We start from the raw sequence: 223,923 nt of genomic DNA, 5'->3' as shown, positions 1-223,923 counted from the left end.
AGCCGTCGACGCCGCGGTCCAGCCACCAGTTCATCATCTCGTAGACCGCGTCGCGGACCTCCGGGTTCTCCCAGCTGAGGTCGGGCTGCTTGCGCGAGAACAGGTGCAGGTAGTACTCGCCGGTCTGGGGGTCCAGCTGCCAGGCCGGGCCGGAGAAGAAGGATCCCCAGTTGTTCGGCTCGGCGCCGTGCTCGCCGGGCTCGCGGCCGTCGCGCGGGGGACGCCACCAGTACCAGTCGCGCTTGGGGTTGTCGAGCGAGGACGCCGACTCGACGAACCAGGGGTGCTCGTCGGAGGTGTGGTTGACCACCAGATCCATGACGAGCTTGATGCCGCGCTCGTGCATCCCGGCCAGCAGCTCGTCGAAGTCGTCGAGCGTGCCGAACAGCGGGTCGATGCGCTGGTAGTCGCTGATGTCGTAGCCGTTGTCGTCGTGCGGGGACGCGTAGATGGGAGACAGCCAGACGACGTCGACACCGAGCTCGGCCAGATAGTCGAGGTGCCCGATGATGCCGCGCAGGTCGCCGATGCCGTCACCGTCGCTGTCCGCGAAACTGCGCGGGTACACCTGATAGACGACCGCGGATTGCCACCAATTCTCACTCACGGGCCAACCATACCCGCGAGGGGGATGCGGCGGCCGGTGCGGAGGGACTCGGCCGCGGCGAGGCACACGCGCAGGGCCTCGACGGCGGAGCCGACGGGCGCGCGCAGCGGCGGCGTCCCGTCTGCGATGCACGCGAGGAGATAGCGGGCCTGGGCCTCGAACGGATCGCCGGGCAGGTCGGCCATCGCATCCACGCCGGACTCGCCCACCACCTCCAGCGATGTACGGAAGCGGGTGCCGTCCGGCAGATCGGAGACGGCGAACAGCTGGGCGACGCCGCCGCCCCCGTACTCGACGGTGATGGCGGCGGGCGCGCCGAAGCCGCCACCGGCTCCGGGCGCTGCCGTCGCGGTGACGGCCACAGGCGTGCCGAGGAGCAGGTTCGCCTGGTCGACGTCGTGGATGGCGAAGTCGACCACCATGCCGCCCGAGCGCTCCTCGTCGGCGAGCCACGCCGACCCGGCCGGCGCCGCGGAGAGGCGCGCGGCGCGCACAGCACGCGGCCGCCCGACGGAGCCAGCGGCGACCCGGTCGGCGAGCGCCGCGTAGCCCGGCGTGAACCGGACGACATGGGCGACCATCAGGATCCCGGTGGCGGAGGCCGCGGCGGAGGCGACGCGTTCCGCATCCTCCAGCGTGAGCGCGATCGGCTTCTCGAGCAGCACGTTCCGCCCGGCGGCGAGCGCGTCCGTGGCGAGGTCGGCGTGGGTCGGGGTCGGGGTGCAGACGGAGACGATGGTGACGGCGGGATCGGCGAGCGCCTCGTCGAGCGTCGTCGCCCAGGCCGCGTCGGGCGCGGCCGCGAGCTCGGGCCGGCGACGCGGCGAGACGACCCAGCGCACCGGGACGTCGCACGCGGCCCACGCCGCCGCGTGCGCCGCGCCCATCCTGCCCGCGCCGACGACGGCGACCGCGTGCGACCGCGCGGTGCTCGGCGTGCTCACCGCACCGCGCTGTCGACCCGGGCGGGGTCGAAGAGGGCGTCGAGGACGAGGCGGGCCGCGCCGCGGATGCCCGCGTCCTGCTTCGCCACGCTGACGGCGATGTCCAGCTGATCGGTGATCATCGGCAGGCAATCGGAGTAGATGGCGGAGCGGACGCCGGCCACGAACGCCTCCGCCTCGCCGAGGATGCCGCCGAGGACGAGCCGCTGCGGGTTGAAGAAGTTCATGATGGTCGCAAGGACGCCACCGGTGCGCAGCCCCGCCTCCCGCAGCATCTGGGTGGCGAGTGGATGGGCGTCCCTCGCGAGGGCGAGAACGTCCCTGGTGTCGGCGACCTCCACGCCGTCCCGCCGCAGCGCCTGGACGATCGCGGCGCCACCGGCCACCGCGTCCAGGCAGCCGACGCGGCCGCACGAGCACAGCACGTCGGGAGCGCCGGGAACCGTCACGTGGCTGATGTCGCCGGCCATGCCGTGATGGCCGCGGTACACGCCGCCGAACGCGATGACGCCGCAGCCGATGCTCGAGCCGGCCTTGACGAAGACCAGCTGGCCGCCGTCGGCGTCGCCGCCGCGGTCGCCGAGAGCGTCGTGCTCGCCGAGCGCCATCAGGTTGGCGTCGTTGTCGGCCGCGACGGTCAAGCCGGTGATCGCGCGGAGCTCGGCGGCGACGTCCACGCCGTTCCAGCCGGGCATCCGCGACGGCGACACCATGCGGCCGTTCGTCGAGTCGACGGGTCCGGGCAGGCCGATGCCGAAGCCGCGCAGCTCCTGGCCGGGCGCCGCGTTCGCCGCGCGCAGCTCCTCGGCCGTCGCCGCGATCCAGCGCAGGACCGCGTCCGGACCGGAGCCGATGTCGGTCTCCTCGGTGCGGGAGGCGAGGAGGCGGCCGGAGAGGTCGAACAGGCCGAAGGTGGCGTGGTGCGAGCCGAGATCGGTGGCGACGACGACGCCGGAACTCGGGTCCACCTCCAGCGCCCGGGGACGCCGGCCGCCGTGCGAGACGCCCTCCCCCGCCTCGCGCAGGAAACCGGCGCCGAGCAGGGCGTCGACGCGCTGGGTGACGGTCGAGGGCGAGAGTCCGGTGTGCCGGGCGATGTCGGCGCGGGAGCTCGCGCGGCCCGAGCGGACGAGGTGGAGGATGCCGCCGGGCGTGGCCTGGGCGTTGCCCGGCGCCACGGTGTGCGTGCTGCTCATCTTCGGCGCATCCCCTCGTGTGACGCGCTCGCGGCGCGCTCGTCTTCGATGAGGATACTGTAACGACTTTCTTCGATATCGAACTAAGCAAATTCGAAATTGCACGAACAGGACTTACTTAGTACGCTCATCGCATCCTGACCGACGATGATGCGAGGAACCCGATGGAAGCACCGAACGCACGGCCCATGGTCAGCCTGCGCGCCGTCGACAAGCACTTCGGCGAGCTGCACGTCCTGAAGTCGATCGACCTTGACGTCGCGCCCCGCGAGGTCGTCGTCGTGGTCGGCCCGTCCGGCTCCGGCAAGTCGACGCTGTGCCGCTCGATCAACCGGCTTGAGACGATCGACGGCGGCGAGATCCGCGTCGACGGCGAACTGCTGCCCCAGGAGGGCGCCTCGCTCGCCCGGCTGCGGGCCGAGGTCGGGATGGTCTTCCAGTCGTTCAACCTCTTCGCCCACCGCACCGTCCTGGACAACGTGGCCCTCGCCCCGGTCAAGGTGCGCAAGCTGAAGAAGGCCGAGGCCGAGCGCCAGGCCATGGAGCTGCTCGACCGGGTGGGCATCGCCGACAAGGCGGGGAGCCACCCCGCTCAGCTCTCCGGCGGTCAGCAGCAGCGCGCCGCGATCGCGCGCGCACTCGCGATGCAGCCCAAGGTGATGCTCTTCGACGAGCCGACCAGCGCGCTCGACCCGGAGATGGTCGGCGAGGTGCTCGACGTGATGACGTCGCTCGCGCGCGACGGCATGACCATGATCGTGGTCACCCACGAGATGGGCTTCGCCCGCCGCGCCGCCGACCGGGTGGTCTTCATGGACCGCGGACAGATCGTCGAGCAGGCGACGCCCGCCGAATTCTTCGACTCGCCCCGCACCGAGCGGGCGCGGTCGTTCCTGGCCTCGGTGCTCTCGCACTGACGAAGGCCGTCGCTCCACCGTTCCACACAGCACCGAACCCCGTCCGAATCAGAAAGGGAACACCATGACCCGCAGCACGACCCGCAGGAGGGCCGCCTTCACCGGCGCCCTGTTCGCGGCCGTGGCGCTCGCCGTCACCGCCTGCTCCTCCGGCACCACGGCACTGCCCGGCAATGACGCCAGCTCCACCGCATCCAGCGACAGCGTGTTCGCCGACGCCCCCGTCGCCAAGGCCGACCTCATCCTCTCCGGCTCGACCATGGAGAAGATCAAGAAGCGCGGCAAGCTGATCGTCGCCGAGGCGCTCGACGCCCCGCTGCTCTCGCAGCAGGACCCGACCGACCCGAACACGGTCAGCGGCTTCGACGCCGACCTCGCCAAGCTGCTCGCGATCTACATCCTGGGCAAGCCGAACGTCGAGATCGTCCCGCCGGCGTCCGAGACGCGCGAGGCGATGCTCCAGAACGGCACCGTCGACGTGGTCTTCAACACGTACACGATCACCGAGGAGCGCGCCAAGCAGGTCGCGTTCGCCGGCCCGTACTTCGAGTCCGGCCTCGCCGTCGCCGTCAAGAGCGACAACAAGGACATCAAGAGCGAGAAGGACCTCGACGGCAAGAACGTGATCGTCGGTGCCAACACGCCGGCCGTCACCGAGGTGCCGAAGATCGCGCCGACGGCGAAGCTCACCGCGTTCGGCACCGACCCGGCCGCCGTCCAGGCGCTCATCCAGGGCCGCGGCGACGCGTACGTGCAGGACTACACCCTCCTCGCCAGCGACGCCGCCAGCGAGAAGCAGATCAAGGTGGTCGGCCAGCCGTTCACCAAGGAGCCCTACGGCATCGGCCTGAAGCACGGCGACGACGACTTCAAGTCGTTCGTCAACGACTGGCTGAAGACCATCCAGAAGGACGGCCAGTGGGGCAAGGCGTGGAAGACCACGCTCGGCACCGTGACCGACTCCGCCATCCCGACCCCGCCGGAGATCGGCTCGGTCCCGGGTTCCTGACCCACTCCGGGGCGGGGTCGCTCGCGCGGCCCCGCCCTCCCCTCCTTCTTCCTCACGAGTGAGCGAGCGATGAACCCCCTGATCGACAACCTCGGGCCGCTGTTGCAGGCCCTCGGCACGACGCTGCTGATGGCCGTCGTGGCCGGCATCGGCTCGATCGTGCTCGGCGTGCTGGTCACGATCGCGCGCGTCAGCCCGATCCCGGTGCTGCGCGCCGCGGCCTTCCTGTACGTGCAGTTCTTCATCAACGTCCCGCTGCTGGCGCTGCTGCTGCTCGCGGTGTTCGCGCTGCCGGACGCCGGGCTGCTGCTGCCGCTCACGCCCACCGCGATCATCGTGCTCACCGTGTACGAGGCGGCCTACGTCGCAGAGGCTGTCCGCTCCGGCGTCAACACCATCCCTGTCGGGCAGGTTGAGGCATCCCGCGCGCTCGGCTTCACCCTCGGCCAGTCCCTCCGGTACGTCGTCGTGCCGCAGGCGCTCCGTGCGGTCGTCCAGCCCATCGGCAACGTGATGATCGCGCTCGCGATGAACACCGCCCTCGCCGCGGCGGTCGGTGTCGTCGAACTCACCGCGGAGGTCAACAAGATCAACCTCGTCGCCGCCCAGCCCATCCTGATCTTCTCGAGCGCGGGCCTGATCTACATGGCCATCGCGCTGGCGATCGGCCTGGCCGCCGGCTGGGTCGAGCGGAAGGTGGCGATCGCCCGATGACCGCACAGCTCATCCCCGACCGGCCCGCCCCCGTGCGCCGGAAGCGCCCCCGTCGTGTGTATGCCGCCGCGTTCATGTACGACGAGCCCGGCCCGGTCGGCCGGCGCCGCATCCTGCTGGGTTCGATCGTCAGCATCGTCGCCATCGTCGCGATCGTCGGCTACGGCCTCTGGCAGTTCGGTTCTCACGGCCAGCTCGACGCGGCCCGATGGGCGCCGTTCACCGAGTGGCCGATCTGGCAGTACCTGCTCGTCGGCCTGCTGGGAACGCTGGAGGCGGCGGCGATCGTCGCCGTGCTCGGTGGCCTGCTCGGCGTGGTGCTCGCGCTCGGCCGCATCAGCAACGTCCGCGCACTGCGCTGGCTGTCCGGGCTCTACATCGAGATCGCGCGCACCATCCCGGTGCTGCTGATGATCTACCTGATGCTCTTCGGGCTCCCCCAGCTCGGGATCAACCTGCCGACGCTCTGGAAGCTCGTCGTCCCCCTGACGATCGCGAACTCCGCCGTCTTCGCCGAGATCGTCCGGGCCGGCATCCTCAGCCTGCCGCGCGGCCAGCGCGAGGCCGCGCTCAGCCTCGGGATGCGTCCGGTCCAGGCGATGCGCCACGTTGTGCTTCCGCAGGCCTTCCGCAACGTGACGCCGTCGCTCGTCACGCAGCTGGTCAGCCTCCTGAAGGACACGTCGCTCGGCTACATCGTCGCCTTCACCGAGCTGCTGTACCGCGGCCAGGTGCTCGCGTCCTATCTGCACCTGCTCATCCCCACCTACGTCGCCGTGACCGTCATCTACCTCGTCGTCAACGGCAGCCTCTCGGCGCTCGCCTCGCGTCTCCAGCGCGGGCCGCGACGCCGCCCCTCCGCGCAGCCGGTGCTCCCCGCGCTGCCGGCGACCCCGCACCAGGAAGAGTCCCATGTCTAGCACCACCGCCGTCCGTCCCCTCGCCGAGCTCGCCGCCGTCCGCCGCTCCGGGCTGATCGAGAGCCGCCACTTCGGCAGCCTCATCGCCCTCGCCCCGGACGGCAGCGCCCTCCTGGAGCTCGGCGATCCGGACGCGGTGGTGCTGCCCCGCAGCACCGTGAAGCCGCTGCAGGCGCTGGCCTGCCTCACCGCCGGCGCCGAGTTGGCCGGGCCCGAGCTCGCCATCGCGGCGGGCAGCCACACCGGCGAGGACGAGCACGTGCGCATCGTGCGCGAGCTGCTCGCCCGCGCAGGCGTCGACGACGACGCCCTCGGCTGCCCGGTCGACCGGCCGGAGGACGAGGGCACCTTCGAGCGGATGATCCGCGCCGGCGAGCCGCGCGCCCGGGTCCGGATGAACTGCTCGGGCAAGCACGCCGCCATGCTCCTCGCCGCCGCCGCGAACGGCTGGCCGACCGAGGGCTACCTCGACCCCGCGCATCCCCTCCAGCAGCATGTGCGCGAGACGATGGCCGCGGTCACCGGTGTCCCCGTCGGCCACGACGCCATCGACGGCTGCGGCGCCCCGCTCTTCGGCACCACCGTGCGCGGCGTCGCCCGCGCGTTCGGCCGGCTCGTCACCGCGGCAGAGGGCACGCCGGAGCGCGCCGTCGCCGACGCGATGCGAGCGCATCCCTTCTACGTCGGCGGCAGCGGCCACCAGAACTCGACGCTCATGGAGACGGTGCCGGGCGCGCTCGCCAAAGGCGGGGCCGAGGGCGTCATCGGCGTCGCGGCCGCGGACGGCACGGCCGTCGCGATGAAGATCATCGACGGGAGCCCCCGGGCGACGACGCTGCTCGCGCTCCGCGTGCTGGAGGCGCTCGGCACCGACATCGGCGGAGCCGCCGCCCTCGTCGAGCTGCCCGTGCTGGGCGGCGGAGTGCCGGTGGGCCGCATCGAGGTCGGCGCCGACCTGGCGGACGCGCTGGAGCGCCTCGCGTGACGGGGCGCATCGCCGTCGAGATCTGCCTGGAGGACCTCGCGGGCGTGCGCACGGCCGAAGCCGCGGGCGCCGACCGCATCGAGCTCTGTGCCGCGCTCTCCGAGGGCGGCATCACCCCCTCCATCGGGACCGTCGCCGCTGCTCTGGGCGCCGTGACGACGATGGGCGTCAACGTGCTGGTGCGTCAGCGCGGCGGCGACTTCGTGTTCGACGCGGACGAGCTGGATGCGATGGTCGGGGACATCCGCGCCATCCGCGGCCTGCCGAATCCCTCCGGTGTGCCGCTCGCCTTCGTGGTCGGCGCCCTGAACCCGGACGGCACGGTGGACCTGGACGCGACGCGCGCGCTCGTCGACGCGTGCGGGGATGCGCCGGTCACCTTCCACAAGGCGTTCGATCAGACCCCGGACCTGGCGGCCGCCCTGGAGACCCTCATCGGTCTCGGCGTCGCGCGGGTGCTCACCTCGGGCGGCGCTCCGAACGTGATCGACGGAGAGGACGCGCTCGTCCGGCTGGTGGCACAGTCCGACGGCCGGATCGCGGTGCTCGCCGGCGGCGGCGTCCGCCCGGCGAACGTCGCAGAGCTGGTGCGCCGGACCGGGGTGACCGAGGTGCACCTCCGCGCCGCGCAGACGGTGCCGAGCGCCGCGGCGCGCACGAGTGCGTACGATCCCGGGACGCGGGAGACGACCTCGTCCTCCATGGTCGAGGCCGTCGTCGGCGCCGTGCGGGAGGCCGCCGCGTGAGCGCCGACGCACCGCTGGTGCTCGCCGTCGACCTCGGCGGCACCGCGATGAAGGGGGCGGTGGTCGCGCAAGGCGGCGCCGTTCGCACCGAGCTCACCCGTCCCACCCCGTCGGCCGACATCCTCGGCGCGCTCATCGAGCTGCTGCGGGAGCTGCGCGAGCACGCCGACGGCGACGTGGTCGGCGCGGGTGTCGCGACCCCGGGCATGCTCGACGAGCAGAACGGCATCGTGCACTACGCGTCCAACCTCGACTGGCGGGACGTGCCGCTGCTCGACATCCTGCGCAGGGAGCTGCGGCTGCCGGTCGCGGTCGGCCACGACGTCCGTGCGGCCGGACTCGCGGAGCGCACGCTCGGCGCCGCACGCGGCTCCGACGACTTCGTGCTCGTGCCGATCGGCACGGGTGTCGCCGCCGCGCTCGTCACCGCGGGCGGCACCATCACCGGGGCGACCGGCGCCGCCGGCGAGTTCGGCCACATCCCGGTGGTCCCCGGCGGCGAGCCGTGCACGTGCGGTCAGCGTGGCTGCCTCGAGGTATACATGTCGGGAGCGGGCGTCGCGCGCCGCTACCGTGCGGCGGGCGGCGACGCGCTCAGCACGCGGCGCATCGTCGAGCGGCTCGGCAGCGACCCGCTCGCCGACCGCGTCTGGGGCGAGGCGGTGGAGGTGCTGGCCCAGGGCCTGACCATCCTCACGCTTCTGCTCGACCCGCGCGTGATCGTGCTCGGCGGCGGCGTCTCTCACGCCGGCGACGCACTGTTCCCCCCGCTCGAGAAGGCGGTGTCGGCCGGCCTCGCCTGGCGCGAGCGCCCGCAGATCGTGCGCAGCGGGCTCGGCGGTGACGCCGGGCGCACCGGCGCCGGACTGCTGGCGTTCGGCGCGGCGCGGTAGCGGCCGCGCCGTCGGCGGCGTTCTGTAGCCTGTCCGAGCCGGGGACGGATCGGAGGGGGACGACGTGCGCTTCACGCGGGAGCAGCTGCTGGTGGAGGTCGACGAGGAGACGGTGCGGGAGGCGCGCGCGTTCTACGCGAAGCGTCCATCCGGCCGCGGCCCGGCGAGCGAGGCGGAACTGCGTGACGTGCGTGCGCTGCGCGCCGCGACGACGCCGTCCGATCCGCCACCGGCCGTCGAGGTCGTCGCGGCGGGCGGCAGGAGCGTCCCGGTGCGGATCTTCACCCCGGCGGGCGGACGCGCGCGCGGGGTCCACCTCGACATCCACGGCGGCGGCTTCTACATGGACTCGGCGGCGCGCAACGATGTGCGCAATCGCGACCTCGCCGACCGGCTGGGCTTCGCCGTCGTGAGCGTCGACTACCGGCTGGCACCCGAGCATCCCTGGCCGGCGGCTCCCGACGACTGCGAGACGGCGGCGCTCTGGCTGGCGGAGCACGCCGCCGAGCGGTTCGGGACGTCGCGCCTCTCGGTCGGCGGCCACTCGTCCGGCGCGACGCTCGCCATGACGACGCTGCTTCGGCTGCGCGACCGCGGCGTCCGCGCGTACCGCGGCGGCGTGCTCGAGGCCGGCACCTGGGACCTCAGCGCGCGGACGCCGTGGGGCAGCAGGATCGCCGACGAGTACTTCCTGGAGGCGTACCTGGGCCCGGCGACGGACCGGTCGGCGCCCGACGTGTCCCCGCTGTTCGCGGACCTGCACGGCCTGCCGCCCATCCTCATCGTCATCGGCGAGAACGACGTGGTGCTCGAGGACAACCTTGCGATGGCCGGCCGGCTGGCCGTCGCCGGCGTCGAGCTCGAACTCCGGGTGTATCCCGTCGCCCCGCACGGTTTCGTCGGCCACGGCACCGCGCTCGCCCGGACGGCACGCGAGCAGACCGAACAGTGGATGGCCGCGGTCGGCTGACGATCTCCGCTCGCCGTTCACGCACCCGGAACGGCCCCCTCCCATCCGGTGCCAGGATGGGTGCGTGAAGCACCTCGGCAGCCCGATCGTCGCCCTTGTGATGACGGCGGCGGCCGCTGGAGCATGCGCAACCACCTGGTACGTCGCGCAGGCGTTCGGCGCGGGAGGATCCCCCGCGGTGCTGGCCACTGTGGTGGCCCTCAGCGTCGGCCGCCGTGACTTCGCTGGCCGCGCGGAGTTCGCTCGGGCGGCGTTGGTGCTGCCGCTCACCAGTGTGGCCGCAGCGGTGGTCGGCTGGCTCCTCGTGACCGTGCCGATCGTCGGCGCGCTCGTGTTCATCGGCGGGATGAGCGTGCCGATCTGGATGCGCCGCTTCGGCCAACGCATCGCGCACCTCGGTGCGCTGGCGGCGCTGCCGCTGACTGCGATGCTGGTCGTGCCCGTATCGGGGATGCCGTGGTGGCTCGGAGGGATGTTGGCGCTCATCGCGGGGGTGGTCGCGGTGCTGTGGGTGGCGCTGGCGCGGGAGGTGCTAGCGCTGGCGCGGCTGCGAGGATCCACCGCCGAGCCCGGAACGTCCCCGCCGTCCCGCGCGACACCCTCCCCCGCTGCCGCTCCCGCCCCGGCCACTTCCCGCGCTCCACGCCGACTCCCCGCGAGCACACGCATGGCCGTGCAGATGGCCGTCGCCCTCGCCGCGGCGTTCGTCGTCGGCTGGGGGCTGTTCCCCGAGCACGCGATGTGGGTGGTGCTGACGGCGTTCATCGTGAACGCCGGCAACCGCGGCCGGGGCGACGTCCTCCACAGAAGCGCGCTGCGCGTCGTCGGGGCCGTGGCGGGCTCGCTCGCAGCGGTGCTGCTCGCACTGGCCGTGCCCCGGATCTCAGGCCTCCCCGCCGTGGCCGTGATCTTCGCCGCCCTTTTCGTCGGCGGCTGGCTCCGCGCCGTCAGCTACGCCTATTGGTCGTTCGCGGTCACGCTTGTCGTGTCGCTGCTTCAGGAACTGTTCGGCACCGCTCCGTTCGCCGGGGAGGCGGGGATGCTGATCGAGCGGGTCGCGGCTATCGTCGTGGGCGGTGTGCTCGGGGTCGCGGCGGCCTGGCTGGTGCTGCCCGTGAGATCGACGGATGTGCTGCGCAAGCGGCTCTCGGACATGCTGATCACGCTCGGCGCCGTGTTCTCGCCGGCCGAACCGGCCGAGCGAGCCGCGCGCCTCGACGCCTTCCACGCTGCGGTCGATCGCGTCGAGGAGCTGGCGCCGGCACACCGCGCACGGCGGATGCTCGGCGGACACCGCGCACAGCCGATCGACTGCATCACAGCGGCCGCCGCCCTCCCCGCCATCGTGCGCGCCCGGATCGCCGCCGGCCCGACGCCACCGCAGCTGCGCGCGGCTGTAGGCGACGCACGCCGTGCTCTCGCCGCGCCGGTCGACCTGGAGCGGGTGCGCACCTCTCTCCTCGCTCTCGCCACGATGCTCGGTCCCGACTCGGCCCGATAGCCTGGAGCACATGCTCACCCCGCCCGTCGCCCCGAAGAAGCCGACCGAACGCAGCCACCACGGTGACACCGTCATCGACGACTACGAGTGGCTGCGCGACAAGGAGGACCCGGCGGTCGTCGCGCACCTGACCGAGGAGAACGCGTACACGAACGCCCGCACCGAGCACCTCGCCGTGCTCCGCGAGCAGATCTTCGACGAGATCAAGTCCCGAACCCGCGAGACCGACCTCAGCGTCCCCGTGCGCGAGGGCGACTGGTGGTACTACACCCGCACGGTGGAGGGGAAGCAGTACGGCATCCACTGCCGCGCGCCCATCGCCGGCGCCGACGACTGGGAGCCGCCCGCGCTCAACGAGCACGCCCAGCGGCACGGCCTTCCCGGCGAGCAGGTGCTGCTCGACGACAACGCCGAGGCGGAGGGCCACGAGTTCTACGCGCTCGGGAGCTTCGACGTGAGCAGCGATGGGACGCGCCTGCTCTACGCCGTGGACACCGAGGGCGACGAGCGCTACACGATCCGCGTCCGCTCCCTCGCCGGCGACGGCGCGGAGTACCCGGACGAGATCGCCGGGACAGCGGCCGGCGCCCTGTTCGACCCGAGCGGCGAGCACCTGTTCTACACGACGGTGGACGACGCCTGGCGCCCCGACACCGTGTGGCGGCACCGCGTCGGCCAGGGTCCGGACGGCGAGGCCGACGTGCGGGTGTTCCACGATCCGGACGAGCGCTACTGGATCGGTGTCGGGCTCACCCGCAGCCGCCGCTTCCTCGTCATCGAGGCCGGTTCGAGCATCACGAGCGAGGCCTGGCTGCTGCCGGCCGAGGATCCGACGGGCACCTTCACGGTCGTCTGGCCGCGCGAGGAGGGCGTCGAATACGACGTCGAGCACGTGGTCGCCGGCGGCCGCGACCGGCTGCTGATCGTGCACAACCGCGATGCGATCAACTTCGAGCTGGTCAGTGTCGCCGCCGACGACCCGCAGGGCCCGCAGCGCGTGCTGCTCCCCCACAACCCGGCGGTCCGGATCGAGGGCGTGGATGCGTTCCGCGACTTCGTGGCCGTCGAGTACCGCCGCGACGGGATGACCAGGGTCGCCGTCGCGTGCATCCCAGAGAAGACGGACGACGGCGCCCCGGGCGACGACACCCTGCACGAGCTGCACTTCGACGAGGAGCTGTTCACCGTCGGCGTCGGCGGCAACCCGGAGTGGACGCAGCCGTTCCTGCGCCTCGGCTACGGGAGCTTCGTCACACCGTCGAGCGTCTACGACTACGACGTCCGCACGCGCAGCCTCACGCTGCGCAAGCAGCAGCCGGTGCTCGGCGAGTTCGAGCCGGAGCTGTTCGAGCAGCGGCGCGAGTGGGCCGTCGCCGAGGACGGCACGCGCATCCCGATCTCCCTGGTCTACCGCAGCGACCTGGTGACGCCGGGCGAGCCGGCGCCGCTCGTCCTCTACGGCTATGGCTCGTACGAGGCGAGCATGGACCCGTCGTTCGGCATCCCGCGGCTCAGCCTCCTCGACCGTGGCGTCGTGTTCGCGATCGCTCACGTGCGCGGCGGCGGGGAGCTCGGCCGCCTCTGGTACGAGAACGGCAAGAAGCTGCACAAGAAGAACACCTTCACCGACTTCGTCGCGGCGGGAAAGCACCTGATCGACCAGGGCTGGACGTCTCCGGACCGGATGGCCGCGCAGGGCGGAAGCGCGGGCGGCCTGCTGATGGGCGCCGTCGCGAACCTGGCGCCGCGGATCTTCGCGGGCATCCTCGCCGAGGTGCCGTTCGTCGACCCGCTCACCTCGATCCTCGACCCGTCGCTGCCGCTCACGGTGATCGAGTGGGACGAGTGGGGCGACCCGCTGCACGACGAGGACGTGTATTACTACATGAAGTCGTACAGCCCGGTCGAGAACATCCACCACACCACGTACCCGCGCATCCTCGCGGTGACCAGCCTGAACGACACCCGCGTGCTCTACGTGGAACCGGCGAAGTGGGTCGCGAAGCTCCGCGAGGTCGGGGCGGACGCGCTGCTGAAGACCGAGATGGCGGCGGGCCACGGAGGCGTCTCCGGACGCTACGCGGCGTGGCGCGAGCGCGCGTTCTCGCTCGCCTGGCTGCTGGACGTGGTGGGAGCGCACCCGAGCTACGAGTAGTCGGAAAGGCCGCCCCGGTCGTCAGCAGGCGTAGTTCGTGACGCCCAGGGCGACGACGCCTTCCCCGCCCACGTAGACCAGGGTGCGGGCGTTCGCGTCGGCCAACGCCTGCAGGGTCGACGTGGGAGCGCACTGCGACTTCGTGAGCAGCAGGGCACCAGGGGTCGCGCCCGCGAGGATGGCCGTGGTCAGGCCGTCGGCGAAGACCAGCCCGTTCGCCAGGTATGCGATGCCGGCGCTCGGCGACGGCAGCGTCCTGGCCACGGCCGCCGCCGTCGCGAACCGGTCCGATCCTGCTGCGCGCGTCACGTCGATCGGGGACTTCAGGGAGGCCTGCACGCCGTTCGAAATGACGCCGGTGCCACCGACGATCGTGACCGTCGTCGTGCCCCAGGCGTGAAGCGCGGCGGCCGTCGCAGGGTCCATCGACGCGCGCGCCCCGTCCGTCAGCAGAACCGCGGCGCCCGCGCCGGCCGCCGCTGCTGCCGCGGCCAGCGCATCCGGATAGTCACGGCCGGTCACCAGGAACACGGCGGGCACGGAGCCGCCGAATGCGTCCTCGATCACCGCGCGCGACGACGCGTACCGGTCGATGCCACCGATCCGGTCCACCGTGGGCGCGAACGGCAGCGCCCGCAGCGCCGCCACCACCGTCTCGGAGACCGCGCCGGTACCGCCGACGACCACGATCCGCGCGGGATGCAGGCGCACCAGCTCGGTCGAGACCCGGCTGTCCAATGATCCGGGAGGCGTCAGCAGCAGCGTGCCGTGCTGCTCCACCGCCGCGGCTCCGGCCGACAGCGCATCCGGGAACATCACCCCCGAGGCGACGTACGCGACGGGAGCACCGACGGACGCGTCCGGGAACGCGCGCTGGGACGTCGCGATCGCCGTCGCGTAGCGGTCGGCTCCGGCGGCCCGGCCGGGGGTCGCGTTCAACGGGAAGGTCACGTTGAGCTGCGCGGAGGTCTGCTCGATCACCACAGAGGGGAGTGTGCTGGTGACCCTCGCGGTCATGGCACGCCCCACCAGAGCGGCACCGGGAGTGACGGTCGCGTTCGTGCCTCCCGGCACGAGGTACGGCCCTCGGCCCGCGCGCGGGTCCCAGTACGTCCATCGGTAACTGTTCGTCCCGCCGCTCGGCTGAGACAGCCCCACGGTGGCCGAGGTGCCGAGCGGGACCTCGTACTGCGTCCCCGCTGTCGTCGCGGTGAGGCGGAAGGCGGGGCGCTTCGCCGGCACGTTCACGGTCTTGCACGCCACGGTCGCGCTCTCCGGGTAGGTGGAGAGGCTGTACAGCCGGACGCAAATGTTCAGCGTCCCCGCTTTGACGGTCCCCAGGTAGCGTTCGAAGCCCTGGTTCGGTCCGAGGCCGGGGTGGGCGCGCTGGACGTCCGGACGCGGCAGGCCGAACGAGGCCTTGTCCTCCGCCCAGCCCAGCGTGGTGTGCGCTCCGTTCGCGCCGAGGATGTAGATCTCGAGCCCGGTCTGGCCGCGCGCGCTCCCGCCGTTGGCAGAGCCGTTGTTGGCGTCCGCCGCCCACCCGACCACGTGAAGGCCGGGCGCGTCGTCCGACGCGCTGTACGTGACGGCGATCGTGTCGATCGAGCCGATCGCGGCGAGCGGATGCAGAGTGCCGGCTGAGGCGGGAGCGGCGGCGAGCCCACCGATCACGGCGGCGGCGGCGACGACGGACGCGATGCGCGTGCGGATTCTCATGTCCCGGCTCTCTGCGACGCGGATCGCGGGCACCCCCCTCGCGTGCCCCGTGCACGCGCGACCCGTCGCTCGGTCAGCATAGCGGTGCACAGCCGCGACCAGCCACAGGCGCGGTCCCGCGGTCAGCCCAGGTCGTCCGGGTCCTTCCCGGTGCGCTCGCCGGTCTCCAGCGAGGCGATGGCGGCACAGTCGTCGGCGTCCAGCTCGAAGCCGAACACGTCGAGGTTCTCGCGGATACGCGCGGGCGTCGACGACTTCGGGATGACCACGTTGCCGAGCTGCAGCTGCCAGCGGATGACGACCTGGGCTGGGCTCACGCCGTGCTTGCGCGCGAGGGCGTCCAGGATGGGATCGCCGAGGACGCGACCGCGCGCGAGCGGCGACCACGCCTCCGTGACGATTCCCTGCGCCTCGTCGTATTGACGGATCGCCGTCTGGGGGAGCCACGGGTGCAGCTCCACCTGGTTGACGGCGGGCACCGTCGAGGTCTCCTGCGCCAGGCGCTGGAGGTGGTGGATGTGGAAGTTGGCGACACCGATCGAGCGGGCCCGGCCCTCCTCCCGGATCCGCTCCAGCGCGCGCCACGTCTCGACGTACTTGTCGTGCTTCGGCGCGGGCCAGTGGATGAGGAACAGGTCGACGGAGTCGAAGCCGAGCCGCTCCAGGCTCGCGTCGAACGACCGGAGCGCCGAGTCGTACCCGTTCTCCGTCCACCACACCTTCGTGGTCACGTACACCTCGGAGCGGTCGAGGCCGCTGCGCCTGATCGCCTCGCCGACGCCGCGCTCGTTCTCGTAGAACGCGGCGGTGTCGATGTGGCGGTAGCCGGCGTCCAGGGCGGTGAGCACCGCATCCACCGTCTCGGCGTCGGGGATCTTGTAGACGCCGAAGCCGAGCTGCGGGATGCTCGAGCCGTCGTTGAGAGCCACCTGGGGGATGTTCGCCATGGGTTCATTCTGCCCCGGTCGCGGGGTACGGATGGGGTTCAGACGAAGGGAGACGAGATGACACTCGAGAACAAGACGGTCGCGTTCCTGGTCGGGCCGGAAGGCATCGAGCAGGCCGAGCTGGTGGAGCCGTGGAAGGCGGTGTCCGAGGCCGGAGGGACGCCGCGGCTGGTGTCGAAGGATTCGGGGACGGTGCAGGCGTTCAACCACCTGACGCCCGCGGACGAGTTCCCGGTGGATGTGACGCTCGACGACGCGTCCGCCGATCAGTTCGACGCGCTGGTGCTCCCCGGCGGCGTCGCCAACGGGGATCAGGTGCGCACGTTCCCCGCCGCTGTGTCGTTCGTGAAGGCGATCGCCGACGCGGGCAAGCCGATCGCGGTGATCTGCCACGGCGGCTGGGTGCTGATCGAGGCCGACCTCGTCCGCGACCGCACGCTCACGAGCTGGCCGAGCCTGCAGACCGACTACCGCAACGCCGGCGCCACCTGGCAGGACCAGGAGACGGTGGTCGACGAGGGCGCGTTCACCCTGGTCTCCTCGCGCAAGCCGGACGACCTCCCCGCCTTCAACCGGGAGCTGGTGCGCGCGTTCGAGTGACCCCACGGCCCGCACCTGGCATCCACCTCACCGCTCCGTCAACGTTTCCTGGCAATGGCGCGGTCCGGGGTTGTGCGTCCCGGCCGTCGGCGGGAACGTGGGCCACTCCTGGAGGAACAACGGAAGGAGAGCACATGCTCACCCTCACTGAGAACGCCAGCACGATCGTCAAGACCCTCACGGATCAGGCGCCCGACGACACCGCGGGCCTGCGCATCAGCAGCAGCAACCCGCAGAACACGGCCTTCGCCGCCGCGGTGACGCCGTCCCCCGAGCCCGCCGACGAGGTGGTCGAGTCCGGAGGCGCCCGCCTCTTCCTGGAGGCCGGCGCCGCGGTCGCCCTCGACGACAAGGTGCTCGACGCCCAGGTCGACGACCAGGGCGCTGTGAGCTTCGCGATCGGCGCCCTCGCGTAAGGGCACCGGACGCGAGAAGGCCCCCGGCGGTTTCGCCGGGGGCCTTCGTCGTGTGCGGAGACTGGGATCAGTCGGCGGTCTCGTCCTCGACCACCCCGGCATCGCGGCGCGCCCTCGCCACCACCGGGCCGAGTGCGAACGCCGCCAGCAGCAGCACGATGATCCCGACCGCCAGCGGGACGCTGCCGCCGACCAGCGTCGGCAGGTTCTGCACGATCAGCACGAGGAAGACGATCAGGCCGGCAAGCCCCAGCGCCGGGGCGATCGCCCGCCGCCAGAGCGAGACGCCCGCTCCGCGGTTGCGGGCGAAGAACACCAGGACGGCGACGCTCGTGATGCCAAGCAGCAGCACGATGCCCACCGACGAGAAGCCCGCCAGCCACGTGTAGAACTGGTTGATCGGGTCGAGCCCGCTGACGACGCCGGCGAGGAGCAGGACGCCGACCACGACGCCCGCCGCGACCGAGGCCCGGTGCGGGGAACCGAAGCGGGAGTGCGCGTGGCCGAGCCGCCGCGGCAGCGCCGCCCGGCCAGAGAGCGTGAAGATGTAGCGCGACACGATGTTGTGGAACGACAGGATGCACGCGAACAGGCTGGTCACGAACAGCACCTGGATGATGTGCTCGCCGACGGTGCCGAGGTACCGCTGGGTGACGTCGGAGAGCAGCGTCCCGCTGTTGTCCGCCGCGGTCTTGACCGCCTTCGAGTCACCAACCGCGCTGATCAGCGCCCAGCTGGAGAGCGCGTAGAAGACGCCGATCAGCACGAGCGAGAGGTAGGTGGCGCGCGGGATGGTGCGGTCGGGGTCGCGCGCCTCGTCGCGGAAGACCGCCGTCGCCTCGAAGCCGATGAAGCTGAGGATCGCGAACAGGATGCCGATGCCGGGCGCGCCGGAGACGATGGCGGACGGCGTGACGATTCCGGTCGAGAGCCCCTCCGGGCCGCCGCCGGAGAACACGATCACCGCGTCCAGCACGAGCACGATGACGACCTCGGCGACGAGCAGCACCGCGAGCACCCGGCCGGACAGCTCGATGTTGCGGTAGCCGAGGAACACGACGACGGCGAACGCGACCAGGGCGTACAGCCACCACGGGATGCTCGGGACGCCGTACGACTCCAGCAGCGAGCCGATGCCGGGGCCGATCAGACCGAACACCGCGGCCTCCAGCGTCAGGTACGACAGCAGCGCGGCGAAGCCGGTGCCGAGCCCGGCGCTACGGCCGAGGCTGCGGTCCACGTACGAGTAGAACGCGCCGGCGGACTTCACGTACGGCGTCATGGTCGTGAAGCCCACCGCGAAGAGCAGCAGCACGACGGTGGCGACGATGAAGGTGAACGGGAAGCCGGTGCCGTTGCCGTTCGCGATCCCGAGCGGCACCGGGCCGCCGATCACGCCGAGCGGCGACGCGGCGGCGACCACCATGAACACGATGGAGGCGACTCCGAGGTTGCCGCGCAGGCGCGACCGGGAGGGGGCGGTGGCGACGGCGGGCGCCGCCGTCTGATCGTCGATGGCCATGAGGTTTCCTCGGGGGTCTGGTGGTGCCGGGTTCGGGGTGGGCCGACTGTAGCGGCGGGCGGGCGGCGCTGTCGCGCCGGATTACCGAATGTTGCCGGCGGGCTCGCCGATGCTCACCCGGGCGGCGGGATGCGTGTCGTCCAGCCGCGGCCCGGCTCCGGTGAGCTTCTCGCGCAGGGTGCCTGGCCGGTAGGCCGTCTGGTAGCGGCCGCGACGCTGCAACTCGGGGACGAGCAGGTCGACGACGCCCTCCCACGTCTCGGGGACCGCCGCCGCGGCGAGGTTGAAACCGTCGACGCCGGTCTCGTCCACCCACGCCTCCAGCGCGTCCGCGACCGTCTCCGGCGATCCGGCGATGACCGGGCCGTCGCCGCCGATGCGCGCGTACTCGGCGATCTCGCGCACCGTCCACTCGCGGTCGGGGTCGGCGGCCGAGAACGCACGGACGACAGACTGGATGGCGTTCGACTCCTGGTCGCGGAGCACCGCATCCGGATCCAGCCGCGAGAAGTCGATGCCGGTCCACCCGGACATCAGGGTCAGGGCGCCCTCCGCCGAGGCGACCGCGAGGTACTCCTCGAGCCGGCGCTGCGCCTCCGCATCCGTCTCGGCCACGATGACCGTCTGCTGGTTGATCACGGCGACCCGGCCGGCATCGCGCCCTGCTGCGGCGACCGCCTCGCGCAGCCCGGCCACCTGCCCGGCGAGCACCCGCTTCGACGGCGCGGCGACGAACACGTTCTCGGCGTGAGCGGCCGCGAACGCGACGCCCCGCGGCGACGCTCCCGCCTGGAACAGGAACGGGGTGCGCTGCGGGCTCGGCTCGCTGAGGTGGATGCCCGGCACCCGGAAGAACTCACCGACGTGGTCGATGGGGTGCACGCGCTCGGGGTCCGCGTATATGCCGCTCGCGGCATCCGCGATCACGGCGTCGTCGTCCCAGCTGCGCTCCCACAGCTTGTAGACCACCGCGAGGTACTCCTCGGCGATCTCGTAACGGCGGTCGTGCGCCTCCTGGCCGCTGACCCCGAGGTTCAGGGCGCCGCTGTTCAGGTAGCTGGTGACGATGTTCCAGCCGATCCGCCCACGGGTGAGATGATCCAGCGTCGACATCCGGCGTGCGAACGGATAGGGATGCTCGAACGACACGCTCGCGGTGACGCCGAACCCGAGGTGCTCCGTCACGGCCGCCATCGCGGGGATGACCTGGAGGGGGTCGTTGACGGGCAGCTGCACGCCGCCGCGCACCGCCGCATCCCTGCTCCCGCCGTAGACGTCGTAGACGCCGAGCACGTCGGCGAGGAAGACCGCGTCGATGAGACCGCGCTCGAGGGTCGCGGCGAGTCCCGTCCAATAGCCGAGATCGAGATAGCGGCGGGACTCGTCCCGCGGGTGCCGCCAGAGCCCGGGCGAGAGGTGCCCGACCGAGTTCATGGTGAAGGCGTTGAGGCGGATCTGCTTCGGCATGGTGGGCGTCCGGTCCGTTCCGTCAGATCCAGGAGTGCCGGGCCGGCAGCGTCCCGTTCAGCACGTAGTCGCCGACGATGACCGGCTTCCAGCGGACTGGGTCGTGCAGCGTGTGGACGCGGGCGTTGCGCCAGTACCGGTCCAGCGCCTTCGCGCCGAGCGTCGACCGGGTGCCGCCGAGCTCCAGCAGGCGCGACGACGCCTCCAGCGCGAGCTCGGTCGTCAGCACCTTGGCGCGCGCCACGGCGATGGAGGCTGCGGCGACGTTCCGCTCGTCCGCGGCCGGCTTTGCGGCATCCACCGCCTCGCCCGCCTTCTCGGTGAGCGCCTCGGCGGCCGCCAGGTCGATGTCGAGGCGGCCGACGCGCTCCAGTGTCAGCGGGTCCTTGCTCGCCGAGTCGACGCCGCTGTCGATCCAGGGCCGCGCCGCACGGACGGCGTCGTGCGTCTCCCGGATCGCGCCCCGCGCGATGCCGAGGTCGATGGCGAGCGTGGTCAGCTGGGCGAACGGCCCGGCGATGGTCGGGTTCTCGTACTCGGTGTGCATCGGGAACACCCGGTCGGCGGGGACTCGGAGGCCTTCCAGGAGGACCGTGCCGCTGGAGGTGGCGCGCTGGCCGAACGCCGACCAGTCGTCGACGACGGTGAGGCCGTCGCTGCCGCGCTCGGCGAAGACGAGCTTCTCCAGACCCTCATCGTCCACGGCGAGCACGGGGATCCAGTGCGCGTAGGCCGAGCCGGTCGAGTAGAACTTACGGCCGGTCACGACGACCTCGTCGCCGTCCGCCACCAGCCGGGTCTGGATCTCGGCGACGTTCTTGCCTCCCGCCTCGGAGAACGCGTTCGCGAACCGGGCGCCCGCGAGCACCAGCTCGAAGAAGAAGGACTTCTGCTCCTCGGTGCCGGAGAGCCGGATGTCCTCCACCAGGCAGTAGTGGTTCTGCGGGATCTGCCCGAGCGACGGCTCCACCGCCGAGACGGTGGCGATCACGTCGGCGAGGGTTGCGTGCGACACCTCGGCGCCGCCGAACGCGCGCGGAACGGTGATCGCCCAGAGTCCGGTGCCGCTGAACGCGTCGACCACCTCGTCCGGGATGCGCCGCTCGGCGTCGATCTGCGCGGCGTACGGACGCACCGACTCGGCGAAGTCGCGTGCGACCGCGCGCGCCTCCGCGTCGGAGGCGATGACGCGTGCGCGGGTCGGAGCGGAGGTGACGGCGGTGTCGCTGGCCATGGCGTGATCCTTCGCGGCTCGGGGCGGCCGTCCGTGCACGGCTCACTGCCGGAACGCTACCGGCCTCCGGACGGCAGCCGCGTCCACCCCGAAACGCGCGTTAACAAAGGCCGAGGGGCACGCGACCGCCTCCATCCTCGCGGGATGGGGACGGCGACGTGCCCCTCGGCAGGCGGTCAGGCGGGAGTGGATGCCGGGGCGGACTCCGTGGCTCCGGCGTCCTCCTCCTCGATCGCCGCGCCGCGGAACTGGGTCATGTACAGGTCGTAGTACGCGCCCTTCTTCTCCAGCAGCGTGGCGTGGTCGCCCTGCTCGACGATGCGGCCGTTCTCCATCACCAGGATGGTGTGCGCATCCCGGATGGTGGAGAGGCGGTGCGCGATGACGAACGAGGTGCGGTCGGAGCGCAACGCCGCCATCGCGTGCTGCACGAGCAGCTCGGTGCGGGTGTCCACCGACGAGGTCGCCTCGTCGAGGATGAGCAGCGAAGGATTCGCGATGAACGCGCGCGCGATGGTGAGCAGCTGGCGCTCACCGGCCGAGACGTTGCTGCCGTCCGCCTCGATCATCGTGTCGTAGCCGTCCGGCAGCTGTCGCACGAACCGGTCGACCATGGTCGCCTTCGCCGCCTCGATCACCTCCTCGTCGGTGGCGTCGAGCCGGCCGTAGCGGATGTTCTCGCGGATGGTCCCGGAGAACAGCCACGCGTCCTGCAGCACCATGCCGACCTGGCCGCGCAGCTCGGCGCGGGACAGCTCGGTGGTGTCGATGCCGTCCAGCCGGATGGCGCCGCCGTTCAGCTCGTAGAACCGCATGATCAGGTTCACCAGCGTGGTCTTCCCCGCGCCGGTCGGGCCGACGATCGCCACGGTGTGGCCCGGTTCGACCGACAGCGACAGGTCGCGGATCAGCTCCGTGTCCGGGTCGTACGAGAAGTCGACGTGGTCGAGCTGCACCCGGCCGTCGGCGCGCTCCGGCAGGTGCTGCGTCTCCGACTCGGGGATCTGCTCGTCCGCATCCAGGAACTCGAACGTGCGCTCGGCGGAGGCGACACCCGACTGCAGCATGTTCGCCATGCCGGCGATCTGCCCGATCGGCTGCGAGAACTCCCGCGAGTACTGGATGAACGCGGTCGCGTCGCCGATGGTCAGCTGGCCGGATGCGACGCGCAGGCCGCCGACGACGGCGATCAGCACGTAGGAGAGGTACGACACGAAGTTCATCGCCGGCATGATCATGCCCGACACGAACTGCGCGCCGACCGTCGACTTCCAGAGCGACCCGTTGCGCTTGTCGAACTCGTCCAGCATGACCTCGTCGCGACCGAAGGCGCGCACCAGCTCCAGGCCGGAATACGACTCCTCGATGTGCCCGTTCAGGGCGCCCGTCGAGCTCCACTGCTGCTTGAACAGTTTCTGCGAGCGGGTGCCGATCACACCGGCGATGATGCCGGAGAGCGGGATCGAGATCAGCGCGATGAGCGCGAGCTGCCACGACACGATGAACATCATGATGCCGATGCCGATCACCATCAGGATCGACTGGATCAGTTGCGAGAACGCCTGCTGCAGCGCGGTCTGGATGTTGTCGACGTCGTTGGTGACGCGGGACATCAGGTCACCGCGCTGGCGGGTGTCGAAGTAGCTGAGCGGCAGTCGGTTCAGCTTCGTCTCGACGTCGGCGCGCAGCCGGTAGACGACGCGCATCACCAGCGCGTTCAGGATGTAGCCCTGCCACCACTGCAGCAGCGAGGCGACCGTGTACATGGCCAGCACGATCAGCAGCAGCCTGCCGAGCTGGACGAAGTCGATCCCGTGCCCGGGGACGATGCCGCTCGGGGTGATCGTGCCCACCGCGCCCTCGAAGATGACGTTGGTGGCGTCGCCGAGGATCCGCGGCGCGATGACCGTGAGCGCGACCGACACGACCACGAGGACGGTGACGAACACCATCCCGACCCACTCGCTGCGGAGCAGGCCGAGCAGGCGCTTGAACGACGGCCAGAAGTGCTCCGCCTTCTTGGCCGGCGTGCCGCCGAACATGTCGCCGTCGGACTCGGTGGGCTCGTACTCGTACTCGAGCTCCAGTTCCTCGATGGCGGTGTCGACACCGGCCTCGGTGAGCAGCGGCTCGTCCTTCTTCCCGCGGCCGTTCTTCGGGTTCTTCTGCTGGCGCGCCATCTCAGGCCACCTCCAGGCTCAGCTGGGACTCGACGATCTCGCGGTAGGTCTCGCTCGTCTCCAGCAGCTCGTCATGGGTGCCGCGGCCGACGACCCGGCCGTCGTCGAGGACGACGATCGAGTCCGCCTCGCGGATGGTCGAGACGCGCTGCGCGACGACGATCACCGTCGCGTCCCCCGTCGACTGGGAGAGCGCCCGTCTCAGCCGGGCGTCCGTCGCGACGTCGAGCGCCGAGAAGGAGTCGTCGAACAGGAACACCTTCGGCTCGGCGACGAGCGCGCGGGCGATGCACAGCCGCTGTCGCTGGCCGCCGGACACGTTGGTGCCGCCCTGCGCGATCCGCTCGTCGAGACCGTGCTCCTTTGCGCGGACGAAGTCCTCCGCCTGCGCGATGCGCAGAGCCTGCCACAGCTCGTCGTCCGTCGCGTCCGGCCGCCCGAAGCGGAGATTGGAGGCGACGGTGCCGGAGAACAGGTACGGCTTCTGCGGCACCAGGCCGAGCACGCCGGAGAGCTGCTCGCGGCTGAGTCTGTCGACGTCCACGCCGCCGATGCGCACGTGGCCGGACTGCGGGGTGAACAGGTTGGCGATCACCGAGACGAGCGTCGTCTTGCCGGATCCCGTCGAACCGACGATCGCGGTGACCTTGCCCGGCTCCGCCGTGAACGTCACGTCGCTCAGCACCGGCTTCTCCGCGCCCGGATACCCGAAGGTGACCCCGGACACCTCGACGCGACCGTCCGCAGGAGCGGATGCGCCGGCGGCGCCACCGCCGATCGACGGCTTCGCGCTCAGCACCTCGTCGATGCGCTCGGCGCAGACCATCGCGCGCGGGATCATCATCGCCATGAAGACGCCCATCATGACCGCGACGAGGATCTGCAGCAGGTACTGCAGGAACGCGGTCAGCGCCCCGATCTTGATATCGCCCGCATCCACACGCTGACCGCCGAACCACAGCACGGCGGCGGTGGCGGCGTTCAGGATGAGCATGATGAGCGGGAACATCAGCACGAAGATGTTGCCGACCTTGACCGAGATGCGGGTGAGGGCGGCGTTCGCGTCGTCGTAGCGCGCGGTCTCGAACTTCTCGCGGACGAAGGCGCGGATCACGCGGATGCCGACGATCTGTTCGCGGATCACGCCGTTCACGCCGTCGATGCGCTCCTGCATCACGCGGAACATCGGCAGCAGGAGCCAGACCAGGATGCCGACAACGACGAACAGCACGATCACCGAGACCCAGATGAGCCAGGACAGGCCGGCGTCCACCTGGACGGCGAGGATGATGCCCGCGATGCACATGATCGGCGTCGACACCATGAAGTTGAGCGTCATCAGCACGAGCATCTGCACCTGCTGCACGTCGTTCGTGTTCCTGGTGATGAGCGTCGGCATGCCCCAGCGAGCCAGGTCGAGGGCGGGGAGCGCGTCCACCTTGCGGTAGAAGGAGCGGCGGATGTCGCGCCCGACGGACATCGACGCGCGGGCACCGAAATAGGTGGCGACGATCGCCGCCGCGACCTGCACGAAGCAGACGACCAGCATGAGGCCGCCCGTCGACCAGATGAAGTCGGTGTCCCCCGTCACGACGCCCTTGTCGATGATCTGGGCGTTCAGCGTCGGAAGGTAGAGGGCGGCGATGGTGGCGATCAGCTGCAGGATGACGACGGCCACGACGGCGCCCCAATAGGGACGCACGAAGCGCAGCGCCATTCGAAGAAGAGTCACGATGATTCCTGGGGTTCGCTTTTCACGGATATGTGGGGTGCAGTGTTTCCTTGGCACGGGCGCACCCGGAGCGGACGAACGCTCCGGTCGACCGCGCCGTCGAATGTCCCCTGTTCGCCACGGCGCCGCTCTCAGTACCCCCGAGAGCACCAACCGTAGCGCGTTCGACCGACATTCGGTGCGGTCCATGCGCCCGTATCGACGCTACGGCGCTCTGCGGTCAACTTCTGACCGCATTCACGATTCGTTGCCGTCAGGCCCGCGTGTAGACGAGGTGCAGAACGCCGTTCGCGTAGGCGTCGTACTGGCGCAGGCGGAGCCTCGCCTCGGGCGACCCCTCCGGGAAGAGCCGGGCCCCGGTGCCACGGACCAGCGGGTAGACGAACAGGTGGAGCCTGTCGACGAGACCGTCGGCGAGCAGCGCCCGCACCAGCGATCCGCTTCCGCTCACGTAGACGCCACCGGGGACCTCGTCCGCGAACGCGCGGATCCGGTCGGCGTCGTACCCGCCGAGGGAGCGCGAGTTCGCCCAGGTCGCCTCGGCGGACGCGTCGTCGAGCGTCGAACTCACGACGGCCTTCGTCGTGCCGTTGAAGAACGGGGCGCCGGGATCGTCCTCCGCGGTCCTCGTGGACCAGGCCGGCGCGAACATCTCGAACGTCCGTCGTCCGAGCAGGATGGCGTCGGACGCGCGGGTGATCCGCCCGATGTCCTCGCCCATCTCCGCATCGAAGCCGAAGTCGACCGTCCAGCTCGGGTCCTCGAAGACCCCGTCGAGGGACACGAACTCGTGCACTGCGATGCTGCCCATGGCTGTCAGCATAGGACCCAGCGGGCCACCGGTCGACAGGCGCCGTCGTCCGCCCCTAGGGTGGATCGCATGATAGAGCTGTGCGCATCCGGCCAGCGGACCATCGCGCGGGAGCGTCGCGCCTGACGGCGCGACCCCGCTGACGTCCCGGCGCTCCCGCCGGCAACCTCCGCCGCGCCGTCCCTCCGGTCCCCTCGCGTCCGGTCACGGCTCCTCGTCGCGCGTCGCGCGCGCATCCCGTCCGGGCGCTCCATCGAACGCTGGAGTGCGCCATGCCTCGTCATCCCCTGCCCACCCGTCCCGGCCGCCATGAGCTGGGCCAGAACTTCCTCGTCCACCGGCCGACCATCGCCACCGTCCTCCGGCTCGCCCGGGAGACCTCCGGGCCCATCCTGGAGCTCGGCGCGGGCGACGGCGCCCTGACGGTCCCCCTCGCGTCGCTCGGCCGGGATCTGCTGGCGATCGACGTCGACGGCGCCCGTGTGCGCCGCCTCGCGCGTCGGCTGCCGAGCGCGGCCGTCCGCGAGGTCGACGCCATGCGCGTCCGGCTCGACCGGCCGGTGGTGGTCGGCAACATCCCGTTCCACCTCACGACCCCGCTGCTGCGCCGGCTGCTCTCCGACGGCCGATGGCGCGACGCCATCCTGGTCACGCAGTGGGAGGTCGCCCGCAAGCGCGCGGGCGTCGGCGGCGGCACCATGCTCACCGCCCAGGCCGCCCCCTGGTTCACGTTCGAGCTCGCCGGGCGCGTTCCGGCGGGCGGCTTCCGGCCGGCACCGAGCGTCGACGGCGGGATCCTGCGCGTCCGTCGCCGGGCGCGGCCGCTGCTGCCGCCCGGTCAGCGGGCGGCGTACGACCGGTTCGTGCGCTCGGTGTTCACGGGCCGCGGCGGCGACGCGCTGGCAAGACGCGTCGGCGGCCGCGGGGCGCGACCGCGCGACCTGACCGCCGAGCAGTGGACGCGGCTGTGGGAGGCGGCGCGGTGAGCCCGCTCAGGCGTCCTTGCGCAGCTGCAGCAGCAGCTCCGGGGCCCGCGCGTCCAGGATGCTGCCGCCGACGCGCGCGCCCACCGTGAGGAGCACGCCGCCGAGGACGATCCCGACCGCCAGCCCGATCCATCCCCACAGCGCCTGCCCCGTGACGAGCGAGACGATGAGCAGCACGATCTCCGGTAGGCAGAGCACGGCGATGACGCCCCACGCCGCGAAGGTCGGGCCGAGCAGGGAGATGTTCGAGCCCGGCCGGGAGCGGAACGGGTTGTCGCCCGGCTCCGGGACGGGGAACACGAAGCGCGCCGATGTCACGGCGCAGACGGCCGCGCCGGTGAGCAGCACGCCGAGGGAGAGGCCGAGCAGTCCGGGGAAGATGGCCCAGTCGCCGGAGAACACGGCGGAGAGGACGGAGATGATCACCACCGCCGGCACCGCGAACGTGAGCATCGCGGCCGCGCGCCCCCAGCGGTCCGCCCGCCCCGGCACCGCCTTCGCGACGTGCAGCGCGAACGCCGTCGAGTCGTACGAGACGTCGGCGATCATCCCGATGCCGAGCGAGAACGCAACGATCGGGGCGGCGAGGAAGAAGATGCCGCCGGAGTGGTTCAGGCTCGAGTAGAACCAGAACAGCACCGGCATGAGCGGGATGATCAGCAGCTGCCGCAGGTAGCGCGGGTCGCGGAACCAGTAGGTGAGGCAGCGCGCGGCGATCGCGCCCGCCTGCGTGCCCGGGAGGATGCCGAACAGGCCCAGCTTTCCCTGCGCGCGGGTGCGCGAACTCGACCGCACCGGCGTCACCAGCGACCGCGCGAGGCCCCAGCGCCAGACCAGCCAGAGCACCGCGAACGTGGCCACCGCGACGAGAAGGCGTGCGAGCGCCCCCAGCGGATCGCCCATCGCGACCGACGACGGCACGGCCCAGACCGCGCCGAGCGGAGACCACGACAGGCCGTCCGCCACCGAGGGCAGGGCGTCGGCCGAGGTGCGGATCCCGCGGGTCACGCCGATGATGATCGGCCCGGCGAGGATCAGGGGGATGAGCACGAGCAGCCCGCTCGCCTCGCGGAACCGGCGCCCGCTGGCGAGGCCGCTCGCGACCGAGGTCACGGCGCGGGAGATGACGACGCACGTCGCCGCGCCGAGCGCGCCCGTCAGCAGGGCGATGACGGCGACACCGGGGAGGCGCAGCCAGGAGAGCGAGGTCGCGAGCGCGGCCAGGGTAGTCGCGGCGCCGGCGATGCCGACGATGCCGCTCAGCAGCATCCCGGTCATCAGCGGCCGCAGCGGGATCGGGTACACGGCGAGGCGTGCGGGATCGAGCGTCTGCTCGACCCCGGACAACAGCAGCGGGAAGATCGCCCAGCCGAGCACCGCCGCCGATCCGGCGATGACGACGATCGTGCGGGTGAGCTCGATCGGCGCGAAGTTCAGGACGACCAGCCCGCCGAGCACCACGACGAGGGCGACGACCCCGTACAGACCGCCGATGATGACGGCGACGAGCTGGGAGGTGCTGCGGCGGAACGAGTTGCGCAGGACGAGCAGGCGCAGCCTTACGAGTGTCGCAACCACTCCGGCCCCTCCCCCACGCGGCGGCCGCCGACCAGCTCGACGAACCGGTCCTCGAGCGTCGATCCTGCGCGCACCTCATCCGTGGTCCCGGCCGCGACGACGCGGCCGGCGGTGATGACGGCGACGTGGTCGCACATCCGCTCCACCAGATCCATCACGTGCGAGGAGACGATCACCGTGCCGCCGCCCTGCACATAGCCGTGCAGGATGTCCCGGATGTTCGCCGCCGAGACCGGGTCGACCGACTCGAACGGCTCGTCGAGCACGAGGACGCGCGGGGCGTGCACCATGGCCGCGGCGAGCGCCACCTTCTTCGTCATGCCGGCCGAGTAGTCCACGACGAGCGTGCCGCCGGCGGACTCCAGGTCGAGCAGGCGCAGCAGGTCGTGGGTGCGCTCGATGGCGGTGGGGCGGTCCATCCCGCTCAGGAGTCCCGCGTACTCGACGAGCTGCTCGCCGGTGAGCCGGTCGAACAGCCTGACGCCGTCGGAGAGCACGCCGACCAGCGCCTTCGCGGCCAGCGGGTCCTTCCACATGTCGACACCGTGGATGAGGACCTGGCCGGCGTCCGGTCGCAGCAGCCCGGTGGCCATGCTGAGCGTGGTCGTCTTCCCCGCGCCGTTCGGGCCGACCAGACCGTAGAAGCTGCCGGACGGGACGTCGAGGTCGATCCCGTCGACGGCCGCCTTCTCGCCGAAGTGCTTGTGCAGTCCGCGGATGCTGACCGCGACTGCGTCATCCTGCGACATCGAACCCCCTTGGTGCCTGTGTGTGTCGGCGTTCCGTCCGTGCGGCCCAGCCTATCGGCAGGCCTCCCGGGTCACTGTTTCGCACGCCACGCCGTCGGGGGCTGTTCGTCTCGACCCGAATCGGGTAGGACGGTTGGCATGGAGACCGTCCTCGCCGTTCTCGAACGGGGCGACGTGGCTTTCGAGATCGAGTTCGAGCGAACCACGGAGCCGCCGTTCGAACTGCGCGTGCCCTCCGACATCGGCGGGGCGGCGGTCATCGACGTCTTCGACCTCGCCGATTCGAGCGAGTGGCCGTTCCTGCTGCGCTACACGTTCTCCGAGTGCGTCCCGGTCGTCATCGGCTCGCCCGACGACTTCTGATCCGTCAGGGGCGGTCGCGTCATCGCGCACATTTGCGCCAAATGCGCGCTGGCGCCGCGGCAGAACGCTCATTTGCGCCAAATGTACGGCGTTAGGCATGATTCCCGGCAGCGCTTCCGGAGTTCTTCACCTTCCCGCACGGCGTGTCGCGTGAAGAGCTCCGGAACGGATGGTCGGCGGCGTGGGCGCGCGCGCTCAGAACAGGTACATCTGGCCGAGCACGATCACGAGGATCAGGAACACCACGACGATCGCACCGATCACCACGAGGGTGCGCGCGGACATCCTGGCGATGCCGAAGCCGACGATGAAGGGCAGCGCCAGGCAGCCGAGGGCGACGATCCACCAGAACGCCTGGAAGCCGCCCTGCGAGGCCGACTCCAGGCGGCCGCCGAAGAGCCGCTGCGTCGCCGGATGCGTGGCGAAGGCGATGCTCGCGGACAGCGGGTACGCGATCAGCACCGCGGTGATCAGGCCGGCGAAGGCTCCCCACAATCCCCGGTGAGCGCCGAGGTGCAGCGTCTCCTCGCGGTGCGGTCCCTGCTTGCTCTTCGTGCTCATGGCGCAGAGCATAGCCAGCGGCGGGCGCGGCGGGAGCCCCCGACTCGAACGGGGGGCAAAAAGGGTTGACGGAACGGTCTATCTCGCGCGTACCCTGGAAGGGTCCCGGCGCGGCCGCACGCAGCCAGGGGGCGTCTCAGCCCGCGCCGGCGTCTTACCCGATGCCCGTGTGGGAGTGGGCGCACCACTCCCATACGGTCGCGTGCGCACTCGGCTCGCGGTGCCGATATATCCTGGGTCGCATCGGAGTAGAAACGTCCTCCCCCTCGGAGCACGCGCACACACGGATCGGGTGATCCGCCACTTCTGTCGAAGAAGGAGTGCGCGATGAACGACAACCTGTCCCTGGGACGCCGCATGAGGGCGGTCCTGTTCCGCCGGTTCGGCGGGCCGGAGGTCCTGGAACTCGCCGAGCTGCCGGAGCCGCACGCTGGCCCCGGCGAAGTCCGCATCCGGGTGCGCGCCGCCGGCGTCAACGCCAGCGATTGGAAGAAGCGCCGGGGACTGATGGACCAGAGGCTCCCGCAGACGCTCGGCTACGAGGCGGCCGGGATCGTCGACGAGGTCGGCGAGGGTGTCGCGGGCGTCGCGGCCGGCGACGCCGTGTTCGGCGCCTCGCCGTACGGCGCCGCGCAGGCCGAACTGGCCGTGCTCTCGGACTGGGCAGCGCTCCCGGACGGCCTCGGTTTCGCCGAGGCCGCGGCCGTGCCCGCCGCCGCGGAGACCGCGGCGCGCTCACTGGACGTGCTCGGGGTCGGCACCGGCGACATCCTGCTGGTCAACGGCGCCTCCGGGAGCGTCGGCAGCGCCGCCGTGCAGCTCGCCGTGCACCGCGGTGCGCGCGTCATCGGCACCGGGAGTCCCGCGACGCACGACGCGTTGCGCGCCCTCGGCGCCGAACCGGTCGCCTATGGCGACGGGATGACCGACCGCGTGCGCGCCATGGCACCGGCCGGCGTCGACCGGGCGCTGGATGTGGCGGGCAGCGGCGTGCTCCCGGAGCTCGTCGCCCTGGCCGGCGGCGCGGAGAACGTCGTCACCGTGGCCGACTATGCGGGCGCCCGACGCCACGGCGTCCGGTTCAGCAGCGGGGATGCGGGCCGCGCGACGTACGCGCTCTCGCAGGTCGCCGAGCGTGCAGCCGCCGGGGAGTTCTCGATCGCGGTCGGCCGCACGTTCCCCCTGGAGGAGGTCGCCGAGGCGCACCGCGTCGGCGAGAGCGGCACGGTCCGCGGCAAGCTCGTGCTCGTGGTGGGCTGACGTGCTCGTGGTGGGCTGACCGCTCGGCACGCGATGACCGATAACCGCCAGCGAGGCCGCAGGGGCTCACGCAGCCTGGAGTCATGCACGCGATCGTTCCTCTCAAGGTCCACTACTACGGCACGCCCGTCGTCCTCGTCTCATCGACCAATCCGGACGGCACGACCAACCTCGCACCCATGTCGTCCGCGTGGTGGCTCGGCGACAGCGCAATGCTCGGGCTCGGCACCTCCTCGCGGACGACGCAGAACATCCTCCGCACCGGGTCCTGTGTCCTGAACCTCGCGCCGTCGCACCTGGTCGACCACGTCGACCGCCTGGCGCTGCTGACCGGCGAACCGGTCCTCACACCGCACAAGCGTGAGACCGGATACCGCTACGAGCCGCGGAAGTTCGAGGCGGCGGGGCTCTCCCGGCAGCCGTCCGACCTCATCAGCGCCGACCGCGTCGCCGAGTGCCCGATCCAGCTCGAGTGCGAGCTCGTCACGAGCCACGACTTCGGGACGGCGCGGGCGCTCCACGTGCGGGTGCTGCGCTCGCATGTGGACGAGTCGTTGATCCTGCCCGGAACGTCGTACGTCGATCCACTCGCGTGGGACCCGCTGATCATGAAGTTCTGCGACTTCTTCGGCGACGGCCGGCCGCTTGCGCCGTCCCGCCTCGCCGAGGGCTGGGCCATGCCCGGCAGGCTCACGACGGCGCCTTGACATGCGAAAAGCCCCGGCCGTAGCCGGGGCTTTCACACTGTCTCAACCAGTGTGCGCCACGAGGGATTCGAACCCCCAACCTTCTGATCCGTAGTCAGATGCTCTATCCGTTGAGCTAGTGGCGCGAGACCCGATGCGTTCCCGCGCGGGCCGGATTAGAGCTTACATGACCACATCCCAGACCGCCAATCAGCGGCGGGCGCAGGGCGCACCGTCACGCGAAGATCTCGTCGAGGAAGCAGACCAGCGCCCGCCAGCTGCGCGCGTCGGCGAGCGGACGGTACCGGTCGCCCCCGGGGATCGTGAAGGCGTGCGGCGCGCCAGAGTACGTCGTGATCTGCCAGTCCACGTGCGGAGCCGTCCGGAGCTCGTTCTCGAAGGCGACCACCGCCTCGTCCGGAACGACGGGATCGTCCCCGCCGGTGAGGATGAGCAGGGAGGCGGCGATCGCCGCCGCGTCGGACGGCTCGTGGGCGATCAGGCCGCCGTGGAACGAGACCACGCCCCGGGCGGGCGCTCCGGTCCGGGCGAACTCGAGAGCTGCGGTGCCGCCGAAGCAGTAGCCGAGCACCGCGAGCCGCGCCGGGTCGACGGCGGGATGCTGCTGCAGCCAACTGAAACCGGCGGCGACGCGCGAGCGGAGGAGCGGCAGGTCCCGGTAGTACTTTCCCGCCTCGGCGGAGGCGGCGTCGCCGGTCGGGCGCACATCCGCGCCATACAGGTCGGCGGCGAAGGCCACATAGCCGCGGCGGGCCAGCATCTGGGCGCGCATTCGCACGTTGTCGTCGACGCCATGCCAGTCGTGCAGGATCAGCACGCCGGGGCGGCGCTCGTCGGCCTGGACGTCGCGCGCGAGGTAACCCTCCAGCCGGAGCCCCTCGTGCTCGTAGCCGATGCTCTCGGCGTCGATCACGGAGTGCTCCCCGATGGGCACCCGCTCGAGCAGGGCGCGGTGGGCGGGGGAAAGCTCGAGCGACGGGCTGACGATCGTCACGGATACGGCTCCAGGGCGTGCTCTGCGTCACCGGGGCGGTCGCCGCCGGCGGCCTGGCCTGCTGTGGCGGGTCGCGGAGTGCGCGCGGGATCCCGGGGGTGCGGGTCGGGTTCCCACTTCCGTCACCATACCTCGGGTTCCCCAACGGCGCGACGGACGTACCATGGGCGCATGGCCACCGAGTTCAGCAACGAGACGGACGCGAACCGCTACGCGATGCGGATCGACGGCGAGCTGGTCGGCATCCTCGACTACCGCATCCTCGGCGGCGCGATCTCGCTGACGCGGGCGTTCACCGTGCCGACCCATCGCGGCAAGGGATACGCGGCCCAGCTGGTCGAGCACGCGGTCGACGACATCGAGCGCACCGGCGAGCTGCGCATCGTCCCGATGTGCTGGTACGTCGCCGACTGGTTCGAGGCGCACCCGGAGCGGTCCGGCCTGCTGCAGCGGCACGCCGGCTGATGGCGGCGGCGGGAGGAGCGGCCGGAGAGGACGCGCGGCGCTCCGTGCGCGTCGTGCGCTTCGGCGACCCGAGCGGCGTCGTCCTCGCGCGCGAGCGGGTGAGGGCCCCGCGCGGTAACGACGTCGTCGTGGCGGTGACCCACGCGTCGCTCGGCGCGACCGACGTTCTCGCCCGCCGCGGCGGGTACGTCTTCCAGCCCGTCCCCGGCTTCGTCACCGGGTACGACTTCGTCGGCGTGCTCGAGTCGGAGTCGGCGGTCTCCGTCGCGCTGGGCCTGCGCGCGGGGATGCGGGTGGCGGGCGTCCTGCCGAGGATGGGCTCCCACACGACGCTGCTCGTCGTCTCCCCCACGCTGCTCGTGGCCGTTCCGGACGGTCTCGATCCCGCGAGCGCGGCCGTCGCCCCGCTGGATGCGGTGACCGCCGCCCTTGCGCTCCAGCTCGCCGGACCGGCGCCCCGGATCCTGATCCAGGGCGTGTCCGGCCCGGTCGGCTCGATCGCGGCTCAGCTCGCCGAGCGCGCTGGCAGGACCGTCGTCGGCACCGCGTCGTCGCCCGTGGACGGCGTCGCGACGATCGACTATCGCGACCCGGACTGGCCGGCCCGGGCCGTCGAGGCCGCGGGCGGCCCGTTCGGCGCGGCCATCGACCACACCGGCTCGCCCCGCGTCGCCGAGACGCTGTCCCCCGACGGCACGCTGGTGCACACGGCGTTCGCGGGGCGGCGCGGTCACGAGCGCGGCGATTCGCTGCGCGGGTCGGCTCGGGCGGCGGTCGCCCGTCATCCCCGCGAGCGGGTGTGCAGCGTCCCGTTCTTCGTTCTCCGCCACCGGCCCGCGTACCGGCGGATGCTCTCCGGCCTCCTCGCCGACGTGGCGGAGGGGCGGCTGCGGTCGGCCCGCCCGCAGACCTTCGCGCTCGACGAGGTGTGGGATGCGCACCGCGCCGCCGAGGGGGCGGAGCCGGGGCGCAAGGTCGTTCTCGAGCTCCGGGCGGGCTAGGAGGCCGCGCGGAGCTCCACGGCCCAGGCGCCGTGGCCGGCCGGGAGGACCCGCAGCCCTTCGTAGTCGTGGCGGCGGACGAGGCCATCGGTCGTGGCGGACGAGTGGCCACCGATCACCACGACCCGAGCGCCGGACGCACGCGCGGCCGCGAGTCCCGCCTCCGCGTCCTCGAAGGCCGCGCACTGCTCGATCGGCACACCCAGCCGGGATGCGGCGAGCAGGTAGCACTCGGGATCCGGCTTGCCGTGCTCCACGTCCTCCGCCGCGACCAGGACGGCCGGCTCGCGGACCCCTGCTGCGCGCAGCCGCGTCGCCGCGAGCTCCCGGGGCGCGCTGGTGACCACGGCGACCGGCGCTCCGGCCTGGATCAGAGCATCCAGCAGCGCGGCGGCTCCCGGCACCTCCACGATCCCGTCGGTGCGGGTCAGCTCCTCGGCGACGAGCGCGCGCACGAGTGCGGCGCGCTCCCCCGAGTCGGTCGCCGGCAGGAAATGGGTCACGGTGTCGATGGCCTGACGTCCGTGCGCGTAGTCGAGGATGACCGCGGGATCGAGTTCGTGGCGTTCGCCGAACTCGCTCCAGACGGCCTCCACGACGTGCGTCGAGTCGACCAGGGTGCCATCCATGTCGAAAAGGAAGCCGGACGCGGTGAGCTGCATCCCCCCAGCGTAGATGGCGGCGGTCAGCGTCCGGCTGAGCGTGCGTCCTGCACGGCGCGGAGATCGGCGAGGGCTCGCTCGCTCTCGCGGGTGACGCGGCCGCCGCGGGCCGCGATCGCGGAGGGCAGCCAGTCGCTGAGGACGAAACGGCGGCGGACCGGGACCGGCCGGCCGCCGTCGGTGCGGGCCGGGCGGGCCACCCAGCTGTGTTCTATTCCTTGTGCCCAGGTGTTGTTTGCCATGACAGTCACGTTACGGAGGAAAAGATTCGGCCACGAGATGGCCCAGGGTCTTTCTTCGCAAAGATACGGCCAGTACACTGGGTGGCATGTTGAAGTCCGTCGCCGTCCCCGTGATCGACGACTTCGCCATGTTCGAATTCGGCGTCGTCTGCGAGGTGTTCGGGCTCGACCGCAGCTACGCGGGGCTCGAGCCGTTCGACTTCCGGGTGTGCTCGCCGCGTCCCGGCGAGCCGATCTCCAACCCGACGGGGGCCCAGCTCATCGCGCCGTTCGGGCTGGACGCGATGGACGACGCCGACCTGATCGCGGTCCCCGCCGCGACCATCCGCGACGACTACCCCGAGGAGTTCCTCGACGGGCTCCGGCGGGCGCACGAGCGCGGCGCCATCCTGCTGAGCGTGTGCTCCGGCGCCTTCGCGCTCGGCGCCGCCGGCCTCCTCGACGGCCGCGAGTGCACGACGCACTGGCGCCACGCCGACGCTCTGCAGGAGCGGTACCCGCTCGCGCGCGTGAACCCCGACGTCCTCTTCATCGACGACGGCACGATCATCACCAGCGCCGGCACCTCGGCCGGCATCGACGCCTGCCTGCACCTGGTGCGCAGGGAGCTCGGCAGTGCCGTCGCCAACACCATCGCGCGCAACATGGTCGTCCCGCCGCAGCGCGACGGCGGCCAGCGCCAGTACATCGAGAAGCCGATCTCCGACTGCGAGGACGACACCTTCAGCGAGCTGCTCGACTTCCTCTCCGACCGGCTGGACGAGAACCACACGGTCGGCGGGCTCGCCGCCCGGACGCACATGTCGACCCGCAGCTTCTCGCGCCGCTTCGTCGCCGAGACGGGTGTGCCGCCGATGCAGTGGCTCACCACGCAGCGCGTGCTGCACGCGCGGCTGCTGCTGGAGACGACGGAGCTGCCGATCGAGGAGGTCGCCCGGCGCTGCGGGTTCGCGAGCGCAACGCTGCTGCGCCACCACTTCGACGCGGAGGTCGGCGTGCCGCCGACCCGTTACCGCGCGGCGTTCGCCCAGCGCTGACCCGCACCACCGCGACACACGCCGATCGGAAGGACGAGTATGGCCACGCAGGTCCAGTACACACGACTCGGAGGACCGGAGGTGCTCGAGGTCGTCGAGGTGCCGGACCCGCAGCCGCCGGCGGGCGGCGTGGTCGTCGCCGTGCGCGCGGCGGGCGTGAACCCCATCGACGGCAAGCTGCGCAGCGGCGTGCGGCCGAGCCCGCCGATCACAGAACCGCGCGTGCCTGGCAGCGACGCGGCCGGGGTCGTCGTCGCGGTCGGCGAGGGCGTCGACGACTGGCGGGAGGGCGACGAAGTGGTCGTTCGGAACGCCCGCGGGGCCTACACGACGCACCTCGTCGCGGGCGCCTCCCAGCTCGTCCGCAAACCCGCGGGGGTCACGTGGGAGCAGGCCGCCGCGATCGGCGTGCCGGTCGGCACCGCCTACCAGGCTCTGATCTCGCTCGGCGTCGTCGATGGCACCACGCTCCTGATCCACGGCGGCTCCGGCAGCGTCGGCAGGGCGGCCATCCAGCTGGCGCGTCGGCTCGGCGCCACGGTGGTGGCGACCGCGTCGCCCGCCAACCACGAGCGCCTGCGCGCGCTCGGCGCCCATCCCGTCGCGTACGGCCCGGGACTCGTCGACCGGCTCCGCGAGGCGGCGCCGAGGGGCTACGACCTCATCCTCGACGCCGTAGGCACGGACGAGGCCCTGAACGCGTCGTTCGAGCTCGTCGACGACCGCAGCCGGATCGGCACGATCGTCGCAGGCCCTCGCGCCGCCGAGCTCGGCATCCGGGCATGGGGAGGCGGCAACCCGATCCCGATGACGCCCACCGAGAACGCCCTGCGCGACGACGCGTACGCGATCGCTCTCGACCTGATCGCCGCCGGTGAGTTCGAGGTGGACATCGCGCGCACTTTCCCCCTGCGCGAAGCGGCGGAGGCGGCGCGACTGGTCGAGAGCGGGCATCCCGGCGGGAAGGTGCTGCTCCTCCCCTGAGCGGGCCTTGTGCATCCGCCATAACTGAGTACACTCATAAATGAGGACACTCAGTAAGGGAGGCGATCCGATGCCCACCGGGCGACGCGAACGCAACAAGGAAGAGAAGCTGACGCGCATCGCCGAGACGGCAGCGCGGCTGTTCGACGAGCTCGGCTTCGCCTCCGTGACGACGCAGCGGATCGCCGACGAGGCGGACGTGGCCGCCGGCACCGTGTTCCGTTACGCCTCGACGAAGGCCGAGCTGCTGATGATGGTGGACAACGAACGCAGCAGGAGCCGGATCGCCGAGGGACTGGCGTCGGACGATCCGGCGCAACCCGCAGCCCGGCGCCTCCTCGCCATCGTGTCGCCGCTCGTGCGCGCCGGCAGGGACAACGACGAGAACACCCTCGCATACCAACGCGAGCTGCTCTTCGGTGAGCAGCACGAGCGCTACCGGGCGGAGGGCCTCGCCCTCTTCGCCGAGCTCCGCGAGCGGATGGCCGAGGTGCTCGCCGACGCGTGGATCCGCAGGAGGGGCGCCCCCGCCGCCGACCCGGCCCCGGCATCCCGCGCGCTCTCCGCGGCGCTGCATCTCGCGATCGCCGATGCGGCGGTGCACAGCACGCCGACCGGCACGCTCCTCGCAGACCTCGCCGCGGACTTCGAGGTGATCGTCCGCGGCTACGAGACCACCCCGACCACCTCCGACAACGACACCATCGAAGAACAGGAAGAGAAATGAGCGACATCACCACTGTCACGGTTCTCGGAACGGGCGTGCTGGGATCGCAGATCGCGTTCCAGACCGCGTTCCACGGCTTCACCGTCACCGCCTACGACATCAACGACGACGTGCTCGCCAAGGCCAAGGAGCGTTTCGCCGGCCTGGCCGCCGTCTACGAGAAGGAGGTGCAGGAGGCTGCGGGCGGCAAGGCCCAGGAGGCGCTGACCAACCTCCGCTACAGCTCCGACCTCGCGCAGGCCGTGAAGGACGCGGACCTCGTCATCGAGGCCGTGCCGGAGAACCTGGACCTCAAGCGCGAGCTCTACACGAAGCTCGGCGAGCTGGCCCCGGCGAAGACGATCTTCGCCACCAACTCCTCCACCCTGCTGCCGAGCGACCTCGCCGGTTACACCGGACGCCAGGACAAGTTCCTCGCCCTGCACTTCGCCAACCACGTGTGGGTGAACAACACCGCCGAGGTGATGGGCACGACCAAGACCGACCCCGAGGTGTACCGGGCGGTCGTCGACTTCGCCACCGCGATCGGCATGGTCCCGATCGAGATCAAGAAGGAGAAGGCGGGCTACGTGCTCAACTCCCTCCTCGTCCCGCTGCTCGACGCGGCGGCGGAGCTTCTCGTCGACGGCATCGCCGACCCGGAGACCATCGACAAGACCTGGCGGATCGGCACCGGCGCCCCCAAGGGCCCGTTCGAGATCTTCGACATCGTCGGGCTCACCACCGCCTACAACATCTCCTCGGTGGCCGGCCCCAAGCAGCAGGAGTTCGCGGCCTACCTCAAGGAGAACTACATCGACAAGGGCAAGCTCGGCGTCGCGACGGGCGAGGGCTTCTACCGGTACTGACCGGCTCAGCGCAGCTGGATGCGGTGCGGGCGCGGGCGCGGATGCGCCCGCGCCTTCGCCGTCACCGGACGGTTCGGCGGCCGTCGGCGGGCGCGCGTCCTGCGCTGGGGCTCGGGGAGGTCGTCACCGCGGTAGTGCCGCAGCCGTCGCCAGTTCCGCGCCGCCAGCCGCGCGGAGACCAGGACCGCAACCACGCCGCATACGATGATGCCCCAGGCTCGCGGGTTCTCGCCCTGGGTCGGGATCGCGACGGCAAGGGCGACGGTCGCGAGCGTCGCGAGCACGGCGAGCAGCGCTCCCGCGCCCACCCCGCGCCACGCTCTGGCGCGCTCGTCCCGAGTTCCCATGGAGCGCAAAGTACTCCCGCTCCAGCGGTTAACACCAGATGAACGCCGAATGTCCAGGAGGTGCCGAGCGAGCGCTCAGGGGAGGGCGCCTACCCGGCAGAGACCTCCGCACGCGGCCGCGGCGCATCCGGTATCCACGTGCCGACGAGCACGCCGACGAAGCAGCCCAGACCCAGCAGCGCGGCGATCCAGACGCCGTCGGCCGTGCGGGGCACGACGAACGTCAGCACGATGGCCGCGACCACGAACGCACAGAGCACGATCTGGTAGACGAGCGCCGCCCTGCTCCAGGGCCGACCGAGCGGGCGGCCCGCCGGATCGTAGGTCAGGCGGGTCACCACCGAAATCAGAACAACGGAGCCGAACGAGACGTACCCGCCGACGCCGGTCGGCAGGGCGCCGAAGAGGAACACGGCGATGCCCAGCAGCGCCCCCAGCGGCGCGAAGTACCGGGCCCGACGCACCACGCGTTCCCCCGCCATGGACTCACCCCCCGTGACGCGCGCGCATCCGCCCGCGTGCTCCAGCACGATCATACGGACACGAGAAAGCCCCCCGCCCACGTGGACACGGGCGAGGGGCAGTTCGGCGGGCGATCAGTGCTTGAAGGCGTCCTTCACCTTTTCGCCCGCGTTCTTCAGGTCGGCCTTCATCTGGTCGCCCTTGCCTTCGGCCTCGAGACGCTCGTCTCCGGTCGCCTTGCCGGTTGTCTCTTTGGCCTTGCCTCCCGCGTTCTCCGCGGCGTTCTCGATCTTGTCGTCGAGTCCCATGACGTCCCCTTCCGTGGTTCGGTGAGTCGTACCCCCATGACGGTGCCACCACGGCAGAGGCGCGTCCAGTGCGCACGACCGAACCGAGAATTCAACCCCAACGGGCAAATTTGCTACGACTTCCTTGTTGTTAGACGATCTAACTACTTTGTCGTTGAGCTACATGGAAGGACCACGAAATGTCGATCGTCGCGGACACTCAGGACGACCAGCTGCTCACGTGGTCCAGCCCCGCCGAGCAGCTGTGGGTCGCGTCGACGCCGACCTCCTACCTCGGCATGGTCGAGTCGACGGGCGACATGTTCATCGCCACGGGCCCGCACAGCGAGGCCCTCGGCAGCTTCGGCTCGCTCAACGCCGCTCGACTGGCCGTCTACCGGGCGCAGTGACAACCCGCTCAGCCCGCTGAGCCGCCGTCGATGGCGTCGGTCGCCTCCGTCAGGCGGTCGAGGAAACCCTCGATCGTCGCGACACCGTCCGCGTCGAGCCCGTCCGCGGCCGCCAGCAGCCTCCGGTGCATCGCGCCCAGCGTGTGCCGCACCTCCTCGTCCGCACCAGCCGTCGCGACGATCGCGAGCTTGCGGCGGTCGTTCGGGTGCGGCTCCCTGCGCAGATGGCCGGACGCGGTCAACCGGTCGAGCATCACCGTCACCGACGACGACTTCAGTCGCAGCAGCGCGGCGAGGTCGGCGGGCGTGGCGACGCGTCCCTCGCTCTGCTCGCGGAGCAGGAAGCGCAGGGCGAGGAGGTCGTTCTCTCCCATCCGCATCGACTCGCGCGTTCGCCGGCGCATCGCCTGCTCGGCGGCGCGGTATTCGCGCAGCGCGGTCAGAACGGCGACGGCGGAGGGAGAGGTGTCTTCGATACGTCGACTCTACTTCGCGGGGTCGACGTGGTCGACCGCATCCCGCAGCCGCTCCAGGAACTCCACCACGACAGCGGCCTGCTCCGGATCGAGCGACTCTGCCACCTCGACCAGCTCGGGACGCACGTCGCCGAGGATCGCCTTCTGCAGCTGGTCTTCTGGCATCGTCGGCACCACGATCAGTGCGCGCCTGTCGAACGGGCTCGCCTCACGCCGCACGTGGCCGCCGCGCTCAAGCCGGTCGAGCAGTGCGGTGACCGAGGAGCTCTGGATGCCGAGGTACTCCGCGAGCTCCTTCGGCCCGACGCTCCGGCCGGTCTCCTGAGCACGCAAGAGGTAGCGGAGCGCGGAGACATCGTTCTCGCTCATCCGCATGACGCCCTCGGAGCGTCGGCGCAGTGCGGCCTCCGCGGCTCCGTAGGCGCGCATCGCCTCCAGGATGCGGATGGCAGGCTCGTGCTCGCCACTCTCCTCCGCATACCAGTAGTGGCGCGTCGCCTCTTTCTCGGACGTCATCCCTTAACGATAGAACAACTACAAACTAGACTGCCTAGCTTTCTTGGCGGGAGGTTCCGGGAGAAGCGTCAGTCCGGACGGCCGGTGGGTCCCCTCCATCAGCACCTCGAGCCAGTCGCGGTTGATCGCCGGGACCGCCGGCTCGTCGTAGCGGAAGCGCAGCGGGAGGCCGTTGTCGATCCAGATCGTCTCCCGTCCCGCGCTCTCGAACGCCGGGACCCAGCTGAAGGCGAAGGACTCGCGGCGACGCAGCTTGGTGGTGATCACCACCTGGAGGTGCTGGAGGGTTCGGTCCTCGAAGGGATACTCCATCCCGTCGTAGCTCAGGCTGCCCATCCCGCTCGTCCTCCCTTTAGTTCACCAAACGCGTAGTTAGTTTAACCATATTGTTAGACCGTCTAGCAATACGACCGATGGAGAAAGTACACCCCTTTCCCGACCCGCCGCCGACGAAGAGAATGAGCGACTGTGAGCACCGACGTCCCGAAGAGCACCTACCGCCTGCAGATCACCCCCGGATTCACGTTGCGGGACGCCGTCCAAGTGCTCGACCACCTGCACCGCCTCGGCGCGGACGCCGTCTACCTCTCGCCGATCCTCGAGGCCTCGGCCGGATCGCAGCACGGGTACGACGTGGTCGATCCGACCAGGGTGGACGCCGCGCGCGGCGGTCCGGAGGCTCTTCGAGAGTTCGCAGAGGCCGCGCACGCGCGCGGGATGCGCGTCGTCGCCGACATCGTCCCGAACCACCTCGGGGTGGCGGTTCCGCACGAGAACCCGTGGTGGTGGGACGTGCTGACGAACGGGGCGGACGCCGAACACGCCAGGGCGTTCGACATCGACTGGGCGTTCGGCGGCGGCCGGCTGCGCATCCCCGTGCTCGGCGACGGCGACGACGAGCTGGATGCGTTGCGGGTCGAGGACGGCGAGCTGCGCTACTACGAGCACCGTTTCCCGATCGCGCCCGGCACCGAGGGCGGTGCGCCGCGCGACGTGCACGACCGCCAGCACTACGAGCTGATCTCGTGGCGGCGGGCCGACGCCGAGCTGAACTACCGGCGCTTCTTCGCCGTGAACACACTCGCCGGGGTGCGGGTGGAGGATCCGGATGTCTTCGATGCGACGCACGCCGAGATCGGCCGGTGGCTGCGCGAGGGCCTGGTCGACGCGCTCCGGGTCGACCACCCGGACGGGCTGCGCGACCCCGGCGACTACCTGGACCGGCTCGTGTCCCTCGCGGGCGACGCCCCGATCTGGGTCGAGAAGATCCTCGAGGGGGACGAGCGGATGCCGTCCTGGCCGGTCGCCGGCACCACCGGTTACGACGCGCTCGGCCTCGTCGACCGGGTCTTCGTCGGCCCGTCCGGTGAGGAGCCGCTCACGGCGCTGGCCGAGGAGCTGGACGACCGCGAGGAGAGCAGGGACTGGGGCGCGCTGGTGCACCGGCGCAAGCGGGCGGTCGCCGACGGCATCCTGCGCTCGGAGGTCGTCCGCGTGGTCCGCGAGCTGCGCGCCGACGGGATGACCACCGGCACGGACGACGAGGTCGCCGATGCCGTCGCCGAGCTGGCCGCCTGGTTCCCGGTCTACCGCAGCTACCTGCCGTTCGGCGCGGCGTACCTCCAGGAGGCGCTCGACGCGGCGGTCTCCGCTCGGCCGGACGTCGCCGCGCTGCTGCGCGAGACCGCCGAGCGATGCTCGGGCGCTGTTGCGGCGCGGTTCCAGCAGACGACGGGCGCCATCATGGCCAAGGGCGTCGAGGACAACGCCTTCTACCGCGCCTCCCGGCTCGTCTCGCTGACCGAGGTCGGCGGCGACCCCGCGCTGTTCAGCATCGGCACGGATGCCTTCCACCGCATCCAGGAGGACCGGCTCGCCCGGTTGCCGCACTCGATGACGACGCTCAGCACGCACGACACCAAGCGCGGCGAGGACACCCGCGCGCGCGTGGCGGTGCTCTCCGAGCTGCCGGAGCGCTGGGCCCGGTTCCTCTCCGCCGTGCGCGAGCGCGTGACGCTGGGCGACGGGTCGCTGGAGAACCTGCTCTGGCAGTCGATCGTCGGGGCCTGGCCCGCGTCGCGCGAGCGGCTGCGCGACTACGCGCTCAAGGCCGCGCGGGAGGCAGGCGCGAGCACGTCCTGGACCGACCCCGACGAAGAGTTCGAGAGCCGGATGTTCGCGGCGGTCGACGCCGCCTTCGACGACGAGAGGGTGCGAGCGGAGGTGGCGGCGATCTCCGCCGTCGTGGATGCACCCGGCGCGGTGAACGGGCTCGGCGCCAAGCTCGTGCAGCTCACGATGCCCGGCGTGCCCGACGTGTACCAGGGCTCTGAGCGCTGGGAGCGGTCGCTGGTCGACCCGGACAACAGGCGGCCGGTCGAGTTCGACGCCGCGGCGGCGCTGCTCGCGCGCATCGACGACGGCTGGCAGCCGGAGATCGACTCCTCCGGCGCCGCGAAGCTGCTGGTCACCTCCCGCGCGCTGCGCCTGCGCAGGGACCGGCCGGAGCTGTTCACCGGCTACCGGGCGCTGCGCGCCGACGGCCCCGCCGCCGAGCACGTCCTGGCCTTCGACCGCGGCGGAGCGGCGACCGTGGCGACACGGCTGCCGGTCGGGCTCGCCGCCTCCGGAGGGTGGGCGGACACGACCCTCGACATCGGCGGCACGCTGCGGGACGAGCTGACCGGTCGCGTGCACTCCGGCAGGGTGCGGGTGGCGGACCTCCTGGACCGCTACCCGGTCGCGCTGCTGGCGGTGGCCCCGTGAACCGGAGGTTCCCGGTCTGGGCGCCGGTCGCCGACCGCGTCGAGGTGGTCGTCGACGGTCACGGCGCGTTGCCGCTGGCACGCGGCGAGCGCGGCTGGTGGCGGCTCGCCGCGCCCGTGGAGGACGACCGTCCGACGCTGGACTACGGCTTCGTCGTCGACGGGGCGGGGCCGCATCCCGACCCCCGATCGCTGCGCCAGCCCGACGGCGTGCACGCCCTCAGCCGCGAGTTCGACCCGGGCGCCTACGCGTGGACGGATCGGGACTGGCGCGGCCTGGACCTGACCGGCGCCGTGATCTACGAGCTGCACATCGGCACGTTCACCCCGGAGGGCACCTTCGCGGCCGCCGAGGACCGGCTCGACCACCTGGCCGACCTCGGCATCGACGCGGTGGAGGTGCTGCCGGTCAATGCGTTCAACGGGCCGTACGGCTGGGGCTACGACGGCGTGCTCTGGTACGCGGTCCACGAGCCGTACGGCGGCCCGGACAGCTACCAGCGGTTCGTCGACGCCTGTCACCGGCGCGGGATCGCCGTGATCCAGGACGTCGTCTACAACCACCTCGGACCGAGCGGCAACTACCTGCCGGTGTTCGGCCCGTATCTCAGCGAGGGCCGCAACACCTGGGGCTCGTCGATGAACCTGGACGGGCCGCGGTCGGACGAGGTGCGCGCGTTCATCCTCGACAACGTCGAGTACTGGCTCGGCGACATGCACGTGGACGGGCTCCGGCTGGATGCGGTGCACGCGCTGCGGGACACCAGGGCCGAGCACATCCTGGAGGCGATGTCGCGCCGCGCCGCCGCCGTGTCGGCGCGCACCGGCCGGCCGGCGACGCTCATCGCCGAGAGCGACCTCAACGACCCGCGCCTCATCCGGGAGCGCGCGCGGAACGGCTATGGACTCGACGCGCAGTGGGACGACGACGTGCACCACAGCATCCACGTCGCCCTCACCGGCGAGACCGCGGGCTATTACGCCGACTTCGCGGACGAGGGCGCGCTCACGAAGGTGTTCACCCGCGGGTTCTACCACGACGGCACCTACTCGAGCTTCCGGGAGCGGCACCACGGTCGCCCGCTGGATGCGCACATCCCGCACACCCGGCTGGTGTCTTTCAGCCAGGACCACGACCAGATCGGCAACCGCGCCGCCGGCGACCGGCTCACCGCGACGCTGGACGACGGCCGGCTGGCGGCGGCGGCCGCGCTGACACTGCTGGGACCGTTCACGCCGATGCTGTTCATGGGCGAGGAGTGGGGGGCGAGCACGCCGTGGCCGTTCTTCGCGTCGCATCCCGAGCCCGAGCTCGCCGAGGCGACGCGCGCGGGCCGGATCGAGGAGTTCGCGCAGATGGGCTGGGACCGGGACGCGGTGGCCGACCCGATGGACCCGGCGACGTTCGAGAGCGCGAAGCTGGACTGGTCGGAGCCGGCCCACGGCGGCCACGCCGCGCTGCTCGACTGGTACCGCGAGCTGATCGCTCTGCGCCGGACGGTGCCCGTGGGGGCGCGGGCGAGCGAGGTGTCGCGCGACGGGACGACGTTCTCGTGGCGTCGCGACGGCATCCGCGTCACGGTCGGGCTGAGCGGCACCGGCGCGGGCGCGGCCGCGGGCGCCGCGGCCGGCGACGCGGAGGTGCTGGCCCGGTTCGCGGACGCGGTCGTGGTGACGAGGGTCGGCTAACGCCCGCCTTCTCGGCCGGCACGAATCGCGCGATGGAGCGGCGGGCGCCTATCGGCCCCCCGCCCCCGTGTCAACCGCTTATGGCGGCCGTGGCCGGGCACGTAGTCTGTCGGTCTACCGACAATGGAGGCACCGTGACCGAGCCCTGCCCCCGCCCCGCGCGCACCGGAGACGCCCGGTGAGCGGCACGCGCACACTCCCCTATCCTCTCGGCGTGACGCTTGTCGATGGCGGCGCGAACGTCGCCGTCTACAGCGAGCGCGCCGACCGGGTCACCGTCTGCCTGTTCGCCGAGGACGGCGCCGAGCGGCAGGTCGAGCTCACCGAGCGGACGGGACACGTCTTCCACGGCGTGGTGCCCGGCATGGCCCCCGGCGACCGCTACGGCCTGCGCGTCGACGGGCCGTGGGACCCGGAGAACGGGCTGCGGTTCTCCCCCGCGAAGGTGCTGCTCGAGCCGCACGCTCAGGCGATCAGCGGCGCCTTCGACATGGGACAGGCGGTGTTCGGCCACACGCTCGATGCCCCGGAGGAGCGAGACGACACCGACGGCGCCGGTCACGTCGCGCTCGGCATCGTCACCGACAACAGGGCGTTCGACTGGGGCGACCACGAGCGCCCCAGCACGCCGCTGGCGGAGACGGTCATCTACGAGATGCACGTGAAGGGCTTCACGAAGCTGATGGAGAAGGTGCCGGAGGATCTCCGCGGCACCTACGCCGGCCTGGCGAACACGGCCGCGATCGAGTACCTCACCGATCTCGGCGTGACCGCGGTCGAGCTGCTCCCCGTTCAGCAGTTCCTGCAGGACTCGCATCTGCTCGAGAAGGGCCTCCGCAACTACTGGGGCTACAACAGCATCGGCTTCTTCGCCCCGCACAACGAGTACGCCGCGACCGGCGACCGCGGACAGGTCGACGAGTTCAAGGGCATGGTCAAGGCGCTGCACAAGGCCGGCATCGAGGTCATCCTCGATGTCGTCTACAACCACACCGCCGAGGGCAACGACCTGGGGCCCACGCTGAGCTTCAAGGGCATCGACAACCCCTCCTACTACCGGCTGGTGGAGGGCGACGAGGCGCACTACTTCGACACCACCGGCACGGGCAACAGCGTCAACGTCAGCCACCCGGCCGCACTGCAGCTGATCATGGACTCGCTGCGCTACTGGGTCACCGAGATGCACGTCGACGGCTTCCGCTTCGACCTGGCGACGACGCTGACCCGGCAGGGCGGCGACGCCAGTCTGCACAGCGCGTTCCTGACGCTCATCCAGCAGGACCCCACCCTGGCCAGCGTGAAGCTGATCGCCGAGCCGTGGGATGTCGCCGGCTACCAGCTGGGCGGGTTCCCCGCCGACTGGTCGGAGTGGAACGGCCGGTTCCGCGACGACGTCCGCGACTTCTGGCGCGGCACCGAGGGGATGCTCGCGACCCTCTCGCAGCGCGTGCTCGGCAGCCCGGACATCTACGAGGACTCGCGCCGCGCTCCCCTGTCGAGCGTCAACTTCGTGACGGCGCACGACGGCTTCACCCTCGCCGACCTCACCAGCTACGACGAGAAGCACAACGAGGCGAACGGCGAGGACAACAACGACGGCGAGTCGGACAACCGCTCCCGCAACTATGGCGTGGAGGGTCCCACCGACGACCCCGCCATCAACGCCGTGCGCACCCGACAGCGGAAGAACATGCTGGCGACCGTGCTGCTGTCGGCGGGCGTCCCGATGATCCTCGGCGGCGACGAGATCGCACGCACCCAGCAGGGCAACAACAACGCCTACTGCCAGGACAACGAGATCTCGTGGTTCGACTGGGAGAACGCGGACGGGGAGCTGCACGAGTTCACCAAGCGGCTCATCCGTCTCCGCCGGACCGAGCCGGCGCTGCGCCCCGAGTGGTACCGGCACGCGCCGGAGGTGGGCGGCCCGGACACCGTGTGCATCCTCCGCGCCGACGGCGAGCCGTTCGCCGACGACGACTGGGACGACCCGGAGGCCCGGTCGATCGCGTTCGAGCTCTGCCACGAGGGCGCGGACTCGTTCCTGCTCATCCTCAACGCGGCGGCCAACGGCGTCGAGTTCGCCCTGCCGGATCCTCCGGGGGCGCACTGGGAGCTGGAGCTCTCCAGCGACCCCGAGCTGGCGCTGAACGACGGTGACAGCGTCATCGTCGGCGAGACCTCGTTCGCCCTGCTGCGCTCCGCTGCGAAGGTCGACGGCCGATGAGCGCCCCGGGGATCCCCGCGCTGCTCGGCCGGTACCGCCCGCAGACGCTCGTCGGCAAGGGCGGCGAGGCGAGCGTCTTCCGCGCGACGGACGAGATCCTCGACCGCGAGGTCGCGATCAAGCTCTACCGATCCGGCGGCGAGGAGGAGATGGCGCAGTACCGCACCGAGCAGACCGCGCTCGCGCGACTCAGCCATCACGGAATCGTCTCGCTGATCGACGCCGGGATCGACTACTCGGCGCCGGAGGACCCGCGGCCGTTCCTCGTGATGGAGCTCGTCGCGGGGACCGACCTCGCCGACACACTGTCGCAGCGCGAGCTGCGCACGGACGAGATCGCCGAGATCGGCTACGACATCGCCGAGGCGCTCGAGTACGTGCACGCGAACGGCGTCATCCACCGCGACATCAAGCCGTCCAACGTGATGCTGGTGAGCTACGGGACCACCACCTTCCGGGCGCGCGCCCGGCTCACCGACTTCGGCATCGCTGGCGGCGTCGTCGCTTCCTCCCACGACGAGGAGGAGGGCAAGACCACCGGAACCGCCGCCTACCTCAGCCCCGAGCAGGCCTCGCGCCGGCCGGCCACCGCCGCGAGCGACATCTACTCGCTCGGCCTCGTGCTCCTCGAGTGCTTCACCCGCACGGTCGCGTTCCCGGGCGGCGCGGTCGAGTCCGCGCTCGCGCGGCTCACGGCCGACCCGGCGATCCCAGACGACCTGCCGGACGACTGGACGGCGCTCCTCCGGGCGATGACGGACCGGCAGCCGGAGGCGCGACCCACCGCGGCGGAGCTGACGCCGGTGTTCCGGGATGCGGTCCTGGCGTCCAGCCGCGCGGTCGCCTGAGCCGGGCCCTGCTCAGAGTCTCCGCAGGCGAAGCGCCGGATCCCGGTCGCGCGCCGCGGCGACCTCCGCCGGGTCGATGTCGGCAACAAGGAGCTGCGGCGCGGCGCCCGCCTCCGCGACGGTCTCGCCCTGCGGCCCGGTGAGGATGCTCCGGCCGATCGAGATCGGCTCGGCCTGGGAGACGGCGGCCGTCCAGCAGCCGTTCTCGATGGCCCTGGCCTGCGCGAGCACCCGCCACTGCTCGGCCTTCTGCGGGCCGGGCACCCATGACGAGCAGCACGCGATCAGCTCGGTGCCGGCGTCGGCGAGGGCACGGCCGAGCTCCGGGAAGCGCAGGTCGTAGCAGGTCATCAAGCCGACGACCATCCCGCCCGCTCGGAAGACGACGGCCTCCGGATCGGGCGCGGGCGCGATCCACTCGGATTCCCGGAACCCGTACGAGTCGAACAGGTGGATCTTGCGGTACCGCGCGAGCAGCGCGCCATCGCTCCCGAACGCCGCCAGCGTGTTGAACGGCCTGCCGCCGCCTGCGGCGCGTTCGACGACACCGGCGACGACGGCGACGTCGTGCTCGGCCGCGAGCGCGGCGACGGCGGAGCAGAACGGGCCGTCGAGCGGCTCGGCGGCGTCGCCGAAGGTCGCATCCACCATCTTCTTCTCGTACATCGTGTACTCGGGCAGCAGGAGCAGGTCGGCCCCGGCGTCCGCCGCGCGCGCGACGGCGTCGCCGACGGCCCGCAGGTTGCCGGCGACATCGTCCGTGGACGCGAGCTGCCCGAGCGCGAGGCGCATCCCTAGTCCCTGGCCGCCGGGGCCTCCGCGCGGACCGACTCCCCGCTGTCCGCCTCGTCGTAGGCAATCTCGGGCGGGAGCTGCCGGAAGCCGCGGGTGACGATCGCGAGCACGATCACGCCGACGACCAGCCAGCTGAGGCCGAGCACGATCGCGTTGATGTCCAGCCGGGTCAGCAGGTAGCCGGTGACGACGGCGCCGATGGCAGGGACGACCACGTAAGGGATGACGTTCAGCCGGTTCCCCTCCCTCCGCTGCCGGAAGAAGTAGACGATGACCGACACGTTGACCATCGTGAATGCCACGAACGCGCCGAAGTTGATGAACGACGTGGAGGTTGCGACGTCCAGGAACATCGCGACGAGCCCGACGACGCCGATGATCACCAGGTTCACGACCGGCGAGCGGAACCGCCGGCTGATCTCGCCGAAGACGTTGCGCGGCAGGGCGCCGTCGCGGCCCATCGCGAACATCAGCCGGGCTGCGGACGCCTGCGCGGCGAGTCCGGACGCGAACTGGGCGACGACGAGGCCGGCGATGAAGATGGCTCCGAACACGTTGCCGCCGATCGTGATGGCGATGTCGAACGCGGCGGACGATGCGTCGTGGAACGCGCCTCCCGGGTGCACCAGCTGGGTGGTGTACGACACCAGCACGAACACCAGGCCGCCGATCAGCGCGATGAGCAGGATCGCGCGGGGCACCGTCTTCCGGGGCTCGATGGTCTCCTCCGTGAAGGTGGTGACGGCGTCGAAGCCGAGGAACGAGTACGCGGCGATCGCCGCGCCGGCGGTCACACCCTGGAAGGTGGCCGTCGGGTTCAGGAACGGACCGGCCGACACCAGGCCGCCCGCGCCCTGGTTCGCGACGACCGAGCCGATGGAGAGCCCGACGAAGACCAGGATCACGAGCACCTGGAACGCCATCAGGATGTAGTTGGCGCGGTCGGCCACCTTGATGCCGAGGATGTTGAGCAGGGTCGTCACCACGATGAAACCGAGGATCCAGAGCCAGCCGGGGACGCCGGGGAACTGCGCCTCCAGATAGGCGGCGCCGATCAGCCAGATCACCATCGGCAGGAAGAGGTAGTCGAGCAGCACGGCCCAGCCGACCAGGAAGCCGACCCGCGGGTCGATGGTGCGGCGCACATACGTGTACGCCGAACCGGCGACCGGATAGGCGGCGGCCATTCTGCCGTAGCTGGACGCGGTGAACAGCATCGCGACGAGAGCGACGAGGTAGGCGGACGCGCTGGCGCCACCGGTGGTCTCTGCGACGACGCCGAAGATGCCGAGGACGATGAGCGGGGTCATGTAGGCAAGGCCGAAGAGCACGAGTGACGGCAGGCGGAGCGTGCGCGCCAGCGCGGGCTGTACGGCGGAGGAGGGTCGAGCAGTGGACATGCCGGGATCCTTCACAGGAGAGGCTGACGGGGGGAGGTGGTGCTCGGTGCGTGCGGCGCCCAGGAGGCCGGGTCGATGCGGCCGCCGTACAGCGGGAGCGGGATCTCCGCGTCGCCGGGGCGGAACTGCGACCACATCCTGTTGACACCGGCGGTGCCGTGCTCGCGGACGCGGGCGACGTGGTCGAGGTCGATGGACGTGCTGAGGACGGTCTCCTCGTCGCCGGGGGATTCGGCCAGCACCGCGCCCTCCGGGTCGACGACGAGCGAGCGGCCACGGCCGACGGGGCCGCCGGTGTTGACACTCACGGTGAAGACCTGGTTGGCGATGGAGTTGGCGCGCGCGAGCACCACCTCCTGCTCGCGGTCCGGGGTCGTGGTCTTGACCACGTTGACGATCGCCTCCGCGCCCATCCAGGCCAGGTGCCTGCTGACCTCGGGAAACCAGGCGTCGTAGCAGATGTCCAGGCCGATGGTGCTGCCGTCGAGGTCGAATACGACGAAGCGGTCGCCGGGGACGTACGGCTCGAACGGCCGCCAGGGGAAGATCTTGCGGTAGCTCGCCGCGACGCTGCCATCCGGCGCGATGGCGAGCGCGGTGTTGAACAGCTCGCCCGCCGGTCCGCGCTCGCAGACGCTGCCGGGCACCAGCCAGACTCCGGACTCCCTGGCGATGGCGCCGAGGTCGCGGACGAGGTCGCCGTCGAGCGGCACAGCGGAGGCGAGCAGCGCGTCCGTGCGCTCGGCCTCGGGCAGGTGGTCTGCCCCGAACAGGTGCAGTTCGGGGTGGACGACGAGTCGGGCGCCGTCGGCGGCGTGCCGGGCGACGGCGTCCGCGTATGGTGCGAGGTCCGCGCCGATCGGCTGCGGGCCGGCCTGGACGGCGGCGACGGTGAGCGTGCCCGGCATGGTCTGGGACCTCCATTGGTCGGTGGATGAAGACAGCTGATGAAGACTGGGAAACAAAATAGATCATTATGATCGGATTTGTCCAGCCCGGTGGTCATCCCTAAGCTGGAGCCCATGACCGGCGACACCCCGGGCCCCCGTACGCACGCCGCCGTGCCGGCCCTCACCGGCCCCGCCGTCGCGGGGATCACGCGGCTGTCCGCGGTCGACACGGTGCGCGCCCGCATCGCACTGGCCGTGGAGCTGCGCTTGCTCGCCCCCGGAGAGCAGCTGCCGTCGGACGCCGACGTCGCGGCCGCCCTCGACGTCAGCGAGATCACCGCGCGCCGGGCCGTGAAGTCGCTCGCCGAGGAGGGACTGCTGCGCCGGGTGCGCGGCCGGTCCGGCGGAACCTTCGTCGCGGACGAGGCCCCGGCCGCCGCGCGCGGGGCCGTGCAGACCTACCGCGCCGACGCCGAGGCCGTGCATCGGCTCATCGACCAACGGCTGCTCGCCGAGACCAGCCTGACGCACTTCGCCGCGGTCGCCGCAGGCGGGGGCGCTGGCGCCGGCGTCGCCGCGGGCGCGGCGGCCTCGGTCCTCGACGACATCGACACGGCCGTCGCCGACGCGTCAGCTGCGCAGAACTGGACCGACTACCACGCGGCCGACGAGCGCTTCCACCTCGCAGTCGCGCGCGCCGCCGGCCGCCCGGGACTGCTCGGCGTCTACGAGGAGACCCTGCGCCGACTCTACCAGTATTTCATCCCGTACCCCATCGCCTACCTGCACGAGGTCAACGAGGAGCACGCGGCGCTCGCGGCCGCGATCCGCGCCGGCGACCCCGAGACGGCGGTGGCGATCGCCGAGAGGCACGTCGCGGTGCTGCACGAGACGATGTTCGTCGGCCTGCAGCAGGACGCCGACGCCTAGCCCCGCAGCTGCGCGGCGATGCGGCCGGGCACCGTCTCGTCCTGCAGCGACGTCGTGTCGCCCAGCGGGCGGCCGTCGAACAGGTCGACCAGCAGCCTGCGCACGATCTTGCCGGACCGCGTCTTCGGCGCTCCTCCGGGCGATGACGGACCGGCAGCCGGAGGCGCGACCCACCGCGGCGGAGCTGACGCCGGTGTTCCGGGATGCGGTCCTGGCGTCCAGCCGCGCGGTCGCCTGAGCCGGGCCCGGCATCAGTCCCCCGGCCGGAGGGCGCGCACGACGGGCACTCCGATCGCCCAGGTGAGCAGTGCGGCTCCGGCGAACGCGATGCCGAGCACGGCGGATCCGGCCCACCCGACCGCGCTGTAGATGCCGGTCGTCGCGGCCGCACCGACCGCGGAACCGAGCGAGTAGAAGACCATGTAGCCGCCGATCGCGGTGGAGATCCGGCCGGGACGGAGCTCCGTCAGGATGTGCTGATTGCTGACATGGACGGCCTGAACGGCGAAATCGAGCACGATCACCCCCAGGACCGGCAGCAGCAGCGTCCACCGGAGTTGCCCGAGCAGCACCCACGAGACCATCAGGGCCGCTAGAGCGATACCCGTTACCGCGTTCCCACGTCCCGCGTCGGCCCATCGACCCGCCCGCCCGGCCGCCAGCGCGCCCGCGAGGGCCGCGAGCCCGAACAGACCGACCTGGGTCTCCGAGAGCCGCCAGGGCGCAGCCGAGAGGGGCAGCGCGATCCCGCTCCACAGGGTCCCGAACGACGCGAACAGGAAGAACGCGATGACCCCGCGACTCAGGAAGACCGGATCGGCGAAGGAGCGGAGGCCGTCGCGCAGCAGGTCTTGGTATCGCCCCGCAGACGATCGGACGTCCACGGGAAGCAGGATCCGTGAGGCGATCGCCAGGACCACGGCGAGAGCGGCGAGGACGAGGTAGACGCTGCGCCATCCCCACAACTCCGTCAACGCTCCCGCGAGCAGGCGCGAGCCGAGGATGCCGACCACGATCCCCGACGTCACGAATCCCAGCCTCCGGCCGCGCTCCTGCGGCTGGGCGACGGCAGCGGCATAGGCGACGGTGGTCTGGACGGCGACCGCGAACAGCCCTGCGGTCGCGAGGCCCGCGAACGCCATCGGGGCTTCCGGCGCCGTCGCGACCGCGCCGAGACCGACGGCCACGACGATCAGGTGCACGGTGATGAGCCGCCTCCGGTCGAGCAGATCGCCGAGAGGGACCAGGAAGACGAGGCCGACCAGATAGCCGAACTGGCCCACCGAGACGAGCCAGCCGTACGCGTCGGGTGCGATTCCCAGATCGCGGCCTGCTTCGCCGAGGATCGGCTGCGCCGCGTAGACGGCGGACACCGCGACAGCACAGACGGCGGCCAGCAGCACGTACAGTCCTCGAACCACGATCTCTCCATTCGGTTGCAAATTGCTACCGACAACGTATGGCAGAATAGTTTCAGATCGCAACTCTTGAGGAGAGCCATGCCGGCGACGAACGAAGGCGGACACTGGACCGACGCGGAGTGCCCCGTCGCGCGATCGGTCGACCTGCTCGGTGATCGCTGGAGCCTGCTGATCGTCCGGGATGCGATGGACGGCGCGCGCAGCTTCACCGACTTCCAGCAGCGCACCGGAATCGCCCGCAACATCCTTGCCGAGCGGCTGCGCAGGCTCGCCGCGCACGGCGTGATCGAGCGGATCGACAGTCCGCACGGCAAGCGCAAGGTCTACCGGCTCACCGAGGCCGGGCACGAGCTCTTCCCGGTCATCCTCGCGTTCCGCCAATGGGGGGAACGCCACACGTTCGCCCCCGGCGAGGCTCACTCGACGCTCGTCGACGACACCGGCGCGCTCGTTCCTCGCGCGATCCCGCTCGGGCCTGACGGCACGCCCCTCACCAGCCGGAACACCCGGGTCGTGCACCTTCCCCGCAGCGGCGGGGACGCGGACGCCTAGCCCCGCAGCAGCGCGGCGATGCGGCCGGGGACCGTCTCGTCCTGCAGCGACGTCGTGTCGCCGAGCGGGCGGCCGTCGAACAGGTCGACCAGCAGCCTGCGCATGATCTTGCCGGACCGCGTCTTCGGCAGGTCGTCAACGACGACGATGTGACGGGGCTTCGCGATGGCGCCGATCGCCGTCGCGACCTGGTCCCGCAGCGCCGCCTCCGACGGCGCGGAGCCCGCCGGGATGACGAACGCCGCCACCGCCTGACCGGTCGTCCCGTCCGCGACCCCGACGACCGCCGCCTCCGCCACGGCCGGATGCGCGACCAGCGCAGACTCGATCTCGATCGTGGAGAGCCGGTGCCCCGAGACGTTGATCACGTCGTCCAGCCGGCCGAGCAGCCAGAGGTAGCCGTCCTCGTCCACCGCCGCGCCGTCGCCCGCGAGGAAGTAGCCGCGGTCCGCGTAGGCACGCCAATACGAGTCGCGATAGCGCTCGGGGTCGCCCCACACCGTGCGGGACATCGCCGGCCAGGTGCCGTCGATGACGATGGAGCCGCCGGAGCCACGCGGCACATCCTCACCGCGCTCGTCCACGACCCGCACCGTCACGCCGGGCACCGCGAGAGTGGCCGACCCGGGCTTCAGCGGCGTGACGCCGGGCAGCGGCGCGACGATCGCAGCGCCCGACTCCGACTGCCACCAGGTGTCCACCACCGGAGCGGTGCCGGCTCCGAGCTGCTCGCGGAACCACACCCAGACCTCCGGGTTGATCGCCTCGCCGACGGTCCCGAGCAGCCGGATGCTGGAGAGATCCCAGCCGTCGATTCCCTCCGGGAACCAGGACATGAACGTGCGGATCAGCGTCGGGGCGGTGTAGTAGGTGGTGACCCCGTAGCGCTCGATGATCTCGAAGTGCCTGCCGGGATGCGGCGTGTTCGGCGTCCCCTCGTAGATCACCGAGGTGGCGCCGTTCGACAGCGGTCCGTAGAGCACGTACGTGTGCGCGGTCACCCAGGCGAGGTCGGCGGTGCACCAGTACACGTCGTCGTCCTTGGCGTCGAACAGTGCCCAGTGGCTCCACGACGCCTGCGTGAGGTAGCCGCCGGTGGTGTGCACGACGCCCTTCGGGCGGCCGGTGGTGCCCGAGGTGTAAATGATGAACAGCGGCGTCTCGGCGTCGAACGCCTCCGCGACGTGGGTCTCGGACGCGGTCTCCACCGTCTCGTGCCACCACAGGTCGCGGCCGGCGGTCCACGGGATGTCCGGCGTCAGCTCGCCCGTCCGCCGCACCACCAGCACGTGCTCGATCGCGTTGTCGCCCGCGACGGCGGCGTCCGCGTTCGCCTTGACCGGGACGGCCGCCCCACGGCGGAACTGGCCGTCGGAGGTGACCAGCAGTTTCGCACCGGTGTCCTCCACGCGGAACCGCAGCGCCTCGGCGGAGAACCCGCCGAAGACGAGCGAGTGGATGGCGCCCACGCGCGCGATCGCCAGGGTGATGACCACGGTCTCCGGGATGACCGGCAGGTAGACGACGACCCGGTCGCCCTTCCCGACGCCGAGCGCCGTGAGGGCGTTCGCCGCCTGCGCCACGCGACGCTGCAGCTCCCGGTAGGTGATGGTCTCGGTGTCGCCGGGCTCGCCGACGAAGTGCAGCGCGACGCGGTCACCGTTCCCCGCATCCACGTGCCGGTCGACGCAGTTGACGGCGGCGTTCAGGCGACCGCCCGCGAACCACTCGGCCCTCGGGACGCTCAGCTCGCCGTCCTTGCCGGGCCGCGCGGGCTCCCAGGTGTGCGCGGTGTGCCAGCGCTCGTCCCAGTGCAGGCGCTCGGCCTGGCTCTCCCAGAACGCGACCGGGTCGCCGGCCGCCTCGGCGAAGACCTCCTCGCGCACGTTCGCGCGAGCGGCGAACGCTTCCGGCGGCGGGAACAGCCGGGACTCGCGGCCGAGGGTGTCGATGGGCGTGCTCACCTCTCGACGGTAACGGCGCCCCGCCGGGAGGGGCCGGTCCCGCTGAAACGAACCGTAACGGGCCGTCGGGGCGGAGCCCCGCCGGTGCCTCAGAGCGCGTCCGGAAGCGCGATGTGAACACCGGTAAGACGTCCGTTCTCGACGAGGAAACCGCGTCCGGGAGGATGGTCGGCGCGCACGGCGTGAGCGAAGGACACGGTGAAGAGGCTCGGGACGTCGTTCGCATCGGGTTGGAGGGCCAGCGCCCAGCGGGCTCCGCGCAACGGGCCGGCGAGCTCCCACACCGCGCCCAGAGTGGCGTTCTCGCCTTCGACGATGGTCGTGTGGTCGCTGCGACGGAGGAGCTTCAGGAGGGCGGCGAGCGCGTGCTCGTCGCCGGAGCCGTCGAAGCCGCCGATGTCCTCGACCACGACGATCCCCCGCTTTCCGGCGGACGGGAAGCCGGCGGGGTCCGGATCGGCGGGGTCCGGATCGGCGTCCGCGGCCGGCGGGTCGCCGGGCGCCGTGCCGACGGGCTCGAAGGCGGGCACCGGAAGAGCCGTCGCGGGCGCGGAGGTCGTTCCACCGAGGGCGCGGACGAGCCGGCCGATGGTGGTGCCGCGGGCGTCGGCGGTGTCGGCGACCTCGCTCCAGATCGGCAGGTCGCGCAGCACCGACGGACGAGGCGCGATCAGAATGGCGTCGATCGGTCGTCCCTCCGGACGTTCCCCCAGAGCTTCGAGGAGGGAGCGGATCGCGGTGGTGCGTCCGGAGCCGGCCGGTCCGGTCACGAGCAGCAGACCGTCCTCCGGCGCCGTGACCGGTGCGAGAGCGACGGTGTCGATGGCGAACGGCGCCGGAGCGTGCCTGGTCGGCACGAGGGCCGATCGGGGCAGGGCGGCGGGGACGGCGGGGACAGCCGGGGGCGAAGGGATCCCGCGTGCTCGCTGCGTCGCGGCGAGCGCGGCGAGCGCCGCGTCGGTGTCGGCGGGGTCGGCACCTTCACCGGGGACGGCGACCTGGATCTCCTGGCCGCTGCCGATGCGCAGCGCCCTGCCGGGGCCGGCGTCTCTGAGCGCGTCCCCTGCGATCCCGAGGTACTGGTAGTCGCTGTCGGCGGTCAGGCGCAGGGCGAGGCGTTCGGGGATGCTGGCGGAGAGGGCAGTGGTGAGGGCTCCCGTCCGTTCGGCGCTGACGAGAAGGTGGACACCGGCGTTGCGCCCGCCGGCGGCGATCTCGACGAGGTCGGCGAACGGGTCGGCCCCACGCCCGCGATGCTCGTAGGCGTCGCGGAAGGCGGCCAGCCCGTCCACCAGGAGCAGCACGGGCGGCACCTCTTCGCGCGCCCCCGCCCGCTCGGCGATCAGGTTCCTGATCATCCCGACGAGCCGGACGACGCGGTCGCGGTCGTCCCCCGGGACGATGTCGCCGGTGCTCGGCAGGACGCTGAGCGCGACCAGATGCCCGCCTGCGGCATCGATGCCGTAGACCTGCGTGCGCGCGTCCGCGGCCACCGCCGCTGCCGTCATGGTCAGGAGCGAGGTGGTCTTGCCGCTTCCCGGGGCGCCGAAGACGGCGGCGTTCCCGACCTCGGGGAGCCGGATGACATAGGGCGATCGCCGTTGCCGGTGCGGTTCATCCACCAGGCCCACGACGATCCCGGGCGGGCGCTCGGTCGGCGCCGAGGCGGCCAGCACCGGCGAAGCAAGCGGCAGCACCGCGGGCAGCTGGTCCACCCACGGTCGTCTGGGCGCTCTCGTGCCCGCAGCCGCGGCGGCGCGGCGGATGTTTCGGGCGACGACTTCGATGTCGCGCGGTCCCTTCCGCCGGCTCCCCGAGCCCCGGTCGGACTCGGGACGCACGGGCCAGGGAGGCTGCTCGCCGAACCCGAGGTCCCTGACCTCCACGGATTCCCGGTGCTCGGAATCGGATCGACCGCCGACATACCCGGCCTGCACGTGGGTCAGACGTCCGGCGCCGACCTTGATCGCGGCACGCCCGGGGACCTCCGGAGCGAAGTGGGCGGCGTCCGGCACGCCGATCACATCGGCGCTGTCCGCTTCGTCGGCCATCCGCAACGCGACCCGCAGATTCGTGTTGGCCCGCAGGTTGTCCGTGATCACGCCGGCCGGGCGCTGGGTGGCCATGACCAGGTGGAGCCCGAGCGACCGGCCGCGCTGGCCGACATCGATCACCCCGTCCACGAACTCCGGGATCTCGCTGACGAGAGCCGCGAACTCGTCGATGACGATCACGAGCGACGGAGGAGTGTCCGGGTCGCCGCGTCGCTCCAGCGTGACGACGTCTTTTGCGCCCTTCTCCGCCAGCAGCTCTTCCCGATAGCGGAGCTCGGCGCGCAGCGACGTGAGTGCGCGGCGCACCAGATGCGCGTTGAGGTCGGTGACCAGGCCGACGGTGTGCGGAAGGCCGACGCAGTCGGCGAAAGCCGCGCCGCCCTTGTAGTCAACGAGCAGGAAGGTCAGCCGGTCGGGCGAGATGGTCGCCGCGAGCGAGAGGATCCAGGTCTGCAAGAATTCCGACTTGCCGGATCCCGTCGTGCCGCCGACGAGCGCATGCGGGCCGTGGGTCCCCAGATCGATCCGCACCGGTCCGTCACCGCCCTGACCGACGACCGCCGCCAGGCGCGTCGGCTCGCGCTCGACGCCGGCCACCCACTCGGAGACGAGACTGCCGCTGCGCCGCCACGAGTTCAGGATGGTCTCGCTGGAGCCGACGATGTCGCCCGGCACAAGCCGGGCGAGGGCGACGCTTCGCGGCAGATCGCTCTCGTCGAGGATCCGTGCCCCCGCGTCGATGACGGGAGCGAGTTGTCGCGCGAACGTCATCGTCGCGGGCAGGTCGATGGCCTCCACGGACGAAAGAGCGGCGAGCTCACCCTGCCGGACGAGGTGGACGCGCCCTCCGTCAGGATCCGCCTCGACCACCGTCCGGCACGCCGCCGGAACCCCCGCCAGTTCGGACGCGACCCAGATCACGTGCACTCCCGCGTCCGCACCGTCCTCCGCCAGCCCGACCAAGCGGGCGAGATCGGTGATCGCGCCCGCCAGCACCAGGACGACGACCGCCGGGACGTGCGGGCGAGCATCGGCCGGTGCGAGGCGTTCCGCAGCCGCCGAGGCATCGCCCGTCATCCGGGACCGCACCGCGCCGCCGCGCGCTGCGGCGCCGCGCTGGGCGAGGAGACCCTCCAGAGCCGTCAGCAGCATGCTCGCGCTGCGCTCGTCCGCGGCGAGGTGTGGCGCGGCGATCGGACTGTAGGCCGAGTCGACGTGCGGCAGCCACTTCAGCCAGGACCAGTCGCCCGTGGCCTGCTCGGGGAGCGCGAACGCCGTGAGCACGAGGTCGGCGGGCGAGTGCAGCGCCAGGAGCTGGACCAGGACGGCGCGAGCGGCGGCGTCGGCCCAGAACCGCTCGCCCGCGATCCCGAGGGAGCCGCAGCGATCCAGGCGCTCCAGCAGCGGAACGCCGGGGACGCGGCGGAACCGCTCGTGCAATCGCGTGAGCTGCTGCCACTGCTCGGCGGGGATGTTCCCCCGCTCCGGCAGCTGCACGGCCTTGCGGCTCTCCAGGGTCGCGACGCCCAGCCGCAGCTCGAGGAACGCGCGATGCTCAGGACGGCGCGACCAGAGCCGCAGAGCCCCCGAGGCCGGAAGCGCGGCCAGCGCAGCGGCCGACGGGGTCTCCTCCTCGCGAGCCGCCCGCTCCCCGGCGAGATTGGCCTGCAGCTCATCCTCGGCTGCGGCGAGCCCGTCCTCGAACTCCTGCAGCCGTGCCCGCGTCGTCTTGCGCCTGGTCAGCCGGTTGTCCAACCACGAGCCGACCATGATCAGCGGGGAGAGGCCGACGAAGAGCAGGCTCAGCAGCGACTTCGTGGTCAGGTACAGAACCGCCCCCATCAGCAGCGGCGCCACCATCGCGATCAGCGGGAACCGAGCCGGCTCCTGTGCCTCGGGCGGGCCGGGCAGCACCAACGGCTCGGGGGCGAAGACGCGGTCGACACGGGGGGACTGAAGATAGCGTCCGACGCCCGGCGTCCGCGGTTCCGCCCCCGGCGGCAGCCCGACGTCGATGCGAACCCGGACCGGCCCGAAAGCGACCACCTCTGCCCTGGTCACCCGGATCAGCTGCTGCTGGTGCTCGCTACCGTCCGCACGGACGATCGCCGTCCCGTTCGCCGACGCGAGGTCCTCAATCAGCAGCGCGTCGCCGACGCGCCGCAGCACGGCGTGCCGGCGGGACACCTCCGGATCATGCAGCTCGATCCGGTTTCCGCGATCGCGCCCCACCACCGTCTCCGCGCCGACGAGCAGGAATTGCACGCCCGCCTGCAGACCGGTGAGCACCGTGACGGTACCGACCGCCCGCTTGACTCGCTGACCCGGACCAGGGGACGCCTCCGACACGGGCTCGACCTCCGCGCCGGCGATCAGTCCGGACTCAGCGGCCGCATCGCCGGCGTCGAGGATCAGTGCACTGCCGTCCGGATACCGCACCCGAAGCGTCAGCGGCGCGAACCTCTCGACGGCCGACGGCAGCAACCGTGGGTCCCCGGCGCCGCCGCGAACGAGCGTCCGGGCGACTTCTCCGACCGTGGAGGTGGCATCGAAGGTGAGTGTCGCATCGCGGGCCTGAGCCCGGGCGCCGACGTACGCGATCACCGATACCCGCACTTTCATCCGATCCTCCCCTCGGTGCGCGCAACGGCAGAAGTATCCACAGCTGAAAAATGTGAGCTGTCGGTATCTGAAATTCATATTATGGTCGTCGAATACACATTCCGAAAGAAGGGTGCCGTTCGATGTCGAATATCAAAGTCAGCTACGCGGAGATCGAGACCGCTGCCTCCCAGCTCGGGGCGGGTCGCGAGGAGATCACGACCAAACTGCAGAGCATGCAGGCCCAGATCGGCAACCTCGTCACGTCGGGGTTCGTCACCGATCAGGCGTCCGGGAAGTTCAATGAGGCGTACAGCAGGTACACCACCAGCGCGAACACCCTCATCGCCCAGCTGAACGACATTCAGCAGTTCCTCACCGGCACAGCGAACGCGATGCGCGACCTCGACGCGCAGATCGCTGCGCGGATCAACTGACGACGCGGGCTGTTCGGCGCGGACATGAAGGTCGACTATGCCGGGTTGCGGGGTGCCGCGTCGGGCCTGCTCTCTGCGGCGTCTGCCGTGAGCGGGGAGCAGGGCGTTCCATCGGTGTTGCTCTCGGGTGCGTCGGGCCCGAACGGAGCGCACGCCGACGGCAGCGGGGACCGCAGGCAGGTGCTGACGCGGCTGGCCACGGTGCTGCGCGCTGAGGGTCGTGCGTGCGCGGACGTGGTCACGCTGTTCCAGGCGCTGGATGCCCAGGTCGCATCGCGGACAGCGCTGGGGTGAGGGGTGGTGGGTGTGACGGCGGGTGAGCGGGCCCTGGCCGGCAGCGCGGACACCGTGCGCGGGCTGGGGGCGGGTCTGTCCTCGCGGACGGTGGGCGCGGATGTGTACCTGCATCTGGCCAAGGCGGTGACCGGGCTCGGGTCGTCGTCGGGCAGCGCGGTGTCCGTCCAGCGGCTTGCGACGAGGATGCAGGCGTCGTCGGCGCCCGCGAACGTGGTGCAGGCGGCCGACGCGGCGTGGGGGAAGGCGCTGTCGAAGTACGGCCAGCAGATGGAGGACCTGAAGCGCCGCGCACAGCGGGCGAGAGACGAGCTCGCCGGTGTGGACGACGAGCTGGCGAAGGCGCGGGCGAAGCTGGACGGCTTCGACGGGTTGGATGCGCCGGGCGAACCGTCCGTCCGGCGCGCGCTGGTACAGGCCGTCGCCGGCGTCGAGGAGCGTCGTGCCCACCTTCTGCAGCGGCTGAAGGCGCTGGATGAGGAGCGCACGGGCGCGGACTCCGCCGCCGCGGCGGCGATCGCATCCTCGCGCGCCAGGTACCTGGCGGCTCGCGCCGCGTTCCCGGAACCACCGTCGGTCTCGGAGGGGGTCACGGTCGCAGCGCCGCTGCCGAACGGGGCGACGCAGGACGTCTCGGCGCTGTCCTTGGCGAAGCTGAAGGACCCGGGGAAGATCCGGGCGGTATGGGACCGGCTGACAACGGCCCAGCAGCAAGCGCTGATCACGGACTTCCCGCTGCTGATCGGGAACCTGGAAGGCATCCCGCTGCGGGACCGGAACACTGCAAATGTGATCTCGGCCCGCGAGTACCGGGCCGAGGTCGAGAGCCAGATCATCGCGTTCACCCTCTATCAGGACACGCCGGGCGCCGCCGGGCTCTTCGACGACACGATCGCAGAGCTCCGGAAGGAGGTCACGAGCCTGGACGCGATCCTCGGCGACCGCAACGACAAGCACCGCGGCGAGGCGGACTTCGGCGAGTACGTGGTCTACGACGAGAACGGCCGCCGTGTCGTTCAGAAGGGGACGACTCTGGTGGCTTTCAACCCGCTATGGGACAGCATGGTCACGTTCCAGGGCATGCTCGACCCGGTCACCGGGGACATCCCCACCTGGATGACGAACGTGGCGATCTCGGTGCCGGGGACGGGCTCCAAGCTCGCCTCGCTCAGCGACGACCTCAACCGCACCAAGAGGCTGTTCGCCGCGTCCGGTCCGACCTCCGGATACTTCACCTGGCACGGCGCCTCGCTGCCGGACGCCGGCGGGGAGCACGCGCTGGAGGCGGCGATGCGGGGCTTCGCAGACGTGGGCGCACCGCGGCTGACCTCGTTCGCCAACAGTCTGCGGCTCCCGCGCACGACCGACCTGGTGCTGATCGCGCACAGCTACGGCGCGGCGATCCTCGGCGGCGCCGAGCGGCTCGGACTGCGCGCCGACCGGGTCGTGTATGTCGCGCCCGCCGGATTCGGCCACACCGCCAGCGGGCTGGAGGACTTCCCGAACACGAAGGACAAGCCGCACTTCGCCGTCCAAGCCCGCAACGACTTCATCGGAGCCACCCAGGGGCTGTCCGGGTTCGGCCTCGGGCACGGGACGACCAACGTGCTGAACGCACCCGGGGTCGTGCGGCTGGAGACCGGCTACCTGCGCGACGGCGACCCGGCATCGGGCACGATCGAGAGCACCGGCTGGATCGAAGCGCACAGCGCCGTCTTCACCCCCGACAGCACCGCGTTCCTGAACATCGTCGGGGTGGTCACCGGCGAGTCGGTGTCGCTCTACCATCCGGACAGCAAAAGGGTCGGCCCGCACGGAATCCCCATCGATGAGCCCGGCACGGGCGTGAAGAAGCCCGCCGAACGGATTTCCCCGCTCGATCTCTCGGAGGTGCGGGGATGAATCGACGGCGCCTTGGGTTCGGCCTGGTCCTGGTGGGTCTGGTCTGCACGCTCTCCGGGTGCGGGCTCAGCCCGGAACAGGAGGCGAGACAGGTGGCCAACCAGCAAGCACAACTCGCGGCGCTCATCGTTCGCGCCGACGGGTGGGGAGCCGAAATCCTCGCCCAGGTTCCCGAAGGAGAAATCGAAACCGTGACGAAGAACATCGGCGGCGTCTCCATTGCCAGCGATTACTACGAGGAATGGCCCAAGTACTACTACTGGATGCAGTTAATAGACCTCCGCCCAGACGGCCCGCGCACCCCCACCCAGGTCGCCGATGACCTGGAACCCTGGCTGCACAGCCACGGCTGGAAACGGTACAAAGAGCACGAACGTCCACCTGCCAAGGACCGCTTCAAGCACTACTACGTGCGCGAGGGCTACCTCCTCGGAGTCGAGGCCTATACGGTCCCGCCACCGCGCGCACAAACCATCGGCTTCACGATCCTCACACCGGAAACCGACCCCGACAAACCCGCGCCGCCCACACCCACCCCCGACCTCTGAGCCGCGCGGTCCACATGCGTGAGTGCTGCCCGTGTCGGCGGCGCGGTGGGAGCATGAACGCATGGACCCCGTCGCAGCGCTGAACGAGATCGCCTTCTGGCTGGAGCGGGAGCTCGCACCCTCCTTCAAGGTGCAGGCCTTCCGCAAGGCCGCCGCCATCATCGCGCCGCTCGACGCGGACGAGGTGGCCGCCCGCGCCGCCGACGGCCGGCTGAAGCGCACCAAGGGCATCGGCGACCGCACCTTCCAGGTGATCTCGCAGGCGGTCGACGGCCGGGTGCCCGACTACCTGGCCGACCTGCGCGAGCGCAACGCCGAGCCGCTGGATAAGGGAGGCGCCGAGCTGCGGGCGCAGCTGCGCGGCGACCTGCACAGCCACACCGAATGGTCGGACGGCACGACGCCGATCGAGACGATGGCCGCCGCGGCGGCGACGCTCGGCCGCGAGTACCAGGCGATCACCGACCACTCCCCCAACCTCACGGTCGCGAGCGGGCTCTCCGCCGAACGCCTCGCCGAGCAGCTGGACGTCATCGCCGGACTCGACACCGGCCCGGTGACCCTGCTCACGGGCATCGAGGTGGACATCCTCGAGGACGGCACGCTCGACCAGACGCCGGAGCTCCTTAGCCGGCTTGACGTGGTGGTGGCGAGCATCCACTCCAAGCTGCGCTCGGACAGCCGCACGATGACGGCCAGGATGCTCGGCGGCATCCGCGACCCGCACACCAACGTGCTCGGGCACTGCACGGGACGCCTCGTCACCGGGTCGCGCGGCACCCGGCCGCCGAGCGAGTTCGACGCGGAGGCGATCTTCGCCGCGTGCGCCGAGAACGACGTGGCGGTCGAGATCAACTCGCGACCGGAGCGGCAGGACCCGCCCGACGACCTGATCCGGCTCGCCCTGGACGCGGGCTGCCTGTTCTCGATCGACACCGACGCGCACGCGCCTGGCCAGCTCGACTTCCTGGCCTACGGAGCCGCGCGGGCCGCCGCGAACGGCGTTCCGCCGGAGCGGATCGTCACGACCTGGCCGCTGCCGCGGCTGCGGAAGTGGCTCGCGAAGGGTTGAGGGCCCCAACTTCCGGATACGGAGGTCAAAGCGCCGATTCGACACTCATTCCGGCGTGAATCTTTCGAATCTGCTATGTAATCCGTTGCGTTCGATTCGGATTTCGCACTTCGAGGGGCTTAGTATGACTCGTCCCCGACTAGAGCGAAGGAGCTCGCGTGTCCCCCACCCCCGCACCAACGTCACTGCGACGGTCCCTCGGCCTGTGGGCGATCGTCGGCCTCGGCCTCGGCTACATGACGCCCATGACCGTGTTCGACACGTTCGGCATCGTCACGGGAGAGACGAACGGCGTCGTCCCGGCCGCCTACCTCGTCGCGCTCGTCGCCATGGTGTTCACCGCGGTGAGCTACGGGCGCATGACCCGGGTGTTCCCGTCCGCCGGATCCGCGTACACGTACGCGTCGGAGACCATCCACCCGAACGTCGGCTTCCTGGTCGGCTGGTCGTCGCTGCTCGACTACCTGCTGCTGCCCCTCGTGAACGCGCTGATCGTCCGGCTGTACCTGGAGTCGTTCTTCCCGCAGGTGCCGGGCTGGATCTGGGTGGTCGGCTACGTGGTCGTCATCACCGCCATGAACCTGTTCAGCATGTCATCGACCTCGCGCGTGAACGGCATCCTCGTCGTCTTCCAGATCGTGCTGATTGCGGTCTTCGTGGTCCTGACCTGGACGGCCCTGAACTCGGGGTCGGGCAACGGCACGCCGTTCAGCCTGCAGCCGCTCTACCACTCCGGTGTGCACCTCGGCGCCGTGATCGGCGGCGCGACCGTCGTCTGCTTCTCGTTCATCGGGTTCGACGCGATCACCATGTACACCGAGGAGGCCAAGGACGCCCGCACGGTGCCGAGGGCCATCGTGCTCGCGCTCATGATCGGCGGCGCGATCTTCTTCATCGCGGCCTGGTTCGCGCAGTCGCGGTTCCCGAGCATGGCCGGCTTCCACTTCACCGACGACACCCTGCCCGAGATCGCGCTGAAGACCGGCGGACTGCTCTTCCAGATCCTGTTCATCTCGGCCGCCGTCGCGGCGGCGGTGGCGTCGAGCCTCGCATCGCACGCGAGCGTCTCGCGCATGATCTACGTGATGGCGCGCAACGGAAACGGCCGCGTCTCCCGCTTCCTTTCGTTCATCCACCCGCGGTTCCGCACGCCGGCGACGGCTGTGCTCCTGGTGGGGGCGGTGTCGCTGCTGGCGGCCGCGTTCACACTCGAGTTCGTCTCGTCGATGATCAACTTCGGCGCCCTCATCGCGTTCACGGTGGTGAACGCGACGGTCATCATCCACTTCGCGCTGCGTCGGCGCGAGGTCCGCGGTGCGTCGCAGATCATCCGGAACATCGTGCTCCCGGCGATCGGGATGCTGCTCACCGGCGTGCTCTGGGCGAACCTGCACCTGGATGCGCTAACCTACGGCATCATCTGGCTGACGATCGGCATCATCACGCTGCTCGTGCTGACCCGAGCCTTCCGGCGCCCGCTGCGCGCCCGCCTCGACGAGGACGGCGACGCGGCCATCATCACGCGAGAGGGCGCGCCCTCCGAGGCGCGGTAGCCGCCCGCGGGCTCGCCGCCCTCAGACGTTGACCCTGCCGAGGGGCACGTTGTTGTCACTTGCGGGCACGAAAAGTGACAACGACGTGCCCTTCGGCGCCGCACTCGGGGGGGGCGGATGCGGTCAGTCGCCCCAGGCGGAGGCCGGGGCCTGCACGACCTCGACGGGGCGGGTGCTCCAGTGGGCGCCGTTGGCGTAGTGGCTGGACGCCCACGGGGATGCCCAGATCGCGGCGGCCGTGGCGTTCGCGTCGGTCCCCGCCTGGAGGCCGGCGACGATGCCCGGATACCCGCGCTGCAGGTTCTCCGCGCAGTACTTCGCCGCCGTCACGAGGTCCGGGTAGCTGCCGAGGCCGGCGCCGCCGCCGGAGCCGTAGCCGTTGTTGAGAGGATTGTTACGGTTCCACCAGTCCGGCGGGCCGTTCTCCTGGCGCATCCAGCGCATCATGACGGCCACGTTCTCCTCGGTCTGCGGCCAGCCGCCGAAGATCAGGACGAGCTTCGCCCATGACTCGTTGGTGCCGACCCTGGCGAGGCTGGTGATGCTGTCGGTCGCCCCGAGCGTCTCCCGGTTCACCACGGGAGCGGCGAGCGTGGCATCCGTGAACAGGTGCTGGTCCTGCGGCCTCTCGCCCGGCGCCAGCGTGGTGTCCGGCGCGGTCACGAGGGATGCGGCGAGCGCCGAATCGGTCGGGACGATCGAGAACCCGCACACGAGCGCGATCACAGCGAGCGCGACGCCCATCCGCTGGTGGAGCGGCATCCTCAGCACCACGACGGGTACGGCCGCGCGACGGCCCGCCGAGCGGCGGCCGTGAGCACGGGGGGTGGTGGATGCCGACTGCATACCCGACCGAGGGTACCAAAGCCGTGCTCAAATGGAACCGGGAGGGATGCCATGACAGAAGCCACGCCCGCACCGACCGCGCCCCGCCGCTTCCGGGACGGACCGCACCTGCCGGCCCTCGTCGTCACGCTCATCGTGTCCGTGATCGCGGCACTCTTCGCCGGGGCGTACGCGTGGGCGATGGGCGACCCGCAGCCGCACGACGTGCCGATCGGGCTGGTGTCGGACTCCCGGCCCGCGGCCGACTTCGCCTCCGACCTCCAGGCGAGGACCGGCACGACGTTCGTCGTGCACCGCTACGAGACCGAGTCGGACGCGGAGGCGGCCATCCGCGAGCAGATCGTCTACGGCGCCCTCGTGGAGCAACCGGACGGCACGGCGCGGCTCTACGTGTCGAGCGCGTCCGGCGCCTCCGTCGCGCGGCTGCTGCAGTCGGACGCCCCACGGCTCGCCGAGTCGATCGCCCGGCCGGTGACCGTCATCGACGCGCATCCCCTCGCGCCGAAGGACCCGAACGGCCTCGTCCTGTTCTACATGTCGCTCGCGGCCGTCATCATCGGCTTCGTCGGCGCCATCCAGACCCGGGTGAACGCGGCGAAGCTGACCCTGGCCGGCGAGCTGTTCTGGGATGTCGTGCGCTCGGTCCTGGGCGGCTTCGCGATCGCGTTCACGGTCGGTCCGCTACTCGGCATCCTCCCGCTCCCGTTCCTCCCGGTGTGGGGCGTGCTCGCGCTCACGATGCTGATCGCGGGTGCGACCTACAGCTTCTGGCGAGTCCTGATCGGCGCGCGCTGGGCGATGCTGCCGACGTGGATCGTGTTCGTCCTCATCAGCAACCCGTCCTCCGGCGGGGCGGTCGCGCCCGAACTGCTGCCGCCGTTCTACCAGTTCATGGGCCGCTGGCTGCCGACGGGCGCGACCGTCCGCGCCGTGCGCGACCTCACCTACTTCCCGGACGACCTGCACGCCGAGCCGTACATCGTGCTCGCGGTGTGGCTGGTCGCCTCGCTCGGGCTGTTCATCGCGGTGCGGCTGTTCCGCTACGGCCCGGGCGCTCCCGGCGAGATCCTGCACACCTGGCGCAGCATCGCCAGGAGGGACGATCAGGCGGCGGGCGTCGCCTCCGGAGCCACCGCCTCCTGAGCCCGGGTCCGCCGAGTGCTCATCAGCACGACGCAGACGACGATCCCGGCGAACAGCACGAGGCTGACCGGCCCGGTCCCGAGATCGAGGCCGCCGCGTGCGTGCGAGACCGCGAGCCAGTCCGACAGGGAGGCGCCGAACGGCCGGGTGAGCACGTACGAGGTCCAGAACGCCGCCGTGGCGCCGAGCCCCCACCACCGGTAGGCGATGCCGGGCACCGCGAAGAGCACCCCGAAGAGGATGCCGGAGGCGAGGTAGCCGAGCCCGAAGGTCGTCGCGGTCAGGTCGCCGACCGCCGTGCCGAGCGCGAAGGTGGCCAGCACCGCGCACCAGTAGAACAGCTCCCGCGGCCTGCTGTCGATCCTGTGCACCGACAGCGTCCGCTGCGTCGCGTACCAGAGCGCGAAGACGGCGGCGAGCACGACCGCGAACCCGATGGTCGAGACCAGGTACGGGACGCCGAGCTCCACGTGCAGCACGTCGGCGACCATCGTCCCGAACACCGCGACCATGAGCACCGCCAGCCAGTACACCCAGGGGATGTACCGCCGCACGGCGAACTGCAGCACGATCGCGCAGGCGAACACGACGAACGCCGCGATCACCGCGAGCACCGGGTCGACGTTCTTCACCAGCCAGTCGGAGGTCGTCTCGCCCATCGCGGTGGTGAGCAGCTTGGCGACCCAGAACAGCGCCGTGACAGCGGGGACCTTATTGCGCAGCATCCCGCAAGGATGCGCCGTCCGCTCCCAGAAACCTCTGAGACGGCATCGTCGCATCCTTAGCGGCTTCTTGGAGCGCCCCGCGCAGAGTGGAGGCCGAGAGAAGGAGACCCCCGTGACCGCCACCACCGCGTCCAGCAGGCGCGCCGCGCTGCCCGCGCGCTCCATCCTCGTGCCGTTCTGCATCATCCTGGCGGTCGTGCTCGCGGGGCTCGTCATCCGCGCGACGCCGGCGATCGGAACGTGGGACCTCGCTGTCATCCGCGCGATCGAGAGCGCGCGCACCCCGTTCCTCGACGCCGTCGCCCTCGCCGACGGCGTCCTGTTCTCCCCGGTCGCGGCCCTCGTGATCGTGGGCGCGATCAGCGCCGGACTGTGGCTGCGCCGCGGTCCCGGCGCCGCCATCCCCTTCGCGGCGCTCGGGCTCCTCCCCTGGCTCGGCTCGAGCGTCGTGAAGGACATCGTGCAACGGCCGAGGCCGCTCTCGGCCGGCCTCCCGCACCACCTCCTCACGGACACCGGCTACAGCTTCCCGAGCGGCCACACCAGCCTCGCGGTCGCGCTCGGCCTCGCCCTGCTGCTCACGTTCGGCGCGGGCCGGTTGCGCACGCCGCTGATCGTCTTCGCGGTCGCCGCTCCGCTCGTCACCGCGTTCTCACGGGTGTACCTCGGCGTGCACAACCCGACCGACGTGCTGGCGAGTCTTGTCTACGCGACGGCGGCCGTGCTGCTGGTGGATGCGCTGCTCCGGCTGGTCCGGCGCTGGTGGTCGTCGCGCGCGGTAGGTTGAGCAGCATGGCGGCGGATCGACTGCGGGTGCTCCTGGTGGAGGACGACCCGCGCCTCGGTCCGCTCATCGAGCAGGTGCTCGCCGAGGTCTACGACGTGACGCGCGTGACCGATGGCGACAGCGGGCTGGCGGCCGGGCTCACCGGCGGGTTCGATGCGCTCGTCGTCGACCGGCGCCTTCCCGGCCTCGACGGCGCGACGCTGGTGTCGACGCTGCGCGAGAAGCGGGTGGTGACGCCGATCATCATGCTCACCGCGCTCGGCGGTCTGCGCGACCGGGTGGAGGGGCTGGATGCCGGGGCCGACGACTACCTGGTGAAACCGTTCGAGTTCGACGAGCTGCTCGCCCGGCTGCGCGCGATGACGCGCACGTTCACCGGCGAGGGCGCCGAGCTTCCGGTCGGCGACTGGCGCTTCTACCCGGAGAGCCGGTGCATCTACTCGCCGTACGAGGGGCGCATCCAACTGACCGTCCGCGAGTCCGCGCTGCTGCGGCTGCTCGCGGAGAGCCCGCTGCGCACCTTCTCCCGCCGGCAGATCCTGGATGCGGTGTTCGAGGCGGACGAGCAGCCGGGCACCGTGGACACGTACGTGCATTACCTGCGCCGCAAGACCGACCCCGACCTGGTGACGACGGTGCGGGGCGAGGGCTACCGGCTGGGGCAGCCGTGAGCCGCCGCGCGCGGACGGACGACGCCGACTCCCGGGAGGTGCGCCGCGCATCCCGCATGGTCGGCCTGCAGATCACGATCGCGTCCGGTGCGCTCGTGGTCGTGGCGCTCGCGGTCGCGGTGCTCTACGTGCTCGACCAGCTGCGGCCGGCCGAACTCAGCGAGCCGCCGAAGCCGGGCGAGCACAAGATCTATGTGGACATCACGGACGCGCTCATCGCGCTCGCGGTGGTGGGCGTGCTCGCCGTCGCCGTCGCCGGCGTGCTCAGCGTGGTGATCACGCAGAGGGCGGTGCGTCCGCTCGGCCGCGCGCTGCGCATCCAGCGCGACTTCGTGGCGGATGCGGGCCACGAGCTGCGCACGCCGCTCGCGGTGCTCGACGCCCGCCTGCAGGTGCTGCAGCGCGGCCTGCCACCGGGCGACCCGTCGGCGCCGACGGTGGCCGAACTGCGCGCGGACACCCGCACCCTCATCGAGGTGGTCGACGACCTGCTGCTGGCGGCCGACCCGGAGCGCGAGCCGGCGGCGGGGCCGTCGGCCCTCGCGCCGCCGGTGCGGCGCGCGGTGGACGCGATGCGGCTGCTGGCGCGCGACGCCGGCGTGACGGTGTCGCTGGAGGCGGACGACGATGCGGCCACCACGGTCCCGCCGGCCGGCGTCCAGCGCTGCGCGACGGCGCTGCTCGACAACGCGATCGCGCACTCGCCCGCCGGCTCGACGGTGGCCGTGACCGTGCGGAGGGACGGGCGCGACGCCGTCCTGACGGTCGCCGATCGGGGGCCGGGAATCCAGGGCATCGATCCCGCGCGGATCTTCGACCGGTTCGCGCGCGCGACCGAGCAGCCGGGCGGCCGCACCAGGGCGAGCTTCGGGATCGGCCTCTCGCTCGTGCGCGAGGTGGCCGTGCGCCACGGCGGGGATGTGCGGGTCGCGTCCACCGGACCGGACGGCACCGTGCTGGAGATGCGCATCCCCGCCGCGTGAACGACGAACGTCCCCGCCCGATACGTTCGTGCCCTGCTCGAGCAGGGCCGGTCGCACCGGACGGGGACGGTTACGTGTTCAGACGAGGTCGTTGAGGCGGGCGAGCAGTTCGCCGAGCCGCTCGACGTCGGGCGCGCCCCACTGGCGAAGGTTCCGGTAGAGCTGCGCCTGGTCGGCTGCGCGTGCCTCGTTGACCTTCTCGATCGCCGCCGGCGTGGCGACGAGGAAGCTGGCGCGGCGGTCGGAGGGGTCGGTCTGCCTGTCGACGAAACCGAGCTCCTCCAGGATGCGCACCTGGCGGCTCACGACGCTCTTGTCCGTCAGCAGCATCCCTGCCAGCGCGCCCGCGTGCACCGGACCGGTGCGCACCAGCGTGCTGAGCAGCTTGAACCCGACCGGCTGCAGGTCGGGATGCACGCGCGCGGCGCGGTCGCGCATCCCGGCGCTCACCCGGTTGAACAGGATGGTGAACTGCTCCTCGACCTCGGCGATCGCCTCGTCGGTCCGGGGGTCGACGGGGCGGGAGGCGAGGTCGCCCTGCGCCGCCCGTCCCGTCTCACTCATGGGCGCGATCATAGCCGGTCCGCTCAGCGGCCTTCCTGGGAAGGACGCTGTTCGGAGCGCTGCTCCGCACGGACCGCGGGAAGCGAGCCGGTCGGCGCGCCGATCATCGCCTCGGCGACCTCCACGACGGTCTCCTCGGCCTGCTCGGCCGGGGTCTCGTCGCGCATCCGCTCGATGGCCGTCTTGTTGCCGAGCTTGATGTTCGGCAGGAAGAGGATCGCGATGATCGTGATGATCGCCAGCGGCACCGCCACCAGGAAGATGTCCGCGACCGCCTGCCCGTAGACGGACTCGATGATCACGCGGACGCTCTCCGGCAGCTTGTTCGGCTCCGGGATGGAACCGCTCTGCAGCGACTTCGCGACCTCAGCGCCCTTGGCGCCGAGCTTCACGATGGCCGCCTGCAGGTCGGCCTGCTTGTCGGTCAGCAGGTCGACGACCTTGGTGCCGAGGATGCTGCCCATCACCGAGACGCCGACGGTGCCGCCGAGGCTGCGGAAGAACGCGACGTTCGAGCTGGCCGCGCCGAGCTGCTCCGGGCGCACCGTGTTCTGCACGATGAGCACGAGGTTCTGCATGACCATGCCGACGCCCGCGCCGAGGATGAACATGTACACCGAGACCACGACGTAGTTGGTGTCGTACTCGATGGTGCTCATCAGGTAGAGGCCGACGGTCAGCAGGATCGAGCCGACGACCATGTAGGCCTTCCACTTGCCGAACCGGCTGATCAGGTTACCGACGATCATGGACGACAGCAGCAGACCGAAGATCATCGGCAGCGTCAGCAGACCGGACTCGGTCGGCGTGGCGCCGCGAGCGAGCTGCATGTACTGGCCGAGGAACACCGAGGTGCCGAACATCGCGACACCGACCGAGATCGAGGCGATGACCGCCAGCGTGAAGGTGCGGTTCTTGAAGAGGCCGAGCGGGATGATCGGCTCCTTCACGACGAGCTCGGTGATCACACCGGCGACGAGCAGGGCAACCGAGCCACCGACCATCCAGATGGTCTGACCGCTCCACCAGTCGAAGTCCTTGCCCGCGAGCGAGACCCAGATGAGCAGCAGCGAGACGCCGGCGGCGATGAAGATCGCACCGAGGTAGTCGATGCGCACCTTCCGCTTGCGCTTCGGCAGCTTCAGGGTGATCTGGAGCAGGATGATCGCCAGGATCGCGATCGGGACGCCGACGTAGAAGTTCCAGCGCCAGCCGACGGAGTCGGTGAGCAGACCGCCGATCAGCGGGCCGCCGACGGTGCCGACGGCCATGATGCCGCCGAAGAGGCCCATGTAGCGGCCGCGCTCACGCGGGCTGATGATGTCGGCCATGATGATCTGGCTGAGGGCGGTGAGACCACCGGCGCCGAGGCCCTGGACGACACGGAAGCCGATGAGCATGTTGGTGTCCTGCGAGAAGCCGGCGAGCGCCGAGCCGAGCACGAACAGCACGAGCGCGAGCTGGATGAGCAGCTTGCGGTTGAGCAGGTCGGCGAGCTTGCCCCAGATGGGCGTGGACACGGTGGTGGCGAGCAGCGTGCTCGTGACGATCCAGGTGTAGGCGGTCTGGTCGCCGCCGAGGTCGTGGACGATGACCGGCATGGAGGTCGCCACGACCGTGCCCGCGAGGATCGAGACGAACATCCCGAGCAGCAGGCCGGAGAGCGACTCGAGCACCTGCCGGTGCGACATCGCGGGCGCTGCGTTCGCCTCCTCGGCCGCATGAGTTTCTGACATGTGTTTCCTTCGCACGTATTGGTTGACGATGAGCAACCATATATAATTAGGTGACCAAAATCAACTAACAAACTGCATTCACGCAAAATTTCCGATCATGCAAAACCTTCCGAATCCCCCCGCAGCGCCGCAGGGGCTCCGCGAGCGCAAGAAGGCGCAGACCCGTTCCGACCTCGAGCGGGCCGCCGTCGAGCTCGCTCTCGCCAACGAGCTCGACGACGTGACCATCGACGACATCTGCGCGCGCGTGCCGGTGTCGCACCGCACCTTCTTCAACTACTTCGACAGCAAGGAGGACGCGCTCTTCGGCTTCCGGCGCGCCTGGGGCGACCGCGAGCAGGTCGCCGCCCACCTGGCGGAGACCCACCGTGGCGACGTGGTCGCCACGGTCGTCGACGCGCTCTTCCTCGGGTTGCCCGCCGACAAGAGCGACCCCGACCTGCACGAGGCCAGGATGCTGATCGCCTCCCGCAACCCCGGGCTGATCCGGCGCCGGATGCGCCGGCTCGACGACCTCCGGACCGGGCTGGTCTCCGCGGTGGCGGAGCTCCTCGAACGGGAGGCGGCGGCCGAGGTGGACGCCGCGGTGGACGCGGCGGCGAGCGACGGCGGCGTCCCGTTCGAGGCGAAGGCCGAGCTCCTCGCCGTCACCTGCATCGGTGCCGTGCGCATCGCCGTGCGCGAGTGGGCGGAGGAGGGCGCGACCGGCAGCACCGCCGACGTGTCCGCCCGCGCCGTCGTCCTGGCCCGCTCCCTGAGCGGCTACCTCGCCCCTGTCCCGGTCGAGGCGGCGGCCGTGTAGGGTTCCCCGAGGGGGGAACGATGACGGTTCGACGGATCGCGGGAGCGGCTGCCGCTTCCGCGCTGGTGCTCGCGCTCGCGGGATGCGCGCTCTTCGGCGGTGGAGGCCCGGCTGCGAAACCGACGCGCACCGCCACGCCGACGCCGACGGCGACCGCTGCGCCGGCCGATGCCACCCGCACGACCGGGACAGCCACCCCGTCCGCCAGCCCGACCCCGCCACCACCGCCGCCCACCCTGACGCCGGTGCCCCAGGGAACGGTGGTCGCCGAGGGCGACGTCGCGTCGCCGAAGGGCAGCATCCACTACCACTACCGGGTCGTCGCGAATGGCGACAACACGTACACCGCGCAGTTCACACGCTTCACCTCGACGGTGCCGGTGCCGATCTCGGCGACGTTCCTCGAGATCGCGCCGAGCGTCGGCGACGGTCTCACCTACCACGGCGTCGGCGACCACCAGCTCGGCGGTCCGACCACCAGCCCGGCGTCCTCGTCGGGGACGCTCGGCACCGAGAGCCAGCCCTCGTACCTCGCGGCGCTCGTCACCTACTCCTCCGCGCCGTCCGCGACCGGTGTCCCCGTGGAGCTCGGCCCGGGCAAGGTGCTCGCGGTGGACACCGTGCACTGGTCGGTGCCGGTGCGGCAGTCAAACGTCCATCCGGTCGATCACGGGGCCGCCGCGAACGCCGGCGGCACGGTCACGGCGACCACGGCCTCCGGCGCGCCGAAGCGGTACAAGGTCGCGCCGGGCGACACCACGGACGCCGTCGCCCAGCGCTTCGGGATCACGGTGCAGGACCTGATCTGGCTGAACGCGGAGAACGGCACCCTCGGCGCCGGCCAGACCCTTTACGCGACAACGCTCCTGAACCTCGACCCCGACAGCCTCTGAGCGACAGCCGCCGAGGGCGGCGCTCGTCAGCGGGTGAGCTCGGCGAGGAGGATGCGGTCGGCGCCGGAGGTCCACCAGGCGTGCCGCGCGACGGCGAAGCCGGCGGGCGCGACGGCCGCCGCCAGCAGCTCCGGGGTCTCGAACAGGTCGTGGCGGGTCGGATAGGCGGGCGGTTGAGCGGCCCCGTGGCCTCCGCCGTGCGCGGCCGGGTCCATCCTGCCGAAGGTGGCGGTGACGGCCCGCCCGCCCGGCCGCAGCACCCGCGCCCACTCGGCGATCGCGGCGGCGGGGTCGGGGAACAGGTGCATCCCGGTGACGCAGATCACCACGTCGACGGTCGCGTCCAGGATCGGCAGCGCGGTGGCGTCCGCCTCGATGAACGCGGCCTCGGGCAGCCGCTCGCGGGCGACGGCGAGCATCCCGGGCGACAGGTCGACACCGGTGAGCCGGGCGCCCGCGCGCGCATCGCGCAGCGACCGCAGCACGAGTCCGGTCCCGGTCGCGACGTCGAGCACGTCGGACCCGGGCCGCACCTCGGCGAACGCGGCGACCTCGGCCGCGAGCGCGCGGTGCATGGCGCTGTCGTCGTACTCGCCTGCGCGCTCGTCGAAACGGGCGCGGACGGCGCGGAGGTGCTCGTCGGTCATGCTGGCAGCGTAGCGCCGTGCGCGTCAGCGGGCGCCGTGCTCGTCAGCGGATGAAGGACGCGTCCGGTCCCGACTCCCCCGTGTTCTCGCGCGGCTGGTCGCGCAGCTCGCTGAGCTCGGCGACCGCGCTCTCGATCGCGTCGAGCGCGAGCCGAACGGGCTCCGTCCAGCCACCGGGGGTCGCCGCCGCGGCCGCGAGGGCCGCCCTCGCCTCGCGGATCGCCGTCTCCGCCGTCTCCAGGTTGTCCATCTCCGACGCGCATCCCTCCCGGCGGGCCGTGCGGCCGCCACCCGGCCATCGTCCCACCGGGAGGGCGCGAGCGTCAGGGTCAGCGAAGGGCGGCGACCGCTACCTTCGTGGCCTCGGCGAGAAGCGCGTTGTCCGGAGCGGCGTCCGGCTGGCCCTTCCTGGACATCGTGACGATCACGATCGGCGCGCGTCCCGTCGGGTAGACCACGGCGATGTCATCGCGGACGCCGTACTCGCCGGTGCCGGTCTTGTCGGCGACGGGCCAGGCGGGGTCGACCCCGGCGCGGATGGTGGTGTCGCCGGTCGTGCAGTCGAGCATGGTGTTGCGCAGCAGGGTGCGGTCGGCGACGTCGAGGGACGTGCCGAGCAGCACCTTTCGCAGGTCGGCGGCGAACTGGACCGGGGTCGTCGTGTCGCGCGGATCCGCCGGCGTCGCCTCGTTGAGGTCCGGCTCCACCCGGTCGACGTTCGTCGTGCGGTCGCCGATGCCCCGCAGCCAGCGCTCGACCGCGTCCGGTCCACCCAGCCGGGCGACCAGGAGGTTCGCGGCGGTGTTGTCGCTGAACCGCAGCATGGCGTCGATCAGCTCGCGCACCGTCATCCCGGTGTCCACGAACCTGCTGGTGATCGGCGCGTAGGCGAGCAGGTCGGCCGCCGTGTAGTGCACGACGACGTCCAGGTCGGCGGCGCTCGACGCCTGGAGCGTCGCCGCGGCGATGAACGTCTTGTTCGAGGAGGCGAACGGGAAGCGCTCCCCGCCCCGGTACGACACGATCCGGCCCGTGCGGGTGTCGATCGCGGCGACGCCCAGAGTCGCGCCGTGGCTGCGCTCCAGCCCGGCGAAGACGTGTTGCGCCGCGGCTCCCGCATCCGAGCGGCCCGCGGAGGCGGCCGAGGCCGAGGCGTGCGGCGACGGCGACGCCGGGGACGCGCCGACGCCGGAGATCGCGACGGCCGCGGCGACCGCCGTGCCGCCGATGACGGAGAGGAATCTCGTTCGAATGTCCATGACGGCAGCCTCACCCGGGCCGGCGATCCTGTCGAAGACCGGATCGCGCGGACCCATGCTCATCCGGCATGGATCTAGAGTGGCCGGATGGATGTGATCGCCGCCTGCCGGGTGCTCGTCGAAGTGGGCGAGCGTGGGAGCGTGACCGGAGCGGCAGCGTCGCTGCGGGTCGCGCAGTCTGTCGCAAGCCGTCGCATCCTCGCGCTCGAACGCCACCTCGGGGGCGCACTGCTGGAGCGCACCGCGCGCAGCGCCGTCCTCACCCCGTTCGCGCGCGACCTGCTGCCGTCCGCGCGCCGGCTGGTGCGCCTCGCGGACGAGCTCGAGCTGGACGCCGAACGCGCCCGGCTGCGGCCGGTCACCGTCGCCGTGCCGATGGGATGCGCGACCCGCGACCTCGCCGTTGTGGACGCAGCCGGCCGGGCCGCGGGGATCCGCCTCGACTTCGTTGCGGCGCCGCCCGCCCGGCGTGCGGAACTGGCGGCGGCGAACGGCGTGCGCGTCACGGTGGCGAGCGTGCCGCCGGCCGACGGCGTCTGGGCGGCTGAGCTCGGAGCGGCGGGTCGCCGCGCGACCGGCGCCACGCTTCGGATCGGTTCGCTGCGCCGCGGGCGCACGGGTCGCGCCCGCGACGGCGACGCCGGCGCCCGCCTGCGGATCGGACCGGAGGACGACGTGCCGCACGTACGCGACGTGCTGCAGCGCGCGGGCTACGCGGCCGGCCTGCTCCCCGGTCAGCTTCCCGTCGACGACTCCACCACCGCGGCCCTCGCCGCCGTACTCGCCGACGGCGACCTGCTGCTCTGCTCCGAGGCGGAGGCGAGCGAGCTCGGGCTGCACTGGCGTCCCTTCACGGGTCTCGACCTCGCCCGCGGGTACACCGTCACCGGTCAGAGCGAGCACGACGTGGCGGCGGTGCGCTCCGCCGTCGGAGACGAGCTCGCCGCCGCATTCGGCGCGCACCCGAGCGGCCGGCCGCTCGCGGACGACGAGGTGCACGATGAGTGACGCCCGCTTCCTCGACGACGTCAGGACGGAACTCGCGCAGGCCGGCCTGCGCGCCTCCCTGCTGGTGCGCGACCTGGGCTCCGGGCGCGAGCTCGCGCTGGATGCGGACACGCCCACCCCCGCGGCCTCTCTCGCGAAGCTGCCCATCGCGCTCGCGGTCCTCACCCGCATCGCGGACGGACGCCTGGACGGCGCCGAACCGGTGACCGTTCCGGCCGGGGACCCCGGGGAAGGGCTGCCAGGCACGACGCGCTTCCGGCATCCCTCGGTGATCTCGATCGACGATCTCGTCTCGCTCGCCCTCTCGATCAGCGACAACGGCGCGGCGGACGCCCTGCTGCGCATCGTGCCGCCCGCCGAGGTGACGGCGGACCTCGACGCCATCGGCGTGCACGGCATCGCCGTGCGGCATCCCTTCGCCGACCTCTCCGACACCCCGCTCGAGCATCTGGCGCCGGAGGACGCGCACCTGGCGCACACGCTCGCGATCCGCGGGAGCACCCCGGCGAGCGGCCATCCGGTGCGGCAGCTCGACGTCGCGCGGACCAACACCGGCACAGCGAGGGCGTTCGCAGGGCTGCTGGATGCGGTCTGGCACGACCGCGGGGTCGCGCCGGAGGCCGCGGCGCGGCTGCGCGACGACCTGCGCCGGAGCCTCATCCGGCACCGGCTCGCGCCCGACCTCAGCGCGGACGACGCCGTCTGGGCGTCCAAGACCGGCACGCTGCTGAACCTGCGTCACGAGGCCGGCGTCGTGGAGCACGCCGACGGCGCCCGGATCGCCGTGGTGGCGATGAGCACATCGTCGGTCCCCGCGTCGACCCAGCCCGCGGCCGAGGCCGCACTGGGGGCCGCGGCCCGCGCGCTGCACGACCGGATCCGCGCGGGCAACTGAGGCGACGACCGGCCTGCGACGCGGACGGCGGAGGACGCGGCCGGGGCAAGCGGCCGCGTCCTCGACGGATCGGTGCGTCAGACGACGAGGGATGCGGCCTCCGCCGCCGCCTCCCCGGTCACGATCGGCGCCAGGTCGACCTCGCGGCCGTTGATACGGAACGCGTAGCGCCCGGTCTGCTCGATCACGGCCGTCTCCTCCATGTACGCGCGCAGCTCGTCCCGTTCCGCGGGGGTGAGCCAGGCGAGCGGATCGGACGTCGACCGGAACTCGAGGATGGCGGCGGTGTCGCGCAGCGCCTGCCGCTCCCCGTCGTTCAGCAGGTTGCGCGCGCTGCGGAAGTAGACGGCGTCCGGGTCCACCTCGTAGAGGCGCTTCATCCACGCCCGGTTGATGGACGAGACGATCGAGTTGCGTGCGCCGACGCCGGACGGGTCGCCGACGCGCTCGGCGTTGTCCCAGAACGCGCCGACGTCCGGTCCCACCCGTGCGCCGTCGAAGACGCCGACCGACGGGATCATCGGGACGCCGCAGCCGAGCAGGTAGACCGAGTCGCCGACCACCGTGCGGATGTGTTCGACGGCATCCCGGTACGCGGTCTCGCGGTGAACGTCCCTGCTCCGGTTGCCGGTGATCGCGCCCGCGTACATGAAGTCGAGCTTGAGGTAGCGGAAGCCCCAGCCGACGACGCGTTCGAACACCTCGCGCAGGTGGTCCCTGACCTCGGGCTGTGTGGTGTCGAGCGAGTAGTAGTGGGAACCCCAGTTGTAGCCGCTGACCAGTGGACGGCCGTCGTCGTCCTGCACGAGCAGGTCCGGGCGGGTGCGCGCGATGGTGGAGCCGGGGAGGGCGATCATCGGTGCGAGCCAGAGTCCGGGCCGGAACCCGGCGTCGGCGATGGTGCGGGCGGTCGCCGCCATCCCGGACGGGAAGTCGGGGCCGGCCTCCCAGTCGCCGACGATCGGCTCCCAGCCGTCGTCGAGCTGGAAGACGTCGAACGGGTAGCCGCGCAGATCGCTCACCGTGCGGGCGACGAGGTCCTCGTCGATGTCCTCGAAGAACGAGTACCAGCTGCTCCACACGGCGCCCGCGCGCAGCGCCCGGCGGCCGAGCCGCTCGGAGACGAGGTCGGCGTAGCTCGCGAAGACCTCGCTCTCGGGCCCGTACCCGACGAACCACTCCGCGATGTCCGCCTCCGCACGACCCCAGAGGATGTTGCCGTCGGCGCCCACCCGTGGGCTGCCCAGGCCGAGCGCGCCGAGCAGCAGCACGTTGCCGTCCTCGCCGACGACCGCACCGACCGCGCTCCCCGAGTGCGCGTGCGGCGTCTCATTCGCGGCGTCGTCCGCGGTCAGCAGGCGCCGCGGGCTGTCCTTGATGCCGATGGTGTCGCCGTCGGTCCGCGCCCAGCCGGAGGGGCTCCACGAATTCCAGCCGTGGCGGTAGAACTCGGTGTCGCCGAAGGGATGCAGGAGCGCAATCGGTCCCGCCGGCACGACGTGGCCGGCGGCAACCGGACGGGGCGTGCCGGAGACGTTGGCGGGGATGCGGACGGATCCGAAGTCGAAGGTGTGCAGCATGGCTGGCTTTCTGTGCGAGTGGTGCGGGGGCGGCGCGCGGCCGCCCCCGCGGGGTGAGCTACTTGAAGAGGGCGTTCACCTGATCGTTCGCCTTGGTCAGGGCCGTCTTGGCGTCCTTCTGACCGAGGGCGACGCTCTGGATGGCGTCCTGGACGATCTGGCTGATCTCGGTGCCGTGGTAGCTGATCGGGATGATGAACGTGCCGTCCTTCGCCTGCTGCTCGTCGAGGAAGACCTTCGCGTTCAGGCCCTCCTTCTCGCGCACCTCGGCCGACTTCTCGGACGCGGTCTTGATCGCGGGGAAGACGACGCCGGTCTCGGCGACCGCGTTCTGGCAATCGGCGGAGGCGAGGTACTTGACCCACTCCCACGCCTGGTCCTTGTGCTTGCTGCCCGCGTAGATCGCGTCGGAGAGGCCGTTGATGGCGGACTTGCGACCCTCGGGCCCGATCGGCAGCGGCGCGAAGCCGAACTGGTCGGTCTTGCCCTTGTATGCGGCGAGGTTGAACGAGCCGAGCGTCGTCAGCGCGCCGCCGCCGTTGTCGAGGACCTCGGAGCGGGCCAGCGTCGACTGCACGTCGAGCTTGGGCGCGTATCCCTTCTTCGAGAGGTCGGCGAGCCACTGCACGGTGTCGGTGAGCTTCGTCTGGTCGTAGTTGAACTTCGTGCCGAACGGGTTCTTGTCCGCGTAGGTCCACCCGTTGGAGGCGGCGAGGTTGCCCCAGCCGTTCTGACCCTGCGAGCCGTCCGCCCACTCGGGGAGGAAGCCGAACGTCTTCACGTTGTTCTTGTCGAAGGCGGGGTCGAGGCCGTTGTGGCCGTTCTTGTCGACGGTCAGCGTGGCGATGAGCTGCTCGAAGCTGCCGCCGTCCTTCGGGTTCCAGGTGAGGTCGGCCAGGGACGCCTCGTCCACACCGGCGGCCTTCAGGTCGGCCTTGTTGTAGACCAGGCCCATGGTGTCCCAGTCCTTCGGCAGGCCGTAGCGGGCGTCGTCCACCTTCCACAGGTCGGCGAGGCCGTCGACGTACTGGCCGAGGTCGATCTTGTCCTTCTTCACGTAGGGCTCGATGTCGACGATCTGCTTGTCCTGCACGAACTGCGGGTAGTACGAGACCTGGTCGACCCAGACGTCGGGAGCGCTGCCCGCGGCGATCTGCGTGGAGAGGTTGGTCCAGTACTGGCCCCAGGCGCTCTGCTCGATCTAGATGGTGATGTTGGGATTGGCCTTGTGGAAGTCGGCCGCGCACTGCTGGTAGGCCGGCACCTGGGTGTCGTCCCACATCCAGTACTGCAGGGTCACCTTCTCGTCCGAGCCGGAGCCGGACCCGTTCGACGAGCAGGCCGTGACACCGGCCAGCAGCGCTGCGGCGGCGGCGACGGCGACGACGCGACGGAGCTTTGTCATGTTGTTCTCTCTCTGTGTTGGGTGGTGCGGAAGGGGATGGATCACTTGATTCCGGTGAAGTTCAGCGACTCGACGATGCGCCGGCCGAGGAAGATCAGCAGGACGAGCACGGGGATGACCGAGAGGGTCGACCCCGCCATCAGCCCGGTCCAGTCGGGCTGGGTGTTCGGCGACTGCTGGAGGTAGACGCCGAGGGCGACGGTCATGGTGCGCACGCTTTCGTCGCGGCCGATGAGGAGGGGCCAGAGGTAGTCCTTCCAGGCCCAGACCACGGTGATGAGGCCGATCGTGATGAGCGGTCCGCGGCTCATCGGGAGCGCGACCCGCCAGAACACCCGGATCTTGCCGGCGCCGTCGAGCATCGCGGCTTCCTCGACGTCCACGGGGATGTTGAGGAAGAACTGGCGCAGGAAGAACAGTGCGAACGGGGTCATCAGCAGGCTCGGGGCGACCATGCCCCAGATGGTGTTGAGCAGGCCGAAGTCGCGCACGAGCACGAAGTTCGGCAGCAGCGTGAAGATGCCGGGCACCATCAGGGCGGCGATCAGGATGCTGAACAGCAGGTTGCGGCCGGGGAAGCGCAGCCGCGCGAACGCGTACCCGCCCATCGCGCAGAACAGCGTCTGGAAGAAGCCGATCAGCGCGCAGTACACGATCGAGTTCCAGAGGTAGAGCACGAAGTTGATCGACGCTCCGGATCCTCCCGCCGCCTGGTCCTGCTCCGGGGTGAGGAAGCCGAGCACGCGGGCGAAGTTGATCAGCGTCGGGCTGCCGGGGAAGAACGAGCCGGAGTCCCTGATCACGTCGGCCGCGGGCGTGAGCGCGGTCTTCAGCATCCAGTAGAAGGGGAACAGCGTGAGGATGAGGGATGCGATGAGCACGATCCAGCCGAGGATGCGTCCGACCGACGGCCGGCGGCGGATGCGTGCGGCGGTCCGGGCGGGCGCCGGCTGATCGGCGGCTGGGGCGGGCGCGGGGATGGCGGGCGTTGTCGTCGTCATGAGGTCGTCCTATGCGAGCTGGGATTCGGAGGCGCGGAGGAGCCGCAGCTGGACGGCGGTGAGAACGCCGAGGATCACGACGAGGACGATGGCCATCGTCGCGGCGTAGCCCATGTGGAAGAAGGTGAACGCCTGTTGGTAGATGTAGTAGTAGATGACCCTGGTGGCGTTGACCGGTCCGCCCTTGGTGGTCACGGCGACGGTGTCGAAGATCTGGAACGAGCCGATCAGGGAGACGACGAGCACCAGCGCCATCACCGGCCGCAGCAGCGGGAGCGTGATGCGGGTGAAGAGCCGCCACTCCCCCGCGCCGTCGAGGGAGGCGCTCTCGTACAGGTCGCCGGGGATCTGCAGCATCCCCGCGTAGAACAGCAGGGCCGTGTAGCCGGTGAACGCCCAGGTGTTCACGATCGAGATGGTCGGGATGGCGAGGGACGGACTCGTGAAGAAGCCGACGGCAGGCAGCCCCATCGAGGTGATCAGGTGGTTCACGAAGCCGAGGTTGGTGTCGAGCAGCCAGAGCCAGATGAGGCCGACCGTCACGTTCGGCACCAGCCACGGCAGCAGCAGCGTGGTGCGCAGCATCACCGACCGCGTGAGCCGGTGCATCAGGGCCGCGAGCAGCAGCGCGAGCACGGTCTGGGTCGTGACGTTGACGACGACGTAGTAGAGGGTGACGCCCATCGAGTTCCAGAACTCGCCGTCCGCGAAGACGGCCGCGTAGTTCTTCACGCCGACGAACTCCGGGTCGCCGAGAAGCGAGTAGTCGGTGAAGGACCACCAGAATCCGCGGATCGTCGGGTAGAGATAGAAGACCGCGAACCCGATCAGGACAGGGGCGATGAAGAACACGGCGACCTTGCGATCGTCGCGCCGCCGGCGCGCACCGGCCTTCGGCGTGCGTCCGCGCGCCGTCGCTCTCGGCAGAAGGGCTGTCATGTGAACCTCTCAGCGCCGGGACAGCGGGGACCGTCGTTGGCGCACTATCGAATCGCTGGGCTCGCGTGTGGAGCGCGGGCCGTGAGGCGCTCCGCCGAGATACAGTCGGTAGGAGCGGGTTAATTATGCAACTTGCCGATATAAACCGCAACCGTTAGGACAGACATGCCACAAGAGGCGCTCATCCAGGGCTCGCCAGGAGCGGTGGGAAGCCGCTCGCTGCTGCGCCGGATGAACTCCTGGGGGATCCTCCGCGCCGTGATGGAGAAGCCGCAGACCATGCGCGACCTCGCCGCCGACTCCGGGCTCTCCCGCACCGCCATCGACGCGATCGTCACCGACCTGGTGGAGCTCGGCTGGCTGGAGCCCGCCGAGAGCGCGCCCGCCGGGCGGCTGGGCAGGCCGGCGGCGAGCTTCCGCGTCGCGCCGGGGCTCGGGCGGTTCCTCTCGGTGGACATCGGCGCCAACCACATCTACGCGGTGGTCACCGACCTCACGGGCGAGGTGCTCGGGCACCTCACCTCCGCCACGGACGAATCCATCCCGGCGGAGGAGCGGATCGAGGCTGCCCTCGGGGTCAGCGACGAGCTGCTCCACTCGCTCGGGCTGGACCGGTCGGCGGTGTGGGCGCTCACCGTCGGCTCCCCCGGTGCGATCAGCACCGGCGGCGAGGTGCTGCACTTCGGCGGCACCGGCATGCCCGGCTGGATCGGACTCGACCTGCGCGCGCGCTTCCGCCGCGAGTTCGACGCAGCGGTGCTGGTGGAGGGGGATGTGGCGCTTGGCGCGCACGCCGAGCTCACGATCGGCGCGGCGCGCGGACGCACCGACGTCGTCTACATCCTCTGCGGCGCCCGCACGAGCGGCGCCTCCATCGTCGGCGGCCGGGTGCACCGCGGTGTGCACGGCGCCGCCGGCATCGTCGGCGAGCTGCCCGAGCTGCGCTGGGTCGAGCTGAACGAGCGCTACGGCAGCTCGGTGCTCGCATCCCCGCGCCCGAGCCGGCAGGAGATCTTCGACGCGGCGCGGGCGGGCGACCCGGCCGCGGTCGCCGCGATGGAGGAGTTCGCCGACGACCTCGCGACCGGCGCGGCCGCCATGACGCTCGCCATCGACCCCGAGCTGCTCGTGGTCGGCGGCGGCTCCTCCCCCTTCGCCGACGTCTTCCTGCCCCGGTTCCAGGAGTCGCTGCGCGAGCGCGTTCCGCTCGCGCCCGAGGTGCTGGTCTCGACGCTCGGCTCGGAGGCGGTGGCGATGGGCGGCGTGAGCCTTGCCTCCCAGCACCTGGACGCCGTGCTGGAGAGCGCGGTCCGCGCCAGGGACGCGTTCCCGAGCCCGGCCGAGTCGCTGGACCTGCTGCGCGCCGCGGGCTGAGCGCTGCGCGGCGCTACGGCTCGCGGCGACGGGCGGCGAGCCAGAGCACGTCGCGGCCGAAGGACTCCACGAGCAGCGCGAGCGCCGCGGCGACGAGCACGGCGGCGAGCGCAGGGACGAGGCCGGTCGCGGCGAACGTGAGCGCGATGCCGGCGACCGCCGTCACCACCTTGCGCCAGTACCGGTACGGCAGCGTCCTGCGCATCCACGGCCACACCCACGCGGCGGCGACGAAGGCGTAGCGCAGCAGGCCGATCGCGAGCACCCACGGGCCGAACGCCTGGGCGACGTAGACGCCCAGGACCAGCAGCAGGAACGCATCCACCTCCATGTCGAAGCGCGCGCCGAGCTCGCTCGTCGTGCCGGTCCGGCGGGCGATCCAACCGTCCACCGCGTCGAGAGCGAGCGCAGGGACGGCAAGTCCGACCAGGAGCGGCACGGGGATCTCGCCCGACCAGGACGCGACGACGAGCCCCGTGATCAGGCCGACGATCGTCGACCGCATCGATGTGACCGCGTTCGCGGGGCCGAACCGCTCCGAGCGGTGCCGGCGCAACCCCTCCACGAGGAGGGCGTTCGAGACCAGGAGGTAGCCGAGCGCGGCCAGGGCGCCGAGCGGGGACAGCCGGTCGGTCTGCCACTGCAGTGCGAGCGCGCCGGCGAGCAGCACCAGCGCTCCGAACGCGGCACCGGCGCCCGCCCAGCCGACGGCCTCGAGTTGAACCCTTTTCATCCGCACCTCGTGTCTCGGTTACGTGCACCGGCCTTAACACGCCGCGCACGCACCGATGGTTCATTCCCGAGGAGGTGGGATGTGATCGACGCCACCGCGTTCTGGCTGGAGCGCCCCGGCACCGGCGCCCTGCGGACGCAGCCCGTCGCGCCTCCCGGGCCGGACGAAGTGCTTGTGCGGACGCTGTTCACCGGCGTCAGCCGCGGGACGGAGGCGACGGTGTTCGGCGGCCGCGTTCCGGCCGGCGAGCACGAGCGGATGCGCGCCCCGTTCCAGGAGGGCGACTTCCCGGCACCCGTGAAGTACGGCTACCTGAACGTCGGGGTGGTCGAGGACGGACCGGCGGGCCTCGTGGGGAGCACGGTGTTCACGCTGTATCCGCACCAATCGGCGTTCGTCGTGCCCGCGTCGGCGGTCGTCCCCGTCCCCGACGGCGTCCCGGCCCGGCGCGCGGTGCTCGCCGGGGCGGTGGAGACCGCGGTCAACATCCTCTGGGACGCCGGGCCGCTGCTCGGCGACCGCATCGCCGTGATCGGGGCGGGGATGATCGGCTGCGGCGTCGCGCGCCTGGCGCAGGCGATCCCGGGCACGGAGGTCACGCTCGTCGACACCGACCCGGGGCGCCGCTCTGTCGCGGACCGGCTCGGCGCCTCCTTCGCGCTGCCGCAGGACGCTCCGCGCGACCGCGACATCGTCATCCACACCAGCGGGTCGGAGGCCGGCCTCCGGCTGGCGCTCGAAACCGTCGCCACCGACGGTGAGGTGATCGAGGCCGGCTGGTTCGGCGACCGCCCCGTGACGCTGCCGCTCGGGGCCGACTTCCACTCCCGGCGTCTGACGATCCGGGCGAGCCAGGTGGGCGCGGTCTCGGCCCGGCGCCGGGATCGGCGGAGCACCACCGACCGGCTTGCGCTGGCGCTCGACCTGCTGCGCGATCCGGCCTTCGATGCCCTGCTCGGCGGGTCGTCCTCCTGGCGGGAGCTGCCGGAGGTGCTGGCCAGGCTCGCCGCGGAGCCGGCCGGAGAGCTCTGCCGCACGATCGACTGGAGGGACGCCTGATGCCGTACACGGTCACGGTCCGCGACCACATGATGGTCGCGCACAGCTTCACCGGCGAGGTCTTCGGGCCGGCGCAGCGGCTGCACGGCGCGACGTTCGTCGTCGACGCCGCGTTCGGCGCCGACGAGCTGGATGCCGGCGGCGTCGTCGTCGACATCGGGCGTGCCGCCGCGGCGCTCGCGGAGGTCACCGGCGCGCTCACGTACCGCAACCTCGACGAGGACCCTGCCTTCGCCGGGGTGAACACCACGACCGAGCTGCTCTGCAGGGTCGTGGCCGACCGGCTCGCCGACGCGGTGGCCGGCGGTGCGCTCGGACCGGCGCCCGCGCTGACCACGATCACCGTCACCCTGCACGAGTCACACATCGCGTGGGCGAGCTACTCGAGGCCGCTGTGAGCGCGCCGCTCGTGTTCGCCGTGCCCCGCGCCGTGGACGATCCGGAGCGGGTCAGCGGAGGGAATGTGTACGACCGCCGGGTGCGGGACGCGCTGCGGGCGGCGGGGCGCGAGGTCCGCATGCTGCTCGTCGCCGACGAGCCGGGCGCGCTGGCGGTCGCCCTCCGCGGCCTGGCGGACGGAGCGCTGCTGCTGGCCGACGGGCTGCTGGTGTCGCGGGAGCCGGGCGCGGTCGTCGCGGAGGCGCATCGGCTGCGCATCGTGATCCTCGCCCACATGGTCGAGCCGGACCCGGACGAGCCGCGCCTCGCCGCGTTCCGTGCGGCCCTGCTGATCGTCGCGACGAGCGAGTGGACGCGCACCGAGCTGGCGGCGCAGGGCGCGGCCGACGCCGCCCGCGTCGTGGTCGCGCATCCCGGCGCCGACCCTGCGCCCGTGACCGCGGCATCCGAGGACGGCGGCCGCCTCCTCTGCGTCGCCGTCGTCGCACCGCACAAGGGCCAGGACCTGCTCGTGCGGGCGCTCGCGGGATTCGCCGACCGGCCGGGCTGGACCTGCACCGTCGCCGGGTCGCTGCGGGCCGACCCCGGGTTCGCCGAGGCCCTGGGATCGGTGGTGGATGCGGCCGGCCTCGCCGACCGGATCGGCTTCCCCGGCGTCCTCGACGGCCGGGCGCTGGAGGATGCGTACGCGCACGCCGACCTGCTCGTCCAGCCGTCGCGCAGCGAGAGCTACGGGATGGCGATCGCCGAGGCGCTCGCGCACGGCGTCCCGGTGCTGGCGACCGCGGTCGGCGGCATCGGGGAGGCGATCCCGGTCCGGGACGCGGCGATGCTCGTGCCGCCGGACGACCCGTGGGCGCTGCACGTGGTCCTGCAGCAGTGGTGGGCCGACCCGGCGAGGCGTGCGGCGGCGAAGGCCGCCGCACTCGCCGCGCGGAGCATCGGCAGGTCGTGGGCCGGCACCGCGGCCGTGATCGAGGCGGCGCTGGCCGAGGCCGAGCGCGCGCCCGCTCCGCTGCGGACGGGAGCCGCGTCGTGAGCGCCGAACTGAGCGCCGACGTGGATGCGGTGCTACGGGTCAGCGACGACTGGCTGTCGCTCCGTGAGGCGGAGGACGCCAGGGCCCGCTCGGGGAGGCTGGCCCGGGCCGTTCCCGCCCTGCTCCCGGACGGCCCGATCACGGTCCACGACCTCGGCAGCGGGACCGGCTCGATGATGCGCTGGCTGGCCCCGGAGCTGCCCGGCCCGCAGACCTGGGTGCTGCACGACTGGAACGCGGAGCTGACGGCCCTCGCGTCCCGGGCCGCGCCTCCGGCCGACGCGGACGGGACGCCGGTGACGGTCCGCTCGCGGGTCGGCCGCCTCGACCGGCTGACGGCCGGCGACCTGGCCGGAGCATCGCTGGTGACGGCGTCCGCCCTGCTCGACGTGCTCACCGCCCGCGAGGCGCACGCGATCGTGGAGGCCTGCGTCGGCGCGGGCGCGCCCGGCCTGTTCTCACTGAGCGTGACCGGGGACGTGGAGCTGCACCCCTGGGACGCACGGGACATCCGGGTGACGCGCGCCTTCAACGCCCACCAGCGTCGGGAGGTCCGCGGCCGCAGGCTGCTCGGCCGGTACGGCGGGCCGATCGTCCGCGGGCTCTTCGAGCGGGCCGGCTACCGGGTGCGGACGGCACTCACCACCTGGCGGCTGGACGCCGGCGACCCGCGGCTGCTGGCCGAGTGGTTCGACGGCTGGCTGGGGGCGGCCGAGGAGCAGACGCCCGGCCTGCGCGACGAGCTCGAGGACTACCGAGCGCTCCGCGGTCGCCAGCAGCGGCGCGGCGAGCTCTCCGCCGTCGTCTACCACCTCGACGTGCTGGCGTGGCCGCGATGACGCTCCGGCTCGGCGCGGCAACGGCGCGCGACATCCCGGCGCGGGCGGCTGTTCCCGGGCTGCACCGCCTCGTCGCCGCGCGCTGGTTCCGGCCGACGGTCCGGGGCGTGGCCGGAGCGGTCGTGCTCGTCGCGATCGTCGCGCAGGTGGGCGCCGGCCCGTTCCTGCGCGGGCTCGCCGGGATGGACGGCGCTGTCCTCGCCGCGGCGGTCGCGCTCTCCGCGGTCGCAACGGCGGCCGCCGCCTGGCGGTGGCGCGCGATCGCGGCGCGGCTCGGTGCTCCGATCGCCTGGCGGGAGGCGGTCGGGATGTACTACCGGTCGCAGTTCCTCAACACCGTCCTTCCGGGCGGCGTGCTCGGGGACGTGCACCGCGCGGTCGACCACGGCCGGGGCGGAGCGCGAGCCGCGGCAGCGCGGGCTGTCGTGCTCGAGCGCTCGGTCGGCCAGGTCGTCCAACTCGGGATCGCGGCCGCGGTGCTGCTGGCGGCGGGCGTTGGTCTCGCGGGCGCGCTGCTGCCCGTCGTCGTGCTCGGGACGGCGGTCGTGGTCATGGCCGCGGCGGTCGGCGTGGCGTGGCTGGCGAGCGGACGGGTGCGCCTCGTCCTGAACCGCGAGGCCGCGGAACTCCGCACCGCCCTCGGAGCGCCCGGGGTGTGCGCGCAGGCCGTCGCCGCATCCGTCGTGGTGTGCGCCTGCCACATCGGCACGTTCACCATCGCGGCGGCGGCGGTCGGGGCGAGCGCGCCGCCGCTCGGGATGCTCTCCCTCGCCGTCCTCGCCCTGCTCGCCGCGTCCATCCCGCTGAACGTCGGCGGCTGGGGTCCACGGGAGGGTGCGGCCGGCTGGGCGTTCGCCGCCGCGGGCCTCGGCGCGGGCACCGGGGTGGCCGCGGCCACCCTGTTCGGCGTGCTCGCGCTGCTGTCCGTGGCCCCCGGTGCCCTCGTCGCGACGGTCGCCGCGGTCCGGAGGCGCAGGACGTGACCGCGACCGCGAACCCGTACGTGACCGTCAGCTGCGCGATGTCGCTCGACGGCTATCTCGACAGCGCCCGGCCGCCCCGGCTGATGCTCTCGAACACCGCCGATCTGGACCGTGTGGACGATACCCGCGCGCGCAACGACGTCATCCTCGTCGGCGCACGCACGATCCGCCTGGACGACCCCCGCCTCGTCGTGCGGAGCGCCAGACGGCAGGCGAGACGCACGGCGACCGGACTGACCCCGTCCCCGTGGAAGGCGACGGTGACCGCGTCGGGCGAACTCGATCCCGGGGCGGCGTTCTTCACCGCCGGCGACGCCGAGAAGCTGGTGTACTGCCCCCGCGACGCGGGCGGCCGCATCCGCCGTCGCCTCGGGTCGGCCGCGACCGTCGTTCCCCTGGCCGAGGAGGTGCGCATGACCGACCTGGTCGCCGACCTCGGCAGGCGGGGAGCCCGCCGGCTCATGGTGGAGGGAGGCGGCACGACGCTGACCCAGTTCCTGGCGGCGGGGCTCGTCGACGAGCTGCACGTGTGCGTCGCGCCGTTCTTCGTGGGCGACGGACGTGCGCCCCGCTTCGTCGGCGACGCGGCCTTCCCGTGGACGGAGAAGCACCCCGCGCGGCTCGTGGAGGCGCTCCCGATCGGCGACGTGGTGCTCCTGCGGTACGCCCTCTCCGAGCGGTTCGAGGGACGGCCATGAGCACGACGACGCCTGGACGACACCTGCGCACCGCCACCGGGACCGCCCTGACCGCGCTGTCCGCCTTCGTGGTGTGCCTCGCGGCGCTGGCGCCGGGCCTGGTCGCCTCCGGTTCCGCGCTCGCACTGCTGCGCATCCCGCTGGAGGCGGTGCTTGCCGTGGTGCTCCTCGTGCTGCTCCCCTGGCGCTGGACGCGTCGGGCCCTCGCCGCACTCGTCGCGCTGCTCATCGTCGCTGCCACCCTCGCCGCCGCTCTCGACCGCGTGTTCCAGTCGACGGTCGGCAAGCCGTTCGACATCGCGACCGGCTGGCCGGAGCTCGTCGACGGCTACGGGGTCGTGCAGGATTCCGCCGGTGCGGTCGGCGCGCTCGCCCTCCTGATCCTCTTCGTCGTCGCCGTGGTCGCCGCCGTCGTCGCGGTCTCGGCGGCGCTGCTGCGGCTCGCGCGCATCCTCACGCCCCGGCGTCGTCCGGCCCTGCTCGCGGCGTCCGCGGTCACGGCAGGGTGGCTTGTCGTCGCGCTCATCGGCGTCCAGATGGTTCCGGGGGAACCGGTCGCGGCGGCGGACGTCGGCGCCGCCGCCGCGTCCCGCGCCGACCAGGTCGTGGTCGCGGTCGGTGCCCGGGCGGCCCTCGCGCGACAGGCCGCGAGCGACCCCGCCGCGCGCATCCCCGACGCCGACCTGCTCACCGGGCTGAAGGGCAAGGACGTCGTCATCGCGTTCATCGAGAGCTACGGCCGGGTCGCGGTGCAGGGCAGCACGTTCTCCCCCGGCGTCGACGCGGTGCTCCGCTCCGGCACCGCGCGGCTGGCCGCGCACGGCTACCAGGAGCGCAGCGCCTTCCTCACCTCGCCGACGTTCGGCGGGATCAGCTGGCTCGCCCACTCGACGCTGCAGTCCGGGCTCTGGATCGACTCGCAGGCGAGCTACGACCAGGTGACCTCGGGATCCCGGTTCACGCTCGCCTCCGCCTTCCGGAAGGCGGGCTGGCGGACGGTCAGCGATGTCCCGTCCGACTCGAGGCCGTGGCCGGTCGGCTCCTCGTTCTACCACTACGAGAGCCAGCTGAACGGGACGAACGTCGGTTACCGGGGCCCGCGGTTCAGCTACGCCCGCATTCCGGACCAGTACACCTGGGCATACTTCCAGCAGCATGAGCTCGCGGGGCCGCACCGGCCGGTGATGGCCGAGATCGATTTCGTCTCCTCGCACACCCCGTGGACGCCGCTGCCGAGCCTGGTCCCGTGGAACGCGATCGGCGACGGCTCGGTGTACGACCCGCAGCCGGCGGCCGGGCTGCCGCCGAGCGTGGTGTGGCAGGACCCGCACCACGTGCAGCAGCTCTACGGCGAATCCATCCAATATTCCTTGAACAGCATGTTCTCGTTCCTCACCACCGTGGACGACCCGGACCTGGTGGTCGTCGTGCTCGGCGACCACCAGCCGGCTGCGGTCGTCAGCGGAGCGGGTGCCGACCACGACGTCCCGATCAGCATCATCGCCAAGGACCCTGCGGTCATCGACCGGGTCTCCTCGTGGTCGTGGCAGCCGGGCATGCTGCCCGCACCGGACGCGCCGGTGTGGCGGATGGATGCGTTCCGCGACCGGTTCCTCTCGGCGTTCGGGACGCGGAAGTGAACCGTTCCGGGTCGCCGTTACGTGTTCCCACTGTGGCCTTCCGACCGGGAGGCCCGAACCGGAAGGCAGGTGCTCCCATGACCGACAGCCGCCAGGGACCCCTCCTGGTCCTGCGCATCCTCAGCGCGCTCATCCTGCTGGCGATCGGCGGGATCCATCTCTTCCTGATCTTCGACGGCGTCGGCGGGTTGCTGGGGACCATGTTCGTGCTCAACGGCATCGCGGGCATCGTGCTCGCGGTCGCCATCCTGGTCACCCGTGGGGCGCTGTTGCGGATCGTCACGATCCTGAGCCTGCTCTTCGTGATCGCCAGCCTGGCCGCGATCCTGCTGGCACTGACCGTCGGCCTCTTCGGCATCACCGAGGTGTGGAGCTTCACGCTCGTGCCCGAGACGGTGATCATCGAGGCGATCGGCGTCGTGGTGCTGGCCATCACCTCCGGCCTCGCGTTCCGGCGCCCGCGGGCGGTGGGCAGCGCGGCCTGAGCGCGGGCGCGCTCAGCCGTCGCTGCGGGCACCGCGCCGGTTCGGCTCCTCCACCTCCGCCGCGTCGATGAACGTGCGCGCCACGAGGTCGCCCTCCTCGTCCGTCGCCCAGACCATAAGTCGGCCACCGAGCGGTGCGGCGGGGACGGTGAGCTCCAGGCCCGCGGAGAGTTCGAACGGGTTCACCGCGATGCGCGGCGTCGACGACTGCGGTTGCGCACGCGCGGCCACCGCCGCCTGACCGTCCGCCGGCGCGCCCGCCCTGAGCCATGCCGCGTGCAGGCGCACGGTCGCCGGCGACGTGCCGTGATGCGAGACGTGCGCCACGAGCGGGAACGGCTCGGCGGGAGGCAGAATGTCGGCCCCCGCGCGAAGCGGGATCAGGTCGACCACGATCACGGTGTCGGCGTTCACGTCCGCGGGCACGAGCCCGCCCCACTCCTTCGCGCGGCGATCGGCGGTGAGCAGTCCCGCGGCCTCGTGCTCGACGTCGGCGAACTCGGTGTAGACGTACCCGGCGAACCGGTCGTGGCGGCGCAGCTCCTGCGTCTCCCAGCGCAGATGCCAGGCGCGCTCGAGGCTGGTGAACCCCTCGCCGTACTCGCTGTTGAGGATGGGGACGCCCGAGCGCGGGAACGCGTCCGAGGCGTAGTAGGACTTGTCGACGACGAAGTCGGGACCGAGCCGGACGGGGAACTCGTCTTGCGTCCCCTCCGCCATGGCGGCGACCGCACGCTTCCACTCGGCGAGATCGGGCTCGTAGTAGTGCCAGTCCACCAGGTCGGTGCGCACGTGCGACCAGCCCGAGTTCTCCACGATCGGCCGCGTGTCGTCGAGGGCGCGCATCGTCTCGTAGGCGTGTTCTGCGGCGCGAGCGCGCGCGTCGCTGCCGGGGATGTCCCAGTCGAGCCCCCACTCCTCGTTGTACAGACCCCAGATCACGATCGAGGGGTGGTTGCCGTCGCGCTCGACCAGGGCTGGCAGCTGCGCCTCGAACGCGGCGGCGGCCTCCGCGGAGAACCGGCTCGGGCAGGCCGGCTCCGCCCAGACGAGCATGCCGGTGCGGTCGGCTTCGTGCAGCCAGATCGGCTCCTCGTACTTGAGGTGCTTCCGCACGAGCGTGTAGCCGAGGTCGCGGGCCAGGGCGATGTCGTGCCGCAGGGCGTCGGCGTCCGGGGCGGTGAGGCCGGTCTCCGGCCAGTAGCCCTGATCCAGGACACCGCGCAGATAGAGTCGCTCGCCGTTGAGGAAGAGCTGCTCCCCGCGCGCCTGGATGCTCCGGAGGCCCGACGTCACGATGACCGTGTCGGCGCTCTCGCCCTCACCGACCGTCACCTCCACCCGGTAGAGATGCGGATCGGCCGGCGACCAGAGCCGTGGAGCATCGATCTCGATGCGCCCGGCCGCGCGCCCCGTCGGATCGGTACGGAGCTCGACCGTCTCACCGGTGCCGAGCACGCGAGCCACGACGACCGCGTCGGCAGGCGTGTCGCCGGCTGCCTCCACCACGACATCGAACCCGGTGAGGCTGTCGCCGCGGAGGGCAACCGCGCGCGCGTAGGTGCGCCCGCGGGCCTCCAGCCACACGGTCTGCCAGATGCCCGAGGTCGGGGTGAAGGAGACGCCGTCGTAGTCGTCCCGCGGGATCGACCGCTGCTTGCCGTGCGGGATGGCGCGCTTGTCGGCCGGCGCCTCCACCTCCACGGTCAGCTCTGAGAGGATGCCGGGGACCACGAAGTCGGTGACATCGAACTCGAACGATTCGTAGCCTCCCGTGTGCTCACCGACCAGGCTGCCGTCGATGCGGACGACGGCGCGGTGATGCACGGCGCCGAAGCACAGGACGACGCGCGATCCCTCCCACTCCATCGGGACGCTCAGCTCCCGCCGGTACACACCGCGCTCCAGCCACGCCCGATTCACTCCGGACGCCGTGGTCTCCCACGCGAACGGCACCGTGATCGTGGAGTCGGCGTCCTCGGCTTCGAAGTGCCAGGTGCCGTTGAGGTTGAGCCAGCGGGCGGAGCGGTCGAGGTCCGGGCGCGGATACTCCGGTCGCGGCTGCTCCGAGGCCGCCGTCCCTGCGGTGGCGACGGAGTCGGTCGTGGAGAGTGTCATGGTTAGCCTTTCACGCTGCCGGCGAGGATGCCGTTGATGAAGTGACGCTGGAGAACGATGAAGAGCACCAGCAGTGGGATGAGGGCGATCGAGCTCGCGGCGAGCAGTTCGCCGGTCACCGTGGCGTAGTCCGCCCCGATCCTGTTGCCCGTGATGTTCTGCGCCAGGGTCGAGAGCACGACCTGGAGGGTGGCCATACGGTCGGAGCTCGCCGCGACCACCGGCCAGACGAAGTCGTTGTAGATGTTCATGATGGTCAGCACGGCCAGGCCGGCCAGCCCCGGGCGGATGACCGGGACCACAACGCGCCAGAAGATGCCAAACTCACCGCACCCGTCGACACGGGCGGCGTCGAGCAGCTCATCCGGAACGGCGGCGATGACCTGACGCATCCAGAAGATCGCGAACGCGTCCACCGACCCCGGGAGGATGAGCGCCTGGTAGGTGTTCACCCAGCCGAACGTCTTCATCTCCAGAAGGAGCGGGATGATGAGCACGATCGTGGGGAGCATAAGCGTGACGAGCACGGTCCCGAAGATCAGGTTCTTGCCGACGAAGTCGTACTTGGCGAACGCGTAGGCCGCCAGCGGGGCGAAGAACAGGGTGATCGCACCCTTGACCACCAGCACGATCGCCGTGTTGAGGAAGCCCTGCGCGATCGGCACATCGTGGAACATCGCCGTGAAGTTGGCGAGTGTGAAGGTCGACGGGTCGAAGCCGAGCGGGTCGCGGATGATGTCGTTCGCCGGCTTGAACGCCGAGACGATCGCCCACGCGACCGGCGCCAGGAAGGCGACGAGCAGGAGAATCAGGAAGGCCTGCGTGCCGATCCGCGGGCGCGTGCGGCGCGGCCTGCGCACCGGGCCGGCCGCATCCGGTCGTCCGGCCGCTGCGGTCCCGGCGGAGTCGGCAGGGCCCTCGAGGACGGTGGAGGTGGCCATGATCAGTCCTTCGCTCGGAGCAGGCGGACGAAGGCGAGCGACAGGATCATCACGAGGATGACGAGCAGGAACGAGTTCGCCGCGCCTGTGCCGAGGTCCGCTCGGGTGATGTGGTTGTAGAGGTAGTACCCGGCCGTCGTCGTCGAGTTGTACGGGCCGCCCTGGGTGACCACGAACGGCTCCGCGAACATCTGGAAGACCGCGAGCGTCTGCAGCACGACAGCGAACATGATCGTCCGCCGGAGGAGCGGGACCGTGATGCTCCACAGCTGACGGACGGGCGAGGCGCCGTCGAGGTCCGCCGCCTCGTACATCGAGCGGTCGATCGACTGGAGCCCGGACAACAGGATGATCACGATGAACCCCGTCGTCTTCCAGAGGAACAGGAGCGCCAGGGTCGGCTTGGCCCACGCGCTGGTGGTGAGCCAGCCGATGTCGGGCAGACCGACCACGCCGAGCAGCGCGTTGACGGCGCCGTGGTCCTGGTCGAAGAGCACGACCCAGATCTGCGCGACGGCGACCAGCGGCGTGACGAACGGGACGATGAACGCGACCCGGTACATCCCGCGCAGTCGCAGTTTCGCGGAGTCGAGCAGCACGGCGACGACGACGGCCAGCGCGATCTGCACCGGGACGATCAGCAGCCACAGCACCGCCGAGTTCCCGAGGGAGCTCCAGAACGCCGGGCTGCTGAGCAGGTAGGTGTAATTGCCCCAGCCCACCCACTCCGCGGCACCGGTGCCGTGCCAGTTCGTGAAGCTCAGCCGGGCGGTGAAGATCAACGGGTACACGCTGAACGCGAGGAAGATCACCACGAACGGCATCACGAAGAGGTACGGGGCGAGTCGACGGCGGGTCTGAGGGCCGCCGAGGCGCCTGCGGCGCCGGGCCGCGGAGGGGAGGGCTGTTGTCGTCATGATTCTCTCGGTGTCACTGCCGGTCGATGAGGTTGCTCTGGATGTCGGAGCCGGCCTTCTCGATCACCTGCTCCGGAGTGAGGTCTCCGTCGAACATCCGCTGCAGGTCCGCGCCCAGGTAGTCGGTCGACCCGTTCCACCAGGAGGGGATGGCGGTGCCGGCCGGGATCTGCGCACCGGCCTCGGTGGCCACCTTCCACAGGTCCTGGTCGCCGAGTGCGGGCACGGGACGGAAGAGCGGCTTCGACGACTCCGCGGCAGGCAGGTAAGCCGGGATCGAGGTGTTGAGGCCCTCGGGGTAGACGTCGTTCGGGCCCCACACCGCGGAGTAGCCGGCCTTGTCATACATCAGGAACTTGTAGAAGAGCCAGGCCAGCTGGGAGTTCTTGCCATCCTTCGGGAGCACGAACGAGGATCCGCCCATCGCGCCGCTGCGCGCGCCGCCGTCCTTCCAGGCCGGAAGCTCCATGGCGCGCCAGTCGCCCGCCGTCTTCGGCAGGAGCTGCTGCGGGGCGAAACTGAACCAGATGGCCCAGGGGTAGAAGACCTCGTTGCCCGCTTCCAGCTCCGCGATGTCGCTCTGGCCGAGATATTCGGCGCGGGTGCCGAGCCCCTCCTTCTGGACGGTGTCGAGGAAGGTGAGGATCTGCTTGTACTCCGGGCTGTCGAGGCGGAGCGTTCCCTTCGCGTCGGCCAATGACGTGCCCAGCTGGCTCGCGTACATCTCCAGCTGGAGCTGGCCGAGGAACGCGCCCTGCTCGAGGTGGATCGGCTTCGCCCCCGGCTTGGCCTTCTGATAGGCGCGGGCCGCGGAGAGCAGGTCGTCGTAGGTGCGGATGCCGGTCGGGTCGATCCCCGCCGCCTTCAGCGCGGTGGCGTTGTAGTAGAGCAGCCCCGGGTTCAGGTCGTACGGGACGCCGTAGATTCCGCCGTCGACGGTGTTCGCGTCGATCTTCTGCGGTGCGATGTCCTTCACGTACGGCTTCAGCACGTCGCTCAGATCCCAGAGGTGGTCGGCGTAGCTGCTCACCAGCGCGTCATCGAGGAACACGCCGTCCGGCACGTCGGTGCCGGTGATGAGGGTGTTCTGCAGCTTGGCGTTGATGTCGACGGCCTCGTGGTGGACGGTGATCTTCGGGTACTTCTTGTTGAAGTCCGCGATGACGCCGTCGAACACCTTGAACAGGTCGCCCGACCGGTCCCAGATGGTGATCTCGCCTTCCGGCTGGTCGGTGTCCGGCGCCTGGAGGCGCGTGGAGGCGGTGCTGCCGCCCGCGGTGCCGATATCGGGGCCGCAGGCGGTCAGGGTCAGTGCTGTGGCGACGAGTGCCGCAGCGACGGCGATGCCGCGTGCCCGTCGTCTCGGGTGATGGATCATGGGACACTCCCTCGTGTTTTGCCAACGTATGCAAACTGTAGCGTTCGTTTGCGAACGTTGCAAACGCTACGATGACTCCATGCCAGCAACACTGCGCGACGTCGCCCAGCTCGCCAAGGTCTCCGTCCGCACGGTGTCCAACGTCGTGAGCGGGTACGAGCACGTGAGCGATCAGATGCGCTCCCGGGTGCTCGCCGCCATCGAGGAGCTCGACTACCGACCGAACCCGGTGGCGAGGACGCTGCGCACCGGGCGCACCGGGATGCTCGCGCTCGTCGTCCCCGAGGTGGATGTCCCCTACTTCAGCGAGCTGGCGCGGGAGGTCATCGACGCCGCCGCGCTGTCGGGCTACCGGGTGATGATCGACCAGACCGGCTACGACCACGATCGCGAACGGCAGCTGCTGCTCGGGGACGAGCGGACGATGCTGTTCGACGGCCTCCTGTTCAGCCCGCTCGTGACCAAGTCGGAGCTGCTGGACATGCACGGCACGACCCGGATGCCGCTCGTGCTGCTCGGCGAGCACGAGTTCGACGGGCGCTACGACCACGTCGCCATCGACAACGTCCAGGCGGCGAAGGACGCTGTCGCGCATCTCGTCGGGACCGGCCGGTCCCGCATCGCCGCGATCGGCTCGCAGCCGACCGAGGAGTACGCGACCCCCCTTCAGCGCGAGTCCGGCTACGCCGAGGCACTCGCGGAGGCAGGGCTTCCGCACGACCCGGACCTCGTGAAGCCCGCCGGCCACTACAGCCGCCCTGGCGGGTACCGTGCGACCCAGGAACTCCTCGCGCTGGACCCGCGGCCGGACGCCATCCTCTGCTTCTCCGATCTCCTCGCCATCGGCGCCATGCGAGCGGTGTTCGACGCGGGCCTCCGCGTGCCGGAGGACATCGCCGTCATCGGCATCGACGACGTGGAGGAGGGCCGCTTCGCGCGCCCCTCGCTCAGCACCGTCTCCCTCGACACGCCGTTCATCGCGCGGGAGGCGGTGCGCCGTATCGTCGCCCGCATCGACGAGCCGGACATGCCGGCGCAGGAGGTCGTGGCACCGCACCGCCTCATCGTCCGGGAAAGCACCGCGCCCTCCTCCTGACGCCTGCGCCGCGCGTCGGCGGCGATCCGAAAAGCTCGCGAATCAGGTCTTGCAACGATGGCAAAGGCCTGGCAGGGTCATTTGCAACGTCCGCAAAGCGGCGGGCGTCTCACCAGAGAGGACTCTTCATGGACACGACGATGCGTCCAGGGCGACGGCTCCCGTTGCTCGCCGCAGCGGCACTCGCCGCCGTAGCGGTGCTCACGCTCTCGCCGACAGCGGCGCCACCGGCCGAGGCGGCACTCCCCGGCTCGGTGCTGTACTCGCCGAACCTCACCGCGTTCCCGAACGGGACCGCCGGGTATCCGCGGGCGATCGCTCTCGAGCACGACGGGACACCGGCCGACACGGTGCTCGCCACCTTCGCCAAGGCCGGCCACAACGCCCCGGGGACACTTCCCGTCTACCGGACCACCAACGGCGGCTCGACCTGGACCCAGATCTCCACGATCTCCTCGAACACGCCGGGCTGGGACATCGAAGCCCCGACGCTCTTCGAGGTGCCACGCACCATCCCCGGACTGAATGCCGGCGACATCCTCGCGGCGGGAACGGCGTGGCACGTCGGCGACTACACGACCCAGAAGGTCGAGGTCTTCAAGAGCACGAACGGCGGCGCGAGCTGGTCGTTCCTCTCGAACTGCACCCAGACCTCAGGCCTCCCGAACACCTGGGGCCACGGCATCTGGGAGCCGTCGTTCGTGGTCGCGAACGACAACACGCTCGCCTGCTTCATCTCGGATGAGCGCCCGGCGAACAGCGCGACCAACAATCAGAAGATCGGTCACTACACCTCCACCAACGGAGGGGCGACCTGGAGCGCGGCGATGACCGACGACGTCGTGTTCCCCGCCGACAACCTCGCGCGTCCCGGCATGCAGACATTCGCGAAGCTGCCCGACGGCCGGTTCGTCATGAGCTACGAGCTCTGCCGCGACGGGACGAACGCCGACCACGCCTGCGAGGTCTACATCAAGTTCAGCGCGAACGGGCTGAACTGGGGCGCCGCAGGCGACAAGGGCACGCTGGTCCGCACCTCCGACGACCGGGAACTGCTGCACACGCCCTACATCTCGTGGGCCGCCGGCGGAGGCCCGAACGGCACGCTCCTACTCTCCGGACAGCGCGTCGTCGCGGGGCCCACCGGCAACAAGACCGTGCTCGCGGAGTCCGGCACCGTGCTCTTCACCAACACCCAACTGGGCGCGGGCACCTGGTACGAGGCCACGGCACCGGTGACCGTGAACCCAACGGGCGGCTACGCGGCGGGCGTCCCCTCCTGCCCCGGCTACTCGACGCCCGCGATCCCGCTCAGCAGCGGCACGACGTTCCTCTACTTCGCCGCGACCTGGCTCGGAGTCGGGAACCAGTGCGAAGTGCGCGTCGGATCCGGCACCCTGCCCGGCCCGACGGGAGCGATCACCGGGCCCGGCGGAAAGTGCCTCGACGTCGACACGAACACTGCGGCCGACGGCAATCGCGCCCAGCTCTGGACCTGTGGCGTCGCCACCGGACAGGACTGGTCCGTCTCGCCCGATGGCAGCATCCGCGCGTTCGGCAAGTGCCTCGATGTGGACGCCCAGGGCACGGCGAATTTCACCAAGGTGCAGCTGTGGGAGTGCAACGGCTCCGGAGCTCAGAAGTGGGTGCACCAGGCGAACGGTTCTCTGCTGAACCCGCAGTCGGGACGCTGCCTGGACGACCCGCAGGGCGTCACCACCGACGGCACGAAACTGCAGATCTACGACTGCAACGGGTTGTGGACCCAGCAGTGGACGCTCCCGGCGTGAGCTGAGGCACGTCGCGTGACGAACGGCCGCGGCTCTCCCGACGGGAAGGGTCGCGGCCTGCGTCCGTGCGGCCGGCATCCGTGCGGCCCTCGGCAGCGGCGCCGCCTCGCGTCAGCGGCCGGCGGTCGCGCGCTGCCCGGCCAGGTCCCAGACCCGGCCGAGGATGCGCCCCTCCTCGCCGTCGTCCGCGCCCTCGAAGTGGTCGACATGCCGGCCGATGAACGCCTGCCAGCGCTGGTCGGCCGGGTCGTCGGCGAGTGCGCGCATCGCGGCGGCGAAGTCGTCGCACTCGACGAGGTGGAAGAGGTCGCGTCCGCTGCGCCAGATGGTCCAGTCGTGGATGCCCACCCTGGCGAAGGCGGCGACGAGGTCGTCCGGGATGACGACGTGCGCCTCCTCGTAGGCGAGCTCGTGGCCCTCGCGGAGGACCGAGTGCAGGGCGACGCGCATGGCTGCCTCCGAGGGTGACGATCTTGGATTCCTATAGGAAATAGTAATAGGCTGACGAGGGTCACGGAAGCCCGACGAAAGGACCCTCGATGCGATTCATGCGGCTCGGCGAACCCGGCGCGGAGATCCCCGCCGTCGGCGACGGCTCCACCACCTGGGACCTGCGCCCGCTGACCGCCGACATCGACAGCGCCTTCCTCGCCTCCGACGGCCTCGCCCGCGCCGAGGCCGCGGCCCGCGCAGGGCGGCTCCCGGAGCTCGCGACCGACGGCCTGCGCTACGGACCCCCGATCGCGCGCCCGCAGGCGGTCATCTGCATCGGGATGAACTACGCAGCGCACGCCCGCGAGTCCGGTGCGGAACCCCCGGCCGACATCGTCGTCTTCTACAAGCACCCCAACACCGTCGTCGGACCGCACGACGACATCCTGCTGCCGCCGGAGTCGACGACGACCGACTGGGAGGTCGAGCTCGCCGCCGTGATCGGCACACGCGCCCGCTACCTCTCCTCTCCGGAGGAGGCGCTGGAGCATATCGCCGGCTTCGCGGTCGCGAACGACGTCTCCGAGCGCGAGTACCAGCTGGAGCGCTCGCTCGGCCAGTGGAGCAAGGGCAAGAGCTTCGAGACGTTCAACCCGCTCGGGCCGTGGCTGGTGCCGACCGCCGAGGTGGGCGACGGCTCCGGCCTGCGCATCTGGTCGACGGTGAACGGGGAGTCGCGCCAGGACTCGTCCACGACCGACCTGATCTTCGGCGTCGCCGAGATCGTCTACAGGCTGAGCCGGTTCACCGTCCTGGAGCCCGGCGACCTCATCAACACCGGCACCCCCGAGGGCGTCGGCCTGTCCGGCCGGTTCCCCTACCTCGCCGCCGGCGACCGCGTGCGCCTCGGCATCGACGGCCTCGGCGAGCAGAGCGCGACCGTGCGCGCCGCACTCTGAACCGACATCCCCAACCAGAAGGAGACGACGTTGTCCGACTTCGACGGGCTCGTGGCCGCGGTCACGGGCGGAGCATCCGGCATCGGCAAGGCCATCGCGGACGAGCTCGCGAGCCGCGGGGCCCGCGTGTTCGCCCTGGACCTCGACGCGGCGGCGGTCGCCGAGCCGCACACGGGCATCCGCTGCGACATCGGCGACGACGCCAGCGTTCGCGAGGCGATCGCCGCGGTGGTCGCCGACGCCGGCCGGCTCGACATCGTGATCGCGAACGCGGGGATCGGCGCGCAGGGCGACGTGGAGGCCAACGCCGACGACGAGTGGATGCGCGTGCTCAACGTGAACGTGATCGGCTCGGCCCGCACCATCCGGCACGCCATGCCGCACCTCCGCGAGTCGCCCTCGCCCGCCGTGGTGCTGACGAGCTCGATCGCGGCGTGGGCAGGGCTGCCGCAGCGCGTGCTGTACTCCGCCTCCAAGGGCGCGATCTCGGCCATGACGCTGGCGATCGCGGCGGACTGCCTGCCGCTCGGCATCCGGGTCAACGCCGTGGCGCCCGGCACGGCGGACACCCCGTGGGTCGGTCGGCTGCTGGAGAGCGCGGCTGACCCCGATGCGGAACGCGCGGCCCTCGCGGCTCGCCAGCCGAGCGGGCGCCTGGTGCGGCCGCAGGAGGTCGCGGAGGCGGTCGCCTACCTCGCCTCGCCGGGCTCGGCATCCAGCAACGGCGTCATCCTCCCGGTCGACGGCGGGATGTACTCCCTCCGCCCGCGCCGCTGAGCACGCCCGCTCGCGGCGGCTCAGGCCGGGGTGCCGGCGCGGAACTCGTTGGCGGTGAGGGACGCGTCGAGCATCTCCATGCCGATGCCAGGGGTCAGCGGGGCGCGGTAGCGGCCGCCCGCCACCTCCACCGGGGCGACGAAGTGCTCGTGGAGGTGCTTCGTGTACTCGATCATGCGACCGTCCTGGCTGCCGGAGACGGCGACGAAGTCGAACATCGAGAAGTGCTGCACCGCCTCGCAGAGCCCGACCCCTCCCGCGTGCGGGCAGACCGGCACGCCGAACTTCGCCGCGAGCAGCAGGATGGCGATGTTCTCGTTCACGCCGGCCACCCGCGTCGAGTCGATCTGGACGACGGAGGCGGCCCGCGCCTGCAGCAGCTGCTTGAACAGCACCCTGCTCATCCCGTGCTCCCCTGTCGCGACGGGGACCGGGGCGACGGCCTTCGCGATCGCCGCGTGCGCGAGCACGTCGTCGGGGCTGGTCGGCTCCTCCACCCAGGCGAGGTCGAAGCGCTCGAGCGCGCGGATCCACTCGATCGCCTGGTCGCGGTCCCAGCGCTGGTTGGCGTCGATCGCGATGCGGATGTCCGGGCCGACCTCCTCGCGTGCGATCGCGAGCCGGCGGAGGTCGTCCTGCAGCCGGTCCCCCACCTTCAGCTTGATCTGCTGGAAGCCGTCGTCGACCGCCTCCCTGGCGAGCCGGCGGAGCTTGTCGTCCGGGTAGCCGAGCCAGCCCGGGGTCGTCGTGTACGCGGGGTACCCGTGCGCGAGCAGCTCCCGCTCGCGCTCGGCTCGGCCGGGCTCCGCGGCCCGCAGCAGGTCGAGCGCCTCCTCGGGGGTGAGCGCGTCGCTGAGGTAGCGGAAGTCGACCAGGGCGACGAGCTCCTCCGGGGTCATCCCGGCCAGCAGCTGCCAGAGAGGCAGGCCGGCGCGCTTGGCCTTCAGGTCCCAGAACGCGTTCACGACGGCGCCGATCGCCATGTGCATGACGCCCTTCTCCGGGCCGAGCCAGCGCAGCTGCGAGTCGTGGACGAACTCCCGCCAGAACCCGCCGAGGTCGTCCAGGATCGCCTCGACATCACGCCCGAGCACGCGGTGCGCGACGGCGTCGATCGCCGCCACCTGGACGTCGTTGCCGCGGCCGATCGTGAACACGAAGGAGTGGCCATCCACCCCGTCGGCGGCGTCGGTGCGCACGCGCAGGTACGCGGCCGAGTAGTCGGGGTCCGGGTTCATGGCGTCGGAGCCGTCCAGCAGGGCGGATGTCTCGAAGCGCACATCCAGGGTCTCGAAGCCGGTGACGATGCTCACGGCGCGCTCCTCTCGGTCGGCGATGCGAATATCCTATTGGATATAGCCAACCGAAAGCGAGCGCGACAAGACCGCCGGCACCGGGCGAGGCGCGAACGCCGCGCTAGCGCTCGCCCGCGAGACTCTTCGCGATGCGCTCGTACGACCGGTCGATGTGGTCGCGCATGGCACGCTCGGCGCCGCGACCGTCGCCTGTGCGCAGGGCGGCCAGCACGGCGTCGTGCTCCTCGGAGGTCTCCTCGGCCACGCCGTGCTCGAAGTACAGCCGGTACTGGTGCAGGTGCGAGCGCAGCCGGAACACGGCGTCCGCCAGCAGGGCGTTGCCCGCCTGCTCGGCGATGATGCGGTGGAAGTCCGCATCCTGCTTCGCGAAGTCCTTGTAGTCCTCGAAGCGGTCATCGCCGGCCTGGGCCGCCGCGCCGCTCGCGTGCATCTGCTCGCAGAGGGCCTCCAGCTCCGCCAGCGTCTCCGCATCCATCCGCCCGGCCGCGCTGCGCGACGCGTGCGGCTCGAGCAGGCGGCGCATCTCGAACAGCTCGCGCAGGCCCTCGGCGTCGAGCAGCGGGGCGGCCGTGTAGCCCTTGAGCGCCTTCTTGACGACCATCCCCTCCGACTCGAGGCGCGCGAGCGCTTCGCGCACCGGCGTCGGCGAGACGCCGAGCTGCCGGGCGATGCCGTCGATGCTGGCGCGGGCGCCCGGCTCGATCACCTGGTCCATCAGCAGGCCGAGCACCGCATCGTAGACGTCGTCCGCGAGCGCGCGGCGCGCGGGCAGCAGGTGGTCGCCCGCGGCGCGTTCGATGCTCATGTGCACATCCTAGGCCGAGCGACCTGTTCCGTAGAGGAAAGAGGATGCAGGATGCTCACGGGAGCAGGCCCGCCGCCTCCAGCTCCGCCCAGAGGTCGTCCGGCACGGCGGGCTCGGCGAGCCGGGCGTTCCGCTCGATCTGCTGCGGGGTCTCCGCGCCCAGCACCACGGTGGACACGGCGGGATGCCGCAGCGGGAACTGCACGGCGAGCTGCGGCACGGTCGCTCCGTAGCCCGCGGCGATGTCGGCGATCCGCCCGGCCCGCTCGATGAGCGCGGCGGGCGCCGCCCCGTAGTCGAACGTCGCGTCGGCGCGCGGCCGGTCCGTGGCGAGGATGCCCGAGTTGAACACCGCGGCGACGACCACGCTCACGCCGCGCTCCTCCGCGGCCGGGAGCAGGTCGGCGGCGGCCGCGCCGTCCAGCAGGGTGTAGCGGCCGGCGCACATCACGATGTCGAGATCCGTCTCTCGGACGAACCGGGTCAGCATCGCGGACTGGTTCATCCCGGCGCCGTAGGAGCGGATGACGCCCTGCGAGCGCAGTTCCTCGAGCGCGGGGAACGCGCCGTCGAGCGCCTCCCGCTCGTGCTCATCCGGATCGTGCACGAACAGGATGTCGATGCGGTCGAGGCCGAGCCGGTTCAGCGAGTCCTCCACCGATCGCAGCACGCCGTCGCGGGAGTAGTCGAAGCGGCGCCTCCGGGTGGAGGGGACGTCGAAGAGGTTGGCGATGTCGGTGCCGCCCGCACGGTGATCCGGGTTCGGCTCGATGATGCGGCCGACCTTCGTCGAGAGCACGAACTCGTCGCGCGGCAGGGCGCGCAACCCCTCGCCGAGGCGCTCCTCGGCGAGGCCGAGCCCGTAGTGCGGCGCGGTGTCGAAGTAGCGGATGCCCGCCTCCCGGGCGGCGGGGACGATCGCAGGCCAGACGTCGTCGGGCCGGGCGTCGTGGAGGTTCCCCAGGGCCGCGGTGCCGTAGCCGATCGGACCGAGCTGCAGGGCGGGCGTCATTCCTATAGGATATGCGAACCGAAGCCCCCACCTCAATCCGTTCGCCGTCGAAGGAGAATCGCAGCGTGGCCTCCAGCACCGACCTCGTCCGCCCCGGCAACTACCGACGATTCGAACGCGAGGTGCCCGCCTGGTTCACCGACGCGAAGCTCGGCGTCTTCGTGCACTGGGGGCCGTACTCGGTCCCGGCGTGGGCGGAGCCGATCGGCGAGCTCGGGACGATCGACGACAGCTACTGGTTCACGCACAACCCCTACGCCGAGTGGTACTTCAACACCATCCGCATCGAGGGCAGCCCGGCCGCCGAGCACCACCGCGCGACCTACGGCGACGCTCCCTACGACGACTTCCTCGACCGCTGGGACGCCGCCGACTTCGACCCAGCGGACGTCCTGGCGCTGGTCAAGAGGGCAGGGGCGGGGTACTTCGTGCCGACCACCAAGCATCACGACGGCGTCACGCTCTGGGATGCGCCCGGCACGGGCGACCGCAACACCGTCGCGCGCGGACCGCACCGCGACCTGGTCGCCGCGTTCGAGCGGGCGACGCGCGAGGCCGGGCTGCGCTTCGGGGTCTACTACTCCGGCGGGCTCGACTGGCACTTCTCGCAGCTGCCGCCCATCACCGCGGAGGGCGAGGCGTTCGTCCGACCGGTGGATGCGGCCTACGCCGAGTACGCGCACGCGCAGGTCCTCGACCTCATCGACCGCTACTCCCCCGACGTCCTCTGGAACGACATCGACTGGCCGGACGCTGGCAAGCCGTCCGGGCCGTTCAGCGCCGAGTCGCTGTTCGAGCGGTTCTACGCCGCCAACCCGGAGGGCGTCGCCAACGACCGCTGGGGCGAGACGCACTGGGACTACCGCACCAGCGAGTACCAGCAGGACACCGACGTCGAGCGGTCCGGCGCGTGGGAGAACTGCCGCGGCATCGGCTACTCGTTCGGCTACAACCGACTCGAGGACGCGACGCACCTGCTGAGCGGCCCCGCGGCGGTGGAGTCCTTCGTCGACATCGTGTCGCGCGGCGGCAACCTGCTGCTGAACATCGGACTCACCGCCGCCGGCACCGTCCCGGAGCTGCAGCGGAGGACGCTGGAGCACCTGGCGGCCTGGAATGCGATCAATGGCGACGCCGTCTTCGGCTCGACCACGCTCGACACGGCGATCGCGGGGCCGTCGGAGACGCCGTGGCTGCGCTGGACCCGCACCGGCGACACCGCGAACGCGTTCGTGGACGCGGTAGGCGAGGTGCGCATCCCCGCGTCGACGGCGGTGGACGCGGCGAGCGCGCGCCTCGCGGACGGCAACCGTATCGCCGTGCGCCGCGACGGCGGGACGATCGTGCTGACCGTGCCCGAGCCCTCCGTCGCCGGCCCGACGCTCGTCCGGTTCGGCCTGGCCGGCTGAGATGACGGTCGACGCGCACCTGCACCTCTGGGACCTCGACGCCATCGACTACCCCTGGCTCACCGACCGGCTCGCGCCGATCAACCGGAGCTTCGGCCTGGACGAGGTGCAGCCGCAGCTGGAACGGGCGGGCGTCGACCGCGTGGTGCTGGTGCAGGCCGCGAACTCGATCGAGGACTCGGCGGCGATGTTCGCGGTCTCGTCACCGCTCGTGGCCGGTGTCGTCGCCTGGGTCGACCTGCTCGATCCGGCGACCGCGGCCCGGCAGCTGGCCGGGTGGGAGGCGCATCCCGGCTTCGTCGGCGTGCGGCACCTCATCCACGACGAGCCGGATCCCGACTGGCTGGCACGGCCCGCCGTGCGCTCGTCGCTCGCACTGCTCGCGGATGCCGGGAGGGCGTTCGACGTGGTGGGCGTCCTGCCCCGGCACCTGGAGCACGCCGTCGCGATCGCGGACGAGCTGCCGCACCTGCACCTCGTGATCGACCACCTGGGGACGCCGCCGGTCGGCGGCGCGGGCGCAGGGCCGTGGGCGCGGCTCATCCGCGAGCTCGCGGCCCGCCCGAACGTGTCCGTGAAGCTCTCCGGGCTGACCACGCTCGGCGGCGGCTCGGACGCCGCCCGGCTTCGCCCCTTCGTGGAGCACGCGCTCGAGAGCTTCGGGCCGTCCCGTGTCCTCTACGGCGGCGACTGGCCGGTCTCCACGCTCGCGGGCGACTACGCCGCGACGCACGCGGTCGCGGTCGAGCTCATCGCAGGGCTTTCCCCCGCCGAACGCCACGACGTCCTCTCCGGGGCGGCCGAGCGCGCGTACCGCTTGGCCGCCCGATGAGTGTGCCCGTTCGGCACGTTCCGGGGGTGCTCGAGCACGGGCGATCGTACCGGCGAGGGACAGTCGCCGTCACGGCCGCGGCGGGAATGATGCGCGGGCGCCGAGCACGGTGACGAGGCCGACGAGCACCAGCGCGGCGCCGGCGAACGGCAGCCAGCCGAGGCCGGGCCCGGCGAGCACGGCGGCGCCGATGGCAGCGCCGCCGCCGATGCCGATGTTCGCCGTGGCGTTGATGAGCGCGCCGGTGACCTCCGGCGACGCCCCGCGGCTGCGGATGGCCGCCGTCTGGAACACCGAGGCCACTCCCCCGAAGCCCGCTCCCCACAGCGCAGCGGCCACGAGCACGCCGGCGAGCGCCGGGAACGCGATCCCGACCGCGATGAGACCGGCGGTCACCGCCGTGAGCAGCGCGACGACGGCCGCCCTCGGCCTCCGGTCGAGGGTCACCGCGGCGAACCAGGTGCCCAGCATCCCGACCGCGCCGATCCCCAGCAGCACCGGCCCGACGCCCGCCGCCGGAAGTCCCGCCGCCAGCAGCAGCACCGACACGAACGTGTACACGGTGAACTGCCCGAGGTAGACGACCGCGTTGGTGGTGGAGACGACCGCCAGCCGCATCCGGCGAGCTCCGGCGCCGTCGCCCAGGTGCGCGGTGCCCCCGCCGGGAACGGCCGGGAGCAGGAGCGCGACCACGAGGACCGTGAGCGCGCACACCGCCGCCAGCACCCCGAAGGCGGCGCGCCAGCCGAGGGCGGTGCCGAGCGAGGTCGAGAGCGGAACGCCGAGCACGAACCCCGCCGAGGCGCCGGCGGTCACGACGGCCAGCGCCCGTCCGGTGTGCGAGGGCTGCACCAGCCGGGCGGCGTAGCCGATGCTGACGGAGAAGAACACGGCGTGCGCGATCCCGCCGAAGGCTCGCCCGGCGGCGAGCACGGCGAAGTTCGGCGCGAGCGCGACGACGACGTTGCTCAGCGTGTACGCGATCAGGGTGGACACGAGCAGGCCCTTGCGCGGCAATCGCGAGGTGGACACGGTCAGCGGAACGGCCAGCACCGCGACCATGAACGCGTACACCGTGACGAGCAGGCCGGTGATGGAGTCGGAGACGCCGACCTCCCTGCCGATCGCCGGAAGCAGGCCGACGGGCAGCATCTCGGTCGTGACGGCGAGGAAGGTGGCGACGGTGAGCGCGACGATGCCCCCGGTCGCGTCGCGGACGGTTCCAGGGCTCCAGGCCGGCGCGACGGGCATGGAGGCGATGCTACGCCCTGCGTACGCGCCTCCAGGACGTCGATGGTCGGCTCGTCCGGAGATCCCGGTCGCATCCCGCCGCACTCTCCGGAGTTCCGGTGCGACACGCCGCGTCCGATCCCGGTCCTCCGGAGGAGCCACCCGCGTGCCCGGCGGTCACGGTCGCGTTAGTATCCCGGCACGGGTACACGGTTCGCGAGGGGGCGGCATGCGGTGGTTGTTCACGGGTACACAGCCGGACGGACGCCCCATCGAGGCCGGACCCGACGTGGACGAGCTGCTGCGCATCCTCGACCGCGCCGTGGATGCGACGGCTGAGGCGGACGGCCTGCTCGACCGACACGGCGCCGCTGAGGGCGGGCGGATGGATGCGCGCGCCGCCCTCGCCGCCCGGGTGGAGCTCGCCGCCGTCGAGCACGAGCTCGCGGATGTCGTGTGCTTCCCGAACGACGAGGCCGTCCGCGACCGGGCCGCGGTCATCGTGACCTTCTACCAGCACCTGCTCACCCACGCACTGCAGGCCCAGTACTCGACGGTCGCGCCCGCGCACCCCGCGATCCGCAGCGCCATTCCCCTTCCCGGCGACCACACCGAGCTCGCCGCGATCCGGGATGCGCTGCGCGCGTCCGCCTACGGCACCCGCTGAGCGCGGCCTCGACGCGCGAGCGCCGTCTCGGCCAGCGTCTCCACCAGCTCGGGATAACCCATCCCCTCGGACGCGAACATCCGCGGGAACTGCGAACGGCTGGTGAAGCCGGGGAAGGTGTTCACCTCGTTCAGCACCGGCCCGGACTCCGTGAGGAAGAAGTCGACCCGGGCGAGCCCCGCGCAGCCGAGGGCGCGGAACATCGTGCGCGCCTGCTGCTGCAGCTCGCCGGCCACGGAGGCCGGGATGTCCGCCGGCAGCGCGAACGCCGGCTCGCGGCCGTACTTCGCCTCGGTGTCGAACACCTCGTCGTCCGCCTTCACGATCTCCAGCGGTGCCGAGCAGCGCAGGGAGCCGTCAGGGAGTTCGAGCACGCCGACGTCGATCTCGCGCCCGCGCACCATCGCCTCCACCAGCACCCGGTCGTCGCCGTCGAGCGCGGCGGCGACGGCGCCCGCGAGCCGCGCGCGGTCGGTCACCACGGCGAGGCCGTGGCTGGATCCCCCGCTGTTCGGCTTCACGATCGCGGGCAGCGGCACGGCCGCCAGCCGCGCGTCGTCGGGCGAGGTCACCACGACGCCCGGCGCGACAGCGACCCCGGCGTCGACCGCGAGCAGCTTGGTGACCCGCTTGTCCATGCCGAGGGCGCCCGCGCCGACGCCCGAGCCCACGTACGAGACGCCCGCGAGCTCGAGCAGCCCGGCCAGCGTCCCGTCCTCGCCGCCCGCGCCGTGGAAGGCGGGGATGACGACGTCGGCGTCGACGAGCGCGGCGACGAGGCCGGCGAGGCCGGATAGGCCGGGGAGGCCGGGAGGGCCGCCGACCCCGGCCGCGCCGTCCGGCCCGCTCCACGACCCGTCCCGCCCCTGCACGAACTCGACCACCCGCCAGCGGTCGCCCGTGAGCGCCGCCGCGATGTCCCGCGCCGAGGCGAGCGACACGTCGTGCTCGCTGCTGGTGCCACCGCCGAGCACCACGACCGTGCGCACGCCGCTCATCGCGTCTCCTCCACCGTGCGGGAGGCGCGCCCCGCGGTCCCGACCGCCGTCAGCACGTCCTGCGGAACGGTCCCGGCCCAGCGGGCCCAGTCCGTCGCCGTCGGCTCGCCGAGTAGGTCGTCGCCGAGCACCACGACGTCATCGCCGACGGCCGCGCCGGTGTCGCCCAGGTCGACCACGGTCGCGTTCATGGAGACGACGCCGACCACGCGGCGCCGCGTCCCGTTCACGGTGACGAACGCCTCCCCCGCATGGATGCGCGGCAGCCCGTCCGCGTACCCGAGCGGGAGCAGCCCCAGCCGGGTCGGCGCCTCCGCCACCCAGGTTCCGCCGTAGCCGACCGCCGTGCCGGCCGCGGCGTCCCGCGCCTCGATCAGCGTCGTGCGCAGGCGCATCGCGGGCCGCAGCCGCGTCCGACCGGACAGCTCCGCGCCCACCAGCCCCGCGCCGATCCGCACGAGCGTGCCGTGGGTGGCGGGGTCGTTCAGCGCCGCGGAGGTGGCGGCCAGGTGCAGCCACCTCGGACGGCACCCCGCCGCCTCCACGACCTCGACGCCGCGCCGGAACCGCACGACGGCGGCCCGGGTGGCGGGGTGGCCGGGGACGTCCGCGGACGCCAGGTGGCTCATCACCCCCTCCACACGCACGGCGCCCCGGGCCTCCAGAGCCGCGGCCTCGTCCGCGAGCGCCTGCCACTCCTCGCGCGGAGCACCGTCGCGGGCGAGGCCGGTGTCGAGCTGGAGGTGCACGGCGACGCCCGCACCCGGGCGCGCCGCCTCCCGCAGCTGGTCCACCGAGCACACCGCGAGCGCCGCCCCCAGCTCCACCGCCCGCGCCCCGTCGAGGCCGTCCGGGTTCATCCAGCTCAGGATGGGGGCGGTCAGGCCCGCCGCCCGCAGCTCGGCCGCCGCATCCAGGCCGACCACCCCGAGGGATGCCGCACCGGCGGCGAGCGCCGCCCGCGCGACGGTCACGGCGCCGTGACCGTAGCCGTCGCTCTTGACGACCGCGAGCATCGGCACGGGGACCCGCTCGGCGAACAGTGCCGCGTTCGCGGTGATCGCCGCGGGGTCCACGGTCAGGGTCGTGCGATGCCGGGACGCCGTGCGGACGCTCACGCGGCCGCCTCCCCGGCACCGGCGGCGGCCTCGTCGACCGGCCCGTACAGCGCGGCCGGCGCCCCGACGGAAAGGGCCCAGTACCGGTCGCCGTAGCTCCAGTGCCACCACTCGGTCGGATAGTTCACGAACCCGGCGGCGCCGAGCGTGCGGGCGAGCAGCGCCCGGTTCGCCGCCGCGGCCTCGCCGATGCCGGTCGCATCGAAGTAGCAGGCGCCGTCGCTCTGCTCCGGGGTCGCGTCGATGGCGGTGCCGAGGTCCCGTTCGTGCCCGTCCGCGTCCACGAGCGTGAGGTCCACCGCGGCGCCGGCGACGTGCGGGGCGACCTCCACTGGAGAGACGAACCGGCTGGTCAGCGTGCGCAGCTCCTCCTCGCCGAGGTGCGGGTGCAGCGCGCGCAGCTCGGCGCTGTACCGCTCGATGATCGCGCGCTGGCCGGCGAGGGGACGGTGCCCCTCGACCACCCGGAGCGCGACGCCGGGCGGGAGCAGGGTCGCCGCGTGGAGCAGGCGCTCGGCCACGCCCGCACGCACCAGGGCGCGGGCGGGGCCGAGGCGCGCGGGCAGCGCGACGAGGGGTTCGCCCGTGTCGAGCACGGGGACGGCGGAGACGCGGGGATCTGACAGCAGGATCGTCACGTCCCCGACGCTATGAGCGGCGCCCGTCCCGCGGCGTCCGCCTGCCGAGGGCTTCGGCGCGCCGAAGGGATGACCCCGCATCGCTCTGGGGGATGACATGCCGGGCCTGCCCGCCCGCGGTGTTCGGGGCTACTTTAGCGGGATGAGCCCGTCTTCGAAGTCCGAGACGTTCCTGGAGGTCGACGGCCACGAGGTGCGCATCTCGAGTCCCGGCAAGGTCGTCTTCCCCGAGCCCGGCCTCACGAAGCTCGACCTCGCGCGCTACTACATCGCCGTCGCCGAGGGTGCGCTGCGCGGCGCGGGCGGTCGGCCGATGGTGCTCAAACGCTTCGTGAAGGGGCTGAGCCAGGAGCCGTTCTTCCAGAAGCGCGTCCCGGAGGGGCACCCCGACTACATCGACACCGCGACACTCCGGTACGCGAGCGGCACGTCCGCGGAGGAGGCGGTGCTGCGGAACGCCGCCGGGCTCGCCTGGGTGTCCAACCTCGGCTGCCTCGACCTGAACCCGCACGCCGTGCGCGCGGAGGACCTCGACCATCCCGACGAGCTCCGCGTCGACCTGGACCCGATGCCCGGCGTCGACTGGTCGCAGATCGTCGACGTCGCCTTCGTCGCCCGAGAGGTGCTGCAGGACCACGGCCTGACCGGCTGGCCGAAGACGAGCGGCTCGCGCGGCCTGCACATCCTCGTCCGCATCGAGCCGCGCTGGGGCTTCGCGGACGTCCGGCTCGCGGCCGAGACGCTCGCCCGGGAGGTCGAGAACCGCGCCCCGGGACTCGCCACCGCGCACTGGTGGAAAGAGGAGCGAGGCGAGAGCGTGTTCGTCGACTTCAACCAGAACGCGAAGGACCGCACGGTCGCCTCCGCCTACTCCATCCGCCCGCTGCCGGACGCGCGCGTCTCCACCCCGCTCGACTGGGACGAGGTGCGCTCCAGGCGGCCGGAGGAGTTCACCGTCCCGACCGTGTTGCCGCGCTTCGCCGAGCGCGGAGACCCGCACGAGGACATCGACGCGAAGGCCGGTTCCCTGGAGGCGCTGCTCGGGCTCGCGAAGCGTCTCGGGCCGGCGGAGAAGCCGCCGCGATCGGGGGACGGCGCCGGCCGCCGGGTCTCGCAGATGCCGCTCATCGAGGTGGCACGCACCAAGACGAAGCCCGAGGCCCTGGATGCGCTGGAGCGCTGGAAGACCGCGAACCCGGCCGTCGCCGAGCGCCTGCACCCCGCCGACGAGTTGGTCGACGGCATGCGCGGCTCCAGCTCGCAGTGGTATCGCGTCCGCATCAACCTGCAGCACGTCCCTGAGGCGGACCGCCCGGCCCAGGGCGCGCTGGTCGCGGACTACGACCCGTGGGCGGGGCGGGAGTGGCCCGGCGGTTCTACCGCGTGAGGGTCGCCAGGCCTCCGCTCGGGATGCGCGCGAACGCGGGCGCCCTGTCGGTCCGCTCATCGGAGACGAGCCGACCGCGCGCGTCCCGCACCTCGAGCCGGTAGCCGCCGACCGCGCCGAGGATCGGCACCTCCTCCTCCTGATCCGCATTCGCGATCGCGATGCTCCGCCACTCCCCGGCAGGGATCCGGACGGCGACGGGGGCATACCGGACGATCACGACGGCGCTCTCTCCCTGCGCCTCCATCACCGGATAGGAGAGGTCGGGGCGGCGAGGGAGGAAGCGCCCGTGCAGGATGGTGTCGGCGTTCCGCGTCCAGAATCCCAGCCAGAACGCGAGGACCTCGGCATGGTCGTGGCGCATCCCGATCAGGTCGGCGGAGACCTGCGGCACGCCCATGATGGCGCTCAGCAGCTGATGCGCGACCCGGGAGGGCGAGTCCGACTCCGCCCACATGACCGGGTCGGAGTGGACGGCCGTCCCTGGTGCGACGAGCCGGAGGTCGGCGATGCCCACGCGATTCTCGACCGGGCTGACCGGGCAGTCCTCCACCCGGACCATCGATGCGAGCGCGCGGATATCGGCTCCGATGTACGGCTCGCGCAGTTCCACCATGAGCTCCGGCCGAACCTGCCTGGCGCGCTCCACGAGCTCGCGGACGAGTGTGAGCGCGGCATCCTCCGCGCTGTCGTGGTCGGCGTCCGCCGGCGGCGGGGTCTCGACCGGCCGGGCGAACCGTTCCAGGAAGTCCAGCTTGAACCCGTCGCCGCCCGCCTCGGCGAGCAGTGCGATCGCCCGGTCGGTGATGTGGCGTCGCGCGGCGGGCGAGCGCACGTCCAGGACCGCCGCATCCAGCTCCGGCACCTCGTACAGGATGGGCAGGGCCGGGTTGCCGTACGCGTCGGACCGTTCGCCCAGGAACGGGGTGCCGATCCACCACATCGTCGCGAGCCCGAGCGACTCCAGCCTCGAGGTCAGTCCGCGCGGGTCGGGCAGCTTCCGGCCGTCCGGACGCCAGTCGCCGGCGGACCCGTACCCCCGCTCGTGCTCGCCGGTCTGCCAGCCGTCGTCGACGATGACCGTGCCGAACCCGAGGCCGGCCGCCCGCTCCGCCTGCCGCTGCAGATCGTCCTGGCGCACGTCCTGGTGGGCGTAGTACCAGGTGCAGAACACGGGTCGCTCGTCGCGGCTCGACGACGCGGGCACGTCGCGGCCGAGCCACGCGCCGATCCCGCGGACCGACTCGGCGAACGCACCGCCGGTGAGGTCGACACGGACCCGCAGGACGGCGCCGGGGCGCTCCGTCTCGAACGCGACCAGCAGTTCCGCCGTCTCCTCGACGACGCCGCCTCGCACCGAGAGCGGAGCCCCCTCCGTCTCGGCCCCATACGTCAGAGCCGCGCGGTCGCCTGTCGTCAGCAGGCAGCCGATCGCGACGCCGTCGAGAGCGGAGATCCGGCGCGCGTCCGCCCACGACGCCGGCATGGTCCCGTGCGGCACCTCGCTTCCCGGCGTCCAGAGGGTCACCGGGTCGCGCAGGGGCAGGCTGAGCGAGAGCGTGAACGGACCATCGCCGTCCGCCCCCGCCTCGAGCTGGAGGCCGGCGCCGCTCCCCCGCACCATGAGCTCGGGCAGTGCGGAACCGGCGGCCGCGAGCACGGACACCCGCAGCCCGGACGCCTCATCCACGGTCCTGCTGTAGGAGACGGCGTCGGCCGGCGCCCCCGGGAACCAGACCCGGTCCTCCACGATGTTCTGCGTCACGGGGTCACCTGTTCCCCGTGAACGTGACGCCGCCGACGATCTGCTTCTGTGCGATGAAGAAGATGACGATGCACGGCAGCACGACGACGATGGAGGCGGCCATCAGCAGCGGCGTGTCCGTCCCGTTCGTGGACTGGAAGCCGGCGAGGGCGACGGGCAGGGTCTTCCACTGCTCACTGGTCAGGTAGATCGCGGGCGTGACGAAGTTGTTCCACGAGGCGATGAACTGCAGCACCGCGGTCGCGACGATGATCGGCTTCGAGAGCGGGAGGAAGATCGAGCGCCAGATGCGGAACCAGCCCGCACCGTCGACGATGGCCGCGTCCACGAGCGACGCGGGCAGGTGCAGATAGAACTGCCGGAACAGGAAGATGAAGAACGGCGACCCGAAGAAGACCGGCAGGATCACCGGGTACAGCGAGTTCATCATGTCCAGCTGCTTGAACAGGATGAACTGCGGCACCAGCGTCACCTCCCCCGGCAGCAGCATGGTCGCCAGGATGATCGCGAAGACGACACCGGCGCCGCGGGCCGGGATGCGCGCGAGCGCGAACCCGACCAGGGATGCCACGAGCACGGTGCCGACGACGGGGATCACGGTGCTGAGCAGGGAGTTCAGCAGGTACGACCAGAACGGGAACGCGCCGAGCGCCTCCGCGTAGTTCGAGAACCGCCACTGCAGCGGGAACAGGCCGATCCCGCCCTCGGCGACGCCCTGCTTGGTGCGCAGCGACGTCGCGATCATCCACAGGAACGGGTAGGCGAACACGAACGACCCGACGACCAGGACGATCAGCGACACCGCCTTGCGCGGCCGCGACGCCTCTCCGGGCTTCGTCCTCCGCCGGCTCACCGTCCTCTGCGCCGGCGCCTGGGCGATCGGGATGACATCAACGGACACGGGCTGCCCGCCTCCTCTCTCGGGCCGGGCGGGCCGACTCGTAGTAGACCCAGAACGCGCTCCCCCGGAACATCAGGGCGGTGAGCACGAGGATCATCAGCAGCAGGATCCACGCCAGAGCGGACGCGTAGCCCATCTGGAACATCCGGAACGCGTTCTGGTACAGGTAGTAGACGAGGAACAGCAGGGAGTTGCCCGGCCCTCCCCCGTTCGCGCTCCCCGTGCTGGACGGCACCAGGTAGCCCTGGGTGAAGATCTGCATCGCCGCGATCATTCCCGTCACGACATTGAAGAAGATCACCGGGCTGATCTGCGGGATCGTGATGCTCCACACCTCGCGGATCCGCCCGGCGCCGTCGAGCCGCGCCGCCTCGTAGAGCTCGGTCGGCACGTCCTGCAGGCCCGCCAGGTAGATGATCATGTTCCCGCCGACCGTCCACAGGCTCATGATGATGACCGCGGGCAGCGCCCAGTTCGGGTCGCCGAACCAGCTCGGGCCCTGGATGCCGACCGCTCCGAGCAGCCCGTTCACCAGTCCGTAGCTGGGGTTGAACACCCACAGGAAGAGCACGGTCTGAGCGACACCCTGCACGAGGCTCGGGAGGTACCAGATCGTCCGGAAGATGTGGATGCCGCGGACGTCGATGTTCATCAGCAGCGCGACTCCGAGCGAGAGCACGGTCTGCAGGGGCACGCTCACCACCGCGAAGGTCAGGGTCACCTTGATCGCCTGACCGAGCAACGGGTCGCTCGCCGCCTTCGTGTAGTTGTCGAACCCGGCGAAGGTGGCCGGCGAGATCAGGTCCCAGTGGAACAGCGAGAGGCCGAGCGAATAGACCATCGGGCCCAGCGTGAACAGCAGGAACCCGAAGATCCACGGCGACGCGAAGAGCCAGAAGGCGGCGGTGGTGGGACGCATCCACCGCCGCCTCACGGCGATCCGGAATCCGATTCCGAGCACGGCTGCCACGACGGCGACGATGAGGATGAAGGCGCCGATCGGGCGCGCTCCCGGCTCGACGCCGACGAGTCCGAGAAGGTTCTCGAGTGTCTGGATGATGGGATTCACAGTTCGGTCTCTATCGTTGGTGACGCGCGGGCGGCGGGGTCACTCGCCGGCGTCGAGCTGCTTCTGGCATGTGGTGTTGAGGTCGGCGAGCACCTTCTTCGGGGACTCATGGCCGGAACCGACGGCCGTCCTGGTGCTCAGATCGGTCTCGATCGTGCCGTTGATGTTCGACTGCGTCTTCGAGAAGCTCGGTGCGATCGTGGACTGACTCACCGCCGAGAAGAACGCGGCGATGTTCTGGTCGGGCGCGGCGGCGAGCGCGCTCGCCTTGGCCGCCTCGATCACCGGCAGTCCGAGCGAGGACTTCGCCGTGGTGAGCAGCTTCTGCGCGGCAGGGTCTGTGGCCATGAACGTGGCGAACGTCTTCGCCGCCGCCTGTTTCTCCTGACTGGAGGACGAGGAGATGGCGAGTCCGTCGATCTCCATCGAGGAGCCCTTGCCCGGCACCGGCACCAGCGCGAAGTCGGAGCTGTTCGGCAGCTGCGCCAGTTGGGCGATGCTCCACGGCCCGAAGTCGGGGAACATGGCGACCCGGCCGGTGGTGAGCCACCCAAACATGTCCTGCCCGTTCGCCTCGGCCTGGCTGGGCGCATATCCGTCCGGCGATTGCGCGTCGATCACCTGGTCCGCGGCGGAGACGGCCGCGTCGGAGTCGTAGGTGCAGGTCTTGCCGTCGGCGCTGAACTGGCTGCCGCCGTAGATCGTCAGCCACTGGTCGAAGCCGAGGGGCGCCGCCCCGAAGGTCTTCGGCGAGCCTGCGCTCACGAGCGACGTCGCCAGCTTCGCGTAGGCGTCGGGGTTCAGCGGATCGGTGCCCGACGGCACGGCGACCCCTGCCTTCTCGAACACCGCCTTGTTGACCGCCATCGTCTTCGTCTTCACCGTGAACGGGATCGCGTAGTACTTGCCCTGGAACTTCATGCTCGCCGCGATGTTCTCCGAGTAGAAGTCGGATCCCTTCACCTCCACCGGGGCGAAGGTCGAGGCGAACTGGCCGAGCGACGAGTTGGAGATCTGGGCGACGTCCGGGGCGGTGCCGCCCGCGATCATCGTCTGCAGCTGCTGCTCGTAGTTGTTCTGCACCCAGTTCGCCTTCACGGTGATGTCGGGATGCGCCTTCTCGAATGCGGCGATCATCGCCTGCTCGGTGGCGTTCTCCTGGTCGTTGCCCCAGTGGGCGAAGGTGATGGTCGTGGAACCGGAGCCGGAGGCGTCGCCGCCCTGGCTGCAGCCGGAGAGTGCTGCTGCGACGGCGGCGGCTGTCGCCGCGACCGCAAGGATTCGCTTCCTCATTGAATGCGCCTTTCGTGGATGGGTGATGCGGGATGGGTGATGCGGGATGGGACTTCCGGTGTGTCGGATGGGTCAGGGGGTGAGCCGCACGGTCGCGCCGACGGGCACGACCGCGTGCCTGGTGCTGTCGGGGAAGTGCGCGCTCCAGCGGACGGGTTGCGTCCCAGCCGTGACGGTCAGTTCGCTCGCGTCGTCGCCGTCGTGGCGGACGGTCAGTTCCGCATCGCCGATGCGGACGCCGCGAACCTCGATCCACTCGCCCTCCGGGAGGTGCGAGCGGGTCTCCACGTCGCCCTCGAGAGTCGGCCGTAGCCCGGTGAGCCCGGCGGCGATGTGGCTGACGACGGTGAATGGCACCTCGGGGTAGTCGGCGCGCGAGGCGATCAGGTGCCGCAGCCAGCGCAGCGCGACGGCATCGTGGCCGTAGGCGCCGAACGCCTCCGGCAGGTAGGTGAACGCCTCGATGTTCGGCGGGGGCGAGACCTCGAGTCCCTCGGCCAGGTAGGCGAGATGGCGCTGCGCCCGCTCGCCCGCGGGGATCATCGACTTCACCGCGGGGAACCAGGACGGTTCGAGCGCGAACACGTCGACCGGCCCGCGGTCGGTGAACCCGGGGACGTAGTGGCCCTCCTGTTCGTTCCACCAGCGTTCCTCGAACAGCCTCAGGAGGCTCGCGGCACGGCGGTCCGCTTCTGCGCGGTCTGCGGGGTCCGGCGCCACCTCCGCGTACGCGCGGGTCGCCGCCCACTGGCTGGCCAGGCCGTCGCCGGCGAGCTGCAGGTCCGGTGCGGTCCGGATCTCGTTGTAGGTGGGGCTGCCCGCGAAGATGTCGTTCGCCGCACGCTCTCCGGCCGCGCCGATCCCGTGGACGTCGTGGGCGTCGGTGAAGAGGAACACCGTGTTGCGGTGGAAGGCGGCCAGCGCCGGGCTGTCGAGCCACCGGCGGTCGCGCGTCCAGCGGTACTGCTCGATGCTCTTCTCGACCAGCTCATAGGGAGCCGGGGTCTCGCGCACGAAGTCGTCGTCAGAGCGGTAGTCGATCGCGGCGGGCTCGCCGTCGAAGGTGAAGGCCCACAGCGGGTAGTAGCGTCGGCGCGCCGTCGCGGACTCCGCGAAGTGCTGGAACATCGCGAGGTTCTCCTCGTCGAGCCCCAGCAGGTGACCGCCCAGGGCCTGGTGGGCGAGGTCGCGGGAGTAGAACATCGGGCGGTCGGTGAGCCCGGCCCAGTAGGAGGGCATCGCGCCCGTGCGCCCGGTCTGCACCCAGGACAGGGCGAGCTCCGCGGCCCACTCGAAGCCATCGACGATGTCGGTGAGCGACGAGGCCACCGCGAGCTCAGTCGAGCGCCGGGTGCCGTCGGGAGTGGGGAGCGTCCTTGCCATGCCGCAATGCTAGAGAGAGTGACGGATCCGATACAAACTTTTTCACAAACACGTCAATCATGCGACATCACGAGGCTTCGCCGTCGACGCCCTGGGGATCAGTTCGGGGTCGAACAGGAGCTCTCCGTCCGCCATGCGGTCGCCGCGCACCAGCCGGGACAGGATGGGCGCGACCGTCTTCGCGAGGCGGTCTATGGGCTGGCGGACCGTGGTGAGCGGCGGGTCGACGAACTCGAACGGGTACGCGTCGTCGTACCCGATGACCGAGACGTCGTCCGGAACGGCGAGGCCGAGCCAGCGCGCGGCGCGGATCGTGCCGAGCGCCATGTCGTCGCTCGCGGCCACGACGGCGGTCGTCCCCGACTCGAGGAGCTGAGACGCCGCGGAGTACCCGCCCTCGATCGAGTAGTGGCTGCGGACGACGGACGGAGTCCCGCCGCGCTTCGTCATCGCGCGCTCGAACCCGCGGACGCGCCGGTCGCTCGGCCGGTTCCCGACCGGCCCCGCGATCAGCCCGATGCGGCGGTGACCGAGGTCCCAGAGGTGCTCCACAGAGATCTCCGCCGCCAGCTCGTCGTTGGTGGACAGCGTCGGCGCCGACACCCCCGCGAAGCCGCCATTGATGCACACGAAGGGCGTGCGCCGCTTCTCCAGCAGCCGCACGGCCGACGTGTCGGCGCCGTCCAGCGTGTTGCTCGCCGACACGAAGACCGCGCCGACGATCCCCGCCTCGGAGAGCGACGAGATGAACTCGAACTCCTGCACGGAGCCGGCCGGAGCGGAGCACACCAGCGCGCGCATCCCGAGCGGCGAGAGGGCGAGACCGAGCTGCTCCGAGATCAGCCCGAAGAACGGGTCGATGAGACCGGGGACGATCAGTGCGACGAGGTCGCCCGTGGCGCCACGCGTGTAGCCGACCCTGCGCATCGCCTCCTCGACCGTCCGCCGCGTCTCGGGGGCGACGATCCCGCGGTTGTTGATGACCCTGCTGACGGTGGCGGGACTGACGTTCGCCTCGACGGCCACGTCCGTGATGCCGATCCTGCTCACCGTGCCGCCTCCGGCGTCGCGGGGACGCGGTCGTGACGTGAAGCAACAATGCTTTTCATAGAGATAACATACCGTTCTCGACCCCGGGACACGACGAGGAGGCCGGATGGATGCCGCGGGCACGATCATCGACGTCACGGAGTTCGGCGCCGATCCGAACGGCAGCGCCGACTCGACCCCGGCCATCGCCGCCGCGCTCGCCGCGGCATCGACCGCCGCCGGCCCCGTCACCGTCGACTTCCCTCCCGGCCGCTACGAGCTGTGGCCGGAGAGCGCGTCGCGCCGAGAGCTCGACGTCACCAACACGGTCGGGGACGATGAGCGCTTCCGCGTCAAGACGATCGCCGTCCTCATCGAGAACGCCGACCGCCTCACCCTCCGCGGTGACGGCGCCCTGCTCCGAACCCACGGCCGCCAGACGGCCATCGCCGTGCTGGACTCCACCGATGTCACCATCGCCGGGATCGCGATCGACTACGCCGTTCCCACGGTCGTGGACGCCACGGTGGTCGAGACCGGCGTCGAGGACGGCCACGGGTACTGCGTGGTGTGCATCCCGGAGACCAACCCTTTCCGGGTCGAGGGCCGGTCCGTCGTCTGGACCGGCGGTGCGAGCCCCGAGACCGGGCAGCCGTACTGGGAGGGCCGCGACGGCATGGCGTACACGCAGATGCACGATCCGGTCGCGCAGCGCACCTGGCGGGTGGACGGCTCCCCGCTGTTCGAGGGCGTCGAGCGGCTGCGGCGCGACGGCCGGCGGCTGCGGATCGAATATGCGACGGCGGAGGAGCCGGACACGCGCGGACTCGTCTTCCAGATGCGCGACACGGTGCGGGATCACCCCGGGGTGCTGTTCTCGGAGTGCACGGGGGTCGTTCTCCGCGATGTGCAGGCGCACTACCTGCACGGCCTCGGCGTCGTCGCCCAGCTCTGCCGCGACGTCACCATCGACCGGGTGACGTTCCGGGCGCCGCGAAAGCAGGGCCGGAGCTCCGCTGCCTTCGCGGACTTCCTCCAGCTGGCCTCGCTCGAGGGCGATGTGGTCATCCGCGGCTGCGTCTTCGACGGTCCTCACGATGACCCGATCAACGTCCACGGCAGCTACCTCGCCGTCACCGCGGTCGGCGACGACACGCTCGCGTTGAGCTACCCGCATCCCGAGACGTCGGGTCTGCCGGTGCTCCGTGTCGGCGACGACATCGAGGTGGTGGACGCGCGCACCCTCCGGCGGGTCGCCGGCCCGCTGGCCGTCCTGACCGTCGACGGGCCGTCCGGTCGCGACCGCGACCACGACCCGCGCACCGCGACGATCACGCTGGCTGCGCCGCTTCCTCCCGGGCTGACGGGACGGGAGGGGCTCGTGGTGGAGAACGTGACGCGGACGCCCGCGGTGTCGATCGCCGGCAATCGATTCGTCAACGTCCCCACCCGCGGCATCCTCGTGACCACGCGCCGGCCCGTGCGGATCGAGTCCAACGTCTTCGACGGCATCACCATGGCCGGGGTCTTCATCGCCGGTGACGCGGTCGACTGGTACGAGTCGGGTCCCGTCCACGACGTCCGGATCCGGGGCAACCGCTTCCTCCGCGTCGACGCGCCCGCCGTGCTCGTCGCGCCGAGCACGGCGGGCGCGGGAGGCACCGGCGCGCGCGTCCACGGCCGGATCGTCGTCGAGGAGAACCTCTTCGAGACCGCCGCGGGGCCGGTCGTCGACGCGCACGACGTCGCCGAGCTCGTCGTCCGCGCGAACGCGATCGACGTGGCGGAGGGCGACGCGGTGCGCAGCTCGGCGGTCGATCGCAGCACGGTGGAGGGCAACGGCCCTCACCAGTCGTGGACGGTGCCGTCCGCGAGCCGGTTGTAGGGCAGGTAGGCGCGGATGTAGGGGTACTTCCCCGCCTCGTCCACGTCCAGCTCGACGCCGAGGCCGGGCTCGTCGCCGGGGTGCAGGAAGCCGTCCCTCCAGGTGAAGGACTGCCGGAAGACGCTGTCGGTCTTCGCGCCGTGCTTCATGTACTCCTGGATGCCGAAGTTGTGGATCGCGAGCCCCAGGTGCATCGCCGCCGCCATCCCGACCGGGGAGATGTCGGTCGGGCCGTGCATGCCGGACTTGATCTGGTACTGGGAGGCGTAGTCGAGCAGCTTCTTCAGGTGACTGATGCCTCCCGTGTGCGTGACCGCGGAACGGACGTAGTCGATCAGCTGCTCGCGGATGATCTGCTGGTAGTCCCAGACCGTGTTGAAGATCTCCCCGATCGCGAGCGGGGTGGTGGTGTGCTGCCGGACCAGGCGCAGCGCCTCCTGGTTCTCGGCCGGGGTGCAGTCCTCCAGCCAGAACAGGTCGTACGGCTCCAACGACTTCCCGAGCTGCGCGGCCTGGATGGGCGTCATCCGGTGGTGGCCGTCGTGCAGCAGCGGCAGTTCCGGCCCGAACTCGTTCCGCACCGCCTCGAACACCGTCGGGATGTGCCGCAGGTAGGAGCGGGTGTCCCAGTCCTCCTCGTTCGGCAGGCCGCCGCGCTGCGCCGGCTCGTGGTCGTAGCGCACGCCCGCGTTGCCCTCGTATGTGGCGTTGGAGGCGATGCCGTAGATCGACTTCAGGCCAGGCACGGCCGACTGGATGCGGATGGCCCGGTAGCCCTGCTCCAGATGCTCGTTCACGCTGTCGAAGAGCTCGGGCAGGTCGCGGCCGGACGCGTGCCCGTATGCGAGCAGTCCGTTGCGGGAGGCGCCGCCCAACAGCTGGTAGACCGGCATCCCGGCCGCCTTGCCCTTGATGTCCCAGAGCGCCATGTCCACCGCGGCGATCGCCGCCATCGTCACCGGGCCGCGCCGCCAGTACGCGCTGCGGTACAGGAACTGCCAGGTGTCCTCGATGCGGGACGCGTCCCTGCCGATCAGCAGCGGCACGACGTGCTCGGTCAGGTAGGCGACGACCGCCTGCTCGCGGCCGTTCAGCGTCGCATCGCCGAGGCCGGTCAGGCCGTCGTCGGTCGTCAGCTTGAGGGTGACGAAGTTCCGGTCGGGGCTCGTGACGATGACGTCGGCCTTGTCGATGATCATGCCTACTCCTTACTCCCTACGCTTCCTGGGTGGGCCCCGACGGGGCGGATGCGGCGAGCGCTCCGCGGAGCGTCCGCACGAACCGCTCGTCGGCGGCGAGCTCGGGCGACAGCTCGCGCAGCGCGTCGCGAGGGTCGGCGTCCGGCGCCTCGGCGGCGATCCACGCGGCGATCGCGGCAGCGCATCCCGCGGCCGGGCGTGCGGCGGACCGCTCGGCCAGCGCGACCGGGACGATCCGCAGCCGCACCTTCGTGCGCGAGCCCTCCGCGATCTGCGCGAGCCGGTGCACGATGCGTGGATTGGCGAACCGGTCGGCGAGCGCGCGCCGGTAGTCGACGGTCTCCACCGTCTCCAGCTGCGCCGCTGCCTCGTCCCAGATCCGGTCGACGGCCGCGCGGAGCCCGGGATCGGCGAACGCCTCGGCGACGGTGACGTGACCGCGGGCGGGGCCCGCGGCGGCGAGCAGCGTGTGGGCGCCGTTCAGCATCCACAGCTTCCGCGCCTCCCACGGCGCGATGTCGTCCACGAAGCGCGCCCCCGCCGACTCCCAGCGCGGACGCCCGGACGGGAAGTCGCCCGAGAGCACCCAGTCCGCGAACGGCTCGGCGACGACGGGCGTCGCATCGTCCCAGCCGGTCGCGGCGGCGATCGCTGGGCGGTCGTCCGGGTCGAGCCGCGGCGTGATCCGGTCCACCGAGGTGGAGACGAAGGACGCCCCGCGCGGGAGCCACGCCGCGAGGTCCGGCTGCACCTCCGTCGCCATCCGGGTGAGCGCGCGCTCGAGAACGCGGCCGTTCTCCGGGAGGTTGTCGCACGGGACGATCGCGACGGGAGGCGCACCCGCCTCCCGTCGCGCGCACAGCCCGAGCAGCAGCCGGCCGAGCGCGGTGGCCGGCGCTGCGAGTGCGGCCCCGGCCCGCGGTGCTCCCCCGCTCGTGCCGGTGACGGTATCCCGGAGCAGGGCGATGTCGGCCAGTGTCTCCGTGTCGCCGAGGTCGAGCTCACCGTCGGGGCCGAGACGGTAGCCCGCCTCGGTGATGGTCAGGGTCACCAAGGCGACCTCCGGCGAGCGGAAGGTGCGCAGCAGCGCATCCACCTCGTCGCCGGGGTGCGCGGCCACGATGCTGCCGATCAGCTCGAACCGATCGCCGTCGCCGCCGCGTTCCACCAGGGTGTAGACGCCCTGCTGCGCACGCAGCACCTCGGCCGCGCCGGGGCGCCGGCCGGTGAAGGCGGCGATCCCCCACCCGGCAGCGTCGTCCGCGTGCGCGGTGTACCAGGCCTGGTGGGAGCGGTGGAACGCGCCGAGCCCCAGGTGCACGATGCGCACCGGAGGGACGGGCTCGGGATGCGGCAGGGCTGCGCGCGACAGGCGCGGCGCACCGGTCACCGTCTGACCACCCGCGTCGGCACCATACGGCCATTCCAGCCGCAGAGCCGCCCCGTCCGCAACCCGGACGCGTCGAGCGGTCGCGACGCGCCGTCTCGCCCACCGCGTCGCGGCGTGTCGCGACCGCTCAACGCCGGCCGCGCAGAACCCCCCACAGGATGAGGCCGATCGTGATGACGGCGCTGGCGACGCCGAACCAGACCGGCCCGATCACGAGGATGATCGGCACGCTCAGCGCGGTCAGGATGCCGCCGCCGAGCAGCGGCTCGTACGTCAGCTGCTTGTACCCGTAGGCGCGGGCTGCGGCGGTGGTGCGCCCGGGGTCCGCCATGTCGGCGAGCACGAAACCGGTCGCCACGTTCCCCTGCGACTGCCCGTAGTCGGCGATCGCGTGCTCGAACCAGTGCACCCGGTGGATGCGCGGGCCGAGCCACAGCATCCCGATCACGCTCCAGCCGAAGGCGATGACGGTGAGGATGACCAGGCTCGGGATGTTCGCCCCGAGCGCGGCGAGCGACATCGTGCCGATGGCGGCCGCGATCAGGATGTCGAGCGCGAGCGTGGTGATGTCGTTCACGGTGCGCCGTTCGACCAGCTCCTCCTTGCGCGTCGCCGTGAGCACCAGCTGCACGGCGAACCCCCCGATCACGGTGAACGGGAAGAGCGGGAACGCGTCGAACAGGTCGGAGCCGAACGCCCGCGCGATCAGGCGCAGCACTTCGAGCACCACGAGCCCGAGCGCGATGGAGAGCGCGATCGCCCCGAAGCTGCGACTGATCGATCCCAGCCCCAGGTCGGTGCTGGCGGTGTCGCCGCTGTTCGGGGCGACGAAGTGGACCGCGTCGGTCGCCGGATGCACGCGGGAGGTGCGAGCGACGGTGATGCGGGGACTGCGGATGGCGTAGTTGACGAGGATGGAGCCGCCGACCACGCCCGTGATCATGCTGATCGTGGCGAGGCCGAGCCCGATGTCCACGACCTCGGGCGCTCCGGCGTTGTCGAGGATCTCGCCCATCCCGGCGATGGTGCCGTGACCGCCGGCGAACGACAGCTCCAGGATCGACCCCGCCGCGGCCGGCAGCCCGAAGAATGGCGTGAGGATGAACGCCACCGCGAGCGCGCCGAGCGCGAACTGGCCGAACGAGAACACACTCCCGAGGATGAAGTGCGGGGCGGACTCTCCCCAGAAGCTCTTCACCGACGGCAGGCGCTTGCCGAGCATCACCCCGGCGAACACGATGTTGATCATCAGCCCGGGGAGCCGCGAGAGCACGTCGACGGCCGCCCGCGGGATCAGGCCGTCGGTTCCCGTGAGTGCTCCCAGGATCTGCGGTCCGAGGATCAGGATCAGGAACCCGGCGATCACGCTCGCCGGGATGTAGAGGCGGTGCAGCGGAGGGACGTAGCGCCGCACCAGGGTCGCCACGAGCAGCGCGATCCCGAGCAGCACGAACGACAGGGCGACCCACTGCGTGTCGGAGAACTCGCCGAACACTCGGCTACCCTCGGTCTTCCCGACGCGTCATAGGCACAGGGTAGATGCTCGCGTCCCGGCTCCGACAGGGGCGGTCGGCAACCGGTCGCACCGGAACCGTCATCGTCCCTTCGCGTGGACGCAATCGTCCGGAAACATCCGGCCCGTAACGTCGGAGCATGGCTGAACTGTTCTCGCACCAGGCGTGCGGTCACTGCGGGCAGCGCCATCCCGTGCTCGCGGACGGGCGCATCTCCCTGCACTTCACCGACGGCGGCGACCGCTGCGCCGGGTCGGAGCGGCGTGGGGACGAGGGCGGGGTCTCGGTGGAGCAGGCGCGCAGGATCGAGGCCGAGCTCCGCCGGGTGCTGCGGCAGGTGATGGTCCGCCGCGCCTGAGCGCTACTGCTGGGGCAGTGCGATGGCGCCGGTGTCCGCGACGACCTCCGTCGCGGTGGCGGGGGTGCGGTCGGCGTCGCGGAGGGTGCGCTCGATGTGGTCGCGGAGCGAGCTCATGGGGTGGTTCCTTTTCGTGCAATGGACAACCGTGAAATCCTCCGCCATCCCACCTGAGAACTCGCACACAGCGGATTCAGCCGCGACCGGCCGCGACGGCCGGCTCGTGCGTGGCGAGCAGGTCGTCGTAGGTCTCCCGGCGGACGACGAGGCGGGCCTCGCCGTCCGCGACGAACACGATCGCGGGCTTCAGCGCCCCGTTGTAGTTGTTCGCGAGGGTGTAGCCGTATGCGCCGGTCGCGGGCATCACGACGAGGTCGCCGACGCGCGGCTGCGGCAGCACGGCGCCGTCCACGAGCAGGTCGCCGGACTCGCACTGCCGGCCGACGAGCTGCACGGACTCCGTGCACGGCTCGAGCATCCGGTCGGCGGCAACCGCCTCGTAGCGCTGCTGGGTGAGCGCCACATCCAGCTGGTCCGCCATCCCGCCGTCCACCGCGACGAACGTCCGCCCGGTCCGCTTGACGGACACCACGCGGTAGAGCGTCACGCCGGCCCTCGCCACCAGGGAGCGGCCGGGCTCGATCATCAGCTTCGCGCCCGCCGGGAGGGAGGCGCGGGCTGCCGCGACGATCGCGTCGAGGTACTCCTCGACGCTCGGCGCGACGTCGTCGACGGTGTACGCGATGCCGAGCCCGCCGCCGACGTCGTACACCGGGAACGCGCCGACCGTCGAGATCTTCTGCACCGCCTCGGCGAACTGCTCGACGTCGAGGATCTGCGACCCGATGTGCAGGTGCACACCCTCGAACTCCATGAGCGGGTGCTTCCGGATGCGCGCGATGGCGTGGCCGAGCTGGTCGATCGGCAGTCCGAACTTGGAGGTGTTGCCGCCCGTCGCCTGCGACGCGTGCGTCTTGGCCTCGATGCCGGGGATGACGCGCAGCAGCAGCTTCTGCGGGCGCCGCAGCAGCCGCGCCAGCCGGTCCAGCTCGTCCTCGTTGTCGACGATGATCGTGCCGATGCCGGCCTCCAGCGCCATCGTCAGCTCGGCGTCGGTCTTCGCGTTGCCGTGGAAGTGGATGCGCTCCGGCGCGACGCCCGCGGCGAGCGCGAGCCGCAGCTCGCCGCCGCCCGCCACGTCGATGGAGACGCCCTCCTCGTGGGCGAGGCGGTACATCCCGACGGCCGGCAGCGACTTGGAGGCGAACAGCACCTCCGAGTCCGGCCAGCGCTCCCGCAACCCGTCCACGAACCGGCGCGCCTGCCGGCGCAAGCCGGCCTCGTCGAACACGTACAGCGGCGTGCCGTACTCGGCGGCCAGCTCGTCGACGGCGACGCCACCGATCTCGAGCACGCCGTCGGCGCGCACGGAGCTGTTCTCGGGCAGGATGCGCTCCAGCGCCCCCAGCCGTGCCTCGACGCGCTCGTCGCCCGCTGTGATCGTCGTTGTGCTCATCTGTTCTCCACGACCTCCGTCGCCGAATCCGTCTGCTCGTCCGCGAGGTCCGCGTCCGTCTCCCGGTACTTCCCGTGCCCGGCAGGTACCAGTCTGCCGTCCGCGATCAGCTTCCCGATCACCGAGTGCTTGCGCGCCACGAAGAGGTACCAGAGCAGGAACGCGACCGTCCACAGGGCGAAGACGATCACCGTCACCGGCCGGAGGTCCTTGATGATCCACAGGCAGCCGACGATCGACAGGATCGGGATGACCGGCCCGAACGGGATGCGGAACTTCCGCTCGAGGCCCGGCTCACGCCGGCGCAGCACCATCACGGCCGTGGAGACCACCAGGAAGGCGGCGAGCGTGCCGATGCTGGTCATCTCGGCCAGGAAGTTGATCGGCAGCACCCCGGCGAGGATGGCGACGACGACCGACACGATGATCGTGTTCGCGACCGGGGTGAACGTGCGCGGGCTGACCTTCCGGAAGACCTTGGGCGCCATCCCGTCGCGCGACATCGTGAACAGGATGCGGGTCTGGCCGTACAGGACCACCAGGGTCACGCTGAAGATCGAGATGACGGCACCCGCCGCCACGATCGTGCCCGGCCAGCTGGCGCCGACGATGTTCTCCAGGATCGCGGAGAGCCCGGCGGACTGGTTCGCGAACGCTCCGGACGGCTGCGCTCCCAGCGCCGTGACAGCGACCAGCACGTAGACGGCGGTGACGATGACGAGCGCGGCGATCAGCGCGATGGGCAGGTTGCGCCGCGCGTTCTTCGCCTCGTCGCCCGCGGTCGCGACCGCATCCAGGCCGACGAACGAGAAGAAGATGATACCGGCGCCGGACATGATGCCGGTGAAGCCGAACGGCGCGAAGTTCGCGAAGTGGTCCGCGTTCCAGCCCGTGATGCCGACCGCGACGAAGAAGATCAGCACCGCGATCTTGATGAGCACCATGATCGTGTTGGTGACGACCGAGTGCCGGGTGCCGCGGATCAGGAGCAGCATGCAGAGGCCGATGAGGACGATCGCCGGCACGTTCACGATGCCGCCCTCCTCCGGCGCGTAGAGCAGCTCCTTCGGGAACTGGATGCCGAACAGGTTCCCGACGAGCTCGTTCACGTACTGCGACCAGCCGACGGCGACCGCCGCCGTTGACACCCCGTACTCGAGCAGCAGGCAGGCGGCGACGCCCATCGCGGGGAGCTCGCCGAGCGTCGAGTACGCGTACGAGTAGGAGGAGCCGGACACGGGGACCGCGCTGGACAGCTCCGCGTAGCAGAGCACGGAGAGCCCGGCGACGATGCCGCCGATGATGAACGACCAGATCACCGCGGGCCCCGCGACCGGAACGGCCTCGGAGAGGATGAAGAAGATGCCGGTGCCGATCGTGCCGCCCACCCCGATCAGGGTGAGCTGGAAGAGGCCGATGCTCCGCTTCAGACTGCTGCCGGACTCTCCGCCGTCGCGGGGGACGGGCTTGGTCCGGAACAGCTGCTGCCGCAGGGAGGGGGTTGTCATGTGCGTGTTTCTCCTAGACTTCGTTGTCCGGTTCGGCCGGTCGGCCGGGGTTCCCGCTACCGCACGACGCGGAACGACGAGACGTCCTCGTTCACCGCTCCGCGAACGTACCCGGTCGGCGATGCGGCGACCGCGCGCAGGAAGGCGACGCCCTCGGCGGTGATCTCCTCGCCGGGGATGATGTTGGGGATGCCGGGCGGGTACGCCGCGAGAGTGTCGGCCGAGACCCGGCCGACGGCGTCCGCGGCCGGGACCACCTCGGTCTCGCGGAAGAACGCCTCGCGCGGAGCGATCCGCAGGGCACCGGACGACGGGAGCTCCGGGAAGTCGCAGGCGGCCGCCGGCCGCCCGTCGCCGCCGTGTGCCGTGCCGCCCGCCGCCGCGGAGCCGACCGCGTCGACGGCGTCGACGAGCGCGCGGTGCACGAGGTCCAGGTCCGGCACCTTGCCCGCGCCGATCAGCGCGACCAGCGTCGTCGCGGTGGACATCTCGAAGTAGATGCCGTGGTCGGCGGCCATGCGATCCCGCAGCCAGTGCGCGTCGACGCCGGTGGCCGACACGTCGATCGGAACCCGGAGGGGGTCGACGGCGGCGATGTCGTCGTAGGCGCCGAAGCCGTCGCTGAGCACGTCGAAGCGCGGGTCCCGTCGCAGGGCCTCGCGGAAGTCGTCGGCCGCCGCGATCGAGGCCCCGATGTACTCCTCCCCCGTGACCAGGGCGTGCCGCGCGATGTCCAGGGACGCGCGCAGCAGTGCGCTGGTCGAGGTGGACGCCGTCAGCGTGAACGCGCGCTCCACCAGAGGCTCCAGCCGCTCGGCGAACGGGCCGTGGCCCAGGTGCAGCATGGCCGACTGGGTGAGCGAGCCCGCGAGCTTGTGGGTGCTCGAGACGACCAGGTCGGCGCCGAGCCGGACCGGCGACTCCGGGAGGTCGGGGTGGAAGCCGAAGTGCGGACCCCACGCGCCGTCCACGATCAGCGGTGCCCCGTGCGCGTGGGCGACGTCGGCGAGCGCACGGACGTCGGCGGTCGCACCGAAGTAACTGGGCGAGACGATGTAGACGGCGGAGGCCGCCCGCCCCTCCCGCTCCGCCTCGGCGAGCGCGAGCTCCAGGGCCTCGGGCGAGACGCCGTGCGAGATCCCGTGCCGACGGTCGACCGACGGGAACACGAAGGACGGCAGGAGCCCGCCGACCAGGATGCCGTCGCTGAAGCTGGAGTGCGCGCTGCGCTGGCAGAGCACGTGGCGCCCCAGACCGCGGACGGCGAGCGCGACCGTGCGGTTCGCCTGCGAGGCGCCGTTGGTCACGAACCAGGTGCGCCGGGCGCCCCAGGCGTCGGCCGCGAGCGCGAGCGCCTGCTCGAAGGGCGAGTCGCTGCCGAGGTCGACGTCGTCCAGCAGCATCGGCACGTCGAATCGCAGCGCGCGCTCGCCGATGAAGTCGGCGAGGCGGCCGCTCATCCCCCGGCCGTCGCCGCCGTGGCCCGGCACCATCAGCTGGACCGGCTCGCGTGCGACGAAGCGTTCCAGTGCGTCTGCGTACGGCGTCTCACGGTGCCGCAGCAGTCGCTCGGCGTCGGTCCGGGACGCGTGGCGGTCATCGTCGACCGGCGCGTGGAGGAGGAGGTCGTGGTGGAGCATTCCTCCATGCTGTCGCCCGCCCCGCGACGGCGGAATGCACAAGAGTTCTCGTGACTCACATAGCCTGTATGTGACAACGACCGTCCGAGCACCGCGCTCCCGGCGGTCGGGAAGGAGCGGATCGTGCTGGACCTGCGGCAACTGGAGGCGCTCGCGGCCGTGCACGCGGAGGGCTCGGTCACCGGCGCGGCCCGTGCTCTGCAGTGGAGCCAGCCGACCGTCGACTACCACCTCAAGAACCTGGAGCGGGCCATCGGGTCGGCGGTGCTCCAGCGCTCGCCGCGCGGCAGCGTGCTGACGCCCGTCGGGATGCTGCTGCTCGAACGCGGCAACGAGATCCTCACCCTCCGCGACCGCGCCCTGCGCGACGCGAGGGAGCTCGCGGAGATCGGCCGGGTCAGCATCCGGTTCGGGATGTTCCCGACCGCGGCGGCGAAGCTGCTGCCGGCCGTCGTCGAGCACCTGGACCAGCTCGGCATCGGCATCGACGTGGCCCTCGAGGAGATGCCGGTGCTCGTCGACCGCGTCAACCGCGCCGAGCTCGACACCGCTCTCGTCTACACCGTCCCCGGTTACGAGCTGCCGCTGCGGCCGCGCATCGTCACAACCGACGTGCATCCCGACCCGTTGCTGCTCGCCCTGCCCGTCGGGCACCGGCTGGCGGGCCGGACCTCGCTCGACGTGCCCACCCTGCTGACCCTGAGCGACGAGCGCTGGGTGTTCGGCACCGCCGTCGACGACCCGATGGACATCGTGGTGGTCGACACCTTCGCCGCCGCCGGTCGCAGCCTGGACGTGGCGTACCGCACCGACGACTTCCAGGTGATGCTGGCGATGATCGCCGCCGGGATGGGCATCGGCCTGGTGCCGAGCCTGGTGACGACCCACGCGCATCCCGGCCTGGTGCTGCTGCCGATCGGCGCGCCCTCGTTCAGCCGCACGCTGCAGCTCGCGTCGGTGACCGAGGGGCCGTCCGCGACCCCGTCGACCGCCGTCCGGCACCTCGCGGCGGCGCTGCGCGGCGCGAGCGCGGCCCTGCGGATGGCGTAGGGGCCGGCGACCTACACGCTGTCCTCTTCGAAGACTCGAGCGGCCACGTCGCTGGTCTCGTCCTGCAGCAGCGCCCACACCACGTCGAGAGCGGCGGTGAACGAGCGCACTCCCCGCCCGGCGAGCTCGACGACCGCGTCGGGCGCGCGCAGACTGGCCGCCAGCACGCTCGTCCCCGTGCCGTCGAGCAGCTCGGCCATGCGGCCGATCTCGGCGACCCCGTCGCGGCCCGCGTCGTTCAGGCGGCCGAGGTACGGGGCGATGAACTCGGCGCCGATCGCGGACGCGCCGAGCGCCTGGCCTGGCGCGTAGACCGCGGTGACCAGCACGCTCGTCCCCTCCGCGGCGAGCGCGCGACCGGCGGCGAAACCGGCGCGTGTCGCGGGCAGCTTGACGGTGAGGTTCGGGCCGAGCTCGGCGAGCCGGCGACCGCGCGCCAGCATCTCCGCCGCGTCCCCGCCCCAGGCCTGGAAGAACACGCGCCGGGCGCCGGCGGCCGTCCACCTCGCGTGCAGGCGCGGGATGTCCGCCGGTCCGAAACTGGCACGACGGAGGATGGTCGGGTTGGTGGTGACCCCTGCGACGACGCCCGCGTCGAGCAACGCCCCGACGGCGGCCTCGTCCGCGCTGTCCGCGTACAGGCGGTAGCCGGTCGACGCGGCGCTCACGGCTCGGACCCTGTGCCGGATTCGTCGACCGGCGTCAGGAAGTCGAGAGCCGATCCGCCGCCGACGATGTGCCGGGCGAGCTCGGCGTTGAACGCCGGCCCAGCGGGATTGGCGAGGTGCGCCTGGAAGGCGGACTCGTCCCGGTACTGCTCGTAGACCACGAAGTCGTGGTCGTCGGCGGTGCGGGTGAACGGCTCGAAGACCAGGTTGCCCGGTTCGGCGCGGACCACCGCGGCGAACCCGTCGATCAGGCCCGCGACGTCGTCCCGGTGGCCGGGGAGAGCGGTGAAGGTGGCGATCAGCGTCGTCGTCATCCGCGGCTCCAGGCGAGGTAGCGGGCCGGGTTCTCGATCAGGATGCGGTCGACCGCGGCGTCGCCGATCCGGCGTCGCATCCGCGGCACGTATCGTTCGCCGAGGTAGGCGACCCCCGGCATCCCGCCGAGCGACCGCCAGCTGGACGCGCGCGCCACGTCGCCGCCGACCAGAACCCGGTCGCCGTGGCCGGCCTCGACCACTGCGGCCAGGCAGTCGAGCAGCACGGACTCCGGCCAGTCCCGCAGCCGGGCCGCGCCGTCGTAGCCGAGGTGCGCTCCGGTCGCGGCGATCTCGGAGTGCAGACCGGGATCGGGGTTGCGGTCGGCGTGAGCGATGGCGACCCGGGAGGCGGCCACGCCCTCCGCCGCCAGGAGGCCGAGCAGCTCGAACACCGCGCTCGCGCGCTCGGTGTGCACCATCACCGGAGCCCCGGTCTCGCGGTGCGCCACACCGGCGGCGGCGATCGCTGTGCGCTCCGGCGCGCTGATCCGCCAGTAGTCGATGCCGATCTTCACCTGGCCGGCGCGGACCGGCTCGCCGCCCGGGCGGGACGCCCGACGCCCGTCCGGGTCGGCGTCGTCCGCGGCGATGCCCTCGGAGAGCTCGCGGACGAACAGCGCCGCGAGGTCCAGGTCGTCGACCGCGGAGTCGCGGTAGTGCGCGTCGCGATGACGACCGGTGGACGCGACCACGGCCGCTCCGGTCGCCTCGGCGATCCGGGCCAGCGCCTCCGGGCGGCGGCCGAGCCCGAACGGCGTCGCCTCGATCAGCCCCGCGAACCCGGACGCGAGGAAGGATGCGCACTCGGCGGTGGCGGCCTCCTCGTCCGCGAGGTCCTCCCCCGGCAGCAGCGGGCTCGCGTGGAACAGGTGCTCGTGATAGTCGAGCGCGCCCACGGCGGACGGTTCCACGTCGCCCAGGACCGTGCGGACGAGCCCGTTCATCGCACCGACGACGCGATCTCTGCCAGCTCGGCGACGGTGCTGGGCGGCATCGGGATGTCGAACACGTCCGCCACCACCTGCGACCAGCCGTGGATGAAGTACACCCAGCCGTCCACCACCGTCAGCCCGCGCTCCCGCTCCTGAGCACGGGCCTGGTGCAAGAACTCGAGAGACCCGCGGTAGTTGAACTCCCAGACCCGGGATCGAGTGGGGAAAAGCACGTCGTCCGCAAGCGGCGATCCCGGACGGTCCTTGCCGAGCCCGGTCGCGTTGACGATGACCGCGCCGTCACCCGCGGCGCTCACCAGTGCCGTCGCGTCGCCGAGCGGGTCGGCATCGTCGAGCGCGTGATAGACGAAGCGGGAGGTGTCGATGCCGCCGCGCTCGTGGATCTCGCGGGCGTGGTCGAGCGAGCGCTGCGTGCGCCCGACCAGGGTGACCGTGGACGGCGTGTCCTCGCGGTGCGCGAGGTGCCAGCTGAGCGCCACGCCCGATCCCCCGGCTCCGAGGCAGACGAGCTCGGCGCCGGAGTCGGCGAAGTATGTCGGGGGGACCACGTCGTCGAGCGCGAGCCCGACCGTGATCGGGTCCTTCGCCGCGCCGGCCAGCCGGTCGCCGCGCTTCGCGATGGACGAGACCTCTCCGCAGGCGCGCGCGAACGCATCCACCTCGTCGAAGAGGTCGCCCGCCGCCTCGAAGACACGCATCTTGTGCGTCGTGACGAGCGCGCCGGCCTGGCCGTCGTCGTCCCGGATGCGCTCGACGACCTCTCGGTAGACCGCGTCGGGCGCGCCGAGCGGGATGTCGAAACCGCGGAGCTCGCGCGAGGGCAGCCCGAGGTGGTCGGCCCACAGCGGGAACACCTTCTGGATGGAGGAGTGCGCCGTGTCGACGCCGACGAACCCCATCCTGCCGTGGTCGATCATGCGGCCACCTCCTCGGTGGCGGCGCGGTATGCGGACGCGAACTCACGGGCTTTCGCGGTGATCGCGTCGTACCGGCCCGCCGCCAGGTCGGACGAGGAGACGAGGTCGCTCCCGGCGCCGACGGCCACGACGCCGGCGGCCACCCAGTCTCCGATGTTCGCGGCCGTGACGCCTCCGGTCGGCATGAACGGCACGTCGGGGAACGGACCGCGGAGGTTGCGTACGAGCGCCGGTCCGAAGAGCCCAGCAGGGAAGAGCTTGACCACGTCCGCGCCGCTCTCCTCCGCCGCCATCACCTCACTGGGCGTGATCGCGCCGATCATCGTGGTGAGGCCGGTCGCGGCCATCGCCTCGGCCAGCGTCGGCCGGAAGCCCGGCGCGACGAGGAAGCTCGCACCCGCGTCGGCGGACTCCGCCGCCTGGGTCGCGGTGCGGACGGTCCCCGCGCCCAGCAGCACGGCGTCGCCGAGCTCATCGGCGATCCGGCGGATCGCCGTGGCGGCGTCGGGGGTGGAGTAGGTGATCTCGATGCCGGTCACGCCGCCCTCCGCGAGCGCGTGCGCGGCCTCGACGGCGGAGTCGGCGGAGGGCGCCCGGACGACGGCGATGACGCCGGCGGCGCTGAGGCGCGAGAGGGAGAGCTTCACGAGGAGACCTTTCGTGCGGGGAGGGGGGTGACCGGGTTCGGGGGCGTCTCGCCCGCCAGCACGGCGAGCACGTTGGCGACGGCTCCCGATCCCATCCGGTCGATCGCCTGGACGGTCTGGGCGCCCAGGTGCGGCGTCACGACGACGCGTCCGGCGAGGTCGTCGGCCAGGAGCGCACCGCGGGAGGCGCCGACCGCCTCGGAGGCGAGGGTGTCGGCCGAGTAGGAGGACAGCCGGCCGTCGCGGAGCGCTGCCGCCACGGCGTCCTCGTCCACCAGGTCGGCGCGGGCGGTGTTCACGAGCGCGAGGCCGTCGGCGCGGCCGAGCCACGCCGCGTCGACCACCGTGGATCCGCCCGGCGCGTGGAGGGAGACGGCGCCGCACGCGGCGAGTTCGGCGACGTCCTCCGCCCGGCGGTAGCCGTGGGGAAGCGTCTCGTCGACGCTGAGGTACGGGTCGTAGGCGAGCACGCGAGCGCCGAGGGCGTGGATGCGTTCCGCGAAGAGCCTCCCGATGCGGCCGAAGCCGGCGACGCCGACCTCCAGCCCGTCGATCTCCCGCCCGCGAACGGCCGACCAGTCACCCCCGCGCACCGCCCGGTCGCCGACCGCCACGGTGCGCAGGCCGCCGAGCAGCAGTGCCACTGCGAGGTCGGCGACGGAGGCGCTGTTGGCGCCCGGGGTGTTCGTCACGACGATGCGGCGCTCCTCGGCGGCTCCGAGGTCCACGGCGTCGAAGCCCACGCCGTAGCGTGCGACGACCCTCAGCTCCGGCGCGTGGTCCAGCAGCTCGGCGGTGACCGGTGCCGTCCCCGCGATCCAGGCGTCAGCCCTGGCGAGCGCGGGCGCGAGCGCCCCCGCCTCGTGGTGCGGGTCGCCGAAGACCACCTCGCATCCGGCACGCTCCAGCGTCGCGACGAGGTCGAGCTCCCCCGAGCCGAACGACCGGCTCGTGACCAGGACCGTGCCGCTCATCCGCGAGCCTCGGCGGCGCGCGCGGCGAACCACGGCTCGAGTCGCGCGTACGCGTCCACGAACGCCTCGTGACGCTGCACGTACTCGGCGTGCCGCACCGGGTCCGGCCGGAACTCGGCGGTCACCTCGGACAGCGCGCGGGAGGCGCCGAGATCGGGGATGACCCCGGCACCGACACCCGCCACGACGGCAGCGCCGAGGCTGTTGCCCTCGTCGACGATGCTGCGGCGGCGCACGGTCGCGCCCCACATGTCGGCCATGAGCTGCAGCCACGCATCGGAGTTCGCCCCGCCGCCGATGGCGTCCACACGTTCGACCGGCGCACCGGACTCGCGGAACGCATCGACGCAGGTCAGCAGGTTGAACGCGACGCCCTCGAGCACCGCGCGCACCAGGTGGCTGCGGTCGTGGTGGCGGGAGAGCCCGACGAACGCGCCGCGCGCGTCCGGGTTCCAGTACGGCGAGCGCTCGCCGAGCAGGTAGGGCAGGAAGTACAGGCCTTCTCCCGACGCGGACGCCGTCGACGCGTCGCCGACGAGTCGGTCGAATGTTGCGGAGTCGGCGGACGGCTCCAGCAGCTCCGCGATCCACTGGAGCGAGCCGCCGCCGGCTTGCATGGTCGCCGTGGGAACGTAGTGGCCAGGGACGACGTGCGTGAACGTCATCGTGCGCATCTGCGGGTCATGCAACGGCTGCGTCGCCGACATCGAGACCCAGGACGATGTGCCGAGGTAGGCGTAGGCGCCGTCGGCCGGCTCGACGATGCCGGTGCCGAGCGCCGCCATCGGGCCGTCGCCGCCGCCGAGGACGACCGGCGTGCCCTCGGGAAGCCCCATCGCCTCTGCCGCGTCCCTGCGCATCCCGCCGACGACCGTCGTCGAGGGGACCACCTCGGGCAGCAGTGCGCGGTCGATGCCCGCCGCGTCGAGGATCTCGTCGGACCATTCGCCGCGCAGCTGGTCGAACGCGTTCGTACTCGACGCGTCGGACGGGTCGGTGACGAGGCGGCCGGTGAGCCGCTGCACGACGAAGTCCTTCGCGAGGCAGATGTGCCGCACCCGGGCGTAGACGTCCGGCCGGTGCTCGGCCAGCCACATGATCTTGGACGCGGAATAGGTCGGGTTGAACTGGTGACCGGTGATCCGGTACCCGCGCTCCCTGCCGATGGCATCCGCCAGGCGCTCGCACTGCGCCGAACTGCGGGTGTCCGCCCAGATGATCGCGGGATGAACGGGACGGTAGCCCTCATCGAGGAACACCGCGCCCATCATCTGGCCGCTGAAGCTGACCGCGGTGACGGTGCGTCCCGCCGCGGCGTCGTGCGCGAGCAGGGCGGTGGTCGCCTCGACGACCGCCCTCCACCAGTCCTCCGGGTCCTGCTCGGCGACCCCGCCGGCGGCGAAGTGCGTGCCGTAGCGAGCGGTGACCGCCGTGACCAGCGTGCCGTCGTCCTCGTGCAGGGACGCCTTGTTGCCGGTCGTCCCGAGGTCGTGCGCGATGATCATTCGTCTCTCCCTCCGCCGGTGGTGGCTTCCGCCAGCTTCGCAGGCTCGGCGGTGTCCGGCTCCCGGCCGCCTGAGCGTCCGGTGAGGGCCGGCAGCCACTTCGGGAGCTGGTCGACGGCGACTGCCGCGAGGATGAGGACGCCGATGGCGATCTGCAGCCAGAACGGGTCGATTCCGAGCAGGCTGCCGCCGTTGTTCAGCATCCCGACGATGAGTGCACCGATCAGAGCGCCGACCGCGGTGCCGCGAGCGCCGAACAGGCTGGCGCCGCCGATCACACAGGCCGCGATCGCCTGCAGTTCGTAGCCCTCGCCCGCGGTCGGGACACCGTTGTTCAGGCGCGAGGCGAGCAGGATGCCGCCGAACCCGGCGAGGAGTCCGGAGGCCGCATAGACGCTGACCAGTACGCCCTTCACCGGCACGCCCGACAGGCGGGCGGACTCCGCGTTCGAGCCGATCGCGTGAACGTAGCGCCCCCAGGTGGTCTTCGCGAGGACGATGGAGACGATGACCATCACCACGATCGTGAAGATGATCAGGTTGCTGACGCCGAACACGTCCCCTCCGGCGATCTGCTCGAAGGCGTCCGGGAGCGGCTGGACCGTGCGGCCGCCCGAGAGCAGCAGGGCGACGCCGCGGGCGATGCCCATCATCCCGAGGCTCGCGATGAACGGGGGGATGCGCAGGAAGGCGACGAGCAGGCCGGTCAGCAGACCGCTGAACGCGCCCGCCAGCAGCGCGACGACCACGCCGACGACGACGCTGCCGCCGCTGGTGGTCTGGAAGACGAGTTGCGCGACGACGATGCCGGTGAGGCCGACGACGGAACCGACCGCGAGGTCGATGCCGCCGGTCAGGATGACCAGCAGCTGGCCGGCCGCGATGATCGCGTAGATCGAGACCTGGCGGCCGAGGCTGTCCAGGTTCGTCGGCGTGAGGAAGGTGTCCGTCGTGAGCGCGAGGATCACGGCGAGCACGAAGACGATCGCGAACCCGCTCGCGTTCGTCTTGAAGAAGCGGGTGAGGGCTGTGCCCCCGCGGCTAGCGGCCATCGTCGGCCTCCGTCCCTGAGATAGCGGTGATGGATGAGGTGAGGTCTTCCGGCGCGAACGCGTGGGCGGTGTCGATGCTCGCCAGCTGCATGATCGACTCCTCCGTCGCCTCGTCGGCGCGCAGGTCGGCCACGATCGCGTGGTCCTTGACGACGAGGATGCGGTCGCAGAGCCCGATCAGCTCCGGAAGGTAGGACGAGACGACGAGGAAGCCCATCCCGTTCGCCGCCATCTCGGCGATCGCCGCATAGATGTCGGCCTTGGCGCCGACGTCGACACCCTTGGTCGGCTCGTCGAGCAGCAGCGCGCGAGCGCCGAGGCCCATCCAGCGTGCGATGAGCACCTTCTGCTGGTTGCCGCCGGAGAGTGAGGTGATCGGGTCGTCCAGCGAGTTGTACTTGACCCGCAGACCGCGCAGGGCCTTCTCGACGTACTGGTCGATACGGCGGCCGGAGAGCCAGCCGGCTCGCCCGATGCCGCGGTAGCCGGCGACCGTGATGTTCTCGCGGATCGACAGCTCGGGGAAGATGCCGGACTCCTTGCGATCCTCCGTGAGCATCCCGATGCCGGACGCGGCGGCCGCGCCGGGGCGGGAGACATTGGCGTCGCGGCCGGCGACGCGGACGCGGCCGCCGCTGCTGGGGTCGGCGCCGAAGGCGGCGCGGAGGATCTCGCTCCGGCCGCTGCCGAGCAGCCCGGCAACGCCGACGATCTCGCCGCCGCGAACGGTGAGCGACACCGGCCGGGCGTACCCGGCGACGCCGAGCTCGTCGAGCTCCAGCACCGGCTCGCCGGGCTGCGTGCGCTCGCCCGGGTAGAGGTCCTCGAGCGACCGGCCGACCATCGCCTCCACCAGCGACTCGGGCGTGTAGTGGCTCATCGGGTTGGTCTCGACCAGCCGGCCGTCGCGCATCACGCTGACGCGGTCGCCGATCTCGAACATCTCCTCGATGCGGTGGGTCACGTAGAGGATGCCGATGCCCGCGTCGCGCAGCTGTGCGATGCGGCTGAGCAGTTCTCCCGCCTCGTGCTCCGACAGCGCGGTGGTGGGCTCGTCGAAGATGACGAGGTCGGCCTCGTGCCCGAGCACGCGGGCGATCTCCACGAGCTGCCGGGTGGCGGTGGGGAGGTCGGAGACGAGCGCGTGCAGCGAGAGGTCCTCGAGTCCGACGCGGCGCAGGTGCTCCCGCGCCGTCTCCCGGTTGCGGGCGCCGCGCAGATAGCCTCCGACACTCGAGTACGAGCCCATCAGCAGGTTGTCGAGCACGCTCAGCTCGGGGAAGAGGCTGAGCTCCTGGTAGACCACGCCGATGCCTCGGTCGCGCATCTGGGTGGGAGACACCTGCACGGGCACGTCGTCGCCGCCGACGAGGTAGTCGCCGGAGGTGCGGGGAACCGCGCCGGTGAGCACCTTGATCAGCGTGGACTTGCCCGCGCCGTTCTCGCCGGCGAGGCAGTGCACCTCGCCGGGCAGCAGGTCGATCGTCACCGCGTCGAGCGCGTGCACGCGACCGTAGTCCTTGGAGACCTGGCGCAGGCTCACCAGGGGCGCCGCCCCGGAGCGGGGGAGCTCCGGGGAGGCGCCGTTGGAGGTTGCGGGGGCCATCGGGATTACTTGCCCGTCTCCTTGGCCGGGTTCAGCAGCGACTTCAGCGACGCGTCGTCGACGTTGGACTTGTCGACGACGACCGCGCCCGGGTCGAGCTTGACCGGCGGCTGGTTGCCCGCGGCCGCCATCGCGGCCTCGACCACGCCCTGGTAGCCGAAGAAGAACGGGTTCTGCACGATGATGCCGCCGATGGATCCGCTCTTGACGGCGTCCACCTCGGCCGGGTCGGAGTCGAACGCCACGACCTGGACCTTCGTGCCGCTCTTCGCAGCGACGGCGCGGGCGGCGCCGGTGCCGGAGGTGTTGTTGTCGGCGAAGACGCCGGCGAGGTTCGGCTGCGCGTTCATCACGTCGGTGACCTGGCTGACGGCCTTGTTCAGGTCGTTGTCGTTGACCAGGGTCTGCACGATCTTGGCGTCGGGGCACTTGGCGGCGAGGCCGGCGACGAAGCCGTCCTTGCGGTCGACGAGCACCTGCTGGCCGGAGGCGGCGGACTCGTACAGGATGTCGCCCTTGGGCTTGCCCTGCGCGGTGATCAGCGCGCACATCTTCTCGCCGGCCTGCTGGCCTGCCTTGATGTTGTCGGTGCCGATGAAGCCCTCGGACTTCGTCGTCACAGCGTTGTCGACCGTGATGACCTTGATGCCGGCCTTGCGCGCCTTGTCGATGACCGCGTTGAGCGCGGTGGAGGAGTTGGCGGCGAGGACGATGGCGTCGACCTGGCGGGTGATCGAGTCCTCGACCATCGAGACCTGCTGGTCGATGTCCGTCTCCGCGGTCGGTCCGGTGAGCTTGATGTCGACGCCGAGGTCCTGACCTGCGGCCTTCGATCCGGCGAGCATCGACTGCCAGAAGTCGCTCTGGGTCGCCTTGGTGATCACGTCGATCTTGGTGCCGGCGACGGTGTCCTTGCTGTCCGCCGACGCCGCGGACGAGCTGTTTCCGCCGAAGATGAAGCGGCCGGCGACGAGGCCGACGGCGAGCGCGACCACGGCCACGATCGCGACGATGACCGGCCAGCGCCGGGTTGATGTCTGTGCCATGAAGGGAGACTCCTTTGTTCTCGGTTCGGGGATTGCTGGGTGGTGCAGGGGTTACCGGACGATGGATCCGGACGTTCGGTAGGGCCGGAGCTCCGGTGCTGCGGCTCCCGCATAGACGCGGCTGCCGAAGCCGTGCTCGAGCACCCAGCCGTAGTCGTGGCCGGCGCCGCCGGGGTAGACGGCCAGGAAGCTGTAGGGATCGGAGCCGACGTTGACGCTGCGGTGTGCCCAGCCCGGGGGGATGTAGCCGATGCGGTCGACGCCCATCTCGAGGAAGACGACGTCGGTGCCGTCGAACATGAGCAGGCCGCCCTCACCCTCGAGGCCCAGGTAGATCTCGCCCTCGGCGACCGGGTGCTGGTGGCCCTTGGTGAAGTAGAACTCGCCGGACACGTCGCCCGGCTGGATCGTGGTGATCGACTGCGGGAGCTCTTGCGGTGCCTCCGGGACGGGAGTGGATGCAACGGTGTAGACGACGGGGTCGCCTCCGTCGACGCCCGCCCGCCAGGCGTCCTCGTCGGCGAAGAGGTGCTCCAGGTCGCTCAGACGCCGCACCAGCGTCGGCCCGAGCGGGGACAGCGTGACCGAGGAACGGTCGAGGGTGATCGAGAAGGGCCGCAGCGGCGGGGTGGCGAACTGTGTCATGTGCTTCCTTGAACCTGTTGTGACAATGCGGCCACTGTAGTCCTGTAATGACAACTATCGCAAATGGGGCCTGCAGGCGATGAGCGCTCACCCCCTCTCATGCGGCGCGTGTGTTCTCGGGTAGTTGGACGCGGCCGCCTCTTCGCGGTCTCCGGTGGGGGTCGATGTGTGAGGGTGGGATGAAGGAGGGCACGTTGTCACGCACCTGGATGTCCCAGCCGTCGTCGTGGATGCGGTGATGGTGGCTGCTGCACAACAGGATCCCGTTGTTCAGGTCGGTGCTCCCACCATCCTTGGTCCACCAGCGGAGGTGGTGTGCCTCGGTGTAGGCGGGTGGGTGTGGACACGCCGGCCAGGCGCAGCCGCCGTCACGTTCGGCCAACGCGATCCGCTGCGCGGTGGTGAACAGGCGACGCGCCCGACCCAGGTCCAGCACCTGGGAGTCGTCGCCGAGGACCACCGGGATCAGGTTCGCGTCGGCGGCCATCCGCCGCACCGTACCCGCACTCACCGGGGAACGGACACCGTCGATCTCACCCGTCCCGACACCCGAGCGCAAGGCCTCCCAGTCGATGCGGACAACCACCGTCACCGGCGGCTTCCCCGCCTCGGCAGGGGCGGTGCAGGCGGCGACATGACGGAACACCTCGGTGGCGGCATCCGATCGCAATTGCGCGATCGTGCGCGTGTCCTCCGGCACCGCGAGTTCCGGTTCGGCGCACACCTCCTGGAACCGGACCGCCCGCAACTGGGCGGCGACGTGGGCGTCGATCGCGGTAACCACATACCCGGCGGACTCCGGGTCCAGGTACCAGTCCACGTGGGTCATCCCGTCCTCCGTGGTGCTGATCGTCAGGGATCTGCAGCGACGCTGCCGCTCTTCCCGTGGTTCGATCCCGTCCGCATCCAGCCGGTCCCGCACATGCCCGGCCAGGACCCGCAGTTCGGTGACCGTCAGACCGTGCGCCTGCTCCACCAGGACACGCTCACCCAGAGCGAGGTCGGCGGGACTGCATCCGGGTGCCGCCTTCACCAGCTCCCGAACAATCACACCCGCCTGATCCACACTCACACCACCACTGAGAAGCGATGCCGCAAGCGCAGGCAGTCGGGGCGGTAACGGTTCACCGGCAAGACTCTGGCGCGCAGCCACCGCTTCCCCGACGACACAGTACTGTCGCGCCGCCGCCCGGCCGACACCCCACCGCTCCTCCAACACCCCCGCCGGCTGGGTGTGACCGGCCCGGGTGACCGGGTTCTCCAACCCGACCACCGCGCCGCGGGCGACAAGCTCACCCGCCACCCGGAGCTTCACCGCATCCAGCACCGCCTGCACTTCACCCAGCACATCCACCGCCGACAGGAGGGCGTCACGGCCCAGCGTCTCCGGGCTGGTGAACCCGGCAAGCGCATCTGCGAGCGCTGCGGCCTCCGTACTGGTCATGGTTCAACCCAACCAGACACCACCGACATTCGAACCAGCCAGAAACCATCCCTGACCAGCACTTCCTCCTGTGGATAACCTCACCGAACACAACACCTGTGGAGGAGTCTTCACCGGGATCGTGCGCCGGCCACTCATCCCGGTAGGATCAGACCAGGGCGGCGTCGCCCCGCGCGCTCGAGTCGGTCACGATGACGAGCGGAGCAGCTCCGGCTCCCCCGTTCGGACCCCTGGTGAGGTCGACCTCGAAGCGACTGCGGTCGCCGCGGTGGAACGCGACGAAACTCTCGACCGGACGGCCCGCCTCATCCCGGCTGACGCTCCGCAGCACGAGCAGTGGTGACCCGGTTGCCACACCCAGCAGCTCCGCGACGGACTTCGTCGCGAGCGCCGCCTCGATCGAACGGTGACCGCGGGCGAGCCTGATGCCGAACTCGCCCTCCAGCACGGCGTACAGGGATTCGTGCGAGAAATCCTTCTCCAGCAGCCCGGGCGCCAGGTCGAACGGGACATGCGTGATGGTGAGCGCCCACGGCTGCCCGTCCACGATCCGCAGCCGCTCCAGCACCACCACCGGCTGGTAGGGACCGATCTCGAGCTCAGCAGCGAGCCGCGGGTCGGCGGGGACCACCTCCAGCCGCCGGACCTCGCTCACCAGGTCGCCGCCGCGTGCGGCGACGTCTTCGTAGAGTCCGGTCAGCGACTGGGCGAGCCCCTCGCCCACCTTCGGCGTCGCGTAGAAGGTGCCCTTGCCCTTGATGCGCTCGATGACGCCGTCGTACTCCAGCTCCGTGAGCGCCTGGCGGACGACCGTGCGGGAGACGCCGTACTGCTCGCACAGCTCGAAGTCGCCGGGCACGCGGTCCCCCGGCGTGAAACCCTGCTGCTGGAAGAAGGCGAGCAGCGCCTCCTTCAGCTGGTAGTACAGCGGAAGAGGCGAGCTGCGATCCAAGCCGGTCATGAGGCCATGCTAGTTGTCATCGTGACATGACAGGTTACGCGCGCTGATTTCCGGCGATCGCGCCCCGACTCCGGATTCACGAACCACCCGGACTCCCGCCGACGAGCACCAGCACGAGCCCGATCAGCGCAGGCGTCACCTCGACGAGCGCGACCCCGATGCCGACCAGGAAGCCCGCCAGCGCGAGCCGGCTGCCGCGCAGGTGCGGGTCCCGCCGCAGCCGCCGGCGCGACACGACCGCGAACAGCATGGCGGCGACGGCGAGCAGCACCGCTGCGGCGGGGAGCCCGAATGCGATCACCGCGCCCGCGGCGGCCAGGGCGCTGAGGATACCGGCCGGGTCGACGCGCGCGGATTCGTGACTGGTGATCATCACCGCGCGCCGCCGTCCATTCCGCCGTCGCGCCCGGCCTCCGGACCACGCCGACGGCGCGCGGCCCTGACGACGAGGGCCGCCGTCACCGCAAGCGACACGACGATCACGACCAGGTAGACCGCCAGCAGCAGGCGGGAGGTGGCGATGCCCGGGAAGTCGCCGATCGTCGGGCCGTGGAGGACGTCCAGGCGCATGCATGGGTATGTCCGCGTGACCGCGCCCGGTTCCCGCTCGCCGGGAACCGCATCGCCGGGAACCGCATCGCCTCTCACGGACATATCACATGTAAGCCCCGGTGTCCGCCGGGGCGGCACCCGCGGCCGACCCGGCCGCACAGCACATCGAGGTGACACATGCGTCTTCTTCTCTCCGCCGCCGTCTCCGTCGCCGTCTCCGCCGTCCTCGCGGTCGGACCGTCGCTCACTCCGCCGCTCGACGTGGCGCCGATCCCGGCGCAGACCGGCGACTACTGCGCCGTCCGCGTCGACCCCGTCGGCTCCGACGCCGCTCCCGCCGCTCCCGCCTGCTTCGACACGCAGGACGAGGTGGATGCCTACCTCACCGGAATCACCGCCCAGAACCGCAGCACCCTCGCGGCCACCGCCTCCGTCATCATCGGGACGGTGTACAAGGACGCCGGGTACTCCGGCGGGAGCTACACGTTCTACGGCTCCGGCTCATGCTCCGGGACGACCTACGGGTTCCCGAGCCTGTCGTCCTCGTGGCAGAACACGATCAGCAGCGCGAAGGCGTACGCGTCGTGCTGGGTCACCCTCTACGACGCGCCCTCGTACGGCGGCCAGCGCTACAACTGCACACCGAACTGCTCGAGCCTGCCGTCGTTCAACGACCGGACGAAGTCGCTGGTGTTCCGGCCGGCCGGGACGATCGGCTGAGGTCAGTCGGTCTTCTCCGGGGCGAGCCCGACCGCCTGGCACACGCCGGGCCGCCCCGGGACGACGGCCGCCGTCCCGTCGCTCATCACGCACACCTGCAGGTCAGCGGGCACCCGACCGGGCGCGGAGGTCGCGGCGAGCGGGTCGTGGTCCTTGTCGAACACGCCCTGCCGCCACATCATCCGGCACATCTCGAGCGCGTTCTCCACCCGTCCGCCGTGCGCCTCCGGGTCGTACATCGTTGCCCCGGACATGTCGAACTCGCCGTTCGCGCCGCGCTCGGCGGAGGCGAAGCAGTACACGCCGTCCGTGTTCGTGACGTGCTGCGCCGACACGACGGCCGTCGCGGCCGTCGCGACACCGCCGATCGCGAGGATGCCGATCCCTCCCCAGAGCGCGAACCGGCGGCGGAGCGTGCGACGCTTCCGCTCGGGCTCCGTCCTGATCGAGGTCATCAGGGCGTCGCGGATCGCATCGGTGCGCGCCGTCGTCATCTCCGGCATGTCGTCGCGGTCGTACGCGGGGCTCACGATTGCACTCCGTCCAGTCGGGCGCCGAAGTCCGTGCTCGCTCCGGACGCGAGAAGCCGCTTCCGCACCTTCTCGCGGCCGCGATGCAGCTTCGATTTCACCGTACCTACAGGAATGTCCAGCACGGCCGCGACGGTTGCAATCGGGAGCTCCTCGACCAGGCAGAGGTCGAGGACGGACTGCTCCTGCGCACTCAGACCGGACATGGCCTCGCGGATCGCCACCAGCTGGGCGTCGCGGTCGAGCCGGTCGAGCACGGCGTCGGCGTGGTCCGGCTCCTGCTCCGGCGCGGGCACCGCGGCGAGCAGCCGGCCGTAGCGGCGCGCGGTCCGCTTCTGGTTGAGCAGCACGTAGTGGGTGATCGTCAGCAGCCACGGAAGCAGGGAGCCGTCGACGATCCGGACCTTCGCCCGGTTCCGCCACGCCTCCAGGAACACCAGGGCGACGACGTCCTCGGAGTCGGCGACGCTGCGCAGCTGCGCGTACGCCTTGCGGAACACCCGCGTGCGATAGCGGTCGAACAAGATGGCGAACGAGCGCTCCGTGCCGGATGACGCTTCCAACCACAGCGCGGAGTCGGACAGCTCCTCCGAGTCGTGCACGTTCCCTCCGTTCGCGAACCAGGCGAGACTAACACGGCCCGCAGACAGGCCCGTCCACTCCGTCCCGAAGCCTTTTCGCATCGGGAGGGAACCCGATCGGGGGCGCCGGACATCCTCTTATGAAGCGCGATGATCCCGGCAGGGGCGGGCGCGCGCTTCCAACGCCCGAGCGGGGACGACACTCCCGGCTCGGCAGGGGGGAACGAGGCCGCGCGCCGGTACGGGGGTACCCGGCGCGCGGCCTGATCCGTCGGCGGTAAGTAGCATGGAGTGATGACCACCGTCGCCGATTCGGCCAAGGGCAAGCGCCTGACGCCGCGCGGCGCGAAGACCCGGTCACGGATCGTCGACGCCGCAGCGGACCTGATGTACATGCGGGGTGTCGGCGCGACCTCCCTCGAGGATGTTGTCGCCGCGAGCGGGGTGAGCAAGTCGCAGCTCTATCACCACTTCGCCGGCAAGGACGAGGTTGTACGGGCGGTCATCGACCTGATGGGTGAGCGCGTGATCCTCCGCGAGCGGGATGCTCTCGGCCGCGTCTCGACCATCGCCGGCCTGCGTCGCTGGCGGGACGCGCTGGTGCAGGGCAACGCGCTGCGGCACGGTGCGTACGGCTGCGCGCTCGGCAGCTTCGCCTCCGAGGTGTCGGACCACGACGATGTCGCGCGCCGAGCGCTGGTGGCGCTGTTCGACGAGTGGCGGCGACTGCTGGCCGCCGCGCTGCACCGGCTCCAGGAGAACGGCGCCCTTCCCGAGGATGCCCCCGTCGATGAGCTCGCGATCGGGCTGCTCGGCGCATTGCAGGGCGGATACGTCCTGGCGCAGAACGCGCGGGACGTCGCTCCGATGGCGACCTCCATCGACATGGCCATCGCGCACATCGCGAGCCTGTCCCGCCGCTGAGGCCGACCAGGCCCTCCGGATCGAATTGGACGTTCCCGTCCGATCTTCCACCACGCCTCCGTTCACAGGTGCAGAATTCGCCTTCATTCAAATCTGGACGAACTCGTCCAGTTTGTGGTTATGATGGCACATCGTTCCGCGGAAGGGGACTCATGAAGGCGATCGTGGTGACGGACCACACCGAGGGCACGGCGGGTATCCGGCTCGCTGAGCGGCCAGAACCGAAGCCCGCGATCAACGATGTCCTGGTCGAGGTGCACGCGTCGGGATACGTCCCCACCGAGGTCGACTGGCCATCCACCTGGTCCGACCGCGCCGGAAGGGACCGGGCGCCATCGATCCTCGGGCACGAGCTTGCGGGCGTGGTCGCCGCCCTCGGCTACGGCACCACAGGACTGACGGTGGGACAGCGCGTGTTCGGCATCTCCGACTGGCACCGCGACGGCACGCTGGCGGAATACGTGGCGGTCGAGTCGCGCAACCTCGCGCCGCTGCCGGGCGACGTCGACTTCACGGTCGGGGCCAGCCTCCCGATCTCCGGTCTGACGGCATGGCAGGGCCTGTTCGACCACGGCAGGCTGACCTCCGGCCAGACGGTTCTCGCGCACGGTGCGGCCGGCGCCGTCGGGACGATGGTCGTCCAGCTCGCTCGCGAGGCGGGCGCATACGTGATCGGCACGGGACGCGCCGCCGACCGCGACAAGGTGCTCGGCTTCGGCGCGAACGAGTTCGTCGACCTCGGCGGGGACGCGCTCGAGGACATCGGCGGCGTCGACCTGGTGTTCGATGTGATCGGCGGCGACATCCAGGAGCGCTCGGCGCGGCTCATCCGGCCCGGCGGGACGCTGGTCACGGTCACCGGACTCGCGGGCGAGCGACCGCGGGAGGGCCGGTCGGTCGACTTCGTGGTCGAGTCCGTCCCCGCCCAGCTGACGGAGATCGTCCAGCGGGTGCGGGACGGTCGGCTGCGGACCAACATCGGGAACGTCGATGCGCTGGACGACGCCGTCGCCGCCCTCAACCCGGCGGAGCGGCGGAGGGGCAAGACCGTCATCCGGATCCGGCCGAGCAGGGACGAGAGGAACAACGCATGACGCCCACCGGATCGGCCTTCGAGTACCCCGACGAGGCCGGCTACCCCGACGGCGTGGGCACGCTGACCCAGGATCAGACGCTCCTGATCCAGGAGTTGGCCGACGACGAACGCACCCCGGACTTCTCGTTCGCAGTGGTCGACGACGAGGCCGCCGGCGCCTACACGGCGATCGTCGGCGACACGGCGATCGGGGGCATCCCCTACTCGGTCGTCGACGACGAGCGGCTCGTGCTCCTGGCCACCTCGGTTCTGCCGGAGTTCCGCCACCAGGGCGTCGCCACCGAACTCATCCGGCGCGTGCTGGACGACCTGCGGTCGCGCCGGAAGCGCATCACCGTCATGTGCCCCATCGTGTCCTCCTTCATCCAGCGCAACCCCGGCTACGCCGACCTGATCGACGGCGAGCATCCGGGCGTCGGCGGGGTGCGGCCGTGAACGCGAAGGGCACCCGCGGCCCGACGCGCTTCCCGGTGATGGCCGGGTCGCAGCCCGCCCCGCGCGCGGACCGGATCGCCGGGATCGTGGAGCGCGTCTGGTCCGACGCCCGCGTCTACCACCAGGACGTGGAGCCGCTGCTGCGCGAATGGCTGGCCACCGACCGCTGCGTGGTGTCGGACCGCGAGTTCGCTCTGCTGCTCGAGAAGGCACGCGGCGAGTTCGATCGCGTCGCCAGCGGCGACCCCTCGGGCGCGCCCGCCTGCCCGGCGAGCGCGCTCGTCAGCTGCCTCTACTGGGATGTGCAGCGGCTCGAGCGGGCCTGACTGCGACCCGGGCGCCGCTCGCCGTCGTCACGCGGCCACGGCCGCGTCCGCCGCCGCCCGCTCCCGAACCGGACGCCGACGCAGCCCCGGGTCGCCGACCTCGGGCCCGCGGTAGAGCATGTCCATCGCGCCGATGCTCTCGCCGGGCGGGACGATGGCGTCGATGCGGTCGAGGATGTCGTCGGACAGCTCGACGGCACTGCCGGCGAGGGTGTCCTCCAGCTGCTCCATGGTGCGCGGCCCGGCGATCGCCGACGTGACGCCGGGATGGGCCGTGACGAAGGCCATGGCGAGGTGCGACAGCGGGATGCCGACCTCGTCGGACAGCGCGACCAGCTGTTCGACGGCCGCAAGCCGCCTCTCGTCGCGGAAGTGCCGCATCCCGGTGCGCACCGAGCGGAAGTTGGCGTTGTCGCCTCCCGCCCGGTACCGGCCGGTCAGCGTCCCGCCGGCGAGCGGGCTGTAGACCAGGGTCCCCATCCCGTACCGCTGCGCGACCGGGAGGATCTCGGTCTCGATCTGGCGGTCGAGGATGGAGTAGTTCGGTTGCTCGGTGCGGAAGCGCTCGAAGCCGCGCCGCTCGGAGACCCACTGCGCCTCCACGATCTCGGATCCGCGCATCGAGGACGAGCCGATCGCCCTGACCTTGCCCTGCCGCACCAGGTCGGTGAGGGCGGAGAGCGTCTCGTCGATGTCGGTGCCCGGCTGCGGCCGGTGCAGCTGGTAGAGGTCGATGTGGTCGGTCTGCAGCCGGCGCAGCGACCCCTCGACGGCCTGCATGATCCAGTGGCGGGATGCGCCGCGGTGGTTGATGTCGTCGTCGACGGGCCCCGAGAACTTCGTCGCGAGCACCACGGCGTCGCGGCGTCCCTTCAGGGCCTCGCCCACGACGTCCTCCGAGTCGCCGTAGCGGTCGGCGGTGTCGATGAAGGTGATCCCCGCGTCCAGCGCGCGGTGGATGATGCGGACGCCCTCGCGGCGATCCGGGTTGCCGAGCGACCCGAGCATCATCGCGCCGAGCGCGTACGTGCTCACCTGGATGCCGGTCGCTCCCAGCGGACGGTAGCGCATTGCTCATGCTCCCTTCTGGCCTCCGCGTGGAGACCGTGAGATGATGAAAACGGGACAACGTCCCGCTACCCGACGAATATACGGGACATTGTCCCGTTTAGCAATGACGAGGGAGGATCCGTGCCGCGTGCCGACGCCCAGCGCAACCTGGACGCCCTGCTGAACGCCGCGAAGGAGGAGTTCGCCGCAAACGGCGTCGACGCCCCGGTTCGTGCCATCGCGGCGCGTGCGGGCGTGGGGACCGCGACGCTCTACCGCCACTTCCCGCTGCGCTCCGACCTGATCGCCGCCGTGTTCCGCCGCGAGATCGACGACGTCACCGCGTCGGCATCCCGCCTGGCGGAGACGCACGCGCCCGCAGAGGCCCTCGAGCTCTGGGCGCAGCGCTACACCGCGTTCGTCGCGACGAAGCACGGCCTCGGCGCCGCCCTGCACTCCGGCGACCCGGCCTACAGCGGGCTCCGCGAGTACTTCGAGAGCAACGCGGGACCGGCGCTGCAGCGCCTGCTCGACGACGCGGCCGCGGCGGGCGAGATCCGGCCGGACGTCGACGCGATCGAGCTGATCGGCGCCATCGCGAACCTGTCGGCGCCCCCTCCGGGCGCGCGGAGCAGCGAGCGCGCGGGCCGCATGGTCGCGCTGCTCCTCGACGGGCTCCGCTACGGGGCGACGGCGTCGCCCGGGGCACTCGCCGAATCGACCCCCGCCGCATCCTGAGCGCGGCCCGGCACGACGACGGCGGGGCACCGGCACGACCACGGCAGGCATAATGAGCGGATGCCGAAGATCTCCGCCGCGACCGTCGCCGAGCACCGCGCGGCGCAGCGCGCAGCGCTCCTGACGGCGACAGAGCGGCTCCTGGAGGAGGGCGGCCTCGCCGGCGTCACCCCGCGCTCCGTCGCGGAGCGGGCCGGGCTCGCCCGCTCCAGCTTCTACGAGTACTTCGCCTCGCGCGATGACGCCCTGACCGCCGTCGCGATCGCCGCCTTCGAGCGCTGGAGCGCCGAGATCGACGAGACCCTGAGCGGAGTCCCGGCGACCGCCCGACTCCGCGCCTACATCGAGGCGACGATGCGGATGACCGCCGACGGCAAGCACGGGATCGCCGCCACCCTTCAGCAGGCCGAGCTCTCGCCGAGCAGGCACGAGGACATCATGGCGATGCACACCGCACTCCTCGACCCGATCGCCGGCCTGCTCCGGGAGGCGGGCGTGCGCGACGCCGACTCGCACGCCGTGCTGCTGCAGGGGCTGCTGAACGCGGGCGTCCAGCTCGTCACCCACGGCGTATCGCCCGACGCGACGAGCGCCATGATCACGGACCTGCTCGAGAAGGGGCTCCCCGCCGACTCGTCGATTTGAGGAACCGAGCGCTTTAGTGACACACTGTCGGTATCTTGCCGACAGGTTGTCGGCTTACTTGCTCGCCTTCTCCCCCTCAAGGACGTGTCATGTTCCTCGCTCTGCGCGAACTCCGGTTCGCCCGAGGCCGCTTCACGCTGATGGGCCTCGTGATCGCACTGATCGCCGTGCTCGTCGTGCTGCTCTCCGGTCTCTCCTCCGGCCTCGTCAACGACGGTGTGTCCGGATTGAAATCCCTGCCCGCCACCACGTTCGCCTTCGACAAGGGCACCATCACCGACAACGCCTTCAGCCGCTCCCTCGTGGACAACGAACAACTGAACGCGTGGAAGAACGCCGACGGCATCGCCAAGGCGGAGCCGATGGGCGTCAGCATCGTCAACGGCACCGCCGGCGACGACACGCAGGTCGATCTGACGCTGTTCGGCGTCGAGCCGGGCGGCTTCCTCTCCCCGGCCGTCTCCAGCGGGACGCGTCTCTCCGCCCCGGACGGCATCGTCGTCTCCGAGACCGCGAAGGACGCCGGGCTGAAGCTCGGCAGCACCGTGAAGCTCGACCGCTCCGGCGTGCTGCTCACGGTCGTCGGCTTCACCGACGGGCAGGCCACCTTCGGGCATGTCGACGTCGCCTACCTGCCGATCGCCACCTGGCGGCTGATCGCGTCGAACACCGCGCCGGCCGGCGCCCCGACGCAGGCCGCGATCGACGCCGTCGACTACGACTACTCCAGCGTCGTGGCGGTGAAGGCGAAAGACGGCGTCACCCCCGACCTCGCGCACATCGATAAGACCGCGGGAACCATGACGATGACGCGCACCGCCGCATTCAACGCCTCCCCCGGCTACGAGGCGGAGACGATGACGCTGACCATGATCCAGGTGTTCCTGTACGCGATCTGCGCGCTGGTCGTCGGGGCGTTCTTCACGGTGTGGACCATCCAGCGCTCCCACGAGATCGCCGTGCTGCGCGCGGTCGGCGCCTCCACCGGTTACCTGCTGCGCGACAGCCTCGCCCAGGGGGCGATCCTGCTGGTCGGCTTCACGGCGGTCGGCGTCGCCGCCGGTGTCGGGATGGGCGCCCTCATGCCGTCCGCGATGCCGTTCGATCTGGAGGTCGGGCCTATCGCCATCGCCTCCCTGCTCACTGTCGTTCTCGGCATCATCGGGGCCGGGGTCGCCGTGCTCCGGATCTCCCGCGTCGACCCCATCACCGCCCTCGGAGGACAACGATGAACACCGCCACCGCCACCATCCCCGCCCTCGAGATCGTCGACGCCCGCCTGCGGCTCGGCGACGGGGACGCGAGCGTCACCGCCCTGGACGACGTCTCACTCACGGTCCTGCCGGGCGAGTTCGTCGCGATCGTCGGCCCGTCCGGGTCCGGCAAGTCGTCGCTCCTGGCCATCGCCGGGGCGCTCGGCGCACCGGACAGCGGAACCGTGCGCGTACACGGCACCGACATCACGGCGCTGACGAAGGCGAAGGCCGCGCGCTTCCGGCTCACGACCATCGGCTTCGTCTTCCAGTCCGGTAACCTGCTGCCCGCGCTCAGCGCCACCGACCAGCTGAGGCTGACCGCGCGGCTCGCCGGCAACCGCAACGTCGACACCACCGCGCTGCTGGCCGCCGTCGGCATGAGCCACCGCGCCGGCCACCGTCCGGGACAGCTCTCCGGAGGCGAGCGGCAGCGTGTCGGCATCGCCCGAGCGCTGGTCAACAGCCCATCGCTTCTTCTCGTCGACGAGCCGACCGCCGCCCTGGATCGGGCGCGCAGTCACGAGGTCGTCCAGCTCCTGGCCGAGCGCGCACACGAGTCCGGCGTCGCGGTCGTCATGGTCACGCACGACCGCGACGTGCTCGGCTACTGCGACCGCGTGCTGGAGATGACCGACGGCCGGCTCGCGGCGTCAGGCGCCGACGAGCGCCTCCCGGCGCACTGACGCGCCCGCGGCCCAGGTGCGGTATCCGCCGTCCAGATTCACCGCATCCCGGCCGTGCTGGCTGAGGATGCGGGCGGCGGTGTGCCCGCGCTGCCCGACCTGGCAGTGCACGACGACGGGCCCTGCCGGCAGCTCCGCAAGCCGGCTCCGGAGCTCGTCGACGGCGATGTTGACCGCCCCCGGGATCGCGCCCGCCGCGTACTCGCCGGGGGTGCGGACATCGACAAGCGTCGCGCCCGCGGCGAGCGCGTCGTCCAGCTCGTGCCACTGGATGGCGCGGGTCGTGCCGGTGCGGAGGTTGTCCGCGACGTAGCCGAGCTGGTTCACCGCGTCCTTGGCCGAGCCGAACTGCGGAGCGTACGCGAGCTCCAGGCGGGCCAGCCCGGACGCGGTGATTCCGCCGGCCATCGCCACCGCGATCACGTCGATCCGCTTGTCCACCCCGTCGCCGCCCACGATCTGGGCGCCGAGGATCGCGTCGGTCGCCGGGTCCACGAGCAGCTTCATCGACATCGGCCGGGCGCCGGGGTAGTAGGTGGCATGGGATGACGGGTGCGTGTGGATGACGCGGTGCTCGCGTCCGGCGGCCGCCAGCCGGCGCTCGCTCCAGCCCACCTTCGCCGCGACCGTGTCGAAGACCCTCACGATGGCGGTTCCCAGAGCGGGGGTGTTGCGCTCGTCGCGCCCCGCGATCACGTCCGCGACGGACCGGCCGTGCCGGTTGGCGAGCCCGGCCATCGTGACCAGCGCCTCGTCGCCGGAGAGCGCGTCGACCTTCTCGACCCCGTCGCCGACCGCGTAGATGTGCGGTTCGCTGGTGCGGTTGCGCGCGTCGACCGCGATCCCGCCCGTCGGGCCGAGCCGGACGCCGGCGGACCGCGCGAGGTCGACGCTCGGCACGACGCCGGAGGCGTCGACGATGAAGTCCGGGCGCACCGCGCCTCCGTCGTCGAGCACGACGACGCCGTCTTCGACGGCGGCGATCGATGCCGAGGTGCGCAGGTCGACACCGTGCCTGCGCAGCTCCTCCTCGAGCGGGACGACCATCTCCGCGTCCAAGGGCGTGAGGATGTGCGGTCCGCGCTGGGCGAGCGTGACCCGGACGCCGCGGCGCACCAGATTCTCCACCGCCTCCAGGCCGATGAAGCCTCCGCCCACCACCAGGGCGGACGCATCCTCCGCCGCGCCGACCAGCGCGCCGATCGCGTCGACGTCCTCCACCGTGCGCAGCGTGTGGGTCGGGATGCCGGGGTGCCCGGCCGCCTCCCTCGCGGAGGCGCCGACGGCGAGGATCAGCTCGTCGTAGCCCTCGATCGAGGTCTCCCCCGTCGCCGCGTCGAGCACGGTCGCCGTGCGCGCGGCGGCGTCGATGCCGAGCACCTCGTGACCCGTGCGCACATCCAGCCGGAATCGGGCCGCCAGGGACTGCGGCGTCTGCAGCAGCAGCGCATCCCTGTCCCGGATCACACCGCCGACGAAGTACGGGAGCCCGCAGTTGGCGTAGGAGACGTACGGTCCGCGCTCGAACACGACGATCTCGCGTTCCTCGTCGAGCCGGCGCAGCCTGGTCGCCGCCGACATGCCTCCGGCGACACCGCCGACGATGATGGTCCTCATTCCGCGTCCTTCCGAGGGCGTTTTGGCATACCCTCCTGGGTATCGTACTATACGGAGGGGGGTATACGAGAACCACCCAGAACCCGAGAGGACGACACCCATGTGCTATCCCGCCACCTGCACGGTCTGCGGAAAGACGACCTGGAGCGGCTGCGGCCAGCACGTCGACGACGTGCGCAAGCGAGTGCCAGCAGCGCAGTGGTGCAACGGCGACCACACCGACGCTGAGCGGGCGACCACCTCCGGTGGCGGCTTCTTCGGCCGCGTGTTCGGACGGAACGCACGATGACCGCCGCACCCGACGACATCAAGCCCATCCTGAACCGGCTGCGCCGCGCTCAGGGCCAGCTGAACGGCGTGATCGCCGCCGTCGAGAGCGGCGCGAAGTGCCGCGACGTCGTCATCCAGCTCGCCGCCGTCTCCAGCGCCCTGGACAAGGCCGGCTTCCAGATCATCTCGACCGCCATGCAGAAGTGCCTGAGCGACACCGAGGACACCACCGACCCGATCACGGTCGAGGAGCTCGAGAAGCTGTTCCTGACGCTCGCCTGACGCGGGTATACGGTCGGCGCATGGCCGGACCCACGAGGCGCTACGCGATCGACGCCCCCTCCCTCCTGCGCATCGTCGCCGACGGCGCGCCCATCGGCCAGGACGTGCAGCTCGTTGCGCCCGCCTCCATCCGCTCGGATGCCTTGACGACTCTGCTGCGGCGAGTGCAGGCCGGAGAGCTCACCGACACCGAGGCGCGGGACCTGCACACCCGGATGACGGAGCTGAAGATCCGCGTGCTCGGCGACCGGGTGTCGCGATGGACGGCGTTCCGGCTGGCCCGCGACAACGGCTGGCCCACGCTCTCGGCCGCCGAATACCTCGCCGTCGCGAAGCTCCAGGCGGACGCACTGGTCACCGTCGACCCGGAGCTGACCGCACAGGCGCGCGGGATCGTGCCGGTGGAGCCGGTGGATGCGCTGAGCGGGTGAGCGGGCTCCCCGGCTCAGCCCTTCGGCGGCGTCAGGCCGTCCTTGCGCCAGATCACGGCCTGCGCGACGTAGCCGGTCGTCCCGTTCCAGGTCAGCGCCGGGCCGCCGTGCAGCTCGTACCCGAGCTCCAGAGCCTCGCTGACGCGCTCGCAGAACGCCGAGTCGTCAACACCGGTCAGCACGCGGTAGCGGGGCAGGTTTCCGTTCGTCGTCTCCACGGGACCCATCGTGGCACGCCGCCGCCATCCGTGCCCGCCGCGGATCCTCACCGTTCTCCCCACCCGTCAACCCGGTTCCGGCACCGGCGCGCTCGGGGCTAGCGTCCGGGCATGACGACATACACCGCTACGCGCCCCCTCGACGGGAACGCCGACGAGTACTTCGCGTACATCGCGGACCCCGAGAACCTGCCCGCCTACTTCCCGCACATGGTCAGCGCCCGGTCCCAGCCGGACGGCACCGTAGAGACCACCGCTCGCGTGGACACGGACCGCGACGGCGAGGAAGAGACGGTGACCTCGGACGCCCGCTTCGACGCCGACTACGCCGCGCGCGAGATCCGCTGGTCCGCGCCCGGCCCCAACGACTACAGCGGCTCCCTGCGCCTGGACGACGACACCGCCCACCTGACGATCGACACGACGGAGGACATCCCCGGCATCCAGCTGGCGCTCGAGGACTCCCTCGCCGCGATCGCGGAGAACCTGCGGAAGAAGGCGTGAGGCGAGGCTGATCCCCGGCGCCCGGGGCTTGACGCACGACCCTCCTCACGGCAGAGAATCGCTCATCGCCAGGCTGAGCGGACCAACGGAGGATCGGCATGAGCACCGTCATCGTCAACCAGACCATCACCGCGGACGGCTATGCCGCCGGTCTCGACCAGAGCGAGGAGCGGCCGTTCGGTGCGGACGGCGGCGACGGCTGGGGCGACAGGCTGCATTCCTGGATGTTCGACCACGCCGAGGAGAACACGGCCGAGGTCGAGCAGATGGCCGGTGCGCGGGCGCACATCATGGGTCGCAACATGTTCGGCCCCGTGCGCGGCCCGTGGGACCGCGACTGGAACGGCTGGTGGGGTGACGACCCGCCGTTCCACGGTCCCGTGTTCGTTCTGACGCATCACCCGCGCGACCCCCAGCCGATGGAGGGCGGCACCACCTACCACTTCGTCACGGACGGCATCGAATCGGCGCTCGAGGAGGCACGGGAGGCGGCGGGCGACGGCGAGATCTCCATCCAGGGCGGCGCGAGCACCATCAACCAGTACCTCGCCGCGGGACTGGTCGACGAGCTGCGGCTGCACATCGTCCCCTTCACGCTCGGCGCCGGCGTCCGCCTCTTCGACGGCGCGCCCCCGCTCGACCTGGAGCAGGTCACCGCGCGGGCGGCGAGCACCGTTATGCACGTGACGTACAGGGTGCGGTGACGAGCGGAACGGGCGAGCGCAGAACTCCGGTGTAGCCAACGGGGCTGAGGGCGCTGCATCATGCGGCCACAGGGACGCAGGATGCGAGCCCTGTGCAGACCGTGCGCCATCCCTGGCAGATGTACCCGCTCGGGCTGCTCTTCGGGCTCGGGTTCGACACCGCTACCGAAGTCGGCCTGCTCGCCGTGGCCGCCACAAGCGCCGTGGCCGGCCTCCCCTGGTACGCGGTGCTCGCCCTGCCGTTGTTGTTCGCCGCCGGGATGTCTCTCCTCGACACCGCGGACGGGCTCGTCATGCGCTTCGCTTACGGCTGGGCCCTCCGTGATCCGGCGCGCCGGGTGCGTTACAACGCGGTCGTGACCGGGCTCTCCGTCGCGGTGGCGCTCGTCATCGGCACGAGCGAACTGGCCGGCCTGGTGGGCGGACGTCTGGACCTCTCGGGCGGGGTGTGGAGCTGGGCGGCGAGCCTCGACCTCAACGCCGTGGGCTTCGGTGTCGCCGCCCTTCTCGTGGCGGTGTGGGTCGCCGCGGTGGCGGGCCGCAGGCTGACCCGCCACCGCGGTGTCAGGCAGCGCCGGACAGCGCCCGCGACTTCAGCTCCGCGAACTCCGCCTGGGTGATCGCACCGCTGTCGAGCAAGCGTTTCGCCGACTCGATCTCGCTTGCCGGAGAGGAACCACCCGCCACGGACCGGATGTACGCATCGTTGGCCTGCTGCGTCTCCGCCATCCCTGCGACACTCCGCTGGGCCATCCGGCCGCCTCTGGCGATCAGATAGATGAAGGCGGCCAGGAAGGGCACGACGACCAGGAACAGCACCCACAGCGCCTTCGCCCAACCGTTCAGCCCCGGGTCCCTGAACACGTCGATGATGACGCGGACGAAGATCGTGATGCACACGAACACGAGGTAGAACCAGAACGTCCAGACGAGGAAATCCCAAAAACTCATCACGGCCTCCGCTCTCTCCGCGGAGCGCCGATCGCTCTGCGTGCCCGCACCGTACGTCCCGCACACCTCCGTCGGCTAGACATGGATTCCCTCGCCTTCCCGCGCGAGACCCGTGAGGCTTCCGGGTAGTGTTGAGCAAACGCTTGCGCACCCGAGGGAGGATCCGCATGTCCCGTCCGTCGTCCACCTCCCACTGGCGCGGCGCCAACCTCATCGAGCTGTTCTCGACGAGCGCGCGCTGGGCGGAGCTGTTCCCCATCCGGCTCGGCCACGGGGTGCAGGAGTCGGACTTCGCCGTGATGGCCGGACTCGGGATGACGTACGCGCGCATCCCGCTGTCGTACCTCTGGTTCGGCACGGGCCGCTACGGGCAGATGATCGACGAGGACCGGCTGCGGCTGGTGGACCGCGCGGTCGCCCTGGGGCGCGAGTACGGCATCCACGTGTGCCTCAACCTGCACCGCGCGCCGGGCTACTGCGTGAACTCCCGGTCGCACTTCGACGTTCCCGAGCGCGGCGACCTGTTCTCCGATGCGGCGCCGCAGGACTTGTTCCGCGACTATTGGACGACCTTCGCCCGCCGCTACGCGGACATCGCGCCCGAGGAGCTGAGCTTCGACCTGCTCAATGAGCCTCCGCGTATCGACGAGACGACCTTCGACGCGGTCCTCGGGCGCACGGCCGAGGCGATCTGGCACATGTCGCCCGAGCGGCTCGTCGTTCTGCAGGGCTGGGATGCGGGAATGCAGCCGCCGCCCGCCGCCTGGACGACGCACCCGCGCGTCATCACCTCCGTCCACCTGTACAAGCCGTTCGAGCTCACGCATCACCGAGCCCCCTGGGTGGCGCCGACCTCGGCGGAGCCGGCCTGGCCGCTCCGGATGGACCTGGAGCCCGCGCTCCGCGACGGCTACATCCCGCTGCCCGGCGAGACGTCCGCCACCTGGGACGCTGCGGCGATCGAGCGCGTGCTCCAGCCGTGGATCGACATCGCCGACGCGGGCGGCGCCGTGCACGTCGGCGAGATGGGCGCCTACGCGACCGCCCCGACGGCGGTCAGGGCCGCGTGGCTGGACGCGGTGACCGGCGTCCTCCGCGACCACGCTATCGGATGGGCGCTCTGGAACCTCCGCGGCCCATTCGGCATCCTGGACACCGACCCGGATGTCTCCGCGTCCTGCGCCGATGAAGGCGCGGCCGACCCGGACCTCCTCGCCGCACTGAAGCTTGCGCCGCACTGATCCACCAGGGAGCTCACAGCCCGAGGCCACGCGCGAACTCGCGCTCGAGCGGTTCGCCCGCGACGGCACCCACGAAATCCGCTGACGGCCTTCCTGAAGGTTTCGCGCTGAGACCCCGCCGGAGGAGGAAACTGGTGGCGATGATCGGTTCCTATCTCGAGCGGCGACCGTCACCGGCCCTCTCCGGTGTCGTGCGGACGATCTGGGTGCACCGCACGGGCGATGCGCCGTACGTTCAACGCCATCTCCCGACCGGCGGCGTCGAACTCCACGTCCCGCTCGGCGGCGAACCCATCGTTGCCGGTCCGCTGACCGCTCACTGGTTCGAGCCGATCCCCCCGCGAACGACCATCGTGGGCGTCCGCTTCCAACCGGGCGCAGCGCCGCCCCTCCCCGTCATGCTGGACGAACTCGTGGACCAGCGCGTGCCGCTGGCCGACCTCTGGGGAGGCCGGGCCGCCCGCCTCGCCGAGTCGATGGTGGAGGCACGCGGACGACCGGATCGCATCGAAGGCGCTGTCGCCGTGCTCGAGAACGCACTGCTGGATGAGTTCCGCGCGGCTCAGCACCTCGATCGGCTCGTGCGCGAAGCGGTGACGGTACTCATGCCGTGGCGCCCCGTGGGTGTCGGCGCGGTCGCCGCCCATCTCGCGCTGTCGGAAAGCCAGCTCCGCCGACGCTCGCTCCAGGCCGTCGGGATGAGCCCGAAAGTGCTGCAGCGGACGCTCCGATTCCAGGGGTTCCTCGCGCTCGCCCAGGCGGGGGCCCAAGCGACCGGCCGACGGGGCGAGGACGGGATCGCCGGCCTCGCGGTCGAGGCCGGGTACTCGGACCAAGCGCACTTCAGCCGCGAGTGCGCCCGCCTCACCGGACTGACGCCGCGGCAGCTGCTGCACGGCGAGGTCGAGCGCTGCGCCTGCGGCCACGACCACTCCGCCTCCTACCTGCCGTTCCTGGCGGGGCGGGCTGCGTCGTTGCGCTCGGTTCCGCCGGCGAGGTGAGCGTGTACGGCGGAGATCACGACGGACCCTTCGCCGACGGCCGATGCGACGCGCTTGACGGATCCGGCGCGGACGTCACCGACGGCGAACAGGCCTGGCACCGAGGTGTCGTACGCGTCGCCCGTCACGATGAATCCCCGCTCGTCGACATCCACCCCGGCGGACCGCAACCAGTCGGTGCGAGGGACCGCGCCGATCATCACGAAGAGGCCCGTCGCCGCGATCCGCTGCTCGCTTCGCGCGTTCTCGTCTCGCCACGTCACTCCCTCCACGTGGTCGCTGCCGTCGACCGCGACCAGCTGGGATCGCGTGTGCACCGTGATCCGCGGATCCTCGAGAAGCCGGTGCACGAGGTAACTCGACATCGTCTCCTCCAGCCGTTCCCGGCGGACCAACAGATGCACCCGCTCCGAGCGGGCGGCGAGGAAGAGCGCGGCCTGACCGGCCGAATTCGCGCCACCGACGACCACGACGCTGCGCCCGACGCACTCGCGCACCTCGAGTTCGGTCGCTGCGTGGTACACGCCTCGGCCCTCCAGCTCCGCGACGCCCGGCACGTCGAGCCTGCGATACTGCACGCCTATCGCCAGCACGGCACTGCGGGCAGAGACCTCCGTCTCATCGTCCAGGAGCGCCCGGAACCCATCGGGCGTGCGCGCCAGTGAGGTGACCGCCCGCGGGGTGACGATCCGCGCCCCGAACTTGACCACTTGCAGGGTCCCCGCCCTGGTCAGCTCGCCACCGGAGACACCGTGGGGGAAGCCCAGATAGTTCTCGATGCGGGACGACGTACCGGCTTGACCGCCCGGGCCGAGCTCGTCGACGAGGATGACCGCGAGCCCCTCCGAGGCGCCGTACACAGCGGCCGCCAGCCCAGCAGGTCCGGCACCGATGATGAGCACATCGCAGTGGGCCTGATCGGGCGGCTGTGGGAGGTCCAGCCCGAATGCGACGGCGAGCTCCCGGTTCGTCGGACGAACGAGAACGCGCTGCCGACCCGTCACTACGCATGCCCCGTGCTCGGGCACCTCGCAGCTGCCCGCGAGCGCGCCCCAGGCGGCGAGGTCGGACCGGAGCACGGTCCGGTGGGGGATGCCGTTGCGCTCGGCGAACGCGCGCAGTCGGTCGAGGTCGACATCGTCCTCGTCCCCGGCGAGGACGATTCCGCCTTCACCGGCGAGCACCAACAGGCGCCTACGCGCATCGAACGCACGCATCAGGGTGTCGCCGACCGCGCTCGAGGTCGCCATGAGGCGCTGCAGGCTCGCGATCGGCACGCGGAGCAGGACGCTCTGCGGCGCGGCGGCCCCGGCCAGGTACGCCGGCTGATGCATCAGCATCCCCAGTTCGCCGACGAAATCGCCTTCGTCGATGACGAACACCACCCGATCGTCCCTCCGATCGATCAGATGGATGCCGCCCTCGACGACCAGGTAGAGGTCGTACGGGTCCCCTGCCTCCCAGAGCACGTCGCCCGCACCCGGCCGAACGACGTCTCCCACCGCGGCCAGAACGGCTCTCTCGCTCTGCGCCAGCCGCGGCCACGAGGATCCGTCCACTCCCCCGCCAAGGTCCGAGGAGTGGATGGTCCGATCGTCGGGGACCGGAGTCCCGCTCATCGGGCGTTCCGCCTGCGCCACGCCACGTAGTCGGCCACGGCGCTGTCGATGTCGAACGCGGGCCGGAACCCGGTCTCCTCGCGTAGTCGGCCGATATCCATGTACCCCGTGTCGGCGCTGCCGTCGCGCGAGCCGTCGATGACGGGGACTTTCGCCGTCGGGATCGACCTCGTGACGGCCTCCGCGACGTCACGGTGCGTCGAACGGGAGCCGTTGGAGACGTTGTACACGTCGTGGTGGAGCTCGTCGGCGGTGATGAGAAGGGCGATCGCGCGGCCGATGTCGGGTGCGTAACCGAATTCGCTGCCGTCGTCGGCATACAGTGCTGCAGGCTGCTCGTTCCGGAGAAGAGCGCTCACCAGCGGAGGGATCGGGTTGAACGGCGAGTCGGGGTCCATCAGCGGGCCCCACGTGCTCCCGATCCGCAGGATCACCGGATGGACGGCTGTTCCCTCCAGCGCATTCATCACGATCGGCTCGACGGCCTTCTTGAACGCGGCGATCGGATGCGGCGGCGGTACCGTCCGGAGCGAGAGCTCCTCCGTCCAGGGCGAATCGGCGTCACCGGCGTACACGCTGATGCTGCTGGCGACCGCGAACCGGCGAGCACCCCACCGGAGGGCGGCATCCAGCGCGTTCATCAGGCCGCTGGTCTCGGCACGGAAGAAGGCGACCGGGTCGCCGCCGGGAATGCTCCCCGCCAGGTGCACGATGTCCTGGATCGCGAACCGACGTCCGAGTGCGAGGAAGGCATCGCGGTCGGTGACATCGAGCCGTTCGACGGTGACCCTCTCCGCGAGGAACGACGGCACATCGGTCGTGGTGTGACCGGTGACGAGAACCTCGTGGCCACCGTCGGCCAGGGCAGCGGCCGTGTGGGCACCGATCATCCCGAGGCCGCCGGTGACGAGGATCACCGCTCCACCCCGTAGTGCAGGTGCGTGACATCCGGCGCTTCGACGACCTCGATGATGCGGAGCCGGATGTGCTGCGGCAATTCGTGGAAGAAGCGGCGACCGGCGCCCAGCAGGATCGGCACCTGATGCAGGATCAGCTCGTCCACCAGCCCCGCTTTGAGCGCCTCTGTGACGAGCACGCCGCCCATCAGCCCCACGTCCTTGCCCGCCGCGGCACGCCGGGCGGTCTCCACGGCATCCACGATGCCGGTGCTGACGACGGTGTGGCGCTCGTTCGCCGGCTCGAACGGCTCATGGCTGAGCACGATCAGCGGGGCGGTCGGATGCGGCGCTCCCCCGGCGAAGTCATTGGAGTCCGCGTAGGTGGTGCGACCGGCCAGCGAGGCCCCGACGCGGGATGCCAGCTCGTCGAAGAACCGCGCGCTCGGCTCGGTGAGATGGAACCCGTCGAACACGCGGCTGGGGGTGTCGCCGCTGTCGTACCAGTCGAACAGGGCCCCGCCGTCGCCCAGCCCGCGACCGGGTCCGGGGTTGCGGCCGGTGATGAAGCCGTCGACCGAGACGGCAAGTCCGCAGATCACTTTGCTCATGGCTCGACGCTAGGGAAGGTCGCTCCGCCATCTCTTGAACAGATCGTGCATCGCGTCTGCTCGTCAGCGGAGGATGTCGGCGACGGCCGCGATCCCGGCGCGGATCGACTCCTCCGAGGTGTTGCCGAACCCGAACACCAGCTGCGGCGGATGGGGGCTGCGGGTCGAGCGGTATGTGCTCATTCCGTAGAGCGCTACTCCGCGCGCGCGGGCTTCGTCGATGATCCACTGTTCATCCGCGTCGGGGGCCAGGTGCGCGACGGCGTGGAAGCCGGCCGCGAGGCCGGTCAACCGCACCGTGGGCGCGTGCGCCTGCAGCGCAGCGGCGAGCGCGTCGCGTCGGCCGGCGTACACGGCGCGCATCCGGCGGAGGTGCCGGTCGTAGCGTCCCGACTCGATGAGGCGGGCGAGTGCGAGCTGGTCAAGCGTCGGCGCGCCGCGGTCGGCGGACTCCTTCGCGGCCGCCACCTCGTCCGCGAGCCAGGGCGGCGTGACCGTCCAGCCGAGGCGCAGGGCGGGCGCGAGCGACTTGCTCACCGTCCCCAGGGTGATCACCCTGTCCGGTGCGAGCCCCTGCAACGATCCGACCGGTTCGCGGTCGTAGCGGAACTCGGCGTCGTAGTCGTCCTCCACGATGATGCCATCGCGACGGGTCGCCCAGGCGAGGAGTTCCCGGCGTCGCTCCGGGGCGAGCACGACCCCGGTCGGCCACTGGTGTGCGGGCGTCAGCACCACCGCGCGTGCTCCGCTCGCGTCGAGCGCGGCGACGTCGATGCCGAACTCGTCGACAGGAACCGGCACGGCGGAACCGCCGACCGCCTCCGCCGCACGCGCGACCGTCCCGATCGAGCCGGGATCCTCCACTGCCATCCTGTCGATGCCGCGCCGGGCGAGGGCGCGGAACGTGAGCGCAACACCCTGGGCGAACCCCGCGCACACGACGATCTGGGAGGCCCGCGCGTTCATCCCGCGCACGCGACGGACGTATGCGGCGACCACGTCGCGCAGTCCCGGGTCTCCACGAGGATCGCCGTAGTCGAAGGCGGCGTTCGGGGCACTCCTCGTCGCTTCGCGGATGGCCCACGTCCAGTCGTCGCGCGGAATCGTGCCCAGATCGGGGACTCCGGACGCAAAGTCGGCGACCCGGGCGGCCGGGACATGCGGCACCCCGGCCGGCGGAGCCTCCCCGACTCCTTCGATCGGCTCGACCTGCACCGCGGCGACGCGCGTCGCCGATCCGGTCTGCGCGACGAGGTAGCCCTCCGACCGCAGCTGCTCGTAGCAGTCCTGGACCGTTCCACGGGCGACGCCGAGGCTGGCCGCGAAATCGCGCGAGGAGGGAAGCCGTTCGCCCGCCGCGAGCCGCCCTTCCTGGATCGCCGCCCGCAATTGCGTCTGCAGCTGCGTGCGCAGCGGGACGGCCGAGTCGCGGTCCAGCCGGACCAGCAGCTCAGGGCTCGAATTGGACCACTCCACCGCCATGGCAATGGATCTTACTGCCGGGCCACCCCGAATCTAGGGTCGTTCCCATGACAGCCATGAACCTCGGCACCACCGCCCTCCCGCAGCGGTCCGCGTTGGTGACGCGCCCGCTCCTGCTGCGCTTCGTCTCCATCGTCGCGTGCTCCGTTGGCTTCTTCCTCCCGCTCGCGGCGGTGCCGCTGCTGGCGGACGCGACGTCGCCGCTCGGCGGTGGCGTCGCCAACGGCGCGCTTCTCGCGGCGACCGTCGCCGGCGAGCTGGTCTCCCCGTGGCTGATGCAGCGTTTCGGCGCCCGGGCCGTCCTTGCCTCCGGGCTTCTTCTGCTCGGAGCTCCGACGTTCGTCCTTCTCTTCTCCGCGTCCCTCCCGGTCCTCGTGGCCACAGGGGTGCTGCGGGGAGCGGGCTTCGCACTGGCGATCGTCGCGGGAGGCGCCGTGACCGCGGCGCTCGTCCCGGCCGATCGCCGCGGCGAGGGCCTCGCGCTCGCCGGGCTGGTGAGCGCCGTTCCGTCGCTCGTCGCGCTGCCGCTCGGTGTGGCGCTCAGCACCGCGTCGGGACCCGGATCGGTGTTCGCGATCGCCGGGGCGGTGCCCCTGCTCGCGGTGGCGTCGGTCGGCGCGCTGCCCAGGCGGGCGGCCGCGGCGTCGGCGGCGCAGGTCCGCTCGCGCACCTCCGCACGGGCCGAGACGGGCATCCTCGTGGGCCTGCGCTCCCCGGAGCTCATGCGGCCGGCGCTCGTGTTCGCGGCCTCCGCCGCCGTCGCAGGCGTTGTCGTCACCTGTGTCCCGGGTGCGCTGACCGGATCCGCATCCTCCCTCGCTCCCGCGCTGCTGCTGGTGCAGCCGGCCTCGGCGGGGCTGGGGCGCTGGCTCGCCGGCCGGTACGGCGACCGCCTCGGGCACCGCCGCCTGTTCCTCCCCGGCATCGCGCTGTCGGCCGCCGGATTGGCCGCGATGGCGGCCACCGCGAGTGCTCCGCTCGTGCTCGCGGGCGGCGTGGTCTTCGGCCTGGGCTTCGGCGCGCTGCAGAACAGCACCATCTCCGCCATGTACGAGCGGGCCGAGGAGCGCCAGTACGGCACCGTCAGCGCGCTCTGGAATGCCGGCTACGACGGCGGGATGGCGGCCGGAGCGTTCGCCGTCAGTGCCGTCGCCGCTCTCGTGGGACCGGCCGCCGCTTTCCTCGGCCTCGCACTGGCACTGCCGCTCGTGCTCACGCTCGTGCGGCTCAACGCATCCACCACCCGATAAACACCACAACAGAAGGAGAACGACAATGGGAACGCTCACCGTGGCGATGTTCATGACCCTCGACGGCTTCACCGAGACGACCGACCGTCAGCTCATCTCGCCCGACTGGTCCGACGAGATGCAGCAGTACTGGTCGGGCGCGAACGCGCACGACGGCCAGCTGCTCCTGTATGGCCGAACCGCCTTCGAATTCAATGCCGCATACTGGCCGACCGCCGACACCGAGGAGAACGGCGAGGAGTACCGCGCATTCGCCCGGACCATGAACCGTCTGCCCAAGGTGGTCTTCTCCGAGACCCTGGAGCAGCCGGGCTGGAACGCTGTCGTCGAACGCGGACCACTGGACGAGGCGGTCGCACGCGTCAAGGAGCGCCACAGCGGCGAGATCGTGGCCGTCGGTGGTATCTCCCTCGTCGCCGCGCTGGTGAGGACCCGCCTCGTCGACCACTACCGCCTGCTGCTGATGCCGCGTCTGGCGGGCGCGGGCCGCTCCATCTTCGACGGTGGACTGCCCGCCGCAGAGCTCGAGCTCACCGCGTGCCGCCCGCTCGACACCGGCGCGATCCTGCTCGACTACGACGCTGCGCGGCGGGCTGACTGAGACGGCGGGGCGGTTGACGCCGGCGGGCGAGCTCATCGCCTCGTCGGCGTCAACCACGCCGCGGCCGCGGCTGACGCGGGCCCCTCAGCCGGCGCTGGCCTCGGACGCCGTGACGGCGGCCCGAGGGGGGCGCATCGCCACGAGGACCACGGCGGCGCCGACGAGGGCGATGATGGCTGCGCCCAGGAAGGCGGCGGAATAGCCGCTCGTCAGGGCCGCCGCGCCCGTACCTCCGCGGGTCGTGCCGGCCGCGATCGCGGTGAGGATGGCGAGGCCGAATGCGGAACCGATCTGATAGCTGGTGCTCACCAGGCCGGAGGCCACTCCCGTTTCGGCGAGCGGGGCCGCAGCGATGGCGGTTCCGAGCGAGGGGACGAAGGCGAGGGCCATCCCGAGCGCGGCGACCAAGGAGGCCGGAAGAACGTCGGCGGCGTACGTGCCGTCCGGTCGGGCGAGGGCGAGCCATCCCAGTCCCGCGCCGAGCAGCACCAGGCCGGTCACGATCATGGGCTTCGCCCCGAATCGCGCCTGGAGCCGCGGCGCGAGCGCGACCATGCCCAGCACGATGAGTCCGGTCATGGGCAACAGGGCCGCGCCGGCGGCGAAGGCCCCGGCACCGAGAACCTGCTGCAGGTAGAGGTTCAGGAAGAACCACATCGACACCCAGGCGGCACCGAGCAGCAGCTGGGCGGTGTTCGCCGCAGCCAGCTGCGGAGCCCGCAGCAGTTTCAGATTCAGCAACGGCTGTCGGGAGCGGGCCTGGATGAGGAAGAACGACGCCAGCAGCACGGCACCCGCACCGAGAAGGAGCACGGTCGGGGCGGCGAACCACCCGATTTCGGGCGCGCGAACCACGGCGTACACCACGGCGCCGAGCCCGGCGGTCACGGCGATGGCTCCGGCGACGTCGATCGAGCCGACGGCCCGCCGCTCGGTTCGTGGAAGCGAGACGGCGGTGAGGGCGATGACCACGACGGCGATCGGAACGGTGATGTAGAACACCCACGGCCAGCTGGCGTACTCGGTGAGCACTCCACCGAGGAACACGCCCGCGGTGCCGCCGATCGGCGCCGCGGCACCGTAGACGGCGAATGCCCTGGGAAGGTCGGCGGTGCCCCCGAAGAGCATCATCAGCAGCGTCAGTGCCGCCGGCGCGATCAACGCGGCTCCGGCGCCCTGGATGGCGCGCCCTGCGATCTCCACACCGACGTTGCCGGCGGCTCCGGCCAGGAGGGATCCGGCGATCAGAACCACCCAGCCGGCGACGAATACCCTGCGTGCGCCGAACAGATCGGACAATCGGCCGCCCAGGAGCAGCAGACCGCCGAACGCGATCACGTACGCGTTGAACACCCAGGACAGCGACTCGGGGGTGAAGCCGAGCTCACGCTGAAGATCGGGCAGGGCCACACCGATGATCGAGGTGTCCATGATGACGACGAACTGGGCGGCAGCGATGAGGACGAGGCCGAGCCACCGCCTCGGATTGGCGTTTGGCGACGCAGTAGACATGTGTGATTCCTTCACTCGACGTTCCGGTGATACCCGGTGGGGGTATACGCTATACCCACCGGGGGTACCCGGGTCAAGCGACCGCAGAACGACCGACAGGAGAACGCACCATGAGCGACAGCTGCTGCAACACCACCAGCGCCGGCACCGATCACCACGAGACAGCGACCATGCCGCCAGGGGCCGAGAACCTGCTCGGCGGCGCCGGCGCGGACGACCTCACCGAGTGCGTCGTGATGAAGGGCAGCACGGTCAGCAAGGCGAGGGCGGAGGCCGCCGGCCTCTACCGCGACCACGACGGCGAGCGGTACTGGTTCTGCTGCCCCGGTTGCGCGCCGCGGTTCGACGCCGACCCCGCGGCCTACATCGCCGGATGACCCCGTCACGAAGGAGGAACGACGCAATGAAGTTCACCACGATGGCGCTCGCCGGCGGCACCCTGGCCGTCGCACTCGTCCTGGCCGGATGCTCCGGAACCGCCCCCAGCGGGCACGCCGGAATGGGCACGGACATGCACGGCTCCCCCACCGCCTCCGACCCCGCCGACGGCGAGCACAACGCCGCCGATGTCTCGTTCGCGCAGGGCATGGTCATGCACCACCGACAGGCCGTCGAGATGTCCGACCTGGTCCTCGGAAAGAGCGGCGTCGACGCGAAGGTCACGGAGCTCGCTCGCAGGATCACGGCCGCCCAGCAGCCCGAGATCGACACCATGAACGGCTGGCTAGACGCGTGGCACGCGGACATGGGCGCATCCCACGACATGGGCGGAATGATGTCCGAGTCCGACATGAACGCTCTGCGACACGCCTCCGGCGCAGACGCCGGGACGGTGTTCCTCACCCAGATGATCGAGCACCACCAGGGCGCCGTCACGATGGCGAATGAGGAGATCAAGTCGGGGAAGAACACCGAAGCCGTGCACCTGGCGAAGACGATCGTCGCCGATCAGACCGCGGAGATCACCGAGATGAAGGGCATTCTCGCGAGCCTCTAGCGCGGCGGCGCGCGTCCGAGCCGACCCCACGGATCGACAACGCGTCGGGGCGCGACTACCGTGTCTGCGGACATGGAATGTGCGCCGAATCCTCCCCTCCATCTCCGGCGCCCGACAGAGAGGGAATGCCGAGAATGGTCAGACGCCTGCCGCTGGTCGGGGCCGCGTTCGTGCTCGCCCTCGCCGGTCTGACCGGCTGCGCGGGCGGTGAGACCTACTCCGCGCAGACGTCCACCGAGCTGCAGCACGCCGTCCGTGACGTTGCGACCATGTCCGCCGCGAACGACTACGCGGGTGCGCTGGCGAAGCTCGACGCGCTCGGGCGGTTGAACGACGCGGCCCTGAAGAACGGTTCCATCGGCGCAGCGCGACACGACGCGGTCGCCGGTTCGATCGCTGCGATCCGGGCCGACCTCGGCCGTCTGCAGGACGCGGCCGAGAAGGCGCAACTGCAACAGCAGATTCAGCAACTCCAGCAACAACAGGAGCAGCAGCTCCAGCAGCAGCAGAAGGGCGGCGGCAAGAAGGACGGCAAGGGCGACGGCAAGGGCAAGAAAGGCGACGTCGAGGGAGGTGACTGAGCGTGTCGAACACCGATGAAGTCCTCGCCGCCGCACCCGGTGGGGCCGAGCAGGTCATCGCCGACCGGTACCGCGTCATCGAGCGGATCGGTCACGGCGGGATGGCGGACGTGTTCCGCGCGCACGACGAGTCCCTCGGCCGGGACGTCGCTCTCAAGATCTTCCGCCGCGAGCTCGCCTCCGCGGAGGACCTCGCCCGCCAGGAGGCAGAAGTCCGGCTTCTCGCCGGGCTGTCGCACCCCTCGCTGGTCACACTGTTCGACGCCACCTCCGACGACGAGGGCCGCGGGGTGCTCGTCCTCGAATACGTGAAGGGCAGCGACGGCCGCGCCCGCCTCCGGAGCGGTCCCCTTCCCGGTCCCGCCGTCGCGGCGATCGGTGCGGACGTCGCCAACGCCCTGGCCTACATCCACCATCAGGGCGTGGTGCACCGGGACATCTCCCCCGCGAACATCCTCCTGCCGGAATCGCCGACCACCGGTATCGCGGCCAAGCTCACCGACCTGGGCATCGCCCGGCTGGTGGATGACGCGAGAATCACCGCGACCGGTTCGGTGATGGGTACGGCAAGCTACATGAGTCCCGAGCAGGCTCTCGGGCGGCCGCTGACCGGCCGCAGCGACGTCTACTCCCTCGGCTTGGTGCTGCTGGAGTGCCTGACCGGCCGACGGGAGTTCACCGGAACCCTGGCGGAGTCGGCGGCCGCACGCCTCACCCGCGACCCCGCGATCCCGGCAGGGCTCGACCCCCGCTGGGGCACCCTGCTCGCCGCGATGACGGCCCGGGAGCCGGAGCAGCGGCCCGAGGCCGCCGGCGCCGCCGCCCGTCTCCGCGAACTCGCCGACCAGGACGCATGGCGCGGAGACGCCGCGGCGACGACGGAGGCCCTCACCGCCCCGCTCGAACCGGAGGCCGTGGGAACCGGTTCGACGCTGCTCCTCCCGACGTCCGAACCGGACCAGCCGCCGGCCACCGCTCCGCTGACACCGCACGCCGCGGCGCGCGCGGCGACCACGCGCCCGGCCGCGGGTGCGCGCAGCCGTATCCTGGGCATCATGCTGGCCGTCGACGCGCTCGTGGCCGTCCTCGCCATCATCTTCGCCGCGGTCACTCTCTCGACGACGGGCCACAGCGTCCCCGACCCCGTCACCTCGTATCCGCCCGTCAGCGGAACCCTCGGCGACCACCTCAAGCAGCTGGAAGACCAGGTCTCACGCAACTGGTCCCCGTGACCGGCAGGACGGCGCTTCGGAACGCGCGATAAGGCCGCAAACCCCTCACCGGTCGGTACTCGACAACCCGGGATGCGTGTGCAACAGCTCCTTCGCGATGGCCATGGCCGACATCGCTTTCGGCCACCCCGCGTAGAAGGCGAGGTGCGTGATCGCCTCGATGAGCTCCTCCTGCGTCACGCCGTTCTGCACGGCGAACGGGAGGTGGAAGCGCAGCTGGTCGACATTGCCGCCGACGAGCAGCGCGGTCACGGTGATCAGGCTGCGGTCGCGCTTGGAGAGTCCTGGACGCTCCCACACCTCGTCGAAGAGCACCTGATCCGTGTAGTGGACGAGCCCCGGCGCGAAGTCGCCGAACGCACGCTGCCCTCCGGTCCAGCCGTTCCCTGTCGTCTTCGTCATGCGTGGCGCCCTTCGTACTCGTCGTCCGTGACGTGCTCTTTCCAGGTGGTGGTTCCCTCGGGGTCGTCGGCCGACTCCAGCATCGCGATGTGCTCCATGAAGCAGTCCGGCGCCGCGGCGTGCCAGTGCTCCTGTCCCGGCGGCGTGTAGAGCGTCTGGCCGGGATGCGCCTCGATGACGTTGCCGTCACGGTCGCCGAACCGGGCGACACCGGCCGTGACCCGCACGTACTGGCCGCGCGCGTGGCTGTGCCAGGCGGTGCGGGCGCCCGGCGCGAAGCGGACGAGGGCGACCGTCATCCGCTGATCGGGGTCGTGCGGGCCGGCGATGGGGTCGACCCAGACGTCGCCGGCGAACTGCTCCGGCGGGTTCTTCAGGGTCGGGGTGGCAGGTTCGATGTTCATGCGTTCTCCGTTTCCAGCAGGACCTTGATGGCCCGGCGCTCGTCCATCGCCCGGTAGCCCTCCGCCGCCTCCGACAAAGGGAGGGTGAGGTCGAACACCGCTCCGGCATCCAGCTCGTCACTCATGATCGACGCGATCAGGTCCGGGAGGAACCGGCGGACGGGAGCCGGACCGCCGTGCAGGTGCACGCCGGAGAAGAACAGCTCCTCGCCCGGCAGCTCGACGTCGTGCGAGACGCCGACGTAGCCGACGTGCCCGCCGGGACGGGCGGCCCGGATCGCCTGCATCATCGATTCCTGCGTTCCGACCGCTTCGATCACCGAGTGTGCGCCGAGACCGTCGGTGAGCTCCTTGATCGCGGCCACGCCTGCATCCCCCCGCTCCGCCACGATGTCGGTCGCACCGAAGCGCCGGGCGAGCGCTTGCCGGTCGGCGTGACGGCTCATCGCGATGATCCGCTCCGCACCGAGCTTCTGTGCGGCAAGGATGCCGAGAAGGCCGACCGCACCGTCGCCGACGACGGCGACAGTCTTGCCGGGGCGGACTTCGGCCGCGACGGCGGCGAACCAGCCGGTGCCGAGCACGTCGGAGGCGGCGAGGAGGCTGCGCACCTGCGAGGGGGTCGGGGTGCCGGGAACGACGACGAGGGTGCCGCCGGCGAGCGGGACACGCAACTTCTCGGCCTGCGTGCCGAGCGCTCCCATCGGGAACGCGTGCACGCAGCGCGACTGGTAGCCGGCCCGGCAGATCTCGCAGGTGTTGTCGGACGCGAAGAACGAACCGACGACATAGTCGCCGACCTTCACGTGCGTCACCTCGTCGCCGATCTGCTCCACCACTCCGACGTACTCGTGACCCATCGGGGTCGGCCGTGTGACCGCGTCGGTGCCGCGGTACGGCCAGAGGTCGGAGCCGCAGATGCAGGCAGCCGTGACGCGAATGATCGCGTCGGTGGGCTGTTCGATGGTCGGTTCGGCGCGCTCCTCGACGCGCACGTCCCGAGGGGCGTACATGACTACTCCACGCATGTGGGGGTTCCTTCCGTTGCGGGGTGGGTGGTTCCGGCGCGGGCTGCGGCTCCGGCCGTAGGTCGAAGGAGGGCGAGTGCCGTGCCGGCGGCCGCGACGACCGCGACCGTGGTGACGACACCCAGGGGGAGGATGCTCAGCGCACCGGCCACGCCGACCAGCGGCGCCGCGATCCCGCCGAAGGCGAACCGTGCCGCGCCGAGCAGCGACGACGCCGTGCCCGCGATCTTCGGGTAGTCCGCCAACGCCAGCGTCGTGGACGGCGGACTCGTGATCGCGGTCCCGGCGGCCAGAAGGAACAGCGACACGATCACCACGGCAAGCGGCACGTGCACCAGGCCCGCGAGGAGCAACCCTGCCGCGCCGCTGCCGGCGACCGCGAGGCCCACGGTCAGCGTGCCCCTCACACTCCAGGTCTCGCTGAAGCGACCGGCGAGGTACCCGAAGACCATGAAGCCGGCCGAGTTGAGTCCGAACGCGAGCGCATACCCCTGGGGCGACAGACCGTAGACGCCCTGCAGCACGTACGTCGCGCCGCTCAGGTAGGCGAACAGCGCCGCATAGACGAAGCCTTGCGCGACCACCGCGCCGACGAAGCCCCGGTCCGAGAGGAGCAGCCGGATGTCGCGGCGGATCACCGGGAACCCGGCGTCTGTGCGCGCATCCGGGGCCAGCGTCTCGGGGAGTCCGAGGGCCACCCAGGCGAGGATGATCGCGCCGATCGCCGCGAGCACCAGGAAGAGCCCGCGCCAGTCCAGCACCGCGGTGAGCGCTCCGCCGAGCAGCGGGCCGACGATCGCGGCCAGGCCCCCGATGACCGTGAGCCGGCCGTAGAAGCGGATGAGCCTCCCGCCCTCGTAGACGTCACGCCCCGCGGCCTGGGCGATCACGATGCCGACGCCGCCGGCCAGTCCCTGCACCAGGCGGGCCGCGATGAGCAGCTCGACCGTCGGGCTCGCCGCGCACAGCGCGGAGACGATCACGTAGGCGGTCACTCCGATGAGCGCCGGCCCGCGCCGCCCGAACCGATCGGACAGCGGCCCGGCGACGAGCTGCCCGGCAGCGAGGCCCAGCAGGCACGCGGTCACCGTCAGCTGCGCCGACGAGGTCGCCGCGCCCAGGTCGGTCGTGAGCGCCGGGAGCGCGGGCAGGTACAGGTCCATCGAGATCGGGCCGAACACCGTCAGCACGAGCAGGAGCGTCGCGAGTGCTCTGCCGGCCCGCACGCGGCTCGGGGAGGAAGGGGAAGCTGTCACGCCATCCAGCACATCGTCTTCTCACGCCCGGAGGGAGTCTCTGATGAGAGGTGTACTGACAGGGCATCCCTCGTGCGCCAGTCCCGGCCTAGCCTGAGACGCATGGACAATCGATCGGACGTCCGCGACTTCCTCATGTCGCGCCGCGCCAAGGTCACGCCGGAGCAGGCGGGGCTGCCGGCGGGTGGCGGACGTCGCGTCGCGGGGCTGCGCCGCTCCGAGGTCGCGATGCTCGCCGACGTCAGCGTCGAGTACTACGCGAAGCTGGAGCGCGGTGCGATCGCGGGCGTCTCGGCCGGGGTGCTGGACGCGGTGGCGCGGGCGTTGCAGCTCGACGACACCGAGCGCGCGCACCTGTTCGATCTCGCCCGCGCCGCCGACGGCATCCCGAGCTCCGGGCGACCGCGCCGGCGCGCGACCCGCAGCCCGGCAGCACGACCGAGCCTGCACTGGGCACTGGAGGCGTTCACCGAAGGCGTCGCCGTTGTACGCAACGCGCAATCGGACGTGATCGCGTTCAACCCCCTCGGCCGCGCCTTCTACGCTCCGCTGATCGGCGACGGAGGCGGCGGAGGTGACGGAGGTGACGGAGGCCGCACGCCCAACCTCGCCCGGTTCCAGTTCCTCGACCCGGTGTCGCACGAGTTCTACCCCGACTGGGACCTGTTCGCCGACATGTGCGTCGCGATGATGCGGGCCGAGGCCGGTCGCGACCCCCACAACCGGGCGCTGCAAGACCTGGTGGGCGAGCTGTCCACCCGGAGTGACACGTTCCGCCGGTTGTGGGGCGCGCACGACGTGCGGACGCACGGGGCGGGGACCAAACGCTTCCGGCATCCCGTCGTCGGCGAGCTGACACTGGCGTACGAGGAGTTCGCGATCACCGCCGAACCCGGCCACGTCATGCTCGTCTACACAGCCGAACCCGGATCGCCGTCAGCCGAGCGGCTCCGCCTGCTCGCGTCGTGGGCGGCCGCGCAGCCCGCTCACCGTCAGACCATCACGGAGGAGACATGACCGCCTGGACCGCCCGCGAACTGCAGGCAATCGCCACCACCGACGATTTCCACATCGCGCCCTTCCGCACCGACGGCGCCACCCTCGGCACTCCCACCTGGATCTGGTCGGTCGTCGTCGACGACCACGTCTACGTCCGCGCCTACAACGGCACGGACTCGCGCTGGTACCAGTCGGCGCGCGCACAGGGCGCCGGACGGATCACCGCGGGCGGCATCGAGAAGGACGTCGCCTTCACCGCGATCGACGACAACGAGCTGAACGCCCGCATCGACGCCGCCTACGAGGCGAAGTACGGCACGAGCCCGTACTACCCGCCGATGGTCACCGCGAAGACCCGGGCAGCGACAGTGCGCGTCGATCCCCGGCCGTGAGAGGCGAATCCCTCCGCGTGATCGCATCTGCTCCACCGACCGCCGACCCGGTTACCTGGCGGACGTCGAGTTCGACTTCCTCCGTCTGAGAGCGATTCCGGCACCGATGAGGAGCACCGCCGCGAGAACGGGGACGAGCATCCAGCCGGTCTCGGAACCAGTGTCCGACAGCGTCCCGGTCATCGGTCCGCCCTCGGGCTCCGATCCTTCCGAGCCTGTCGATCCGCCCGGCGGGGTCACCGGTGCGGTCGTGCAGTGGACGACGTTGGTGACCGTGTAGTGGGAGGCCGCGACCGTGAGCGTGGCCGCGTACGGGAGGGCGGCATCCACCGTGGTCCCGTTCGCCTCGGTCACGCGCGCGCTCTCGAGCGTGCAGCCGGCCCGGGCGAGTGAGGTCGTCTCCGTGAACGAGATGGCGTCGCCGATCGCATAGCCGGAGACGACGGAGCCGAACGTCTGATCCACCGGAGACCCGCCTCCGGGCGGGGAGAGCTGCAGCGCGGCGGAGATCCCGGACGGCTGCGAGCCGTTCGCGTACGTCACGCCATCGACGACCCAGCTCTTGTCGACTTCGACGGTCGCGGGATCCAGCTTCCGGTTGTAGACCATGCAGCCGACCGCCTGGTCGGCGCCGACCACCACCTGGAACCCGAGGGCGCCGTCGTTCGTCACCGCCACCGGGGTGCCGCCGGCGAGGTCGGTGCAGACCGCGTTGACCCCGCCCTGCGTCACGAGCGAGTACCCGGGCTGCTGGGTCTCTGCCACGCTCAACAGCGCCTCGGCGCCGCCGGTGGGGAGCTCGGCGCGGAAGGCGACGCCGCCCGTCCCGTCTGCTTGCGTGGTCGCCGTGGCGGGGGTCACCGTCGCACCCGGTGTCAGCGCCGCAGCATCGAAGGTCCAGCCCGCGCCGGCGGGCGCTGCGCCGGCGATGTCCTCACCGGTCGTCGTGCCCGGCACGATCTGCTTGATCACGGTCAGCGAAGGCGTGCAGTTGGCGAGCGCGAGTCTGCGCAGCTCGTCGCCCGCGCCGGAGAAATCGGGGATCTGGAAGTAGTCGGCCGTCGCGACGTTGCCGGCCGCGGCGTCGAACGCCTCCTGGCCGGAGATCGCAGCGAGGTTCAGGCTGGTGATGCCGGAGACGCCGCTGCCGATTCCGAACGAGATGACGCGCGTGCCCTCCGCCTTGAGGACGTTTGCGGAGAAGATGGCGGCCTCGGTGTCGGTGAAGTGCGTGCTCGACCCGTCGCCGTGCAGGGTGGTCCCGCCCCAGCGGGTCGGGTTGCCGTCGGTGAGGACGACCACGGCGTCGTAGTGGATGCCCGAATCGGCGACGCGCTGCAGGGCCGCATCCCAGTTGGTGCCCGCCCCGAGACCCCACCCCGCGTACTCCGCTTTGAACGCGTCGGCGCCGGCCTGCGTCGAGACGGACTGGAGCGCGGGCCGGTTGGCGTCGACGGCGCCTGTCCCCGCCTGCGTGCTCGGCGACTCGGCCGAGAAGCTGTACACCCCCATCCGCGAGGGCGTGCCGACGAAGGCGTCGGCGAACGAGTCGGCCGCACTCTTGAGTGTCGGGAGGTTGGAGCCGACCGACGCCGACAGATCGAGCACGAGCGCGACATCCATTCCGCAGCTCGCGGGCAGCGGCGGGTTGATCCGCGACTGCTGCCAGACGCCGTTGGAGCGGGTCGGCAGGGAGTTCGAGCTGCTCTTCATGAACTCGGAGGTCGAGCGGTAGGTGTTGCCCTCGACCAGGGTGGGCGTCTGGAACTCGTAGGGACTTGCGACGCTTCCGCTTCCGCTGCCCGGACCCGTGCGGAGGACGTCGTTGGCGAACCAGCCGGCCGGAGCGGCGGTCTCCTTGACCCACGGCGCAGTGCCGAGCACGGCGCCGGTCACGACGAACGAGCAGTCGCCGTCGGCGTCGGAGGTGCAGGTGAGCAACGGCGTCGTGTCGGCCTGGTTCGCGAAGAGGCCGAGTTCCACGCCGGCGAGACCCGCGATGGTGGTGTCATCGACACGGTCGCCGCCCACCTTCACGGTCACGACGGCGGATGTCGGGCCCGGTGCAGGGACCGCCGCGCGTGCCGGGCTCGCTGGTAGCGCGACCGCCGCACCGAGTACCACCGCGGCGGCCGCGACGACGGACAGCGTGCGAGTTCCGGTTCCCATTCCTCCACCCTTGCGGTTCGCGTAGCGTCGACACAAGCCCGAACCGTCTGTCAGCGATCGGCGAGAACTCGCTCGAGCTTCGCGAACGTGCGGCGCCACCCGGCGGCGTAGTCGTGAATCGACGAGCCCAGAAGCTCGGAGTGACGGAACCCCATCCGGGTTCCGCCACCGTCGCCGAAGAAGCGCACGCGCACGCGGGAAGGCGCATTCGCCTCGCCCCGCCACGACCACGTGGACTCCAGCTCCGACTCCGGGACGACCCGCAGGTATTCGCCGAAGCAGACGTGCTCGTCGTCTGTCGTGTCGCGGAAGGCTATCTCGAACCGGCCACCCGGCTGGACGTCGAGGACGGCGGCCGTCACGATCCCGTGCGGGTCGGATCCCCACCACCGCTTCACGAGAGCGGGGACGGTCCACGCCCGCCACACCGCCGAGACGGGCGCCGCGAAGCGGCATTCGAGCGCCACCGACTCGGGCGCGGACTCGTTGCACATACTCGGGCGTCGAACGGATCGCGGCGGATTCGACACGGGCCCGGCGCCTTCTCAGACCAGGAGCGCTCCGCCATCCACCGGGATGGACGTGCCGGTCATGAAGGACTGTGTCATCGAGTACACGAAAGCGTGCGCGATGTCGTGAACCTCGCCGACGCGGCCCACCGGGAGCACATCGGCCTGCTGCTGGTACATCGCCTGCTGGTCCTCAGCGCTCATGCCGCTCCAGAGCGGGCTGCGAACGATACCGGGCTCGACCACGTTCACGCGGATGGGAGCGAGTTCGACCGCGAGGGCTCCCGCAAGGCTCGTGGTGGCACCGCACAGGCTGGACGCAACAGCCCAGCCGGCGCCGGGGCGGGTGCGGGCCGACCCGGACGTGAGGGTGATCGACCCGCCGGGCCGGATGTGGTGTGCTGCGGCGCTCACCGCGGTCACGGCGCCGAAGTATCGCACCTGGAAGAAGGCACGCGCCCGGTCGATGTCGAGTCCATCCACGGGGAGGAGCCGGAGCGGCTCTCCCGCGGTGTATGCGAGGTGATCGAACGCACCGACCTCGGAGAAGAAGGCGCGCACGTCGGTGGGATCGAGGACGTCGATGGTGCGGCCGGTGGTGCCGGCCGACAGTTCGCCGAGCGCTGCGTCGATGCTCGCCTGGCGACTGGACGCGACGACAACCTCCGCGCCGGCGTCGACCGCGGCGTGTGCGGTCGCGAGGCCGATTCCGGAGGTGCCGCCGATGATGACGACACGCTTTCCGTCGAGAGACATAGGGTTCCTTTCGTTGAGACGCATCGAGCATCCCTCTGCCGGGCAGCCTCCGTCCAAGACCTCTTTCGCACCCGGCGATACCTGACAGGTATAACCAGCTGTGCGAAGCTGGATCCGTGAACGCCGACCTGGATCTCCGGAAGCTGCGTTACTTCGTCGCCGTCGCCGACAAGCTGAACTTCGCGCGCGCCGCGGAGGTGCTGATGATCGCGCAGCCCGTGCTCTCCCGGCAGATCCGGGCGTTCGAGGCGGAGCTCGGCGTGCAGCTGTTCGTCCGCGACACGCGCGGCACGGAGCTCACCGACGAGGGCCGGCTGCTCTACGAGGAGGCGGAGGCGCTCCTCGCATCCGCTGCGGCGGTCCGGCGGCGGGTGGCGATCGCCGCGCGAGGCGAGTCCGAGTTCACCGTCGGCTTCATGCCGGGCCTGACGGTCACCACGCCCGTGCGAGCCTTCCAGCGCACCTACCCCGATGTGTCGATCCACGTCATGCGCACGAGCTGGGACGACCAGGTGCGGGTACTCCACGACGGCCGCGCGGACGTCAGCTACTTGCGACGGCCGTTCGACGCCGCAGGGCTGGCGACCGAGCTGCTGTTCTCCGAGCCGCGCGTTGTCATGCTGCCGACCGACCACGAGCTGGCGGCAGCACCGAGCGTGACCATGGGCGATCTCGCCGGGGAGCACCTGCTCCAGGATCCGGCAGCCGTGCCGGAGTGGGCCACGATCGCCGCCGAGATGCGCCGCCGCCGAGGGTCGGCCCCACCTCCGAGCCGCACCGTCGAAGAGAAACTCGAACTCGTTGCCGTGGGGAGGGGGATCGCGATTCTCCCCCGGTCGACCGCCCTGTTCTACCGGCGAGCCGACGTCGCCTTCGTCCCGGTGTCCGACCTCCCACCGACCGATGTGCTCCTCGGCTGGGAGGGCAGCAGGCGGTCGCGCCTCATCGAGGCCTTCATCGCCGCGGCCCGCGATACCACGCACGAACTCGGTTCGAACTGATCCGGGGTCGGGGTGGTGTCGCCACCGAGGATGTCAGCACTCCACCACGTTCACGGCGAGACCGCCACGGCTGGTCTCCTTGTACTTATCGCTCATGTCGGCGCCGGTCTGCCGCATGGTCTCGACGACCGCGTCCAACGAGACGATGTGACTCCCGTCGCCGTGGAGGGCGAGCCGTGCGGCGGTGACGGCGGTGCGGGCGGCGACGGCGTTCCGCTCGATGCACGGGATCTGCACGAGCCCGGCGACGGGATCGCAGGTCAGACCGAGGTGATGCTCCATCGCGATCTCCGCCGCGTTCTCGACCTGTCCCGGCGACCCGCCCAGCACGGCGCAGAGCCCGGCAGCGGCCATCGCGCAGGCCGACCCGACCTCCGCCTGGCAGCCTCCTTCCGCGCCGGAGATCGACGCGTTCGCCTTGATCACGGACCCGATCGCGGCGGCCGTGAGCAGGAACGTGCGCACCTGCTCCGCAGTCGCCTCCGGGGCGCCGCGCCACCAGTGATGAAGCACGGCGGGGAGGATGCCGGCCGCGCCGTTGGTGGGCGCGGTGACGACCCGGCCGCCCGCAGCGTTCTCCTCGTTCACGGCGAGCGCGAACGCCTGCAGCCAGTCGTCGGCCGTCCCATCGCCCGCGGGCGCGTCATCCAGCCGCCGGCGGAGCGCCGATGCGCGCCGCTTCACGCCGAGGCCGCCCGGGAGGATTCCCCCGGCGTGCAGGCCGGAGTCCACGCACGCGCGCATCGCCGCCCAGATCGCATCCAGGCCGCCGATGACTTCCGCGGCCGGTCGCCGTGCCGTCTCGATGCGCCAGGCCACGTCCGCGATCGACCGGCCGTCGCGGCACAGGGCGAGAAGGTCCGCGGCGGTTCGGTACGACTCCTCGTCGGCCCGCGGTTCGTCCGGCCGCTCGGCCTCGGCCTCGCCCTCGCGCCGAATGAAGCCACCGCCGATCGAGTAGTAGGTCTCGGTGAGCACCGGCTCGGTCTCCGCCTCGCGCCACGCGTGCATCACGACCGTGTTGGGATGCTTCAGCCCGCGACGGAACGGCTCGAACACGATGTCCGACCGCGCGAACGACACGGGATGCGCTCCTGCCAGAAGGAGCACACCGCGATCCGGCCGCCCCGTCCACGCGCCGCGAACATCCTCCGGGTCACAGGTCTCTGGTTCCAGCCCGGCGAGTCCGGCGACCAGCGCGTCAGGTGTGCCGTGGCCGAGCCCGGTGGCGGCGAGGGATCCGGAGAGCGTGGCGCTCACACGCACGATGCGGTCGTGCTCCGCAGCGATCGCCCTTCGGGCGAAGTCGAGTCCGGCCCGCATCGGGCCGACCGTGTGCGAAGACGACGGGCCGATGCCGATCGAGAACAGCTCGAGGGCGGATGTGTATGCGGTGGGGCGGCCCGGGCCGGTTTCTTCGATCCGGGCCGTCCCGTCGCGCGTTTCGACGCTCATCGATCGGTCGCTCACTCCTCCGCCGCGATGCGGGTCGCTCCGGCGGGGCGAGCGGCCTGACGCGCCAGCAGCTGATCACGGACGGAGGGCGTCAGCGCCGCTGTCGCCGCCGCCCAGGCGAGACCGATCGCCGCGTCGATCGCCGCGCGATCGGCCGCCGGCGTCGCGGCGTCGGCCGCGAACTGGACGGTGTGCGGCGGCGCCGACGACCCGTGCACCGCGATCGCCGGGTGGATGGAGGGCACGACCTGCGAGACGTTGCCCATGTCGGTCGACCCGCCGGTCGCTCCGCCGGGAAGGGCGACCGTCTCCCTGCCGAGCTCGGCCAGGGCGTCGTTCCATGCACCGGAGAGCAGCGGCTCCTGCTTCAGGTTGGCGTACCGCGGCTGGGTGCGGACGTACTCCCACGTGCACCCGGAGGCGATGGCCCCGGCCTCGAAGCAGGCGAGCACCCGGCGGCGGGCATCCGTCAGCTCGTCCAGGTCGAAGGCGCGGACCTCCAGCTCGATGACGGTGTGCGCCGGGATGATGTTGGTGACCTCCCCGCCTTCGGCGATGACCGCCGCGACACGGACCCCGCTGCCGAGCTGCTGACGCAGCAGTCCGACAGAGGTGAGGGCGATCGTCGCCGCGTCCAGCGCGTTGACGCCACTCGTCGGGGCGGCCGCGGCGTGCGCGGCCTTCCCCGTGTAGGTGATGCGGAACCGGTCGACAGCCTGGCTGGTGAAGTTGTCGCACCGGATGTCGATGCCGGGGGCGCCGTGCACCATCAGGGAGACGGTGGCGTCTTCCCATGCCCCGGCCTCGAGCATGAGCACCTTGCCGCCGCCGTGCTCCTCGGCGGGAGTGCCCAGGAGCTTCACCGTGATGCCCGCCTCGTCCGCGATCGCAGCCAACCCGAGCGCGGCGCCCAGACCGGCGGTCGCGATGATGTTGTGGCCGCAGCCGTGCCCGATCACCGGTAGAGCGTCGTACTCCGAGCACAGGGTGACGACGAAGTCTCCGCTTCCGTACGAGGCCTCGATCGCGGTCTCGAGCCCGTACACCCCGACGGCGGTCTCGAAACCGGCTTCGCGGAGCGCGCCTGCGACGACCTCCGCCGCGTGGTGCTCCTGGAAGGCGGTCTCCGGGTGGTCGTGGATGTCGTGGCTGATCTCGATGAGCCGGCTCTCGGCCGCTCGGATGGTGTCGGCGATCCGCTGTTTGAGGTCGCCGAGCCCTTCGTACGTGGCGGTGGTGGTCTCGGTGATGGTCATGCGGTCTCTCCTGCTGCGATCGGTGGGGTGGTCGGGATGGCCGCGGCGTCCGTCACGACGGTGACGGTGTCCGCGTCGGCGGCGACGCGCTTCTCCCGGATGAACAGCGAGAGGACGACGACGGCTGCGCCGATGGCGGCGCAGATCAGCCAGACGGCGACATAGCCGGCGAAGGCGGTCGTCGTGACGGCTGTCGGGCCGGAGCCGAGGGTGACGAGGAAGCTGCCCATCACCAGGGCGAACAGCGCTCCGGCGACGGCGCCGGCCGCGGTGCGGGATGTGTTGTAGAGGGCCGAGGCGATGCCGACCGAGTCGGCGGGTGCGCGCTTGACGACGATCGCGGGGAGCACGGCGATCAGGATGCCGTTGCCCTGTCCGCCGACGACCATGCCGACCGCGACCACGGCGAGCGAGTGCGCACCGACCACCAGGATGAGGTAGCTCACGACCAACAGCAGGCCGCCGGCGACGAGGGCCAGCTTCGACCCGACGCGCGTGGCCAGGCGATCGCCGAGCGTCGCTGCGACGAAGGCCGCCAGAGCGGTGATCACCGAGAGGATGCCGACCGTCCCCGGGCTGACGCCCAGACCGAACCCGGCCTTGGCCGGGTCGGTGAGCATGTACACGGTGGTGGCCGTCTGGCTGCCGAACAGCTGTGCGCCGAACAGGAAGGCGATGACGATCGGCAGGCCGATGCCGCCCTTCGTGAGCACGGAGATCTCGATGAGCGGGTGTGCGACGCGGCGCTCGACCACGACCCACAACGCGAGCAGCGCGATGCCGGCGACGATGACAATCCAGGTGACCGGGTTGGTCCAGCCCAAGGTGGCCGCGTTGCCGATGCCGCCGAGCGCGAGGAGCATGCCGATCCCGAGCAGGGAGGCACCGATCCAGTCGATCCGCCCGGTGGCGCGTGCCTTCGACTCTGGCACCAGGAACAGCACGACGGGCACGCAGAGGGCGAGGAAGATCGCCGGGACCCAGAGCACGAGCCGGAGGTTCGCCGTGGCGTTGAAGAGCAGCCCGGCGCCGAGTGCGCCGATGGCGGCACCGAAGGTGAGCGCCCCGACGAGCTTGCCGATGGAACGGCCGGACGACTTCTCGTCCCGGTCGCGCACGATGGCGAACTCCAGAGGCAGGAAGGCGGCGAGCGGGGCCTGCAGGGCCCGGCCGAGAAGCAGCACGGCGAAGTTCGGTGCGATTGCGACGACGATCGAACCGAGGGCGACGAGGGCGGCCGAGACTGCGAGCAGCTTCTTGTGGCCGTAGCGGTCGCCGAGCTTGGCGATGACAGGCACGAAGACGATCGTCGCGAGCATGTAGCCGGCGCTGACCCAGTTGAGCGCTGCGGCGCTGACGCCGAACTCACCTCCGATCGCCGTGAGGAGCACGGGGTACCAGCCCTGCAGCATCCCGCTGCCCAGCTCCATGACGACGAGGAAGCCGACGACGCCGCCGATGGCGGCTTTCGTGACGGGTGAGGCGGCGGTGCCCGGGGGCGAAGCATGAGACATAGGGACTCCTTGCGCGACGTTGTCTGGTGCGGAGAGAATATGGACACGACGGATTCGCGCGAGCCGGATGCAGGATATTGGTTCCAATTGGAGGGCTTGTGCAGGATTCGGCGCTCACGGATCTCGATCTGCGGCTCATCCATGCGGTCCAGATCGCCCCTCGCGCGCCGTGGACGACGCTCGCCCCGATCGTCGGAGCAGACGCCGTCACGCTGGCCCGCCGCTGGAACCGGCTGCGCGACGACGGCATCGTCTACGTGACCGGTTACGGGGCCGGCACGAGCACGGCGCTTCTCTCGCTGATCGAGATCGAGTGCGCGCCCGGTGAGACGTTGAACGTGGCACAGGCCCTCCAGAACGACCGGGAGGCCTTCACCATCGACCTCACGGCGGGCGGGCGGGACATCATGGTGAGCCTGATCAGCACCGACACCTCGGGTCTCAGCCAGTGGACCCTGGAGCGGATCCGCTCGGTCGCCCGAGTCCGCTCCATGCGGACGCACCTCGTCTCCCAGCCGATCGCGGACGCCCGCAACTGGCGGCTGCGCGCCCTCTCCAAGGCGGAGGTCGCAGCCGTCGCGAAGGCCGATCAGCACACCGCGCCCCCGATGCCTCGGCTGCAGCCCGACCAGCTCGCGGCGCTCACCGAGCACCTCGCGATCGACGGGCGCGCGGGCGTGACCGAGATCGCGAACGCCATCGGCGTCCCCTCCCGCAAGGTACGCGACGCCATCGCCGCCCTCCGCGCATCCGGCCGGCTCGTCATTCGCGTCGACGTCGCGCGGGACCACACGCCGTGGCCGGTCTACGCCTGGTACTTCCTCCGCGTGCCGGCGGCGATGGTCGCCTCCGTCGGCCCGCAGCTCGGCCGGATGGAGGAGGTGCGGCTCGTCGTGACCACGGTCGGCGAGTTCAACGTGATCATGGCCGTCTGGTTGCGGACCCTGCAGGACGTCAACCGGCTGGAGGCCGTCATCGAGGAGCGGCTGCCGGGCGTCACGATCGCCGACCGGTCCGTGGTGCTGCGGACGGTGAAGCACCTGGGTCACTTCCTCGACGAGCGCGGCCAGGCGACCGGCGAGACGGTGCCGATGGGCTGAGGTTCTCGGGAGAAGGGAGAGGCGCGCGCCCGATCGCGAGTTCCTCTAGGAGAGGTGGATGATCCCGCTGACGAGCGCGACGCCCGCTCCCGCGAAGGCGATCACGATCACGGCGGCGCGAGCCCACCGCGCTCTGAACCGCTTGGCTGCGACGCTTCCCGTCGCGACTCCCGCGATGAGTGCGGCGCCGGCTATGGCCCAGCCGAATGGGCCGAGGTCGGGCAAGGAACCCGGGGCGACGATGAGCTTCGCCGTCACGGAGGCGAGTCCGACCGTGGCGAAGTACGGCTGCAGAGTCGCCGCGAACGTGCGGTGAGGCCAGCGGCTGAGGATGCCGTACGCGCTGACGGCCGGTCCTCCGACACCCGCACCGGCATTCATCAGCCCGGAAGCGAATCCTGCAACCACCCGCGCGGGATTCCCCGACACCGTGACGGGCAGGCGGGCCACGAGAAGCGTCGCGGTCAGTGACAGAAGGAGCACCGTTCCGACGATCGTCTCCAGCATCGCCGGATCCACCCGAGCGGCCAGGATCGCGCCGGGGACGACGCCGACCACGGCCGCGCACGCGAGCCATCCATAGGCAGACAGGTCGACGTCGCGCCAGACCGTCACGAGCACGATGAGCGCGGACACGATGCTGGCCAGGTTGACCAGCATCACGCCGTCGAACGGTCCGAGGAGCAGCACGAGGAAGGGCGAGACGACGAGGGCGAAGCCCATCCCGGTCAACCGCTGCGCGACGGCGCCGACGAACATGGCGGCGGCGACCGCCGCCAGTGCTCCGCCGCTCATCGATCGGCGATGTCGGCGATGAGTGTGTCCCGAACGTCGTTCTCTCGCGCGTACGAGGAAAGCAGCAGCGCCACGAGCCGGGCGTTGTCCACACGCGTCGCCACTCGAATCGGCCGCACCGCGTCGGGGAGGCGAAGTCCGACATGGAGGCGCAGGTTTTCCGGTGTCCACCAGATCGCGCGGCCCCGGGTGAGCGAGCCGGAGAGCTCGACATCGACGATCCGTTCCTCGTACTCGGCGAGCTCGGGGTCGAGGAGCAGCGCGACGGTGAGCGGGTCGTGCAGAAGGCAACCGTCGATCTTCCGCCACGCGGCCGCGTAGTCGATCCACGGCCGGGTCGTCTCGACGACGTAGCCGGCAAGAGGCCCTTCCACCTCCAGGAGACGATCCAGGTCTGCGTGGGTGAACAGCGTCTGCGAGGTGGTGTCCAACGGGACGAGTGTGATCGGCGCGCGGCTCGTCAGCACGATGTGTGCGGCCTCCGGGTCGATTCCGAAATTGAGCTCTTGCAGGAACCCCGGCACGTCGAAGGCGCCGCCCATGATGACGATGTCGCGCACGAGTTCGGGCAGCCTCGGCTCCAACTCGATCGCGGTCGCGATGTTCGTGAGCGGCCCGATGGCGACGATGGTGATCTCGCCGGGGTTCTCGCGGACGAGCTCGACGATTCGCACAGCCGCCTCCGGCGATCCGGGTGACGCGGGCGCCGGACGGGCGACCTCGGCCCACGCTTCGACGACGTCCGGACGCCGTTCGTTGGCATCCTGCCGGGTGCGCCACGGACCGGGCGGTTCCACGAGCGCGCGCTCGGCGCCCGCGTAGACGGGAACGCTCAGGCGGAGTCGTGAGACGAATTCCGACGCGACCGCGTAACCGATGTCTCGATGCGTGTTGCCGGACACGATGGTGATGGCCTCGAGCGAGAGCACGTCGTCGCGAGCCACCGCGAGAGCGAGGGCGAGCCCGTCGTCGATGTCGGCGGCGGGCATCCCGTTGCCGGGGTCGCAGTCGATGATCAGCCGTCGGCGCTCTTGCACCGGACCCGCGATCATTCCTTGCTCCCGGAGGATGCGAGAGAGCCGGTGAACTGCCGCTGGAACACCAGCAGGAGGATGAGCGGCACCGCGGCGGTGAGGATGGCCGCCGCGAACATCTGCCCGAAGTCGACTCCCGATTCCTGGGCGAAGTCGGCGATGGCGACGGGCGCCACCCGGGAGTCGGGAGACGGTGCGATCAGGAGGGGCCACAGGAACGACTGCCACTGGAAGACGAACAGGATCAGGCCGGCTCCGACGAGGGACGCGCGGGAGAGGGGCAGGTAGATCCGCCGATAGATGCCGAACCAGCTGAGACCGTCCATTCGCGCCGCCTCCGCAAGCGAGAAGGGGATGTTCATGAAGAACTGTCGCAGCAGGAAGATGGACAGTCCGTTGCCGATCGCGGGCAGGACGAGACCGATCAGCGTGTTCTGCAGGTTCCACTCCCTGAACGTGTTGGCGAGCGGGATCGCGATCGCCTCGAACGGGACGAGGAAGCTCACCACCATCACCGCGAACACCGCACTGCGGCCGGGGAAGTCGAGAACGGCGAGAGCGAACGCAGCCAGCGAGGACACGATCAGCCCCAGCACGACGCTGAAGAACGCGACGAGGACCGAGTTGAGCAGCGAGCGGGTGAAATCGCTGTTCAGCACGGCGGCGTAGTTGTCGAGCGATGCGCTGGACGGCCAGATGGTGTTCAGGCTGAAGGGCGAGAGGTGCGCGAAGATCTCGCTGCTCGGGCGGAGCGAGGACACGAGCGCCCAGAGTAGGGGCAGGATGGACAGGATCGCCACGGGGACGGCGATGAGCAGAGCCAGCCGGCCTGCGCGACGCTGCCTCGGGTTGTCGATGACGTCGGACATGGTCAGTCCTTTCCGGGAAGCAGGCGGAACTGCACGCCGACGACGCAGACGACGATCAGCACGAGGACGATCGTCGCTGCGGCGGCACCTGCCGGGTCGGCGAGCGTGTAGGCGCGCTCGAAGATGAAGTTCATGATCAGGTTGGTCGACCCCTGCGGTCCGCCCTGGGTCAGGATGCGCACCGGGGCGAAGACGAGGAAGTTCGCCACCGTGTCGGCCACCAGGACGAACAGCAGCGGCCGCCTCAGCCCGGGCAGGGTGATGTAGCGGAACTGCTGCCAGCCGCCTGCGCCGTCGAGTTCGGACGCTTCGTAGAGGCTCGCGGGGATGTCTTTGATCCCCGCCACGAGGAAGGTCATCCAATAGCCGACCCCCACCCACGTGCAGATGATCATGATGGACAGGAGCGCGGTGTCCGGGCTGACCAACCAAGGCACTGGCGCGATGCCCAGCGTTTCGAGGATCCCGTTGAGCGGTCCATCGGGCCGGAAGAGCACGCCCCACACGATCGCGGAGACGATCTGCGGGACGGCGATCGGCAGGAGGATGAGCGTCCTCCAGACGCCGACACCGGGCACGCGCTTGGTCAGCACGACGGCGAGCCACAGCGCGAGGGCGATCTGGATCGGGTTGATGATGACGGAGAACAGCAGCGTGACCTTGAGCGCGTTCAGGAACGATGGGTCGCTGAACACATAGCCGAAGTTCGCGAAGCTGACCGTTCCGACCCGGTTGGTCAGCGAGGTCCCGATCGCCTGGACGGTGGGGATGATGCGGAGGATGAGCAGGCCGATCATGGCGGGCAGCAGGAATGCTCCTGCCGTCAGCCACAGCCGGATTCGAGCAGCACGCCGGGAGCGGCTGCGGGTCGTCGACGCGGCGGCGGTGCGTGCGCGCAGCGTCACAGAAGACTGAGACACGATTGTCCTTCGAAGAATGCGTGGAGCCGGTGCGGGGCCGGCCGGCGCCGGCCCCGCGCCGCGCCTACTTGTACTGGGCGAGCTGCCGCTCGAGCGAGCTCTGAGCGTCGCCGAGGATGGAGCCGACGTCCCCACCGGAGCGGATGTCGGCGAACGCCTTGTTGACGACTGTCTCGAAGTCGGCGTAGCCGATCGAGGAGGGCCGGCGCTGGGCGTGCTCGTCGGAGTCGGTGGTCAGCAGGTTGCCGTACTGCGCGGTCTGCGTGGGCGCGACGCCATCGATGTAGTGGATGTACTTCGGGTACGCCTTCTGGTTCACCGGCGGGAGGTTGAACTTCGTCGACGTGCCGACGGCAGCGTCGCTGTTCAGCGACAGGTAGCGGGCGAACTCCTGGGCAGCCTCTTTGTGCTGGCTGTACGCGCTCACCCCGACCGCCCACGAGTCGGTCGGCGTGACGACCTTGCCGCCTTCGGCGTATGGAAGCGGCGCCATCCCCCACGTGTTCGCCAGGGCGCTCTTCTGCAGGTCCGTGATCCGCGCCGGCCCTGCGACGTAGAACGCCACCTTGCCCGACTTGAAGAGATCCGGCATCTGCGCCGACTGGATGCCCTTCGGGGAGAGTCCGTCGGCGTGGAGGCTCTTGTACCAGTTCCCGAACTTCTTCCAGGCGGCGGTGTCCACCGATGGGGTCAGGTTGCCGCTGCCGGACAGGCCCGTTCCTGCACCCATCGACATGAGCACAGGCTGGAGCGCATAGTAGGCGTCCACCTGCTCGAACGCGAAACCGTACTGAGCGCCGGCGCTCTGCGCCTTCTTCGCAGCGTCCAGCGTCTGCTCCCACGTCCATCGGCTCGCGTTGTCCGCGCCAGGGGCCGTCACACCAGCGGCTGCAAGCAACTCCTTGTTGTAGAAGAGGAAGTTGTCACTGGTCCACAGCGGATACGCCCACTGCTTGTTGTTCCAGGTGACGGACTTCACGCCTCCCGCAGTGAGGTCGCCCTTCATCGTCTTCGCGTCGGCGGACACGTCGACCAGGAATCCCTTCTGCACCATCGACGGAAGCCGCGGGGGATCGACCGCGATGACGTCGATCGACGAGTCCTTCGATCCCAGCCGGGCCTGCGTCTGGGCCGCGATCTCCGTGAACGGGATGACCTGCAGGTCGACCGTGATGTTCTTGTGGGTGGATTCGAAGGATGCGATGACGTCGTCGTAGACGCCCTGGTGCGGAGTGACGAACGTGATGGTCTGGGTACCGGTGGTGCTTGATCCGGACCCGCCGCCGGCTGTGCAGCCCGCGGTCAGCGACATCGCCGCGGCGGCGACGACGGCGCCCGCGGCTCTGACGGTTCGATTCATGCTAGGTTCCTCTTTCGGTGGGGACTGCCAGGCGTCTTCAGCGTTTGCCAACTCAGTCGGCGCCTGGTGGTTCTCATTCATCGGATACGGGCAGCCGCAGGAGCGGCGACGAACGAGCTGCACCTCGCAGGTGAGGTGCTTGGTCTCATTCGCGTCTAGGGGGCGCGCGAGCGCGACGGCATCGCGCGCGATGTCACGGAACGGTTGCGTGACTGTCGTCAGCGGAGGAACGCTGAATCGGGACTCGTCCGTGCCGTCGAACGAGATCATCGCGACGTCCTCCGGCACGCGGATGCCCCGCTCGGCCGCGGCCGCGAGGAGCCCGATCGCCTGCTGTTCACTGGCGACGAGCACCGCATCCGGCACGTCCGAATCGAACAGGGCCGAGGCGGCGGCGTACCCGCCGGCCCGGCTGAACGGCGCCTCCACGAGCAGGTCGTCGCCGTTCGGAAGGTTCGCGGCCTTCAGGGCCTTCCGCCACCCGCCGATCCGCTCGACCGCGGTGAAGAGGGCGGAGGGGCCGGCGACGGTCGCGATCCTCGTGTAGCCGTGCTGGATCAGGTGGTCCGTCGCCAGCACAGCGCCCTCGAAGTTGTCGACGACCACCGAGGCGACACCGAGGGTCGGGTCGTATCGGTCGAGGACGACCACGGGGACCCCTGCCGACAGCGCCTGCTCGACATGGGCGTGGTGCCCCACTCCGACATAGAGCAGACCATCCACCTGACGTTCGATGAAGCTGTTGACCAGGCGCGCTTCGCGCTCTCCGCTCTCGGCGGAGTTCCCGACCAGCAGGACGCGTCCGGAAGCGAAAACCTCGTCCTCGATCGCGCGGGCCAGGGCAGCGAAGAACGGGTTGGAGATGTCGGGGACGACCAAGCCCAGTGCCCCGGAGGATCCGCTGGCGAGTGCTTTCGCGATGGTGTTCGGCCGGTAGCCGGTCGTCCTGATCGCCTCGAGGACACGAGATCGCGTCTCCTCTGCGACGGGTCGAGGTCCGTTGTTGACGACGTAACTGACGACCGCTTCAGACGTGCCCGCCGCGCGCGCGACGTCTCCACGGGTGACGCGTTTCGCGCTCATGCCGACACCCCTGCTGCGAGAAGTCGCTGTTCGACCTCGCGGGCCGCGGCATATGACTCGGCCGCGCCCGGGCGCTCGACCGAGAGCGACGCCGCGGCGGACGCCCACACCATCGCCGCTTCGAGGTCGTCCCCCGCGGCGAGACGCGCACACAGCGAACCGACGAATGCGTCACCGGCGCCTGTCGTGTCGACGACGGAGTCGACCCGGAAGCCCGGGACGTCCCATACCCGGCCCCGAGCCGCAGCAACGGCACCTGCGGAACCCAACGTGATCACCACGGACCGCGCGATCTCGCCGAGCGCGCTCGCCAGCTCTGCGGGGGTCGTGGCGATCCCGCCGCGTGCCGCCACGATCGACGCGGCCTCGTGCTCGTTGACGACCAGCGGGTCGCATGCCCTCAGCGTCTCCTCCGCGATGGCGATGACGGGAGCGAGGTTCAGCACGAACCGCGCACCGGCTTCGTGGGCACGAGCCGCGGCACGCTCGATCGCGTCTCCGGGGATCTCGGCCTGGGCGAGAACGACGGAGGCGCTTCCCCGCCGATCGAACTCACGGTCGATGCTCTCCACGGTGATTCGCGCGTTCGCGCCTGGATCGACGATCACCCAGTTCTCGCCGGTCGCATCGACGGCGATGGACGCTGTACCGGTCGCACCGTGCACGTCCTGCTCGACGGCATCCGCGATCACTCCCGCGCGCTGCAGCGCGTCGATCGCGTCAGAGCCGGCCCCGTCCGATCCGACCTTCGCGAGGAACCGAACCCGCGCACCGGCCCGAGCAGCGGCGACGGCCTGGTTGGCGCCCTTGCCGCCGAGTCCCCGGCGCGCGGCGACTGCTGCCACCGTCTCTCCCGGGCGCGGGAAGGCGGTGACGAAAGTGAAGTGGTCCTCGTTCACCGAGCCGACGACGAGAAGATCCTGTGTCGAATCAACGGGGCTCTGGCGCTCGTCCATCGGGTCCTCTCTGACGGGAAGTAGCTGCAATCTACGCGCATTGTCTACGCGCGTCAACTGGGTCATCGAACGCCGAGGGATTTCGCACCGGCCGTGCCGTCGGTCGTGGAGGAATCTTGTCCCACGTGAAACGAATGGTGCGGTTCCGGACATGTTGATTGCATGACGAAGATCACTGATGACGAGCTCGAGGCGCGAGTACGAGCTGTTGCCGGTCTGTCGCCTGCGCAGAATGCTGGCGTCGCCGCTGCGCTGACACGCGTTCTCGATCAGCTCAGCGACCCCGACGTCCGCTCCGGACTGGCGCCGAAGCCGGTGTGGTGGCGTCGCCGACCTCTTTTCAAACTGCTTCGCGCGGGACTTCCCTTTGTGGCGCTTTCCAGCGAGCACCATCGCCGTGACGATTTCGTCCCGATGCGCGTGCACACTGATGTACGAGCACGGAATCAGGCTGCCCGGCTTTCGGAAGTAGTCGTAGGTGAGGGCGGAGCCGAGGAAGACGTCGGCTGCACGGTGAACGACGAGTAGTCGACGGCAAAGTACCCACCGGCAGTGTTCGAGGTGCATCGATGCGAAGCATCGAGACGGAGGACTGTATGGCCTTCAACCTGCAGCGGGATACCCAGCCTGTCGCTTTGGCGAATAGTGATCGCTTCGCCACCTATGTTCATCTCAATTGGGATCGCATACACAGCCAGGCCAAACCCGCGCGCACGAATCAGGGCATGCGTGCTCGGGCACGGTCCGTTGAGCCTAGGAGCATGCGGACACGCCTATGCCGAAACAGCCCCTGCCTCAAGGCGCTGCTTGATCAGCTCGGAATCAAGATCCGGAACACCAATGCGTCCGCGGAACTGACTGTTCTGGACTAGTAGCGATTCCGCGAACGGACTCACGAGCGAGGCCACCGGTTCCATGCCTCGGAGCGTGTCCGCGTCCACTGACCGCACATTCTCCAAATCGATAACCAGATCGGGAATGTCACGAAACGCAGGAAGGTAGCGATATCGGCCTTGAGTGGCCATCAAGACATCCTTGCCCAGCTCATTCCATTCGCCCTTCGCGGCATTGCCCTTCCCTTTAGCTGAGACCCACTTCGCGTATTTGGGATGCGATTCGAGCGAGCCCGCGCGGGCCAACAAAGCGAATTCAAGCTTGCTTTGCTCGAAATCGCATGCCGGTGTGAGGACAACCCACCAATCTCGTCCGCCCTCGAGCATGATGTCCCCCGGCCCGCGCGTATCGGAGACCGGTGGATACACGTAACGATGGCTCGGGTGTGCGGTGAAGGACTGCTCACGGTCGCCTTCGAGGATTCGCGCAAGACGACTGATGAGGACTTGGGCGACTGTCCCGGGTTCCAATCCATCCGTGTACTCGGCCCAATGCGGGCCAAGTTCGGTCCACATGTGCTTGTTAAGCACCGAAGCTACGTGGTTTTCTATATCTGCGATGGTTTCGACGGCCTGACTGGTGATAGCGGCTTCGACCGCTGCCGGCAGCAGTTCGATGTCATCCTTTTTCACAACCGCGACTAAGGGCACCATCGCTTCATGCGCCACTTGCTCCGGCAAGGCTGTCCAGAAGACAACTGGCGCGAACCGGGCTTCCCTGATTTCCTTGAACACAGTGTGGCCAGCGGTTTCGTCCTCCGGCGCTGACGACGGAGTATCACGCCTGACGTCGAGGACAACCACGTCTGTCGTGCCGTTTAGGACGCGCTCGAAACCCGCGTCGAAGTCGGTCTCGAATTCGACACGGACATTGATGTCCGGATTGTCGTCGAATGCGTCAGTGATCTCACGCTGCGCATCCGCAGCGAGCTGCTCGTCATCCTCGATCACTAGGATTCGCCAGACCCTCTCAACTTCCATCAGACACGTCTCCTGAACGTGGCTTCGAAGGTGGCGCCGTCGAGCGGTCCTTCCTGAACGAGAGTCAGCTCGCCCCCGTAGATGTCCTCAACCATGTTCCCTACGATGCTTAGGCCGAGCCCAACGCCATCGGGTTTGCTCGAGAAATACGGATCAAAAATCTGCCCGCGGATCTCATCCGACACTCCCGGACCGGAGTCGCTGACCGTAAATGTTAGTGACTGGTCAGCATTGGTTCTTGCGTCAACGACGACCTTTCGCTGTGAAACTGACGGTTGAGTTGCAGTCCAGTAGATCGCGTTCTGGATGAGGTTCACCAGCACTGTGAGCGCCTCGGCTTCGTCAAGTCGAGTAACAAAGTCTTGGTCCGCTACTACTTCAACAGCGACACCGCGATCGTCTGCTTCTACCTGCATTATGGAGACCGCACTCTGGAGCAAGTCACGAACGTGAACATCTTTCGGTCGTCCACGTTTTCGACCGCCAAATGGTTCGATCTGATTGAAGAGAGTGGAAAGCACATCCGCCTGCACGGCGGTCTGCTCCATCGCTCCCTGCGCGACTGAAACTTTCTCCTCCGCAGTGAGCGCGGCCTTACTCAAGTCTCGTTTGCCAAACCTCGAAATGTTCTTCAGTCGCGTGATCACAGTGCGTCCATCGTGCAGAACTCGGTCAACGAGCGACCCAAGCGTCGCGAGTCGCGAGTATCGAGACAGAACTTGTTGCACCTCTGTCACACCCTCTTGGATGTCGCGGTTCTTGTCGTCGACTAGGCCGATGAGACGCGTGTCGCCCGGGTAGCTTGCGGCAAGCGCGGATCTGATCTCCCCAAGATCGAAGCGCTTGAACAAGCCGCCCTTCTTTTCCTTTGGGGCTTCGTCCGGCCGCCTGGCCTTATACCGCCGTCCCTCAAGCTCGTTGAGGGCTGCCCGAACAAGGGATTGCAGATCTGAATATGCGGTGCCCGCTAGAAAACCCTCGCGGTTCGATTGGTCTTGCAATCCCTGATTTGTGTCCGCGCCGATGAAGATCTGGCCCACAATCTGATTGTTCGACAGACGCAAAGTCGGGCTTTGCACTCGCCTGAGGTCGAGCCCCAACCAATCGTCGCCCGACTCACCGAACGGCAGGACTCTGAAGCCATCTCTATAGATACTGACGCCGGCGACGTCGTCGAGAGTCTCGCGAAAGCCCTTTAGCTCCTTTGCAGAGGGGCTTTGGCCGTCGGGACGGGAAGCAATCAGCGTGCGCTGGATCGCATCATTGTCGCGATCCCAGACGTTGATTTCGAAATCAAACGGGCCCGATTGAGGGGAGCGCCTATCGTCGTTCCAGAGCATTTTGGGTTCCAACTCAATATCCGCTGGCGGTTCTTGCTGCACGTAATGCAAGTGCGCAGAGCCGTTCGAGTCGACCGAACCTTTGAGCTGGTAGTGCGGCGTGCTCAAATCGACGGATGAGTCGATTGCTCCTTCGAAACGCTGCATGTCCTCAGGTACGTCAATAAGCTCGATGAAGATATGGAAGCCGCTCGGCCCGCTGCTCCCATCCTTCGATCCTTCGCTAGTCGGAGCGTCTGCAGTATCCGCCTCAGCGACTTCCGCTTCCTCGTGGCTGGCATCCCCTTCGGCTGAACCGAACAGGATGGTGGGCCGAGGCCGGATCAGCCTAGTTAGCGCGGTGCGCAGTTCAACGAAGTCCTTTTGACTCCACTCGTGGGTGAGCTTCTCGATCTGGAGGAGAGTACCTCGACCTCGGTTCCATTCTTTGATCTTGGCTTTCGAGAAGTACTCATTGGCTCTGCCCTGGCCAGCGAATACCTCCGGAAGGCCGACCTCCCATGCGACTTCAATCTCATCCAGATATGCCTCATCGCGATCGAACTGAGTCCAATCGATCAGCAGCTGCACTTCCTCGACACCGGCGCGACGCGTAACTAATAGGAGCTCGTTACCGAGCCTTGCCGCGGCAAGGCGCCCGATGCCCTTTTCGCCCAGTACGCGACGCCCGTTCTCGCTCTTAGGCTTGCGACGCTTCGTATCGGTGGCGATGTCTAACCAAGAGGTCTGCAAGGTGCCGACATCCATTCCATGCCCATCGTCCAGAACCTCGATGCGCCCAGCACCTCGAGACAAAGGTCCATGAAATCGAATGAGGACGGCAGTGGCGTCAGCGTCGTACGAATTCTTGACCAATTCGATCAGTGCAACCTTGTCGCTACTGATTAGGTCGTTTCCGAGAGTTCGGAGCAGCCTTGCGCGCGGTCGTAGCGCACCCCTTCCGTCTGGTGCTCCGGACGCATCCTTCGCGGGAACAACCGTCACGACGCAATCTCCTCGAGCTGTGGCGAACTGGTTGCCGCACCGCTTTTTATATGCGCGCGAGCCTCCGAGACCGTGATTCCTCGTAGTGCGCTCATTCGGAGCGCCGCATCCGCACCACCAGCGACCAACTGCGCGAGAGCGACCTTGATGTCGGTATAGAGGCCTGTCTGACCCTCCGGCAAATCCATCAGTAGTGCAACGACCTTGCCGACATGGGCATTCACAATCAGCTCATTGCTCCCCCTTAGGAGCGCAAACAGCTTCTGCTGTGCCGGCCCAAGGCGCGCCAAGAGCAGCGGCGTCCAGTCCACGGAGCCGCCTTTGCGCAGCTCCTCTCGGAACTCCCGAAGAACTCGCTTCCTAGTGGCGCTCAGTGAATGCACTTCGACATGCTGAAGAGAATCGAAGGTTAGATTCTGGGCACCTCGTAGAGGGTCCATGATCGCCGCCGCGGCATCTCGAGGAAGGCGGTGGACATCAAAAAGAGACGCAATTCCGGCGCACGCGGCGGTCATTTCGGGGCCAGGGTAAAGCCACCATGCGTGACGCCTACGGTTCATCGCCCAATGGACTAGACGCTCCCGCATCGCAAGCAGCGGGGCGGGTCCAGACTTAGGCGCTGAAAGAGGAAGGATCATCTCCGCGACTACCCGGCCGAGGAGCGGGGGAACCGCGTTCCCGATCTGTCTGAACGCATCGCTTCGAGTGCCCGCAAACCGGAAACTGTCAGGGAATGTCTGAATCCGCGCAGCCTCCCGGACCGTCAGGGTGCGGTGTTCGGAAGGATGGATATACCAGTACCCATCCTTGGCAATGTGTGCGGTAATAGTTCGACTCAGATCATCCCAATCGAGCCGTTTGTACTTGTCCGTGAAGGTGTCCGACCGGTAACGCTTGAGATGGGCAGGCAGATCGGAGTAGAGAGTAGACGCCGTCATCAACTCAAACGCTTCTAGGTCATCGTCGCGCACCGGGCGCGTCATGTGGTCGTGAATGACCGGCTCTGCGCCTGGATCGCGCAGCATTCTTGCCAAGTTGTTGCTCGGCACGCCTGTATAGGGGAGTACTCGTCCCCCTGTGGTTCCGTTCAAACGGGGAAGGTCTTCGATCGCGTGGCGGACGGTTGGCTTGTCCTCGCTTGGCGTCGGCCATGCTGGCAAGACGCCATCGCGGCGCGCTTGAAGGATGAACCTCTTCCGGTGCTGCGGCACACCATGTTTCCATGCGTCCAGGAGTCGGTAATCCACCCAGTACCCTGCGTCCTCGAGGAGACCGGCGATCTCGCGAATCACTTTTAAGTCATCACCAATGGCCATGTCAGGAACATTTTCCATAAGTACCGCCCTTGGCCCAAGCGCCAAGACGACATCTATGAACGATCGCCACAGTTCCTTCCGAGCGTCCACCGGATTTCGGACGCCGTCTTCCACGAGGCTACGAATCTTGGCCCGGCCAGCTCTGCTAAAAGGTTGGCACGGCGGCCCTCCGGCGACGAGGTCCACACCAATCGGACCGAGCTTCTCTATCAGCTTGCCAACCTGCTCGGGATCGGACATGTCCACTTCGAGAGCTTGCCCGCGGAAGTTCGCACGATGAGTCTCAAGGGCCGCCTTGTCGTGATCCACGGCTGCGACAACAGTCCAGCCAGCAGCCTCCACTCCTGCACCGAGACCTCCGGCTCCAGAAAAAAGATCGACGGCAAGCGGTCGCCCGGATTCCTTTTCGGACGCACACCACTCGGCGAAATCCGATTCCTCGGGTGCTCCTTGATGGCGGGGCAATACAAGGGGCGCCGAACGCTCGAGCTTTACTGCGTAAGTTGCCACGCTTCTGCGCTCCTTCTTGGTCTACGGCGTTCACCTCCAGGAGAACACAACCGATGTCTGCAATCCCTCGCGACGCGCTGAGGCGCCGTCTCTCTATCTTGAGAATCACCTTACTGGCAGCCAGCGACGGATAATGAAACCCCGGGTGATCGGCGATATTGGCGGAACTCGAGGTAGCCGTTGACGATGACGGTGTCGTCCTTGGCGAGGCTGGCGCGAACATTCTCGGCTGTGTGGCCGAAGACGATGGTGCGGACCTTCCGAGAAATCAAGCTGCCCCGCAAGATTCCAAAGGAGCACATCTCCCTCACGCACCCGCAGGCCCACGACCTGGCCAACGCTTCAGGTGACCGCGCGCCGACCCTCCTCCTGCTCTGCTACACCGGCCTGCGCTCGGCCGACATGGTCGGCCGGCGGGGTGAAAGGCATCGACTTCGAACGGCGGCGCATCCGCGTCTCCGAGAACGCGGTCGAGGTCGACGGGGTCATCGAAGCCGGCGACCCAAGTCACATAAGCGCCGCACCTTCCCGTTCCCTCACCTGCTCGCCCCGGCGCTGCGTCCCCTGGTCGACGGCAAGAGCCCAGATGACTTGGTTGTCGCCGACAAGCCCGGCATGTAACTGCGGCGCACTCGGGCAGGCATAGCGTCGCGGTCCTGGTTCGTGACCGCACGCCTCGCCGCTGGCATCCCGCAGATGACGCTTCACTATCTTTGACACAAAGCCGCGAGCCCCGCGCTGTCGGCCGGCGCCGACGTGAATGCCATCCAACAGATGCTCGGCCACTCCTCGGGAGCGATGACTGTGGATATTGACGCGGACCGCTTCGACGATCACCGGACGACGTTTCGGCACGACTCGATGAGGCCGCGACGAATTCAGCCGTGGGGCTTTTGTGGGCGCTAACCGATTCGGTGGTCGAAAAACCAGCGCTAACCAGCACATTTATCGGCGGAGACGGAGGGATTTGAACCCTCGGTCCCCTATCGGGGACTCCACCTTAGCAGGGTGGTGCACTAGGCCTGACTATGCGACGTCTCCTCGCGCGGCCGCGAACGGACGCACGACAGCCATCATAACGGACGAAACCGGCGGGTTCGTCCACGGACCTCCACGAGCCCCCACGGGTTTCAGGCGCCGACGCCGCTCACGTCGCCGATGCCCTGCATCATCGAAGCGAAGATGATCGCCCCCAGCACGAACGCGGCGATGGCGACCACGACCTGCACCGCGATCGCGACGGCGATCGGGGCGCCGCCGCGGCCGCCCGCGACCTTGCGGACCACCACCGAACGGCCGATCGAGTACACGATCGGGCCGAGGAACGACCACGCCCAGTGGAACGGGCGCTCGACGCCGCGGCGGGTCAGCTCGCGGTAGTCCAGCCAAGCGAAGACGACGATCACCGCAACGACGATCCAGGAGAGCATCGAGGCGACGAGGAACACCGGGCCGCCCATCAGCGAGAGCGTGTCGGGGATGACGGGATGCGCGGGGTCGGCGAACATCCGGGCGTAGCCGCTGTACGGGCGGTAGGTGAGCAGCACGAGCGCGTTGACCAGCGGGAGCAGCGTCACCAGCCAGATCCAGGGCGTGTAGACCGGCGTGCCGTCCGGGAGCGGGCGGCGCGCAGGCACCGGCGGCGTGTACGCAGCGGGCCGGACGGTCTGCGGGGTGCTGACGTGCTGCGTCCACTGGACGCCGTCCCACCAGCGCAGGCCGGCGCCGCCGTACGGGTCCTGGTACCAGCCGGGCGTCGCTGCCATTCTTCCTCCGCTCTTCGCGGCCGAGACCGCTCCCCCACGAATCTACGCGCTGCGACCCCACACCAGCCGCGATTGGGCTCGGGGCGCTCCGGCCTGACACGATAGCTCGGTGGGGACTCTTCTAACGGCGGGCGGGCTCGCGCTCGTCTTCTCGCTGGCGCTGACGCCGGCCTTCATCCGACTCTTCCGGAAGCTCGAGTTCGGCCAGTTCATCCGGGACGACGGCCCCCAGTCGCACCACGTGAAGCGCGGGACGCCGACGATGGGTGGCATCGTCTTCATCCTCGCGACACTGTTCGGCTTCTTCACCGCGGGCATCCTGAGCGGTGGCGAGGGGATCACTCCCTCCGCGCTCCTGGTGCTGCTGATGCTGGTCGGGATGGGCGCGGTCGGGTTCGTCGACGACTACCTCAAGGTGCGCAACCAGCGCAGCCTCGGGCTCGGCGGCTGGTCGAAGGTGGCCGGGCAGCTGGTCGTCGGCACCCTGTACGCGATCCTCGCGATCACGATCCCGAATGCCGACGGCGAGACGGCGGCGTCCACGGCGATCTCCACCATCCGCGACGTCCCCGCGCTCGACCTCGCGCGGATCGCCACCGGCGTTCCGATCGTCGGGATCGTCCTCTACATCCTCTGGGTCAACGTGCTCGCGGCGGCGACGACGAACGGCGTCAACCTCGCCGACGGGCTCGACGGCCTTGCCACGGGCGCGTCCGTCATCTCCATCGGCGCCTACGTCTTCATCGGCTTCTGGCAGTTCAGCCAGAGCTGCTCGGTCGGGTCGCCGATGGAGGGACTCAGCCGCTGCTACACGACGGCCGACCCGCTCTCGCTCGCGATCGTGGCCGCCTCCATCTGCGGGGCGCTCATCGGGTTCCTCTGGTGGAACACCAACCCGGCGAAGATCATCATGGGCGACACCGGCGCGCTCGGCCTCGGCGGTGCGCTCTGCGCCCTCGCCATCGAGACCCGCACGGAGCTGCTGCTCATCCTGATCGGCGGCCTCTTCGTCATCGAGGCCGGGTCTGTCATCCTGCAGCGCGCGTTCTTCAAGGCGACCCGCGGCCGGCGGCTGTTCCTGATGACGCCCATCCACCACACCTTCGAGCTGATGAACTGGCGGGAGGTGACGATCGTCGTGAGGTTCTGGATCGTCGCCGGCATCTCGGCCGCGCTCGGCCTCGGCATCTTCTTCTTCGGCCTCGGCTGACCGCGCTGCCCGGCCCGCCCCCGGCCTCGGCCTCGGAGCGGTTGAGCGGTCGCGACACGCCGCGTGGGAGCGGGCGAGGCGGCGTGTCGCGACCGTTCGACGCCAGGGGCGGGGCAGGGACGCCGGGCGTCAGGCGAGGACGCCGGCGAGCTCCGCGAGCGTCGCCTGGGCGCCGGTGCCGCCGCGGCCGCGCACCGAGAGGGAGCCCGCGACCGCCGCCCAGCGCAGCCGCTCCTCCTCGCTCTCGACACCGCGCAGGGATGCGGCGAGGTAGCCGGCGTCGAAGCTGTCGCCGGCGCCGGTGGTGTCCACCACGTCCACGACGAGGCCCGGGGCGGACGCGACGCGGGCGCCGTCCTCGTAGACGATGCCGCCCTCCGCGCCCGCCTTGACCACCACACGGCAGCCGAGAGCGGAGAGCGCGCAGGAGGCCTCGTCCAGGTCCTTCGTGCCCCGGCCGAGGACGGCGGACCCGATCGCCAGCGCCTCCTCGCGGTTCGGCAGGAAGACGTCCACGCGCGAGAGCACCTCGGTGAGCCCCGACCAGCGCTCGGCCGGGTCCCAGTTGGTGTCGAGGCTCACGGTGATCCCCTCGGCCGCCAGCTCGGCGAGCAGCACCGGCAGGTCCGCGGCCAGCCCCGGCTGCAGGAAGTAGGAGGCGACGTGCACGTGACGGGGGCGCAGCCGGTCCACCGCGCCCCGCACCGCGCCAGCGGTCAGGGTCGGGATGGTGCCGGGCAGCGTGAGGATGGCGCGGTCGGACGGCTCGGACAGCACGACCGAGATGCCGGTCGGCAGCGTCCTGCTCGTCCGCACCTCGCGGTCCAGCACTCCCCCGTCGGTCAGCCGGCCGCGCACGAACACGCCGAACTGGTCGTCGCCGACCACCGCGGCGAGCGCGGTGCGCATCCCGAGCCGGGCGAGGCCGCAGGCGACGATCGCCGCGCTGCCGCCGAGCAGCAGGTCCGCCGCGTCGAGCAGCTGCTCGGCCTGACCGAACCGCGGCACCGTGTCCCCGGTCAGCAGCAGGTCGGGGTTCGCGTCCCCCACCACCAGCACATCCACACGGTTGTCGGAGGCGTCGATGCCGGTCATCCCTTCAGTCCGGAGAATGTCATGGTCGCGATGAACTGGCGCTGCGCGAACAGGAAGAACAGGATCAGCGGCAGCGTGGCGATCACGTTGCCCGCCATGATCAGGCTCCAGTCGGTCTGGTGCGCGCCCTGGAAGTTCGCGATGCCCAGCTGCAGCGTGAACGCCGACTGGTTGTTGATCGCGATGAGCGGCCAGACCAGGTCGTTCCACGCGCCGAGCAGGGTGAAGATCGCCAGCGTCGCGAGCGCCGGCCGGGCCAGCGGCAGCACGATGCGGAAGAAGATCTGCCAGCGGTTGCAGCCGTCGATCGCCCCGGCCTCCTCCAGCTCCGCCGGGAGGGAGAGGAAGAACTGCCGCATCAGGAAGATGCCGAACGCGGTCGCCAGCCACGGCACGATCGCCGCGCCCAGGCCGTTCAGCAGGCCGAGCTTCGCGAACAGGATGTAGGTCGGGATCATCAGCAGCTGCGTCGGGATCATGATGGTCGCGAGGATCATCAGGAAGCCGAAGTTGCGGCCACGGAACCGCAGCCGCGCGAACCCGTAGCCGGCAAGCGAGCACAGCACGATGTTCGAGACGATGGCGGTCGCCGAGACGATCACCGTGTTGCCGAGCCAGAGCAGGATGTCGGTCTGACCGAACAGCTTGATGTAGCCGTCGAGGGTGAAGTGCGACGGGATGAACGGCGGCGGGAACGCGACCAGCTCCTTGGCCGGCGAGAACGACGCGAGCGCCATCTGCAGGAACGGCACCAGGAACAGGATCGCGATCGGGAACAGCACGAAGTGCCAGCCGCTCAGCCGGGTGCGCTTGCCGGGCCGATCCCCCGTCTCCCGCGCGACCTGCGTGGAGGCCTGCGAGACCTCGTCGAGAACCGTGGCCATCAGAACGCCTCCGAGCCCCGGCGCCGCTGGAAGACGACGACGCCGATCGTGATGAGCAGGGTGACCGCGAACAGCACGTAGGCGGCGGCCGACCCGTAGCCGAACTCCAGGGCGTGGAACGCCTTGTCGTAGAGGAAGTAGACGATCGTCTTCGTCGCGTCCAGAGGGCCGCCGCGCGTCGTCGTGTAGACGAGGTCGAAGAGCTGGATGGCCTGGATCGTCTGCCAGATGCCGACGAACACGGTGACCGGGGCGAGCTGCGGCCAGACGATCCGCCAGAAGGTCTGCCAGCGGTTGGCGCCATCGATGCGCGCCGCCTCGATCAGGTCGGCGGGGACGTCCTGCAGCGCCGCCAGGTAGATGACCGTCGTGAACGCGGCCGAGCCCCACAGCGACATGATCGCGATCACGAGCATCGCCTGCTTGGGGTCGTCCAGCCAGCCCTGCTGCGGCAGGTGCAGCACGCGCAGGATGTTGTTGACCAGGCCGAACTGCGGGCTGAACAGGTACGTCGACAGGATGCCCGTGGAGGCGGCGGAGGCCACGAACGGCACGAAGATCGCCGTGCGGTAGAAGCCCATCCAGCGGATCCGGCGGTTCAGCGCGACGGCGAGGAACAGGCCGAGCAGCACGGACGCCGGCACGAACAGCAGGGTGAAGCCGATCGTGTTGAGCACGGCGTTGCCGAAGTCCGCGTCCGTCATCAGGTTCGCGTAGTTCTCGCCGCCGACCCAGGTGGGGTCGCTGAACCCGTCCCAGCTCTGGAAGGAGAGCACGAACGCCCAGAGCGCGGGGAAGATCGAGAGCCCGAGGATGATGATGGTCGCCGGGGCGACGAACCCCCAGCCGGTCAGGGAGGAGAGGACGCCCTGGCGGCGGCGCGTCCGGCGCGACCGGGACGCGTCGGCGGACGCGCCCGGTCGGCCGAGCGTCGGTGCGATGTTGTCTGCCATCGGCGGCGGCTACTTCTTGAGGGCCGTGTCGGCCTGGCCGGCCGCCTGCTCGAGGGCCGCCTTGGGCTCGCCGTCGCCCTGCAGCACCGAGGAGATGGACTTGCCGATCGCCACCGAGAGGCCGGCGTAGCCGGTGGTGGTCGGTCGGGTGTTCTTGACGTTCGCGGAGTTGGCGACGAACACGTCGTAGCCCGGGTACTCCGCCGCCTCCTTCTTCACGGCCTCCGAGTCCGCGGAGGAGGAACGCAGCGGCAGGTTGCCGAGGGCGACGTTGAAGCGCTCGTCCTGGGCGGCAGAGGTGAGCCACTCGGCGAACTGGGTCGCCCAGTACGCGCGGTTCTTGTCCTTGTGGTCGAACAGTGCCCAGATGTCCGGGCCGGATGCGGTCTGGTGGTCGCCGTTCGTGCCGGGCAGCTGCACCACGCCGTAGTCGGTGCCGCCGGTCTTGAGGTCCGAAAGCTGCCAGGGGCCGGAGGTGATCATCCCGATGCGGTTGCTGGTGAACAGCTGGCCGAACTTGGTGTCGGTCTGGTCGAGGTAAACGCTCTTGTCGTCGACGGCCATCGAGCGCAGGAAGGTCAGCGCGTCGACGCCGGCCTGCGAGGCGAACTCGGCCTTCGTCGCATCCTCGTTCAGGATGCGGCCGCCGTTCTGCCACAGGTGCGGCCAGAACTGCCAGGTGGTCTCCTCGCTGCCGGAGACCGAGTAGCCGTACCCGTAGATGTGGTTCGCGGTGTCCGTGAGCTTCTTCGCGGCGGCGCGGAAGTCGTCCCACGTCCAGTCGGCCGTCGGGTAGGAGAGTCCGGCCTTGTCGAACAGCGTCTTGTTGTAGAGCAGGCCGATGTTGTCGACGACGGCCGGGAAGCCGATCGTCTTCTTGCCGCTCGGCTGCGCGGTGCCGCGGGCGGCCTCGGTGAACTCGTCCCACTTGACGTCGGGCTTCTTCACCTCATCCGTGATGTCGAGGGTGCGGCCGGTCGACTCCAGCTGCCCCGCCCAGGACCCGAACGCGTACGACATGTCCGGGTACTGGTCGCCGGCGAACCCGGCGGACAGCTTCTGCAGCAGCTGGTCGGTGGAGGATGCGCCCGGAGAGAGGTCGACCGTCACATTCGGGTGGAGCTTCTCGAACTCCTTGCCGAGCGACTCGATGATCTTCTCGGCCGCGTCCGCCTGACCGGACCAGACCTGGATGGTCACCTTCGCCTTGGTGTCGAGCGTCGTCGCGCCCTGCGAGCCGCTGCAGCCGGCGAGCGCGGCCAGGACGGCCGCGGCCGCGACGGCGCCGGTCGTGCGGAGCATCCGCTTTCGGAATGTGGACCTCATCGTCGTTTCCTCTTCTCGGGTACTGGGTGGGGTTCGCCCGGCCTGGGGTCAGCCGAGCACGATCGACCGCGTCAGGTGGCGCGGGTTGTCGGGGTCGAGTCCGCGCTGCTCGGCGATCGCGACGGCGAGGCGCTGCGCGTCGGCGAGCTCGACAAGCGGGTCGCCGGTGGAGGTGCGGACGAGGGCGCCGGTGCGCTCGATGTCCGACACCAGGCTGGGCTCGACGGCGCCGAGGATCCACACGATCGAGCGCTCATCGGCGACGGCCAGGGGTCCGTGGCGGTAGTCGAGCGCCGGGTAGGACTCCGACCAGGCCTGGGCGGCCTCGCGGATCTTGAGCGCCGCCTCCTGTGCGAGCCCGTAGGTCCAGCCGCTCCCGAGGTAGACGAAGTGCGAGAGGGCTGCGGTGTCGATGTCGAGCGGGGCCTCGAGGCGGGCGGCGGCCTCGGCCGGGAGGCCGGAGACGTCCTCACCGAGCGCGTGCCGGGCGAGCAGCAGGAAGGTGGTGGGGAACCGAGTCTGCACCACGGACTTCTCGTCGGCGAAGTCGAGCAGCAGCACGTCGTCCGCGCGGGCCGCGACCGGCGAGTCGGCGACGCCGGTGACGGCGATGGTCCGTACGCCCTCGGGGATGACGTCCAGCGCGTCGATCACCTCGGTGGTGGTGCCGGAGCGGCTGAGCAGCACGACGGCGTCGTAGTCGCGCCACGTCCACGGCTCGGAGGCGTAGGCGGCGTCGGTCATCCCGAAGCCGGCGCGCTCGCGCAGGGCGGCGTACGACTCGGCGAGGAAGGCGGAGGTTCCGCAGCCGAGCACGAGGACGCGCGAGCCGGGGAGGGCGAGCAGCGCGTCGGCCTGCTCGGTGCGGGTCTCGAGGGCGGTGCGCCAGATGTCCGGCTGGCTGGCGATCTCGCGGGAGGTGAGTGTCACGGAGGTGCTCCTGTGGGTCATGAGGCAGTGCGACGCTTCCGCCGCGCGCTGGCTCTATCCTTGGTTGCCGTTGAGCGATTGACAATCGATATGCGCATATCGCTCAGCGAGGTTGATTGTTTGCGTGTTTGCTACCGGGTGGATGCGGTCGCCGGCGAGACGACGCCGCAGAACGCGGCGACGAGATCGGCGATCGCGGCCCGCGGCGCCCGCGTGTACTTCCGCGGGTCCACGGCGTCCGGCTGCTCGGCGAGCTGCTCGCGCAGCGCCGCCGTCCAGGCGATGTTGAGGGCGGTGCCGACGTTCACCTTGCGGATCCCGGCGGCGACGGCACGGGCGATCTCCTCGTCGGGGACGCCGGAGGAGCCGTGCAGCACCAGGGGCACCGGCACCGCCGCGGCCAGCCGCTCGATGAGCGGGATGTCGAGCCGCGCGGAGCGGTCGAGCATGGCGTGCGAGCTGCCCACCGCGACGGCGAGCGCATCCACGCCCGTCGCCTCCACGAACGCAACGGCTTCCGCGGGGTCGGTGCGGACGCCGGGCGCGTGGGCGCCGTCCTTCCCGCCGATCTCGCCGAGCTCCGCCTCCACCCAGACGCCCGCGTCGTGCGCGCGCTTGACGACCTCGCGGGTCGCCGCGACGTTGTCGTCGTACTCGAGCGTTGAGGCGTCGAACATGATCGAGCCGACGCCGAGGTCCTCCGCGCGGGCGAGGATGCGCTCGACCAGCGCCCTGTCCTCGATGTGGTCGAGGTGGATGCCGAGCGGCGCGGCCGACGCGGCGGCGATCTCGCGGCAGGCGGCGAGCAGCGGCTCCGGGCCGCCCCGGAACGCGATGGCGTTCTGGCTCAGCTGCAGCAGCGCGGGGGCGCCTGCGGTGGCGGCACCGGCGGCGACCGCCTCGGCGTGGTCGAGCGAGAGCACGTTGAAGGCGCCGAGCGCCTGGCCGGCGGAATGCGCTGCGGCGACGAGTTCCGCGGTGGGCCGCAGGCTCACTCGGCCGTCTCCAGCGTCCCGCCGAGCGCGATCGGCAGCAGGTGGGCGTGCCGGGCGGTCAGCTCGTCGCAGAGCGCCCAGATCTGCTCAGGGGTCAGCGACGACGACGCGTTCGGGTCGGTGAGCACGGCCCGCCGCACGAGCTCCGGGTCTCCGGTGCGTGCGGCCTCGATCGCGAGCTCCGCGACCGAGAGGTAGGTGCGGTTGAGGGCGGCGCCCTGCACCGGGATGGAGCCGAACGGCAGCGGGTGCACGCCGTCCGCATCCACCCGGCTCGGCACCTCGACGACCGCGCCCTGCGGCAGGTTGTCGATGAGGCCGCGGTTGACGACGTTCGCGTGGATGACGCGCTCGGTTCCGGTGAGGATCGAGTGGATGACCTGCGGCGCGTACTCGGCGGCGCCCTCCTCCAGCTCCAGGTCGTCGCCCGCCGCGAGCGCCGCCTTCGCGTGCTCGAACTCGGCCACGTTCTCCTCGGAGATGCCGATGTACTCCAGCGGGTTCAGGCGGAAGCGCTCGATCTGCTCGGGCGATCGCAGGAACCAGTCGAGGTACTCGGAGGAGTGCTCGCTGGTCTCGGTCGGGTAGAAGCCGATGCGGCGGAAGATCTCGACACGCACGCGGCGCAGCAGCTCGGGGTCCTTCTCGATCGCCTCGCGCAGCAGCGGGTAGAGGTCCTGGCCGTCGCGCGACCATTCGACGAGCCACGCCTGGTGGTTCACGCCGGCGGCGCGGTAGTGGGTGCCCTCCATCGGGACGCCGATCAGCTCGCAGAGGTCGTGCACCGTCCAGTAGACGCTGTGGCAGAGGCCGACGGTCTTGATGCCGGGCGCGACGACGGACATCCACCAGACGTTCATCGCCATCGGGTTGGTGTAGTTGAGGAACCAGGCGTCCGGGCAGAGCTCGGTCATGTCGGCGGCGATGCCGCTCAGGACCGGGAAGGTGCGCAGGCCCCGGAAGACGCCGCCGACGCCGGTGGTGTCGCCGATCGTCTGGAGGAGGCCGGCGGCCGCGGGCACTTCGAGGTCGACGCGGGTGGCGTCGATGCCGCCCACCTGGATCATGTTGATCACGAAGTCCGCGCCGGTGAGGGCCTCGCGGCGGTCGAGCGTGGCGGCGATGTCGGCGTCCCTGCCGAATCGCGCGGCGACCTGACGGGCGGTGCCCTCGGCGACCGCGAGCCGCTCGGCGTCGATGTCGTGGAGGACGATGCGCAGGGTGGGCAGGTCGTCGAAACGGAACAGGTCGGCGAGCAGCTGGCGGGTGAAGACGACGCTCCCCGCTCCCAAGAAAACGATCTGTGGCATGCTGCGATCCTGCGGTACTGTGTCAACTCTGCGCAACAGAATGAGCGAATCGCGACTAAAGTGATCACATTGATTGATCACTTCGCGGTCCGACCGGCGAAAGGGGCCGCAATGCTCTCACCGACAACCGAATCACTGATCGCTCGCGTCACCACCGGCCGGCGTGCGGAGCGCCTGGTCGCGATCCTCGACCTGGTCTCGGAGCGCGGCACCGTCGCCCTCGCCGAGATCTCCGACGAGCTCGGCATCTCGGCGGCGACCGCCCGCCGTGACCTCTCCGACCTCGCCGACCAGAACCTCATCGTGCGCACCCACGGGGGCGCCTCCGCCCTGGAGCGCGGCCGCGAGATCCCCGTCGCGCTGCGGGACACCCGCTTCCAGGAGGCAAAGCGCTCGATCGCGCGGGCGATGGTGCGCCGCCTCCCCTCCGAGCGCTACGTCGTCGCGCTGAGCGGTGGGACGACGACCGCGAGCGTCGCCCGCGCGCTCGCCAACCACCGCGACATCACCGTCGTCACCAACTCGCTCACGATCGCGAACCTGCTCTCCGGCTACGCGGGCGTGCGCGTGGCGATGACCGGCGGGTTCCTGCGCCCGCAGTCGCTGGAGCTGGTGGGGGCGCTCGCGGAGAGCACGTTCAACGCGGTCAACGTCGGCACAGCGATCCTCGGCGCGGACGGCATCAGCGCGACCGCGGGTGTGACGACGCACGACGAGACGGAGGCGCGCACCAACCGCGCGATGGTCGCGAAGGCGCAGCGCACGGTGGTGGTGGCGGACGGCTCCAAGATCGGGAACGTCGCGCTCGCGCAGATGGCGGAGGTGGGACAGGTGGAGATGCTGATCACCGACTCCAGCGCCGACCCGGCCGAGCTGGAGAAGCTGCGCGAGGCGGGCGTCCAGATCGTCCTCGCCGACGAGGAGTAACCGGGATGCGCGTCGGCTTCCTCGGCAGCGGGCCGATGACGCGCGCCATCGGGGCGCGGCTGGCCGCAGCGGGTTACGAGGTCGTGGTCGGCAGCAGGGATGCGCGGCGCGCGGAGGAGGTGGCCGCGGGGATGGGCGCAAGCGTCACCGGCGCCGATCACCGGGTGGCGGCCTCGTGCGAGGTCGTTGTCGTCGCGGTGCACGACCCGGTCGCCATCGAGACGGTCGCCGGGCTTCGCGACCTGCTTGCGGGAGCAGTGCTCATCGACCTCGGCAACCCGCTCGATCCCCCGCACTGGGAGAGCCGGCTCGCGGGCGGGCCGTCGCTCGCCGAGCGCATCGCGGAAGCGGCGCCCTCCGCCCGCGTGGTCAAGGCGTTCAACACCGTCTACGCCGAGCTGCTCGCGCTTCCCGCACCGGCCGGCGCGCCCGCGCCGCAGACGTTCGTCGCCTCCGACGACGAGGCGGCGAAGTCCCTCGTCATGGACCTCGCCCGCTCGATCGGCACCGACCCGCTGGACGCGGGGCCGCTGCGCATGTCGCGCCACCTGGAGGCGGTGGCCGGCTTCGAGGTCGCCCTCACCGCCCGCGGCTTCGCCGACGCGGTCGCGGTGCGCTTCTCGCCCGCCTGACCCGCGGCGCGCCTCCCGCCGCCGAACATGTGCGGCAAATGTCGGTCACGAGCGCGTCATAACCGCCATTTGCGCGAAATGAACGCGGCACGCAGCCACAAGCGCAGCTTGTGACGGCACAACGCATCCGGCGTACCGCTGCGGCGGCCGAGCGACCAGGCTCGATGGAATGGATGCACTCCCCCTCCGCACGCTGCCCGCCCGTCTGACCCGCCGCGGCGTGGAGGTGGCGCCCGGCGTCGCCCTGACGGCCGGGATCGCGCTGGTCGCCACCGGCGTCGGCCGGATGGTCCCCGCGCTCGGCAGCGCGCTCCCTGCCCTCGTCATCGGTGTACTCGTCGCCATGATCCGGCGGCCCCGCGGCCGCGTCGTGCCGGGCGTCGCCTACTCGGGGAGGTTCCTGCTCCAGCTCGCGGTGGTGCTGCTCGGCGTGCAGCTGTCGCTGTCGAGCATCCTGGTCGTCGGGCTCGGGTCGCTGCCGGTGATGCTGTCGTCGCTCGCAGTGTGCCTGCTCGCCGCGTGGCTGCTCGGCCGCGCACTGCGCATCCCCGCGCGCGAGCGCACCCTCATCGGCGTCGGGACCGGGATCTGCGGCGCATCCGCGATCGCGGCCGTCTCGCCGATCATCGGCGCGACGAGCGCGGAGATCGCCTACGCCGTCTCCACGATCTTCCTGTTCAATGCGATCGCCGTGCTGGTCTTCCCGTTCCTCGGCCACGCGCTCGGGATGGATCCGCACACGTTCGGCCTGTTCGCGGGCACCGCGGTCAACGACACCAGCTCGGTGGTCGCCGCGGCGAGCCTGTTCGCGACGTCGGCGCTCGGGTTCGCGGTGGTGGTGAAGCTCGTCCGGACGCTCATGATCATCCCGATCAGCGTGACGCTCGCGATCGTCGAGCACCGGCATCGGTCCGCGGGCGGACCGCTGACCGCGCGTCGGATCGCGGGCCTGGTCCCGTGGTTCCTGGTCGGGTTCCTGGTGGTGGCCGTCGGGAACACCTTCGTGCCCATCCCGGCCGCGGCGCACGACGGGCTGGTGACGGCGAGCGTGTTCCTGGTGTCGGTCGCGCTTGCGGGCATCGGGCTCTCCACCGACATCGCGGCGATCCGCCGCGCGGGGTGGCGGCCGCTGCTGCTCGGCGCGACGCTGTCCACGCTGGTGGCGGTCACCAGCCTGGTCGTAATCGCGGTCAGCGGCGCGTGAGCTCGGTAGCGCGGGCGATGCGCGCCACCGCCTCGACCACGGTCTCGGGTGCGCACGCCAGGTTCATGCGCGCGAAGCCGAGCCCCTGTGTCCCGAAGGCGGGACCGTTCGCCAGAGCGACCTTCGCCGCGCCGACCAGCTCCGCGGCCGGGTCGTCGCCCCAGCCGAGCGCGGACAGGTCGAGCCACGCCAGGTAGCTCGCGCCCGCCGGTCGCAGCCGGGCGTCCGGCAGGCGCGCGTCGAGTTCGCGCCGCAGGATGGCGAAGTTCTGTTCGACGGCGGCGACCACGTCGTCCAGCCAGTCGAGCCCGGCAGCGAATCCCTCGCGGGCGGCGAGCATCCCGAACAGTCCGGTGCGGAAGGTGACCTCCTCCGGGAGGGACCGGATCAGCTCGGTCATCCGCTCACCCTCCGCGACGAACATCGCGGACTTGAGCCCGGCCAGGTTGAACGCCTTCGAGCCGGACTCGGCGGCGATCCCGTGCTCCCTGGCGGCGTCGGACACGCTCAGGTACGGCGTGAACGTGCGTCCGCGGTGGGTGAGCGGCGCGTGGATCTCGTCGCTGACGACGAACCCGCCGTGCCGCTCGACGATCTCCGAGAGCGCCTCGAGCGCCTCCCGGGAGTGCACGAGCCCCAGCGGGTTGTGCGGGTTGCAGAGCAGGACGCCGCGCGCGCCCGCCGCCATCGCCGCCTCGATGCCGTCGAGGTCGAGGGCGTACTGCTCGCCGTCGTCGAGCAGCGGCACCTCGACGACCGTCGCGCCCGCCTCCGGGATGAGGTCGAAGAACGGCGGGTACACCGGCGGCGTGATGATGACGCCGTCCCCCGGCGAGGTCAGCCGGCGCAGGGACTCGACGATGACGACGCTGACATCCGTCGTGATGCCCATCCGCTCGGGCGACGGCGACCAGCCCCAGCGTGCCTCCGCGAAAGCGGCGAACGCGCTGCGCAGCCCGATGTCGTTGCCGTCGACGTAGCCGGTGTCGCCGTCATCGACCGCCTGGTGCAGGGCGGAGCGGATCGCGGGCGCGAGCGGGAAGTCCATCTCGGCCACGAACATGGGCAGGACGTCCTCGGGGTACGTGCGCCACTTCTCGCTCGTCCGGCGCCGAAGCACCGCCATCTCGTCCGCACGCACCGCCATGTGGGTCCCCTCCGATCGTGTCCCTCGATTCTGCCAGGGGCCACTGTCACTGCTCGTTGGCGAGCAGCGCCCAGGCGACAAGCCACGCCAGCGCAGCGACCCCGAGCACCGAGAGCGACAGGGGCGGCGGCGCACCGGGCACGAGGACGGCGAGAATCCATCCCGCCACGAACGCGGCGACCGCCAGTGCCGCGACGAGGACCGCGGCACGGACCTTCCGCACGTTCTTCTGGGGAACGATCCCCGCGAGCCACCGCGCAATCGGCCGGCGGAAGGCGACGAGCAGGATGGCAGCGACGAGCGGGCACGCGATGGCGGCCACGATCATGAAAGGGCCGCCGAAGGCGAGCGTGTCGTTCATCGGGACCGTCTGAGGTCCGTCTGCGAGCAGGTTTGCGTCGCCAGCAGGGCTTCACCCGGAGAGAGTGTCATTCGCCCCCTTGCTTCACTCGCGCGCGCTGTCTCATCACCGAGAGGAGTGTTCCGCAACCAGCCCAGCGCTCCCGGCGTCGGGTTTCCCGTCGGCCACACCTCCAGCCATCCCCGCGCCATTTCGATCGCGATCTGTCCGGGATCCCCCGCTCTGCGCTTCCACCCGCCGTCCACGTATTCGATCGCCTCGATCTTGCCCTCGAGCAAGAGCAGAGTGCCCTCGAAGAGGAACTCTTCGGCGAATGTTCTCTTCATCATTTCGATCCCTTCGGCAGGTGGATCTTGTTGCTGTCCGTCCTGATGTCGATGGTGTCGTTACTGGAGTGATCGCGGATACCAACGCGCCGATACGACCGTCGAGAAGCGTCTGCCCGGCGAGTTTCAGGAGTACGCCGGCGGTCTTCGCTCCTTTGAGCCGGAATCTCGGGCGCAGGACACTGCAGGCATCGAAGGGCTGGGGCGACTTCCCGTGCAGCTTCGACTTAGCGGTGATCTCGAACGAACGTGAAGCTCGGGCTGTCGTCCGGGTCGCCAAGCGGAACATATAGGGCCAAGGAGTCACCAGATCCGGTGGTGTACAGCAGTTGGCTCGAGGCGGAGCTTTTCGTGAGGCCACCAACCGTGACCTGCGTCAGGTCCAATTCGACGTGGTTTCCCCGAAGCTTCCACATCCCCTCGAAGCTGTATCTGCGCTGTGGATCGAGTTCGTTGGGGCCGGCAAAAAGCACGTAGGGTGGCAATCCGCTCCCGGAGGCGTGCCCGTCGGCTTCAAGCCTCATCTGTGCGCCCTGCGCATCTGTACCCTGGTGGATCCAGTCACCGGGAACGTCTGCCGATCTCAGGCCGGGGGTACACCCAGCGAGACAAAGAACCGCGAGGATGCCAAGCGCGATGCCGAAACGCTTTGCGCCGCGGCTGACGCGTTGCTCTACCATTTGATCGTCTCCGCGAACGTCCATGTCTCGTAGATTTCCGAAAGCGGTCCCCTCGGCCGTTGAGTGATTCGAGCCGCTGCCCATGATGGATCCAAATCGTCGCGAAGGCCCTCGATGAGAAACTCGTCGGCGAACATTCGCTTTATCACTTCGATCCTTTCGGCAGAGGGATTCGATCGCTTAGCGTCTTTCGTCATCCTCGCCGCTCCGGAAGCGCTGGCCCCTGACGAGGTCGACGAATCGGGCCATTGCGGGCCATGCCCGGTCCGCGATGCGTTCATCGGCGAAGCGGCCGAGGCTTACTTCCGTCTGCGTCCCGTCGGCGAAGACGATTCGCGCTCGAAGCAGCCCTGGCTCGTCTGTCGCGATGCGGCGGCCTCCCACCTGCCACTCTTCACTCGCGAGGCGCCGCCACTTGGCCATCTCGCGATCCCACAGCGGCTCGGCGTTCGCTTTCAATTCACGGGTCAGCACTTCGATCGTCTCGCCTTTCTCCCGGTACCACCGGTCGATGAATTCCATCGAGGCTGCATAACCCGTCACTTCATCGAATTCGCCTCGCACGGCGAACGCTGGCGCGGACTTCTCGGCGATGGGCAGGAATCTCGACCTCGCGAGCTCGCGAGTGTCGGCCTCGTAGGCTTCGCCCCCGTATGTGACGTCCATCCGATCGCTGTCGGGATGCTTTCCAATGGACGTCGGCCCATCTACGGCGTCCCACAGCGCATCCAACCAGTCTCCCCAGACGGCGGGATCGCCGGTCCCCCAGTTCGGAGACACCTGCGTGTCGGACCAGAGTTGCGCTGGATCGTCGCCGGCATGGGCGACGAAGCGGTCCAGAAACGTCAGCAATGCCTCGCGCAGGTCATTCTCCGACGCGGTAAGGAAGGCTTTCTTCCTCTGCTCTGAGAGGCCGGAGGACATCATGGCCTGCGCCTAGCATCCAAGCGCACATCAACCGCGGAGGTGGTGAATGCGAGTAGCCCGAAGCCTCCCTCGATCCGCCAACTGTCACTTTCACCGTCCCAGGTGACGGAATAGAAGGAGTCCCAATCCATGGTGCCGTCAGGGTCGCGACTAGGTACCTGACCCCCGCTTGACCACTCACATGAGCGGAGCCCAACGAAGATCAGCTGCCCATGACGAAAATCGTAGGCTTCATCGGCACGAGCCCCTTCAAACGCTGGATGTTCACTACCGAGCGCGAAATCGACGGCAAACACCAATCGGTCTGGATGCAGGGCGAAGTCGAGTACATAACTCTCCTCAAGGAGAAGGTGTGCCAGTGAGGGATGCTCCCAGCCCTGCTTCACGGGCGGAACTCTTCGGCGAACGTTCTCTTGATCACTTCGATCCTTTCGGCAGGTGGATCGTGCCGTCGTTGCCGCCCATCGTGGATGACCGAACGTACGGACCTTCCGGACGTTCTTCTGGGGGACGATCCGCGCAAGCTAGTGCGCGATAGACCGGCCGAAGGCGACGATCACAATGGCGCCCTTCGAGTCGCGGGCGGCTCCGTGCCGCCGCCGAACACCGGCTCAACCGTGTCGTCCTCGTCCATGATCTCCGCGTCCTCCTCTGACTCCTTGCTGCCGCGCGACGCTCAGTGCCAGCTCTTGCGCACCGAGGTCGGGGTGCAGGTGTAGACCGCGTTGCCGACCTCGTGGACTCCGGTGCCGAGCCGGGCGCACGTCTGTGCCACCTCGATCAGGGGCGGGATGAGCAGGGCGAGGATGGCGGCGCAGAAAAGGATGCCGACGGAGGCGATGATGATGCCCGCGAGCGCGAAGCCGTTCTTCTGACCGGCGCGCCGGGACTGCACCATCGCGATGATCGACAGGACGAGGCCCGCGATGTCGAGCGGGAAGACGAACGACAGCACGAAGCCGACGATGCCGAGCACGCGGCCCGGGCGGCTCGGCGGAGCCGCGTACACCTGTGGTGGGTACGGAGTCTGCGCGTAGGGGGCGTACTGCGGCGGAGGCGTCGGCCCGACGGGCGGGACGCTCGGCGAGGGAGGCTGACTGGTCATCGCACGCCAGCATAGGGGGACGCCCGCCTGATGACTGGGAGCGGCGAGCCGGACGGTCCCGCGTACCGGTCACGCCCGCGGACGGCTGAACAGGTTGACCACGTTCCCGTCGGGGTCGCGGAGCAGCGCGGAGCGGTTGCCCCACGGCATCGTCGAGGGCGGCAGGACGATCTCCGACGGGTCGGCGGCGAGGCGCGCGAACTCGGCGTCCACGTCCTCCACCTCGAACTCCACGATGACCGAGCGGTTGGCGGCCGGGATCACCGCGTCGCCCAGCATCGCCACGGTGGCGGGGCTCGCGATCGCGAGCGTTGCGCCGAGGCCGTCGAACTGCGCGAAGACCGGGGCAGGGCGGGTGGCGGTCTGGCCGGTGACGCGCTCGTAGAAGGCGACGAGCCGGTCGACGTCGTCGGTGATGATGCGGATGGATGCGAAAGACATGCGGACCTCCTGGTCGGGGTGCGGGATGGATGCGTCCAGCTTCGTCCCCGTCCGCGACAGCGTTGTGTCGGTGTTTCCCGAATCGGTCGCCGGTCGTCAGCTCACGTCGTCGACGACCGAGCGGAGCGTCCCGAAGGGGATGTCCAGGTCCTCCCGGCGGAGCGACCGGGGCGCGGGGCGCTCGTCGGTCAGCTCGGCGGAGAGCATCCGGTCGCCGCGGAAAGCCCGCACCCCGTCCCGCAGCCGGCACCAGGCGATGAGGTACCAGCTGCCGTCCTTGCCGATGGTGCCGAGCGGCTCGACCTCGCGCTCGCTGACCGTGCCCGAGCCGTCGCGGTAGACCAGCCGGACGACCCGATCGGCGTGCAGCGCGGCGGCGAACGCGGGCGGCACCGGGTCCTCGGTCTCGGGCTCGAGCAGGTGGACGCGCGCGGCCAGCGCGGTCGCGCGGCGCGCATCCTCGTCGGGCATCACCGCCAGGAGCTTCCGCAGCGCGGTGCCCGCGGACTGGCGGAACGGTCCCCGTCGGAGGGTGCCGAGCCCGATCAGCACGGCCAGTGCCTCGTCGGGGGTGAACCCCATCGGCCCGAGCGTCGCCGCCGCGTCGATCGCGTAGCCGCCGGTGCGGCCGGTCTCCGCCCAGATCGGGACGCCGGCGGCCTGCAGCGCCGACAGGTCCCGCTCGACGGTCCGCACCGAAACCTCGAATCGCTCGGCCAGCCAGCGCGCGCTGCGCGGGCGCGGCGAGACGGCCCGCAGCTCCTCCACGAGCGCGTAGAGGCGGTCGGTCCGGTTCACCCCACCATCCTCCCCCGGACCGCGGACCCTGGACATCGAGGGGCACGTTGTTGTCGCTTTTCGAGGCGAAAAGTGACAACAACGTGCCCTTCGGAGCGGGGGCGAGGGCCGGGGCGGCGGGGGCGGCAGGGCGGGGGCTGTCGGGGGGGCTTACGCCGAGCGGAGCCAGGCGAACCCGTACGGCCCGAGGGTGCGGCCGTCCCAGCGCTCGGCGAGGTGGACGTCGTGCCCGGCCAGCGCCTCCACCTGCACGAGATGCGCGGACAGATTGTGCAGCGTCAGCAGCCCGTCGCGCTTCAGCGCCAGCACCTCGCGGCCGCCCGCGTCGAGCGCCGTCCAGCCGTCGGCGTCGGCGCCCGCCTCCCTGCGCACCCGGGCGATGGAGCGGGTGAGCGTCAGCAGCGAGTCCGGGTCGGTCTCCTGCGCCGCAACGTTGACCGAGGGGAAGCCGAACGGCCCGTCCACCTGCGCGCCGAGCGTGAGCGGCGACTCCGGCGCGGTCGTGAAACCACCCCAGGCGGTGTCGTCCCACTGCATCGTCGTGCGGGCCGCTCCCCTGCCCTCGACGCTCATGTCGTCGCCGACGCCGATCTCCTGGCCGGCCATCAGCAGCGGGACGCCGGGCAGCGCGTGCAGCAGGCTCATCGTCATGCGCACCCGGTCCCACGGCTGCAGCATCGGCGCCCAGTTGCGACGCAGGCCGCGGCCGTAGATGAGCATCGACGGGTCGGGCGCGAACTGCGCGAACGCCTCCTTCCGTTCCTCGTCCGAGAGCTGCTCCAGGTCGAGCTCGTCGGCGTTGTGCACGAAGTTCAGCCGGGCCTCGGGAGGGATGGTCGCATCCAGCCGGCGCAGCGCGTCGAGCAGCGGAGCGGAGTCCTCCCTCGCCAGGGACAGGATCAGCGCGTTGTTCAGGCTGAAGTCGATCACCGCGTCGAAGCGGTCGCGCTCCACGAGGGACGCCATCAGTTCGGGCGACTCGTCCGCCTCCGCGATCAGCAGCACGTCCTCGCGCACCTCCCGCAGCCGCGCCCGCAGCGCGTCGAAGAACGAGCCGTCGTCCACGTCGGTGTCCGGCCTGCCCTTGCCCTGCACGATCAGGAGGGCGGCG

General features: G+C 70.8%; 224 protein-coding genes, 2 tRNA genes and 1 pseudogene (2 of these 227 running past the window's edge). 96 read left to right on the top strand and 131 right to left on the bottom strand.

The window, feature by feature from the left end:
- The 3 genes in view from AAME72_RS09900 to AAME72_RS09890 are tightly spaced (each overlapping or abutting the next) and all read right to left on the bottom strand, a layout consistent with a single transcriptional unit that may run on beyond the window.
- Positions 1-607, bottom strand: partial view of an alpha-glucosidase gene (locus AAME72_RS09900; protein ID WP_348790073.1) — the beginning only. It extends 1,091 nt beyond the left edge of the window; only the first 607 of its 1,698 coding nucleotides appear in the window; it begins with the start codon at positions 605-607; its stop codon lies off the left edge, out of view.
- The gene (locus AAME72_RS09895; RefSeq protein ID WP_348790072.1) at positions 604-1,551 is read right to left on the bottom strand and encodes a Gfo/Idh/MocA family oxidoreductase; all 948 of its coding nucleotides are present in this window, start codon (positions 1,549-1,551) and stop codon (positions 604-606) included. Before AAME72_RS09895 ends, AAME72_RS09900 begins: the two co-directional genes overlap by 4 nt.
- A complete protein-coding gene (locus AAME72_RS09890; protein ID WP_348790071.1) occupies positions 1,548-2,747 on the bottom strand; it encodes an ROK family transcriptional regulator in 1,200 nt (399 codons plus the stop codon). Before AAME72_RS09890 ends, AAME72_RS09895 begins: the two co-directional genes overlap by 4 nt.
- Positions 2,748-2,911: 164 nt before the next feature.
- Between AAME72_RS09890 and AAME72_RS09885 the strand changes: the two genes are divergently transcribed.
- From AAME72_RS09885 to AAME72_RS09840, 10 genes are all read left to right on the top strand, one after another.
- On the top strand, positions 2,912-3,664 hold the full coding sequence (locus AAME72_RS09885; protein ID WP_348790070.1) for an amino acid ABC transporter ATP-binding protein: 753 nt from the start codon (positions 2,912-2,914) through the stop codon (positions 3,662-3,664).
- A 64-nt stretch (positions 3,665-3,728) separates the two neighbouring features.
- Positions 3,729-4,673: a glutamate ABC transporter substrate-binding protein gene (locus tag AAME72_RS09880; protein WP_348790069.1), complete on the top strand. Its 945-nt coding sequence runs from the start codon at positions 3,729-3,731 to the stop codon at positions 4,671-4,673.
- Between the two features lie 69 nt (positions 4,674-4,742).
- Complete coding sequence (locus AAME72_RS09875; protein WP_348790068.1) at positions 4,743-5,387, top strand: amino acid ABC transporter permease; 645 nt, start codon at positions 4,743-4,745, stop codon at positions 5,385-5,387.
- On the top strand, positions 5,384-6,307 hold the full coding sequence (locus AAME72_RS09870) for an amino acid ABC transporter permease (protein WP_348790067.1): 924 nt from the start codon (positions 5,384-5,386) through the stop codon (positions 6,305-6,307). The genes AAME72_RS09875 and AAME72_RS09870 overlap by 4 nt, the downstream gene beginning before the upstream one ends.
- On the top strand, positions 6,300-7,292 hold the full coding sequence (locus AAME72_RS09865; RefSeq protein WP_348790066.1) for an asparaginase: 993 nt from the start codon (positions 6,300-6,302) through the stop codon (positions 7,290-7,292). Before AAME72_RS09870 ends, AAME72_RS09865 begins: the two co-directional genes overlap by 8 nt.
- Entirely contained in the window at positions 7,289-8,038 is a 750-nt protein-coding gene (locus AAME72_RS09860) for a copper homeostasis protein CutC (RefSeq protein WP_348790065.1), read from the top strand. The genes AAME72_RS09865 and AAME72_RS09860 overlap by 4 nt, the downstream gene beginning before the upstream one ends.
- Entirely contained in the window at positions 8,035-8,931 is an 897-nt protein-coding gene (locus tag AAME72_RS09855; protein WP_348790064.1) for an ROK family protein, read from the top strand. Before AAME72_RS09860 ends, AAME72_RS09855 begins: the two co-directional genes overlap by 4 nt.
- A gap of 64 nt (positions 8,932-8,995) precedes the next feature.
- Entirely contained in the window at positions 8,996-9,901 is a 906-nt protein-coding gene (locus AAME72_RS09850) for an alpha/beta hydrolase (RefSeq protein ID WP_348790063.1), read from the top strand.
- Between the two features lie 64 nt (positions 9,902-9,965).
- On the top strand, positions 9,966-11,402 hold the full coding sequence (locus AAME72_RS09845; protein ID WP_348790062.1) for an FUSC family protein: 1,437 nt from the start codon (positions 9,966-9,968) through the stop codon (positions 11,400-11,402).
- Between the two features lie 10 nt (positions 11,403-11,412).
- Positions 11,413-13,557: a S9 family peptidase gene (locus tag AAME72_RS09840; protein WP_348790061.1), complete on the top strand. Its 2,145-nt coding sequence runs from the start codon at positions 11,413-11,415 to the stop codon at positions 13,555-13,557.
- A gap of 21 nt (positions 13,558-13,578) precedes the next feature.
- Here AAME72_RS09840 and AAME72_RS09835 read toward each other — a convergent pair whose 3' ends face one another.
- On the bottom strand, positions 13,579-15,276 hold the full coding sequence (locus AAME72_RS09835) for a cell wall-binding repeat-containing protein (protein ID WP_348790060.1): 1,698 nt from the start codon (positions 15,274-15,276) through the stop codon (positions 13,579-13,581).
- Between the two features lie 122 nt (positions 15,277-15,398).
- Complete coding sequence (locus tag AAME72_RS09830; protein WP_348790059.1) at positions 15,399-16,223, bottom strand: aldo/keto reductase; 825 nt, start codon at positions 16,221-16,223, stop codon at positions 15,399-15,401.
- A gap of 57 nt (positions 16,224-16,280) precedes the next feature.
- Here AAME72_RS09830 and AAME72_RS09825 point away from each other — a divergent pair, with 57 nt between their 5' ends.
- Positions 16,281-16,823 (top strand): type 1 glutamine amidotransferase domain-containing protein, encoded by a 543-nt coding sequence (locus tag AAME72_RS09825; protein WP_348790058.1) that lies wholly within the window; start codon positions 16,281-16,283, stop codon positions 16,821-16,823.
- Positions 16,824-16,957: 134 nt separating this feature from the next.
- On the top strand, positions 16,958-17,239 hold the full coding sequence (locus tag AAME72_RS09820) for a Fe-S cluster assembly protein HesB (protein WP_348790057.1): 282 nt from the start codon (positions 16,958-16,960) through the stop codon (positions 17,237-17,239).
- Positions 17,240-17,306: 67 nt separating this feature from the next.
- Here AAME72_RS09820 and AAME72_RS09815 read toward each other — a convergent pair whose 3' ends face one another.
- The 6 genes from AAME72_RS09815 to AAME72_RS09790 form a co-directional block, all read right to left on the bottom strand.
- Entirely contained in the window at positions 17,307-18,761 is a 1,455-nt protein-coding gene (locus AAME72_RS09815; RefSeq protein WP_348790056.1) for an APC family permease, read from the bottom strand.
- 81 nt (positions 18,762-18,842) lie between these two features.
- The gene (locus AAME72_RS09810; RefSeq protein ID WP_348790055.1) at positions 18,843-20,228 is read right to left on the bottom strand and encodes an LLM class flavin-dependent oxidoreductase; all 1,386 of its coding nucleotides are present in this window, start codon (positions 20,226-20,228) and stop codon (positions 18,843-18,845) included.
- Positions 20,229-20,250: 22 nt separating this feature from the next.
- Positions 20,251-21,462, bottom strand: a complete 1,212-nt coding sequence (locus AAME72_RS09805; protein WP_348790054.1) for an SfnB family sulfur acquisition oxidoreductase — start codon at positions 21,460-21,462, stop codon at positions 20,251-20,253.
- A gap of 176 nt (positions 21,463-21,638) precedes the next feature.
- Positions 21,639-23,504, bottom strand: coding sequence for an ABC transporter ATP-binding protein (locus AAME72_RS09800; protein ID WP_348790112.1), 1,866 nt, complete (start codon positions 23,502-23,504; stop codon positions 21,639-21,641).
- Positions 23,505-23,643: 139 nt separating this feature from the next.
- Positions 23,644-25,374 carry an ABC transporter ATP-binding protein gene (locus AAME72_RS09795; RefSeq protein ID WP_348790053.1) on the bottom strand — a complete coding sequence of 577 codons (1,731 nt, stop codon included), beginning with the start codon at positions 25,372-25,374 and terminating at the stop codon, positions 23,644-23,646.
- 253 nt (positions 25,375-25,627) lie between these two features.
- On the bottom strand, positions 25,628-26,185 hold the full coding sequence (locus AAME72_RS09790; RefSeq protein ID WP_348790052.1) for a dihydrofolate reductase family protein: 558 nt from the start codon (positions 26,183-26,185) through the stop codon (positions 25,628-25,630).
- 272 nt (positions 26,186-26,457) lie between these two features.
- Between AAME72_RS09790 and AAME72_RS09785 the strand changes: the two are divergent.
- A pseudogene (locus AAME72_RS09785) lies at positions 26,458-27,260 on the top strand (rRNA adenine N-6-methyltransferase family protein).
- Here the strand turns inward: AAME72_RS09785 and AAME72_RS09780 are convergent.
- Both AAME72_RS09780 and AAME72_RS09775 read right to left on the bottom strand, forming a co-directional pair.
- Entirely contained in the window at positions 27,178-28,749 is a 1,572-nt protein-coding gene (locus AAME72_RS09780) for a transporter (RefSeq protein ID WP_348790051.1), read from the bottom strand. The pseudogene AAME72_RS09785 and the gene AAME72_RS09780 sit on opposite strands and share 83 nt — an antisense overlap.
- Entirely contained in the window at positions 28,731-29,498 is a 768-nt protein-coding gene (locus tag AAME72_RS09775) for an ABC transporter ATP-binding protein (RefSeq protein ID WP_348790050.1), read from the bottom strand. Before AAME72_RS09775 ends, AAME72_RS09780 begins: the two co-directional genes overlap by 19 nt.
- 138 nt (positions 29,499-29,636) lie before the next feature.
- On the opposite strand from AAME72_RS09775, the gene AAME72_RS09770 reads away from it, so the two are divergent.
- Complete coding sequence (locus AAME72_RS09770) at positions 29,637-29,861, top strand: hypothetical protein (protein ID WP_314149504.1); 225 nt, start codon at positions 29,637-29,639, stop codon at positions 29,859-29,861.
- Between the two features lie 195 nt (positions 29,862-30,056).
- Here the strand turns inward: AAME72_RS09770 and AAME72_RS09765 are convergent, their stop codons facing one another.
- Positions 30,057-30,422, bottom strand: a complete 366-nt coding sequence (locus AAME72_RS09765; RefSeq protein WP_348790049.1) for a hypothetical protein — start codon at positions 30,420-30,422, stop codon at positions 30,057-30,059.
- Positions 30,423-30,779: 357 nt separating this feature from the next.
- Between AAME72_RS09765 and AAME72_RS09760 the strand changes: the two genes are divergently transcribed.
- Positions 30,780-31,682, top strand: coding sequence for an NADP-dependent oxidoreductase (locus AAME72_RS09760; protein ID WP_348790111.1), 903 nt, complete (start codon positions 30,780-30,782; stop codon positions 31,680-31,682).
- A gap of 83 nt (positions 31,683-31,765) precedes the next feature.
- The gene (locus AAME72_RS09755) at positions 31,766-32,389 is read left to right on the top strand and encodes a flavin reductase family protein (RefSeq protein ID WP_348790048.1); all 624 of its coding nucleotides are present in this window, start codon (positions 31,766-31,768) and stop codon (positions 32,387-32,389) included.
- Positions 32,390-32,441: 52 nt separating this feature from the next.
- Here the strand turns inward: AAME72_RS09755 and AAME72_RS09750 are convergent.
- Together AAME72_RS09750 and AAME72_RS09745 are read right to left on the bottom strand one after the other, a co-directional pair.
- A tRNA-Arg gene (locus tag AAME72_RS09750) sits at positions 32,442-32,514 on the bottom strand.
- 89 nt (positions 32,515-32,603) lie between these two features.
- Positions 32,604-33,383 (bottom strand): dienelactone hydrolase family protein, encoded by a 780-nt coding sequence (locus AAME72_RS09745; RefSeq protein WP_348790047.1) that lies wholly within the window; start codon positions 33,381-33,383, stop codon positions 32,604-32,606.
- 171 nt (positions 33,384-33,554) lie between these two features.
- Here AAME72_RS09745 and AAME72_RS09740 point away from each other — a divergent pair, with 171 nt between their 5' ends.
- On the top strand, positions 33,555-33,848 hold the full coding sequence (locus tag AAME72_RS09740; RefSeq protein WP_348790046.1) for a GNAT family N-acetyltransferase: 294 nt from the start codon (positions 33,555-33,557) through the stop codon (positions 33,846-33,848).
- On the top strand, positions 33,848-34,849 hold the full coding sequence (locus AAME72_RS09735) for a zinc-binding dehydrogenase (RefSeq protein ID WP_348790045.1): 1,002 nt from the start codon (positions 33,848-33,850) through the stop codon (positions 34,847-34,849). The genes AAME72_RS09740 and AAME72_RS09735 overlap by 1 nt, the downstream gene beginning before the upstream one ends.
- Here AAME72_RS09735 and AAME72_RS09730 read toward each other — a convergent pair.
- Both AAME72_RS09730 and AAME72_RS09725 read right to left on the bottom strand, forming a co-directional pair.
- Positions 34,846-35,511, bottom strand: a complete 666-nt coding sequence (locus AAME72_RS09730; protein ID WP_348790044.1) for an HAD-IA family hydrolase — start codon at positions 35,509-35,511, stop codon at positions 34,846-34,848. The two genes, AAME72_RS09735 and AAME72_RS09730, sit on opposite strands and share 4 nt — an antisense overlap.
- Before the next feature lie 23 nt (positions 35,512-35,534).
- Positions 35,535-35,753 (bottom strand): hypothetical protein, encoded by a 219-nt coding sequence (locus AAME72_RS09725; protein ID WP_348790043.1) that lies wholly within the window; start codon positions 35,751-35,753, stop codon positions 35,535-35,537.
- Between the two features lie 86 nt (positions 35,754-35,839).
- On the opposite strand from AAME72_RS09725, the gene AAME72_RS09720 reads away from it, so the two are divergent.
- The 4 genes from AAME72_RS09720 to AAME72_RS09705 all read left to right on the top strand — a co-directional run bounded on the left by AAME72_RS09720 (position 35,840) and on the right by AAME72_RS09705 (position 39,349).
- Positions 35,840-36,790 carry a helix-turn-helix domain-containing protein gene (locus AAME72_RS09720; RefSeq protein WP_348790042.1) on the top strand — a complete coding sequence of 317 codons (951 nt, stop codon included), beginning with the start codon at positions 35,840-35,842 and terminating at the stop codon, positions 36,788-36,790.
- 39 nt (positions 36,791-36,829) lie between these two features.
- A complete protein-coding gene (locus tag AAME72_RS09715; RefSeq protein WP_348790041.1) occupies positions 36,830-37,774 on the top strand; it encodes an NADP-dependent oxidoreductase in 945 nt (314 codons plus the stop codon).
- A gap of 70 nt (positions 37,775-37,844) precedes the next feature.
- Positions 37,845-38,501, top strand: coding sequence for a helix-turn-helix domain-containing protein (locus AAME72_RS09710; RefSeq protein ID WP_348790040.1), 657 nt, complete (start codon positions 37,845-37,847; stop codon positions 38,499-38,501).
- On the top strand, positions 38,498-39,349 hold the full coding sequence (locus AAME72_RS09705) for a 3-hydroxyacyl-CoA dehydrogenase (protein WP_348790039.1): 852 nt from the start codon (positions 38,498-38,500) through the stop codon (positions 39,347-39,349). Before AAME72_RS09710 ends, AAME72_RS09705 begins: the two co-directional genes overlap by 4 nt.
- Before the next feature lie 5 nt (positions 39,350-39,354).
- Here the strand turns inward: AAME72_RS09705 and AAME72_RS09700 are convergent, their stop codons facing one another.
- The 3 genes from AAME72_RS09700 to AAME72_RS09690 all read right to left on the bottom strand — a co-directional run bounded on the left by AAME72_RS09700 (position 39,355) and on the right by AAME72_RS09690 (position 40,466).
- Positions 39,355-39,696, bottom strand: coding sequence for a hypothetical protein (locus AAME72_RS09700; RefSeq protein ID WP_348790038.1), 342 nt, complete (start codon positions 39,694-39,696; stop codon positions 39,355-39,357).
- Between the two features lie 89 nt (positions 39,697-39,785).
- On the bottom strand, positions 39,786-40,232 hold the full coding sequence (locus AAME72_RS09695; RefSeq protein WP_348790037.1) for a hypothetical protein: 447 nt from the start codon (positions 40,230-40,232) through the stop codon (positions 39,786-39,788).
- Positions 40,233-40,292: 60 nt separating this feature from the next.
- Positions 40,293-40,466, bottom strand: coding sequence for a CsbD family protein (locus AAME72_RS09690; RefSeq protein ID WP_348790036.1), 174 nt, complete (start codon positions 40,464-40,466; stop codon positions 40,293-40,295).
- A gap of 179 nt (positions 40,467-40,645) precedes the next feature.
- Here AAME72_RS09690 and AAME72_RS09685 point away from each other — a divergent pair, with 179 nt between their 5' ends.
- Entirely contained in the window at positions 40,646-40,855 is a 210-nt protein-coding gene (locus AAME72_RS09685; protein ID WP_348790035.1) for a hypothetical protein, read from the top strand.
- 8 nt (positions 40,856-40,863) lie between these two features.
- Here the strand turns inward: AAME72_RS09685 and AAME72_RS09680 are convergent, their stop codons facing one another.
- The 3 genes from AAME72_RS09680 to AAME72_RS09670 form a co-directional block, all read right to left on the bottom strand.
- Positions 40,864-41,229: a MarR family transcriptional regulator gene (locus AAME72_RS09680; protein ID WP_348790034.1), complete on the bottom strand. Its 366-nt coding sequence runs from the start codon at positions 41,227-41,229 to the stop codon at positions 40,864-40,866.
- Between the two features lie 111 nt (positions 41,230-41,340).
- Positions 41,341-41,847: a MarR family transcriptional regulator gene (locus AAME72_RS09675; RefSeq protein ID WP_348790033.1), complete on the bottom strand. Its 507-nt coding sequence runs from the start codon at positions 41,845-41,847 to the stop codon at positions 41,341-41,343.
- 18 nt (positions 41,848-41,865) lie between these two features.
- Positions 41,866-42,183, bottom strand: a complete 318-nt coding sequence (locus AAME72_RS09670) for a hypothetical protein (RefSeq protein WP_348790032.1) — start codon at positions 42,181-42,183, stop codon at positions 41,866-41,868.
- 132 nt (positions 42,184-42,315) lie between these two features.
- Between AAME72_RS09670 and treY the strand changes: the two genes are divergently transcribed.
- From treY to AAME72_RS09650, 4 genes are all read left to right on the top strand, one after another.
- Positions 42,316-44,613 (top strand): malto-oligosyltrehalose synthase, encoded by a 2,298-nt coding sequence (treY, locus tag AAME72_RS09665; protein ID WP_348790031.1) that lies wholly within the window; start codon positions 42,316-42,318, stop codon positions 44,611-44,613.
- Complete coding sequence (treZ, locus tag AAME72_RS09660) at positions 44,610-46,301, top strand: malto-oligosyltrehalose trehalohydrolase (RefSeq protein WP_348790030.1); 1,692 nt, start codon at positions 44,610-44,612, stop codon at positions 46,299-46,301. Before treY ends, treZ begins: the two co-directional genes overlap by 4 nt.
- A gap of 178 nt (positions 46,302-46,479) precedes the next feature.
- Entirely contained in the window at positions 46,480-48,528 is a 2,049-nt protein-coding gene (glgX, locus tag AAME72_RS09655; RefSeq protein WP_348790029.1) for a glycogen debranching protein GlgX, read from the top strand.
- Complete coding sequence (locus AAME72_RS09650; RefSeq protein WP_348790028.1) at positions 48,525-49,376, top strand: serine/threonine-protein kinase; 852 nt, start codon at positions 48,525-48,527, stop codon at positions 49,374-49,376. Before glgX ends, AAME72_RS09650 begins: the two co-directional genes overlap by 4 nt.
- 12 nt (positions 49,377-49,388) lie before the next feature.
- Here the strand turns inward: AAME72_RS09650 and AAME72_RS09645 are convergent, their stop codons facing one another.
- Genes AAME72_RS09645 through AAME72_RS09635 form a run of 3 tightly spaced genes read right to left on the bottom strand, consistent with a single transcriptional unit; the run spans position 49,389 to position 52,479 of the window.
- Positions 49,389-50,168: a carbon-nitrogen hydrolase family protein gene (locus AAME72_RS09645; protein ID WP_348790027.1), complete on the bottom strand. Its 780-nt coding sequence runs from the start codon at positions 50,166-50,168 to the stop codon at positions 49,389-49,391.
- Positions 50,169-50,170: 2 nt separating this feature from the next.
- Entirely contained in the window at positions 50,171-51,571 is a 1,401-nt protein-coding gene (locus tag AAME72_RS09640; RefSeq protein ID WP_348790026.1) for an APC family permease, read from the bottom strand.
- An 11-nt stretch (positions 51,572-51,582) separates the two neighbouring features.
- Positions 51,583-52,479: a carbon-nitrogen hydrolase family protein gene (locus AAME72_RS09635; RefSeq protein ID WP_348790025.1), complete on the bottom strand. Its 897-nt coding sequence runs from the start codon at positions 52,477-52,479 to the stop codon at positions 51,583-51,585.
- 114 nt (positions 52,480-52,593) lie between these two features.
- Here AAME72_RS09635 and AAME72_RS09630 point away from each other — a divergent pair, with 114 nt between their 5' ends.
- Complete coding sequence (locus tag AAME72_RS09630; protein WP_348790024.1) at positions 52,594-53,391, top strand: FCD domain-containing protein; 798 nt, start codon at positions 52,594-52,596, stop codon at positions 53,389-53,391.
- A 251-nt stretch (positions 53,392-53,642) separates the two neighbouring features.
- On the opposite strand, the gene AAME72_RS09625 is transcribed toward AAME72_RS09630, so the two are convergent.
- Positions 53,643-54,812, bottom strand: a complete 1,170-nt coding sequence (locus AAME72_RS09625) for an MFS transporter (RefSeq protein ID WP_348790023.1) — start codon at positions 54,810-54,812, stop codon at positions 53,643-53,645.
- A gap of 78 nt (positions 54,813-54,890) precedes the next feature.
- Here AAME72_RS09625 and AAME72_RS09620 point away from each other — a divergent pair, with 78 nt between their 5' ends.
- Positions 54,891-55,364: a helix-turn-helix domain-containing protein gene (locus AAME72_RS09620; protein ID WP_348790022.1), complete on the top strand. Its 474-nt coding sequence runs from the start codon at positions 54,891-54,893 to the stop codon at positions 55,362-55,364.
- Here AAME72_RS09620 and acs read toward each other — a convergent pair.
- Both acs and AAME72_RS09610 read right to left on the bottom strand, forming a co-directional pair.
- Entirely contained in the window at positions 55,361-57,328 is a 1,968-nt protein-coding gene (acs, locus tag AAME72_RS09615; RefSeq protein ID WP_348790021.1) for an acetate--CoA ligase, read from the bottom strand. The genes AAME72_RS09620 and acs overlap by 4 nt on opposite strands.
- 89 nt (positions 57,329-57,417) lie before the next feature.
- A complete protein-coding gene (locus tag AAME72_RS09610) occupies positions 57,418-62,004 on the bottom strand; it encodes an FtsK/SpoIIIE domain-containing protein (RefSeq protein WP_348790020.1) in 4,587 nt (1,528 codons plus the stop codon).
- 122 nt (positions 62,005-62,126) lie between these two features.
- On the opposite strand from AAME72_RS09610, the gene AAME72_RS09605 reads away from it, so the two are divergent.
- The 6 genes from AAME72_RS09605 to AAME72_RS09580 all read left to right on the top strand — a co-directional run bounded on the left by AAME72_RS09605 (position 62,127) and on the right by AAME72_RS09580 (position 67,789).
- Positions 62,127-62,420, top strand: a complete 294-nt coding sequence (locus AAME72_RS09605; protein ID WP_348790019.1) for a WXG100 family type VII secretion target — start codon at positions 62,127-62,129, stop codon at positions 62,418-62,420.
- Between the two features lie 24 nt (positions 62,421-62,444).
- A complete protein-coding gene (locus AAME72_RS09600) occupies positions 62,445-62,714 on the top strand; it encodes a hypothetical protein (RefSeq protein WP_348790018.1) in 270 nt (89 codons plus the stop codon).
- 12 nt (positions 62,715-62,726) lie between these two features.
- Positions 62,727-64,616 carry a hypothetical protein gene (locus tag AAME72_RS09595; protein WP_348790017.1) on the top strand — a complete coding sequence of 630 codons (1,890 nt, stop codon included), beginning with the start codon at positions 62,727-62,729 and terminating at the stop codon, positions 64,614-64,616.
- Positions 64,613-65,164 carry a hypothetical protein gene (locus AAME72_RS09590; RefSeq protein ID WP_348790016.1) on the top strand — a complete coding sequence of 184 codons (552 nt, stop codon included), beginning with the start codon at positions 64,613-64,615 and terminating at the stop codon, positions 65,162-65,164. Before AAME72_RS09595 ends, AAME72_RS09590 begins: the two co-directional genes overlap by 4 nt.
- Positions 65,165-65,225: 61 nt before the next feature.
- Positions 65,226-66,236, top strand: a complete 1,011-nt coding sequence (locus tag AAME72_RS09585; protein ID WP_348790015.1) for a PHP domain-containing protein — start codon at positions 65,226-65,228, stop codon at positions 66,234-66,236.
- Between the two features lie 158 nt (positions 66,237-66,394).
- On the top strand, positions 66,395-67,789 hold the full coding sequence (locus AAME72_RS09580; RefSeq protein ID WP_348790014.1) for an APC family permease: 1,395 nt from the start codon (positions 66,395-66,397) through the stop codon (positions 67,787-67,789).
- A 123-nt stretch (positions 67,790-67,912) separates the two neighbouring features.
- Here AAME72_RS09580 and AAME72_RS09575 read toward each other — a convergent pair whose 3' ends face one another.
- Positions 67,913-68,635, bottom strand: a complete 723-nt coding sequence (locus AAME72_RS09575) for a hypothetical protein (protein ID WP_348790013.1) — start codon at positions 68,633-68,635, stop codon at positions 67,913-67,915.
- Positions 68,636-68,686: 51 nt separating this feature from the next.
- Between AAME72_RS09575 and AAME72_RS09570 the strand changes: the two genes are divergently transcribed.
- On the top strand, positions 68,687-69,778 hold the full coding sequence (locus AAME72_RS09570; protein WP_348790012.1) for an ABC transporter permease: 1,092 nt from the start codon (positions 68,687-68,689) through the stop codon (positions 69,776-69,778).
- Here the strand turns inward: AAME72_RS09570 and AAME72_RS09565 are convergent.
- Positions 69,739-70,503, bottom strand: a complete 765-nt coding sequence (locus AAME72_RS09565) for a hypothetical protein (protein WP_348790011.1) — start codon at positions 70,501-70,503, stop codon at positions 69,739-69,741. The two genes, AAME72_RS09570 and AAME72_RS09565, sit on opposite strands and share 40 nt — an antisense overlap.
- Positions 70,504-70,615: 112 nt before the next feature.
- Between AAME72_RS09565 and AAME72_RS09560 the strand changes: the two genes are divergently transcribed.
- The 3 genes from AAME72_RS09560 to AAME72_RS09550 are packed head-to-tail and all read left to right on the top strand — an operon-like array spanning position 70,616 to position 72,944.
- Entirely contained in the window at positions 70,616-71,290 is a 675-nt protein-coding gene (locus AAME72_RS09560) for a phosphatase PAP2 family protein (protein WP_348790010.1), read from the top strand.
- Positions 71,291-71,295: 5 nt separating this feature from the next.
- Positions 71,296-71,961, top strand: a complete 666-nt coding sequence (locus AAME72_RS09555; protein ID WP_348790009.1) for a response regulator transcription factor — start codon at positions 71,296-71,298, stop codon at positions 71,959-71,961.
- A complete protein-coding gene (locus AAME72_RS09550; protein ID WP_348790008.1) occupies positions 71,958-72,944 on the top strand; it encodes a HAMP domain-containing sensor histidine kinase in 987 nt (328 codons plus the stop codon). Before AAME72_RS09555 ends, AAME72_RS09550 begins: the two co-directional genes overlap by 4 nt.
- Before the next feature lie 78 nt (positions 72,945-73,022).
- On the opposite strand, the gene AAME72_RS09545 is transcribed toward AAME72_RS09550, so the two are convergent.
- Entirely contained in the window at positions 73,023-73,508 is a 486-nt protein-coding gene (locus AAME72_RS09545) for a MarR family transcriptional regulator (protein WP_348790007.1), read from the bottom strand.
- Positions 73,509-73,531: 23 nt separating this feature from the next.
- A complete protein-coding gene (locus AAME72_RS09540; RefSeq protein ID WP_348790110.1) occupies positions 73,532-75,199 on the bottom strand; it encodes an MDR family MFS transporter in 1,668 nt (555 codons plus the stop codon).
- Between the two features lie 142 nt (positions 75,200-75,341).
- Here AAME72_RS09540 and AAME72_RS09535 point away from each other — a divergent pair, with 142 nt between their 5' ends.
- Both AAME72_RS09535 and AAME72_RS09530 read left to right on the top strand, forming a co-directional pair.
- The gene (locus tag AAME72_RS09535) at positions 75,342-76,046 is read left to right on the top strand and encodes a TetR/AcrR family transcriptional regulator (protein WP_348790006.1); all 705 of its coding nucleotides are present in this window, start codon (positions 75,342-75,344) and stop codon (positions 76,044-76,046) included.
- 20 nt (positions 76,047-76,066) lie between these two features.
- Positions 76,067-76,939 (top strand): LysM domain-containing protein, encoded by an 873-nt coding sequence (locus AAME72_RS09530; protein WP_348790005.1) that lies wholly within the window; start codon positions 76,067-76,069, stop codon positions 76,937-76,939.
- 26 nt (positions 76,940-76,965) lie between these two features.
- On the opposite strand, the gene AAME72_RS09525 is transcribed toward AAME72_RS09530, so the two are convergent.
- The 3 genes from AAME72_RS09525 to bla all read right to left on the bottom strand — a co-directional run bounded on the left by AAME72_RS09525 (position 76,966) and on the right by bla (position 78,845).
- Entirely contained in the window at positions 76,966-77,586 is a 621-nt protein-coding gene (locus tag AAME72_RS09525; protein WP_348790004.1) for a methyltransferase domain-containing protein, read from the bottom strand.
- Between the two features lie 43 nt (positions 77,587-77,629).
- Positions 77,630-77,836, bottom strand: coding sequence for a hypothetical protein (locus AAME72_RS09520; RefSeq protein WP_348790003.1), 207 nt, complete (start codon positions 77,834-77,836; stop codon positions 77,630-77,632).
- Between the two features lie 79 nt (positions 77,837-77,915).
- The gene (bla, locus tag AAME72_RS09515) at positions 77,916-78,845 is read right to left on the bottom strand and encodes a class A beta-lactamase (RefSeq protein WP_348790002.1); all 930 of its coding nucleotides are present in this window, start codon (positions 78,843-78,845) and stop codon (positions 77,916-77,918) included.
- 87 nt (positions 78,846-78,932) lie between these two features.
- Between bla and AAME72_RS09510 the strand changes: the two genes are divergently transcribed.
- Complete coding sequence (locus AAME72_RS09510; protein WP_348790001.1) at positions 78,933-79,853, top strand: LysR family transcriptional regulator; 921 nt, start codon at positions 78,933-78,935, stop codon at positions 79,851-79,853.
- The gene (locus AAME72_RS09505) at positions 79,846-80,748 is read left to right on the top strand and encodes a serine hydrolase (protein WP_348790000.1); all 903 of its coding nucleotides are present in this window, start codon (positions 79,846-79,848) and stop codon (positions 80,746-80,748) included. The genes AAME72_RS09510 and AAME72_RS09505 overlap by 8 nt, the downstream gene beginning before the upstream one ends.
- A 77-nt stretch (positions 80,749-80,825) precedes the next feature.
- Here AAME72_RS09505 and AAME72_RS09500 read toward each other — a convergent pair whose 3' ends face one another.
- The 5 genes from AAME72_RS09500 to AAME72_RS09480 are packed head-to-tail and all read right to left on the bottom strand — an operon-like array spanning position 80,826 to position 85,673.
- Positions 80,826-82,328 carry a glycoside hydrolase family 36 protein gene (locus AAME72_RS09500; protein WP_348789999.1) on the bottom strand — a complete coding sequence of 501 codons (1,503 nt, stop codon included), beginning with the start codon at positions 82,326-82,328 and terminating at the stop codon, positions 80,826-80,828.
- Between the two features lie 58 nt (positions 82,329-82,386).
- Entirely contained in the window at positions 82,387-83,529 is a 1,143-nt protein-coding gene (locus AAME72_RS09495) for a sugar ABC transporter substrate-binding protein (RefSeq protein ID WP_348790109.1), read from the bottom strand.
- Complete coding sequence (locus tag AAME72_RS09490; protein ID WP_348789998.1) at positions 83,530-83,733, bottom strand: hypothetical protein; 204 nt, start codon at positions 83,731-83,733, stop codon at positions 83,530-83,532.
- Positions 83,734-83,774: 41 nt separating this feature from the next.
- Positions 83,775-84,734, bottom strand: a complete 960-nt coding sequence (locus AAME72_RS09485) for a carbohydrate ABC transporter permease (RefSeq protein ID WP_348789997.1) — start codon at positions 84,732-84,734, stop codon at positions 83,775-83,777.
- A gap of 9 nt (positions 84,735-84,743) precedes the next feature.
- Positions 84,744-85,673 (bottom strand): sugar ABC transporter permease, encoded by a 930-nt coding sequence (locus tag AAME72_RS09480; RefSeq protein ID WP_348789996.1) that lies wholly within the window; start codon positions 85,671-85,673, stop codon positions 84,744-84,746.
- Between the two features lie 165 nt (positions 85,674-85,838).
- Here AAME72_RS09480 and AAME72_RS09475 point away from each other — a divergent pair, with 165 nt between their 5' ends.
- A complete protein-coding gene (locus tag AAME72_RS09475) occupies positions 85,839-87,047 on the top strand; it encodes an ROK family transcriptional regulator (protein ID WP_348789995.1) in 1,209 nt (402 codons plus the stop codon).
- 13 nt (positions 87,048-87,060) lie between these two features.
- Here AAME72_RS09475 and AAME72_RS09470 read toward each other — a convergent pair whose 3' ends face one another.
- On the bottom strand, positions 87,061-87,780 hold the full coding sequence (locus AAME72_RS09470; RefSeq protein WP_348789994.1) for a CDP-alcohol phosphatidyltransferase family protein: 720 nt from the start codon (positions 87,778-87,780) through the stop codon (positions 87,061-87,063).
- An 81-nt stretch (positions 87,781-87,861) separates the two neighbouring features.
- Between AAME72_RS09470 and AAME72_RS09465 the strand changes: the two genes are divergently transcribed.
- The 8 genes from AAME72_RS09465 (at position 87,862) to AAME72_RS09430 (ending at position 94,922) form a co-directional block, all read left to right on the top strand.
- Positions 87,862-88,839, top strand: a complete 978-nt coding sequence (locus AAME72_RS09465) for a zinc-binding alcohol dehydrogenase (protein ID WP_348789993.1) — start codon at positions 87,862-87,864, stop codon at positions 88,837-88,839.
- Positions 88,839-89,237 (top strand): 6-carboxytetrahydropterin synthase, encoded by a 399-nt coding sequence (locus AAME72_RS09460; RefSeq protein ID WP_348789992.1) that lies wholly within the window; start codon positions 88,839-88,841, stop codon positions 89,235-89,237. The genes AAME72_RS09465 and AAME72_RS09460 overlap by 1 nt, the downstream gene beginning before the upstream one ends.
- Complete coding sequence (locus tag AAME72_RS09455) at positions 89,234-90,277, top strand: glycosyltransferase family 4 protein (protein ID WP_348789991.1); 1,044 nt, start codon at positions 89,234-89,236, stop codon at positions 90,275-90,277. Before AAME72_RS09460 ends, AAME72_RS09455 begins: the two co-directional genes overlap by 4 nt.
- Positions 90,274-91,116, top strand: coding sequence for an SAM-dependent methyltransferase (locus AAME72_RS09450; RefSeq protein ID WP_348789990.1), 843 nt, complete (start codon positions 90,274-90,276; stop codon positions 91,114-91,116). Before AAME72_RS09455 ends, AAME72_RS09450 begins: the two co-directional genes overlap by 4 nt.
- Positions 91,113-92,099, top strand: coding sequence for a lysylphosphatidylglycerol synthase domain-containing protein (locus tag AAME72_RS09445; protein WP_348789989.1), 987 nt, complete (start codon positions 91,113-91,115; stop codon positions 92,097-92,099). Before AAME72_RS09450 ends, AAME72_RS09445 begins: the two co-directional genes overlap by 4 nt.
- Positions 92,096-92,797: a dihydrofolate reductase family protein gene (locus AAME72_RS09440; protein WP_348789988.1), complete on the top strand. Its 702-nt coding sequence runs from the start codon at positions 92,096-92,098 to the stop codon at positions 92,795-92,797. Before AAME72_RS09445 ends, AAME72_RS09440 begins: the two co-directional genes overlap by 4 nt.
- Entirely contained in the window at positions 92,794-94,437 is a 1,644-nt protein-coding gene (locus AAME72_RS09435; RefSeq protein ID WP_348789987.1) for a CDP-alcohol phosphatidyltransferase, read from the top strand. The genes AAME72_RS09440 and AAME72_RS09435 overlap by 4 nt, the downstream gene beginning before the upstream one ends.
- Positions 94,438-94,514: 77 nt before the next feature.
- Entirely contained in the window at positions 94,515-94,922 is a 408-nt protein-coding gene (locus AAME72_RS09430) for a hypothetical protein (protein WP_348789986.1), read from the top strand.
- 12 nt (positions 94,923-94,934) lie between these two features.
- On the opposite strand, the gene AAME72_RS09425 is transcribed toward AAME72_RS09430, so the two are convergent.
- Genes AAME72_RS09425 through AAME72_RS09410 form a run of 4 tightly spaced genes read right to left on the bottom strand, consistent with a single transcriptional unit; the run spans position 94,935 to position 100,276 of the window.
- Entirely contained in the window at positions 94,935-97,040 is a 2,106-nt protein-coding gene (locus AAME72_RS09425; protein ID WP_348789985.1) for a glycoside hydrolase family 2 TIM barrel-domain containing protein, read from the bottom strand.
- Between the two features lie 2 nt (positions 97,041-97,042).
- Entirely contained in the window at positions 97,043-97,981 is a 939-nt protein-coding gene (locus AAME72_RS09420; RefSeq protein WP_348789984.1) for a carbohydrate ABC transporter permease, read from the bottom strand.
- 2 nt (positions 97,982-97,983) lie between these two features.
- Positions 97,984-98,898: a sugar ABC transporter permease gene (locus tag AAME72_RS09415; RefSeq protein ID WP_348789983.1), complete on the bottom strand. Its 915-nt coding sequence runs from the start codon at positions 98,896-98,898 to the stop codon at positions 97,984-97,986.
- Positions 98,899-98,911: 13 nt separating this feature from the next.
- Positions 98,912-100,276 (bottom strand): extracellular solute-binding protein, encoded by a 1,365-nt coding sequence (locus AAME72_RS09410; RefSeq protein ID WP_348789982.1) that lies wholly within the window; start codon positions 100,274-100,276, stop codon positions 98,912-98,914.
- 79 nt (positions 100,277-100,355) lie between these two features.
- Here AAME72_RS09410 and AAME72_RS09405 point away from each other — a divergent pair, with 79 nt between their 5' ends.
- A complete protein-coding gene (locus AAME72_RS09405) occupies positions 100,356-101,372 on the top strand; it encodes a LacI family DNA-binding transcriptional regulator (RefSeq protein WP_348789981.1) in 1,017 nt (338 codons plus the stop codon).
- Positions 101,373-101,500: 128 nt separating this feature from the next.
- Positions 101,501-103,162, top strand: a complete 1,662-nt coding sequence (locus AAME72_RS09400) for a ricin-type beta-trefoil lectin domain protein (RefSeq protein ID WP_348789980.1) — start codon at positions 101,501-101,503, stop codon at positions 103,160-103,162.
- 111 nt (positions 103,163-103,273) lie between these two features.
- On the opposite strand, the gene AAME72_RS09395 is transcribed toward AAME72_RS09400, so the two are convergent.
- Entirely contained in the window at positions 103,274-103,612 is a 339-nt protein-coding gene (locus AAME72_RS09395; protein WP_348789979.1) for an L-rhamnose mutarotase, read from the bottom strand.
- A gap of 89 nt (positions 103,613-103,701) precedes the next feature.
- On the opposite strand from AAME72_RS09395, the gene AAME72_RS09390 reads away from it, so the two are divergent.
- Positions 103,702-104,553, top strand: coding sequence for a fumarylacetoacetate hydrolase family protein (locus tag AAME72_RS09390; RefSeq protein WP_348789978.1), 852 nt, complete (start codon positions 103,702-103,704; stop codon positions 104,551-104,553).
- A gap of 30 nt (positions 104,554-104,583) precedes the next feature.
- Positions 104,584-105,330 carry an SDR family oxidoreductase gene (locus AAME72_RS09385; RefSeq protein WP_348789977.1) on the top strand — a complete coding sequence of 249 codons (747 nt, stop codon included), beginning with the start codon at positions 104,584-104,586 and terminating at the stop codon, positions 105,328-105,330.
- A 20-nt stretch (positions 105,331-105,350) separates the two neighbouring features.
- Here the strand turns inward: AAME72_RS09385 and AAME72_RS09380 are convergent, their stop codons facing one another.
- From AAME72_RS09380 to AAME72_RS09370, 3 genes are all read right to left on the bottom strand, one after another.
- A complete protein-coding gene (locus tag AAME72_RS09380) occupies positions 105,351-106,643 on the bottom strand; it encodes an enolase C-terminal domain-like protein (protein WP_348789976.1) in 1,293 nt (430 codons plus the stop codon).
- 103 nt (positions 106,644-106,746) lie between these two features.
- The gene (locus AAME72_RS09375) at positions 106,747-107,451 is read right to left on the bottom strand and encodes a GntR family transcriptional regulator (protein ID WP_348789975.1); all 705 of its coding nucleotides are present in this window, start codon (positions 107,449-107,451) and stop codon (positions 106,747-106,749) included.
- A gap of 55 nt (positions 107,452-107,506) precedes the next feature.
- The gene (locus AAME72_RS09370; protein WP_348789974.1) at positions 107,507-108,463 is read right to left on the bottom strand and encodes an aldo/keto reductase; all 957 of its coding nucleotides are present in this window, start codon (positions 108,461-108,463) and stop codon (positions 107,507-107,509) included.
- A 65-nt stretch (positions 108,464-108,528) separates the two neighbouring features.
- Between AAME72_RS09370 and AAME72_RS09365 the strand changes: the two genes are divergently transcribed.
- Both AAME72_RS09365 and AAME72_RS09360 read left to right on the top strand, forming a co-directional pair.
- Positions 108,529-109,872 carry an alpha-L-fucosidase gene (locus tag AAME72_RS09365; RefSeq protein WP_348789973.1) on the top strand — a complete coding sequence of 448 codons (1,344 nt, stop codon included), beginning with the start codon at positions 108,529-108,531 and terminating at the stop codon, positions 109,870-109,872.
- 1 nt (position 109,873) lies between these two features.
- Entirely contained in the window at positions 109,874-110,704 is an 831-nt protein-coding gene (locus tag AAME72_RS09360; RefSeq protein WP_348789972.1) for an amidohydrolase family protein, read from the top strand.
- Between the two features lie 69 nt (positions 110,705-110,773).
- Here AAME72_RS09360 and AAME72_RS09355 read toward each other — a convergent pair whose 3' ends face one another.
- Positions 110,774-111,955, bottom strand: coding sequence for an MFS transporter (locus tag AAME72_RS09355; RefSeq protein WP_348789971.1), 1,182 nt, complete (start codon positions 111,953-111,955; stop codon positions 110,774-110,776).
- A gap of 208 nt (positions 111,956-112,163) precedes the next feature.
- On the opposite strand from AAME72_RS09355, the gene AAME72_RS09350 reads away from it, so the two are divergent.
- Positions 112,164-112,601 carry a hypothetical protein gene (locus AAME72_RS09350; RefSeq protein WP_348789970.1) on the top strand — a complete coding sequence of 146 codons (438 nt, stop codon included), beginning with the start codon at positions 112,164-112,166 and terminating at the stop codon, positions 112,599-112,601.
- Here AAME72_RS09350 and AAME72_RS09345 read toward each other — a convergent pair.
- Genes AAME72_RS09345 through AAME72_RS09335 form a run of 3 tightly spaced genes read right to left on the bottom strand, consistent with a single transcriptional unit; the run spans position 112,586 to position 115,355 of the window.
- Positions 112,586-113,599, bottom strand: a complete 1,014-nt coding sequence (locus AAME72_RS09345; protein WP_348789969.1) for a D-alanine--D-alanine ligase — start codon at positions 113,597-113,599, stop codon at positions 112,586-112,588. The genes AAME72_RS09350 and AAME72_RS09345 overlap by 16 nt on opposite strands.
- Positions 113,596-114,717 (bottom strand): alanine racemase, encoded by a 1,122-nt coding sequence (gene alr, locus AAME72_RS09340; protein ID WP_348789968.1) that lies wholly within the window; start codon positions 114,715-114,717, stop codon positions 113,596-113,598. Before alr ends, AAME72_RS09345 begins: the two co-directional genes overlap by 4 nt.
- Complete coding sequence (locus AAME72_RS09335; protein ID WP_348789967.1) at positions 114,714-115,355, bottom strand: M15 family metallopeptidase; 642 nt, start codon at positions 115,353-115,355, stop codon at positions 114,714-114,716. The genes alr and AAME72_RS09335 overlap by 4 nt, the downstream gene beginning before the upstream one ends.
- Before the next feature lie 142 nt (positions 115,356-115,497).
- Between AAME72_RS09335 and AAME72_RS09330 the strand changes: the two genes are divergently transcribed.
- Positions 115,498-116,742 carry a DNA polymerase domain-containing protein gene (locus AAME72_RS09330; protein WP_348789966.1) on the top strand — a complete coding sequence of 415 codons (1,245 nt, stop codon included), beginning with the start codon at positions 115,498-115,500 and terminating at the stop codon, positions 116,740-116,742.
- Here the strand turns inward: AAME72_RS09330 and AAME72_RS09325 are convergent.
- The 6 genes from AAME72_RS09325 to AAME72_RS09300 all read right to left on the bottom strand — a co-directional run bounded on the left by AAME72_RS09325 (position 116,732) and on the right by AAME72_RS09300 (position 124,203).
- A complete protein-coding gene (locus AAME72_RS09325) occupies positions 116,732-118,507 on the bottom strand; it encodes a glycoside hydrolase family 36 protein (protein ID WP_348789965.1) in 1,776 nt (591 codons plus the stop codon). The two genes, AAME72_RS09330 and AAME72_RS09325, sit on opposite strands and share 11 nt — an antisense overlap.
- A gap of 4 nt (positions 118,508-118,511) precedes the next feature.
- Positions 118,512-119,408 carry a carbohydrate ABC transporter permease gene (locus tag AAME72_RS09320; RefSeq protein ID WP_348789964.1) on the bottom strand — a complete coding sequence of 299 codons (897 nt, stop codon included), beginning with the start codon at positions 119,406-119,408 and terminating at the stop codon, positions 118,512-118,514.
- Positions 119,398-120,477, bottom strand: a complete 1,080-nt coding sequence (locus AAME72_RS09315; RefSeq protein ID WP_348789963.1) for a sugar ABC transporter permease — start codon at positions 120,475-120,477, stop codon at positions 119,398-119,400. Before AAME72_RS09315 ends, AAME72_RS09320 begins: the two co-directional genes overlap by 11 nt.
- A gap of 39 nt (positions 120,478-120,516) precedes the next feature.
- Positions 120,517-121,770, bottom strand: a complete 1,254-nt coding sequence (locus tag AAME72_RS09310) for a sugar ABC transporter substrate-binding protein (protein WP_348789962.1) — start codon at positions 121,768-121,770, stop codon at positions 120,517-120,519.
- A 72-nt stretch (positions 121,771-121,842) separates the two neighbouring features.
- Complete coding sequence (locus tag AAME72_RS09305; RefSeq protein WP_348789961.1) at positions 121,843-123,153, bottom strand: hypothetical protein; 1,311 nt, start codon at positions 123,151-123,153, stop codon at positions 121,843-121,845.
- 57 nt (positions 123,154-123,210) lie between these two features.
- Entirely contained in the window at positions 123,211-124,203 is a 993-nt protein-coding gene (locus AAME72_RS09300; RefSeq protein WP_348789960.1) for a LacI family DNA-binding transcriptional regulator, read from the bottom strand.
- Positions 124,204-124,309: 106 nt separating this feature from the next.
- Between AAME72_RS09300 and AAME72_RS09295 the strand changes: the two genes are divergently transcribed.
- Entirely contained in the window at positions 124,310-126,067 is a 1,758-nt protein-coding gene (locus AAME72_RS09295; RefSeq protein WP_348789959.1) for a glycosyl hydrolase family 28-related protein, read from the top strand.
- On the opposite strand, the gene manD is transcribed toward AAME72_RS09295, so the two are convergent.
- The 3 genes from manD to AAME72_RS09280 form a co-directional block, all read right to left on the bottom strand.
- Positions 126,028-127,266, bottom strand: a complete 1,239-nt coding sequence (gene manD, locus AAME72_RS09290) for a D-mannonate dehydratase ManD (RefSeq protein ID WP_348789958.1) — start codon at positions 127,264-127,266, stop codon at positions 126,028-126,030. The two genes, AAME72_RS09295 and manD, sit on opposite strands and share 40 nt — an antisense overlap.
- 16 nt (positions 127,267-127,282) lie before the next feature.
- Positions 127,283-128,656, bottom strand: a complete 1,374-nt coding sequence (locus tag AAME72_RS09285; protein ID WP_348789957.1) for a mannitol dehydrogenase family protein — start codon at positions 128,654-128,656, stop codon at positions 127,283-127,285.
- Between the two features lie 127 nt (positions 128,657-128,783).
- Positions 128,784-130,151 (bottom strand): sodium:glutamate symporter, encoded by a 1,368-nt coding sequence (locus AAME72_RS09280; protein ID WP_348789956.1) that lies wholly within the window; start codon positions 130,149-130,151, stop codon positions 128,784-128,786.
- A 158-nt stretch (positions 130,152-130,309) separates the two neighbouring features.
- On the opposite strand from AAME72_RS09280, the gene AAME72_RS09275 reads away from it, so the two are divergent.
- A complete protein-coding gene (locus AAME72_RS09275) occupies positions 130,310-130,528 on the top strand; it encodes a hypothetical protein (protein WP_348789955.1) in 219 nt (72 codons plus the stop codon).
- Positions 130,529-130,721: 193 nt separating this feature from the next.
- Here the strand turns inward: AAME72_RS09275 and lysA are convergent, their stop codons facing one another.
- From lysA to AAME72_RS09260, 3 genes are read right to left on the bottom strand one after another with little or no spacing between them, the layout of a single operon-like run.
- Positions 130,722-132,044 carry a diaminopimelate decarboxylase gene (gene lysA, locus AAME72_RS09270; protein ID WP_348789954.1) on the bottom strand — a complete coding sequence of 441 codons (1,323 nt, stop codon included), beginning with the start codon at positions 132,042-132,044 and terminating at the stop codon, positions 130,722-130,724.
- The gene (locus AAME72_RS09265; RefSeq protein ID WP_348789953.1) at positions 132,041-133,552 is read right to left on the bottom strand and encodes an amino acid permease; all 1,512 of its coding nucleotides are present in this window, start codon (positions 133,550-133,552) and stop codon (positions 132,041-132,043) included. Before AAME72_RS09265 ends, lysA begins: the two co-directional genes overlap by 4 nt.
- A gap of 56 nt (positions 133,553-133,608) precedes the next feature.
- Complete coding sequence (locus AAME72_RS09260; RefSeq protein WP_348789952.1) at positions 133,609-135,192, bottom strand: amino acid decarboxylase; 1,584 nt, start codon at positions 135,190-135,192, stop codon at positions 133,609-133,611.
- Positions 135,193-135,315: 123 nt separating this feature from the next.
- On the opposite strand from AAME72_RS09260, the gene AAME72_RS09255 reads away from it, so the two are divergent.
- A complete protein-coding gene (locus AAME72_RS09255; RefSeq protein ID WP_348789951.1) occupies positions 135,316-136,242 on the top strand; it encodes a LysR family transcriptional regulator in 927 nt (308 codons plus the stop codon).
- Positions 136,243-136,253: 11 nt separating this feature from the next.
- On the opposite strand, the gene AAME72_RS09250 is transcribed toward AAME72_RS09255, so the two are convergent.
- The 15 genes from AAME72_RS09250 to AAME72_RS09180 form a co-directional block, all read right to left on the bottom strand.
- Entirely contained in the window at positions 136,254-136,910 is a 657-nt protein-coding gene (locus AAME72_RS09250) for a transaldolase family protein (protein ID WP_348789950.1), read from the bottom strand.
- Complete coding sequence (locus AAME72_RS09245; RefSeq protein WP_348789949.1) at positions 136,907-137,224, bottom strand: putative quinol monooxygenase; 318 nt, start codon at positions 137,222-137,224, stop codon at positions 136,907-136,909. Before AAME72_RS09245 ends, AAME72_RS09250 begins: the two co-directional genes overlap by 4 nt.
- A complete protein-coding gene (locus AAME72_RS09240; RefSeq protein WP_348789948.1) occupies positions 137,221-138,171 on the bottom strand; it encodes an aryldialkylphosphatase in 951 nt (316 codons plus the stop codon). The genes AAME72_RS09245 and AAME72_RS09240 overlap by 4 nt, the downstream gene beginning before the upstream one ends.
- Complete coding sequence (locus tag AAME72_RS09235; protein WP_348789947.1) at positions 138,168-139,097, bottom strand: shikimate dehydrogenase; 930 nt, start codon at positions 139,095-139,097, stop codon at positions 138,168-138,170. Before AAME72_RS09235 ends, AAME72_RS09240 begins: the two co-directional genes overlap by 4 nt.
- Positions 139,094-139,744 (bottom strand): bifunctional 4-hydroxy-2-oxoglutarate aldolase/2-dehydro-3-deoxy-phosphogluconate aldolase, encoded by a 651-nt coding sequence (locus AAME72_RS09230; protein ID WP_348789946.1) that lies wholly within the window; start codon positions 139,742-139,744, stop codon positions 139,094-139,096. The genes AAME72_RS09235 and AAME72_RS09230 overlap by 4 nt, the downstream gene beginning before the upstream one ends.
- Positions 139,741-140,718, bottom strand: a complete 978-nt coding sequence (locus AAME72_RS09225; protein WP_348789945.1) for an NAD(P)-dependent oxidoreductase — start codon at positions 140,716-140,718, stop codon at positions 139,741-139,743. Before AAME72_RS09225 ends, AAME72_RS09230 begins: the two co-directional genes overlap by 4 nt.
- Complete coding sequence (gene xylB / locus AAME72_RS09220; protein WP_348789944.1) at positions 140,715-142,223, bottom strand: xylulokinase; 1,509 nt, start codon at positions 142,221-142,223, stop codon at positions 140,715-140,717. Before xylB ends, AAME72_RS09225 begins: the two co-directional genes overlap by 4 nt.
- Positions 142,220-143,275 (bottom strand): ABC transporter permease, encoded by a 1,056-nt coding sequence (locus tag AAME72_RS09215; RefSeq protein ID WP_348789943.1) that lies wholly within the window; start codon positions 143,273-143,275, stop codon positions 142,220-142,222. The genes xylB and AAME72_RS09215 overlap by 4 nt, the downstream gene beginning before the upstream one ends.
- The gene (locus tag AAME72_RS09210) at positions 143,265-144,881 is read right to left on the bottom strand and encodes a sugar ABC transporter ATP-binding protein (RefSeq protein ID WP_348789942.1); all 1,617 of its coding nucleotides are present in this window, start codon (positions 144,879-144,881) and stop codon (positions 143,265-143,267) included. Before AAME72_RS09210 ends, AAME72_RS09215 begins: the two co-directional genes overlap by 11 nt.
- Positions 144,882-144,886: 5 nt before the next feature.
- A complete protein-coding gene (locus AAME72_RS09205) occupies positions 144,887-145,927 on the bottom strand; it encodes an ABC transporter substrate-binding protein (RefSeq protein WP_348789941.1) in 1,041 nt (346 codons plus the stop codon).
- A 51-nt stretch (positions 145,928-145,978) separates the two neighbouring features.
- Positions 145,979-146,572, bottom strand: a complete 594-nt coding sequence (locus AAME72_RS09200; RefSeq protein ID WP_348789940.1) for a glucose-6-phosphate isomerase family protein — start codon at positions 146,570-146,572, stop codon at positions 145,979-145,981.
- Positions 146,573-146,669: 97 nt separating this feature from the next.
- Complete coding sequence (locus tag AAME72_RS09195; RefSeq protein ID WP_348789939.1) at positions 146,670-148,016, bottom strand: DUF222 domain-containing protein; 1,347 nt, start codon at positions 148,014-148,016, stop codon at positions 146,670-146,672.
- Positions 148,017-148,164: 148 nt separating this feature from the next.
- Positions 148,165-148,977 (bottom strand): GntR family transcriptional regulator, encoded by an 813-nt coding sequence (locus tag AAME72_RS09190; RefSeq protein WP_348789938.1) that lies wholly within the window; start codon positions 148,975-148,977, stop codon positions 148,165-148,167.
- A 76-nt stretch (positions 148,978-149,053) separates the two neighbouring features.
- Positions 149,054-149,350, bottom strand: coding sequence for a hypothetical protein (locus AAME72_RS09185; protein WP_348789937.1), 297 nt, complete (start codon positions 149,348-149,350; stop codon positions 149,054-149,056).
- The gene (locus AAME72_RS09180) at positions 149,350-149,547 is read right to left on the bottom strand and encodes a hypothetical protein (RefSeq protein WP_348789936.1); all 198 of its coding nucleotides are present in this window, start codon (positions 149,545-149,547) and stop codon (positions 149,350-149,352) included. Before AAME72_RS09180 ends, AAME72_RS09185 begins: the two co-directional genes overlap by 1 nt.
- A gap of 159 nt (positions 149,548-149,706) precedes the next feature.
- Between AAME72_RS09180 and AAME72_RS09175 the strand changes: the two genes are divergently transcribed.
- Positions 149,707-150,249: a hypothetical protein gene (locus tag AAME72_RS09175; RefSeq protein WP_348789935.1), complete on the top strand. Its 543-nt coding sequence runs from the start codon at positions 149,707-149,709 to the stop codon at positions 150,247-150,249.
- Positions 150,250-150,251: 2 nt separating this feature from the next.
- On the opposite strand, the gene AAME72_RS09170 is transcribed toward AAME72_RS09175, so the two are convergent.
- Together AAME72_RS09170 and AAME72_RS09165 are read right to left on the bottom strand one after the other, a co-directional pair.
- Complete coding sequence (locus AAME72_RS09170) at positions 150,252-150,779, bottom strand: hypothetical protein (protein ID WP_348789934.1); 528 nt, start codon at positions 150,777-150,779, stop codon at positions 150,252-150,254.
- Positions 150,776-151,381, bottom strand: a complete 606-nt coding sequence (locus AAME72_RS09165; protein ID WP_348789933.1) for an RNA polymerase sigma factor — start codon at positions 151,379-151,381, stop codon at positions 150,776-150,778. The genes AAME72_RS09170 and AAME72_RS09165 overlap by 4 nt, the downstream gene beginning before the upstream one ends.
- Before the next feature lie 273 nt (positions 151,382-151,654).
- Between AAME72_RS09165 and AAME72_RS09160 the strand changes: the two genes are divergently transcribed.
- From AAME72_RS09160 to AAME72_RS09145, 4 genes are all read left to right on the top strand, one after another.
- On the top strand, positions 151,655-152,284 hold the full coding sequence (locus AAME72_RS09160) for a TetR/AcrR family transcriptional regulator (RefSeq protein ID WP_348789932.1): 630 nt from the start codon (positions 151,655-151,657) through the stop codon (positions 152,282-152,284).
- Between the two features lie 152 nt (positions 152,285-152,436).
- A complete protein-coding gene (locus AAME72_RS09155) occupies positions 152,437-153,378 on the top strand; it encodes an NADP-dependent oxidoreductase (protein WP_348789931.1) in 942 nt (313 codons plus the stop codon).
- Positions 153,375-153,815 carry a GNAT family N-acetyltransferase gene (locus AAME72_RS09150; protein ID WP_348789930.1) on the top strand — a complete coding sequence of 147 codons (441 nt, stop codon included), beginning with the start codon at positions 153,375-153,377 and terminating at the stop codon, positions 153,813-153,815. The genes AAME72_RS09155 and AAME72_RS09150 overlap by 4 nt, the downstream gene beginning before the upstream one ends.
- On the top strand, positions 153,812-154,141 hold the full coding sequence (locus tag AAME72_RS09145) for a hypothetical protein (protein WP_348789929.1): 330 nt from the start codon (positions 153,812-153,814) through the stop codon (positions 154,139-154,141). Before AAME72_RS09150 ends, AAME72_RS09145 begins: the two co-directional genes overlap by 4 nt.
- Positions 154,142-154,168: 27 nt before the next feature.
- Here the strand turns inward: AAME72_RS09145 and AAME72_RS09140 are convergent, their stop codons facing one another.
- Positions 154,169-155,212 (bottom strand): aldo/keto reductase, encoded by a 1,044-nt coding sequence (locus AAME72_RS09140; protein WP_348789928.1) that lies wholly within the window; start codon positions 155,210-155,212, stop codon positions 154,169-154,171.
- A gap of 120 nt (positions 155,213-155,332) precedes the next feature.
- Here AAME72_RS09140 and AAME72_RS09135 point away from each other — a divergent pair, with 120 nt between their 5' ends.
- From AAME72_RS09135 to AAME72_RS09120, 4 genes are all read left to right on the top strand, one after another.
- Complete coding sequence (locus AAME72_RS09135) at positions 155,333-155,929, top strand: helix-turn-helix domain-containing protein (RefSeq protein ID WP_348789927.1); 597 nt, start codon at positions 155,333-155,335, stop codon at positions 155,927-155,929.
- 60 nt (positions 155,930-155,989) lie between these two features.
- Entirely contained in the window at positions 155,990-156,574 is a 585-nt protein-coding gene (locus AAME72_RS09130; protein WP_348789926.1) for a TetR/AcrR family transcriptional regulator, read from the top strand.
- Between the two features lie 89 nt (positions 156,575-156,663).
- Positions 156,664-157,806, top strand: coding sequence for an ABC transporter permease (locus tag AAME72_RS09125; RefSeq protein ID WP_348789925.1), 1,143 nt, complete (start codon positions 156,664-156,666; stop codon positions 157,804-157,806).
- On the top strand, positions 157,803-158,513 hold the full coding sequence (locus AAME72_RS09120) for an ABC transporter ATP-binding protein (RefSeq protein WP_348789924.1): 711 nt from the start codon (positions 157,803-157,805) through the stop codon (positions 158,511-158,513). Before AAME72_RS09125 ends, AAME72_RS09120 begins: the two co-directional genes overlap by 4 nt.
- Here the strand turns inward: AAME72_RS09120 and AAME72_RS09115 are convergent.
- Positions 158,481-160,130 carry an FAD-dependent oxidoreductase gene (locus AAME72_RS09115; RefSeq protein ID WP_348789923.1) on the bottom strand — a complete coding sequence of 550 codons (1,650 nt, stop codon included), beginning with the start codon at positions 160,128-160,130 and terminating at the stop codon, positions 158,481-158,483. The two genes, AAME72_RS09120 and AAME72_RS09115, sit on opposite strands and share 33 nt — an antisense overlap.
- A gap of 100 nt (positions 160,131-160,230) precedes the next feature.
- Here AAME72_RS09115 and AAME72_RS09110 point away from each other — a divergent pair, with 100 nt between their 5' ends.
- Genes AAME72_RS09110 through AAME72_RS09100 form a run of 3 tightly spaced genes read left to right on the top strand, consistent with a single transcriptional unit; the run spans position 160,231 to position 161,113 of the window.
- Positions 160,231-160,419 (top strand): hypothetical protein, encoded by a 189-nt coding sequence (locus tag AAME72_RS09110; RefSeq protein WP_348789922.1) that lies wholly within the window; start codon positions 160,231-160,233, stop codon positions 160,417-160,419.
- Positions 160,416-160,682: a metal-sensitive transcriptional regulator gene (locus AAME72_RS09105; protein WP_348789921.1), complete on the top strand. Its 267-nt coding sequence runs from the start codon at positions 160,416-160,418 to the stop codon at positions 160,680-160,682. Before AAME72_RS09110 ends, AAME72_RS09105 begins: the two co-directional genes overlap by 4 nt.
- Before the next feature lie 20 nt (positions 160,683-160,702).
- Positions 160,703-161,113, top strand: a complete 411-nt coding sequence (locus AAME72_RS09100; RefSeq protein WP_348789920.1) for a hypothetical protein — start codon at positions 160,703-160,705, stop codon at positions 161,111-161,113.
- Positions 161,114-161,127: 14 nt separating this feature from the next.
- Here AAME72_RS09100 and AAME72_RS09095 read toward each other — a convergent pair whose 3' ends face one another.
- Positions 161,128-161,331, bottom strand: coding sequence for a DUF1737 domain-containing protein (locus AAME72_RS09095; protein ID WP_348789919.1), 204 nt, complete (start codon positions 161,329-161,331; stop codon positions 161,128-161,130).
- Positions 161,332-161,442: 111 nt separating this feature from the next.
- Between AAME72_RS09095 and AAME72_RS09090 the strand changes: the two genes are divergently transcribed.
- From AAME72_RS09090 to AAME72_RS09080, 3 genes are all read left to right on the top strand, one after another.
- Positions 161,443-161,835 carry a hypothetical protein gene (locus tag AAME72_RS09090; protein ID WP_348789918.1) on the top strand — a complete coding sequence of 131 codons (393 nt, stop codon included), beginning with the start codon at positions 161,443-161,445 and terminating at the stop codon, positions 161,833-161,835.
- A gap of 98 nt (positions 161,836-161,933) precedes the next feature.
- Positions 161,934-162,539 carry a dihydrofolate reductase family protein gene (locus AAME72_RS09085; protein WP_348789917.1) on the top strand — a complete coding sequence of 202 codons (606 nt, stop codon included), beginning with the start codon at positions 161,934-161,936 and terminating at the stop codon, positions 162,537-162,539.
- 92 nt (positions 162,540-162,631) lie between these two features.
- The gene (locus AAME72_RS09080) at positions 162,632-163,159 is read left to right on the top strand and encodes a hypothetical protein (protein WP_348789916.1); all 528 of its coding nucleotides are present in this window, start codon (positions 162,632-162,634) and stop codon (positions 163,157-163,159) included.
- On the opposite strand, the gene AAME72_RS09075 is transcribed toward AAME72_RS09080, so the two are convergent.
- The gene (locus tag AAME72_RS09075; RefSeq protein ID WP_348789915.1) at positions 163,104-163,490 is read right to left on the bottom strand and encodes an SHOCT domain-containing protein; all 387 of its coding nucleotides are present in this window, start codon (positions 163,488-163,490) and stop codon (positions 163,104-163,106) included. The genes AAME72_RS09080 and AAME72_RS09075 overlap by 56 nt on opposite strands.
- Before the next feature lie 167 nt (positions 163,491-163,657).
- On the opposite strand from AAME72_RS09075, the gene AAME72_RS09070 reads away from it, so the two are divergent.
- Positions 163,658-164,731, top strand: coding sequence for a cellulase family glycosylhydrolase (locus AAME72_RS09070; protein ID WP_348789914.1), 1,074 nt, complete (start codon positions 163,658-163,660; stop codon positions 164,729-164,731).
- Positions 164,732-164,871: 140 nt separating this feature from the next.
- Complete coding sequence (locus tag AAME72_RS09065) at positions 164,872-165,732, top strand: DUF6597 domain-containing transcriptional factor (RefSeq protein WP_348790108.1); 861 nt, start codon at positions 164,872-164,874, stop codon at positions 165,730-165,732.
- Here the strand turns inward: AAME72_RS09065 and AAME72_RS09060 are convergent.
- The 4 genes from AAME72_RS09060 to AAME72_RS09045 form a co-directional block, all read right to left on the bottom strand.
- Complete coding sequence (locus tag AAME72_RS09060) at positions 165,672-167,351, bottom strand: FAD-dependent oxidoreductase (RefSeq protein ID WP_348789913.1); 1,680 nt, start codon at positions 167,349-167,351, stop codon at positions 165,672-165,674. The two genes, AAME72_RS09065 and AAME72_RS09060, sit on opposite strands and share 61 nt — an antisense overlap.
- Entirely contained in the window at positions 167,348-168,268 is a 921-nt protein-coding gene (locus AAME72_RS09055; protein ID WP_348789912.1) for an NAD(P)-dependent oxidoreductase, read from the bottom strand. Before AAME72_RS09055 ends, AAME72_RS09060 begins: the two co-directional genes overlap by 4 nt.
- On the bottom strand, positions 168,265-168,858 hold the full coding sequence (locus AAME72_RS09050) for a dihydrofolate reductase family protein (RefSeq protein WP_348789911.1): 594 nt from the start codon (positions 168,856-168,858) through the stop codon (positions 168,265-168,267). Before AAME72_RS09050 ends, AAME72_RS09055 begins: the two co-directional genes overlap by 4 nt.
- A gap of 63 nt (positions 168,859-168,921) precedes the next feature.
- Entirely contained in the window at positions 168,922-170,340 is a 1,419-nt protein-coding gene (locus AAME72_RS09045) for a PLP-dependent aminotransferase family protein (protein WP_348789910.1), read from the bottom strand.
- A 47-nt stretch (positions 170,341-170,387) separates the two neighbouring features.
- On the opposite strand from AAME72_RS09045, the gene AAME72_RS09040 reads away from it, so the two are divergent.
- Together AAME72_RS09040 and AAME72_RS09035 are read left to right on the top strand one after the other, a co-directional pair.
- Positions 170,388-171,590: an MFS transporter gene (locus AAME72_RS09040; RefSeq protein WP_348789909.1), complete on the top strand. Its 1,203-nt coding sequence runs from the start codon at positions 170,388-170,390 to the stop codon at positions 171,588-171,590.
- Positions 171,591-171,615: 25 nt separating this feature from the next.
- A complete protein-coding gene (locus AAME72_RS09035; RefSeq protein ID WP_348789908.1) occupies positions 171,616-172,191 on the top strand; it encodes a dihydrofolate reductase family protein in 576 nt (191 codons plus the stop codon).
- Between the two features lie 84 nt (positions 172,192-172,275).
- On the opposite strand, the gene AAME72_RS09030 is transcribed toward AAME72_RS09035, so the two are convergent.
- A complete protein-coding gene (locus tag AAME72_RS09030; protein WP_348789907.1) occupies positions 172,276-173,703 on the bottom strand; it encodes an MFS transporter in 1,428 nt (475 codons plus the stop codon).
- 170 nt (positions 173,704-173,873) lie between these two features.
- On the opposite strand from AAME72_RS09030, the gene AAME72_RS09025 reads away from it, so the two are divergent.
- The 4 genes from AAME72_RS09025 to AAME72_RS09010 all read left to right on the top strand — a co-directional run bounded on the left by AAME72_RS09025 (position 173,874) and on the right by AAME72_RS09010 (position 176,513).
- On the top strand, positions 173,874-174,080 hold the full coding sequence (locus AAME72_RS09025; protein WP_348790107.1) for a YHS domain-containing protein: 207 nt from the start codon (positions 173,874-173,876) through the stop codon (positions 174,078-174,080).
- Positions 174,081-174,106: 26 nt separating this feature from the next.
- On the top strand, positions 174,107-174,700 hold the full coding sequence (locus AAME72_RS09020) for a DUF305 domain-containing protein (protein ID WP_348789906.1): 594 nt from the start codon (positions 174,107-174,109) through the stop codon (positions 174,698-174,700).
- Between the two features lie 134 nt (positions 174,701-174,834).
- Positions 174,835-175,281, top strand: a complete 447-nt coding sequence (locus AAME72_RS09015; protein WP_348789905.1) for a hypothetical protein — start codon at positions 174,835-174,837, stop codon at positions 175,279-175,281.
- 2 nt (positions 175,282-175,283) lie between these two features.
- Entirely contained in the window at positions 175,284-176,513 is a 1,230-nt protein-coding gene (locus AAME72_RS09010; RefSeq protein WP_348789904.1) for a serine/threonine-protein kinase, read from the top strand.
- A gap of 45 nt (positions 176,514-176,558) precedes the next feature.
- Here AAME72_RS09010 and AAME72_RS09005 read toward each other — a convergent pair whose 3' ends face one another.
- Genes AAME72_RS09005 through AAME72_RS08990 form a run of 4 tightly spaced genes read right to left on the bottom strand, consistent with a single transcriptional unit; the run spans position 176,559 to position 179,603 of the window.
- A complete protein-coding gene (locus tag AAME72_RS09005; RefSeq protein WP_348789903.1) occupies positions 176,559-176,915 on the bottom strand; it encodes a carboxymuconolactone decarboxylase family protein in 357 nt (118 codons plus the stop codon).
- Positions 176,912-177,319, bottom strand: a complete 408-nt coding sequence (locus AAME72_RS09000) for a cupin domain-containing protein (RefSeq protein WP_348789902.1) — start codon at positions 177,317-177,319, stop codon at positions 176,912-176,914. Before AAME72_RS09000 ends, AAME72_RS09005 begins: the two co-directional genes overlap by 4 nt.
- Positions 177,316-178,347 (bottom strand): zinc-dependent alcohol dehydrogenase family protein, encoded by a 1,032-nt coding sequence (locus tag AAME72_RS08995; RefSeq protein WP_348789901.1) that lies wholly within the window; start codon positions 178,345-178,347, stop codon positions 177,316-177,318. Before AAME72_RS08995 ends, AAME72_RS09000 begins: the two co-directional genes overlap by 4 nt.
- Entirely contained in the window at positions 178,335-179,603 is a 1,269-nt protein-coding gene (locus AAME72_RS08990) for a multidrug effflux MFS transporter (RefSeq protein WP_348789900.1), read from the bottom strand. Before AAME72_RS08990 ends, AAME72_RS08995 begins: the two co-directional genes overlap by 13 nt.
- Before the next feature lie 102 nt (positions 179,604-179,705).
- Here AAME72_RS08990 and AAME72_RS08985 point away from each other — a divergent pair, with 102 nt between their 5' ends.
- Both AAME72_RS08985 and AAME72_RS08980 read left to right on the top strand, forming a co-directional pair.
- Positions 179,706-180,620 (top strand): helix-turn-helix transcriptional regulator, encoded by a 915-nt coding sequence (locus AAME72_RS08985; protein WP_348789899.1) that lies wholly within the window; start codon positions 179,706-179,708, stop codon positions 180,618-180,620.
- Complete coding sequence (locus tag AAME72_RS08980; protein ID WP_348789898.1) at positions 180,617-180,994, top strand: DUF2255 family protein; 378 nt, start codon at positions 180,617-180,619, stop codon at positions 180,992-180,994. Before AAME72_RS08985 ends, AAME72_RS08980 begins: the two co-directional genes overlap by 4 nt.
- Positions 180,995-181,045: 51 nt before the next feature.
- On the opposite strand, the gene AAME72_RS08975 is transcribed toward AAME72_RS08980, so the two are convergent.
- The 3 genes from AAME72_RS08975 to AAME72_RS08965 are packed head-to-tail and all read right to left on the bottom strand — an operon-like array spanning position 181,046 to position 184,428.
- A complete protein-coding gene (locus AAME72_RS08975) occupies positions 181,046-183,163 on the bottom strand; it encodes a vWA domain-containing protein (RefSeq protein ID WP_348789897.1) in 2,118 nt (705 codons plus the stop codon).
- Positions 183,164-183,213: 50 nt separating this feature from the next.
- Complete coding sequence (locus AAME72_RS08970; protein ID WP_348789896.1) at positions 183,214-183,693, bottom strand: SRPBCC domain-containing protein; 480 nt, start codon at positions 183,691-183,693, stop codon at positions 183,214-183,216.
- Positions 183,694-183,708: 15 nt separating this feature from the next.
- Positions 183,709-184,428, bottom strand: a complete 720-nt coding sequence (locus tag AAME72_RS08965) for an SDR family oxidoreductase (protein ID WP_348789895.1) — start codon at positions 184,426-184,428, stop codon at positions 183,709-183,711.
- 116 nt (positions 184,429-184,544) lie between these two features.
- On the opposite strand from AAME72_RS08965, the gene AAME72_RS08960 reads away from it, so the two are divergent.
- Positions 184,545-185,429, top strand: coding sequence for a LysR substrate-binding domain-containing protein (locus AAME72_RS08960; protein WP_348789894.1), 885 nt, complete (start codon positions 184,545-184,547; stop codon positions 185,427-185,429).
- A gap of 33 nt (positions 185,430-185,462) precedes the next feature.
- On the opposite strand, the gene AAME72_RS08955 is transcribed toward AAME72_RS08960, so the two are convergent.
- From AAME72_RS08955 to AAME72_RS08945, 3 genes are read right to left on the bottom strand one after another with little or no spacing between them, the layout of a single operon-like run.
- Entirely contained in the window at positions 185,463-186,884 is a 1,422-nt protein-coding gene (locus AAME72_RS08955) for an L-serine ammonia-lyase (protein WP_348789893.1), read from the bottom strand.
- Between the two features lie 11 nt (positions 186,885-186,895).
- Positions 186,896-188,140, bottom strand: coding sequence for an amidohydrolase (locus tag AAME72_RS08950; protein WP_348789892.1), 1,245 nt, complete (start codon positions 188,138-188,140; stop codon positions 186,896-186,898).
- Entirely contained in the window at positions 188,137-189,654 is a 1,518-nt protein-coding gene (locus AAME72_RS08945) for an MFS transporter (protein WP_348789891.1), read from the bottom strand. Before AAME72_RS08945 ends, AAME72_RS08950 begins: the two co-directional genes overlap by 4 nt.
- A 98-nt stretch (positions 189,655-189,752) precedes the next feature.
- On the opposite strand from AAME72_RS08945, the gene AAME72_RS08940 reads away from it, so the two are divergent.
- Positions 189,753-190,754, top strand: a complete 1,002-nt coding sequence (locus tag AAME72_RS08940; protein WP_348789890.1) for an Lrp/AsnC ligand binding domain-containing protein — start codon at positions 189,753-189,755, stop codon at positions 190,752-190,754.
- A gap of 45 nt (positions 190,755-190,799) precedes the next feature.
- Here AAME72_RS08940 and AAME72_RS08935 read toward each other — a convergent pair whose 3' ends face one another.
- The 6 genes from AAME72_RS08935 to AAME72_RS08910 all read right to left on the bottom strand — a co-directional run bounded on the left by AAME72_RS08935 (position 190,800) and on the right by AAME72_RS08910 (position 197,771).
- On the bottom strand, positions 190,800-191,549 hold the full coding sequence (locus AAME72_RS08935) for a sulfite exporter TauE/SafE family protein (RefSeq protein WP_348789889.1): 750 nt from the start codon (positions 191,547-191,549) through the stop codon (positions 190,800-190,802).
- A complete protein-coding gene (locus AAME72_RS08930; protein ID WP_348789888.1) occupies positions 191,546-192,586 on the bottom strand; it encodes a nucleoside hydrolase in 1,041 nt (346 codons plus the stop codon). The genes AAME72_RS08935 and AAME72_RS08930 overlap by 4 nt, the downstream gene beginning before the upstream one ends.
- Before the next feature lie 11 nt (positions 192,587-192,597).
- Positions 192,598-193,452: a carbohydrate ABC transporter permease gene (locus AAME72_RS08925; protein WP_348789887.1), complete on the bottom strand. Its 855-nt coding sequence runs from the start codon at positions 193,450-193,452 to the stop codon at positions 192,598-192,600.
- A 2-nt stretch (positions 193,453-193,454) separates the two neighbouring features.
- Positions 193,455-194,372: a sugar ABC transporter permease gene (locus AAME72_RS08920; protein WP_348789886.1), complete on the bottom strand. Its 918-nt coding sequence runs from the start codon at positions 194,370-194,372 to the stop codon at positions 193,455-193,457.
- A gap of 64 nt (positions 194,373-194,436) precedes the next feature.
- On the bottom strand, positions 194,437-196,815 hold the full coding sequence (locus tag AAME72_RS08915) for an extracellular solute-binding protein (protein WP_348789885.1): 2,379 nt from the start codon (positions 196,813-196,815) through the stop codon (positions 194,437-194,439).
- The gene (locus AAME72_RS08910) at positions 196,812-197,771 is read right to left on the bottom strand and encodes a PfkB family carbohydrate kinase (RefSeq protein ID WP_348789884.1); all 960 of its coding nucleotides are present in this window, start codon (positions 197,769-197,771) and stop codon (positions 196,812-196,814) included. The genes AAME72_RS08915 and AAME72_RS08910 overlap by 4 nt, the downstream gene beginning before the upstream one ends.
- 162 nt (positions 197,772-197,933) lie before the next feature.
- Here AAME72_RS08910 and AAME72_RS08905 point away from each other — a divergent pair, with 162 nt between their 5' ends.
- Positions 197,934-198,299 (top strand): hypothetical protein, encoded by a 366-nt coding sequence (locus AAME72_RS08905; RefSeq protein ID WP_348789883.1) that lies wholly within the window; start codon positions 197,934-197,936, stop codon positions 198,297-198,299.
- A gap of 245 nt (positions 198,300-198,544) precedes the next feature.
- Here the strand turns inward: AAME72_RS08905 and AAME72_RS08900 are convergent, their stop codons facing one another.
- The 6 genes from AAME72_RS08900 to AAME72_RS08875 form a co-directional block, all read right to left on the bottom strand.
- A complete protein-coding gene (locus AAME72_RS08900; protein WP_348789882.1) occupies positions 198,545-199,645 on the bottom strand; it encodes a hypothetical protein in 1,101 nt (366 codons plus the stop codon).
- A complete protein-coding gene (locus AAME72_RS08895; protein ID WP_348789881.1) occupies positions 199,645-201,969 on the bottom strand; it encodes an ATP-binding protein in 2,325 nt (774 codons plus the stop codon). Before AAME72_RS08895 ends, AAME72_RS08900 begins: the two co-directional genes overlap by 1 nt.
- Positions 201,966-203,795, bottom strand: a complete 1,830-nt coding sequence (locus tag AAME72_RS08890; protein WP_348789880.1) for a DNA cytosine methyltransferase — start codon at positions 203,793-203,795, stop codon at positions 201,966-201,968. The genes AAME72_RS08895 and AAME72_RS08890 overlap by 4 nt, the downstream gene beginning before the upstream one ends.
- A gap of 507 nt (positions 203,796-204,302) precedes the next feature.
- The gene (locus AAME72_RS08885; protein ID WP_348789879.1) at positions 204,303-204,632 is read right to left on the bottom strand and encodes a hypothetical protein; all 330 of its coding nucleotides are present in this window, start codon (positions 204,630-204,632) and stop codon (positions 204,303-204,305) included.
- A gap of 115 nt (positions 204,633-204,747) precedes the next feature.
- Positions 204,748-204,836, bottom strand: a tRNA-Ser gene (locus AAME72_RS08880).
- Between the two features lie 89 nt (positions 204,837-204,925).
- The gene (locus AAME72_RS08875; protein WP_348789878.1) at positions 204,926-205,561 is read right to left on the bottom strand and encodes a DUF2510 domain-containing protein; all 636 of its coding nucleotides are present in this window, start codon (positions 205,559-205,561) and stop codon (positions 204,926-204,928) included.
- A gap of 109 nt (positions 205,562-205,670) precedes the next feature.
- Between AAME72_RS08875 and mraY the strand changes: the two genes are divergently transcribed.
- Positions 205,671-206,771: a phospho-N-acetylmuramoyl-pentapeptide-transferase gene (gene mraY, locus AAME72_RS08870; RefSeq protein WP_348789877.1), complete on the top strand. Its 1,101-nt coding sequence runs from the start codon at positions 205,671-205,673 to the stop codon at positions 206,769-206,771.
- A 129-nt stretch (positions 206,772-206,900) separates the two neighbouring features.
- Here the strand turns inward: mraY and AAME72_RS08865 are convergent, their stop codons facing one another.
- The 7 genes from AAME72_RS08865 to AAME72_RS08835 all read right to left on the bottom strand — a co-directional run bounded on the left by AAME72_RS08865 (position 206,901) and on the right by AAME72_RS08835 (position 214,264).
- Positions 206,901-207,866, bottom strand: coding sequence for a PfkB family carbohydrate kinase (locus AAME72_RS08865; protein WP_348789876.1), 966 nt, complete (start codon positions 207,864-207,866; stop codon positions 206,901-206,903).
- Complete coding sequence (locus tag AAME72_RS08860) at positions 207,863-208,750, bottom strand: carbohydrate ABC transporter permease (RefSeq protein ID WP_348789875.1); 888 nt, start codon at positions 208,748-208,750, stop codon at positions 207,863-207,865. Before AAME72_RS08860 ends, AAME72_RS08865 begins: the two co-directional genes overlap by 4 nt.
- A complete protein-coding gene (locus tag AAME72_RS08855) occupies positions 208,750-209,703 on the bottom strand; it encodes a sugar ABC transporter permease (RefSeq protein ID WP_348789874.1) in 954 nt (317 codons plus the stop codon). The genes AAME72_RS08860 and AAME72_RS08855 overlap by 1 nt, the downstream gene beginning before the upstream one ends.
- Before the next feature lie 9 nt (positions 209,704-209,712).
- Complete coding sequence (locus AAME72_RS08850; RefSeq protein WP_348789873.1) at positions 209,713-211,029, bottom strand: ABC transporter substrate-binding protein; 1,317 nt, start codon at positions 211,027-211,029, stop codon at positions 209,713-209,715.
- Between the two features lie 48 nt (positions 211,030-211,077).
- Complete coding sequence (locus tag AAME72_RS08845) at positions 211,078-211,959, bottom strand: SIS domain-containing protein (RefSeq protein WP_348789872.1); 882 nt, start codon at positions 211,957-211,959, stop codon at positions 211,078-211,080.
- Positions 211,960-212,090: 131 nt separating this feature from the next.
- Positions 212,091-212,954 carry a class II fructose-bisphosphate aldolase gene (locus AAME72_RS08840; protein ID WP_348789871.1) on the bottom strand — a complete coding sequence of 288 codons (864 nt, stop codon included), beginning with the start codon at positions 212,952-212,954 and terminating at the stop codon, positions 212,091-212,093.
- A complete protein-coding gene (locus AAME72_RS08835) occupies positions 212,951-214,264 on the bottom strand; it encodes an alpha-glucosidase/alpha-galactosidase (protein ID WP_348789870.1) in 1,314 nt (437 codons plus the stop codon). Before AAME72_RS08835 ends, AAME72_RS08840 begins: the two co-directional genes overlap by 4 nt.
- A 111-nt stretch (positions 214,265-214,375) precedes the next feature.
- Here AAME72_RS08835 and AAME72_RS08830 point away from each other — a divergent pair, with 111 nt between their 5' ends.
- The 3 genes from AAME72_RS08830 to AAME72_RS08820 all read left to right on the top strand — a co-directional run bounded on the left by AAME72_RS08830 (position 214,376) and on the right by AAME72_RS08820 (position 217,027).
- Positions 214,376-215,191 (top strand): DeoR/GlpR family DNA-binding transcription regulator, encoded by an 816-nt coding sequence (locus AAME72_RS08830; RefSeq protein ID WP_348789869.1) that lies wholly within the window; start codon positions 214,376-214,378, stop codon positions 215,189-215,191.
- 5 nt (positions 215,192-215,196) lie between these two features.
- A complete protein-coding gene (locus AAME72_RS08825) occupies positions 215,197-215,823 on the top strand; it encodes an NAD(P)-binding domain-containing protein (protein ID WP_348789868.1) in 627 nt (208 codons plus the stop codon).
- Between the two features lie 169 nt (positions 215,824-215,992).
- On the top strand, positions 215,993-217,027 hold the full coding sequence (locus AAME72_RS08820; RefSeq protein WP_348789867.1) for a putative sulfate exporter family transporter: 1,035 nt from the start codon (positions 215,993-215,995) through the stop codon (positions 217,025-217,027).
- On the opposite strand, the gene AAME72_RS08815 is transcribed toward AAME72_RS08820, so the two are convergent.
- The 5 genes from AAME72_RS08815 to AAME72_RS08795 form a co-directional block, all read right to left on the bottom strand.
- Positions 217,014-218,174, bottom strand: coding sequence for an aminotransferase class I/II-fold pyridoxal phosphate-dependent enzyme (locus AAME72_RS08815; RefSeq protein WP_348789866.1), 1,161 nt, complete (start codon positions 218,172-218,174; stop codon positions 217,014-217,016). The two genes, AAME72_RS08820 and AAME72_RS08815, sit on opposite strands and share 14 nt — an antisense overlap.
- Positions 218,175-218,220: 46 nt before the next feature.
- The gene (locus AAME72_RS08810; RefSeq protein WP_348789865.1) at positions 218,221-218,535 is read right to left on the bottom strand and encodes a hypothetical protein; all 315 of its coding nucleotides are present in this window, start codon (positions 218,533-218,535) and stop codon (positions 218,221-218,223) included.
- The gene (locus AAME72_RS08805; protein WP_348789864.1) at positions 218,532-218,864 is read right to left on the bottom strand and encodes a hypothetical protein; all 333 of its coding nucleotides are present in this window, start codon (positions 218,862-218,864) and stop codon (positions 218,532-218,534) included. The genes AAME72_RS08810 and AAME72_RS08805 overlap by 4 nt, the downstream gene beginning before the upstream one ends.
- A 224-nt stretch (positions 218,865-219,088) precedes the next feature.
- Positions 219,089-219,565, bottom strand: coding sequence for a hypothetical protein (locus AAME72_RS08800; RefSeq protein ID WP_348789863.1), 477 nt, complete (start codon positions 219,563-219,565; stop codon positions 219,089-219,091).
- Between the two features lie 156 nt (positions 219,566-219,721).
- On the bottom strand, positions 219,722-220,468 hold the full coding sequence (locus AAME72_RS08795) for a hypothetical protein (RefSeq protein ID WP_348789862.1): 747 nt from the start codon (positions 220,466-220,468) through the stop codon (positions 219,722-219,724).
- Positions 220,469-220,680: 212 nt separating this feature from the next.
- Here AAME72_RS08795 and AAME72_RS08790 point away from each other — a divergent pair, with 212 nt between their 5' ends.
- Positions 220,681-220,830 (top strand): hypothetical protein, encoded by a 150-nt coding sequence (locus tag AAME72_RS08790; RefSeq protein WP_348789861.1) that lies wholly within the window; start codon positions 220,681-220,683, stop codon positions 220,828-220,830.
- Positions 220,831-221,144: 314 nt separating this feature from the next.
- On the opposite strand, the gene AAME72_RS08785 is transcribed toward AAME72_RS08790, so the two are convergent.
- The 4 genes from AAME72_RS08785 to AAME72_RS08770 form a co-directional block, all read right to left on the bottom strand.
- Positions 221,145-221,573: a DUF4190 domain-containing protein gene (locus tag AAME72_RS08785; protein WP_348789860.1), complete on the bottom strand. Its 429-nt coding sequence runs from the start codon at positions 221,571-221,573 to the stop codon at positions 221,145-221,147.
- A gap of 69 nt (positions 221,574-221,642) precedes the next feature.
- Positions 221,643-222,014: a VOC family protein gene (locus AAME72_RS08780; protein WP_348789859.1), complete on the bottom strand. Its 372-nt coding sequence runs from the start codon at positions 222,012-222,014 to the stop codon at positions 221,643-221,645.
- 96 nt (positions 222,015-222,110) lie between these two features.
- A complete protein-coding gene (locus tag AAME72_RS08775) occupies positions 222,111-222,812 on the bottom strand; it encodes a YafY family protein (protein WP_348789858.1) in 702 nt (233 codons plus the stop codon).
- A 150-nt stretch (positions 222,813-222,962) separates the two neighbouring features.
- A protein-coding gene (locus AAME72_RS08770) for an alpha-amylase family glycosyl hydrolase (protein ID WP_348789857.1) crosses the window boundary here: on the bottom strand, positions 222,963-223,923 show its 3' portion. It continues 635 nt past the right edge of the window; 961 of the gene's 1,596 nt are visible here — the last part of the coding sequence; its start codon lies beyond the right edge, outside the window; the stop codon is at positions 222,963-222,965.

The organism is Leifsonia sp. NPDC080035, from assembly GCF_040050925.1.
Classification (GTDB): Bacteria; Actinomycetota; Actinomycetes; order Actinomycetales; family Microbacteriaceae; genus Leifsonia.
Note: the sequence above shows the minus strand (reverse complement) of the source record. Positions and strands in the feature narration are given on the sequence as shown.

Bases quoted from the DNA above. Each gene is read 5' to 3' on its own strand.
- AAME72_RS09790 (WP_348790052.1), bottom strand. From the start codon at position 26,185: ATGGGCAGCATCGCAGTGCACGAGTTCGTGTCCCTCGACGGGGTCTTC.
- AAME72_RS08815 (WP_348789866.1), bottom strand. From the start codon at position 218,174: ATGGCGGTGCGTGCGGACGAGATGGCGGTGCTTCGGCGCCGGACGAGC.
- AAME72_RS09050 (WP_348789911.1), bottom strand. From the start codon at position 168,858: ATGAGCAAAGTGATCTGCGGACTTGCCGTCTCGGTCGACGGCTTCATC.
- AAME72_RS08780 (WP_348789859.1), bottom strand. From the start codon at position 222,014: ATGTCTTTCGCATCCATCCGCATCATCACCGACGACGTCGACCGGCTC.
- AAME72_RS09700 (WP_348790038.1), bottom strand. From the start codon at position 39,696: ATGGGAACTCGGGACGAGCGCGCCAGAGCGTGGCGCGGGGTGGGCGCG.
- AAME72_RS09805 (WP_348790054.1), bottom strand. From the start codon at position 21,462: ATGGCCAGCGACACCGCCGTCACCTCCGCTCCGACCCGCGCACGCGTC.
- AAME72_RS08800 (WP_348789863.1), bottom strand. From the start codon at position 219,565: ATGGACGTTCGCGGAGACGATCAAATGGTAGAGCAACGCGTCAGCCGC.
- AAME72_RS09480 (WP_348789996.1), bottom strand. From the start codon at position 85,673: ATGACAGCCCTTCTGCCGAGAGCGACGGCGCGCGGACGCACGCCGAAG.
- AAME72_RS09500 (WP_348789999.1), bottom strand. From the start codon at position 82,328: ATGCTGCACACCTTCGACTTCGGATCCGTCCGCATCCCCGCCAACGTC.
- AAME72_RS09430 (WP_348789986.1), top strand. From the start codon at position 94,515: ATGACCGACAGCCGCCAGGGACCCCTCCTGGTCCTGCGCATCCTCAGC.
- AAME72_RS09140 (WP_348789928.1), bottom strand. From the start codon at position 155,212: ATGCGCTACCGTCCGCTGGGAGCGACCGGCATCCAGGTGAGCACGTAC.
- AAME72_RS09330 (WP_348789966.1), top strand. From the start codon at position 115,498: ATGAGCCCGTCTTCGAAGTCCGAGACGTTCCTGGAGGTCGACGGCCAC.
- AAME72_RS09710 (WP_348790040.1), top strand. From the start codon at position 37,845: ATGCCCACCGGGCGACGCGAACGCAACAAGGAAGAGAAGCTGACGCGC.
- AAME72_RS09530 (WP_348790005.1), top strand. From the start codon at position 76,067: ATGACGGTTCGACGGATCGCGGGAGCGGCTGCCGCTTCCGCGCTGGTG.
- AAME72_RS09235 (WP_348789947.1), bottom strand. From the start codon at position 139,097: ATGATCGACCACGGCAGGATGGGGTTCGTCGGCGTCGACACGGCGCAC.
- AAME72_RS09115 (WP_348789923.1), bottom strand. From the start codon at position 160,130: ATGAGGACCATCATCGTCGGCGGTGTCGCCGGAGGCATGTCGGCGGCG.
- bla (WP_348790002.1), bottom strand. From the start codon at position 78,845: ATGGACATTCGAACGAGATTCCTCTCCGTCATCGGCGGCACGGCGGTC.
- AAME72_RS09880 (WP_348790069.1), top strand. From the start codon at position 3,729: ATGACCCGCAGCACGACCCGCAGGAGGGCCGCCTTCACCGGCGCCCTG.
- AAME72_RS09610 (WP_348790020.1), bottom strand. From the start codon at position 62,004: ATGAAAGTGCGGGTATCGGTGATCGCGTACGTCGGCGCCCGGGCTCAG.
- AAME72_RS08875 (WP_348789878.1), bottom strand. From the start codon at position 205,561: ATGGCAGCGACGCCCGGCTGGTACCAGGACCCGTACGGCGGCGCCGGC.
- AAME72_RS09090 (WP_348789918.1), top strand. From the start codon at position 161,443: ATGACGACATACACCGCTACGCGCCCCCTCGACGGGAACGCCGACGAG.
- AAME72_RS08810 (WP_348789865.1), bottom strand. From the start codon at position 218,535: ATGAACGACACGCTCGCCTTCGGCGGCCCTTTCATGATCGTGGCCGCC.
- AAME72_RS09825 (WP_348790058.1), top strand. From the start codon at position 16,281: ATGACACTCGAGAACAAGACGGTCGCGTTCCTGGTCGGGCCGGAAGGC.
- AAME72_RS09535 (WP_348790006.1), top strand. From the start codon at position 75,342: ATGCAAAACCTTCCGAATCCCCCCGCAGCGCCGCAGGGGCTCCGCGAG.
- AAME72_RS08935 (WP_348789889.1), bottom strand. From the start codon at position 191,549: ATGAGCGGCGGAGCACTGGCGGCGGTCGCCGCCGCCATGTTCGTCGGC.
- manD (WP_348789958.1), bottom strand. From the start codon at position 127,266: ATGATCATCGACAAGGCCGACGTCATCGTCACGAGCCCCGACCGGAAC.
- AAME72_RS09075 (WP_348789915.1), bottom strand. From the start codon at position 163,490: ATGAGTTTTTGGGATTTCCTCGTCTGGACGTTCTGGTTCTACCTCGTG.
- AAME72_RS09225 (WP_348789945.1), bottom strand. From the start codon at position 140,718: ATGAGCGGCACGGTCCTGGTCACGAGCCGGTCGTTCGGCTCGGGGGAG.
- AAME72_RS08905 (WP_348789883.1), top strand. From the start codon at position 197,934: ATGACGAAGATCACTGATGACGAGCTCGAGGCGCGAGTACGAGCTGTT.
- AAME72_RS08860 (WP_348789875.1), bottom strand. From the start codon at position 208,750: ATGGCCACGGTTCTCGACGAGGTCTCGCAGGCCTCCACGCAGGTCGCG.
- AAME72_RS09205 (WP_348789941.1), bottom strand. From the start codon at position 145,927: ATGGCACAGACATCAACCCGGCGCTGGCCGGTCATCGTCGCGATCGTG.
- AAME72_RS09695 (WP_348790037.1), bottom strand. From the start codon at position 40,232: ATGATCGTGCTGGAGCACGCGGGCGGATGCGCGCGCGTCACGGGGGGT.
- AAME72_RS09540 (WP_348790110.1), bottom strand. From the start codon at position 75,199: ATGTCGCACCGGCAGGTGCTCGAGTCGCTCTCCGGCCTGCTGCTCGGG.
- AAME72_RS09810 (WP_348790055.1), bottom strand. From the start codon at position 20,228: ATGCCGAAGCAGATCCGCCTCAACGCCTTCACCATGAACTCGGTCGGG.
- AAME72_RS08855 (WP_348789874.1), bottom strand. From the start codon at position 209,703: ATGGCAGACAACATCGCACCGACGCTCGGCCGACCGGGCGCGTCCGCC.
- xylB (WP_348789944.1), bottom strand. From the start codon at position 142,223: ATGATCATCGCGCACGACCTCGGGACGACCGGCAACAAGGCGTCCCTG.
- AAME72_RS09620 (WP_348790022.1), top strand. From the start codon at position 54,891: ATGCCGGCGACGAACGAAGGCGGACACTGGACCGACGCGGAGTGCCCC.
- AAME72_RS09185 (WP_348789937.1), bottom strand. From the start codon at position 149,350: ATGATCACCAGTCACGAATCCGCGCGCGTCGACCCGGCCGGTATCCTC.
- AAME72_RS09245 (WP_348789949.1), bottom strand. From the start codon at position 137,224: ATGACGACGACGCTGATCGCCACCTTCACCGCTCTCCCCGGCCACCGG.
- AAME72_RS09065 (WP_348790108.1), top strand. From the start codon at position 164,872: ATGATCGGTTCCTATCTCGAGCGGCGACCGTCACCGGCCCTCTCCGGT.
- AAME72_RS09875 (WP_348790068.1), top strand. From the start codon at position 4,743: ATGAACCCCCTGATCGACAACCTCGGGCCGCTGTTGCAGGCCCTCGGC.
- AAME72_RS09125 (WP_348789925.1), top strand. From the start codon at position 156,664: ATGTTCCTCGCTCTGCGCGAACTCCGGTTCGCCCGAGGCCGCTTCACG.
- AAME72_RS09355 (WP_348789971.1), bottom strand. From the start codon at position 111,955: ATGCCCGTCGCGCCGGCCTGGAGCCCTGGAACCGTCCGCGACGCGACC.
- AAME72_RS09155 (WP_348789931.1), top strand. From the start codon at position 152,437: ATGAAGGCGATCGTGGTGACGGACCACACCGAGGGCACGGCGGGTATC.
- AAME72_RS08850 (WP_348789873.1), bottom strand. From the start codon at position 211,029: ATGAGGTCCACATTCCGAAAGCGGATGCTCCGCACGACCGGCGCCGTC.
- AAME72_RS08950 (WP_348789892.1), bottom strand. From the start codon at position 188,140: ATGACCATCACCGAGACCACCACCGCCACGTACGAAGGGCTCGGCGAC.
- AAME72_RS09275 (WP_348789955.1), top strand. From the start codon at position 130,310: ATGGCTGAACTGTTCTCGCACCAGGCGTGCGGTCACTGCGGGCAGCGC.
- AAME72_RS09735 (WP_348790045.1), top strand. From the start codon at position 33,848: ATGGCGGCGGCGGGAGGAGCGGCCGGAGAGGACGCGCGGCGCTCCGTG.
- AAME72_RS08925 (WP_348789887.1), bottom strand. From the start codon at position 193,452: ATGTCCGACGTCATCGACAACCCGAGGCAGCGTCGCGCAGGCCGGCTG.
- AAME72_RS09885 (WP_348790070.1), top strand. From the start codon at position 2,912: ATGGAAGCACCGAACGCACGGCCCATGGTCAGCCTGCGCGCCGTCGAC.
- AAME72_RS09720 (WP_348790042.1), top strand. From the start codon at position 35,840: ATGTTGAAGTCCGTCGCCGTCCCCGTGATCGACGACTTCGCCATGTTC.
- AAME72_RS08805 (WP_348789864.1), bottom strand. From the start codon at position 218,864: ATGATGAAGAGAACATTCGCCGAAGAGTTCCTCTTCGAGGGCACTCTG.
- AAME72_RS09575 (WP_348790013.1), bottom strand. From the start codon at position 68,635: ATGCAGTCGGCATCCACCACCCCCCGTGCTCACGGCCGCCGCTCGGCG.
- AAME72_RS09715 (WP_348790041.1), top strand. From the start codon at position 36,830: ATGGCCACGCAGGTCCAGTACACACGACTCGGAGGACCGGAGGTGCTC.
- AAME72_RS09265 (WP_348789953.1), bottom strand. From the start codon at position 133,552: ATGACAACCCCCTCCCTGCGGCAGCAGCTGTTCCGGACCAAGCCCGTC.
- AAME72_RS09840 (WP_348790061.1), top strand. From the start codon at position 11,413: ATGCTCACCCCGCCCGTCGCCCCGAAGAAGCCGACCGAACGCAGCCAC.
- AAME72_RS09490 (WP_348789998.1), bottom strand. From the start codon at position 83,733: ATGACAAAGCTCCGTCGCGTCGTCGCCGTCGCCGCCGCCGCAGCGCTG.
- AAME72_RS09730 (WP_348790044.1), bottom strand. From the start codon at position 35,511: ATGCAGCTCACCGCGTCCGGCTTCCTTTTCGACATGGATGGCACCCTG.
- AAME72_RS09375 (WP_348789975.1), bottom strand. From the start codon at position 107,451: ATGAGCATCGAACGCGCCGCGGGCGACCACCTGCTGCCCGCGCGCCGC.
- AAME72_RS09820 (WP_348790057.1), top strand. From the start codon at position 16,958: ATGCTCACCCTCACTGAGAACGCCAGCACGATCGTCAAGACCCTCACG.
- AAME72_RS09800 (WP_348790112.1), bottom strand. From the start codon at position 23,504: ATGTTCGGCGGCACGCCGGCCAAGAAGGCGGAGCACTTCTGGCCGTCG.
- AAME72_RS09670 (WP_348790032.1), bottom strand. From the start codon at position 42,183: ATGGGCAGCCTGAGCTACGACGGGATGGAGTATCCCTTCGAGGACCGA.
- AAME72_RS09435 (WP_348789987.1), top strand. From the start codon at position 92,794: ATGAGCACGACGACGCCTGGACGACACCTGCGCACCGCCACCGGGACC.
- AAME72_RS09460 (WP_348789992.1), top strand. From the start codon at position 88,839: ATGCCGTACACGGTCACGGTCCGCGACCACATGATGGTCGCGCACAGC.
- AAME72_RS09120 (WP_348789924.1), top strand. From the start codon at position 157,803: ATGAACACCGCCACCGCCACCATCCCCGCCCTCGAGATCGTCGACGCC.
- AAME72_RS09420 (WP_348789984.1), bottom strand. From the start codon at position 97,981: ATGGCCACCTCCACCGTCCTCGAGGGCCCTGCCGACTCCGCCGGGACC.
- AAME72_RS08910 (WP_348789884.1), bottom strand. From the start codon at position 197,771: ATGGACGAGCGCCAGAGCCCCGTTGATTCGACACAGGATCTTCTCGTC.
- AAME72_RS09630 (WP_348790024.1), top strand. From the start codon at position 52,594: ATGACCGGCGACACCCCGGGCCCCCGTACGCACGCCGCCGTGCCGGCC.
- AAME72_RS09645 (WP_348790027.1), bottom strand. From the start codon at position 50,168: ATGCGCCTCGCGCTCGGGCAGCTCGCGTCCACGGACGATGTCGCCGGC.
- AAME72_RS09410 (WP_348789982.1), bottom strand. From the start codon at position 100,276: ATGATCCATCACCCGAGACGACGGGCACGCGGCATCGCCGTCGCTGCG.
- AAME72_RS09485 (WP_348789997.1), bottom strand. From the start codon at position 84,734: ATGACGACGACAACGCCCGCCATCCCCGCGCCCGCCCCAGCCGCCGAT.
- AAME72_RS08955 (WP_348789893.1), bottom strand. From the start codon at position 186,884: ATGAGCGTCGAAACGCGCGACGGGACGGCCCGGATCGAAGAAACCGGC.
- AAME72_RS09565 (WP_348790011.1), bottom strand. From the start codon at position 70,503: ATGCTGCGCAATAAGGTCCCCGCTGTCACGGCGCTGTTCTGGGTCGCC.
- AAME72_RS09740 (WP_348790046.1), top strand. From the start codon at position 33,555: ATGGCCACCGAGTTCAGCAACGAGACGGACGCGAACCGCTACGCGATG.
- AAME72_RS09770 (WP_314149504.1), top strand. From the start codon at position 29,637: ATGGAGACCGTCCTCGCCGTTCTCGAACGGGGCGACGTGGCTTTCGAG.
- AAME72_RS08835 (WP_348789870.1), bottom strand. From the start codon at position 214,264: ATGCCACAGATCGTTTTCTTGGGAGCGGGGAGCGTCGTCTTCACCCGC.
- AAME72_RS09835 (WP_348790060.1), bottom strand. From the start codon at position 15,276: ATGAGAATCCGCACGCGCATCGCGTCCGTCGTCGCCGCCGCCGCCGTG.
- AAME72_RS09395 (WP_348789979.1), bottom strand. From the start codon at position 103,612: ATGCGCGTCGCCCTGCACTCGGTCCTCCGCGAGGGCCACGAGCTCGCC.
- AAME72_RS09215 (WP_348789943.1), bottom strand. From the start codon at position 143,275: ATGGCCGCTAGCCGCGGGGGCACAGCCCTCACCCGCTTCTTCAAGACG.
- AAME72_RS08915 (WP_348789885.1), bottom strand. From the start codon at position 196,815: ATGAGCGCGAAACGCGTCACCCGTGGAGACGTCGCGCGCGCGGCGGGC.
- AAME72_RS09210 (WP_348789942.1), bottom strand. From the start codon at position 144,881: ATGGCCCCCGCAACCTCCAACGGCGCCTCCCCGGAGCTCCCCCGCTCC.
- AAME72_RS09640 (WP_348790026.1), bottom strand. From the start codon at position 51,571: ATGTCCACTGCTCGACCCTCCTCCGCCGTACAGCCCGCGCTGGCGCGC.
- AAME72_RS09680 (WP_348790034.1), bottom strand. From the start codon at position 41,229: ATGGGAGAGAACGACCTCCTCGCCCTGCGCTTCCTGCTCCGCGAGCAG.
- AAME72_RS09020 (WP_348789906.1), top strand. From the start codon at position 174,107: ATGAAGTTCACCACGATGGCGCTCGCCGGCGGCACCCTGGCCGTCGCA.
- AAME72_RS08975 (WP_348789897.1), bottom strand. From the start codon at position 183,163: ATGGGAACCGGAACTCGCACGCTGTCCGTCGTCGCGGCCGCCGCGGTG.
- AAME72_RS08985 (WP_348789899.1), top strand. From the start codon at position 179,706: ATGGACAATCGATCGGACGTCCGCGACTTCCTCATGTCGCGCCGCGCC.
- AAME72_RS09415 (WP_348789983.1), bottom strand. From the start codon at position 98,898: ATGACGACAACAGCCCTCCCCTCCGCGGCCCGGCGCCGCAGGCGCCTC.
- AAME72_RS09585 (WP_348790015.1), top strand. From the start codon at position 65,226: ATGGACCCCGTCGCAGCGCTGAACGAGATCGCCTTCTGGCTGGAGCGG.
- AAME72_RS09200 (WP_348789940.1), bottom strand. From the start codon at position 146,572: ATGACACAGTTCGCCACCCCGCCGCTGCGGCCCTTCTCGATCACCCTC.
- AAME72_RS08995 (WP_348789901.1), bottom strand. From the start codon at position 178,347: ATGCGTGGAGTAGTCATGTACGCCCCTCGGGACGTGCGCGTCGAGGAG.
- AAME72_RS09650 (WP_348790028.1), top strand. From the start codon at position 48,525: ATGAGCGCCCCGGGGATCCCCGCGCTGCTCGGCCGGTACCGCCCGCAG.
- lysA (WP_348789954.1), bottom strand. From the start codon at position 132,044: ATGAGCACAACGACGATCACAGCGGGCGACGAGCGCGTCGAGGCACGG.
- AAME72_RS09130 (WP_348789926.1), top strand. From the start codon at position 155,990: ATGCCGAAGATCTCCGCCGCGACCGTCGCCGAGCACCGCGCGGCGCAG.
- AAME72_RS08785 (WP_348789860.1), bottom strand. From the start codon at position 221,573: ATGACCAGTCAGCCTCCCTCGCCGAGCGTCCCGCCCGTCGGGCCGACG.
- AAME72_RS09600 (WP_348790018.1), top strand. From the start codon at position 62,445: ATGAAGGTCGACTATGCCGGGTTGCGGGGTGCCGCGTCGGGCCTGCTC.
- AAME72_RS09890 (WP_348790071.1), bottom strand. From the start codon at position 2,747: ATGAGCAGCACGCACACCGTGGCGCCGGGCAACGCCCAGGCCACGCCC.
- AAME72_RS09260 (WP_348789952.1), bottom strand. From the start codon at position 135,192: ATGCTCCACCACGACCTCCTCCTCCACGCGCCGGTCGACGATGACCGC.
- AAME72_RS09765 (WP_348790049.1), bottom strand. From the start codon at position 30,422: ATGAGCACGAAGAGCAAGCAGGGACCGCACCGCGAGGAGACGCTGCAC.
- AAME72_RS09310 (WP_348789962.1), bottom strand. From the start codon at position 121,770: ATGAGGAAGCGAATCCTTGCGGTCGCGGCGACAGCCGCCGCCGTCGCA.
- AAME72_RS09570 (WP_348790012.1), top strand. From the start codon at position 68,687: ATGACAGAAGCCACGCCCGCACCGACCGCGCCCCGCCGCTTCCGGGAC.
- AAME72_RS09830 (WP_348790059.1), bottom strand. From the start codon at position 16,223: ATGGCGAACATCCCCCAGGTGGCTCTCAACGACGGCTCGAGCATCCCG.
- AAME72_RS09545 (WP_348790007.1), bottom strand. From the start codon at position 73,508: ATGAGTGAGACGGGACGGGCGGCGCAGGGCGACCTCGCCTCCCGCCCC.
- AAME72_RS09195 (WP_348789939.1), bottom strand. From the start codon at position 148,016: ATGACCAGTACGGAGGCCGCAGCGCTCGCAGATGCGCTTGCCGGGTTC.
- AAME72_RS09060 (WP_348789913.1), bottom strand. From the start codon at position 167,351: ATGAGCGGGACTCCGGTCCCCGACGATCGGACCATCCACTCCTCGGAC.
- AAME72_RS09725 (WP_348790043.1), bottom strand. From the start codon at position 35,753: ATGGCAAACAACACCTGGGCACAAGGAATAGAACACAGCTGGGTGGCC.
- AAME72_RS09475 (WP_348789995.1), top strand. From the start codon at position 85,839: ATGCCACAAGAGGCGCTCATCCAGGGCTCGCCAGGAGCGGTGGGAAGC.
- AAME72_RS09525 (WP_348790004.1), bottom strand. From the start codon at position 77,586: ATGACCGACGAGCACCTCCGCGCCGTCCGCGCCCGTTTCGACGAGCGC.
- AAME72_RS09685 (WP_348790035.1), top strand. From the start codon at position 40,646: ATGTCGATCGTCGCGGACACTCAGGACGACCAGCTGCTCACGTGGTCC.
- AAME72_RS09035 (WP_348789908.1), top strand. From the start codon at position 171,616: ATGGGAACGCTCACCGTGGCGATGTTCATGACCCTCGACGGCTTCACC.
- AAME72_RS09445 (WP_348789989.1), top strand. From the start codon at position 91,113: ATGACGCTCCGGCTCGGCGCGGCAACGGCGCGCGACATCCCGGCGCGG.
- AAME72_RS09690 (WP_348790036.1), bottom strand. From the start codon at position 40,466: ATGGGACTCGACGACAAGATCGAGAACGCCGCGGAGAACGCGGGAGGC.
- AAME72_RS09755 (WP_348790048.1), top strand. From the start codon at position 31,766: ATGCACGCGATCGTTCCTCTCAAGGTCCACTACTACGGCACGCCCGTC.
- AAME72_RS09015 (WP_348789905.1), top strand. From the start codon at position 174,835: ATGGTCAGACGCCTGCCGCTGGTCGGGGCCGCGTTCGTGCTCGCCCTC.
- AAME72_RS08965 (WP_348789895.1), bottom strand. From the start codon at position 184,428: ATGTCTCTCGACGGAAAGCGTGTCGTCATCATCGGCGGCACCTCCGGA.
- AAME72_RS09815 (WP_348790056.1), bottom strand. From the start codon at position 18,761: ATGGCCATCGACGATCAGACGGCGGCGCCCGCCGTCGCCACCGCCCCC.
- AAME72_RS09590 (WP_348790016.1), top strand. From the start codon at position 64,613: ATGAATCGACGGCGCCTTGGGTTCGGCCTGGTCCTGGTGGGTCTGGTC.
- AAME72_RS09775 (WP_348790050.1), bottom strand. From the start codon at position 29,498: ATGTCGCAGGATGACGCAGTCGCGGTCAGCATCCGCGGACTGCACAAG.
- AAME72_RS09030 (WP_348789907.1), bottom strand. From the start codon at position 173,703: ATGTCTACTGCGTCGCCAAACGCCAATCCGAGGCGGTGGCTCGGCCTC.
- AAME72_RS09105 (WP_348789921.1), top strand. From the start codon at position 160,416: ATGACCGCCGCACCCGACGACATCAAGCCCATCCTGAACCGGCTGCGC.
- AAME72_RS09405 (WP_348789981.1), top strand. From the start codon at position 100,356: ATGCCAGCAACACTGCGCGACGTCGCCCAGCTCGCCAAGGTCTCCGTC.
- AAME72_RS09305 (WP_348789961.1), bottom strand. From the start codon at position 123,153: ATGGCAAGGACGCTCCCCACTCCCGACGGCACCCGGCGCTCGACTGAG.
- AAME72_RS09160 (WP_348789932.1), top strand. From the start codon at position 151,655: ATGACCACCGTCGCCGATTCGGCCAAGGGCAAGCGCCTGACGCCGCGC.
- AAME72_RS09085 (WP_348789917.1), top strand. From the start codon at position 161,934: ATGAGCACCGTCATCGTCAACCAGACCATCACCGCGGACGGCTATGCC.
- AAME72_RS08790 (WP_348789861.1), top strand. From the start codon at position 220,681: ATGACGAAAATCGTAGGCTTCATCGGCACGAGCCCCTTCAAACGCTGG.
- AAME72_RS09295 (WP_348789959.1), top strand. From the start codon at position 124,310: ATGGATGCCGCGGGCACGATCATCGACGTCACGGAGTTCGGCGCCGAT.
- AAME72_RS08900 (WP_348789882.1), bottom strand. From the start codon at position 199,645: ATGGAAGTTGAGAGGGTCTGGCGAATCCTAGTGATCGAGGATGACGAG.
- AAME72_RS09370 (WP_348789974.1), bottom strand. From the start codon at position 108,463: ATGACGCCCGCCCTGCAGCTCGGTCCGATCGGCTACGGCACCGCGGCC.
- AAME72_RS09470 (WP_348789994.1), bottom strand. From the start codon at position 87,780: ATGAAAAGGGTTCAACTCGAGGCCGTCGGCTGGGCGGGCGCCGGTGCC.
- AAME72_RS09110 (WP_348789922.1), top strand. From the start codon at position 160,231: ATGTGCTATCCCGCCACCTGCACGGTCTGCGGAAAGACGACCTGGAGC.
- AAME72_RS09605 (WP_348790019.1), top strand. From the start codon at position 62,127: ATGTCGAATATCAAAGTCAGCTACGCGGAGATCGAGACCGCTGCCTCC.
- AAME72_RS09675 (WP_348790033.1), bottom strand. From the start codon at position 41,847: ATGACGTCCGAGAAAGAGGCGACGCGCCACTACTGGTATGCGGAGGAG.
- AAME72_RS09870 (WP_348790067.1), top strand. From the start codon at position 5,384: ATGACCGCACAGCTCATCCCCGACCGGCCCGCCCCCGTGCGCCGGAAG.
- AAME72_RS08945 (WP_348789891.1), bottom strand. From the start codon at position 189,654: ATGTCTCATGCTTCGCCCCCGGGCACCGCCGCCTCACCCGTCACGAAA.
- AAME72_RS09635 (WP_348790025.1), bottom strand. From the start codon at position 52,479: ATGCCGGGCACGCTCACCGTCGCCGCCGTCCAGGCCGGCCCGCAGCCG.
- AAME72_RS09425 (WP_348789985.1), bottom strand. From the start codon at position 97,040: ATGACACTCTCCACGACCGACTCCGTCGCCACCGCAGGGACGGCGGCC.
- AAME72_RS09175 (WP_348789935.1), top strand. From the start codon at position 149,707: ATGCGTCTTCTTCTCTCCGCCGCCGTCTCCGTCGCCGTCTCCGCCGTC.
- AAME72_RS09005 (WP_348789903.1), bottom strand. From the start codon at position 176,915: ATGACGAAGACGACAGGGAACGGCTGGACCGGAGGGCAGCGTGCGTTC.
- AAME72_RS08825 (WP_348789868.1), top strand. From the start codon at position 215,197: ATGCGCGTCGGCTTCCTCGGCAGCGGGCCGATGACGCGCGCCATCGGG.
- AAME72_RS09025 (WP_348790107.1), top strand. From the start codon at position 173,874: ATGCCGCCAGGGGCCGAGAACCTGCTCGGCGGCGCCGGCGCGGACGAC.
- AAME72_RS09760 (WP_348790111.1), top strand. From the start codon at position 30,780: ATGAGGGCGGTCCTGTTCCGCCGGTTCGGCGGGCCGGAGGTCCTGGAA.
- AAME72_RS09505 (WP_348790000.1), top strand. From the start codon at position 79,846: ATGAGTGACGCCCGCTTCCTCGACGACGTCAGGACGGAACTCGCGCAG.
- AAME72_RS09045 (WP_348789910.1), bottom strand. From the start codon at position 170,340: ATGGCGGTGGAGTGGTCCAATTCGAGCCCTGAGCTGCTGGTCCGGCTG.
- AAME72_RS09190 (WP_348789938.1), bottom strand. From the start codon at position 148,977: ATGACCGGCTTGGATCGCAGCTCGCCTCTTCCGCTGTACTACCAGCTG.
- AAME72_RS09555 (WP_348790009.1), top strand. From the start codon at position 71,296: ATGGCGGCGGATCGACTGCGGGTGCTCCTGGTGGAGGACGACCCGCGC.
- AAME72_RS09510 (WP_348790001.1), top strand. From the start codon at position 78,933: ATGGATGTGATCGCCGCCTGCCGGGTGCTCGTCGAAGTGGGCGAGCGT.
- AAME72_RS09240 (WP_348789948.1), bottom strand. From the start codon at position 138,171: ATGAACGGGCTCGTCCGCACGGTCCTGGGCGACGTGGAACCGTCCGCC.
- AAME72_RS09180 (WP_348789936.1), bottom strand. From the start codon at position 149,547: ATGCGCCTGGACGTCCTCCACGGCCCGACGATCGGCGACTTCCCGGGC.
- AAME72_RS09350 (WP_348789970.1), top strand. From the start codon at position 112,164: ATGCGGTGGTTGTTCACGGGTACACAGCCGGACGGACGCCCCATCGAG.
- AAME72_RS09390 (WP_348789978.1), top strand. From the start codon at position 103,702: ATGCGATTCATGCGGCTCGGCGAACCCGGCGCGGAGATCCCCGCCGTC.
- AAME72_RS08830 (WP_348789869.1), top strand. From the start codon at position 214,376: ATGCTCTCACCGACAACCGAATCACTGATCGCTCGCGTCACCACCGGC.
- AAME72_RS09400 (WP_348789980.1), top strand. From the start codon at position 101,501: ATGGACACGACGATGCGTCCAGGGCGACGGCTCCCGTTGCTCGCCGCA.
- AAME72_RS09040 (WP_348789909.1), top strand. From the start codon at position 170,388: ATGACAGCCATGAACCTCGGCACCACCGCCCTCCCGCAGCGGTCCGCG.
- AAME72_RS08865 (WP_348789876.1), bottom strand. From the start codon at position 207,866: ATGACCGGCATCGACGCCTCCGACAACCGTGTGGATGTGCTGGTGGTG.
- AAME72_RS09070 (WP_348789914.1), top strand. From the start codon at position 163,658: ATGTCCCGTCCGTCGTCCACCTCCCACTGGCGCGGCGCCAACCTCATC.
- AAME72_RS08820 (WP_348789867.1), top strand. From the start codon at position 215,993: ATGGATGCACTCCCCCTCCGCACGCTGCCCGCCCGTCTGACCCGCCGC.
- AAME72_RS09520 (WP_348790003.1), bottom strand. From the start codon at position 77,836: ATGGACAACCTGGAGACGGCGGAGACGGCGATCCGCGAGGCGAGGGCG.
- AAME72_RS08980 (WP_348789898.1), top strand. From the start codon at position 180,617: ATGACCGCCTGGACCGCCCGCGAACTGCAGGCAATCGCCACCACCGAC.
- AAME72_RS09100 (WP_348789920.1), top strand. From the start codon at position 160,703: ATGGCCGGACCCACGAGGCGCTACGCGATCGACGCCCCCTCCCTCCTG.
- AAME72_RS09865 (WP_348790066.1), top strand. From the start codon at position 6,300: ATGTCTAGCACCACCGCCGTCCGTCCCCTCGCCGAGCTCGCCGCCGTC.
- AAME72_RS09000 (WP_348789902.1), bottom strand. From the start codon at position 177,319: ATGAACATCGAACCTGCCACCCCGACCCTGAAGAACCCGCCGGAGCAG.
- AAME72_RS09345 (WP_348789969.1), bottom strand. From the start codon at position 113,599: ATGAGCGGCGTGCGCACGGTCGTGGTGCTCGGCGGTGGCACCAGCAGC.
- AAME72_RS09705 (WP_348790039.1), top strand. From the start codon at position 38,498: ATGAGCGACATCACCACTGTCACGGTTCTCGGAACGGGCGTGCTGGGA.
- AAME72_RS09150 (WP_348789930.1), top strand. From the start codon at position 153,375: ATGACGCCCACCGGATCGGCCTTCGAGTACCCCGACGAGGCCGGCTAC.
- AAME72_RS08795 (WP_348789862.1), bottom strand. From the start codon at position 220,468: ATGATGTCCTCCGGCCTCTCAGAGCAGAGGAAGAAAGCCTTCCTTACC.
- AAME72_RS09360 (WP_348789972.1), top strand. From the start codon at position 109,874: ATGACGGTCGACGCGCACCTGCACCTCTGGGACCTCGACGCCATCGAC.